Origin of the sequence: Nocardia sp. NPDC088792, from assembly GCF_044750615.1 — a bacterium.
GTDB lineage: Bacteria > Actinomycetota > Actinomycetes > Mycobacteriales > Mycobacteriaceae > Nocardia.
In genome coordinates this window covers 398,197-628,273 of record NZ_JBIVKC010000006.1, presented here as the reverse complement: position 1 = coordinate 628,273, position 230,077 = coordinate 398,197, and the positions used below count along the sequence as shown (strand labels likewise).

General features: G+C 67.4%; 208 protein-coding genes and 2 pseudogenes (2 of these 210 running past the window's edge). 99 read left to right on the top strand and 111 right to left on the bottom strand.

The genetic code is table 11. The features are described from left to right. The 3 genes in view from ACIP5Y_RS39150 to ACIP5Y_RS39140 are tightly spaced (at most 51 nt apart) and all read right to left on the bottom strand, a layout consistent with a single transcriptional unit that may run on beyond the window. Positions 1-650: the 5' portion of an SDR family NAD(P)-dependent oxidoreductase gene (locus ACIP5Y_RS39150; RefSeq protein WP_400357806.1), read on the bottom strand. 115 nt of this gene lie to the left of the window's left edge; 650 of the gene's 765 nt are visible here — the first part of the coding sequence; its start codon is at positions 648-650; its stop codon lies beyond the left edge, outside the window. Positions 651-701: 51 nt separating this feature from the next. Then, positions 702-1,490: a helix-turn-helix domain-containing protein gene (locus ACIP5Y_RS39145; RefSeq protein WP_400357804.1), complete on the bottom strand. Its 789-nt coding sequence runs from the start codon at positions 1,488-1,490 to the stop codon at positions 702-704. 50 nt (positions 1,491-1,540) lie between these two features. Further along, positions 1,541-2,197 carry a TetR/AcrR family transcriptional regulator gene (locus tag ACIP5Y_RS39140; protein WP_400357802.1) on the bottom strand — a complete coding sequence of 219 codons (657 nt, stop codon included), beginning with the start codon at positions 2,195-2,197 and terminating at the stop codon, positions 1,541-1,543. 90 nt (positions 2,198-2,287) lie between these two features. On the opposite strand from ACIP5Y_RS39140, the gene ACIP5Y_RS39135 reads away from it, so the two are divergent. From ACIP5Y_RS39135 to ACIP5Y_RS39120, 4 genes are all read left to right on the top strand, one after another. Then, complete coding sequence (locus ACIP5Y_RS39135; protein ID WP_400357801.1) at positions 2,288-3,790, top strand: MFS transporter; 1,503 nt, start codon at positions 2,288-2,290, stop codon at positions 3,788-3,790. Between the two features lie 203 nt (positions 3,791-3,993). Further along, positions 3,994-4,347 carry a hypothetical protein gene (locus tag ACIP5Y_RS39130; RefSeq protein WP_400357799.1) on the top strand — a complete coding sequence of 118 codons (354 nt, stop codon included), beginning with the start codon at positions 3,994-3,996 and terminating at the stop codon, positions 4,345-4,347. 41 nt (positions 4,348-4,388) lie between these two features. Next, positions 4,389-4,532 carry a hypothetical protein gene (locus tag ACIP5Y_RS39125; protein ID WP_400357797.1) on the top strand — a complete coding sequence of 48 codons (144 nt, stop codon included), beginning with the start codon at positions 4,389-4,391 and terminating at the stop codon, positions 4,530-4,532. 84 nt (positions 4,533-4,616) lie between these two features. Further along, positions 4,617-5,033 (top strand): diadenosine tetraphosphate hydrolase, encoded by a 417-nt coding sequence (locus ACIP5Y_RS39120; RefSeq protein WP_400357795.1) that lies wholly within the window; start codon positions 4,617-4,619, stop codon positions 5,031-5,033. A gap of 44 nt (positions 5,034-5,077) precedes the next feature. Here ACIP5Y_RS39120 and ACIP5Y_RS39115 read toward each other — a convergent pair whose 3' ends face one another. From ACIP5Y_RS39115 to ACIP5Y_RS39095, 5 genes are all read right to left on the bottom strand, one after another. Continuing rightward, the gene (locus ACIP5Y_RS39115; RefSeq protein ID WP_400357793.1) at positions 5,078-6,040 is read right to left on the bottom strand and encodes an alpha/beta fold hydrolase; all 963 of its coding nucleotides are present in this window, start codon (positions 6,038-6,040) and stop codon (positions 5,078-5,080) included. A gap of 87 nt (positions 6,041-6,127) precedes the next feature. Beyond that, positions 6,128-6,682: a GNAT family N-acetyltransferase gene (locus tag ACIP5Y_RS39110; protein WP_400357792.1), complete on the bottom strand. Its 555-nt coding sequence runs from the start codon at positions 6,680-6,682 to the stop codon at positions 6,128-6,130. 92 nt (positions 6,683-6,774) lie between these two features. Then, complete coding sequence (locus tag ACIP5Y_RS39105) at positions 6,775-7,422, bottom strand: NUDIX hydrolase (protein ID WP_400357790.1); 648 nt, start codon at positions 7,420-7,422, stop codon at positions 6,775-6,777. 59 nt (positions 7,423-7,481) lie between these two features. Further along, on the bottom strand, positions 7,482-8,237 hold the full coding sequence (locus ACIP5Y_RS39100) for a class I SAM-dependent methyltransferase (protein WP_400357788.1): 756 nt from the start codon (positions 8,235-8,237) through the stop codon (positions 7,482-7,484). Between the two features lie 283 nt (positions 8,238-8,520). After that, on the bottom strand, positions 8,521-9,081 hold the full coding sequence (locus tag ACIP5Y_RS39095; protein ID WP_400357786.1) for a TetR family transcriptional regulator: 561 nt from the start codon (positions 9,079-9,081) through the stop codon (positions 8,521-8,523). A gap of 37 nt (positions 9,082-9,118) precedes the next feature. Here ACIP5Y_RS39095 and ACIP5Y_RS39090 point away from each other — a divergent pair, with 37 nt between their 5' ends. Further along, positions 9,119-10,177, top strand: coding sequence for an alpha/beta fold hydrolase (locus tag ACIP5Y_RS39090; RefSeq protein ID WP_400357785.1), 1,059 nt, complete (start codon positions 9,119-9,121; stop codon positions 10,175-10,177). Here ACIP5Y_RS39090 and ACIP5Y_RS39085 read toward each other — a convergent pair. Then, the gene (locus ACIP5Y_RS39085) at positions 10,167-10,568 is read right to left on the bottom strand and encodes a nuclear transport factor 2 family protein (RefSeq protein ID WP_400357784.1); all 402 of its coding nucleotides are present in this window, start codon (positions 10,566-10,568) and stop codon (positions 10,167-10,169) included. The two genes, ACIP5Y_RS39090 and ACIP5Y_RS39085, sit on opposite strands and share 11 nt — an antisense overlap. A 202-nt stretch (positions 10,569-10,770) precedes the next feature. On the opposite strand from ACIP5Y_RS39085, the gene kdpB reads away from it, so the two are divergent. The 4 genes from kdpB to ACIP5Y_RS39065 all read left to right on the top strand — a co-directional run bounded on the left by kdpB (position 10,771) and on the right by ACIP5Y_RS39065 (position 18,113). Beyond that, entirely contained in the window at positions 10,771-12,927 is a 2,157-nt protein-coding gene (gene kdpB, locus ACIP5Y_RS39080) for a potassium-transporting ATPase subunit KdpB (protein WP_400357783.1), read from the top strand. Between the two features lies 1 nt (position 12,928). Further along, entirely contained in the window at positions 12,929-13,798 is an 870-nt protein-coding gene (locus ACIP5Y_RS39075) for a potassium-transporting ATPase subunit C (protein ID WP_400357781.1), read from the top strand. Positions 13,799-13,801: 3 nt separating this feature from the next. Continuing rightward, the gene (kdpA, locus tag ACIP5Y_RS39070) at positions 13,802-15,454 is read left to right on the top strand and encodes a potassium-transporting ATPase subunit KdpA (RefSeq protein ID WP_400357779.1); all 1,653 of its coding nucleotides are present in this window, start codon (positions 13,802-13,804) and stop codon (positions 15,452-15,454) included. 103 nt (positions 15,455-15,557) lie between these two features. Beyond that, positions 15,558-18,113, top strand: a complete 2,556-nt coding sequence (locus ACIP5Y_RS39065; RefSeq protein ID WP_400357777.1) for an ATP-binding protein — start codon at positions 15,558-15,560, stop codon at positions 18,111-18,113. Here the strand turns inward: ACIP5Y_RS39065 and ACIP5Y_RS39060 are convergent. The 7 genes from ACIP5Y_RS39060 to ACIP5Y_RS39030 form a co-directional block, all read right to left on the bottom strand. Further along, complete coding sequence (locus tag ACIP5Y_RS39060) at positions 18,103-19,236, bottom strand: mandelate racemase/muconate lactonizing enzyme family protein (protein ID WP_400357775.1); 1,134 nt, start codon at positions 19,234-19,236, stop codon at positions 18,103-18,105. The genes ACIP5Y_RS39065 and ACIP5Y_RS39060 overlap by 11 nt on opposite strands. Further along, positions 19,233-20,612 (bottom strand): aldehyde dehydrogenase family protein, encoded by a 1,380-nt coding sequence (locus ACIP5Y_RS39055; protein ID WP_400357774.1) that lies wholly within the window; start codon positions 20,610-20,612, stop codon positions 19,233-19,235. The genes ACIP5Y_RS39060 and ACIP5Y_RS39055 overlap by 4 nt, the downstream gene beginning before the upstream one ends. Continuing rightward, complete coding sequence (locus ACIP5Y_RS39050; RefSeq protein WP_400357772.1) at positions 20,609-21,289, bottom strand: thiamine pyrophosphate-dependent enzyme; 681 nt, start codon at positions 21,287-21,289, stop codon at positions 20,609-20,611. The genes ACIP5Y_RS39055 and ACIP5Y_RS39050 overlap by 4 nt, the downstream gene beginning before the upstream one ends. A gap of 2 nt (positions 21,290-21,291) precedes the next feature. Continuing rightward, positions 21,292-21,834: a thiamine pyrophosphate-binding protein gene (locus tag ACIP5Y_RS39045; protein ID WP_400357771.1), complete on the bottom strand. Its 543-nt coding sequence runs from the start codon at positions 21,832-21,834 to the stop codon at positions 21,292-21,294. Positions 21,835-21,993: 159 nt separating this feature from the next. Further along, complete coding sequence (locus ACIP5Y_RS39040; RefSeq protein WP_400357769.1) at positions 21,994-22,716, bottom strand: GntR family transcriptional regulator; 723 nt, start codon at positions 22,714-22,716, stop codon at positions 21,994-21,996. A gap of 90 nt (positions 22,717-22,806) precedes the next feature. Next, complete coding sequence (locus ACIP5Y_RS39035; protein WP_400357767.1) at positions 22,807-24,159, bottom strand: MFS transporter; 1,353 nt, start codon at positions 24,157-24,159, stop codon at positions 22,807-22,809. Positions 24,160-24,268: 109 nt separating this feature from the next. Next, positions 24,269-25,648: an ABC1 kinase family protein gene (locus ACIP5Y_RS39030; protein WP_400357765.1), complete on the bottom strand. Its 1,380-nt coding sequence runs from the start codon at positions 25,646-25,648 to the stop codon at positions 24,269-24,271. Positions 25,649-25,817: 169 nt separating this feature from the next. On the opposite strand from ACIP5Y_RS39030, the gene ACIP5Y_RS39025 reads away from it, so the two are divergent. Then, entirely contained in the window at positions 25,818-27,368 is a 1,551-nt protein-coding gene (locus ACIP5Y_RS39025) for an acyl-CoA carboxylase subunit beta (protein WP_400357763.1), read from the top strand. A 117-nt stretch (positions 27,369-27,485) separates the two neighbouring features. Here ACIP5Y_RS39025 and ACIP5Y_RS39020 read toward each other — a convergent pair whose 3' ends face one another. The 3 genes from ACIP5Y_RS39020 to ACIP5Y_RS39010 form a co-directional block, all read right to left on the bottom strand. Further along, entirely contained in the window at positions 27,486-28,877 is a 1,392-nt protein-coding gene (locus ACIP5Y_RS39020) for a lipase family protein (RefSeq protein ID WP_400357761.1), read from the bottom strand. Positions 28,878-29,112: 235 nt separating this feature from the next. After that, positions 29,113-29,526 (bottom strand): STAS domain-containing protein, encoded by a 414-nt coding sequence (locus ACIP5Y_RS39015; protein WP_400357759.1) that lies wholly within the window; start codon positions 29,524-29,526, stop codon positions 29,113-29,115. Positions 29,527-29,810: 284 nt separating this feature from the next. Then, positions 29,811-30,641: an acyl-CoA thioesterase domain-containing protein gene (locus tag ACIP5Y_RS39010; RefSeq protein ID WP_400358071.1), complete on the bottom strand. Its 831-nt coding sequence runs from the start codon at positions 30,639-30,641 to the stop codon at positions 29,811-29,813. Positions 30,642-30,853: 212 nt separating this feature from the next. On the opposite strand from ACIP5Y_RS39010, the gene ACIP5Y_RS39005 reads away from it, so the two are divergent. The 3 genes from ACIP5Y_RS39005 to ACIP5Y_RS38995 all read left to right on the top strand — a co-directional run bounded on the left by ACIP5Y_RS39005 (position 30,854) and on the right by ACIP5Y_RS38995 (position 32,292). Continuing rightward, positions 30,854-31,420 carry a hypothetical protein gene (locus tag ACIP5Y_RS39005; protein ID WP_400357757.1) on the top strand — a complete coding sequence of 189 codons (567 nt, stop codon included), beginning with the start codon at positions 30,854-30,856 and terminating at the stop codon, positions 31,418-31,420. A gap of 70 nt (positions 31,421-31,490) precedes the next feature. Then, the gene (locus ACIP5Y_RS39000) at positions 31,491-31,733 is read left to right on the top strand and encodes a hypothetical protein (RefSeq protein ID WP_400357756.1); all 243 of its coding nucleotides are present in this window, start codon (positions 31,491-31,493) and stop codon (positions 31,731-31,733) included. 310 nt (positions 31,734-32,043) lie between these two features. Then, the gene (locus tag ACIP5Y_RS38995; RefSeq protein WP_397004656.1) at positions 32,044-32,292 is read left to right on the top strand and encodes a hypothetical protein; all 249 of its coding nucleotides are present in this window, start codon (positions 32,044-32,046) and stop codon (positions 32,290-32,292) included. A gap of 189 nt (positions 32,293-32,481) precedes the next feature. On the opposite strand, the gene ACIP5Y_RS38990 is transcribed toward ACIP5Y_RS38995, so the two are convergent. Both ACIP5Y_RS38990 and ACIP5Y_RS38985 read right to left on the bottom strand, forming a co-directional pair. Then, positions 32,482-33,366, bottom strand: coding sequence for a helix-turn-helix domain-containing protein (locus ACIP5Y_RS38990; protein WP_400357754.1), 885 nt, complete (start codon positions 33,364-33,366; stop codon positions 32,482-32,484). A gap of 87 nt (positions 33,367-33,453) precedes the next feature. After that, positions 33,454-33,684 (bottom strand): DUF397 domain-containing protein, encoded by a 231-nt coding sequence (locus ACIP5Y_RS38985; protein WP_400357752.1) that lies wholly within the window; start codon positions 33,682-33,684, stop codon positions 33,454-33,456. A 689-nt stretch (positions 33,685-34,373) separates the two neighbouring features. Here ACIP5Y_RS38985 and ACIP5Y_RS38980 point away from each other — a divergent pair. Beyond that, positions 34,374-34,685 carry a hypothetical protein gene (locus tag ACIP5Y_RS38980; protein ID WP_400357750.1) on the top strand — a complete coding sequence of 104 codons (312 nt, stop codon included), beginning with the start codon at positions 34,374-34,376 and terminating at the stop codon, positions 34,683-34,685. 55 nt (positions 34,686-34,740) lie between these two features. Here ACIP5Y_RS38980 and ACIP5Y_RS38975 read toward each other — a convergent pair whose 3' ends face one another. Then, positions 34,741-35,517: a winged helix-turn-helix domain-containing protein gene (locus ACIP5Y_RS38975; RefSeq protein WP_400357748.1), complete on the bottom strand. Its 777-nt coding sequence runs from the start codon at positions 35,515-35,517 to the stop codon at positions 34,741-34,743. Between the two features lie 173 nt (positions 35,518-35,690). Here ACIP5Y_RS38975 and ACIP5Y_RS38970 point away from each other — a divergent pair, with 173 nt between their 5' ends. Beyond that, positions 35,691-37,712, top strand: coding sequence for an APC family permease (locus tag ACIP5Y_RS38970; RefSeq protein WP_400357746.1), 2,022 nt, complete (start codon positions 35,691-35,693; stop codon positions 37,710-37,712). An 18-nt stretch (positions 37,713-37,730) separates the two neighbouring features. Here ACIP5Y_RS38970 and ACIP5Y_RS38965 read toward each other — a convergent pair whose 3' ends face one another. Next, complete coding sequence (locus ACIP5Y_RS38965; protein ID WP_400357744.1) at positions 37,731-38,087, bottom strand: winged helix-turn-helix transcriptional regulator; 357 nt, start codon at positions 38,085-38,087, stop codon at positions 37,731-37,733. 59 nt (positions 38,088-38,146) lie between these two features. Here ACIP5Y_RS38965 and ACIP5Y_RS38960 point away from each other — a divergent pair, with 59 nt between their 5' ends. The 3 genes from ACIP5Y_RS38960 (at position 38,147) to ACIP5Y_RS38950 (ending at position 40,041) form a co-directional block, all read left to right on the top strand. Next, positions 38,147-38,881, top strand: a complete 735-nt coding sequence (locus ACIP5Y_RS38960) for an SDR family oxidoreductase (protein WP_400357742.1) — start codon at positions 38,147-38,149, stop codon at positions 38,879-38,881. A 43-nt stretch (positions 38,882-38,924) separates the two neighbouring features. Further along, positions 38,925-39,587: a LysE family translocator gene (locus tag ACIP5Y_RS38955; protein ID WP_400357740.1), complete on the top strand. Its 663-nt coding sequence runs from the start codon at positions 38,925-38,927 to the stop codon at positions 39,585-39,587. Positions 39,588-39,690: 103 nt separating this feature from the next. Next, on the top strand, positions 39,691-40,041 hold the full coding sequence (locus ACIP5Y_RS38950; protein WP_400357738.1) for a hypothetical protein: 351 nt from the start codon (positions 39,691-39,693) through the stop codon (positions 40,039-40,041). A gap of 27 nt (positions 40,042-40,068) precedes the next feature. Here the strand turns inward: ACIP5Y_RS38950 and ACIP5Y_RS38945 are convergent, their stop codons facing one another. Continuing rightward, on the bottom strand, positions 40,069-41,406 hold the full coding sequence (locus tag ACIP5Y_RS38945) for an oxygenase MpaB family protein (RefSeq protein ID WP_400357736.1): 1,338 nt from the start codon (positions 41,404-41,406) through the stop codon (positions 40,069-40,071). Between the two features lie 13 nt (positions 41,407-41,419). Further along, entirely contained in the window at positions 41,420-42,439 is a 1,020-nt protein-coding gene (locus ACIP5Y_RS38940) for an oxygenase MpaB family protein (RefSeq protein WP_400357735.1), read from the bottom strand. 65 nt (positions 42,440-42,504) lie between these two features. On the opposite strand from ACIP5Y_RS38940, the gene ACIP5Y_RS38935 reads away from it, so the two are divergent. Next, positions 42,505-43,170, top strand: a complete 666-nt coding sequence (locus ACIP5Y_RS38935) for a TetR/AcrR family transcriptional regulator (protein ID WP_400357733.1) — start codon at positions 42,505-42,507, stop codon at positions 43,168-43,170. Positions 43,171-43,174: 4 nt separating this feature from the next. Here the strand turns inward: ACIP5Y_RS38935 and hpnE are convergent, their stop codons facing one another. The 5 genes from hpnE to ligD all read right to left on the bottom strand — a co-directional run bounded on the left by hpnE (position 43,175) and on the right by ligD (position 49,539). Beyond that, complete coding sequence (gene hpnE / locus ACIP5Y_RS38930; protein WP_400357732.1) at positions 43,175-44,548, bottom strand: hydroxysqualene dehydroxylase HpnE; 1,374 nt, start codon at positions 44,546-44,548, stop codon at positions 43,175-43,177. A 116-nt stretch (positions 44,549-44,664) separates the two neighbouring features. Further along, positions 44,665-46,353, bottom strand: coding sequence for an LCP family protein (locus tag ACIP5Y_RS38925; RefSeq protein ID WP_400357730.1), 1,689 nt, complete (start codon positions 46,351-46,353; stop codon positions 44,665-44,667). A 108-nt stretch (positions 46,354-46,461) separates the two neighbouring features. After that, positions 46,462-47,862: an amino acid permease gene (locus tag ACIP5Y_RS38920; RefSeq protein ID WP_400357729.1), complete on the bottom strand. Its 1,401-nt coding sequence runs from the start codon at positions 47,860-47,862 to the stop codon at positions 46,462-46,464. Between the two features lie 145 nt (positions 47,863-48,007). After that, on the bottom strand, positions 48,008-48,484 hold the full coding sequence (locus ACIP5Y_RS38915) for a pyridoxamine 5'-phosphate oxidase family protein (RefSeq protein WP_400357728.1): 477 nt from the start codon (positions 48,482-48,484) through the stop codon (positions 48,008-48,010). A gap of 83 nt (positions 48,485-48,567) precedes the next feature. Next, positions 48,568-49,539: a non-homologous end-joining DNA ligase gene (gene ligD / locus ACIP5Y_RS38910; RefSeq protein WP_400357727.1), complete on the bottom strand. Its 972-nt coding sequence runs from the start codon at positions 49,537-49,539 to the stop codon at positions 48,568-48,570. 148 nt (positions 49,540-49,687) lie between these two features. On the opposite strand from ligD, the gene ACIP5Y_RS38905 reads away from it, so the two are divergent. Beyond that, positions 49,688-50,281: a TMEM175 family protein gene (locus ACIP5Y_RS38905; RefSeq protein WP_400357725.1), complete on the top strand. Its 594-nt coding sequence runs from the start codon at positions 49,688-49,690 to the stop codon at positions 50,279-50,281. On the opposite strand, the gene ACIP5Y_RS38900 is transcribed toward ACIP5Y_RS38905, so the two are convergent. Then, positions 50,234-51,013 (bottom strand): ATP-grasp domain-containing protein, encoded by a 780-nt coding sequence (locus ACIP5Y_RS38900; protein WP_400357723.1) that lies wholly within the window; start codon positions 51,011-51,013, stop codon positions 50,234-50,236. The genes ACIP5Y_RS38905 and ACIP5Y_RS38900 overlap by 48 nt on opposite strands. Here ACIP5Y_RS38900 and ACIP5Y_RS38895 point away from each other — a divergent pair. The 3 genes from ACIP5Y_RS38895 (at position 51,012) to ACIP5Y_RS38885 (ending at position 52,966) form a co-directional block, all read left to right on the top strand. Next, the gene (locus ACIP5Y_RS38895) at positions 51,012-51,356 is read left to right on the top strand and encodes a hypothetical protein (protein WP_400357722.1); all 345 of its coding nucleotides are present in this window, start codon (positions 51,012-51,014) and stop codon (positions 51,354-51,356) included. The two genes, ACIP5Y_RS38900 and ACIP5Y_RS38895, sit on opposite strands and share 2 nt — an antisense overlap. 158 nt (positions 51,357-51,514) lie before the next feature. Beyond that, complete coding sequence (locus ACIP5Y_RS38890) at positions 51,515-51,976, top strand: hypothetical protein (RefSeq protein WP_400357721.1); 462 nt, start codon at positions 51,515-51,517, stop codon at positions 51,974-51,976. A gap of 72 nt (positions 51,977-52,048) precedes the next feature. Then, positions 52,049-52,966: a 2-hydroxyacid dehydrogenase gene (locus ACIP5Y_RS38885; RefSeq protein WP_400357720.1), complete on the top strand. Its 918-nt coding sequence runs from the start codon at positions 52,049-52,051 to the stop codon at positions 52,964-52,966. A 95-nt stretch (positions 52,967-53,061) separates the two neighbouring features. Here ACIP5Y_RS38885 and ACIP5Y_RS38880 read toward each other — a convergent pair whose 3' ends face one another. Beyond that, a complete protein-coding gene (locus ACIP5Y_RS38880) occupies positions 53,062-53,664 on the bottom strand; it encodes a hypothetical protein (RefSeq protein ID WP_400357719.1) in 603 nt (200 codons plus the stop codon). A 179-nt stretch (positions 53,665-53,843) separates the two neighbouring features. After that, complete coding sequence (locus ACIP5Y_RS38875) at positions 53,844-54,635, bottom strand: helix-turn-helix transcriptional regulator (protein ID WP_400357717.1); 792 nt, start codon at positions 54,633-54,635, stop codon at positions 53,844-53,846. Positions 54,636-54,776: 141 nt separating this feature from the next. On the opposite strand from ACIP5Y_RS38875, the gene ACIP5Y_RS38870 reads away from it, so the two are divergent. The 4 genes from ACIP5Y_RS38870 (at position 54,777) to ACIP5Y_RS38855 (ending at position 60,956) form a co-directional block, all read left to right on the top strand. After that, entirely contained in the window at positions 54,777-55,940 is a 1,164-nt protein-coding gene (locus ACIP5Y_RS38870; protein WP_400357715.1) for an FAD-dependent monooxygenase, read from the top strand. A 131-nt stretch (positions 55,941-56,071) separates the two neighbouring features. Continuing rightward, positions 56,072-57,754: a CDGSH iron-sulfur domain-containing protein gene (locus ACIP5Y_RS38865; protein WP_400357713.1), complete on the top strand. Its 1,683-nt coding sequence runs from the start codon at positions 56,072-56,074 to the stop codon at positions 57,752-57,754. Between the two features lie 61 nt (positions 57,755-57,815). Then, positions 57,816-58,706 carry a hypothetical protein gene (locus tag ACIP5Y_RS38860; RefSeq protein WP_400357711.1) on the top strand — a complete coding sequence of 297 codons (891 nt, stop codon included), beginning with the start codon at positions 57,816-57,818 and terminating at the stop codon, positions 58,704-58,706. A 432-nt stretch (positions 58,707-59,138) separates the two neighbouring features. After that, positions 59,139-60,956 carry an acyl-CoA dehydrogenase family protein gene (locus ACIP5Y_RS38855; RefSeq protein WP_400357709.1) on the top strand — a complete coding sequence of 606 codons (1,818 nt, stop codon included), beginning with the start codon at positions 59,139-59,141 and terminating at the stop codon, positions 60,954-60,956. A gap of 92 nt (positions 60,957-61,048) precedes the next feature. On the opposite strand, the gene ACIP5Y_RS38850 is transcribed toward ACIP5Y_RS38855, so the two are convergent. Continuing rightward, positions 61,049-62,284: a cytochrome P450 gene (locus tag ACIP5Y_RS38850; protein WP_400357707.1), complete on the bottom strand. Its 1,236-nt coding sequence runs from the start codon at positions 62,282-62,284 to the stop codon at positions 61,049-61,051. A gap of 502 nt (positions 62,285-62,786) precedes the next feature. On the opposite strand from ACIP5Y_RS38850, the gene ACIP5Y_RS38845 reads away from it, so the two are divergent. Further along, positions 62,787-62,975, top strand: a complete 189-nt coding sequence (locus ACIP5Y_RS38845) for a hypothetical protein (RefSeq protein WP_400357706.1) — start codon at positions 62,787-62,789, stop codon at positions 62,973-62,975. A gap of 86 nt (positions 62,976-63,061) precedes the next feature. On the opposite strand, the gene ACIP5Y_RS38840 is transcribed toward ACIP5Y_RS38845, so the two are convergent. Further along, complete coding sequence (locus ACIP5Y_RS38840; protein WP_400357704.1) at positions 63,062-64,957, bottom strand: hypothetical protein; 1,896 nt, start codon at positions 64,955-64,957, stop codon at positions 63,062-63,064. A 254-nt stretch (positions 64,958-65,211) separates the two neighbouring features. On the opposite strand from ACIP5Y_RS38840, the gene ACIP5Y_RS38835 reads away from it, so the two are divergent. The 3 genes from ACIP5Y_RS38835 (at position 65,212) to ACIP5Y_RS38825 (ending at position 68,278) form a co-directional block, all read left to right on the top strand. Beyond that, the gene (locus tag ACIP5Y_RS38835; protein ID WP_400357702.1) at positions 65,212-65,982 is read left to right on the top strand and encodes a M50 family metallopeptidase; all 771 of its coding nucleotides are present in this window, start codon (positions 65,212-65,214) and stop codon (positions 65,980-65,982) included. A gap of 168 nt (positions 65,983-66,150) precedes the next feature. Continuing rightward, positions 66,151-66,960: an SAM-dependent methyltransferase gene (locus tag ACIP5Y_RS38830; RefSeq protein ID WP_400357700.1), complete on the top strand. Its 810-nt coding sequence runs from the start codon at positions 66,151-66,153 to the stop codon at positions 66,958-66,960. A 25-nt stretch (positions 66,961-66,985) separates the two neighbouring features. Continuing rightward, positions 66,986-68,278 (top strand): diguanylate cyclase domain-containing protein, encoded by a 1,293-nt coding sequence (locus ACIP5Y_RS38825; RefSeq protein WP_400357698.1) that lies wholly within the window; start codon positions 66,986-66,988, stop codon positions 68,276-68,278. Here ACIP5Y_RS38825 and ACIP5Y_RS38820 read toward each other — a convergent pair. Next, positions 68,275-69,066, bottom strand: a complete 792-nt coding sequence (locus ACIP5Y_RS38820; RefSeq protein ID WP_400357696.1) for a 3-oxo-5-alpha-steroid 4-dehydrogenase — start codon at positions 69,064-69,066, stop codon at positions 68,275-68,277. The two genes, ACIP5Y_RS38825 and ACIP5Y_RS38820, sit on opposite strands and share 4 nt — an antisense overlap. 125 nt (positions 69,067-69,191) lie before the next feature. Here ACIP5Y_RS38820 and ACIP5Y_RS38815 point away from each other — a divergent pair, with 125 nt between their 5' ends. Further along, complete coding sequence (locus tag ACIP5Y_RS38815; RefSeq protein ID WP_400357694.1) at positions 69,192-70,208, top strand: TY-Chap domain-containing protein; 1,017 nt, start codon at positions 69,192-69,194, stop codon at positions 70,206-70,208. Position 70,209: 1 nt separating this feature from the next. Here the strand turns inward: ACIP5Y_RS38815 and ACIP5Y_RS38810 are convergent, their stop codons facing one another. After that, entirely contained in the window at positions 70,210-71,673 is a 1,464-nt protein-coding gene (locus ACIP5Y_RS38810) for a cytochrome P450 (RefSeq protein ID WP_400357692.1), read from the bottom strand. Between the two features lie 91 nt (positions 71,674-71,764). Here ACIP5Y_RS38810 and ACIP5Y_RS38805 point away from each other — a divergent pair, with 91 nt between their 5' ends. Further along, complete coding sequence (locus tag ACIP5Y_RS38805; RefSeq protein ID WP_400357690.1) at positions 71,765-72,415, top strand: TetR/AcrR family transcriptional regulator; 651 nt, start codon at positions 71,765-71,767, stop codon at positions 72,413-72,415. Positions 72,416-72,418: 3 nt separating this feature from the next. On the opposite strand, the gene ACIP5Y_RS38800 is transcribed toward ACIP5Y_RS38805, so the two are convergent. Continuing rightward, positions 72,419-73,720 carry a phytoene desaturase family protein gene (locus ACIP5Y_RS38800; protein WP_400357688.1) on the bottom strand — a complete coding sequence of 434 codons (1,302 nt, stop codon included), beginning with the start codon at positions 73,718-73,720 and terminating at the stop codon, positions 72,419-72,421. A gap of 24 nt (positions 73,721-73,744) precedes the next feature. After that, positions 73,745-74,608 (bottom strand): SDR family oxidoreductase, encoded by an 864-nt coding sequence (locus ACIP5Y_RS38795; protein WP_400357686.1) that lies wholly within the window; start codon positions 74,606-74,608, stop codon positions 73,745-73,747. A gap of 140 nt (positions 74,609-74,748) precedes the next feature. Here ACIP5Y_RS38795 and ACIP5Y_RS38790 point away from each other — a divergent pair, with 140 nt between their 5' ends. The 3 genes from ACIP5Y_RS38790 to ACIP5Y_RS38780 all read left to right on the top strand — a co-directional run bounded on the left by ACIP5Y_RS38790 (position 74,749) and on the right by ACIP5Y_RS38780 (position 77,539). Further along, on the top strand, positions 74,749-75,753 hold the full coding sequence (locus tag ACIP5Y_RS38790) for a 1-aminocyclopropane-1-carboxylate deaminase/D-cysteine desulfhydrase (RefSeq protein WP_400357684.1): 1,005 nt from the start codon (positions 74,749-74,751) through the stop codon (positions 75,751-75,753). A 155-nt stretch (positions 75,754-75,908) separates the two neighbouring features. Further along, positions 75,909-76,763: an NAD-dependent protein deacetylase gene (locus tag ACIP5Y_RS38785; protein WP_400357683.1), complete on the top strand. Its 855-nt coding sequence runs from the start codon at positions 75,909-75,911 to the stop codon at positions 76,761-76,763. A gap of 41 nt (positions 76,764-76,804) precedes the next feature. Next, a complete protein-coding gene (locus tag ACIP5Y_RS38780) occupies positions 76,805-77,539 on the top strand; it encodes an alpha/beta fold hydrolase (RefSeq protein WP_400357681.1) in 735 nt (244 codons plus the stop codon). Here the strand turns inward: ACIP5Y_RS38780 and ACIP5Y_RS38775 are convergent. Beyond that, positions 77,532-78,515: a cyclase family protein gene (locus ACIP5Y_RS38775; protein WP_400357679.1), complete on the bottom strand. Its 984-nt coding sequence runs from the start codon at positions 78,513-78,515 to the stop codon at positions 77,532-77,534. The two genes, ACIP5Y_RS38780 and ACIP5Y_RS38775, sit on opposite strands and share 8 nt — an antisense overlap. 96 nt (positions 78,516-78,611) lie before the next feature. Then, positions 78,612-80,192 (bottom strand): MFS transporter, encoded by a 1,581-nt coding sequence (locus ACIP5Y_RS38770; protein ID WP_400357678.1) that lies wholly within the window; start codon positions 80,190-80,192, stop codon positions 78,612-78,614. A gap of 86 nt (positions 80,193-80,278) precedes the next feature. On the opposite strand from ACIP5Y_RS38770, the gene ACIP5Y_RS38765 reads away from it, so the two are divergent. The 3 genes from ACIP5Y_RS38765 (at position 80,279) to kstD (ending at position 83,135) form a co-directional block, all read left to right on the top strand. Beyond that, on the top strand, positions 80,279-80,710 hold the full coding sequence (locus ACIP5Y_RS38765; protein WP_400357676.1) for a MarR family winged helix-turn-helix transcriptional regulator: 432 nt from the start codon (positions 80,279-80,281) through the stop codon (positions 80,708-80,710). A gap of 79 nt (positions 80,711-80,789) precedes the next feature. Continuing rightward, positions 80,790-81,377, top strand: a complete 588-nt coding sequence (locus ACIP5Y_RS38760; protein ID WP_400357674.1) for a TetR/AcrR family transcriptional regulator — start codon at positions 80,790-80,792, stop codon at positions 81,375-81,377. Positions 81,378-81,434: 57 nt separating this feature from the next. After that, on the top strand, positions 81,435-83,135 hold the full coding sequence (gene kstD, locus ACIP5Y_RS38755; protein ID WP_400357672.1) for a 3-oxosteroid 1-dehydrogenase: 1,701 nt from the start codon (positions 81,435-81,437) through the stop codon (positions 83,133-83,135). A gap of 4 nt (positions 83,136-83,139) precedes the next feature. Here kstD and ACIP5Y_RS38750 read toward each other — a convergent pair whose 3' ends face one another. After that, a complete protein-coding gene (locus ACIP5Y_RS38750) occupies positions 83,140-83,634 on the bottom strand; it encodes a DUF1992 domain-containing protein (RefSeq protein WP_400357670.1) in 495 nt (164 codons plus the stop codon). A 149-nt stretch (positions 83,635-83,783) separates the two neighbouring features. On the opposite strand from ACIP5Y_RS38750, the gene ACIP5Y_RS38745 reads away from it, so the two are divergent. The 3 genes from ACIP5Y_RS38745 to bioB all read left to right on the top strand — a co-directional run bounded on the left by ACIP5Y_RS38745 (position 83,784) and on the right by bioB (position 86,633). Beyond that, positions 83,784-84,719, top strand: a complete 936-nt coding sequence (locus ACIP5Y_RS38745) for a serine hydrolase (protein ID WP_400357668.1) — start codon at positions 83,784-83,786, stop codon at positions 84,717-84,719. 12 nt (positions 84,720-84,731) lie between these two features. After that, the gene (locus ACIP5Y_RS38740) at positions 84,732-85,505 is read left to right on the top strand and encodes an SDR family NAD(P)-dependent oxidoreductase (protein ID WP_400357666.1); all 774 of its coding nucleotides are present in this window, start codon (positions 84,732-84,734) and stop codon (positions 85,503-85,505) included. Between the two features lie 63 nt (positions 85,506-85,568). After that, positions 85,569-86,633 carry a biotin synthase BioB gene (bioB, locus tag ACIP5Y_RS38735; RefSeq protein WP_400357664.1) on the top strand — a complete coding sequence of 355 codons (1,065 nt, stop codon included), beginning with the start codon at positions 85,569-85,571 and terminating at the stop codon, positions 86,631-86,633. Here bioB and ACIP5Y_RS38730 read toward each other — a convergent pair. After that, entirely contained in the window at positions 86,630-90,040 is a 3,411-nt protein-coding gene (locus ACIP5Y_RS38730) for a BTAD domain-containing putative transcriptional regulator (RefSeq protein WP_400357662.1), read from the bottom strand. The two genes, bioB and ACIP5Y_RS38730, sit on opposite strands and share 4 nt — an antisense overlap. Positions 90,041-90,160: 120 nt before the next feature. Here ACIP5Y_RS38730 and ACIP5Y_RS38725 point away from each other — a divergent pair, with 120 nt between their 5' ends. Then, a complete protein-coding gene (locus ACIP5Y_RS38725; RefSeq protein ID WP_400357660.1) occupies positions 90,161-91,078 on the top strand; it encodes an alpha/beta fold hydrolase in 918 nt (305 codons plus the stop codon). Here the strand turns inward: ACIP5Y_RS38725 and ACIP5Y_RS38720 are convergent. Continuing rightward, complete coding sequence (locus tag ACIP5Y_RS38720; protein ID WP_400357658.1) at positions 91,044-91,631, bottom strand: TetR family transcriptional regulator; 588 nt, start codon at positions 91,629-91,631, stop codon at positions 91,044-91,046. The two genes, ACIP5Y_RS38725 and ACIP5Y_RS38720, sit on opposite strands and share 35 nt — an antisense overlap. A gap of 108 nt (positions 91,632-91,739) precedes the next feature. On the opposite strand from ACIP5Y_RS38720, the gene ilvD reads away from it, so the two are divergent. Next, a complete protein-coding gene (ilvD, locus tag ACIP5Y_RS38715) occupies positions 91,740-93,593 on the top strand; it encodes a dihydroxy-acid dehydratase (protein ID WP_400357656.1) in 1,854 nt (617 codons plus the stop codon). A 55-nt stretch (positions 93,594-93,648) separates the two neighbouring features. Here ilvD and ACIP5Y_RS38710 read toward each other — a convergent pair. The 18 genes and pseudogenes from ACIP5Y_RS38710 to ACIP5Y_RS38625 all read right to left on the bottom strand — a co-directional run bounded on the left by ACIP5Y_RS38710 (position 93,649) and on the right by ACIP5Y_RS38625 (position 114,967). Then, a pseudogene (locus ACIP5Y_RS38710) lies at positions 93,649-94,424 on the bottom strand (SDR family NAD(P)-dependent oxidoreductase). A 116-nt stretch (positions 94,425-94,540) separates the two neighbouring features. Continuing rightward, entirely contained in the window at positions 94,541-95,764 is a 1,224-nt protein-coding gene (locus tag ACIP5Y_RS38705; RefSeq protein WP_400357654.1) for an acetyl-CoA acetyltransferase, read from the bottom strand. 28 nt (positions 95,765-95,792) lie between these two features. Further along, on the bottom strand, positions 95,793-97,520 hold the full coding sequence (locus tag ACIP5Y_RS38700) for a class I adenylate-forming enzyme family protein (protein WP_400357652.1): 1,728 nt from the start codon (positions 97,518-97,520) through the stop codon (positions 95,793-95,795). A gap of 31 nt (positions 97,521-97,551) precedes the next feature. Beyond that, positions 97,552-98,577, bottom strand: a complete 1,026-nt coding sequence (locus ACIP5Y_RS38695; RefSeq protein WP_400357650.1) for an LLM class F420-dependent oxidoreductase — start codon at positions 98,575-98,577, stop codon at positions 97,552-97,554. Between the two features lie 12 nt (positions 98,578-98,589). Next, complete coding sequence (locus ACIP5Y_RS38690; protein ID WP_400357648.1) at positions 98,590-100,050, bottom strand: carotenoid oxygenase family protein; 1,461 nt, start codon at positions 100,048-100,050, stop codon at positions 98,590-98,592. Between the two features lie 79 nt (positions 100,051-100,129). Next, complete coding sequence (locus ACIP5Y_RS38685) at positions 100,130-101,020, bottom strand: winged helix-turn-helix transcriptional regulator (protein WP_400357646.1); 891 nt, start codon at positions 101,018-101,020, stop codon at positions 100,130-100,132. Positions 101,021-101,056: 36 nt separating this feature from the next. Next, positions 101,057-103,012 (bottom strand): MFS transporter, encoded by a 1,956-nt coding sequence (locus tag ACIP5Y_RS38680; RefSeq protein ID WP_400357644.1) that lies wholly within the window; start codon positions 103,010-103,012, stop codon positions 101,057-101,059. A gap of 131 nt (positions 103,013-103,143) precedes the next feature. Beyond that, entirely contained in the window at positions 103,144-104,646 is a 1,503-nt protein-coding gene (locus ACIP5Y_RS38675) for a hypothetical protein (RefSeq protein ID WP_400357642.1), read from the bottom strand. A gap of 294 nt (positions 104,647-104,940) precedes the next feature. Next, a complete protein-coding gene (locus ACIP5Y_RS38670; RefSeq protein ID WP_400357640.1) occupies positions 104,941-105,540 on the bottom strand; it encodes a TetR/AcrR family transcriptional regulator in 600 nt (199 codons plus the stop codon). Then, positions 105,537-106,415: a class I SAM-dependent methyltransferase gene (locus ACIP5Y_RS38665; RefSeq protein ID WP_400357638.1), complete on the bottom strand. Its 879-nt coding sequence runs from the start codon at positions 106,413-106,415 to the stop codon at positions 105,537-105,539. Before ACIP5Y_RS38665 ends, ACIP5Y_RS38670 begins: the two co-directional genes overlap by 4 nt. A 42-nt stretch (positions 106,416-106,457) precedes the next feature. Then, positions 106,458-108,302: a 3D-(3,5/4)-trihydroxycyclohexane-1,2-dione acylhydrolase (decyclizing) gene (gene iolD / locus ACIP5Y_RS38660; RefSeq protein WP_400357636.1), complete on the bottom strand. Its 1,845-nt coding sequence runs from the start codon at positions 108,300-108,302 to the stop codon at positions 106,458-106,460. After that, on the bottom strand, positions 108,299-109,189 hold the full coding sequence (iolB, locus tag ACIP5Y_RS38655) for a 5-deoxy-glucuronate isomerase (protein WP_400357634.1): 891 nt from the start codon (positions 109,187-109,189) through the stop codon (positions 108,299-108,301). Before iolB ends, iolD begins: the two co-directional genes overlap by 4 nt. Positions 109,190-109,298: 109 nt before the next feature. After that, positions 109,299-110,192 (bottom strand): aldolase, encoded by an 894-nt coding sequence (locus ACIP5Y_RS38650; protein ID WP_400357632.1) that lies wholly within the window; start codon positions 110,190-110,192, stop codon positions 109,299-109,301. Continuing rightward, a complete protein-coding gene (gene iolC / locus ACIP5Y_RS38645; protein ID WP_400357630.1) occupies positions 110,183-111,121 on the bottom strand; it encodes a 5-dehydro-2-deoxygluconokinase in 939 nt (312 codons plus the stop codon). Before iolC ends, ACIP5Y_RS38650 begins: the two co-directional genes overlap by 10 nt. Next, on the bottom strand, positions 111,118-111,936 hold the full coding sequence (locus ACIP5Y_RS38640) for an ATP-binding cassette domain-containing protein (RefSeq protein WP_400357628.1): 819 nt from the start codon (positions 111,934-111,936) through the stop codon (positions 111,118-111,120). The genes iolC and ACIP5Y_RS38640 overlap by 4 nt, the downstream gene beginning before the upstream one ends. Then, positions 111,933-113,009, bottom strand: a complete 1,077-nt coding sequence (locus ACIP5Y_RS38635) for an ABC transporter permease (protein ID WP_400357626.1) — start codon at positions 113,007-113,009, stop codon at positions 111,933-111,935. Before ACIP5Y_RS38635 ends, ACIP5Y_RS38640 begins: the two co-directional genes overlap by 4 nt. A gap of 22 nt (positions 113,010-113,031) precedes the next feature. After that, positions 113,032-114,024, bottom strand: a complete 993-nt coding sequence (locus ACIP5Y_RS38630) for a sugar ABC transporter substrate-binding protein (RefSeq protein WP_400357624.1) — start codon at positions 114,022-114,024, stop codon at positions 113,032-113,034. Between the two features lie 40 nt (positions 114,025-114,064). Further along, entirely contained in the window at positions 114,065-114,967 is a 903-nt protein-coding gene (locus ACIP5Y_RS38625) for a TIM barrel protein (RefSeq protein WP_400357622.1), read from the bottom strand. Positions 114,968-115,227: 260 nt separating this feature from the next. Between ACIP5Y_RS38625 and ACIP5Y_RS38620 the strand changes: the two genes are divergently transcribed. Both ACIP5Y_RS38620 and ACIP5Y_RS38615 read left to right on the top strand, forming a co-directional pair. Continuing rightward, positions 115,228-116,232 (top strand): LacI family DNA-binding transcriptional regulator, encoded by a 1,005-nt coding sequence (locus ACIP5Y_RS38620; RefSeq protein ID WP_400357620.1) that lies wholly within the window; start codon positions 115,228-115,230, stop codon positions 116,230-116,232. Between the two features lie 37 nt (positions 116,233-116,269). After that, a complete protein-coding gene (locus tag ACIP5Y_RS38615) occupies positions 116,270-117,280 on the top strand; it encodes a Gfo/Idh/MocA family oxidoreductase (protein WP_400357619.1) in 1,011 nt (336 codons plus the stop codon). Positions 117,281-117,726: 446 nt separating this feature from the next. On the opposite strand, the gene ACIP5Y_RS38610 is transcribed toward ACIP5Y_RS38615, so the two are convergent. Both ACIP5Y_RS38610 and ACIP5Y_RS38605 read right to left on the bottom strand, forming a co-directional pair. After that, on the bottom strand, positions 117,727-118,767 hold the full coding sequence (locus tag ACIP5Y_RS38610; RefSeq protein ID WP_400358069.1) for a glycosyltransferase: 1,041 nt from the start codon (positions 118,765-118,767) through the stop codon (positions 117,727-117,729). Continuing rightward, positions 118,689-118,883, bottom strand: a complete 195-nt coding sequence (locus tag ACIP5Y_RS38605; protein WP_400357618.1) for a hypothetical protein — start codon at positions 118,881-118,883, stop codon at positions 118,689-118,691. Before ACIP5Y_RS38605 ends, ACIP5Y_RS38610 begins: the two co-directional genes overlap by 79 nt. Before the next feature lie 61 nt (positions 118,884-118,944). Between ACIP5Y_RS38605 and ACIP5Y_RS38600 the strand changes: the two genes are divergently transcribed. Further along, on the top strand, positions 118,945-119,631 hold the full coding sequence (locus tag ACIP5Y_RS38600) for a TetR/AcrR family transcriptional regulator (protein WP_400357616.1): 687 nt from the start codon (positions 118,945-118,947) through the stop codon (positions 119,629-119,631). A gap of 23 nt (positions 119,632-119,654) precedes the next feature. Here ACIP5Y_RS38600 and ACIP5Y_RS38595 read toward each other — a convergent pair whose 3' ends face one another. Together ACIP5Y_RS38595 and ACIP5Y_RS38590 are read right to left on the bottom strand one after the other, a co-directional pair. Further along, positions 119,655-119,987 carry an antibiotic biosynthesis monooxygenase family protein gene (locus ACIP5Y_RS38595; RefSeq protein WP_400357614.1) on the bottom strand — a complete coding sequence of 111 codons (333 nt, stop codon included), beginning with the start codon at positions 119,985-119,987 and terminating at the stop codon, positions 119,655-119,657. Between the two features lie 145 nt (positions 119,988-120,132). Next, positions 120,133-120,750: a LysE/ArgO family amino acid transporter gene (locus ACIP5Y_RS38590; protein WP_400357612.1), complete on the bottom strand. Its 618-nt coding sequence runs from the start codon at positions 120,748-120,750 to the stop codon at positions 120,133-120,135. Positions 120,751-120,822: 72 nt separating this feature from the next. On the opposite strand from ACIP5Y_RS38590, the gene ACIP5Y_RS38585 reads away from it, so the two are divergent. From ACIP5Y_RS38585 to ACIP5Y_RS38570, 4 genes are all read left to right on the top strand, one after another. Next, a complete protein-coding gene (locus ACIP5Y_RS38585; RefSeq protein WP_400357611.1) occupies positions 120,823-121,704 on the top strand; it encodes a LysR family transcriptional regulator ArgP in 882 nt (293 codons plus the stop codon). A 142-nt stretch (positions 121,705-121,846) separates the two neighbouring features. Then, positions 121,847-122,932 carry an S-(hydroxymethyl)mycothiol dehydrogenase gene (locus tag ACIP5Y_RS38580; RefSeq protein ID WP_400357610.1) on the top strand — a complete coding sequence of 362 codons (1,086 nt, stop codon included), beginning with the start codon at positions 121,847-121,849 and terminating at the stop codon, positions 122,930-122,932. Further along, positions 122,929-123,558 carry an MBL fold metallo-hydrolase gene (locus ACIP5Y_RS38575; RefSeq protein ID WP_400358068.1) on the top strand — a complete coding sequence of 210 codons (630 nt, stop codon included), beginning with the start codon at positions 122,929-122,931 and terminating at the stop codon, positions 123,556-123,558. The genes ACIP5Y_RS38580 and ACIP5Y_RS38575 overlap by 4 nt, the downstream gene beginning before the upstream one ends. Positions 123,559-123,681: 123 nt before the next feature. Next, positions 123,682-124,569, top strand: coding sequence for a hypothetical protein (locus ACIP5Y_RS38570; RefSeq protein WP_400357608.1), 888 nt, complete (start codon positions 123,682-123,684; stop codon positions 124,567-124,569). 6 nt (positions 124,570-124,575) lie between these two features. On the opposite strand, the gene ACIP5Y_RS38565 is transcribed toward ACIP5Y_RS38570, so the two are convergent. Continuing rightward, positions 124,576-125,661, bottom strand: coding sequence for a glutamate--cysteine ligase (locus ACIP5Y_RS38565; RefSeq protein WP_400357607.1), 1,086 nt, complete (start codon positions 125,659-125,661; stop codon positions 124,576-124,578). A gap of 52 nt (positions 125,662-125,713) precedes the next feature. Continuing rightward, entirely contained in the window at positions 125,714-126,193 is a 480-nt protein-coding gene (locus ACIP5Y_RS38560) for a MarR family winged helix-turn-helix transcriptional regulator (protein ID WP_400357606.1), read from the bottom strand. 120 nt (positions 126,194-126,313) lie between these two features. Here ACIP5Y_RS38560 and ACIP5Y_RS38555 point away from each other — a divergent pair, with 120 nt between their 5' ends. The 10 genes from ACIP5Y_RS38555 (at position 126,314) to ACIP5Y_RS38510 (ending at position 139,371) form a co-directional block, all read left to right on the top strand. Further along, positions 126,314-126,961: a nitroreductase family protein gene (locus tag ACIP5Y_RS38555; RefSeq protein ID WP_400357604.1), complete on the top strand. Its 648-nt coding sequence runs from the start codon at positions 126,314-126,316 to the stop codon at positions 126,959-126,961. Positions 126,962-127,120: 159 nt separating this feature from the next. Continuing rightward, complete coding sequence (locus tag ACIP5Y_RS38550) at positions 127,121-127,855, top strand: MBL fold metallo-hydrolase (RefSeq protein ID WP_400357603.1); 735 nt, start codon at positions 127,121-127,123, stop codon at positions 127,853-127,855. 10 nt (positions 127,856-127,865) lie between these two features. Continuing rightward, positions 127,866-128,642, top strand: a complete 777-nt coding sequence (locus ACIP5Y_RS38545; protein ID WP_400357601.1) for an SDR family NAD(P)-dependent oxidoreductase — start codon at positions 127,866-127,868, stop codon at positions 128,640-128,642. Between the two features lie 73 nt (positions 128,643-128,715). Further along, positions 128,716-130,368 (top strand): DUF222 domain-containing protein, encoded by a 1,653-nt coding sequence (locus ACIP5Y_RS38540; protein WP_400357599.1) that lies wholly within the window; start codon positions 128,716-128,718, stop codon positions 130,366-130,368. Between the two features lie 319 nt (positions 130,369-130,687). Further along, positions 130,688-131,023: a TfoX/Sxy family protein gene (locus ACIP5Y_RS38535; RefSeq protein WP_400357597.1), complete on the top strand. Its 336-nt coding sequence runs from the start codon at positions 130,688-130,690 to the stop codon at positions 131,021-131,023. 152 nt (positions 131,024-131,175) lie between these two features. Continuing rightward, entirely contained in the window at positions 131,176-131,982 is an 807-nt protein-coding gene (locus tag ACIP5Y_RS38530) for an amino acid-binding protein (RefSeq protein ID WP_400357595.1), read from the top strand. A 122-nt stretch (positions 131,983-132,104) separates the two neighbouring features. Then, complete coding sequence (locus ACIP5Y_RS38525; RefSeq protein ID WP_400357594.1) at positions 132,105-133,565, top strand: ABC1 kinase family protein; 1,461 nt, start codon at positions 132,105-132,107, stop codon at positions 133,563-133,565. Between the two features lie 83 nt (positions 133,566-133,648). After that, the gene (locus ACIP5Y_RS38520; RefSeq protein ID WP_400357593.1) at positions 133,649-135,214 is read left to right on the top strand and encodes a flavin-containing monooxygenase; all 1,566 of its coding nucleotides are present in this window, start codon (positions 133,649-133,651) and stop codon (positions 135,212-135,214) included. A 6-nt stretch (positions 135,215-135,220) separates the two neighbouring features. Next, on the top strand, positions 135,221-137,797 hold the full coding sequence (locus ACIP5Y_RS38515) for an SDR family NAD(P)-dependent oxidoreductase (protein ID WP_400357591.1): 2,577 nt from the start codon (positions 135,221-135,223) through the stop codon (positions 137,795-137,797). Next, positions 137,794-139,371 (top strand): flavin-containing monooxygenase, encoded by a 1,578-nt coding sequence (locus tag ACIP5Y_RS38510; protein ID WP_400357590.1) that lies wholly within the window; start codon positions 137,794-137,796, stop codon positions 139,369-139,371. The genes ACIP5Y_RS38515 and ACIP5Y_RS38510 overlap by 4 nt, the downstream gene beginning before the upstream one ends. Here the strand turns inward: ACIP5Y_RS38510 and infA are convergent. The 5 genes from infA to ACIP5Y_RS38485 form a co-directional block, all read right to left on the bottom strand. Next, complete coding sequence (gene infA, locus ACIP5Y_RS38505; protein ID WP_400357588.1) at positions 139,355-139,573, bottom strand: translation initiation factor IF-1; 219 nt, start codon at positions 139,571-139,573, stop codon at positions 139,355-139,357. The genes ACIP5Y_RS38510 and infA overlap by 17 nt on opposite strands. Beyond that, entirely contained in the window at positions 139,570-140,328 is a 759-nt protein-coding gene (locus ACIP5Y_RS38500) for a GNAT family N-acetyltransferase (RefSeq protein ID WP_400357586.1), read from the bottom strand. Before ACIP5Y_RS38500 ends, infA begins: the two co-directional genes overlap by 4 nt. Before the next feature lie 182 nt (positions 140,329-140,510). Beyond that, the gene (locus tag ACIP5Y_RS38495; RefSeq protein WP_400357584.1) at positions 140,511-141,854 is read right to left on the bottom strand and encodes an ABC1 kinase family protein; all 1,344 of its coding nucleotides are present in this window, start codon (positions 141,852-141,854) and stop codon (positions 140,511-140,513) included. Between the two features lie 114 nt (positions 141,855-141,968). Beyond that, positions 141,969-142,883: an endonuclease/exonuclease/phosphatase family protein gene (locus ACIP5Y_RS38490; protein ID WP_400357582.1), complete on the bottom strand. Its 915-nt coding sequence runs from the start codon at positions 142,881-142,883 to the stop codon at positions 141,969-141,971. Further along, complete coding sequence (locus ACIP5Y_RS38485) at positions 142,880-144,832, bottom strand: glycoside hydrolase (protein WP_400357580.1); 1,953 nt, start codon at positions 144,830-144,832, stop codon at positions 142,880-142,882. Before ACIP5Y_RS38485 ends, ACIP5Y_RS38490 begins: the two co-directional genes overlap by 4 nt. A gap of 74 nt (positions 144,833-144,906) precedes the next feature. Between ACIP5Y_RS38485 and ACIP5Y_RS38480 the strand changes: the two genes are divergently transcribed. Both ACIP5Y_RS38480 and ACIP5Y_RS38475 read left to right on the top strand, forming a co-directional pair. After that, positions 144,907-145,569: a response regulator transcription factor gene (locus tag ACIP5Y_RS38480; RefSeq protein ID WP_400357578.1), complete on the top strand. Its 663-nt coding sequence runs from the start codon at positions 144,907-144,909 to the stop codon at positions 145,567-145,569. Continuing rightward, the gene (locus tag ACIP5Y_RS38475) at positions 145,566-146,966 is read left to right on the top strand and encodes a sensor histidine kinase (RefSeq protein WP_400357576.1); all 1,401 of its coding nucleotides are present in this window, start codon (positions 145,566-145,568) and stop codon (positions 146,964-146,966) included. The genes ACIP5Y_RS38480 and ACIP5Y_RS38475 overlap by 4 nt, the downstream gene beginning before the upstream one ends. On the opposite strand, the gene ACIP5Y_RS38470 is transcribed toward ACIP5Y_RS38475, so the two are convergent. Continuing rightward, positions 146,932-147,903: an AraC family transcriptional regulator gene (locus ACIP5Y_RS38470; RefSeq protein ID WP_400357574.1), complete on the bottom strand. Its 972-nt coding sequence runs from the start codon at positions 147,901-147,903 to the stop codon at positions 146,932-146,934. The genes ACIP5Y_RS38475 and ACIP5Y_RS38470 overlap by 35 nt on opposite strands. 642 nt (positions 147,904-148,545) lie before the next feature. Here ACIP5Y_RS38470 and ACIP5Y_RS38465 point away from each other — a divergent pair. After that, positions 148,546-149,361: an SDR family oxidoreductase gene (locus ACIP5Y_RS38465; protein ID WP_400357573.1), complete on the top strand. Its 816-nt coding sequence runs from the start codon at positions 148,546-148,548 to the stop codon at positions 149,359-149,361. 24 nt (positions 149,362-149,385) lie between these two features. Here the strand turns inward: ACIP5Y_RS38465 and ACIP5Y_RS38460 are convergent, their stop codons facing one another. From ACIP5Y_RS38460 to ACIP5Y_RS38445, 4 genes are all read right to left on the bottom strand, one after another. Beyond that, positions 149,386-150,537, bottom strand: a complete 1,152-nt coding sequence (locus ACIP5Y_RS38460) for an acyl-CoA dehydrogenase family protein (RefSeq protein WP_400357571.1) — start codon at positions 150,535-150,537, stop codon at positions 149,386-149,388. A 54-nt stretch (positions 150,538-150,591) separates the two neighbouring features. Continuing rightward, positions 150,592-151,551, bottom strand: a complete 960-nt coding sequence (locus tag ACIP5Y_RS38455) for a purine-nucleoside phosphorylase (protein ID WP_400357569.1) — start codon at positions 151,549-151,551, stop codon at positions 150,592-150,594. A gap of 109 nt (positions 151,552-151,660) precedes the next feature. Beyond that, positions 151,661-152,842: an elongation factor Tu gene (tuf, locus tag ACIP5Y_RS38450; protein ID WP_400357567.1), complete on the bottom strand. Its 1,182-nt coding sequence runs from the start codon at positions 152,840-152,842 to the stop codon at positions 151,661-151,663. A gap of 335 nt (positions 152,843-153,177) precedes the next feature. Then, complete coding sequence (locus ACIP5Y_RS38445; protein ID WP_400358066.1) at positions 153,178-155,661, bottom strand: MFS transporter; 2,484 nt, start codon at positions 155,659-155,661, stop codon at positions 153,178-153,180. Positions 155,662-155,832: 171 nt separating this feature from the next. Here ACIP5Y_RS38445 and ACIP5Y_RS38440 point away from each other — a divergent pair, with 171 nt between their 5' ends. After that, positions 155,833-158,703: a BTAD domain-containing putative transcriptional regulator gene (locus ACIP5Y_RS38440; protein WP_400357565.1), complete on the top strand. Its 2,871-nt coding sequence runs from the start codon at positions 155,833-155,835 to the stop codon at positions 158,701-158,703. A gap of 52 nt (positions 158,704-158,755) precedes the next feature. On the opposite strand, the gene ACIP5Y_RS38435 is transcribed toward ACIP5Y_RS38440, so the two are convergent. The 3 genes from ACIP5Y_RS38435 to ACIP5Y_RS38425 form a co-directional block, all read right to left on the bottom strand. Continuing rightward, positions 158,756-159,901: an acyl-CoA dehydrogenase family protein gene (locus ACIP5Y_RS38435; protein WP_400357564.1), complete on the bottom strand. Its 1,146-nt coding sequence runs from the start codon at positions 159,899-159,901 to the stop codon at positions 158,756-158,758. 17 nt (positions 159,902-159,918) lie between these two features. Beyond that, the gene (locus ACIP5Y_RS38430; protein WP_400357562.1) at positions 159,919-161,103 is read right to left on the bottom strand and encodes an acyl-CoA dehydrogenase family protein; all 1,185 of its coding nucleotides are present in this window, start codon (positions 161,101-161,103) and stop codon (positions 159,919-159,921) included. 133 nt (positions 161,104-161,236) lie between these two features. Next, positions 161,237-164,680, bottom strand: a complete 3,444-nt coding sequence (locus ACIP5Y_RS38425; RefSeq protein ID WP_400357560.1) for a DNA-directed RNA polymerase subunit beta — start codon at positions 164,678-164,680, stop codon at positions 161,237-161,239. A 364-nt stretch (positions 164,681-165,044) separates the two neighbouring features. Here ACIP5Y_RS38425 and ACIP5Y_RS38420 point away from each other — a divergent pair, with 364 nt between their 5' ends. Beyond that, positions 165,045-167,174 (top strand): prolyl oligopeptidase family serine peptidase, encoded by a 2,130-nt coding sequence (locus tag ACIP5Y_RS38420; protein WP_400357559.1) that lies wholly within the window; start codon positions 165,045-165,047, stop codon positions 167,172-167,174. Here the strand turns inward: ACIP5Y_RS38420 and ACIP5Y_RS38415 are convergent. Continuing rightward, positions 167,119-168,123, bottom strand: a complete 1,005-nt coding sequence (locus tag ACIP5Y_RS38415) for a methyltransferase (protein ID WP_400357558.1) — start codon at positions 168,121-168,123, stop codon at positions 167,119-167,121. The genes ACIP5Y_RS38420 and ACIP5Y_RS38415 overlap by 56 nt on opposite strands. Positions 168,124-168,162: 39 nt before the next feature. Continuing rightward, positions 168,163-168,522: a hypothetical protein gene (locus ACIP5Y_RS38410; RefSeq protein WP_400357557.1), complete on the bottom strand. Its 360-nt coding sequence runs from the start codon at positions 168,520-168,522 to the stop codon at positions 168,163-168,165. A gap of 95 nt (positions 168,523-168,617) precedes the next feature. Here ACIP5Y_RS38410 and ACIP5Y_RS38405 point away from each other — a divergent pair, with 95 nt between their 5' ends. Both ACIP5Y_RS38405 and ACIP5Y_RS38400 read left to right on the top strand, forming a co-directional pair. Then, positions 168,618-169,025, top strand: coding sequence for a hypothetical protein (locus tag ACIP5Y_RS38405; protein WP_400357555.1), 408 nt, complete (start codon positions 168,618-168,620; stop codon positions 169,023-169,025). A gap of 151 nt (positions 169,026-169,176) precedes the next feature. Next, positions 169,177-169,386 carry a hypothetical protein gene (locus tag ACIP5Y_RS38400; protein ID WP_400357554.1) on the top strand — a complete coding sequence of 70 codons (210 nt, stop codon included), beginning with the start codon at positions 169,177-169,179 and terminating at the stop codon, positions 169,384-169,386. A gap of 105 nt (positions 169,387-169,491) precedes the next feature. On the opposite strand, the gene ACIP5Y_RS38395 is transcribed toward ACIP5Y_RS38400, so the two are convergent. After that, on the bottom strand, positions 169,492-169,980 hold the full coding sequence (locus ACIP5Y_RS38395) for a winged helix-turn-helix transcriptional regulator (RefSeq protein WP_400357553.1): 489 nt from the start codon (positions 169,978-169,980) through the stop codon (positions 169,492-169,494). Positions 169,981-170,072: 92 nt separating this feature from the next. Between ACIP5Y_RS38395 and ACIP5Y_RS38390 the strand changes: the two genes are divergently transcribed. The 5 genes from ACIP5Y_RS38390 (at position 170,073) to ACIP5Y_RS38370 (ending at position 173,966) form a co-directional block, all read left to right on the top strand. After that, positions 170,073-170,438 carry a PPOX class F420-dependent oxidoreductase gene (locus tag ACIP5Y_RS38390; RefSeq protein WP_400357551.1) on the top strand — a complete coding sequence of 122 codons (366 nt, stop codon included), beginning with the start codon at positions 170,073-170,075 and terminating at the stop codon, positions 170,436-170,438. A gap of 60 nt (positions 170,439-170,498) precedes the next feature. Next, positions 170,499-171,278, top strand: a complete 780-nt coding sequence (locus ACIP5Y_RS38385; RefSeq protein WP_400357549.1) for a lysophospholipid acyltransferase family protein — start codon at positions 170,499-170,501, stop codon at positions 171,276-171,278. 31 nt (positions 171,279-171,309) lie between these two features. After that, the gene (locus tag ACIP5Y_RS38380) at positions 171,310-171,981 is read left to right on the top strand and encodes a hypothetical protein (protein WP_400357547.1); all 672 of its coding nucleotides are present in this window, start codon (positions 171,310-171,312) and stop codon (positions 171,979-171,981) included. A 102-nt stretch (positions 171,982-172,083) separates the two neighbouring features. Next, the gene (locus ACIP5Y_RS38375) at positions 172,084-173,253 is read left to right on the top strand and encodes an MlaD family protein (protein ID WP_400357546.1); all 1,170 of its coding nucleotides are present in this window, start codon (positions 172,084-172,086) and stop codon (positions 173,251-173,253) included. A gap of 212 nt (positions 173,254-173,465) precedes the next feature. Next, entirely contained in the window at positions 173,466-173,966 is a 501-nt protein-coding gene (locus ACIP5Y_RS38370) for a L,D-transpeptidase (protein WP_397012184.1), read from the top strand. A 133-nt stretch (positions 173,967-174,099) separates the two neighbouring features. Here ACIP5Y_RS38370 and ACIP5Y_RS38365 read toward each other — a convergent pair whose 3' ends face one another. After that, on the bottom strand, positions 174,100-174,501 hold the full coding sequence (locus ACIP5Y_RS38365; RefSeq protein ID WP_400357544.1) for an SgcJ/EcaC family oxidoreductase: 402 nt from the start codon (positions 174,499-174,501) through the stop codon (positions 174,100-174,102). 11 nt (positions 174,502-174,512) lie between these two features. Here ACIP5Y_RS38365 and ACIP5Y_RS38360 point away from each other — a divergent pair, with 11 nt between their 5' ends. Continuing rightward, a complete protein-coding gene (locus ACIP5Y_RS38360; RefSeq protein ID WP_400357542.1) occupies positions 174,513-175,580 on the top strand; it encodes a sigma-70 family RNA polymerase sigma factor in 1,068 nt (355 codons plus the stop codon). Positions 175,581-175,589: 9 nt separating this feature from the next. Here ACIP5Y_RS38360 and ACIP5Y_RS38355 read toward each other — a convergent pair whose 3' ends face one another. Then, complete coding sequence (locus tag ACIP5Y_RS38355) at positions 175,590-178,439, bottom strand: helix-turn-helix transcriptional regulator (RefSeq protein ID WP_400357541.1); 2,850 nt, start codon at positions 178,437-178,439, stop codon at positions 175,590-175,592. 101 nt (positions 178,440-178,540) lie between these two features. On the opposite strand from ACIP5Y_RS38355, the gene ACIP5Y_RS38350 reads away from it, so the two are divergent. Beyond that, positions 178,541-179,692 (top strand): epoxide hydrolase family protein, encoded by a 1,152-nt coding sequence (locus ACIP5Y_RS38350; protein ID WP_400357540.1) that lies wholly within the window; start codon positions 178,541-178,543, stop codon positions 179,690-179,692. Here the strand turns inward: ACIP5Y_RS38350 and ACIP5Y_RS38345 are convergent. Further along, a complete protein-coding gene (locus tag ACIP5Y_RS38345) occupies positions 179,686-180,309 on the bottom strand; it encodes a TetR/AcrR family transcriptional regulator (RefSeq protein ID WP_400357538.1) in 624 nt (207 codons plus the stop codon). The genes ACIP5Y_RS38350 and ACIP5Y_RS38345 overlap by 7 nt on opposite strands. Before the next feature lie 17 nt (positions 180,310-180,326). Then, positions 180,327-181,001 carry an SGNH/GDSL hydrolase family protein gene (locus ACIP5Y_RS38340; RefSeq protein ID WP_400357537.1) on the bottom strand — a complete coding sequence of 225 codons (675 nt, stop codon included), beginning with the start codon at positions 180,999-181,001 and terminating at the stop codon, positions 180,327-180,329. Positions 181,002-181,130: 129 nt separating this feature from the next. Here ACIP5Y_RS38340 and ACIP5Y_RS38335 point away from each other — a divergent pair, with 129 nt between their 5' ends. Beyond that, positions 181,131-182,534 (top strand): PucR family transcriptional regulator, encoded by a 1,404-nt coding sequence (locus tag ACIP5Y_RS38335; protein ID WP_400357536.1) that lies wholly within the window; start codon positions 181,131-181,133, stop codon positions 182,532-182,534. Here ACIP5Y_RS38335 and ACIP5Y_RS38330 read toward each other — a convergent pair. The 4 genes and pseudogenes from ACIP5Y_RS38330 to ACIP5Y_RS38315 form a co-directional block, all read right to left on the bottom strand. Then, positions 182,522-183,649: pseudogene (locus tag ACIP5Y_RS38330) on the bottom strand (lipase family protein); the annotation flags it as partial. The gene ACIP5Y_RS38335 and the pseudogene ACIP5Y_RS38330 overlap by 13 nt on opposite strands. Positions 183,650-183,701: 52 nt before the next feature. Further along, on the bottom strand, positions 183,702-184,754 hold the full coding sequence (locus ACIP5Y_RS38325) for an esterase/lipase family protein (protein WP_400357534.1): 1,053 nt from the start codon (positions 184,752-184,754) through the stop codon (positions 183,702-183,704). Between the two features lie 151 nt (positions 184,755-184,905). Beyond that, the gene (locus tag ACIP5Y_RS38320; RefSeq protein ID WP_400357533.1) at positions 184,906-185,562 is read right to left on the bottom strand and encodes a TetR/AcrR family transcriptional regulator; all 657 of its coding nucleotides are present in this window, start codon (positions 185,560-185,562) and stop codon (positions 184,906-184,908) included. A gap of 33 nt (positions 185,563-185,595) precedes the next feature. Continuing rightward, on the bottom strand, positions 185,596-186,726 hold the full coding sequence (locus tag ACIP5Y_RS38315; RefSeq protein WP_400357532.1) for an AAA family ATPase: 1,131 nt from the start codon (positions 186,724-186,726) through the stop codon (positions 185,596-185,598). 71 nt (positions 186,727-186,797) lie between these two features. On the opposite strand from ACIP5Y_RS38315, the gene ACIP5Y_RS38310 reads away from it, so the two are divergent. Both ACIP5Y_RS38310 and ACIP5Y_RS38305 read left to right on the top strand, forming a co-directional pair. After that, on the top strand, positions 186,798-187,250 hold the full coding sequence (locus tag ACIP5Y_RS38310; protein WP_400357530.1) for a MarR family winged helix-turn-helix transcriptional regulator: 453 nt from the start codon (positions 186,798-186,800) through the stop codon (positions 187,248-187,250). A gap of 46 nt (positions 187,251-187,296) precedes the next feature. Beyond that, positions 187,297-187,875, top strand: a complete 579-nt coding sequence (locus ACIP5Y_RS38305) for a hydrolase (protein ID WP_400357528.1) — start codon at positions 187,297-187,299, stop codon at positions 187,873-187,875. A gap of 217 nt (positions 187,876-188,092) precedes the next feature. Here the strand turns inward: ACIP5Y_RS38305 and ACIP5Y_RS38300 are convergent, their stop codons facing one another. Further along, complete coding sequence (locus ACIP5Y_RS38300; RefSeq protein ID WP_400357527.1) at positions 188,093-188,461, bottom strand: P-II family nitrogen regulator; 369 nt, start codon at positions 188,459-188,461, stop codon at positions 188,093-188,095. Then, on the bottom strand, positions 188,461-189,882 hold the full coding sequence (locus ACIP5Y_RS38295) for an ammonium transporter (RefSeq protein WP_400357525.1): 1,422 nt from the start codon (positions 189,880-189,882) through the stop codon (positions 188,461-188,463). The genes ACIP5Y_RS38300 and ACIP5Y_RS38295 overlap by 1 nt, the downstream gene beginning before the upstream one ends. Positions 189,883-190,181: 299 nt before the next feature. Here ACIP5Y_RS38295 and ACIP5Y_RS38290 point away from each other — a divergent pair, with 299 nt between their 5' ends. The 7 genes from ACIP5Y_RS38290 to ACIP5Y_RS38260 are packed head-to-tail and all read left to right on the top strand — an operon-like array spanning position 190,182 to position 199,149. Next, entirely contained in the window at positions 190,182-191,453 is a 1,272-nt protein-coding gene (locus tag ACIP5Y_RS38290) for a hypothetical protein (protein WP_400357523.1), read from the top strand. Beyond that, positions 191,450-192,421, top strand: coding sequence for a glutamate ABC transporter substrate-binding protein (locus ACIP5Y_RS38285; RefSeq protein WP_400357521.1), 972 nt, complete (start codon positions 191,450-191,452; stop codon positions 192,419-192,421). The genes ACIP5Y_RS38290 and ACIP5Y_RS38285 overlap by 4 nt, the downstream gene beginning before the upstream one ends. Positions 192,422-192,427: 6 nt before the next feature. Further along, positions 192,428-193,609: a hypothetical protein gene (locus ACIP5Y_RS38280; RefSeq protein ID WP_400357519.1), complete on the top strand. Its 1,182-nt coding sequence runs from the start codon at positions 192,428-192,430 to the stop codon at positions 193,607-193,609. Further along, positions 193,606-196,053: a tetratricopeptide repeat protein gene (locus tag ACIP5Y_RS38275; protein WP_400357517.1), complete on the top strand. Its 2,448-nt coding sequence runs from the start codon at positions 193,606-193,608 to the stop codon at positions 196,051-196,053. Before ACIP5Y_RS38280 ends, ACIP5Y_RS38275 begins: the two co-directional genes overlap by 4 nt. Then, positions 196,050-197,141, top strand: a complete 1,092-nt coding sequence (locus ACIP5Y_RS38270; RefSeq protein WP_400357515.1) for a zinc ribbon domain-containing protein — start codon at positions 196,050-196,052, stop codon at positions 197,139-197,141. The genes ACIP5Y_RS38275 and ACIP5Y_RS38270 overlap by 4 nt, the downstream gene beginning before the upstream one ends. Next, the gene (locus tag ACIP5Y_RS38265; RefSeq protein WP_400357513.1) at positions 197,138-198,439 is read left to right on the top strand and encodes a VWA domain-containing protein; all 1,302 of its coding nucleotides are present in this window, start codon (positions 197,138-197,140) and stop codon (positions 198,437-198,439) included. Before ACIP5Y_RS38270 ends, ACIP5Y_RS38265 begins: the two co-directional genes overlap by 4 nt. After that, positions 198,439-199,149, top strand: a complete 711-nt coding sequence (locus tag ACIP5Y_RS38260; protein ID WP_400357511.1) for an FHA domain-containing protein — start codon at positions 198,439-198,441, stop codon at positions 199,147-199,149. The genes ACIP5Y_RS38265 and ACIP5Y_RS38260 overlap by 1 nt, the downstream gene beginning before the upstream one ends. Here ACIP5Y_RS38260 and ACIP5Y_RS38255 read toward each other — a convergent pair. Continuing rightward, on the bottom strand, positions 199,127-200,284 hold the full coding sequence (locus ACIP5Y_RS38255) for a lipase family protein (RefSeq protein ID WP_400357509.1): 1,158 nt from the start codon (positions 200,282-200,284) through the stop codon (positions 199,127-199,129). The genes ACIP5Y_RS38260 and ACIP5Y_RS38255 overlap by 23 nt on opposite strands. 137 nt (positions 200,285-200,421) lie before the next feature. On the opposite strand from ACIP5Y_RS38255, the gene ACIP5Y_RS38250 reads away from it, so the two are divergent. Further along, complete coding sequence (locus tag ACIP5Y_RS38250; protein ID WP_400357508.1) at positions 200,422-201,066, top strand: DUF4097 family beta strand repeat-containing protein; 645 nt, start codon at positions 200,422-200,424, stop codon at positions 201,064-201,066. Positions 201,067-201,078: 12 nt separating this feature from the next. Here ACIP5Y_RS38250 and ACIP5Y_RS38245 read toward each other — a convergent pair whose 3' ends face one another. From ACIP5Y_RS38245 to ACIP5Y_RS38225, 5 genes are all read right to left on the bottom strand, one after another. Continuing rightward, positions 201,079-202,317 carry an MFS transporter gene (locus ACIP5Y_RS38245; protein WP_400357506.1) on the bottom strand — a complete coding sequence of 413 codons (1,239 nt, stop codon included), beginning with the start codon at positions 202,315-202,317 and terminating at the stop codon, positions 201,079-201,081. 135 nt (positions 202,318-202,452) lie between these two features. Next, positions 202,453-204,828 carry a beta-glucosidase gene (locus ACIP5Y_RS38240; RefSeq protein WP_400357504.1) on the bottom strand — a complete coding sequence of 792 codons (2,376 nt, stop codon included), beginning with the start codon at positions 204,826-204,828 and terminating at the stop codon, positions 202,453-202,455. Beyond that, the gene (locus tag ACIP5Y_RS38235; protein WP_400357502.1) at positions 204,825-205,661 is read right to left on the bottom strand and encodes an alpha/beta fold hydrolase; all 837 of its coding nucleotides are present in this window, start codon (positions 205,659-205,661) and stop codon (positions 204,825-204,827) included. The genes ACIP5Y_RS38240 and ACIP5Y_RS38235 overlap by 4 nt, the downstream gene beginning before the upstream one ends. Before the next feature lie 130 nt (positions 205,662-205,791). After that, positions 205,792-206,559, bottom strand: a complete 768-nt coding sequence (locus ACIP5Y_RS38230; protein WP_400357500.1) for a 3-hydroxybutyrate dehydrogenase — start codon at positions 206,557-206,559, stop codon at positions 205,792-205,794. Further along, complete coding sequence (locus ACIP5Y_RS38225) at positions 206,556-207,971, bottom strand: MFS transporter (RefSeq protein WP_400357498.1); 1,416 nt, start codon at positions 207,969-207,971, stop codon at positions 206,556-206,558. Before ACIP5Y_RS38225 ends, ACIP5Y_RS38230 begins: the two co-directional genes overlap by 4 nt. A gap of 135 nt (positions 207,972-208,106) precedes the next feature. Between ACIP5Y_RS38225 and ACIP5Y_RS38220 the strand changes: the two genes are divergently transcribed. Next, positions 208,107-209,033, top strand: a complete 927-nt coding sequence (locus ACIP5Y_RS38220) for a LysR family transcriptional regulator (RefSeq protein WP_400357496.1) — start codon at positions 208,107-208,109, stop codon at positions 209,031-209,033. A gap of 9 nt (positions 209,034-209,042) precedes the next feature. On the opposite strand, the gene ACIP5Y_RS38215 is transcribed toward ACIP5Y_RS38220, so the two are convergent. From ACIP5Y_RS38215 to ACIP5Y_RS38195, 5 genes are read right to left on the bottom strand one after another with little or no spacing between them, the layout of a single operon-like run. Then, a complete protein-coding gene (locus tag ACIP5Y_RS38215; RefSeq protein ID WP_400357494.1) occupies positions 209,043-209,669 on the bottom strand; it encodes a TetR/AcrR family transcriptional regulator in 627 nt (208 codons plus the stop codon). Then, a complete protein-coding gene (locus ACIP5Y_RS38210) occupies positions 209,666-211,159 on the bottom strand; it encodes a flavin-containing monooxygenase (protein WP_400357492.1) in 1,494 nt (497 codons plus the stop codon). The genes ACIP5Y_RS38215 and ACIP5Y_RS38210 overlap by 4 nt, the downstream gene beginning before the upstream one ends. Further along, complete coding sequence (locus ACIP5Y_RS38205) at positions 211,156-212,013, bottom strand: SDR family NAD(P)-dependent oxidoreductase (RefSeq protein WP_400357490.1); 858 nt, start codon at positions 212,011-212,013, stop codon at positions 211,156-211,158. The genes ACIP5Y_RS38210 and ACIP5Y_RS38205 overlap by 4 nt, the downstream gene beginning before the upstream one ends. Beyond that, a complete protein-coding gene (locus ACIP5Y_RS38200) occupies positions 211,997-212,962 on the bottom strand; it encodes an alpha/beta fold hydrolase (RefSeq protein ID WP_400357488.1) in 966 nt (321 codons plus the stop codon). The genes ACIP5Y_RS38205 and ACIP5Y_RS38200 overlap by 17 nt, the downstream gene beginning before the upstream one ends. Beyond that, positions 212,959-214,320, bottom strand: a complete 1,362-nt coding sequence (locus ACIP5Y_RS38195) for a cytochrome P450 (RefSeq protein ID WP_400357486.1) — start codon at positions 214,318-214,320, stop codon at positions 212,959-212,961. Before ACIP5Y_RS38195 ends, ACIP5Y_RS38200 begins: the two co-directional genes overlap by 4 nt. Before the next feature lie 162 nt (positions 214,321-214,482). Here ACIP5Y_RS38195 and ACIP5Y_RS38190 point away from each other — a divergent pair, with 162 nt between their 5' ends. From ACIP5Y_RS38190 to ACIP5Y_RS38175, 4 genes are all read left to right on the top strand, one after another. After that, positions 214,483-215,184, top strand: coding sequence for an SDR family oxidoreductase (locus ACIP5Y_RS38190; protein ID WP_400357484.1), 702 nt, complete (start codon positions 214,483-214,485; stop codon positions 215,182-215,184). A 38-nt stretch (positions 215,185-215,222) separates the two neighbouring features. Further along, complete coding sequence (locus ACIP5Y_RS38185) at positions 215,223-215,645, top strand: tautomerase family protein (RefSeq protein WP_400357482.1); 423 nt, start codon at positions 215,223-215,225, stop codon at positions 215,643-215,645. A 243-nt stretch (positions 215,646-215,888) separates the two neighbouring features. Continuing rightward, complete coding sequence (locus ACIP5Y_RS38180; protein ID WP_400357480.1) at positions 215,889-218,141, top strand: sensor histidine kinase; 2,253 nt, start codon at positions 215,889-215,891, stop codon at positions 218,139-218,141. Beyond that, entirely contained in the window at positions 218,138-218,791 is a 654-nt protein-coding gene (locus tag ACIP5Y_RS38175) for a response regulator (protein WP_400357478.1), read from the top strand. Before ACIP5Y_RS38180 ends, ACIP5Y_RS38175 begins: the two co-directional genes overlap by 4 nt. Positions 218,792-218,799: 8 nt before the next feature. On the opposite strand, the gene ACIP5Y_RS38170 is transcribed toward ACIP5Y_RS38175, so the two are convergent. Both ACIP5Y_RS38170 and ACIP5Y_RS38165 read right to left on the bottom strand, forming a co-directional pair. Further along, positions 218,800-219,216 carry a hypothetical protein gene (locus tag ACIP5Y_RS38170; RefSeq protein ID WP_400357476.1) on the bottom strand — a complete coding sequence of 139 codons (417 nt, stop codon included), beginning with the start codon at positions 219,214-219,216 and terminating at the stop codon, positions 218,800-218,802. 90 nt (positions 219,217-219,306) lie between these two features. Next, entirely contained in the window at positions 219,307-219,546 is a 240-nt protein-coding gene (locus tag ACIP5Y_RS38165; protein ID WP_400357474.1) for a zinc-binding dehydrogenase, read from the bottom strand. Between the two features lie 2 nt (positions 219,547-219,548). On the opposite strand from ACIP5Y_RS38165, the gene ACIP5Y_RS38160 reads away from it, so the two are divergent. Next, on the top strand, positions 219,549-219,782 hold the full coding sequence (locus ACIP5Y_RS38160) for a hypothetical protein (RefSeq protein WP_400357472.1): 234 nt from the start codon (positions 219,549-219,551) through the stop codon (positions 219,780-219,782). On the opposite strand, the gene ACIP5Y_RS38155 is transcribed toward ACIP5Y_RS38160, so the two are convergent. After that, a complete protein-coding gene (locus tag ACIP5Y_RS38155; protein WP_400357470.1) occupies positions 219,773-220,444 on the bottom strand; it encodes an epimerase in 672 nt (223 codons plus the stop codon). The genes ACIP5Y_RS38160 and ACIP5Y_RS38155 overlap by 10 nt on opposite strands. A 203-nt stretch (positions 220,445-220,647) precedes the next feature. Between ACIP5Y_RS38155 and ACIP5Y_RS38150 the strand changes: the two genes are divergently transcribed. After that, positions 220,648-221,139, top strand: a complete 492-nt coding sequence (locus tag ACIP5Y_RS38150) for a cadmium resistance transporter (protein ID WP_400357468.1) — start codon at positions 220,648-220,650, stop codon at positions 221,137-221,139. Between the two features lie 9 nt (positions 221,140-221,148). On the opposite strand, the gene ACIP5Y_RS38145 is transcribed toward ACIP5Y_RS38150, so the two are convergent. Then, a complete protein-coding gene (locus tag ACIP5Y_RS38145; protein ID WP_400357466.1) occupies positions 221,149-221,535 on the bottom strand; it encodes a winged helix-turn-helix transcriptional regulator in 387 nt (128 codons plus the stop codon). Positions 221,536-221,612: 77 nt separating this feature from the next. On the opposite strand from ACIP5Y_RS38145, the gene ACIP5Y_RS38140 reads away from it, so the two are divergent. After that, positions 221,613-222,050, top strand: coding sequence for a RidA family protein (locus ACIP5Y_RS38140; protein ID WP_400357464.1), 438 nt, complete (start codon positions 221,613-221,615; stop codon positions 222,048-222,050). Between the two features lie 55 nt (positions 222,051-222,105). After that, complete coding sequence (locus ACIP5Y_RS38135) at positions 222,106-223,137, top strand: phosphatidylserine/phosphatidylglycerophosphate/cardiolipin synthase family protein (protein ID WP_400357462.1); 1,032 nt, start codon at positions 222,106-222,108, stop codon at positions 223,135-223,137. 25 nt (positions 223,138-223,162) lie between these two features. On the opposite strand, the gene ACIP5Y_RS38130 is transcribed toward ACIP5Y_RS38135, so the two are convergent. Further along, complete coding sequence (locus tag ACIP5Y_RS38130; protein WP_400358064.1) at positions 223,163-224,065, bottom strand: LLM class flavin-dependent oxidoreductase; 903 nt, start codon at positions 224,063-224,065, stop codon at positions 223,163-223,165. A 72-nt stretch (positions 224,066-224,137) separates the two neighbouring features. Further along, positions 224,138-225,499 (bottom strand): putative glycoside hydrolase, encoded by a 1,362-nt coding sequence (locus tag ACIP5Y_RS38125; protein ID WP_400357460.1) that lies wholly within the window; start codon positions 225,497-225,499, stop codon positions 224,138-224,140. 184 nt (positions 225,500-225,683) lie between these two features. Here ACIP5Y_RS38125 and ACIP5Y_RS38120 point away from each other — a divergent pair, with 184 nt between their 5' ends. The 4 genes from ACIP5Y_RS38120 to ACIP5Y_RS38105 all read left to right on the top strand — a co-directional run. Continuing rightward, a complete protein-coding gene (locus ACIP5Y_RS38120; protein WP_400357458.1) occupies positions 225,684-227,333 on the top strand; it encodes a sulfatase-like hydrolase/transferase in 1,650 nt (549 codons plus the stop codon). 94 nt (positions 227,334-227,427) lie between these two features. Continuing rightward, complete coding sequence (locus tag ACIP5Y_RS38115; RefSeq protein WP_400357456.1) at positions 227,428-228,873, top strand: hypothetical protein; 1,446 nt, start codon at positions 227,428-227,430, stop codon at positions 228,871-228,873. Continuing rightward, positions 228,870-229,277: a FixH family protein gene (locus tag ACIP5Y_RS38110; RefSeq protein ID WP_400357454.1), complete on the top strand. Its 408-nt coding sequence runs from the start codon at positions 228,870-228,872 to the stop codon at positions 229,275-229,277. The genes ACIP5Y_RS38115 and ACIP5Y_RS38110 overlap by 4 nt, the downstream gene beginning before the upstream one ends. A gap of 50 nt (positions 229,278-229,327) precedes the next feature. After that, a protein-coding gene (locus ACIP5Y_RS38105) for a hypothetical protein (RefSeq protein WP_400357453.1) crosses the window boundary here: on the top strand, positions 229,328-230,077 show its 5' portion. It continues 393 nt past the right edge of the window; the window shows 750 of its 1,143 coding nt (coding positions 1-750); its start codon is at positions 229,328-229,330; the stop codon falls past the right edge of the window.

Below are 230,077 nucleotides of genomic sequence, written 5' to 3'. Positions count from 1 at the left end.
CGCAGGCCGAGTGGGGCGACGTCGACCTCGGCGAGGTTGTTTTCGATGGCTCGTATGGTTGCGCGGGCGACGTCTTGCGGGGAGCGGGTGCCGACGCCTCGGGGCAGTGTTGCGCCGGAGTCTGCGAACATCCCTGAGTCGCTGATGTAGCCGGGGAATACGGTCGAGACGCCGACGTTGTGTGGGCGCATGTCCTCGCGCAGTGCGAGAGCGAAACCGCGGAGCCCGAACTTGGTGGCGTTGTAGAGCGATGCCTGCGCGGAAGCGGCTTTGCCGGACAGCGAGGAAATGAAGACCAAGTGACCTCGGCGCCGGGTGGCCATCCGTTGCGCGGTGAGCTTCGCCATGATGATCGGCGCGCGGAGATTGACGTCGAGGGCGCGGTCGATCTCGTCGATGGAGTAGTCGGTCAGTAGACCCGTGGCCGGCAGCGCGGCGTTGGCCACGAGCACGTCGATCTCACCTGCCGCATCCAAGAGTTTCTCGATCGCGTCCGGGTCGGTCAGGTCGGCGGGAATGGCTCGGCCGCCCACCTTTTCGGCCAGCGGCTCGAGCAAGTCGATCCGGCGACCGGTGAGGGTCATCCGGCCGCCGCGGGCGGCGAGTTCGACTGCGAGCACTTGCCCGATTCCGCCGGTTGCCCCCGTCACCAACACCTTCGCACCAGACATGTAAGAGCGCATACCCCACTCTGACCGCCGCTATGGTTCCGGATCTTGTACGAATGTTCCCGCACAGGCAAACGCGGTATGGGTCGCCGCGAATCCCAGGCGACGGGTAAGCGTCACCGGAGTTGCGCCGCTGAACGCCAACACATCCCGGTGCAGATGGGATTGGTCGGCATAACCGCACTCCGCCGAGACGCCGGCCGGGCTCCGGCCCGCGGCCAAGCAGTGGGCGGCATGATCGAAGCGCACCAGTTTCATCGCACGCTTGGGTGCCAGGCCCACCTGTGACCGGAACCTGTCCCACAGCCGTTTGCGGCTCCATCCGATCTCGACCGCCAGATCCTCGACCCGGAGCCGACCACGGCTGAGCGTGATTCTTTGCCAGGCCCATGCCACTTCGGGATCCATCGAAGGTCTAACCGTGCGCCGACGAGCGAGGAACGCGTCCGTCAAGGCGAAGCGATCGCCCCATGAAGCGGCTGCGCCCAGTTGCTCTCGGAGCCGTTCCATGTCTCGGCCCCACAGATCATCAAGGGCGACCATAGGATTCAGCTCCGCCGGACGGACACCCAGCACGGCATATGCGATCACCGGAGACAACCGCACCTCCACGCACCCGATATTGTTCCCGCACATCCGAACTGCGCCCGCCCCGAGTCCGGCGGCGAGACTTCCCCGCGCCAGCCGCCCGGTCGCATCGTCGACCACGAGCGAACTATCGCCGAATTCGAAGATCACTGTGACTGCGGGATGCGGGACCACCCGCTCCTCGATCGGACCCGAATTCCGTTGGCGGAACCCAGCCATGCTCACACCCGCCATCCGACCGGCGCCTACCGGCTGCGCAACATCCCAGGGTGTAGCGGGCGGCATCAATCCAGGCGGCCGTAGATGAGGCGGAGGATGGCCTCGGCGAGGTCATTGATGCCTTGTGCCACATCGCCATTGGATGCCGCGGAAAGTTGGGAGAGGCGACCGTCGCGCATCAGGGTGATGAGGTCGGCGAGGGTGGCCGAGTCGATGCCTTCGGGGGCCAGCCCGGCGGCGCGGTCGCGGTCGATTTTGGCGGCGAGGGCGCTGGTGAAGCGGGTTTGGATGCTGGCGATGAATTCAGTGAGGGGTGGGTAGGTGCTGTCGTAGCCCTCCAGGGAGCAGGCCAGGATCGTGCTGTTGTAGTGCCAGATTTCGGCGGCGCCGGCGAGTTGAGCGTGCAGGAGTTCTCGTTGCTGGCCGGTGGAGGGGAGCCAGACGTGGGTTTGGGCGTAGCGGTCGCTCACGTCCTCCATCAGGCGGGCGAGGACCGCTTGTTTGGAGGGGAAATAGAAGTAGAAGCTCGTGCGTGAGATGCCGGTCGCGTTGGTGATGTCGTCGACGGTCAACGTGGCCATCGATTTCTCGGTCAGCAGGGTGCGGGTCGCGTCGAGGATCTGGGCCTCGCGCTGATCACCTTTGGACTTGGTGCCGCGGCGGCGGATTCCCTCGGTCGTGTCTCGGGTCTGGTTCACCTTGTGTCCGCCCTTCTGCGCCATGACCACACCATAGAGCGATTTCCATTCCCGTAGTGGACGTGGCGTCTATCATAATCGACACTGTGTCGATTCCAGCGTAGGGTCCTGCTAATGACCTCCTCGCTTGGGAGTCGGCGTACCTCCTCGCCGACCGCGATCGTGCTGACCATGGCCAGCACCGTGTTTCTGCTGGCAATGGCTCAGACGCTGCCCGTGCCCGCACTGCCGCAGATCGGTCTGCAGCTCGGGGTCTCGGCGACCACCGTCGGATGGGTGACCACCGCGACGATGCTCGCCGCCTCCGCGCTGACGCCGCTGCTCGGGCGACTGGGCGATGTCTACGGGCATAAGCCGGTCGTGCTGGCGACACTGGTGGTGACGCTGGTCGGCAGTGTGATCGCCGCGTCGGCGCACAGCATCGACCTGCTCATCGTCGGCCGGGCCTTGCAGGGAGCCAGCTTCGGCCTGTTCCCGCTGGCGATCAGCGTGCTGCGCCATGAACTTCCGGCCGAGCGCCTGACCGGGGCATTGGCCGTCACCGCCTCGACCCTGGGCGTGGGCAGCGGTGTCGCGCTGGTGGCAACCGGTCTGCTGACGCAGGGCGGGGCGGATTACCGTCGCATCTTCTGGCTGTGTGTCGTGCTGACCGCGGTGGTGCTGGTGCTGGCGTTCGTCACCCTGCCGCGGCGTGCGGGCCAGGGTGGGCGTGTCGATTACGTCGGCGCCGCGGTGCTCGGCCTCGGTCTCGTTTGCTTGCTGCTGCCGATCTCCCAAGGGCACGAATGGGGTTGGGGCAGCGCGAAGGTGATCGGCCTGTTCGTGGCCTCGGCTGTTGTGCTGGCCGGATTCCTGCTGCTGCAGTCCAAGCTGAAGGAGCCGCTGGTGGCGACCTCGCTGCTGGCGCATCGACCGGTCGCGGTGACCAACCTCGCCAGCTTCTGCGTCGGTTTCGCGATGTTCAGCGTGTTCCTGGGAGCGACCTACTTCGTGGCGACGCCGCGCGCACTCGCCGGATTCGGGTTCGACGCCTCGGTGCTCCGCACCAGCGTGGCCTTCATGCTGCCGGGCGCTGTGGCCTCGGTGCTGATGGGTCCGATCGCCGGTCGTCTGGTCGGGCGGATCGGCCCGCGCTTCGTGCTGCTGCTCGCCAGCGTCATCGGCCTGTGCGCCCTGACCGCCCTGGCGCTGCTGCACGCGAACAGCACGGAAGTTGTCATCGCACTGATCATCGGCAACGCCGCGATCGCAATCGCCTACGCGGCCATGCCCGCACTGCTCGTCGCCAATGTGGCGCCGCACGAGACCGGAATCGCCAACTCGATCAACTCGATCATGCGGACCGTGGGCGGCGCCATCGGCAGCGCGCTGGTGGTCACCATCCTCACCAGCGACACCCTGGCCCACGCCCTGCCCAACGGTGCGGTCGTGGCCCTGCCGGCCGAGGGCGCGTACCGGATCGCATTCCTGACGGGTGCGGCCTTCTTCGCGGTGGCAGCGCTGCTGGCCGGATTCGGCCTCGGCAAGACCGGGCGGCGCTTGACCCAGCACGAGGTCGAGGAAGACAGTGCCCTGGCGAGCGCCGGTGAATTCGCTACGGTGTCCACCAGCCTCTGACCCCTGCGGGTCGACTGCCCGAGATAACCTCGGCCCGTTGACCTTTCGACGACCCGCGCTGTCCTCACGGACAGCGCGGGTCGTGGCGTTTCAGGACCGGGTTCCCAGGTAGCGGGACGGCGACGATCGATAAACATCACTTACCGATGACCACAGGATTGGCCGTTGATAGGCCGGACCGGTGACAGCAGACTTGCTGGGCAGTGTTCATCCACGGAAGGATCACCATGACCGAGTCGTTGCCGGCAGGCGCAGTCGTCCGCGTCGGACGCGCCAGCTTCGACCCGAGCCTGTTCGCCGATTTCGAGGCCCTGATCACGAAGCAGGCCGACTACCTGATCCCGGCGATCAACGCGCTGCCGGGGCTGCTGCACTGGTACACCGGCGTTTCACCGGAAGGTACGACGGCGCAGATCAGCATCTGGGATACCGAAGAGCACGCGAAGCAGATGGACGATCTGAAGGAAATGGCCGTCATCGCCCGCGGCGAGATGGAGGCGATCGGCGGCAAGTTCGAACGCCCGATCATCAACTACCCACTGACCTGGACCATCTGAACCGGTTCAGGCCCGCTGGAATCTACGGGCAGGACTCAGCCGTGCAGGTGGACGCGGTCATCACCGCCGCGATCGACGCCGGCGGCGCGATCGTCAAACCCGCCGCCGCGGCCCAGTGGGGTGGATACTCCGGCTACATTGCCGACCCCGACGGCTACCTCTGGAAGATCGCTTCCAACGCCTGACCGATGTCCCTCTATGGTTCTGCGATGAGTGTCGACTTCCGAACAGACCGGATCGGTAGCGCCCTCCGTGGTGAGAATCCGACGGTGATTCGACGCCTGGAAGCCGGGTTCGCCGTGATCGGGGATGTTCAGTTCCTCCCCGGCTACTCGTTGCTTCTCGTGGACGATCCGGCAGTGCAACGGCTTTCCGATCTTCCCCGGGGGAAACGTCTCGCATTCTTGTCCGACATGGAGCGACTCGGCGAAGCGGTCGAGCGCGCCTGTGGGAGGGTCGATCCGGCCTTTCGGCGCGTCAATCTGGAGATCCTGGGAAACACGCACACTTTTCTGCACGCTCATGTGTGGCCCCGATTCAACTGGGAGCCAGATGATTTCGTGGGCATGCCGGTCTGGTTGTACCCACGGGGGAATTGGAGCGATCCTCGATACGCGCTCGGCTCCCGGCACGACGCGATTCGGCGGGCGATCGGTGAGGAATTGGATCGGCTCACCGCTGCCTGACCGGGGCGCCACCGGTGCGGTGGCGCCCCGGACGGGCCGCGGGGTTACCGGGTGAGCAGTTTTCGGAGGCTGGCCAGGACGTAGTCATGGTTTTCGTCCAGGAGCCAGTGGTCGGCGCCGGGGACGACGTCGGTGGTCACGTTGGTGGCCACGCGCGACATCATGGTGCCCACTGACGCGCCCATGCTGTAATCGCCGCCGAGGGCCAGGACCGGGACGGTGAGCTTGCCGTCCTTGGCGATCATGGCGTCGATGGCCTTGTCGCCGGTCGGCTTCTGGCGGTAGTACTCCAGGCCGGCGTGGGTGCGACCGGGCTTGCTGTAGGCGGCGATGTAGGCATCGCTTTCGGCCTTGTCGATCGCGCCGCCTTCGGCCTCCTTGTAGAACGAGCCGTAGAAGGCGGATTCCTTGCCTGCGATCAGCTGTTCGGCGAGCTGGTCCTTCGGTCCGAGGGCCATCCAATCGAACCACACGAATTCCGGATGCGCCGCGGCGAACTTGCCGTAATCGCTGCTCGGCGCAGCCTCCATGATCGCGAGATGCGACAGGTCCGAACGGTATTCGGCCGCGTACGCCAGGGCGATCTCACCGCCCCAGTCGTGGGCGAACAGGTCGAAGTGCCCCAGATTCAGATGCTGGGCGACCGCGTGCACGTCGGTGGCGACATTCAAGGCCTGATAGCCGTCATCGGACTTGGCGAAGCCGGAATCGCCCATGCCACGCAGATCGACCGCAACCACGGTGTGATCCGCGGCCAGATCCGGAGCCAGCTTCGACCACCCCCGCCAGGTCTCCGGCCAGCCGTGCAGCACCACGATCGCCGGACCGTGACCGCCGATCACGTAATGCACCGCAACACCGTCATTGTCGATCGTGCCGTCGTGGAAGCCGGGCAGCGGGTCCGCGGCGGCCGGATGCGAGGACGAACACGACGTGACGAATGCACCGGCCATGGCCAGCGCTGCGGCGAGTGTTACCAGTTTCCTGCGGAACGCATTGAAGCGCATAAGTTTTCGAGCCCTCTGTCTGCTGTCGGGAGCTAAATCGTTTCAGCGGGAGCAGCGGGTATCAATGACAGCTTTTCGGCTCGAGAATTACCGTCGCTTATCGATCGACGGAGTGAGTTCGCGCGTCATCCAGATCGAGTCGCCACGGTCAGGATCCGGGGTGACACGTCCGCTCTCATAGAAGCCGAGCTTCTCCAGCACGCGAAACGATGCAGTGTTCCACTCCCGCACTGTCGCCCACAACCGCCGCCGCCCCGTGCGTGCCGCCGCCTCGACGACCGCCCGTCCCGCCTCCGTGGCGTATCCATGCCCATGGGCTCGCCGAGCGAGCTCGTACGCGATCTCGGGTTCGTCGTAGGACCCCTCACCGACGATCAGCCCGCAATAGCCGATGAACTCGCCACTCTCCCGCAGCTCGATGGGAAGCAGCCCGAGCCCGGGTTCGGCACCGAGAGGTCTGGCCACCGCCCAGCCACGCAGGTCCTCGACCGTCGGGCGCCCGTCCGCGTCGATCCTGCGGCGGGCTCGCACATCCCGCTCGGCCCATAGCGCACGATGGTCCTCCGCGTCCGAGGGCAGCCAGGGCCGCAGCCGGAGTCGCTCGGTCAGAAGACTTGCGGGGAACCCCGTGTAAGTCGCCACCACCCCAACCTACGTGACGGACAGTCGGCATCAGGCTGCATTCGACCGACACCGGATGAACACGGGCACTTGGCCTTCCGAGCCCCCCGTACTCACTCCCACGCGAAACGGGGCTGGTCCCAATGATCGACGCGGGTGGATCGGTGACGTAGGGCCACTTCCCGGAATTGATAGAGAACCGCGGCGGTCGGAGCGTGCAGGTGCCCGCCCAGTAGCGGGAGCTGGATGGCAGGGCGGTCGGAACCCGGGACAGGCACGAAATGCGGATCGACGTCGAGGTCCGAGAGTGGAATCCAGTGCACCTCAGCCACTTCGGCAGGATTCGGAGCAGGGGTGGGTGACTGACCGAGCCAGGCCACGACCGGAGTCATCACATAACCGGAGCGGGTCGGATAGTCGTCGAGCAGCCCGAGCACGCTCGAGCGGGGCACAGCGATGCCCAGCTCCTCGTGCAGCTCGCGCAACGCCGCCGCTGCCGCGTCCTCCCCCGGGTCAAGCTTCCCTCCTGGCAAGGCCAGCTGCCCGGCGTGAGCGCGCAACCCCGAGGACCGCTCGGTCAGCCAAATACCCTGCTCCCCATCACGATCCACTATCGCGATCAGCACCGCGGCAGGCTTGCGCCCAGCAGGATCGACGATCCGGCGCGAGAAGGCCTCCAACGCCTCGGCCATCTCGCGCCGCAGCTGGTCAGCGGGCACGTCACTCCAGCGGTAACCGCTACTGTCCTCGTCGACCTGCATCAGCCGAACCTAATTCGCGACGCCGCCCACCGTCAACGCCGCTCGGCGGACGACGGCGGTCAGTCGGCTTGCAGGACGAAGAACAGGAAGGCCAGAAAGCTGGTGCCGGCTACTTCGCGGAATTCCTCGGGGAACAGATCGCGGGCGTCGGGGGCCGGCGGCGGTTCGCTTATCGTGTCGACGCGGAACCCGGCTGCGATGAAGGCGGCGGTCATCGCATGCAACGGGCGGTCCCAGACGGTCAACCGGGCGCACTGGCCACCCATGGTCCACTCTTCGGTTCGCTTGCGGGTCTGGAAGTAGTCGGTCTTCTCACCGGCCGACCGCTCGGACAGCCAGATGGCGAAGGGATGCTCGACCGAGACGATGAGACGGCCGCCAGGAACCAGCACGCGGCGCAACTCGGCGAGGGTCGGCCCCCAGTCCTCCAAGTAGTGCAGTACCAGGGAGGAGACGACATCGTCGAATGCGTTGTCGGGGAAGGGCAGTGGATCGGCCAGGTCGGCGACGCGCAGGTCCGCATCGGAGCCGATCCGCCGCCGGGCCAGCTCCAGCATCCCGGCACTCGCATCGATACCGGTCACGACGGCGCCTCGATCGCGCAGCGCGGCGCACAAGGGTCCCGCCCCGCACCCGGCGTCGAGGATGCGCCGACCGGCCACGTCCCCCGCAAGCTCCAGCATTGCGGGCCGTTCGTAATACGCGTTCAGGAGACTGGTCTCGTTCTCGGCCGTGTATCCCTCGGCGATGCTGTCATAGTCGTATGCGCGGGCCACATCAGCGGGAAGCGCCCGACCTTCTGGAACCGGAGTCATGCACCCCATCCTGACACGCCGAGCAAGCATGCACGAAAAGCGTAGAACCGACAACCATCCCCGGAATCGGCTACAGCAGAGCGCATCTCGTCATCGTGATGGCTGGTTTCCGCCGCCGAGTGGCACACCAGGACCGACCTCACTCGGCCGTTGCAACCCTCATGTGCCACTCGGCGATCATGGCTGGTGGATCGCGCGAGCCGATTCATCGGCGCGATTCCTCATCCCCGCCCAAGGCGTCGAGCGGCTTGGATCGGGACGGGCGGATTGGAGGCCGAACAGCCTAGCCGTCGGCGAGGCGCTGAATGGTGGTGCCGAGCCAGGATTGGAGGTCGGCGCGGGTGCCGAGTTCGGAGCGGAGGACTCGGCGGCGGGTGGAGACGCCGAGGACGAAGGCGTCGATGGCGGCGGCTCGGTCGCGGGCGTCCGTGTCGTCCAGGCCGCTGGCTCGTAGGTAGTGATGCAGGGGTTCCAGAGAGTTCGTGTCGAGGAATGCGGCCAGGGCCTCGGCTGCTTGGGGGCGTTCGCCGGAGGCGCGTAGCAGGACGAGGAGGGGGTCCTCGCCGGATGTATCGAACCAGCGGTGGACGATGCTTGCCGCCAGGCGGGAACCCAGTTCGGAGCGGTCGCCGTCGAAGGAGTTCGTGACCGGTATTTCCACCTGGGTTGCCGCCAGGAAGAGCCCGTCTTTGCCGCCGAAGTAGCGGGTTATGAGGTTCGGCGAGACGCCCGCGGCGTCGGCTACGCCTTTGACTGTGATTGCTGCGTAACCGTTTTGGGCGAACTGGCGTTGGGCATGCTCCAGAATTCGCATCTTGGTGGCGGCCGCGTCTCGCAACGTCATGTATACGAGCATACACATGATGTGTACGCTGATACACATGGATGACGCGATGCGGGAACGGCTGCGGCGGACACGGCGGGTCACGACGCCCTGGAGTGATGATGAGGCGCGCGGCATCACCGGGGCTCGCCTCGATGAGCTGCTCGACCGTTGGGTGGACGGGTACGACTGGAGCGTACATGAACGCCGAATCGAGGAATTCCCTTGGGAGACAGTGCAGGCGGGCGGCACGGAGCTGCGTGTCATTCACCAGCGATCGACGGACCCCGGCGCGCCGGTTGCCGTACTGCTGCACGGCTGGCCCGACTCGATACTGCGATTCGAACGCGTCCTGCCTTTGCTCACGGACCTGCATGTCGTGGTTCCCGCGCTGCCGGGATTTCCGTTCGCGACCCCGCTCACCGCATCCGGTATGTCAGCCAACAGGATTGCCGGAATCGTCGCGGACGCTCTGGAGGAGCTCGGCTACCCCCGATACACGGTGTCCGGGGGTGACGTGGGTGGCACCGTCGCGGAAATTCTTGCGGGACAGCACCCGGATCGGGTCGCCGCGCTGCATCTGACGAACGTCGCACCGCAACACGCGTTCTCGGTGGATCCGGCGAAGCTCGCGCCGGATGCCGCGGACTACCTCGGCCGGGCCGCGCAGTGGTTCCGGGCGCAGGGCGGGTATATCGCGGAGCAGTCGACGCGGCCGAACACGCTTGCCGTCGCGCTCGGTGACTCCCCCGCCGGGCTCGCGGCCTGGCTTGTCGAGAAACTCGAGTCCTGGTCCGACGGACCGGCTTTCACCACGGAGGAGCTACTCACCTGGGTCAGCGCCTACTGGGTCACCGGCACGATCGGGACGTCCTTCGCCACCTACACCGAGTCGGCCGTCCTTCCCGACCGGATCGATACGCCGACCGTGCTGTCGGTGTTCGCGCACGACACCAAACCGGAGCCGCGCAGCTACGCCGAGGCATTCCTGAATATCCGCGAGTATGTGGAACACCCCGCGGGCGGCCACTTCGCCGCCTGGGAACAACCCGAGGCCTACACCGGCGACCTGCGCCGCGCGGTCGGGTTGGGCGCCGCGCAGTCGGTTACGGGGTGAGGGGCTTGCGGCGGGGGATCACCTTGCGGTGGGTGATGCGCCAGCCTGCCGGGGTGCGGTGCAGGGTGTCGGCGTAGGTGACGCTGGCGATGGTGCCATCGAGGTTGACGGCCAAGCCCTTCGACACGGTGGTGACGGTATCGGCGTCGACGGGAGTGACGACGATGTTGGTGACGTGGTGGGCCAGGGGCTGGCGGTCGGCCATACCGAGGGCCATGTCGCGGAGGGCATCGCGGCCGTTGACGGTGCCTGCGCCGAATTCGGTGAGATCGTAGGCGATGTCGTCGAGGAAGATTTCGTCCATGCGGGCGAAGTCGCCGGCGTCACTGAGATGACCGTGCAGGGACAGGAGTTCGTGGATCGCCAGGCGATCGTCGGTCGTGATCGGCATGAGGTCCGATCCTCACACGAGCCCGCGCTCCGGGCCAGCGGATTTCGTTGGGCCCGAATACGCGCCGAGCCGTCTGGAAGCCGGAAGTATTGCGGGCCGGGGCGCAGGCAGACCGTCAACGCCGGTGCCGGGAGGTCATCACCGGGCGTTCAATTCGGGCCGTGTATCTGCTCATCGCCATCCGGTATTCGGAGAAGTTCTGATGGCCGTCCAGACGCTCCGCAGGCCGGAGCATGTGGAAATCGCCGATTCCCGCCCGCACCGGGTGTCCGCGGGGATTTTGCGGCCCCGGCAGTTGGTGACCGCGCTGCCGGAGGCCGTGCGCAAGCTGGATCCGCGCACGCTGTGGCGCAATCCGGTCATGTTCGTGACCGAGATCGGCGCGGTGCTGACCACGATCATGGCGATCCTGCATCCTTCGCTGTTCGCGTGGCTCATCACCGGATGGCTGTGGCTCACTGTGCTTTTCGGCAATCTGGCCGAGGCGGTGGCCGAGAGCCGCGGACGGGCCCAGGCCAATACGCTGCGCCGGACCCGGCAGCACACCCTCGCCCACCGCGTCACCGACTGGCAGGAAGGCCGGAGCCTCGACACACTCACTGTCGAGGAGGTGTCCGCCGCCGGCCTGCACCGCGGCGATCTCGTCAGAGTCGTTGCGGGTGAGCTGATTCCGGGCGACGGCGATGTGGTCGAGGGCGTGGCCAGCGTGGACGAATCCGCCATCACCGGCGAATCCGCGCCCGTCATCCGGGAATCCGGCGGCGACCGCTGCTCGGTGACCGGCGGCACCACGGTGCTCTCGGACCGCATTCTGGTGAAGATCACCCAGGAACCGGGTGAGAGCTTCCTCGACCGGATGATCCTGCTGGTCGAAGGCGCGAAGCGGCAGAAGACGCCGAACGAGCGGGCGCTCAACCTCTTACTGCTGGCACTGACCTTCATCTTCCTGGTCGCCACCATCACCCTGCAGCCGATGACGATCTTCTCCAAGACCGTCATGCCCGCCGCGCACGACACCCTGGCCGTCACCGGTCAGGGCGTGGCCGTCGTTGTCCTGGTGTCACTGCTGGTGTGCCTGATCCCCACCACCATCGGCGCGCTGCTGTCGGCCATCGGTATCGCGGGCATGGACCGCATGGTGCAGCGCAATGTGCTCGCCATGTCGGGCCGCGCCGTCGAGGCCGCCGGCGATGTGCATACCCTGCTGCTCGACAAGACCGGCACCATCACCTTCGGTAACCGGCAGGCGAGCGAATTCGTCCCGGTCGCAGGCGTTTCCGCCGCCGATCTGGCCGAGGCGGCGCAGCTCGCCAGCCTCGCCGACGAGACGCCCGAGGGCCGGTCCATCGTGGTGCACGCCAAGGTCGCCCACGCTCTGCGCGAACGCGAGCCCGGCGAGGTCGTCCGCGCCCACTGGGTGGATTTCAGTGCGCAGACCCGCATGTCGGGCGTCGATATCGACGACCGGCGGATTCGCAAGGGCGCGGCCGCGGCCGTCATGCGGTGGGTGCGCGAGCACGGCGGCAGCCCCAGCGAGGAGGTCGGCGATATCGTGGACGCCATCAGCGCCGCGGGCGGCACGCCGCTGGTCGTGGCCGAACACGTCGAGGGCGGCGAGGCGCGCGCGCTCGGCGTCGTGCACCTCAAGGACGTGGTGAAACCCGGTCTGCGCGAACGCTTCGACGAGATGCGCAGGATGGGCATCCGCACCGTCATGATCACCGGCGACAATCCCTTGACCGCCAAGGCAATTGCCGAGGAGGCCGGCGTCGACGACTTCCTCGCCGAGGCCACGCCCGAGGACAAGCTCGCCCTGATCAAGCAGGAGCAGCAAGGCGGCCGCCTGGTCGCCATGACCGGCGACGGCACCAATGACGCGCCCGCGCTCGCGCAGGCCGACGTCGGCGTGGCCATGAACACCGGCACCTCGGCCGCCAAGGAGGCCGGGAACATGGTCGACCTCGACTCGGACCCGACCAAGATCGTGGAGATCGTCGAGATCGGCAAGCAGTTGCTCATCACCCGCGGCGCGCTGACCACCTTCTCGATCGCCAATGACATCGCGAAGTACTTCGCGATCCTGCCCGCCATCTTCGCGGCGGTGTATCCGGGCCTCGGCGCGTTCAACATCATGTCGCTGCACAGCCCGACCTCGGCCATTCTGTCCGCGGTCATCTACAACGCCGTCGTCATCGTCGCGCTCATCCCGCTCGCCCTGCGGGGTGTGCGGTACCGGCCCGCCAGCGCCGATGCCCTGCTCGCCCGCAATATGTGGGTGTACGGCCTCGGCGGCGTGGCGGTGCCGTTCCTCGCGATCAAGCTCATCGACCTCGCGGTCGCACTCATTCCGGGAATCTGACATGTCACGCCTACCTCTCTGGCTCGCCCAGCATCTGGCCGCCGTGCGCGTCGTCGCGGTGCTCACGGTGATCGTCGGGCTGCTGTATCCGCTTGCCATGACCGGTGTTTCGCAGGTCCTGAGCAATCGTGCGGACGGGCAGCCGCTGTATCGGGACGGCAAGCTCGTCGGCAGTGCGCTGATCGGGCAGTCGTTCACCGACTCCAACGGCAACGCGCTACCGAAGTACTTCCAGAGCCGGCCATCCGCCGCGGGCAACGGCTATGACCCGACCGCCTCGGGCGCGAGCAACCTCGGCCCCGAGAACGACGTGGACACGCTGCCGGATCCCGCGGATCCCAAGTCCGGCAAGCAGAGTCTGCTCACCCAGATCTGTGCCCGCTCCAAGGCGGTCGGCGATCTGGAGGGTGTCGACGGCTCGCGGCCGTACTGCACCTCCGACGGTGTCGGCGCGGTGCTCGGCGTCTACCGTGCGGACGGCCTCACCGGCAATGTGACTCGCGTGGTCAGCCTCAACCAGGCCTGCCCCGCAATACCTTTCATGCAGTCCTATGACGGTGTGGCGGTGGAATGCGGCAAGCCCGGCGAGGATTACTCGGCGGCGCTGATCGTCCCGATCCGCGGCGATGCGCCGCGCAAACCGGTGGTGCCCGCCGACGCCGTAACGGCCAGCGGGAGTGGCTTGGATCCGCAGATCTCCCCCGCCTACGCCGATCTGCAGGCCCCCCGCATCGCCCGCGAGCGGCATCTGCCCCTCGACCGCGTGCACGCGCTGATCCAATCCCACACCACCGGGCGCACACTCGGGTTCCTCGGGCAACCCGGCGTGAACGTGCTGGAACTCAACCTCGCGCTCGATCGGGAGTCATAGACCGTGTTCAGTTGGCTGCAAGCACTTTTCATTCTCGGCGTGGTGGTGATCCTGCACGTCCCGCTCGGCGACTACATGGCGCGGGCGCTGGACGGCGGCCGGGATCTGCGTGCCGAGCGCGCGATCTACCGTATGTGCGGTATCGATCCCGACAGCGAACAGAACTGGCGCGGTTATCTGCTCGCGCTCGCCTCGTTCACGGTGATCAGCATTGCCGCCCTGTTCGGATTGTTCTGGCTGCAAGGGCATCTGCCGCTGTCGCTGGGCCATTCGGGCATGAAGTGGGATCTGTCGCTGCACACGGCGGTCAGCTTCGTGACCAATACCAGCTGGCAGAACTACGCCGGTGAGACGACCACCGGGCACCTGGCCGTCATGGCCGGACTGGGCGTGCAGGGCGTGGCCTCCGGCTCGGTCGGCATCTGTGTCGCGCTGGCTCTGGTGCGCGGCCTCACCCGGCGCGGTGGCGACGCACTCGGCAACTTCTGGGTCGACCTGCTGCGCAGCATCTTCCGCATCATGATGCCGCTGGCGATCATCTTCGGCCTGATCCTCATCCTGCTCGGCGTGGAACAGAACCTGATGGGCCCGCATGATGCGGGCACGCTGGCCGGTGGCTCGCAGACCCTCATCGGCGGACCGGTCGGTTCCTGGGAACCGATCAAAATCATGACCGGTGACGGCGGCGGTTTCTTCAACGCCAGCAGCGCGCACCCGTTCGAGAACCCGAACGCCATGAGCAATGCCGTGGAAACCATTCTCATGCTGCTCATTCCGACCGCATTCCTGCGCACCTTCGGCCGCATGGCCGGCAATCTGCGACTGAGCTGGACCCTGCTCATCGTGGTCGGCGTCCTGTTCGGCCTACTGCTCACCAGCGGCGTGCTGGCCCAGGAGATCCACGCCAACACCGTCTCCCAGGCGGTGGGCGGCCCGGTGGAAGGCACCGAACAGCGCATCGGCGTACCCGGTAGCACCCTGTTCGGCGTGAGCGCCACCGCCACCGCGGACGGCGCGGTCAACTCCTCCTACGACAGCTTCACCAGCCTCGGCGGCGGCGTACTCGTGGCGGCCATGATGCTCGGCGAGATCGCGCCCGGCGGCACCGGCAGCGGCCTCTACGGCTTGATCATGGTGTTGCTCATCGCCGTCTTCCTGGGTGGGCTCATGGTCGGGCGCACGCCCGAATTCCTCGGTAAGCGTCTCGGCTACGGCGAAATGCGACTGGTCGTGCTGTACGCGCTGGTCGCGCCGACCACCATCCTGACGCTGTCCGCCATCGCCATCGGCACCGACCCGGGCCGCACCGGCATGGGCAATCCGGGCGCACACGGGTTCACCGAGATCCTGTTCGCCTACACCAGCAATGTGATGGGCAATGGCGCATCCATGGGCGGCCTCAGCGGCAACACGCTGTTCTACAACCTGACCATGGTGGCGGGCATGGCCGTGGGCCGCTATCTGCCCATGGTGTTCGTGCTCGCGCTGGCGGGCAAACTCGTCGCACAGCATCCGGTCCCGGCCACGGCCGGGACGCTGCGGACGCAGGGCAGCACCTTCGTGGTGCTGGCCACGAGTGCCGCGATAATCCTGGCGTTGCTCAACTTCCTGCCCGCGCTCTCCCTCGCCCCGCTCGCCGACGGCATCCTGGGATGAACCTGAGAGACCGTATGGATTCCGGAAAGATTGCAGGCCGGGGCGCTAGCGGTGTGTCAATAGCATTACCACTGCGCCCGCATCGGCCGTTCAATTCGGGACGATGATGACGAAACCCCCGGGCCGGGGCCGACTTCGGATCTACCTCGGAGCCGCCCCCGGCGTCGGTAAAACATTCAAGGCGTTGGAAGAAGCGCAACGCAGGGCGAGCCGAGGCACCGATGTGGTGCTCGGCCTGGTGGAGACGCACGGGCGCAAACACACCGCCGCCCTGCTCGACGGCCTGGAGCTCATACCGCGCGTCAGTGTGCGATACAAGGACTCCGAGTTCACCGAGATGGATATCGACGCCATCCTGCAACGCCGCCCCGCCGTGGTCGTGGTCGACGAACTCGCCCACACCAACGTTCCCGGCTCGCGCAACCACAAGCGCTGGCAGGACATCGACGAACTGCTCGACGCCGGTATCACGGTGCTGTCGACGCTCAACATCCAGCATCTGGAATCGTTGAACGACGTCATCGCCGGGATCACCGGCACGGTGCAGCGCGAGACCGTGCCCGACGCCGTCGTACGCGCCGCCGAGCAGGTCGAACTCGTCGATATGACCGCCGAGGCGCTGCGGCGGCGGATGGAACACGGCAATGTGTACCCGCCCGAGAAGATCGACTCCTCGCTGCGCAACTACTTCCGCACCGGAAACCTCACCGCGCTAAGGGAACTCGCGCTGCTGTGGGTCGCGGACAAGGTGGACGACCAGCTCGACGACTACCGCGCCGAACACAACATCACCCGCACCTGGGAGACCCGCGAACGCATTGTGGTCGCACTCACCGGCGGCCCCGAGGGCGACACCATCCTGCGCCGCGCCGCGCGCATCGCCGAAAGAACCACGGGCGCAGACCTGCTCGCCGTGCACGTGACCCGCAGCGACGGGCTCATCGACGCCGGACCCGACCACCTGGCCCGCCAGCGGAAGCTGGTCGAGGACTTCGGCGGCAGCTACCACCAGGTCATCGGCAACGACATTCCCAGCGCCATCCTCGATTTCGCCCGCGGCGTGAACGCCACCCAGCTGGTGCTCGGCGCGAGCCGCCGCGGTGCGCTGGCCTCGCGGCTCTCGGCGGGAGTGGGCGCCACCATCAGCGTGCGATCCGATGCCATCGACGTGCACCTGGTGCCGCACGAGGCCACCCGCACCACCCGCCGCATCTGGCGTACGCCACCGGCACTCAGCATGCGACGCCGGCTGATGGGTCTCGCCGCGGCGCTCGTAGGCCTGCCCGCGGTACTCACCGTGGCACTGGTCATCGGATTACCCTTGGCCGCAACCATTGTGCTGCTGTTCGGCGCGGTGGTGGGTGTCGCCCTGCTCGGCGGACTGTACCCGGGCGCGCTCGCCGCACTCGGCGGCTTCGCCCTGCTCGACTACTTCCTGATCCCGCCCAAACACAGTCTCGCCGTGGGCGATCGCGGAAACCTGCTGGCCCTGGTCGTTTTCGTGGTGGTCGCCTTCGCGGTGAGCGCCACCGTGGAACTGGCCGCCCGCCGCACCTCCGAAGCGGCCCGCGCACACGCCGAATCCGACACCCTCTCCACCTTGGCGGGCAGCGTATTACGCGGCGACGCCGCCCTGCCCGCCTTACTGGAACGGGTACGCGAAACCTTCGGCATGCAAGCGGTAACCCTGCTCGAACGCCACGAAGACAGCATCGACGACCCCGACCTGCGCCGCGATCCGGACCAATGGCGCATAGTCGCGACCACCGGCGGCGAACCCTGCACCGCCCCCGCCTGCGGCGACGTCGAAGTCCCCGCCGACGACCGGCTGGCCCTGGTACTACGCGGCCGCCGCCTCGAAGCCGCCGACCAACGCGTAGCGGCGGCCTTCGCCGTCCAAGCAGCCGTGGCCCTCAAACAACAACGACTATCCGAACAAGCCGCGGCCGTAGCCCCACTGGCCGAAGCCGACCGCATGCGCACCGCCCTCCTCGCCGCCGTAGGCCACGACCTCCGCACCCCACTGGCCGGCGCCATGGCCGCGGTCACCAGCCTCCAGGACACCACCGTCACCTTCTCCCCCGAAGACCAGGCCCTCCTGCTCGAGGCCGCAGGCGAGTCCCTCACCCGCCTCGACCGCCTCGTCACCAACCTGCTCGACATGAGCCGCCTCCAAGCAGGCGTCCTCGGCGTCCACCTCGACGACCTGGGCATCGACGAGGTACTCCCCCGCGCCCTCGACGACCTGGATGCCACCGCCACCGTCCACACCCGGATAGCCCCGGCCCTGCCGCTGGTCCGCGCCGATTCGGTACTCCTGGAACGAGTCCTGGTCAACCTCATCGCAAACGCCCTGCGCTACAGCCCTGAAGAACGCCCACCCTCCATAGCCGCCGACATGATCGACGGCGACGCGGTCGAGATCCGCGTCATCGACCACGGCCCCGGCATCGAATCAGCGGACCGCGACCGCGTCTTCCTCCCCTTCCAACGCCTCGGCGACCGCCACAACGGCAATGGCGTAGGCCTGGGTCTGGCCCTGGCCCGCGGCCTGGCGGAAGCCATGGGCGCCACCATCACTCCCGACGACACCCCGGGCGGCGGCCTCACCATGGTCGTCACCCTGCCGCGGACCAGCTCGGTCGAGGTCAGCCCATGAGCTCGTACTTGGTGACCATCTCTTCGTCGAATTCGATGCCGAGGCCGGGGCGTTCGGGGATGAAGACCTGGTTGTCGGCGTAGCGGAGGCGGGAGGCGGGGGTGAGGAGGCGTTCGAAGTTGTAGATGCCCTTCTCCAGGGCGAAGTACTCCACTACCAGGGTGTTGGAGACCGCGCCGCAGAGGTGGACGTGGAGGTTGTGGTGCCAGTGGGGGGCCATCTGGAGGCCGAAGGTGGCGGCGGTGGCGGCGATGCGGAGCCATTCGGTGACGCCGCCGGCTACGCCTGCGTCGCATTGCAGGATCGGGATGCCGGCTTCGATGAGGGGACGGAATTCCCAGCGGGTTTGGTGGATTTCGCCGGTGGCGACGGGGGTGCGGATGGTGCGGGAGAGTTCGGCGTGGCCGGCATTCGCGTCCGGGGAGAGGGGTTCTTCGAACCACCAGAGGGGGTGGTCGCCGGCGGCGCGTTCGAAAGCCGTGATGGCGGTGCGGGCTTCGTGGACGGAGCGGTAGGCGTTGTTGGCGTCGAGGGAGAGGCGGCCGGTGTCGCCGATGGCCTCGATGGCGGCGGCTACGCGGGCGGCGTCTTCCGCTACGGAGAGGCCGCCGACCTTGATCTTGTGGTCGGTGAAGCCTTGGGAGGCATTGAATTCGATCTCACGGGCCACCGCATCCGTCCAGGCGCCCTCGTCGGGGCGGTAGTAGCCGCCGGAGGCGTAGGCGGGGAGCGGGGCGGTGGCGCCGCCGAGGAGGCTGACCAGCGGGAGGCCGGCCTGTTTGGCGCGGAGGTCCCACAGGGCGATGTCCAGGGCGGAGAGGGCGCGCAGGACGGTACCGCGGCGGCCTTCCAGCAGGGTTTCCTGGTAGGCGCGATCCCACAGGCCCACTACGTCATTGGGGTCACCGCCCAGGTAGACGGGGGCGAGCAGGTCGTCGGCGGCGCATTTGGCGAGGTGTCCCGAGCCGGTGCCGGCGTAGGTGTAGCCGACGCCGGTCGCGCCGTCGTCGGTGGTCACCTCGACCAGGAGGTAGTGGCGGGCGCCCAACTCGCGGTTGGACATTCGGGTCGGCTTGTCGACGGGAACGCCGATGGCGCGGGTGCGGATGGAGGCGATGGTCATCGGGTGCTCCTCGGGGTCGCGGCGCTGCGCACCGCTTGGATATTGGCGAATTCGGCCATGCCCCAGTGGCTCAGCTCGCGGCCGTAGCCGCTGGCCTTCACGCCGCCGACGGGTAGGCGGGGGTCGGATTCGGAGATGCGGTTGACGAAGACCGAACCGGCGTCGAGGCGATCGGCCAGGTAGTCGATGACGCTGCGGTCCCGACCCCAGATCGAGCAGCTCAGTCCGTAGATCGACTCGTTGGCGGCGGTCAGGGCGGCGGCCGGGGAGGCGATCGGTTTGATTACGCCCAGGGGGCCGAAGGTTTCCTCGCGGAAGGCCGGATTCGTGGTGTCGGGGACCTGGATCAGGGTGGGCGGGAACCAGGCGCCGGGGCGTTCGTCGGGCTTGCCGCCGTAGAGGACCCGGGCCCCGGCCGCCACGGCGGCGTCGAGCTGGCGGCGCAGTTCGTCGCGGAGATCGACGCGGGCCATCGGGCCCACATCGGTGGCCTCGGCGGTCGGGTCGCCGTAAACCAGGCCGTCCAGTTCGGACAGCATGGCCTCGACGAACTCACTGAAGACGCTGCGCTCCACCAGGATTCGCTTGGCGGCGATACAGCTCTGGCCGTTGTTCAGGAAGCGGCCGCGCACCGCGGCCGCTGCGGCGGCGGGCACATCGGCATCGCCGAGCACGATGAACGGGTCGGAACCACCGAGTTCCAGCACCGTCTTCTTGACCGAACGCCCGGCCCGCGCGCCGATCAGCGCGCCGACCCGATTGCTGCCTGTGAACGCCACGCCCGCGATCAGCGGATCGTCGATCAATGGGCCGATGCGATGCGCGGGCAGCATCAAGGTGGTCAGAATGCCCGCGCCGAACACCTCATCGAACAGCGACTGCAGCACGCGCGCACAGCCGGACACATTGTCGGCATGCTTGAGCACGATGGCATTGCCCACCGCGACGGCAGGCAACATTGCCCGGATCACCTGCCAGAAAGGGTAATTCCACGGCATCACCGAGAGGATCACGCCCAGCGGGCGCATCCGGATCTCCGCGGTTTCCGGGAACACGTCGACGGCCTGCGGCGCCAGCAGCTCCGGCATGCGCTCGGCATAGAACTCGCAGGTGGTCGCGCACTTGTCGAGCTCGGCGCGCGCCTGCGTGAGGGGCTTGCCCATCTCGACGGTGATGAGCAACGCCAAATCCTCACGCCGCGCCCGCAATACATCGGCCAGCATGCGGAAACACAAGGCGCGCTGCTGGATCGACTCGTCGGCGCGCTCCCGCACCGCAGCTTGCGCGCGCCGCAGCGCCACACCCACCTCGCGCTCGCCGGTGTAACGGTAGCTATCCAGAACGCGCCCGTTGGCCGGATCGATCGTGGTGATCACCGCGCCGCCTCCCGTCCCGCGGGCACGGCCTCCTGCGCGCCGGCGATATCCTGCTGCGCGGCAGAGCCGTCCCGCGGCCCGGCAGCGATTTCACCCGATCCCGCAGCCACCCGCGCGGCCACCCACTTCTGGAAACGGTGGCCCAGCACAACGGGATTCACGAGCAGCTTCGGAATGTCGGCCGCATTGCCTACCTCGAGATGGACGTGCACCAGGACCGGGCCGGTCTGCTCGAGCGCGGTGAGGATGGCCGCGCGCAGTTCGAGCTCGTCGCTCGCGGTGTGCACGGTCCAGCCCGAGGCCTCGGCCAGCACGCCCAGATCGACGGTGTCGGCGTAGGTCGGCAGATTGGCCGTGGCGCCGTAGACCGCATTGTCGAGGAGGACGGTCACCAGGTTGGGCGGGCGCAGAAACCCGCCCGTGGGCAGCACATTCGGGTTCATGAGCAGTGACCCGTCGCCCTCGATGGCCACCACTTTCGGCACCGCGGTGTCGGTCAGGCTCAGCGCGATACCGGTCGCGACCGAGACCGCCAGGCCCATGGAGTCCAGTAGGTACAGGTGGTTGGGCCGGTCGGCGACGGCGGCGAGTTCCCGGCTGGAGGCCGCGCAGGTCACCACGACCGGCAGCGCCTCGGTGAGGTCGGCGAGCACGCGGAGTGCGTCGATGCGATACACGATCAGGCTCCCTTGCCGTCGGTGTTCCAGAAGTGGGCGAGCACGACCACGGGCCGGAAGGTCATGCGCGCGTGCACGCCCGCCTCGGTGACGACCGCCTCCCAGTCCGAAGCCGAACTGCGCCGGTCGATCTGGAAGGCCGGGATGCCGACCCGATCCAGCAGCGCGGGCGCGTACTGGCTGAAGGTGTGGATCATCGAGTTGTATTCGCCCAGCCCGCCGCGCGTGTTCGCCACGATCAGCAGGGGCAGGTGATAGGCGATATTGAAGGTCGTCAGCGCGGTCAGCGCATTGCCGAAACCGTTGTCCTGCATGACGACCGCGCCGAACTTCCCGGCCAGGGGCAGCGCGCCGAGCACGCCGGCCGCCTCCTCCTCGCGGGAGAGCGGGAAGACCTGCTGCGAGCGGCCGTCGGCGCCGCCGCTGGTTTCGACCAGGGCCGAGATGACCGGTGCGACGCTGACCGAGGGCACGTAGCCGACCAGATCGGCCTCTGCCGCCCAGATCCCCCGCGCGACCGATGCCGCATATGAAGTGGGGTCCACAAGATGTCCTTTCGGGGACAGAACCGCCGAGTGGCGGTTCACTAACCACAAGCAACATACTAATTAGAGTGAGTAGCATGCAACTGATTCGTAAAAGAAAATCCGGGCAACGATGCGCTGCCCGGATACGCGCGAGACCGCGAGGTCGGTGGCCCCCCGTCAGTAGGTGATCTGTTCGCCTTCCGGCACGGAAACCGAGACCCAGCGCCGCCATTCGGCCACCAGGCCACGATCATCACCGGTGCCGTGCGCGACCAGCAGGTCCCCCGACCGGACCAGATGCTTGAGCATGGCCCGCTCGGCCGCTATCCCGTCGCGTTTACGCAGGGCATCGACGATCTCCTTGTGATCCCGCAGCGCGACCTCGACCGGCTGATAGCGCGGCACACTGTGCCGGCCGTCCAGCGCCAGCGTCTGACGCAGTTCGCGAACAGCCTTGGCCAGCCGCTGATTTCCGCTCGCCTGCAGGATGAGATCGTGCAGCCGCTCATCGGCCGCGAAGTACTCGGCGCCGCCGTCGGCGAGCCGCTCCATGATCCGATACTCGGTCATCATGGCCTCGTCGTCGCGGCTGGTCATCACCGCCGCCGCACTACGGCAGGCGGGCGGTTCCAGCAGGATCCGCATACTGCACAGATCCACGATGCCGCGCCCGTCCTGGCCCACCACCCGCGCCCCGCGATTGCGCTCGATGCGCACCAGCCCCAGATCGGCCAGCTTCAGCAGCGCCTCGCGCACGGGAGTCCGTGAGGCGCCGAACATTTCACCGAGTTCACGCGAGGAGTACAGCAGGCCGCGTTCCAGCCGCCCTTGCCGGATCGCGTCGCGAATATCCTCGGCGATCTGCTCGGACTTACTGTCGGCTGGCACATCCTGCGACACGAGACCTCTTCGGGGGAACAACAACGGCGACTCGCCCGCGACGGGATGCCACGGGCGATTGCTCAGCCTAATAGCTGCCGCACCGAACGCCTATGTGCCCACGCCGGGAGCGGGTTCCGGCTGCACCACGACCGCCGGTGACTGCCGTGACCGGACCGCCATCGCGCCCAGCACCAGGAACGCCGCCACATTCGTGAAGATCATGACGCCCATGGCCAGACTCGTGCTGCCGTGCGTGGCGTCCTGGATCCAGCCGAAGGCGTAGGGACTCACGAATCCCGCGGCATTGCCCAGCGAATTGATCAGCGCGATACCGCTGGCCGCTCCCACCCCCGCCAGATAGCCGGTCGGCACCGACCAGAACAGCGGCTTGGCCGTCTGCGCGGCCATGGTGGCCACCGTGATGGCCGCGAAAGCGATTGCGGGCACACCCAATTCGACGGCGGTCAGGATGAACGCCACCACCGAGATACCCAGCGCGATCAGCACCGGCCGCATCGAGCGCTGATCCCGCACCGCGCGACCACTGACATACATACAGATGGCCGCGGCCAGGAACGGCACCGCCGACAACCAGCCCACCTGGAAGCTGCTCATGCCGTGCCCGGCCTGCTTGATCACCGACGGCATCCAGTAGGTGAGCGGATACGCCCCGCACAGCAGCAGGAAATAGGCCAGGCACAGCGCGATCACCCGCTTGTCCTTCAGCGCGGCCCAGTGCCCGGTCGGCGCGGTCCGGGCGCGTTCGGCGTCCTCGGCCTCCAGAACCCTTATGAGCGCGCCCTTCTGGGCATCGGTGAGCCAGCGGGCCTTGGCCGGTGAGTCGGTGAGCAGCAGGAAGAACAGCACGCCCAGCACGATCGCGGGCACCCCGCCCACCACGAACACCCAGCGCCAGCCCTCCAGGCCCAGCGTGCCGTCGAAGGTGTCGAGAATCCAGCCGTTGAGCGGCCCGCCGATCACGCTGGCCACCGGGATCGCGACCATGACGGTCGAGATCACCTTGGTGCGTTCGGCGTTCGGATACCACTTGGTCAGATAGATGATGATGCCCGGAAAGAACCCCGCCTCGGCCACGCCCAGCGCGAACCGCAGCACGCACAGCGTGGTGAAGTTCGGCGCGAAGGCGGTGGCGGCGGCAATGATCCCCCAGGTCACCAGGATCCGGCTGAGCCACACCCGGGCGCCGACCTTGGTCATGACGATATTGCTGGGTACCTCGGCCATGATGTAGCCGACGAAGAAAATGCCTGCTACGAAGCCGTATTGGGTGGCGCTGAGCCCGAAGGCCTTGTCCATCCCGAACTTCGCGAAGCCGATATTGATCCGGTCGACATAGCTGACGATGTAGCCGATCACGAGTATCGGGATCAGGCGGAAGGTCACCTTGCGTAGTGCGTCCTCGCGCAGCATCAGCTCGGATCGGGGAACGGCACTGTCCATCTTTCCTCCAAAGCCGACATGCCACTCACACGGATGGCATGCCTTACAGAATGAGTAGCATGCTACTCATTCTGTGACGGGGCCCACAAGGGGTCACGCCCAGGAGAAATCAGTCCGCGGGGATCTCGGTACCGTCCTCGGCCAGCTTCGCCGCCACCTCGGCCGGGAACACATTGCGGAACAGGTACAGATCGCGGCCCAGCTTCCAGCCCGGCGCCAGCGCCACGGCGTAACGCTCGAAGTAGCCCAGCTGCTTACCCATCAACATCAGCTGCTGCGGCCCGGAAGCCCCACGGCGCTTACCGAATTCGAGCAGGCGCGCCGACACCACGCCGAGATCGAGCTTGTCCAGGCTGCCCGAGAGCACCGGCCCCAGCGCCACCGCCAGCTGCCGGCCGATGGTGGCATCGTCACCACTGTCATCGGACACCAGATCCAGCTTGCGCAATGCCCGCGCAACCGGACGGAAGTCGTTGTCGATGGAACTCGCATAGAACAGCGCCCGCACGAACTCGCGCCATTCGGTCTCCATGCGGCCGACGATGCCGAAGTCCAGCATGGCCACCCGGCCGTCGTCGAGCAGCCACAGATTGCCCGCGTGCACATCGCCGTGGAAGAGCCCGTGCACCGCAACCGATTCCATCCACGCCTTCACCAGGCGGCGGATCAGCAGCTCCGAATCCGGGTGCGCGGCACGGATATCGTCGAAACGATCCAGCGGCATACCGCGCATACGCTCCATGCACAGCACGCGCGGCGCGCAGTACTCCCAATACACCTCGGGCACCACGACATTGGTGTTGTCACCGAAGGCGGTGAGGTTCTCCCGGGCCCGGGACTGATTGTCGGCCTCGATGAGGAAGTTCAACTCCGCGACCGTGGCCTCGTACAGATCCCGCACCACCGCTTGGGCATTGGCCACCCGCGCGTTCTCCGAACGCTTCTCCAGCGTCCGGGCCAGCCGCATGGCCGCGCGCAGATCCACGATCATGCGCCGCGCGATCTCGGGCCGCTGCACCTTCACCACCGCCGGCCGGCCATCGGCCAGCACACACGCATGCACCTGCGCGATGGAAGCGGCCGACAACGGCTCGTCGTCGAATTCCCGGAATACCTCGTCGATCGGCTTGCCCAGCTCCGACTCCACGATCGAACGAGCGTCGGCGGACGGGAAGGGCGCCATATCGTCGAGGCAGCGCAGGCAGGCATCGGCGAGCTCGCGCGGGAACGCACCCGGCGAGGACGCGATCAATTGGCCCAGCTTCACGAACATCGGCCCCAGCGACTCGAAGCCGTTCACCACGCCCTCGGCGGCCGCCCGCTTGCGCTTGGACGGGCGCAGCCCGTGCCGCAGCACGCTACCCACAACCGAACCACCCAGCACCAGGCCGACGGTCGCCGTTCTCCGCCACTCGGAGAACCCGAACGTATCGAGGTCGGGCCGGATCACCTCGGGCGTACCCGCCCGCACAGTCAACGGTGAGCTCACGGGCTGCAGTGTATCCCCGCGCCTGCTAACGCGGCGGCACAGGTTACCGACACGTTCAGTAGTTCGTAATGCAGCGTGCACGGTACCGTGGGCGGTCGAGTCGCGATCCGGCTCGAGCGGGCCGTGATCAGGCCCGATCTGATGATGGCGGAAAGGCAAGACCGAGGTAATGACGGGTACAGCGGAAAAGCTGGCGGAACTGCGCAAGCTCCTGGAGGTCGCCGAAGAACCCACCGGTGAAAAAGGCATCCAGAAGCGAATCGCCAAAGGCATCCCCAGCGCCCGAGACCGGGCCAACATGCTGCTGGACCCGGGCAGTTTCCTAGAGATGGGTGCGCTCATGCGCACGCCCGGACAGCCCAATGCGTACTACGGCGACGGCGTCGTCACCGGCCGCGGCACCATCGACGGCCGCCCGGTCGTGGTCATCTCCCACGACCCGACCGTCTACGGTGGCTCGGTCGGCGAGAGCTTCGGCCGGCGCGTGGCCGCGGCCATGGACTTCGCCTACAAGAACGCCTGCCCGCTGGTGGTCATCAACGACTCCGGCGGCGCGCGCATTCAGGACGGCGTCACCTCGCTGGCCTGGTACGCCAATATGTGCCGGCTGCAGGAAGATCTGTCGGGCTTCGTGCCGATGGTCGCGGTCATGTTCGGCAAGTGCGCGGCCGGTTCGGTGTACGGCCCGGTCAATATGGATGTGCTTGTCGCGACCGACAAGTCGTACATGTTCGTCACCGGTCCCGAGGTCATCAAGGGCATCACCGGCGAGGAGATCAGCGCCGAGGAGCTCGGCGGCGCGGCCGTGCAGGCCCGCAACGGCCTGCTGCACCACGTGGCCGACTCCGAGGCCAATGCCCTGCAGTGGGTGCGCGAATACCTCAGCTACATGCCCACCAGCTGCCTGGAACAGCCGCCGGTCGTGAACCCCGGGCTCGAGCCCGAGATCACCGACTCCGATCGCGAACTGAACCGGATCATCCCGGACTCCGATCGCCAGGGCTACGACATGCACGAGGTGCTGCTGCGCCTCTTCGACGACGGCGCGTTCCTGGAGATGGGCGAGGGCGCGGCGCCCAACCTCATCACCGGATTCGCCCGCGTCGACGGCCGGCCGGTCGGTGTCATCGCCAATCAGCCGATGCAGCTCGGCGGTGCGCTGGACGCGGCCTGCTCGGACAAGGGCGCCTACTTCATCCGCCTGTGCGATGCCTTCAATGTGCCGCTCATCTATGTCGTGGACACCCCGGGCGTGTTGCCCGGCGTCGAAGAAGAGCGCAACGGGGTCATCAAGCGCGGCGGGCGCATGTTCCGCGCGCTCATCGAGGCCACCGTCCCGATCATCACCATCGTGACGCGCAAGGCGTACGGCGGCGGCTACGCGGTCATGGGCTGCAAGCAGCTCGGCGCGGATATCAACCTGGCGTGGCCGACGGCGCGCATCGCGGTCATCGGCGCGGACGGCATGGTGACGGTCACCGGAAAGAAGACCCTCGCCGCCACCCCGCCCGAGCAGCGCGCGGCCGTGCGGCAGCAGATGGTCGACTTCTACAACGCGCTCATCGACAACCCGTGGGTGGCGGCCGAACGCGGCTACATCGACGCGGTCATCGAGCCCGCGGCCACCCGCCTGGAGATCCGCAAGGCGCTGCGCCTGCTGCGCGACAAGGGCACGATCCGCAAGCACAACCCGCGCAAGCACAACCTGTTCCCGATGTGAGCCGGCTGCGCTGACAGCTGCCGAATCACTGCTGACAGATACCGAATCGCTGAGGGCTCCGAGAACTTCGGGGCCCTCGGTACGTTTCCCGGCAGGTTCGGAAAGCCGGTGGGGCGCTCAGGGATTCGGGTTGCTCCGGCATTCGTCGGGCGCGGGTATCCCCTGCAGCCGTTGGTCGAGCCAGCTGAGGGATCCGCTGAAGCCGGTGAACGCGGCGATGTAGTGCTCACCGAACACGCTGCGATAGACCGCCGGCACCCCGAGCGAGCATTGCTCGCGATAGAGCGCCTTCGCCCCAGCGGAGGGCACCCAGAACTCCTGCTCCCCATTGAAGATGTACAGCGGCACAGGCGATTTCTTGCCGTCCATGCGCGTGATGGCGTAGATGTGCTTGGCCAGATCGCTGTTCAGCGGGTCCGGGATATTCGCGAACACATCGATCGGCAGCTGCAGTACGCCCGGGACCGAGAAGGTCTCACTGCACAGGCTGTTGAGCAGCGGCGAGGTGGCCAGCCATTCCGCGAGGTTGTTCATGCGTGCCAGGATCTCGGGCCGCTCCCGGCCGATGCCGAAGACCGCGGCCAGGAAAACACCCGAGGCGAGGTTGGCGTTCATGCTGCGCGCCAGCAACGAGAAGTCCGCAGGCACACCGCCCATTGCGGCGCCGACCACCACATCGGCCAACTCGGGCGCGTATTCGGGCATGAGCTTGACCGCGCCGTTGGTGGCGATGGCCCCGCCCGAGTAGCCGATCAGGCCGTATCGGCTGTCGCGCAGCTCATCCGGGAACGCATTGCGCACCGCGCGAACGGCGTCCAGCACCAGGTGCCCGGCCACGATGGGCTCGGCATAGGCCATGCGCGGGCCCTCGTGATCGGTGAGCAGGACCGCGTACCCGCGCAGCAGGGCCAGCTGGGTGGTGGGCAGCAGGTAGCCGCTGAAGTTGGAGGCGCGCGTAAATCCGTGTGCCAGTGTGTAACTCGGGTTGCAGTCGCGGCCCAGGGCGTCGATGGGCAGATTGTTGACGACCACCGGCCGCTCCCCCGCCCCGGTCCACTGCCCGTTCGGCAGGATCAGGCTGGCGATGCCGTAGGAAGCCGCACCGTGCGAGTCGGTGGTCCGATATTTGAGCTGCACCACCTTCGAGACCGGGACGATCACCGTCGGCGCGGCGATGCCCGTGACATCACGCCAGGCGATGATCTGACCGTTGGCGTAGTCTTCCAATCCCGGCGGCCAGTCGTCGACGAATGAATCACCGATGACGACCGGCATGACCGCGGCCCGCAGGGCCGCCAATTGCGGTGAGAGACCGCCCGCGTCGACGATCGGAGCGTTCGGGGCGGGCGGCAGCGGCGGCGGGGGCACGAGACGGGCGATCCCCTGCTGGATCTCGGGCAGCCAGGAGCCGGGCGAAAGCGGTGGGTTCGCGGGGTTTTCGGTTATCGGGGCCTGGGCGAGCGCCGGCGCGGCACCGCACCCGATGATCACGCACAATCCGATCGTCATGGCACCAGCGATAATTCGCAGGCGTCGAAGCACAACACCCCCCACGGGCTCGGTGGTCCGGGCAGTCTCCTCATCACGCGCGAACGAGCCTATCCGGGCGGCGCAAGCCGACACTCCGATGTCGTCCGACCGAAGCCACATCGAGATCACTCTGTGCCAAACCGGATGCGAAGGCGCCGCGACATCGACTGCGTGCAGGCGCCGCGATATCGACTGCCGCAGACGAGCGCGATCGCTACGCCTGCAGGGCGGCCGTGATCGTCGGGTAGTAGTGGAACAGCGGGCGGATGCCGGTCACCTCGAGCACGCGCTCGACGGCGCGGCGGCCCGCCACCACGCGCAGATCGACATCGCAGGCGGCGGACGCCCGTTTGGCGGTGATCAGTCCGGCGGCGACCCGGATGCTCAGGAACCGGGCGCGGCGCAGATCGACGACGACCGCCTGCGCGCCGCCGGCCATGGCTTGGGCCAGCGTGGCGGTGAATTCGGCCTCGACGGCGGCATCCAATTCGCCTTCGGCACGCACGATCACACAGCGCCGCGTGCCGTCGGTCGAATGCGGGACGTATCTGCCGCGGTGGCGCGGATCGGATTCCACCGCGGTGGCGCCGTTTTCGGCGATACCGCCCAGTACGGCGATTGCGGACATGGCCAGACCTCCCGGTGGGATGTTCCGGTTCCGGGAGATCCACTACGACGTGTGGCACGTCCTCGAAAGCTGATTCGGGAGATCGCGCCTGCCGCGCCCGGTGGGCGCTCCCTGTGTGAACCGGGTGGGCTGTCGTCTCAACCTGGTCACATTGTGGCACGCGGCGCCGCGGCTTGTCGAAGCTCGTGGGGCGACGCACCGGAATCGCATCGCGAATTCCGCTGTGGCACAGGGCCGATACCGAATCGAACCGAACGGCCTCTTCCCTATCGGCCGGCCCGCTCCTACCTGCGCGAGCTCACCGCGATATCGAGCTGGGCATTGCTGATCTGACGACCCGCATTCGATACCGAGGTCACCATCGCGCTGCCGAAGGAGCCGCGCCGGTCGAACAGCGTCGCCACCCCGACCGCCATGCCCCGCTCACTGAGGTGACTGTCGCCCTCCACGCCGATCTCGTAGCCCTCCGGCATACGGGAAAGCGCGAGTGTCATATCGGTATTGATGAAGCCGATGCCCTTGTCGCCCCAGTTGGTCATCATGCTGGTGGCCTCGCCGACGACGGCCGCGCGCACGAACGGCGTCAGTTCCTCGCCGGTGATGACGCGAATCGGGTGCTGCCAGGTGCGTTTGCGGCCGGCGTTCTCGTGATCGGTGGGTTTGACCGACCAGGACTGCGTGTCCGTGCCGCTGCTGAACAACGGCACCAGGGGCAGCTCGGACGGCGGCGCGATATCCGGTGCGGGCGGCCGCGGTTCGTGTTCGCGGTGCCAGAGCTCGCCCGGCGGCTGTTCGGAGGGCTGCAGCAGCACCGCCGAGGCGCGGGCCGCCACCTTCCCGCCCTGCACCACCGAGACGTCGGCGACGCGGATCCGGCGGCCGTCACGCACCCGCACGGTCGGCGTGGTGGTGTGCTCGAAGCGGGCCGCGCTGAACAGGTCCACGGTCAGGCGCACCGGCACGAAACCGTCGGTGGCGTGCTCGCGTTCCAGTTCCCGGGCCAGCAGCCCGGTCAGCGCGGGCCCGACGACCTGCGCCGCGGACCACTGGCTGGCCGCGAACCGCGTCGGTACGAACCCGCCGTCCACCACATCGAAATACGCGGGTACGTCCATCACGGCCACGACTCCTGTCCCATTCGGTTGATCAATCCACTGTTTCCAGACCTAACACACCACTGAAACCGGTTACAACACAGGGTCCCGACGCCCGGCGGTGGGATTTCCCACAGCCCGGACCGTCCACGATCGTCCCGCACGAGCGGCCGATGCCGAATCTCGTTGCCGCTCTTCGATTCGAGTGCACCGCCGGGGGGTATCCCGGGATCATGGGGCTCGTCGATCCACTGCCGGGCGTTCTCGCGCGGGCGGTGGACGCGCTGCGGAGCGCCGGGGTTCCGTTCGCGGTGAGCGGGGCCTGCGGGGTCTATCTGCGAGGTGCCGGCGAGGCGGTGGAGACGATGGACATTCAGGTACCACCCGCCGACGCGACGCGTGCACGGGATGCGTTGGCAGCCGCCGGATTACACCCGGACCCGTCCGAAGACCGGCGCCCGGTGGTGCGCGACGACGAGGTGCGGATAGCACTGGTGTTCCGGACCGACTACCTGCCGGTGACCACCGAGCGGCTCGCCCGCAGCGATCACCTGCGGCTCGCGGGTGTCGAGGCGCCGGTACTGTGCGCCACGGACCTGCTCGTGGACGAGTTGCTGATCGCGGATCCACTTCAGCTGGACTTCACCCGGCTTTTGTATACGGCGCGCATACTGCGGGGGCAGGTGGACTGGGCCCGGCTGGACGCGGAGACGGCGGGTTCGCCTTACGCACGGGCGTTCTTGGGCCTGCTGGGTGATCTCGGGATCCGCAGCCGCCCGACCGCGGGGACGGGCTCATGACTTCTGTGTACGGCGCCGGGCACCCGGCGCGTGATCGGTTCCGCGCACCTCCCGAGAAAGGACAGCGGTGATGCCTGCCGCTCCGACCGTCGACGACATCCGTGTTTGGCCCGGGCTCATTCTCACGGCCATCGGAATCGTGTGCATCGCACTCACATTGAATGTCGCCGGATACGGGCACTGGGACTGGAGTGTCATGGGCGCTCTCACCAGTGTCCTGTGCCTGCGCTTCGGAATCGCGCTCTTGGTGGCCGAACACCGGCGCGCCAAAGCCGGATCCGGCGATCGACCGGCGGATCTGGACGACTACTGATCTTCCGCAAATTTCTGGATAAATGGCACAGAGCGCACCGCACCGGAATTTTCGTTCGGAAATAGGTTCAATAGCGCGATTCGATCTTAGTCGGGCACTCCCGAGGGCCGCTTTCGCTAACTCATAGCATCCCGAAAACCGCTCTGACGCTGGGAATTCGAGGTTGCAGATGTACTTGCATCTGCGCAGAGCACGGTCCTAGACTTGCTCGTGCAAGGCACAAACAGGGGACAACCAGAGAGCCGAGCGGTGAATCATCGGCGATTCTTCGCCAACGGTTAGCCGTCGGCCTGGCGTCAGGGGCGTTCGCATGAACCAGCCAATCAACCTCAGCCGGCTCGGGTTTGCAGACTTCAGTCGAGCTGAGCAAACCTATTCACGGGAGACGGCAACAGATTTCGTCATCCGACAGGTCGAATCCACCGGAGCGGCCACTCGGTATGATTTTGATATCGAACGAATCGTTACCACCGCTCACGCAATGGTCAACGATTGGGATCTGCATACGATGCAACCGGAAGCATTCTGGCGAATTGCTTCCAGCTTCATCAGGCAGTGAGTCGGAACCCATTACAAGGTTGATCGGGGTCCCTGCGGGGGCCCCGTAACCATTTCCGCACCGGGGCAATCGACGACGACCTCGTCCGCGCTCGTCCATGCGCCCCGGCCCGGCGGCGTTCCATCCGCCGCAACTTTCTCCGAGCACGCCGATAGCCGCCCGTTGACAACGGGCGGCTGCTATCGCCATTTACAGCTCGGCGGCGATCTCCGCGAGCCGTTTGCGGGAGCGCTCGGGCGGCTCCGCTTGCACGCTCAGCTGATCCATGACCTGCCGGTACAGTTCCAGATCCTGACGACGATCCAGATACAGGGCACTGGTCAGCTGCTCCAGATACACGATGTCCGGAAGTTCCGGCTCCGCGAACCGCAGCATGGTGAACGAACTACCCGCTGCCGCATGCCCGCCCGCCGCGTACGGCAGGACCTGGATGGTGACGTTGTGCAGTTCGGACATCTCGATGAGGTGATCGATCTGGGCACGCAGCACGCTGGTACCGCCGACCGGACGCCGGAGCACGGACTCGTCGAGGACCGCCCAGAAGCTCGGCGCACCGGGACGGGTCAGCAGCTCCTGCCGCCGGCGCCGCAGCGAAACGCGACGCTCGGAATTCTCGTCGTGCCCGAGCGCGACGACCGAGCGCGCGTAATCCGCAGTCTGCAGCAGACCCGGAACCAGTTGGCCCTCATAGGTCCTGATGGACTTGGCCGCGTGCTCCAGGCCTAGATAGGTCTCGAACCAGGGCGGCAGCAGGTCGCTGTAGCGGTGCCACCATCCAGGCTGGTTGGCCCTGACCACCAGTTCGAGGAATTGCTCGCGTTCCTCGGGATCGTCAACGCCGTACAGCGCCAGCAGGTCCCGGATATCGCGTTCCTTGAATCCGGTTCGCCCGAGTTCCAGGCGACTGATCTTGGCGTGAGAGCCGCGGATGTGTTCACCCGCGGCTTCCCGGGTAATGCCACTCTTCTCGCGCAACTTCCGTAGCTGACTGCCGACCGCGATACGCAGTGCAGTCGGGCCACGTTCGGCGACAGCGGAATCCGCCCGACCGTGGGCAACGGGTTCTGCGATCATGGGGTCCACTCCGATGCTCGGGTTTTGCCGGCAGTGGACTCACAACCGAGTGTCGCGAACCACCGCGCCGATTGCCAATGCTACCGCTCAGCGCGCGAGGTCGTCGAATTCTCCGGACTTGGCGCCCCGAAGAAACGCATCGATCTCGGGGCGGGTGTAGACGATGATCGACCCTTCCGGGTCCCGTGAGTTGCGAACCGCCACCTGACCGTCGGTCATGGGCGCCAGTTCGACGCAGTTTCCGCTGGGATTGCTGAATGTGCTCTTCCGCCAGGACAGTTCCGAGCGATCGAGCCGGGTTGCCGATGAAGCAGTCATTTCAGACTCCTTGCCAGTACCGCCCGCAGACGGTGGTATCAGTACTTGCAAATGTTCGATCAGATGTTCTTACAGTTGCAACCGCAACATGAACGATAGCACGCAGATTGCCCGGCATCGATCCCTCCGCAAACGCACATCGTTTGCAACACAACAGCATTGATCTTGTTTGGACATTTGCCCATGCGAAGTTGCGAACCGGAACGGACAAACAGTGCAGATACCCCCCGACAAATGAGACCACACGGTTTAATTCGGACGAAACGCCTGGACGCGCCGACTCGACCGTGCAGATGTGCTTGCATCTGCGCGATCGGCGCTCCTAAACTCGGTGCACCATCCCCCATTCGGCCAGAGGCATCACATGACCCAGATGCTCGCCCCTAGCACTGATATCTCCGGTGACTGCGATGTAGAACCTCGCGGGCTCACCTACCGCAAGGCTCGCGCAGTCTTGCGTGCGCACGATCAGCACTTCGCCTGCCGGCAGTACCTAGCGGCCGTAGCGTATCTGTCGGCGGACAACGACGTGGACTGATCCGCGTCCACTTCCCTTCTGCGCCAGCGTCGTTCCGCTTCCGCGCCGAAGTCTCCCAGCTTCCTGTGTGATGTCTTCTGCCCCTTGCATAACCACCGCGCACCGGGTACCCCGGAAGGGGGGAAGAAACGTCACGTGGAAGAGCGCCGAAATGATACTGCTAGCCGCCCACGAAGTGTTGACGACGCATACAGTGCTGGCGCAAATCTTCAATCCGACGCCCGAGACGCCGCCGGTGGCGGACAAGCTGCTCAAGCTGGTCCGCTACTTCACCTGGTTCGTCCTGCTCGCCGGCGTGCTCGCCATCATCTACGCGGGCGGTCGCTTCGCCTGGGAGAAGTGGAGCGGTGGCGCGCTCACCGCGCCCAAGCAAATCGCGGGCGCGCTGGTCGGGGGCGTGATCGCCACGAGCGCGGGGACCATCATGAGCGCCGTGATCGGCACGCAGTTCAATATGCCTTAGGTCGATATGCCTTAGGTGGTTGTTGTCCCAGACGAAACCAACTCGCTGGTCTGAATCAGGCTGTCACCGCATGCGGCGCGACGTCCGCCTCCTGCTGCAAACCGACCAGTTCCTCGAAGCGCGCCACCACCTTCTGGTGGTACATGCCGAACAGATCCTCGAACAATGCCAACTGGGCTTGACTCGGACCGCCCTCGGATTCCCAGACGGCGACCAGTGCCCGCCACACCAGCACATGCAGATCCGGCGACACCGCGAAATAGGCCTGCACGGCCTCCGGCACCTCGAGCACCATCTCGCCGATCGAGTTCAGCACCGCGCGCTGTACGGAATGTCCGAGATCGGTGAGCAGCCGGCGCAGCAGCCGCAGCTCGATGTCGAGCATCCGGTGCTGATCCGGATCCGCGCTCCGGGCAAGGGTTTCCAACTCGTCGATCTCGATCTTGAGCGCGCCCGGATCGATGCCACGTTCACTGCCGGTGTAGGCGAGCAGCGCCTCGAGCGCGATACCGCGCTCCTCGTCGACGATATTGCCGAACATCTCCGCGGCCACCTCCGGCGCCGGCATGGACAGCCGGAACAACCGCCGGTACACGTCCACACCGCCCTCGGCACGCACATCACGGATCACGAATCCCTTACCGCGATGCGCGTCCACGAAGCCGTAGGACTCCAGCCGGCCCAGAATCAGTTGCGCCGTGGCGCGATTCAGGTCGAACTCCTCGGCCACCTGACGAACGGACGGCATCAGCCCACCGGGCACGTACTGCCCGGATGCCACGCGCCGCGCCAGCTCATCGGCCACGTCGGCGACGACCGTCCGGTCACCCATCGTGTCACCTCTCCCAAAAACCTTGTTCACGTCCCAGACAGTGTATGTGGTTGTCCGATCAACTGCACAAGTCTCGAACATTGCAATCGGAAACACCCGGCCGTTACGTATCTATAAGAAATCGATTCGGTGTGTGTTCCGATTCCTACGCCCGCGCGCCCTAGGCTCCCCACGTGGTCTCCCTGATCGACGTCGCGAAACGACTAGTCCTCGGCCGCCCGTTTCGCAGTGATCGGCTGGGTGAGACGCTGCTGCCCAAACGCCTGGCCCTGCCCATTTTCGCCAGCGACGCATTGTCGTCGGTCGCCTACGCGACCCAGGAGATCCTGCTCATCCTGACCCTCGGCGGCCTCTCCTTCCTGCATCTGATGCCCATCCCCGCCGGCGGCGTGGTGGTACTGCTGGCGGTGGTGGTGCTGTCGTATCGGCAGGTGGTGCAGGCCTATCCGTCCGGCGGCGGGTCCTATCAGGTGGTGGCCGAGAACCTCGGGGACTTCCCCGGGCTGATCGTGGCGGCGGCGCTGCTCGTCGACTACGTCATGACCGTGGCGGTGTCGGTGGCCGCGGGCGTCGACAACATCATCTCGGCGCTGCCGGAGCTCAATCCCTACCGGGTCGCCATCAATCTGGGCTTCATCCTCTTCCTGACCGCAATGAACCTGCGCGGCGTGCGAGAGTCCGGGCGCGCCTTCGCGATTCCGACCTACGCGTTCATCGGCGCGGTGTTCGTCATGGTGGCGGTGGGACTGACGAAGACCCTGACCGGGCACACGCCGATGGCCGAGAGCGCGCACTACCAGATCCGGCCCGAACAGACCGGACTGTCCGCGGCGGCGCTCGCCTTCCTGTTGTTGCGCGCCTTCTCCTCCGGATGTACCGCGCTCACCGGTGCGGAGGCCGTCTCCAACGGCGTCCCGGCCTTCCGCAAACCCAAGGCGCTCAATGCGGCCCGCACCATGACCTGGATGGGCGTCATCGCCATCGCCATGTTCTCCGGCGTCACCGCGCTGGCGCTGATCACCAAGACCAAGGTCACCGAGAACGCCTGCGACATCATCGGATTCCCCGGCAACTGCAATACCGCCGCGCAGAAGACGGTCATCGCGCAGGTCTCGGCCGCGGTGTTCGGCGGCGACAGCTTCCCCTTCTACTTCGTGATGGTGACGACCGCGCTCATCCTCATCCTGGCCGCCAACACCGCCTACAACGGCTTCCCGCCGCTGAATTCGATTCTGGCGCAACGCCGCTACATGCCGCGGCAGCTGCACACCCGCGGTGACCGGCTGGCCTTCTCCAATGGGATCATCCTGCTGGCGGTGGTCGCGGCCGCGCTCATCTACGCCTTCGGCGGCTCCACCACCCGGCTCATCCAGCTCTACATTCTGGGCGTGTTCACCTCGTTCACACTGTGCCAGACGGGCATGGTGCGGCACTGGAACCGGGCGCTGCGCACCGCCGAGACCGCCAAGGAGCGGCTGCGCATCCACCGCGCGCGGGCCATCAATGCCTTCGGCGCCTGCTTCACCGGCGTGGTGCTGGTGGTCGTGCTGATCACCAAGTTCACCCACGGCGCGTATCTGGTGGTCATCGCGATGCCGATACTGGTGGCACTGATGTGGTCGATCCACCGGCACTACACGGCGGTGCGCGCCGAACTCGAGATCGACCCGGACGATCTGGAGACGCTGCCGGGGCGGATGCACGCCCTGGTGCTGGTGTCGGGCTGGCACAAGGCGACGCAGCGGGCCATCCAGTTCGCGCGCGCCACCCGGCCGGACACGCTCACCGCCGTCACGGTCAATGTGGACGACGCCGATACCCGGCACCTCGTGCAGGACTGGGAGCGCAATCATGTCGGGATTCCGCTGAAGGTCATCGAATCGCCGTATCGCGAGGTCACCCGTCCGGTCATCGAGGAGATCAAGCGGCAGCGCAAGTCCCGACCGCGGGATGTGGTCAGCGTGTTCATTCCCGAGTACGTGGTCGGGCACTGGTGGGAGAACCTGCTGCACAATCAGAGCTCACTGCGGCTGAAGGCGCGACTGCTGTTCGAACCGGGCGTGATGGTGACCAGCGTGCCCTGGCAGCTGCACTCCTCGCGGGCGCGCTACGCGTTGCCGGTGGAACACCGGCCGGGTGAGATCCGGCGCGGCATAACGGGTTCCGACAATCTTCCGGGCTCCGGCGCGGCGTGATCGGGGTGTCGTCCGGGCTCAGTCCTCGGGGGTAGCGGCGCGCTCGAGGCCGGTCGCCCAGCGTTCCGACCACTGCCACAACGGTTCCAGGGCCAGGCCCAATTCGGCTCCGGCAACGGTCAATTCGTAGGCCTTGTCGGGTTTCTTCTCCAGTACGCCCGCCTCGACGAGGCGTTGCAGGCGCACCGACAGCATGCTCGACGAGCAATTGCCCATGCGGCGGCGCAATTCCAGGAAGCCCAGCGGGCCGGGCTCGAGTTCCCAGATCACGCGCAGCATCCAACGCTGTCCGAGCAGATCCATGGCGGCGAGCAGCGGGGCGGCCGAGACGCCGGCGCGGCTGCTGGACGGGGGTGGCTGGCTTGCGCTTCTCATTTCGAACCACCATAGTGATTCTAAATCAGAAGCATGGGCCGGGGGCCGGAGGTTTGGGTATGGAACGACGAATCGTGTTGATCACCGGCGCGTCTCGCGGCATCGGCGCCGACACCGCACGCGAGCTGGCCGCCCGCGGGGACCACGTGATCGTGAACTATCGCGAGAAGCGCAAGCGCGCCGAAACCGTCGCCGAGGAGATCATCGCCGCGGGCGGCAGCGCCTCGGTCGCCGGCGCGGATATCGCCGACCCGGACAGCGCCCGCGCGCTGATCGACACCGTGGTCAGCGAATTCGGCAGGCTCGATGTGCTGGTGCTCAATGCCTCCGGTGGGCTGGAACGCGATGCGGCACCGGATTACGCCATGCGGCTCAACCGCGATGCCCAGGCCCGCCTGGTCACTCTCGCACTACCGCACCTGCCGGCCGGCGGCCGCATCGTGTTCGTCACCAGCCATCAGGCCCACTTCTCCCCCACCCGGCCGGTCCCCGCGGGATACGAGCCGATCGCCGCCAGCAAGCGCGCCGGCGAGGATGCGCTGCGGGATATGAGCGCCGAATTCGACCGCCGCGGAATCGGTTTCGTGGTGGTTTCCGGCGACATGATCGACGGCACCATCATCGTGCGCCTCCTCGAACGCCGTAATCCGGACGCCGTGACCACGCGCCGCGAACAGGGTGCGCTGCCGACCGTCGAAGAGTTCGCCGCCGCTGTCGCCGACGCCGCCACCATCGACGCCGACTGCGGGCACACCATCTATGTCGGCGGCGCGGACTTCCTCGTCGACCACTGAAAATCGGTGGCCCGGCGGCCTCCCACCGTGGCAGTCTCGAACGATGCCGCACTGGGTCCATGTGCTTCCCGCGTTCATGCTCGCCTGTCTGATCCTGGCGGCCATTCCCGGTCCTGCCACCGCGCTTTTCCTGCAGCGGTCGGTGCGGGATGGGCGGGCCGCCGGGCTGGCCGCGGTGGCGGGCAATGAGATCGGGGTGTTCGGCTGGACGCTGGCCGGTGGGGCCGGGCTGTCCGCGCTGCTGGTGGCGAATCGGGTGCTCGATCACGCGATACACCTCCTGGGCGCGATCGTGCTCGTCTATTTGGGAGTGCAGGCCTGGCGTGGGGCGCGTAAGAACACTGCCCCGGGTCCGGAGCATGATGCGTTCGGCGCGGCGCTGACCTCGGTGCTGCCCGGTGGGCATACTCCGGCCGCGGCGTTCCGGGCGGCGCTGGTTTCGATCGCCGCCAATCCCAAAGCGGCCGTGTTCGGGCTGACCATCCTGCCGCAATTCCTGCCGTCCACCGGTCCGGTACTGCCGACCGTGCTGATTCTGGTGGCGGTGCAGCTGGTCATCGACACCGCCTGGTGTGTCGGCATCGTGCTGGCGGCGGACAAGGCCGGGGTCTGGTTGCGGCGCGCCGGGATCCGGCAGCGGATCGAGCGGGCGCTGGCGGCGGTGCTGGTCGCGCTCGGGCTGGGGCTGGCCGCCGAGACCGTGTGAGGCGAAACCCGCGCGGCCCGCACCGGTGGCAACGGTTCACCATGGAAGTATCGGATCGGCCGGGTGTCCGGCGCGGTGCATCGGCGGCGAGGAGGTGGGTGCGGTGGTCGACGACGTCGAGAAGCGATGGAACGATCCGAAGACTTTCCGGCGGGCCGCCCGGTACGTGGTGGGCGTGCTCGTGCTGGCCGCCATCGCCGCGGTGGCGTCCATCGCCTGGGCGGCCTCGCGGCAGCAGTGCCTGAACTCCGGCATGTTGTGCGACGGCACCGCGCGGGCGGTGGTCGGGCTCGTCCCCGGGGTCACCCTGCTCCTCGGCGGGATCGGAGCCTTCGTCATGGCGTTCCGGGCCTGGCGCGTCCAGCAGAACTGGACCATCTGGCAGGGCGCGGGGTGGATCCTCTTCACGCTGATGGTGCTGTACCTGTCCATCGCCGGCAGCGCCGGGCAGTAGCAGTCACACCGGACAACCTGCGGACAGTCACACCGGACAGCCTGCGGCCGAGGCGTCGTGGTGGTCGAAGGGCGTGCCACGAATGCCGGCCCGCGCGGCCAGGTAGCGGGCCAGTCGGGTATTGCGGTCCCACATGGGGTCAATGTGCCGAGCCCGCCGGATCATGCGACCGCGCGCACCGGGGAGGTGATCGTCGATGGCGCGCAAGCGAACTTCGGTGGCAGCCACCGCGCCGACCAAGGACGACCACGGTTCGAGCGGTACCGCGCGCAAAGGCGTGTCGGCGAGTAGCGCACGCACCAGACGTGGACCGCTGTAGTACGACAAGGCGCCCAGAAGTGGTGCGGTGGCGGCGATCTGGAGTCTGCCCGTCGGTGTGGTGGTGCTGAACTTGCGGGTCGCCGCGCCGGCCATGGTCGCGGTCCACTGCGGTGCGATACCGGCCGTCGCCACCATGTAGTCGGCCATCTCCATACCCTCGGCGGCGGAGCGCGGGATCAGCTCCTCGGCGACACCGAAGACATAGGCGATGTACCCCCAGTAGTGCATGACGGCATCGAGTTGCGCTGTGCTGCAGCGGCGTCCGTGCACATGATCGAAACAGATGGGTGTCAGGCCGAAGGTCACGGCCGCACCCATGGTGGTGGCATTCGAGATCGGGTTGCCGTGCCGGGCGAAATGCTCGTCGCCCCAGGTGTTCCGGAGCATGGCCCGCACCTGCGCGTGCATGAACCGCACCCGCACGGTGTCGGCGAAGATGGGATTCCAGCGTTCCAGGGCCCGCGGTGCGGTGACACTCCGGAACCAGACCGAGGATTCGAGTCCGCGCCGGTAGGGATCATTGACGAAACGGCCGGTCTGGCCGACCGCGGAGGCGACCTCCGAACCGACGAAGGTGCCCATGAAATCCTGTACGCCCATGGCCATTTTCCCGGCCAGGGAGACATTGATCCACAGCCGGCGGCCGTACTCCCACAGGTCGGGGTCGTACCACGCGGGCGGATCGTCCAGGCACGCGAAGAGATTCACCAGTTCCGGCAGCGGTTCGTCCACGCTCTCGATGCCGTGCTCGAGCGCCTGGTTCAGCATGCGACGACCACCCGCCGAACCCATGCGACGGAAGGCCGCGACCAGTTCGTCCATCGGTTCGTCGCCTTGCCACAGGTGGTCGGCCATCAGGCGGGTGCGTGGTGTGTCGACGGGTTCGCGCCGCACGTCGATCCATGGGCCCAGCAGTGCTTTTCGCGGTTCGAACCACAGCTCGGACGGCACCGCCCGCGGTGGCGGCGGGCGCAGTGGCAGGCCCGGCCGGTAGTAATAGTCGTACGGATGCCTGCCGTCGGCGGCGGGCGGGAGCTCGGTCATCGGTTGCATTGCTCTAGAACCCTGTCAGCTGGCGGAATGTGGTGAGTGAGTCCGCGCGTGCGGTGGCGTGGACCGGGCAGTAGTGCTTGGGGTCGTCACGGAATTCCGGCGCCGGCCACAACATTCGGGGCGCCTCGGGTGGGGGTAGTGCGGCGGGGCGTTTGCCCGTGAGGCGGCGGCGGGCGGCGCGGATACGCGGGAACGTGTATTTGACCTCGTCCGGGGTGAGCCGGTGCAGCGCCGAGAGGGTCTCGCAGAGCCGGTCGAACAGCCATTGGTCGCGATCGGTCCAGGTGAAGCCCATGGTGCGGCGGATGGCCGGATCGCACAGGCCGACGGTGACGAACTGGAAGAATCGTGCGCCGACGGGGCGGATTCCGAACGCCCACAGGGGTTCCGGAATGTGCCGCAGTACCGGGAACGGTGGTACCGGTACGTGCTCGGCGAGCCGGTACACATCCCGGGCCGCCTTGGTCGGTTCGAGCGTATCGCGGCACATATCGCGCCAATAGCGCTGGAATTCGGGCCAGCTGGCGGGGACCACCCGCATGCTCATGCCGTACAGCTCGTACCACTGGTAGTGCTCGCGCCAGAGTTGTTCGCGCTGGGCCGCGGTGAGCCCGCCCATGAACAGGTCGGCCGCGCGCAGGGTCTGGACGAAGAACACGGCGTGCGCCCAGTAGAAGGTGCCGGGATCCAGCGCGTGGTAGCGGCGGCCCTGCGCGTCGACGCCCTTGATGGTGCGGTGGTAGCCGACGATTTCCCGGGCCGTGCGCTCGGCGTGCTCACCGTCGAAGACCACTCCGAAGATCGGGTACAGCGAGCGCAGGATGCGCTGGTAGAACTCGTCTTCGAGCCGCGAGTGGTATTCCACTCCGGCGCCGAGTCCGGGATGCATGTTCTGCACCATGCCGACGAACAGTCCGGTCGGCATGTAGTACAGCGATCCGAAGATCTTCCACGTCAACGAGTCCGGTCCGAGCGGGACCGGTTCATCACGGGGCTCGCGCGCCATTGCGCCTTGTGACACCATGACCCCACGCTGACACGAATAAATACTCGCATTCAATTCGCATTCGGAATCGCGGTCGAAACGCCATGACATCGAAACCCCGGCCGTCGAAAACGACTCCCGCACAGCGCCGCACGCCCCGGCAGGACCGGTCGCGCGCCATGGTGGCCCGCATTGTCGACGCCGGACAGGAGGTGCTGATCGCGCACGGCTACGACGGGGCGTCCACCAATCGCATCGCGCAGACGGCGGGTATCAGCCCGGGGTCGCTGTATCAGTACTTTCCCGACAAGGACGCGATCGTCGCGGCGGTGATCGAGCGCTATCTGACCGGGGTGACCGAGCGGGTACGCGCCCACGTGGTGGACAACCTGGCGGCGCCACCCGATACCGGTGTGCCGCAGGCCATCTCGGTGCTGCTGGACGCCCTCGGCGACCACCGCGAACTGCTGCGCGCCGTGGTGGAGCAGACGCCACGGCTGTCCGGCGGCAGCGCCACCATGCTGGCCTTCGAACAGCAGATCGGCGAATTGGCGCGGGTGGCATTGAGCATGCGCCGGCGCTCGGTGCCCGCGGATGTGGATTTCGACGCCACCGCCTGGCTGCTGGTGCGGACGGTCGAACATCTGACCATTCGCTATCTGCTGGATCGGCCGCCGATCTCCCGGGAACGGTTTCTGGCCGATATCACCCGGCTGGTGCTCAACTTCTTCCGCGAGCCGATGCGAGCGGAACGCGAGCGAACAGACTGAGCGGTCAGTTCGATATCGATTGTGGCGCCGGGAGTCCCAATAACAGCTCCACGGCTCGCGCAGCGGACTGGGCCGCACTCTCCATGGTGGCCGACCAGTCGGTACTGGTCCAGTCACCGGCCAGCACCAGCGTGGGCACCGAGGTCTGCTGCGGCGGCCGCAACCCCTCCGTGCCGACCACCTGCGAGAAGGTGGCGCGCGGCATCGGAACCACCTGCGCGTGCACCACTTCCGCATCCCTGGCCTGCGGATAGTAGCGCCGCAGCAGGGCCATCTGCTCGTCCACCACCTCGTGATGCGGCTTGTGGATCTGCTCGTACGCACCGCTGGTGGTCAGGCAGTAGAGCCAGTTGTCGAGAGGATTGCGGCCGTGCATGCGCTGCCGGTCGAAGACCTCGTCGATCACTCCCCCGCCGCCGATGAGCGCCTCCATCGCCGCCTTGGTGCCGATCGGGCGATCCAGGTACAGGTTGGTGCTGACGATCGGGGTGAATCCCAGTTTGTCCGCGGCGGCATAGATCTCGTCGTGCTCGGGCAGATCGTCGAGCAGACCGGCTATCGACGAGTTGGGTACCGCGCACACCACCGCATCGGCGGGCACCACTTCACCATCGACCAGCGTCACCCCGGTGACCACACCGTTCTCGATGTGAATGTGCCGCGCCACCGCGCGATGCCGCACCTGCACGCCGTGCCGTTCGAACACCCGCTCGGCGCCGGAGACGAACAGGGTATCCAGATCGGTGGTGGGATAACCGATGCTCACGGCCTCGCGATGCCTTATGCCCAAACGGATCCCGGTCGCCAGTACATCCGCGAAAGCCTTGGCCGAGCCCTGCGACACGGGTTCGGCCGCAATGCCCAGGGCCAGCCAATCCCACAGCGCCTCACGGGCCTTGGCCGGCATGCCCAGGCGGGTGAACCATTGATCGGTGGTGAGCTCGGCCAGATCCGCGGGCTGGTTCAGGCACTGCCAGCCCAAGCGCACGGTGGCCACCGCGGCCCGCGCGCGATCGACGGGACTCATATCGGGATGCGCGCCCAGCAGCGAGCGCAGCGCGGGCAGACCCTTCGTCCCCATGACGGCGGTGCGCCCGCCCGGCCAGCGCAGGATGCCCCGATCCGGGAACTGCACATGCTGACGGGTACCCACACTGGTGAGATAGCGGAACAGGTTGTCGTAGCCGGTAGCTATCACATGCTGACCGTTATCGGGCAGATCGTGCAGCGATGGGACCTCGACCGCGTGGGTGCGCCCGCCCAGCCGCCCCCGCCGCTCCAGCAGCGTGACCTGTTTACCGGCCTCGGCCAGCCACACCGCCGAGGCCAGGCCCGCCAGCCCGCCCCCGATGACTACATACCGTCGCGGATCGTTCATGAGCCCTCCCGGAGCCAGAACCGTCCCAAGCAACGTAGCCCGGCGCCTGCCCGCCCGTCACCTGATTCCGGCGAATCAGGCTGCCGGGCATCGGGTTCCGGGGGGGAGCTGCCGGGTCAGCGCACGCAGGGCACGCTGCTGGTACCCATCTGCGACAAATCGGTCGCCTCGGGCGCGTTATTGCCGGACGCGGTCGCGGAGACCGGAGGCGGCGGCGGAGTGGTCGAGGTCGACGGGGTGGTGGTCGTGCTGTCGGACTGGCCGGCGGTCAGCGTGCCGATCGCGCTGCTGCTGTCGGTCGCGTCCTTGCCCAGGGTCAGCTGCACGGTCGACGAGTCCAGATCCGCCGATTTCGTTGCGGTGACACCGAGTTGGCTCGCCAGCGCGGTCGCCGCCGACTCCGCGCCCGCACCGTAGGCGATGCTGCTGTCGCTGCGCACCGAACCCGTGGTGGCCGAACCGCGGGTGAATCCCCGGGCCGTCAAGGCGCTTTCGACATCGCCGGCCAGACCGTTGCTGCCCGAGCTGTTCACCACGTTCAGCACCACACCCGAAGCGCCCGGCACGGACGAATCGGTGGTGGTCGGTGCGGCGGTAGTGGTCGAGGAATCCGAGCCCGGCGGTGAAAGAATGTTCTTCACAATGGCCTTGATCTCGGCCGGGTCCACGATATTGATGGACTCACCGAGGTCGTCATTGCCGAAATCCTTGACCGGCAGCGTGTACAGCGAAATGCCCTTACCCAGCATGGACGAGGCGCGCTGTGCGAAGGACAGCGGATCGAGCGCGCTGTCGATGGCGGTGTTCGTCTTCGCGATATCCAGCAGGTCACGTAATTTGCTCGGGCTGGTGAGGGTTCCGCTGTCCTGCAGCTGATGCATGAGCGAGACGATGAACGCCTGCTGACGGCGGGTGCGGTCGAGATCGGTGAACAGCGGCTGATCCGGATCGCGGCGCTGCCGCACGAAGGCCATGGCCTGCGAGGCGTCGATCTGCTGCTCGCCCTTCTTGAAATTGGCGCCCGAATAGCTGTCCGAGGTGTCCTCATTGAGACATACGGTGATCGGCTGCACGGCCTGGGCGATCTGGAAGAACGCGGCGAGCGTCACCTCCACGAAGTGGTCGATGGGTACATCGCCGAGAAACTTGCCGACCGTATTCATCTCGGCCTTGCGCCCGGCGTCCCGCGACTTCTGATCCAGCTGCTGCGGATCCTTGACCCCGGAATTCTCCAGCTTGGTCTTGGCCTTGTCGTAGGCCAAACCGTAGGCCTGCTTGATCTTTCCCTTGCACGGCGACGAATCACAGGACGCCGAATCGAGCGGAACGTAGTCGTCGCGCGGGATGGAAATGGCGGAGGCGGGTGAACCGTCACCCGGAATATGCACCAGGATCAGCACATTCGCATTGAAACCGCCGACATCCTCGTCGCCGGCGTGAATGGCGTCGTACATGTCCTGCGGGAGCGGATTGCCCTTTTCGTCGAGCCGTGAGTCCAAGCCCATGACCAGGATGTTCTGCGTCGCACCACTGGATTTCGGGCCGTCACTGGTCACATCGGAAGTGATGATGCCGTTGATCGCATCATTGGTCTTCTTCCAGGCCACCCCGGTACCGATCAGGACCACGGCCGCGAATAGCGCAAAGGCGGACCGTCCCGCTATCAGCGCCCGAGCGGTCCGGCGGCGCGGCGGCGGCGCGGCGCGCGGGCGGCGGCGCGTGGGGCGACCGGCGGCCGGGCGCAGCGGGACCGTTTCCGGTTCATATGCCGAAGGTCTGCTCCGGCGGTCGCGCGCGTGGGTCATATGAACCGAATATAGGCCGATCGAGAACGAGGATGCCGCAATGCCATTCGCGCAATTGAGACATCGGCGGTCGCCGGTATCGGCGACCGCCGGCTGCCATGGCGGAAACTAGCTGGTCACGTGCCTACGTGACAGCAACGGATAACCCGCGCACACCAGCACACCCCATGCGACGCCGACCACAAGTGCGGTGCGGCCCCCATCGGTGAAGAACAACAACACCACGACCAGCACCAGGAAACCCAGCGCCAGCGCGGTCGTCACCGGCGCACCCGGCAGCCGGTAATCGCTGGCCGGGAGGATGCCCTGCCGCACCTTGGTGCGATAGATCAAGTGGCAGACCAGAATGACGCCCCACACGAAGATGATGCCCATGGTGGACACCGAGGTGACGTAGTTGAACGCCTTGTCCGGCGAGAAGTAGTTCACCGCCACACCGATCACCATGACCGCGGCCGAGACCGCGATACCCGGCGCGGGCACCGAGCGGCGGCTCAGCCCGCCCAGCGCGGCCGGGGCCTCCGCGCGCTGCGACAGACTGCGCAACATGCGACCGGTCGAATAGATACCGGAGTTGCAGGACGACAGCGCCGCGGTGAGCAGCACGAAATTGATGATGCCCGCCGCACCCGGAATACCGATCTGCTGGAACACCTCCACGAACGGGCTGCGCCCGGCGTGGAAGGTACGCCAGCTCGACACCGACATGATGACGATGAGCGCGCCGATATAGAACAGGCCGATGCGGAACGGCAGCGTATTGATCGCCTTGCGCAGCGTCTTCTTCGGATCGCGGGCCTCACCCGCGGTGACGCCGACCAGTTCCACGCCGACATAGGCGAACACCACGATCTGCAAGGCCAGCAGCGCCTGCCCGAAACCGTTCGGGAACACGCCGCCGTCGTTCCACAGATTCGCGGGAGTCGGGTTGGTGGCGTGGCCGAAGTGGAAGATCAGCACGCCGATACCGATCACGATCATGGCCACGATGGCGGTCACCTTGATGGCGGAGAACCAGAACTCGCCCTCGCCGAACAGGCGCACCGACACCAGGTTCATGACGAACATGACGCCCAGCACCACCAGCGCGGTCACCCACTGCGGGATATCGAACCAGTACTGCACGTACTTACCGGCCACGGTGATCTCGGCCATGCAGGTGGCCACCCACACCGCCCAATACGTCCAGCCCGTCGCGTAACCCGCGAAGCGGCCTAGGAATTCGTTCGCGTACTCGGCGAAACTGCCGGTGACCGGACGATAGGTGAGCAGTTCACCCAGCGCCCGCATGATCACGAAAATGGCCAGGCCCGCGGCCAAGTAGCAGAGGATGAGCGCCGGGCCCGCCTGCTCGATGGCGCCACCCGCGCCGTAGAACAGGCCGGTGCCGATGGCGCCGCCGATGGCGATCATCTGAATGGTGCGCGGCGACAGGCCGCGCGAGTACCCCTCGTCCGCATTCGCGGAATCCGGCGCGGTCGCCGATAGCTGCCCTTCGGAGGCTGTCATACAGTTCCCTTCACATGCCGTGCGGCTCACCGGGCCACGCCGTGAGGTGGCACGGGACGCGGGAGCCGCGCCGAGCTAGCGAGCCGATTGCCGCGTGCTCGGTCCAACGGCGTGAAAGGCTACCGGAGAGTAGTTGGCGTCACACTCACCGGCGGTCGTCGATGGGTCGTGGCGCCGGATCCTGGCGGGGTGCGGGCGGGATATCGGGGCCCGCGCCGTCCTCGACGAGCTCGAGTCCGGTGACGATCTCGGTCTCGATCCGGATGACGTGATCCATGGGCAGATTGATCCACGGGTCGAGCAGGGTCTCGTAGCGCTGCACCTGTTCCGGATCGACCACCACCCGCGCCACGCCGGTGACGATGACACTCCAGCCGCGCCGGGTGTGCTCGTCGAAGTCGTCCGCCTCGTAGGCGACCACTTGCCCGTCACCTCGCAGCAGACTTGCGCCCAAATGCGCACGCACTACGATGGCGTCCGCTTCGACGATGTGGTTCACCGGCCTGATGATCGGAAGTCCACGGCGCGAGTACACGATTCGGCCATATTGCGCGCCCGCCAGCCGTTTCAAGGAGTCGGCAGCCGAGAGCTCGCGCAGCTTTCGTGCCCCATTGCCGCCCATAACTCCGATTGTGGTCGATGGTTCCGAAATACGCCAATTGTGTTGCCGTAACACGCCGTTCATATTCGGCATACAGAGATCTCTCAGCGTATCGGCGGCACCTCGACCTGAGCCGGAACCTTGTCCGTGCGCAGGCCTTTCCAGGCCGGCATGCGCAGGCGTTCGCCTGCGAACTCGCGATACTCGACATCGCCGACCAGGATCGGTTCCACCCAGCGCCAACCCCCCGCAACAGATTCCGGCGGCGGCTGATCGAAAGGACTTGTGGTGATCTCTATTTCGCCGAGGGTCTGCCGAATCACGCGGCGGGCGGCATGAGTGAAGCCGGTGCCGACATTGCCGAGGAAAACGAAGCGGCCATCGGCGTCGTGCGCGCCGAGCACGAGCGAGCCGAAGGTGTGCTGAAAGCCCCCGGAGCCCGGAGTCCAGCCCGCCACCACCACTTCGGTATTCAGCCGCAGCGGGGTCTTCACCCAGGCGGGCGAGCGGCGGCCCGGCAGGTATACGGAATCGGTCCGCTTCGAGACGATGCCTTCGAGACGGTGTTCATCGGCCACTTGCAGCAACTGGGTAGCATCCATATCGAGCCAGTGCGGCGGCGCCGACAGTGGTGCCGCCCAAGCCAATTCGGCCAGCCGTGCGCGTCGCACCAGGTAGGTCTCGGCCAGGAGACTGCGCCCGCCGATGGACAGGATGTCGAAGGCGAACAACTGCACCGGCACCTCGCTCATCAGTTGCTCGCCCGGCCGGGCGACGTGCATGCGGCGCTGCAACAGCCCGAACGCGGGCGCACCGCCGGCATCCTGGGCAATCACTTCGCCGTCCAGGGTCAGGGCTCGCCCGTTGCTGAGCCGCGCCAACGCGGCCGTCAACTCCGGATACGATCCGCTCACATCGTTCGCATTGCGGCTGAACAGCTTGCACTCGCCAGCGGCGCAGTCCGCGATCACCCGGACGCCGTCCCATTTCATCTCCCGCGCCCAGCCCGGTCCTTCCGGCGGCGCTCCCCCGACCGCCAGCATGGGCGCCGGTTCACGGCGGATGGATTCGGCCACGGCGGGCCGCTACCCGAACCAGCAATCGGGCAATAGGGACATGATTGAAGTTTGCCGCCAGATTGCTCAGCCGGTCCTGCGGCACGCCGCCGACCACGGACTTGTTATCCGTCGGCATCGGCCGCGGTTGTACGCCAGACTCTGGGTCATGGATCGTGGCCGTACCGAGGCATTCAGCGACGGAGTTTTCGCCGTCGCCATCACCCTGCTCGTTCTCAATCTCCATGCCCCCGAGGGCGAACTGAAGCAAGGCCTGCTGCACATGTGGCCCGCCTACCTCGCGTACGTGGTCAGCTTCCTCACCGTCGGCATCATGTGGGTCAACCACCACGCCATGTTCCAGCACGTCACCAGAACCGACCGCACCCTGCAACTACTGAACCTGCTGCTCCTCATGTCGGTGGTCCTCGTCCCCTTCCCCACCGACCTGCTCGGCGAACAACTGGCCCACCACCTGAAGGCCGGCGACACCATCACCGTCGCCTTCGTCTACGGCCTGGTCATGGACTTCATGGCCCTGGGCTTCAGCCTGGTCTGGTTCTACGCCCTCCTCAAACCCGGCATCATGCAAACCCGCATCCCCCGCGGCCAACTCCGCATAGCCACCTTCCGCTTCTCCATCGGCGCCATCTTCTACGTAGTAGGCACCGTCGTAGCCCTCTTCCAACCCCTGGTAAGCCTCATAATCTTCGGCCTACTCTCCCTCTACTACGCCTTCGAACACCTCCCGCGCGCCGAGTAACTCCACCCACCGCCGCAACACCAATTCGGTGTAATGATCGGCGCCGATCTCGTAGGCGCCTAGCGCAAATCCGTCATTGGCCTCGACCAGCGCCGTCTCACCATCGGCCAGCACGCCGAAGTCGATGCCATACGCACTCGGCGCGGAACCGGAGGCCGAGTACGCCGCGACGGCCGCATCGACCACCTGCGAATCCAGCCGCACCGACTCGTCCCCGTCGTAATGATCGACCGCCACTACCCGGCGATCGATCACATAGACCCGGTATTCCGCACGCCAGGACACCACGTCCGAACACCAGACGCGCTGGCGGCGACTCACATTCCCCAAGGCGGCGAAGTCCCGCTCGGAGTAGCAGACGGTTCCGGTGAAACTCTTCCGGCGCTCGGCGGGCTTGACGAACGCCCGTGGGACAGCACCGATCTCCACCGCCTGCTCGATCTCGCCGAGCGTCGACGTCCACACGTCGCGCCGGAGAAACCCGTGCAGGCTCGACGGATAATCATCGGGCTCCGGGACCGGGATCCCCAACTGCCGCATGGCCCCGTGCATGGCATCCATATCGCCCGCGACGAACGTATCCGGGCCCAGCGGCAACTGGCGCCGGAGAATGCGTTTGATGGTGTAATACCGGACAGGAATCCCGCGCCGACGCAAACCCTCCTCCAGCAGGCCCTCTTCGTGCCGCAAGGGACCCTTTCCGGAATATTGCAGAAACGCGGTGGTGATCATGACTTCCTCGACGGGTCGTGTGGTGCGGGTTCGGCGGGCGCTGGTGGTCGCCCTTCCGGTGGCGGTGGTGGTGGCGGGGTGTGGTCCGAATACCGATGCCTATGTGGCATTGCAGAATGCGATGCAGAAACACATCACGCAGGACGACCATCGGCCGGTGCGGTCGGTGGCTTGCACGCCGCATATTCACGACACGATGCGGGAGGAGACCGCGCATCTGCGGTGTGTGGTGCAGTTCCAGGATGGGACCTCGTATACCGCCAATGCGGTTATCCAGAACGAGAATTCCGGTGGGGCACACAATCTGCCGGATACCTACAGCTGGGACAAGCCGCCGGCCTAGGGCCACAGGCGGTTGCGGGTCCACGTGTCATCGAACCACCCTAGCGTTCGAAACCGCTCGGTCGGGTAGGGGTTTCGGCGGGGATGGGGGCCGGCGATTCTGCGGACAACTCGCCGTGCGCGCGGTTTGAGGGATCATGGTGCGGGCATTGCCGAGGCATGTTCATCATCATCGGGCTCATCGTCCTCCTCGGCGCCGTGACCGTGGGGGTGGCCGGAGTGCAGGCAAACACCGGTAGCGACCATACGCTCGCACACGGATTCACGGTTTTCGACCACACCTATGGCGGGTCCACGGGCCTGCTGTTCGCCTACGGGATCCTGATCGGTGCGATCGGGACCTGCGGGCTGATCATCCTGCTCGCGGGCACCTGGACGATGTCTCGCCGCGGGGTGGTCGCGCGACGGGAACTGCGGCACTCGCGGCGCGAAATGGCTGCGGCGCGAAAGGAATTCGGTAAAGCGACGCCCGCGGCGAAGCAGCCGGCCGCCCAACCGCCGAGACAACCGGTCGTCCCCATGGCCGGGCAGGCCACCCCGAAACCCGCCTGGTCCTTCAACAAGTTCCTGAATCGTTCCGCCCCGGCACCGAAACCCGAAACCGCCGCCAAGGCCAAGTAGGACAGTCGGACAGCGGCCCGATCGCGAGGAGGCCCGTGACCGCCGCGAAGCACGTCCGCTAGCGTCGCATCCATGACGGTGACGGTGCTGGTTCCGGACGACTATGGCTTCGCGGCGGTCTCGCGGGTGGAAGGGGCGCGGCCGCTGCGCTACACGCTCGGCGAACCACTGCCCGCGGGTGCCGAGGCGGCCGAGGTATTGGTGCCCGGATTTCTCGTGCCCAAGACCGAGGCCGTGCGGCTCGCTTCGAAACTGCCGGAGTTGAAGCTCGTGCAGTTGCTGACCGCCGGGGCAGAGGCCTGGATCGGGAACACCCCGGACGGAGTTCTGCTGTCCACCGCGCGCGGGGCCCACGGCGCGAGCACCGCGGAGTGGGCGCTGACCGGATTGCTCGCGGTATACCGGGAATTCATCGAATTCTCGGTCGCGCAACGCGAGCATCGATGGACACAACATTCGACGGATACCTTGCACGGCAAGCGGATTCTGATCGTGGGCGCGGGCGACCTCGCGGTGGAACTGCGACGCATGCTCGCACCGTTCGAGACCGAGGTGACCGTGGTGGGCACGCACGCCCGTACCGGTGTGCACGGCGTGGACGAACTGCCCGACCTGCTCCCACACGCCGATGCGGTGGTGCTCGTGGTGCCGGTGACCTCCGCGACCATCGGCATGGTGGATGCCGCCTTCCTGGCCCGCATGGCCGACGGCGCGATCCTGGTGAATGCCGCACGCGGCCCGGTCGTCCGGACCGATGCCCTGCTGGCCGAACTCCAGAGTGGGCGATTGCGCGCCATTCTCGACGTCACCGATCCCGAACCGCTGCCCGCCGAACATCCACTGTGGGACGCGCCGGGACTGCTGCTGACACCGCACGTCGGCGGCAGCAGCCGCGGCAGCCAGCAACGTGCCTGGAAGGTCGCCGCCGCGGAGATCACCCGCTACGTGGCCGGCGAGCAGCCGCGCAATCTCGTCCGCGGCGAATACTGAAGGGCGGCACCGGGCGTGTACACGTCGACCGAATTCCGTTGCGAGCGTGCGCCACTGAACCGGTCACCGATCGCGCGGTAGCCGCGCCGAAACGCCTAGAGCGTGTCCTTGCCGATCGGGCGGTTGATCGAGCGCCACTCCCGCTCCCAGCGAGCATGCCGCCGGGAGTCCAGCACGGTGCCGGTGAACCAGACCGTTGCGGCTGTCGCACACCAGGTTTCCACCAGTACCGCCAATCCCGCGCCGACGCCCTCGGCAGCCGCGGCGCCCGGCCGGGCCGGCGGTGTGGTCGGCACGTTGGTCGCGCTGAGCCATAACGAGACCGTGCTCCCCGTGGCCTCGGGCCCGGGCACCTGCACGGTCGCGGTCCCGACGTGCCCATTGCCGTTCCACTGCACCGGAGCCTGATATTGATCCTGGTGCACCGCATAGTTGGTGTCGTCCAGCACCCGCTTGGCATCCGCGGTAGTGGTAGCGGTGACCTGCACCTTCCCCGCATCCTCCGATGCGATGCGCACCTGCGCGCCCGTATAACTCACCGTCCCGACCGCCCCCGCAATGGGCACCACGGCCGCGGCCACCACGACGGCGAACACCCGCAACACCACCTCGGCCCGATCCGAGACGCGCATCAGCGGATTCGGGTTCCACGGCCGCCCTCGCCACATCCGTACCGGCCACGCTGTTCGCATCGACACCTGGACCGCCTCTCTCCCGGCGCCGTCCACCGATTACATCGGTATCAGTACCCATTGCTGTACGCCTCGAACCAGTGAAAAGTCAAGGTCAGCGGGCTATATAGCGTCCGAACCGGGCCCGAACACCGCCTCTTGCCCAGTTTCGGCGACTTCGGCGAGTCTGTCACCTCGGAGTCACCTCAGAGTTGTCCGGTGTGATCCGCAGGTAATGCGCCACCGGGTGCGCGATGCAGGACCAGGTACTGGTTGGGGCTGTCGATGGTGGCCAGGAGTTCGAAGTCGAGCTTGATCTCACCGAGGTCTTCGTGGTGGAACTTCTTCTCCTTGTGCTCGTAGACGCCCATTTCGTGGCTGTTCCACAGTGCTGCGAACTCCGGGCTCTTACGGGATACGTCCGCGATCAGAGTGGTGGTGGCCGGGTCGATGTCGGTGGCTGGGCCGATCATTCTGCGGATGCCGCTGACGAGATGCCTTGTGAGGTCGTCCCAGTCCGCCCAGAGGCGCTGGGCGGCCGGGTCCAGGAACAGCATTCGCAGGATGTTGTCCGAGATCTCGAAGTGTTCGAAGAGCTGCCGGGCCGCCTGGTTTGCGGCGAGGACGTCGCTGCGGTGGTTCACGATGTATGCCGGGCCCAGGGCCCAGGACTGCATGACCAGCAGGAGGAACTCGTTGGGCACGTCATCGGCTGTGGGACGGGTGGCGGGTAGTGGGGTGACGAGGCCGTGCAGGTAACCGGTTTCGGCCGTGGACAGTTCGAGGGCGGTGGCGAGGGCGTCGAGTACGCGGGCGGATGGATGTCGTTCTCGCCCTTGTTCGAGGCGGGTGTAGTAGTCGGCGCTGATGGCGGCACGGGCGGCCACTTCCTCGCGGCGCAGACCGGGAGTGCGGCGTCGCTGTCGGGGCGGGTCGGGCGAAGGCTTCGCGGCTACTCGGCGTGCGCGGAGGAACTCTCCCAACCTGTTCGCTGACACCTCGTCATGCTAGGGGGTGTGCGGGATTCCTAGGAAAGATGCGACCTGGCGAGGGCCCTTCGAGCGAGGCGACGCTGGAGAGGACAGCGGAGAGCGGCACGCGCTGTGGCGAAGGCGTGCGAACGGGAAGGCCGAAAAGCCATGGGCGGATTGAAGATCGCGATCGTAGGGGCCGGCATCGGCGGATTGACGGCGGCGATCGCATTGCACCAGCGCGGGGCCGACGTGACGGTTTACGAGAAAGCTCAGGAACTGCGCGAACTGGGCGCCGGCGTCGGGATCGGGGCGAACGGCGCCCGGATCTACGAAAGCCTGGGCCTGGCAGACTCTCTCGCGGCCATCGCGGGCAAGGTCTCGACCATCACCGCGAAGACCTGGCGGGGCGAGCCGCTCCCCGGGTATCGGCCGCCGTTCCCGGTGGATCGAACGTATCCGGTGCACCGGGCGGAGTTTCAGAACCTGCTGGTGGCCGCGCTGCCGACGGGCACGGTCCGGCTCGGGCGCGAATGCGTGACCGCCGTCGAGGACGACGAAGGTGTCCGGATCGAGTTCGCCGACGGTTCGCAGACCCGGGCGGACGTCCTGATCGGCGCCGACGGTATCCACTCGGTGCTCCAGACCGTGGTGGGTGCCGAGACCGCGCCCGTCAGCGAAGGGATCATGGCCTATCGCGCCCTCATTCCCGCCGCCCGCCTGGACGGGATCTACGACCTGAGTTCCTGGTCGATGTGGATGGGTCCGGGGCAGAGTTTTCTGACCTATTCGGTCTCCTCCGGCACGCTGCTGAACGTCGTCGCGTTCGTCCCCACCGATCTCGAAGTCGAGGAATCCTGGAGTGCCCCGGGCGATGTCGCCGCACTGGCCGCGGCCTACGACCGCTGGGACGATCAGATAGGCGCGATCATCGAGACCATGGACGACACCTTCCGCTGGGGCATCTACGACCGCGCACCGCGGCAGACCTGGTCCACCGACCGCGTCACCCTGCTGGGCGATTCGGCCCACGCCGTCACACCGCACCTGGGCCAGGGCGCGAACCAGGCGATCGAGGATGCCATCACTCTTGCCGTGCTCCTCGAACACGCCCGGCCGGCCGACGTCCCGGAGCGCCTGCGCCGCTACGAGGATCTCCGCATGGACCGCAACCGCCAGGTACGCGAGGGCGCCCGCGAGGCCGGAGCCCTCTACCGCACCACAGAATTCACACCGCCCCGCCAAGCCGAACGGATCGTCGCCGTCTACGACCGCTTGGAACTCGACACCTACGACGCGGAGAAGGTCGCCGAGAACGCCCTCGTGAGTTAGCTGCCATGGCCGGCGGTCTCGGTCCCGATTGATAAGCAGGGCTTATCAATCGGGACCTAATGGGTGTTGTTCCGGGCCGATTCGTAGGCAATTCTTCTGGATGGAGATTCATTGCACCGGAGGGGCCTTCATTGGAAACCGCAGTACACCACGCGATCGCCGCCTTATCGGCGCGGGCACAGTTGCTGGATGCGGAGCTGGCCCCTGGGGCGAACCCGTTGGCCGACACTGTGATCCGGCCACTGACCCGCGCCCTGATCGGTGTCGGCGATACCGCACCCGCGGCACCGCCGGAGTCCGGAGAGCCTGCGGACCGGTTGTGGGAGCTGACCAAGGATGCCACTCGCCTGCTCGCGAACAATGATCTCCCGGAGTTGCGGGAAGCCGTTGCCGGGCTGCAGCATCTCTCCTGCGTATTCGCGGCCGATGAGCGGATCCTGAACAATCGGATCGCGGAACTGGCCGAGCTCCAAGGGAATTCACCGACCCGGATCGACGTCGCCCTCGACGGCCCGTACCTGGTGTCCAACTCCGAGAGCATCACCAATTGGCTCGGCGAGCCCATCCGCACTTTCCCGCAGATGGCGCTGTGCCGTTGCGGCGCTTCGGAAACGAAGCCGCTGTGCGATGGCAGCCACACCCGGGTGGGGTTCACCGGCGCGAAGGATCCCACGCGAGTGCCCGATCGGCTCGACACCTATCCGGGAATGACGGTGACGGTCACCGACAATCGCGGGTTGTGCGCGCACTCGGGATTCTGCACCGACCGGGCGCCGACGGCATTCCGGTCCGCCGCGGAGCCCTTCGTGGCGCCCACTGGCGCGCGCGCCGACGAGTTGCTGGCGGCGGTGCGGGCCTGCCCATCCGGTGCACTGGGCAGCCCGCAGGTCACTTTTCCCGAACGGCCCGCGGCCATCGAGGTTTCCAAGGACGGCCCCTATCGGGTCACCGGCAATGTGCCGCTGGACGGCGATGTGCCGCGCGAGCATTACAGCCTCTGCCGCTGCGGCCATTCCCGCAACAAGCCGTTCTGCAGCGGTATGCACTATTACGTCGGCTTCCAGGACCCGCCGATATCGGAGAATCCGAGCCTGTACGAGTGGGCCGGCGGCCTGCCCGCACTCACCCGGATGACCGAGATCTTCTACGGCAAATACGTTCCCCAGGACGAACTCCTGGCGCCGCTGTTCGCGCGCATGTCGCCCGACCATCCCGAGCGCGTGGCCGCCTGGCTCACCGAAACCTTCGGCGGGCCCACGCTTTACACCCAACAGTACGGCGGCTACGACCACATGGTCGCCGAGCACGCCGGAAAGGCGCTCACCGAGCAGTGGCGGGCCCGCTGGGCCCAGCTCATCTCCCGGGCCGCCGACGATGCGGGCCTGCCCACCGATCCCGAGTTCCGGGCCGCCTTCGCCGCGTATGTCGAATGGGGCTCGCGCATTGCCGTGGAGAATTCCCAGCCCGGCGCGAATCCGCCGCCGCACATGCCGGTGCCGCGCTGGTGGTGGGTCTGCAACGCCACCCCTGGTGCCCGGATATCCGCACTGGCCCCGAAGTCCGAGGTCGTGGTCGAAACCCCCGCCGCCGACCAACCTGTCGGTTTCACCGACCACATCAAGCCCCTCTTCCGCGAAATGGACCGCAAATCCATGAGTTTCGCCTTCGACCTGTGGTCACACGACGACGTCACCCAGCACGCCGAAGCCATCCTCGCCCGCCTGCGCCAGGGCAGCATGCCCTGCGACGGCGCTTGGCCCGCCGAACACATCGACACGTTCGCCCGCTGGATCGCCGAGGGCACCCGCGCCTGAAGGTCCGCCGGACCGCATCCTCCGCGCTGAGTCGCATCCTGCCTGCTTATAGGCTGCCGGTATGACCCTCGAAGAGGTTGCGACCGAGCTTTACGGGGTGCTGCCCGCGCAGTTCGTCGCCGCGCGGAGTGAGCGGGTGCGGGAGGCCCGAGAGAGTGGGGACAAGACGCTGGCGGCTGCTATCGGCGGGTTGCGGCGGCCGACGGTGGCGGCCTGGGCGGTAAATGTGCTGGCTCGGGAGGCCGCCGAGGATGTGGAGGGGTTGCTCGGGCTCGGGGAGGCGTTGCGGGAGGCGCAACGGCGGCTGTCGGCCGAGGAACTGCGGGCGCTCAGCATCCGGCGGCAGCAGGTGATCAATGCGCTCACCCGCAAAGTCGGTGAGTTGGCCGCCGCTCATGGGCAGAGCCTCACCGAAGCGACGCGACGGGAGATCGGCAGCACCTTGCAGGCCGCCTTGGCCGAGCCGGTGGTAGCCGATCAGGTCCGGACCGGAACACTCAGCACCGCAGCCAGTTACGAGGGTTTCGGGCCTGCGGCACTGACCGCGGTTCCGGCCGCGCGGCGCACCGATTCCAGCGAAACCGACTCCGAGACTGCCGAATCGACGGCGGACTCGCGTCCGGACGGCGACATACCCGACACCGAGGCACCTGCTCCCGACCCGCAGCAGGAGGCGCGCCGGGAACTCGAAGACATTCTGTCCAGTATCGAATTCGCGCGCACCGCAACGACTTCCGCGAAATCAGAGCACGACAGCGCCGCCACGGCCTTGGCGGCAGCCGAATCCCGAATCGACGCCCTCCGTGCCGAGCTGGCCCACGCCCAGGATCAACGCCGCTTCGCGGTCGCCGCCGAACGCTCGACCCGGGACGCACTACGCCGCACTCGCCGGCACTTGGACGATCTCGAACGCCGCGCCGAGCGCATACGGAACGGTCTCTCCCCCAGTTGATACCGCGGCCCGGCGAGCAAACCGGCACGGTTCGATCGGCGGGTATCGGCCATGATCCGTGGACCAGTGCTAACACAACTCAAGCACTATCTGTCACAATACGTTTCGTGTCTCCTTCGGTTCGCGGCAACGATCCGGCTCCGGCCGGACCGCGGGCGGAAGTGAACTCGGGGGCTATGCGAGTCGCCTCGATTGTGCCGTGCTCGCCGACCACTGACATCACCCGAAGGTGGGTGATGGGTTGAACTTTCGACATGTCGACCATCCGATATCTGCATTCCCGCTTGACCGGCAGCCTCGGCACGCCGTGAAAGCGCGGTTGGTTTCGCTGGTCCTCGCGCGCCGATGCGACGGCGTCGGGGTCCGCGTTATGCCAAGCGGCGCCTGACAAGCCGCTTGGAGTCGGTAGTTAGTGGGAAAGAAGGCGAAGTCATGGTCTCGCACGGGAATATCGACAGTTTCGCGAATATGTTGTTCGGCGATCGGCGCCTCGCGGCTCAGCGGTACCACAGGGTGTTCAGCGAGGACATATACGACCAGGACTGGTGGACCGCCACCCAGGATCCCGGCAAGCGAGCCTACGAGCGGTACCTGCGACTGCTGCCTCGCCTGTCGGCCGTGGAGACCGCCTCGAACCTGCGTGAGCTGGTCACACTGCACGAGCAGGCCACCGTTGTCGACCCGCATCTCGGTGCGCTGCTCACGGTGCAGGTGAACCTGGTGCTCGGCACCTTGCTCGAGCAGAAGTCACCCGCCGGTGAGGTGGCCGCGCTACTGACCGAGCTACTCGAGGGTCGCGCCGTCGGCGCCTACGTGCTCACCGAAGTCGGCCACGGCAGCGATCTGAACAATCTCGAAACCACCGCGGAGTTCGACCCGGCCGACGGCGGCGGATTCATCCTGCACACGCCGACCGATACCGCGATCAAGTTCATGCCGACCACCGCGCCGCCGCCCGTACCGGGTGTCTCACGGTTCGGCATAGTCTTCGCCCGGCTCGTCGTGGCAGGCGTGAGCCGCGGCGTTTATCCGTTCCTGGTACGGCTCGTGGATGCCGACGGGCAGGTTCGGCCCGGTATCACCATCCGGCGCCTGCCCGAAAAGCCCGGCCTGGGTATGGACAACGCGTTGACCCGCTTCGATCATGTGCGCTTGACCCGCGAATGCCTGTTGTCGCACACCGGAACCCGAATCGACGAGGACGGCACAGTGTCCTCGCCGATCCCGCGGGACAATCAGGTGTGGCGCGCGATCAGCCGGGTGCGGGTCGGACGGCTGTGTATTTCCGCCATGGCCGCAGCCGTTTCCCGGGCCGCCTTGTCCATTGCGGTGCGGCACTCCGCGCAGCGAGATATCGCCAGCATGGCCGGTGGTCGCGTCAAGTTGCTGGATGTCCCGGCGCATCACGCGCGGCTGCTGGACGCGGTGGCGGATACCTATATCGTCAGCGCGGCAGTGGAAACCGCCATCGATGCCTTCACCGACGGTATCGGCGAGCACATCGACGAGCAGGGGCCCGAACTCACCGACCTGGTGGCGCTGACGAAGTACTTCGCCACCTCCACGGCGCTGCAGGTTTCCAATGAGGTGCGCGATCGGCTGGGTGCGCAAGGCACGTTCGCGCACAACAAGATCGTGGAGTACCGCGCCCTGCGGGATGCCGCGGCCACCGCCGAGGGTGACAGCTACGTCATCGGCCTATTGGCCGCCTACCGCCGGCTGTCCGCACCGGACGAGTGGACAGCGAGTGCTCGGGACGACCTCGGCCCCTGCGATATCGACACGCCCGCCGACTGGCTGGTCTGGCTCGGCGCCCGCGCGGATTACCTGCAGCACACCACGCTCGAGATCTACGCCAAGAGCACCGGTGACCGCCAGACACGCTGGGACAGCGTCTACGACGTCGCCCTGGCCGCGGCCGATGCGCAACTCGCCTACCGCGCCGCGCGAACCATGGCCGACCGCGCGAGCCGGCTACCCAGCGGGCCCCGCGAGGTGGCGGAGCAGGTGCTCACGCTCTTCGCCGTCAATCAGTGCCACACGCACGGTGCGGATCTGCTGCCGGATGGACCGTTCCCCAAGACATCTCGATCATTGCGAGACATGCGTAGCCGGCTGCACGAACTGCTGGCTCCGCATCTGACCGAACTCGTCGAAGCGTTCGAGCTCGGATCCGGATCCCTGCACACGGTGTACGACTCGGACACCTACGTGGCGCAATGCGCGAACGCTCTCCGGCTCAGCGCCTGAAACCGACACTGGGCCATACCGATTCACGCCGGAGTCGACTGCCGGCGTGAATCGGCCTCGGGATGCCGGAGCGGCACCCCGAGGCGCCCCCGTCAGAACAGGAACCGCGAGGGCCGGAAGATCACCGGGAGCATTGCCAGGGATCGATGGAAGGGTCCTGGCCGCCAGGTCAATTGGTCGACGGGGCAAGCCACCCGAATCTCGGGCAACGCGTCGAAGAGCTGGTCGATGGCGTAATGCGCGACCGAGTACGCGACATCCTGCGCGGGGCAGGCGTGCGGTCCGGTCCCCCATGCCAGGTGCGAATTGTTGCCGTTGTACTGCCCGGCGATCGAGGGGTCGTTGTTGCAGGCGGCCATGCTGGTGACCACCGGCTGATTGGCGGGCAGCCACACCCCGTCGACCCGGCTCGGCTGCGCCGGGTAGGTGATGCCGAAGTTCGCCAGCGGCGGATCCTTGAACAGCAACTCGTTCAACGCATCTCGCGTCGTCAAGGCCACTGCCCCGGAGAACCGATCGTCGGTGAGCATCAGTAGCAGCGTATTGGCGATGAGGTTCGTCAGCGGCTCGATCCCGGCGCCGTAGATCGTCACGAGTTGGTGGATGAGCTCCTCATCGGTCAGTGTCTCGGCGTGGTTCAGCAGCCGGGTGGTCACATCGTCGCCGGGATCGAGGCGCTTGAGCTTCACCAGTTCGGCGAGTGCGCCGACGAACAGCCGGTTGCCTTCGCCGGGGTCGTTGCCCTCGAACATCATCGCCATGCCCTGGGCCACCTGCTGCCCGATATCGGCGGGGCAACCGACCATGACGTTCAGATAGGCGAAGGTGACCGGGAGGGCGTACTGGCTGATCAGATCGGCCTCCCCGTCCTGGCAGAAGGTGTTGATCTGCGGGATCGCCATCTGCTCGATCTCGAGGTGAATGTCGTACAGATTGATGCCGTCGATGCTGTCCACACTGGCCTTGCGGTAACGCGTATGAGCCAGACCCGCACTGCGCAGCGCGTTCGGGCGGTACTGCAGCATCGGCAGCACCGGACAGTCCGCGGGTATGTCCTTCTCCCAGATACGCGGATCGGCTCGGAACCGCTCGGGATCATTGTTGATCTGTACCGCGGTGCGATAGCCGATCACCAATGTGGCCGGAATACCGGGCGATAGTTCCACCGGGACAAGCGAACCGAACCTCCGCCGCATGGCGGCGTAGAAGCCGTGCGGGTCGGCGGCGAATTCGGGTGCGTACAGTGGGACCGGGGCGGGCTGGGGGGCAGCGGGCGGCGGCGCAGCATTCCAGCCCACGAACGACGAGGGATTATCGGGTGTTGTCAACGGTGCGACTCCAGGTATGAGTTCACGGAAAACGTTCCTGCCGACGAACGATGTGGATCCGCCCGCGTGCCACGAGGACAGCGCAATCGTCGGCCCCGACCGACACTGACGCCGAGAGGTTCGCACCCAGCAGGCTCCACGCTGCCAAATCATACGCACGGAACTCACCCGCCGAAGGAGAGCTCAAGCGCCCGAATGCAATTCACAGGGCACTTGGTAGTGGGCCTGCTTGTTCGACAGAATCTCCGCAGGGCGGAGCACGTAAGGGCCGGAGTTTTCCCACTTGGATCGCCCCGGATCAGGATATGGATCTGTTCGTGCCACCACACCTTCCACAAGCTCAGCGAAAGCGCCACACTATGAGTGGCAGCACAGCGCTCCACGCCCCTCACATTGATCGTATTACGTTGGGGTGCACTATCTTTCACATTCCTCACCGATGCCTGCAATCCCGCCCCCGGCATTGCTCGCGACTGGTCGACAGTCCAGAAAAGAGAAGGCCATGACCACCGATGTCTCCGCACTGATCGCGTTGACCGAAACCCGGCACACTCATTGTGATGACCCCGCCCCGATGTTCGACTCGGCAGCCGAGGCCGAACTCGTGCGTCGCGTTCATGCCGGGCACGGCCCGGGCTGTGTGCAGAGCGCGGCAGCGAAAGCATTCTGCGACGCTTTTCGAACGGCTTGATCGGCGTCGGTTACATAGTGGAATTCCGCAATCCCGACAAATATCGCCCTGGAGTCGGTTGCGCCCGAATAGCGTCCGGGAATGGGTTATCCGTGGTTCTGGGAGATGGCCAGGTAGGCGGTGCTCCAGAGTTGGGCTGCGTCGGATTCGGTGACGTCGGCGCCGGTGGCGCCGAAGGGGTCGGGGTGGTAGCCGGTGGGGTCGTGGTGCCAGCTCCAGAGTTCGGAGTTTTCCATGGATGCGGTCGCGTTGATGGCCTGCCACAGGGTTTTCTGGGCGGTTTGGAGGTGGGTGCGCACCGAGGTGGGGAGGTCGGTGCGGGCGAGTTGGCGTTGGAGGCCGCGGGCCAGGGCTGCTTGGACCCAGGACCAGATGACGGTGCCGTGGTAGTCGTGGGTGGTGAATTCCGGTTGCAGGGCAGGGGCGAAGGCCGGGTTGGCTACTACCGGGCCTACCGGGGTCATCAGGCCCAGGGGGAAGGGGCGCGTCATGGTGGTGACTGCGCGGTCGAGGGCCTCGGGGGTGGGGAGGTCGAGTAGGAGGGCGTAGGTGTCGTCGGAGTGCATGATGGGGATCGGGGCGCCGATGGCGTCCAGGGCGATCCCGGGGAAGGAAACCGGGGTAGAACCCAGGGCCGTTGATGCGTCTTGCGGTGGGACACCGGCCTTTTCGGCGTAACTCGTGATGGCCTCGCCGGCGCGGGCGTTGTCGACCGTAACCGTGAACAGTGGAGGCGCCTCCGCCCGCCAGACTTTGGCCGAGGTGGCGCATTCGGACAGGCCCTGGCGGTCCTCCGGGGTCAGGAAGGGATCGAGGACCTTGCTGTCGAGGAGTCGCTGGGCCGCGGTCAAGGCCGCGGGCACCAGGATTGCGTTGACGTCGTAGGGATAGTGGCCGCCGCCCAGGCCGTTGTTGCTGTCTCGCCATTCGCCTGCGGGGTGGCCCGGTTGGAGGCCGATCAGGTTGGGGTAGCGGGGATCGTGGGTGAAGGCGGCGGCGCTCGAGACGACCAGGCGCAGGTTCCGGACCAGCGCGGCGCCGTTCGAGCCGGAGCGCAGGAACTCCCCGGCGCGCGACTTGCCGTTGGGATCGTCGAGCAGATAGGCGGCGATGACCGGGGCGAGAAGGTAGCTCTCGTCGATCATGCCGTAGTCGAAAACCGGTGCGTCGCCGAGTGTTCCGTTCTGCTTCAGGTGGGTGAGGATCGCGTATTCGGAGATCGCCTCCTCGTGGGCCACTTCGCCGCCGGGGCCGAGCCTGGACAGCACCGAGCGCAGCCCGGCCGCGGTGGCCTCCGGTGCGAGCACCGGCATCAGCAGCATCAGCGAGATGAGGGTGTCGCGGCCGAAATAGGTGTCGAAATGCCAGGATCCGGCGAGGAACTTCTCGCGATAGCTGAGGAAGGTGAGAGTGTCTCGGGCGCTGGGGATATCGCGCTCGGCCCCATTGAGCAGGGCGGCGCCGGTGAGAGGCGTCAGTTCGGCGTCACCGGTCAAGGCGGTCGCGTGCACTCGGATTCGGCCGTCCTGCCCGGCGGTGATCGTGCCCGGCGCGGCCACCGTGCCGTCGACGACCTGCAGGTTGAGCCGATATCCGGGCGCCCCGTCGAGGCGGTCCCGCGCCCAGGTGACGGTCCCGTCCGCGACCGTGGGCCCGACCGCCACCTGTGCCGGCACGGTCCCGTCCTGGTCGTAATCACGCAACACCCGCACATTGGAGAGGACCGCCTGCCGCACGGTCAGCGCGGGGGCGGCCAGCGACGCCGTGAATTCGATGCCGTGCAACGCCCGCCCGCGCTCATCCGCGGCAGTGACCTTCCGAGGCGGTGTATCGACCATCCATTGCGCCTGCCCGGCAGTGGGCTGGAACCACAGCCCGGTCCCGCTGTTCCCCGCCGGAAACACGACCAGCAGTCGCGGGTTCGGCCCGGCCCGCAGCACCAGGTGCGCGGCGGTGCTCCCGTCGCGCAGGAAGTAGTTCACGTTCGTTCCTTCTTGGACCTCGAAGTGAAACGACGTGTCCGGGTGCGGTGCCGTGCATCCCGCCGTGAACACCAGCGCCACCGCCGACGCCAGTGCAACCGTTGCCGCAAGAGATCTACCGAGCCAGTGCATCCCACGCCCTCCGTCGGTCACCCCCGGATCGATGATCCCTCGCCGCCGCCGGGAATCGGCCCGGTATGGGTGCACGTCGCGCCCGCCTGGTCGCTCACAGCTCGACTCGCTATGGTGCGGCGGTGAACACCGCAGAATTCGTCGATCGGGGCAGCACGATCATGGATCGGCTGTCGTCCACCCAGTCCGCGCCGCCGTGGCAGTTGGTGATCGGGACGGGTGTCGCCGCGCTGTTGCTGGTCGTTTTCCATCCGACGTGGCGGGTGCTGCGCAATGGGGTGACCATCGCGCACGAGGGCGGGCATGCCTTCACCGCCTTGCTGACCGGGCGGCGGCTGAACAGCATCCGATTGCATTCGGACACTTCCGGGGTCACCGTGTCGAGCGGAAAACCGTACGGCCTGGGCATGATTCTGACGACCGCGGCGGGCTATCCCGCGCCGGCGCTGCTGGGCCTGGCGTATGCGGCGCTGCTGGGCGCGCATCGCATCACCCTCATGTTGTGGCTGACCATCGTGCTGCTGGCGGTGCTGCTGCTGAAGGTCCGCAACTGGTACGGCCTGCTGTCGATCCTGGTGACCGGCGGCGTGGTGTTCGCGGTGTCCTGGCTCGGCTCGGATACCGTGCAAGCGGTGCTGGCCTATCTGGCAGCCTGGTTCCTGCTGCTGGCGGCGGTGCGCCCGGTCATCGAACTGCAGCGCAATCGACGATACGAACCGAACTCCGATGCCGATCAACTGGCGTATCTGACCCGGATCCCGGGACTGGTGTGGGTGCTGGCGTTCGGTGCGATTGCGCTGTGCTCGCTGGTCTTCGGCGCACGGCTGCTGCTGACCGACGTGTCCGGATTGTGTGTGCCGGCGTTCACGCACAGCACCTGCGCGGCGCCGTGAAGCTTCACGCACCTCAGGCCGAGATTGGCATCGCTGCAAGGGTTCTGGTGAACGGGGGTTACCATTCGCACTGCACCGTCCGGGTGATCGGGGACACCGGATTGCTCGGCTCGTGCCCACCGCAGGGCACCCCGGCGGGGGTTGATCGTTGTCGCAGGAGGGTTTCGGATGGATAGACCGGCGTGGGCTCCGGAGGGCGTGGATATGAGCCGGCCGAGCCCTGCTCGCATGTACGACGCCCTACTGGGCGGTTCGCACAACTTCGAGGTCGACCGGCAGGCCGCGGAGGCAGGTAAGGCGCTGGTGCCGGATCTGCCGCGACTGGCCCTGAGCAATCGCGCGTTCCTGCGGCGGGCCGTGCGTTTCCTGGTGGATTCGGGTGTCCGCCAGTTCCTCGACATCGGCTCGGGCATCCCGACCGCGGGCAATGTGCACGAGGTCGCGCAGGCGATCGATCCGGAGTGCCGGGTCCTCTACGCCGATATCGATCCGGTGGCGGTGGCGCACGCGCGCGCGATCCTGCGCGGCAACGACCGCGCCGCGGCCATCGAGGCCGACCTACGCGAGCCCGCGAACCTACTCGAGCAGGCCCGCGAGACCGGGATCATCGACTTCGAACAGCCGGTCGGTGTCCTGCTCATCGCGGTCCTGCACCTCATGGCCGATGAATTCGACCCGGTCGGCAAGGTCGACGCGCTCTACGACGCCGTACCCGTCGGCAGCCATGTCGCCATCTCCCACCTGACATCGGCCACCCGCCCGGATGATGCCGCGAAGCTGGTCGAGAATTCGGCGAATGTCAGCCGGATCGGTCTGCAGTTCCGGTCCCGACCGGCGATCACCGCCTTGTTCGGCAAGTGGGAGCTGATCGAGCCGGGGGTGGTGGAGTTACCGCTGTGGCACCCGGAATCCGATCGCGATCAGCACGAGGCGCCGGGCCGTTCGCTCGGGCTGGCCGGCATGGGCCGCAAGGTCTGACGGGCGCAGGGGTCAGGGGGTTCCGGTGGGTGCACACGAGCTGGCGGTCCGGTGGGCCGCCATGCTGGACGGCGCGGTAGCGCCGACGCTCACCAGGGACCAGGTGGAGGAGTTGCTGGACGGTTACGGGGAGCGTTTGATCGCGGCGGTGCGCGGCGCCGAGGACATGTCGGTGGCGCGCGAGGCCGCCGCGGCCCTGGTCGCCGCCAACTACCGGGATCCGCTCGCCGTGCACCGTTCGGTGCTGGTGCTGTGCAAGGACCTGGTCGAGAACGTCTGCCCGAATCCCTCGTGCGCGGAGTACGGACCGGTCCGCGAACGTGCCATCGAGCTGGCGGCCGAGTTCGCCGCCGAGTTCACCGCGGGATTGCGCAATGCCTCACTCGCAGAACAGGAGACGACGCTGGTCGCCGCGCTCACCGCGGCGCGCGAGGCCGAGGCCCGCAGGCAGTTGTCCGAGGCCCGGTTCCAGGCCATCTTCGAGGGCGCGTCGGTGGGCATCGGCACCGTCGACATCACCACCGGTCAGGTGGTCGATGTGAATCATGCGATGGCCGAAACCCTGGGCGTCCCAGCCGAACTCATGCCGGGACAGTCGGTGGCCGCGATTCTGGGCCCGGACAATATCGGCGAGGCGTTCGCGCTGATGCAGCGACTGCGCTCCGGCGAGATCGACCGCTTCCGGTTCGAGAGCGATCACGCCAAGCCGGACGGCACCCGCACCATCATCGACCTGTCCATGACGGTGGTCCGCGACAGTGAGGGCAACCCGCGCTTCCTGGTCGGCGTCACCGTGGATGTCACCGAACGCAAGCAGCTGGCCGATCAGCTCTGGTACGACGCGCACCACGATTCGCTCACCGGGCTGCCGAATCGTCTGCTGTTCTTCGACCGGCTGGCGGCGGCGAGCGGTCAGGTGGGCGTCTGCTATCTGGATCTGGACGGGTTCAAGGAGATCAACGACCGGCGCGGCCACACCGCCGGAGACCGGGTGCTCTGCGATGTCGCGCATCGGCTGCGCGCCGCACTGCCGCCCGACGAGACGGTGGCCCGGCTCGGCGGTGACGAGTTCATCGTGCTGGTCGAAAACTGTTCGGGCCAGGCGCAATTGGACTCGGTGGCGGATGCCCTGCTGGCCGCGTTGCGGCAGCCGTTCGATGTGGCGGGGTTGTCGGTGCATGTCGGCGCGAGCATCGGCACCGCACTGGTGGACACCCATTCCATCGCCATCGATGAACTCATGCACGCCGTGGACACCGCCATGTACCGGGACAAGGCGACCCGGCACGGCCGCTACACCATCCGGGACGGCAGCTAGATCACGAAGGGCACCAGCGCTTTCCGCTCCGCCGGGTAGTCGGTGAACTTCTCCCGGTACCACTTGTGGGTGGCGAAGGCGCGCGGCACCAGATTGCCGAAGGTGATGAGGAAGATGATCACGCCCGGCAACGCCCAGGTGAGGATGGCGAAACCGGCCCAGGCAATGAGTTCGCCCAGATAGGTGGGGCTGGTGACGAAGGTGAACCCGAGGCCGTACGGGATCTTGTATTCCGTTGCGCCCGGGTTGTTCCTGTCCCGTAGATTGCGCACGATCCGTTCCGAGCTGACCAGGAGCGCGTATCCGCTGAGATAGACGATCAGTCCGATGATGAACCGCGGATCGGTGAGCCAGCCGGTGCCGTAGTGCCCGAAGTAGTCGTGGCTGAACAGCGCGCCGTTGAGGTAACCGTGCATAGCGGTCACGAACATGCCCATGCCGAGGACGGAAACATTGAAACTGCTTCGTTTCCCAGGGACTTGGCGAATGGCGAGCGGGAAGAACCAGCCGCGATTGGCGTAGTGCAGGATCCAGATGGCCGCCAGCACCAGGGAAGTCGGCTCGAACCGGTCCGGGCCGGTCAGGTACGCGACCGCGAAGACCACGGTGGCCGGGATCTCCATCAGCCACCAGCCGAGTTTCGGGTTCAGGTTGAAGCCGAGCTTCGCGGTGGCGAAACGCCCGTACGGGCTCTGTCCGAAGAGCCCGCCGATCAGAACGAACGCGGCGAACGCGAACGCGATCGTCAGCACGGTGTCGTAGACGGTATTGCCGGTATACCAGTTCATTCACGGTCCTTCACAGCTAACAACTAGAACAGGTTCTACCATGGCGACCATGCCGACCGGTACCCTCTGCCGGGCGCGGCCGATAACCGACGGGGTAGTTTGACAGCACCCGGAGGGAGGCATAGGTGGGTGTGCAGGGCTGGGATGTGCTGGCGAAGTGGATGCCGTTCTTTCTCGAGGAGGACGAGGAGGCGTGGGATGCGGAGGGCGAATCCGGGCTCGGCTGGAATCCGCGCTTCATCCAGGTGCGGGACGAAGCCACCGGCCGCCATGTGCATTTCGCGCAGCAGGGCACCGAGATCGAGGTGCTCATCGCGGTTCCCGACGATGCCGCCGACGCCGACGAGTTGCTGATGGCCCTGCGCGCGCAGCCCGACGGCTGCTGGGATCCGGTGCCGCTGCCGCTGGAATCCGATGAGACAGCGCCGGATCCGCAGTGGCGGGCCATGCAGCGGGTGCATCAGCAGCCACAGATCGCCCGCGAGTGGAGCACGGGCTGGCGGCGCGGGGAATCCATCGATGTGCGGCGGGAGATCGCCGATTCGGTGGTGGCGGTGCTGCGCGACGGACTGGACATGGATTCCGACCGGTTGCGTTTCACTACTTGGAGCATGGACTCCCCCGGCACCGGCACCTTCGGCCTGCCCGCCGACCGGCCCAGCGAACGCCAGGCGCCCGTATGCTGCACGGACTGGGAGGATTTCGAGACGCGCCTGGCCTGGGCGCTCACCACCCTGCCCTGGGACGGCGTCATCAACCTCAGCACCCCGCACCCCGGACCCGATCCGTGCTTCGTCCAATTCCTGCACGGCAGACAGCTTTTCAACGAAGCCAGCGGCTGGGACGTCGCCGGGCTCGGCACCGGCGAATTCGACCGCCGCATGCGCGATCTGGGCTGGAGCTTCGCCCCGCACAGCGTGCCCGGCGGCGCGGCCCTCATCTGGGAGGGACCGATCGCCAAGGCGGGCTTCAATCCATCACTGCACGGCGCACCCCGCCGCACGGTATCGACCTTCACCGAGGTCTTCGCGGTGCGGCATCCCCAGGATCTGGTCTTCCGCGCCTTCCGCAACGGCCGTCGCCGCGATCCCGAACTCCGTTATCTGGATGTGGAACTCGGCGTGCCGCGCGATGTGCGCTGACTCAGAGTCGTTGTAGCCGGATGGGCAGGCCGTCCACCGGGTACGGGCCGGTGCCCGCGCCCAGCGGCGCCTCGTAGCCGTCCGGCACGCTCCAGCGATAGTTGAGCAGCATGCGGTGCAGGACCGATTTCACCGTCATGCCACCGAAATACATGCCGATGCACTTGTGCGCGCCGCCGCCGAACGGGGCCCACGCGTAGCGGTGCGCCTTGTCCTCCTGCCGGTCCGGCGAGAAGCGCTCCGGGTCGAAGACGTCCGGGTCCTTCCAGTTCCGCGGATTGCGCATCATGCTGTACGCGCCGAGCATGACGAGGGTGCCCTGCGGCACGTAGTAGCCGAGAATGTCGGTGTCGGCGATGGTTTCGCGGACCTGCTGAGCGACCGGCGCGTACAGCCGCAGCGTCTCCCGGAACGCCAGATCCAGCCCGGGCAGGCGATCCAGATCGTCGTAATCCAGCGATTCCCTACCCAGCGCAAGCGATTCCGCGCGCAGCCGCTCCTGCCATTCCGGATGCCGGGCGAGCTCGTAGACCAGCATGGAGATGCCGATGGTGCTGGTGTCGTGCGCGGCCATCATCACGAAGATCATGTGCGCGACGATGTCCTCGTCGGTGAAGTCCTCCTCGTTCGCACCGGCCCGGCACAGCACGCTGAACAGGTCCTTGCCGTCGCCCTCGCGCTTGTGCGGCAGTTCGCGGCGGAAGTACTCCTCCAGCAGACGCCGCCCGCGCAGCCCGCGCGCCCACACTCCGCCGGGCACGTTCGCCCGGACCAGCGCGGACCCGCCGTGTACCGCGTCCTCGAAGGCGTGCGAGAGCCGGGTGCCCTCGGGACCCAGTTCCGCGCCCGCGAACACCACGGTGGCCTGTTCCAGCAGTAGCTGTTTCACCCGGTCGTAGAGGCGGAATCCGGCGCCCGGCTGCCATTCCGCGATGCCGCGCGCCAGTTGCGGGGTGGTGAGGTCGAGGTATCCGACCAGGCTGGGCCGCCCGAAGACCTGCTGCAGGATGCGGCGGTGATGCATGTGATCGTCGAAGTCGCGCAGCAGGACTCCGCCGTGGAAGAACGGGCCGATGAGGAATTCCCAGCCGCGTTGCGCGGAGAACACCCGCTGCCGGTCCAGCAGGATGACCTCGGCGGCTTCGGGACTGCCGATGGCGACGATGCGCCGGCCGAACACGCCCATCCAGTTGATCGGCCCGTACCGCGCGTCGCGGACCCGGGAGAAGGCCAGTCCGTCACCGAGAGTGCTGAGCAGGTGGCCGATACCGGGCGGGCCGAAATCGCCCATGATCGGGCGTAATCCGCTGCCCGCGGGCGGCAGGGCCAGCGGCTCGCTGTGGACCGGATAGCGGCGGGCCACTCGCGCGGCGGCCTTTTGTGCGCGCAGGGTGGTCAGCGTGCGCAGGTGGCGGATGCGCTGCGAGCCGGATGCCCGAAGATCGCCGGGCGCAAGGAGATTCATCGTCGGTCTCCCTTCGAGATTCCTTCAACCGTATCGGAAACAAACGTTTCCGTAAATGGTCGTTTCCGGAGTTCTGTGCCAAGCTGGCTGAGTGACGCGAGCTTTCAGCGGTACCTATCGCGGAACCACCACCGACGAACGGCGCGAACAGCGACGACAGCGACTGCTGGACGCCGCCCTCGATATCGTCGGCACCCAAGGGCTGGCAGCACTCACCGTGCGCGGGGTCTGCGAGCAGGCGAAGGTGGGCCCCCGATTCTTCTACGAATCCTTCCCCGATCTGGACGCTTTGGCGACCACACTGCTCGACGAAGTACAGCGCGCGGCCCTCGACGCCGCCGATCGCGCCATGACCGAGACGCCCGGCGAACCCGAAGACCGGATCCGGGCGGGGGTGGCGGCGCTCATCATCGCCGTCACCGACGATCCGCGACGCGCCAATATCGCCTTCGCGCAGGCCTACGGCAGCGCCGAACTCATGCGCCGGCGCTTCGAGGGCATGCGGCAGGTGGCCGGCATGATCATCCGGCAGACCCGGCTGCTGCTCGCGGTGCCCGAGGAGCAGGACACCGCGCTGACCGCGCTCGCACAGCTCATTACCGGCGGCGCCGCCGAACTGGTCCTGGTATGGCTCGACGGCGGACTGAAAGTGGAGCGACCGGTGCTGATCGAGATCGTCGCGGATTATGTGGTGGCCCTGGTGGATCGGCTGCCCGGCATGGCCGAGAAGCTCTCGGACTGAGCGTCAGTCGCCCGCGTGTACCGCCAGTATCTCGTCCACCACGATCTTGGCCGTCTCCGCGCATGCGGTGATCCCGGCATTGGCATAGGTTTTCACCGCGTCGCCGACATTCCACAGATTCGGGATCGGCGTCCGATACGGCAGGTCGTAGCCCGCCACCGCGCGTTGCGGCGGCCAGCCGTCGCGGGTCACCGCGATCGACAGGATATGGGCCGCATCGAAACCCGCGATCTCCTCGCGCAGATCCTGCAGGACCAGCGCCGCCTCGGCATCGGAATCGAAGTCTCCGACAGCGGGTTTGGGCACCCCCGTACCCACGTAGAGCTGCCAGCCCTCCGGCGCCATCTCCGGGCAGGTGGCGGTGAAATTGGCGACGTAGCAGAGCCGCCGGGTGCGCGCGAAGCTGAGCAGGCCGGGCGCGGCGATCAACGGCTCGCGGCTGGCGAAGTTCACCGAGATCATGGCGCACGGCAGATCACCCTGCAGCACGGTGCCGACATAATCGGATGAGAAGTATTGCGGCCCGACCATGTCGAGAGTGGCCGACGGCCCGATATCGCTGATGGCGAAACCGCATGTCACATCGACGGTTTCACCATCGCGCCGGATCCGCGCACCGGTGACGCGGCCGTCCGCCACGACGAGCCGCTCCACCTCGCTGTCCAGCCAGACTTCTCCCCCACCGTGTTCCACCACCTCGGCGAGGGACCGCCAGATACCGACCGTGCCCTCCGGGCAGAACCCGAACCGCTTGAACGCCGACTTGCGCGTGAAGTAGGTCAGGAAGACCCGGGCGGGCAGTTCCTCGGAGCCGACGGCGAAGATCGAACCGCACATATTCCGGAAGATCCCCTGCACCGCATCATTTTTGGTGTAGCGGCGCACCCAGTCCGCGGTGGAGAGTTCCCGCTCGGGCAGGCCGCTGTCCGAGCGCGCGTCGCCGATGCCCTGCACCAGTTTGGCGCCCTGCCTGGTCAACTGGGAGATGAGCAGGCCCCAGCCGCCGGTGGTGACGTCCACGTCGCGACCGCCGATGCGGTAGAGGATCGGCGGGTTGGCCGGGCGCACTTCGAACTTCGCACCCACCTCGCCGAAGGTCTCCTCGGCGATACCGCCCAGTTCCACGACGATGGCCCCGGTATTCACCTTGAAGCCGTCGATCTCCTCGGTGGAGGCGCGGCCCCCGATCCGATCCAGGCGTTCGACGACCAGAGTGCGCAAACCGTGGTGCGCCAGCCGGGCGGCCGTGAACAAGCCCCCCGCACCGGCGCCGACAACCACTGCGTCCCAATTGTTCTCGCTCATGGCGAGGCTCCTCCGCAGAGTGCGTCAGCCCGCGGGGTTCACCCCGGGCTGAGCGTCGGACATATCGGTGATACGACTCCAATTCTCCCGCACCTCGTCGATACTCGGGACCTGCGAGAACAACACCGGCTTACCCGCGAACAACTGCACCCGCTGCACCGAGCCGCCGCCGACGACGAGAATCAGACCGGTGTCCTCGCACTCCTCGCTCACCAGGTGACCGATCACCGGGGCGACCTGCTCGGGCGGCAGCTTCTCCAGCATCTCGGCGGGCGCGATATCGGCGGTCATGCGGGTGGCGGCCATGGGGGCCACCGAGTTCACCTTGATGTCGTACTTGCGGCCCTCGAGGGCGAGGGTGTTCATGAGCCCGACCAGGCCGAGTTTGGCGGCGCCGTAGTTGGCCTGGCCGAAGTTGCCGTACAGCCCGGAGGTGGAGGTGGCCATGACGACGCGGCCGTAACCCTGCTCGCGGAAGTGTCCCCAGGCGGCGTGCGTGACATTGAAGGCGCCGAACAGGTGCACGCGCTGCACGGCTTCGAAGGCCTCGGGGGTCATCTTGGGGAAGCTCATATCGCGCAGGATGCCCGCGTTGTTGACCACGCCGTGTATCGCGCCGAAGGCGTCGAGCGCGGTCTTGACCAGGCTCTGCGCGCCCTCGGTGGTGGCGACGCTGTCGTAGTTGGCGACGGCGGTGCCGCCGGCCGCGCGGATCTCGGCGACCACGGTGTCGGCCATATTGTGGCCTTCGCCGGTGCCGTCGCGGGCGCCGCCGAGGTCGTTCACCACGACCAATGCGCCCTCCGAGGCCAGCAGGCGGGCGTATTCCCGGCCCAGGCCGCCGCCGGCTCCGGTGACGATGACGACGCGATCGGCTACTCCGGGCATGGAAACTCCTTGTGGTGATATAGGTTTCATACGACTGTGGCAGCACCGGGCCGGGCCGGCCCGGGAATTCGCGAGGAATTCCGCCCGATCGACCGCCGACTTCCTCGCCAGGAAACTGGACAGTCGATACGTTGGATGGTGTGACGCCGTACCTCCACAAGCTATACCCCGCCCTCGAAGCATCCCTGCCGCACCTGGCGCTGGGGCCCCGGCCCACACCGGTCCGGCGACTCGACGCGCTCGACTCCGCCGGCGCCGAGATCTGGCTCAAGGACGACGGCGCGTTCGGTGACGGCGGCTGGGGCGGCAACAAGGTCCGCAAACTCGAATGGTTGCTCCCCGACGCACTGCGACTACACCGCACCACCATCGTGACCGTCGGCGGACTGGGCACCAACTGGGGCCTCGCGACCGCACTCTACGGCCGCGAACACGGGGTGAAAACCGTTCTCGCCCTGGTGGATCAACCCGAGGACGAGCATGTGCGCAAACAGCTGGAACGCCTGCGCGCCTCGGGCGCGGAACTGCACTTCACCCACACCCCACTGCGCACCCGACTGGCCGCCCCCTGGCTGATCGCCCGCCACTTCTCCGGGCGACGGCCCCCGTACCTGCTCCCCGCCGGCGGCTCCTCACCGATCGGCGCGCTCGGATACGTCGAAGCCGCACTCGAATTGGCCGCCCAGATCCGGGCAGGCGAACTCCCGGAACCGTCCCACATCGTGACCCCGCTCGGCTCCGGCGGCACCGTAGTCGGCCTCGCCCTCGGCCTGCGCCTGGCCGAACTCCCCACCCGAGTGGTCGGCGTGGTCGTCAACGACACACTGAGCCTGACCCACTCGACCCTCACCCGCCTCGCCCGCCGCACCACCCGCCTCCTCCGCGACCGCGGCGCACCCCTCCCCTCCGACGACGTCCTCGCCCCCACCGCCGATCTCGACATAGTCACCGAATGGCTCGGCCCCGGCTACGGCCGCCCCACCCCCGAAGCCGACACCGCCCAAACCCTCACCGCCGACCGCGAACACCTCACCCTCGAACCCGTCTACACCGCCAAAGCCATGGCCGCCCTCCTCGACATGAACGCCCGCGGCCACTTCACCCCCGGCCCGGTCCTCTACCTCAACACCAACGGCCCCCGCTGACACCACAATTCAGCGAGCGGGAACTCATGGTGGAACCTACTCGGCCGATGCCGCAACCGGTTCCCGCTCGTGGGATGCCACACTGCGGCGTGTGTGGTCCGCTGCGGCACCCACGCCCTTCAGTCGGATCAGCGCCTGGCTCGTACCCTGATTTCATGCCCGGAACATCGGCTGCCGCCGTTCCCGACCGCGAGCTGCATCGCCTGCACGCGCTGCTCTCGGGTCGGCGGGTGGCGGTGCTGACCGGTGCGGGGATCTCCACCGACAGCGGGATTCCGGATTACCGCAGTCCGGATGCGCCACCGCGGAATCCGATGACGTTTCAGCAGTTCGTCGGGGATCCGGTGTTCCGGCAACGGTATTGGGCCCGCAATCACATCGGGTGGCGGCGGATGGATGCCGCGCAGCCGAATCGGGGGCATCGGGCACTGGCCCGGCTGGAACGCGCCGGGTTGGTGAGCGGGCTGATCACGCAGAATGTCGATCTGCTGCATACGAAAGCCGGGCATCGGGCGGTGATCGACCTGCACGGCGTGTACGCGCGGGTGCGCTGCCTGGATTGCGATGCGCTCATCTCACGCATGGCGTTGGCCGATCGGCTCGAAGCGGAGAATCCGGGATTTGCCGAGGCCGCGGTCGCGGACGGGCTGGAGGTGGCGCCCGATGCGGATGCGGTGGTGGCCGATACCGCGGCGTTCCGGATGGTGCCGTGCGCGCGGTGCGGCGGCATTCTCAAACCCGATATCGTCTACTTCGGCGAATCGGTGCCGAAACCGCGGGTGGCCGCGGCATTCGAGCTGGTCGAGCGGTCCGATGCGCTGCTCGTCGCAGGCTCCTCGCTGACGGTGATGTCCGGTCTCCGCTTCGCACGCCGGGCCGCGAAATCGGGTATCCCCGTGGTGATCATCAACCGTGGCCCGAACCGCGCCGACGAACTCGCCGCCCTCACCCTGTCCACCGGCTGCTCGCCCACCCTCGATGCCCTGGCCGACGCCCTCGGCGCGTCGTAGCCTGAGAAGCCGAGCTTGTTCCAGCCGAGGGAGATACCGCCATGACCAACTGGCTGCTGCTGCGCGGACTCACCCGGGACCAGCGCCATTGGGAGGGATTCCCCGACGAATTCCACACCCGCCTCGGCGCCACCGTCCGCACCATCGACCCGCCCGGCTTCGGCACTCAGAATGCCCGCACCTCACCACATTCCATCCCCGCCATTACCGACGACATCCGCACGCGGTTCCGGCCGGAGCAGTCGGAGTGGTCGCTGCTGGGTATTTCGCTGGGCGGCATGGTGGCCATGGATTGGTGCGCTCGCTACCCGGATGATTTCCGGCGCTGCGTGGTCGTGAACACCAGCGCGCGTGAGACTCTCGATCCGCGCCGGCTCAATCCGCGGGTGCTGCCGGTGCTGGCGGGCCGCTCGTTCCGATCGGATCACGCCCACGAGTCCGCGGTGCTCGGACTGACCAGCAATAGTCCGCGGGTGGATCGAGAGGCTCTGGCGCACAGTTGGGCCCGGTATCAGCAGGATGCGCGGCCCTCGACCGCCAGCATTCTCGGACAGCTGGTCGCGGCCGCGACTTTCCGCCTCCCGCAGAGCATTCCGGTGCCTCTGCTGGTGCTCGCCGCCGAGGGTGACCGCCTCGCCCCGCACCACATGTCCGAGGCGATCGCGGCCCGCTACGACGCACCGCTGTACCTGCATCCCGATGCGGGCCACGATCTTCCGCTCGACGATGCGGCCTGGGTGCTGGACCGCATCGCGGACTGGCTGCCGGCTACTTGATCGCCACCGGGCTGATCGGGGTGCCGACGCCGCCGGGGATGCGGAGGGCGGGGGCGCAGAGCAAGAATTCGTAGATGCCGTCGTCGGCGCAATCCCGGCCGAGGGCTTCCAGGTCCCAGATCTCGCCGAGGGGCATGCCCATATCGCGGAGGGCGAGCATGTGCAGGGGCATCAGGACGCCGTCTTCAGGCGGCATCACCTCGACGGTCGGGTTGTCGACGGCGACGGCCGCGATGTCGTGTTCGTGCAGCCATTGGGCGCAGCGCCAGCTCAGGCCGGGGGTGGCGCCGAACCATTCGCCGGCCTTGCGGGTTTCGAGGAACCTGGTCCACCAGCCGGTGCGGACTATCAGGACATCGCCCGGTTCGATCGACACGTCCTGGCTCGCGGCGACCGCATCGAGGTCCTGCGGGGTGATGACCGTGCTCGGCGCCAGGCGCGGCACATTCCGGTGTCGGGCCACATCCAGGAGGACGCCGCGGCCGACTACGCCGCCACGTTCGGCTACCTGCTCGATCCCCAATTTCGTTGCGCCGAAACTGGTTACCGCGGCGGCGGGGTAGCCGTTGTACATTTCGCCGTCGTAGTAGACGTGCGACAGTGCATCCCACTGGGTGGCGGCTTGGAGCGGCATCATGATGTAGTCGTCGTTGAACCGCATCGGGCTGTGCGCGTACATGCCGGCGATCTGCGCCTCGGTGCGCCCGCCCCAGTCGCCGAGGTTGGCGGCGAATTCCGCGTCACCACCGTCGACCGACATGAGGTGGACGGGGTTGCGGCGGAATCCGCTCGCGCCCTGCGGACCGTAGGCGTCGAATGGGACGCCCAGTTGGATCGTGCGCCCCTGCCGCGCCAGTTGCGCCGCGCGGGCGATCCTGGCGGGAGTGATGAAATTCAGGGTTCCGAGCTGGTCATCGGTTCCCCATCTACCCCAGTTCCGGACCTGCTCTGCCACTTTGCGCCATTCATCCGCCACGAATCGCAGCCTAGCCAGCGACGAAAGCGGCCGTGTGGCAATGGTTCACCGTTCGGGACGGGCGCATCCGCCCCGAACGGCAGACCGAGCCGACCGCTAGTTCTTCGTGGACGCCAATCCGCTCGAGATCGCAGCCGGTTCCGCGTCGCCCGCGACCGGCCCGGCCGGTGCCCGGGTGGGGCGCAGTGCGAAGGCGAGCACCAGCGCCCCGGTCAGTGCGATCAGCATGGTCCACACCACGCCGACGTGCATGGCGTGGATGAAGGCGCTGTCCGCGGCATGGATCAGGTCGGGCCGGTGTACCGCGGCCGCGAGGTGCCGGGTCTGCTCGGCGGAGACCCGCGCCCGGTCCTGCACATCCGCGGGCAGATCCGCCAGGGCACCGGCGATGGCATGTCGATAGACGATGGCCATGATGGTGCCGCCCAGCGCGATCCCGAGCACGCTGCCGGTCTGCCGCACGGTATTGGTCACCGCGGAGCCCGCGCCGGCGCGTTCCAGCGGCAGGGTGTTCATGAGCCCGGCGGTCACGGGCCCGAGCACCAGGCCGATCGAAAGGCCCTGTGCGAAGGCGAGGATCACGATCCAGATGATCGGGGTATCGACGTCGAAGAACACGCCCGAACCCATGCTCAGCCCCGCGATGAGCAGCGCCGGCACGGTGACCGCCCGCAGTGACCACCGCCGGACCAGCCGCGGTCCCAGCGGCCCGCCGATGATCACGCCCAGCGCCGCCGGTGAGCCGATCAACCCGGCCGCGAGCGCCGAGAAACCGCGTGCTCCTTGCAGATAGAAGGCGTTGTAGAAGCCGGCTGCGGTCATGGCGAACAGCAGCAGCCCCAGCGCCGCATTGCCGCCGCCGAACATGCGCGTTGCGAGCAGCCGCGGGTCGAAACTCGGATGCGCGATGCGAAGTTCGACGAGCACGAAGGCCGTCAGCAGGACCGCACCCACCACACTGGGCAGCCAGACGTCGATACGCGCCCAATCGGCCACCTGACCCGCGCGAATCAGACCGTACGCCAGCGCCGCCAGTCCGGTGATCGACAGCAACAGCCCCGCCGGATCCAGGCGCCGCCGTATCGGACTGCGGAAGTCGGGTACCAGTACGAGGATTCCGGCCAGCGCCACCACCACGACCGGAACATTCACGAGAAATACCGAGCCCCACCAGAAGTGGCCGAGCAGTACTCCGGCCAGCAATGGCCCGGCCGCCAATCCGACACCGGCGGAGGCGGAGGACACACCGATCGCCATGGCCCGCGCCGGTCCGGTGAAGGTCCAGGTGAGGATGGCCATGGTGGCGGGCATGATGAGCGCGCTGCCCGCGCCCATGACGGCGCGCGCGGCGATCAATTGGCTTGCGTCACCGGCATATGCGCCCCATACCGCGGCGGCGCCGAAGATCACCATGCCGGTGGCGAGGACGGTGCGGTGACCGAACCGGTCGCCCAGCGCACCGGCCGTGAACATGAGGGTGGCGAACACCAGCGTGTAGGACCCGGTGGCCCATTGCAGCTGGGCCGGGTCGGCGCCGAGTCCGCGGATGGGATCGGCGAGGGTTTCGAAGGCGGTGCTGAGGATGGTGTTGTCCATCCAGATGAGCAGTGAGGAAAGTACGAGAACGGCCAGTATGAGCCGCTGCCGCGTCTTCGGCAGCGTCGCAGGCGTGGTCATGGAAACCTTCGCTAAGATTGGTAGGAACCTGACGATTAAAGAGTGCACAATCGTCAGGAACCTGTCAATCCAGCGAAAGGTGAACCGTGAGCTCCGAGGCCCCGGACTGTGGCGCGCTGACATTCATGGTCCGCAAGGTCTGGCTGGCCATGCGCGCCGCGATCGGCGAGGAGCTCAAGGCCTTCGGACTCACCACCTCGCAATACGCGACGCTCATGATGACCGCCGGCAATCCCGGCATGTCGGTCGCGGATATCGCCCGCGAGGTGGGCAGCACCCGCCAGGCCGCCAATGAAATGCTCGGCGGCCTCGAGAAGGAGGGCCTGATCGAACGCCACCCGCACCCGACCGACCGCCGCACCCACCGGATCCAGCTCACCGCGACCGGCATCGAACGACTCGACCAGGCCCGCATCGCCGTCGACCGCCGCGAGACCGAACTCGAGGCGAACTTCCCGGACGACCAGCGCGCGGCGATCCGCGGCTGGCTCGTCAGCATGGTGCAGGCCTGCCGGTAAAGCCAAGAGCGACTTGCTTATTGACAGTAACTCTCATATATGGAGATACTCTCTCTGCTAGGGGCGTAGAGGAGTATCGATGTCATTGCGTGAGCGGCAGCGGAATCAGATCCGCGCCGACATCCAGCGAGCGGCCTTCACACTGTTCGCCGACAAGGGATTCGACCAGGTGACGACGGAACAGATCGCCGCCACCGCCGGAATCTCACCCAGCACCTACTTCCGGCACGTACGCAGCAAGGAAGACCTGCTGCTGGATCCGGTCCGCGAGGGCGGCGCCGGCATCACCGGCCTGCTGGAGGCGCGACCGGACACCGAACCGGCCGATATCGCTCTCGCACAGGCGATTCTGGAGCGTTCCACCGGACTGGCGGCCGCGGAGGTCGAACAGTGGCGCGACGCCTTCCGCACGGCGCCACAGCTACTGGACCGGGTAGCGCTGATCACCCCCGATCACCGGGAGCGGTTGATCGAGCTGGTGGCACAACGCATGTCGTGCGATGCGGAGACCGACAGCCGGCCCGGCCTGCTCGTGCATCTCATGCTCGCCGCCGCCGAATTCGGCTACCTCCAGTGGTTAGGCAATACCCGCAATCGGGGCGCCTCGCTGCCGGTCTGCGTCGAGGGCGCACTCACCGCCGTGCACGGCGAGCGCTGGCGCGGCTGACCGGAAAACACCGGCGCACAGACTGATTCACAACTTCACAAACCCCAAGGGTCAGATATGCAGACACATGCGGACACCTTCGATCTGGTCGTCATAGGCTCCGGCGCCGCCGGCATGACGGCCGCCCTCGCGGCCGCACACCACGGACTCACCGCGGTCGTCATCGAGAAGGCCGCGCACTACGGCGGATCCACCGCGCGCTCCGGCGGCGGGGTGTGGATTCCGGGCAATTCCGTGCTGCGGCGCGAGGCGCCGGCCGATGACATCGAATCCGCGCGCACCTACCTGAAATCCATTACCGGTGAATACGCCGACCCCGAACGCATCGACACCTACATCGATCGCGGGCCGGAGGTGCTCGAGTTCCTGTTCGCGCACACGGCGCTCCGGATGCAATGGGTGCCCGGCTACTCCGACTACTACCCGGAGGCGCCCGGCGGCCGCGCACACGGACGTTCGATCGAACCGAAGCCCTACAACGCCAAGGGACTCGGCGCGGAGCTGGCGAACCTGGAACCGGATTACTCCAAGGCGCCCAAGAACTTCGTGCTCACGCAGGCCGATTTCCGCCAGTTGCATCTGGGCCTGCGCAATCCGCGCGCGCCGTTCCGCGCGCTGCGCATCGCGGCGCGCTTGGTGAAGGGGCAGGTGCTGCGCCAGCATCTGCTGGCGCGCGGGCAGGCGCTCGCGGCCATGCTGCGCGCCGGGCTGCTGGCGGCGAATGTGCCGGTGTGGCTGAACACTCCCATGATCGAGCTGGTGTCGGCTGACGGCCGGGTGACCGGCGTGGTGGTGCAGCGCGAGGGTGTCGAGCGGGTGATCCATGCGCGACGCGGTGTGGTCGTGGCCGCGGGCGGGTTCGAGCACGACGAAGCCATGCGCAAGCAATACCAGCGCGAGCCGATCGGCACCGACTGGACCGTCGGCGCGAAGGCCAATACCGGTGACGGTATTCGCGCCGGTCGATCCCTCGGCGCGGCAGTGGATTTCATGTCCGACGCCTGGTGGGGCCCGTCCATCCCGCTGCCCCGCACCCCGTGGTTCTGCCTGGCCGAGCGCAATCTGCCCGGCAGCCTCATCGTCAACGACCGCGGCGAGCGCTTCATGAACGAGTCGCTGCCGTATGTCGAAGCGACACATCGGATGTACGGCGGCGAGAACGGCCAGGGCGAAGGCCCGGGCGAGAACCTCCCCGCCTGGCTGGTATTCGATCAGCGCTACCGCAATCGGTATCTGTTCGCCGGACTGGCGCCGCGGCAGCCGTTGCCGGGCCGCTGGTTCAAGTCGGGTGCGCTCACCCGCGCGGATTCCCTTGCCGAACTGGCGGAGAAGCTCGGTGTGCCCGCAGACGAGCTCACCGCGACGGTCACGCGCTTCAACACCTTCGCGCGGGACGGCAAGGACGCGGACTTCGGCCGCGGCGACAGCGCCTACGACCGCTACTACGGCGATCCGCGCAATCACCCGAACCCGAATCTCGGTGCGCTGGAAGTAGGCCCGTTCTACGCCGCCAAGATGGTTCCCGGCGATCTGGGCACCAAGGGCGGGCTGGTGACCGATACCGCCGGTCGCGTACTGCGCGAGGACGGTTCGGTCATCGACGGCCTCTACGCGGCAGGCAATGCGAGCTCACCGGTCATGGCGCACACCTACGCCGGACCCGGCGCAACCATCGGCCCCGCCATGGTGTTCGGCTACCTCGCCGCATTGGATGCGGCAGCGCGGGTGCCGAAAGCGCCCGCGCAGGCGGAGAACTAGCAGTTCACCCGCCGAAAAGCCGTCGCCACCAGGGACGTCCGGGGCGCGCCTCCGTAGTGAGGGTGTGCTCCGGCGTCACCGGTGTTCGGGCGGCGCGGGCCGCGTCGCGTTCGGCTCGCCAGGTGGCGACCACCTCATCGGTCTGTAGTGGTCCGATGGGGACGAACGGCCCGTGTGGCATGCGGAGCCAGCGCACGATGCGGTCGTTGAGGTCGGTGACGGTGTCGCGGACTTCGCGTTCGAACCACATATCGCGCACCGTGTCCTGGATGCGTTCGCGTTCGCGGCGCAGCACGATGGATTCCGGTAGTAGTGCGTCGCCGCGCACGCCCTCGCGTTGGAGATAGTTCCGCAGCCACCAGTCGTCGTCCGCCGCACCCGGCGGTATCGGCTGGCCCGCACCCGGCAGATTGTCGAATTCGCCCCGCTCGGTTGATTCGCGGACCTGTTTGTCGATCCACGATTCAAAAGTGAGATCGGGCGGTTTGCGCTCGGTCACAGTACCCAGCGTACCGAAACGTTGCGCCGGATGCGCCGGCGTTTCCCACCCGAATCGGCCGTCACCTGCGGTCTCTCGCACTGAGTTGGCGAATGGGATTCGGCACGACTAGTTTTCGCCGGATGGGTAGGTTCGGAAGGCGAACGTTGTTGACGGCCAGTATATTTGCCGGAGGGTTGCTGCAATTGCCGCTCGGCAGGGCGGACGCACCACTGGCCGGGAGCGCCTTCGATGTGCAGTTCCACACCGTGTCGCAGCTGGCCGGCGGCCGATGGCATTGCCTGGTCAGCGATCTCAGCAGCGGACAGCGCATCACCGTGGTCGAGCAGGATGCCGATTTCGTCATCGAGGGCGCGAGCGTACAGAAGCTGGCCGTCATGACCGGACTCATGACCGAGGTCGACGCGGGCCGGGTGAAGCTCACCGACACCACCACCCTGGACAAGGACATCATCGCCGACGGCAGCGGCCTCTACCTGAACCAGGCGGCCTTCGGCGACCAGCTCACCGTCGCCAATCTGCTGACCACCATGCTGCAGGTTTCCGACAACACCGCGGTCCGGCTGCTGTCCCGCTTCGTATCCGGCGACAAGATCAACGAGAATCTCGACCGGCTCGGCTTCACACAGACCCGCGTCGAACCCATTCCGGGCGAAGATCGCTTCTACCTCGGCCACACCACGCCACGCGAGAACAATGACCTGCTCTACCGGCTGGCCACCGGGACCCTGCTGTCCAAGGAGTCGACGCAGGCGGTGCTGCGCATCATGGGCTGGTCGTCGGTCGGCTACACCGACGGCATCCGGCAGCAGATGTCCTCCGACGAACGCGCCCGCTTCGCCGGCAAGCACGGCGCCGACGAGGACAAGCGGCACGAGACCGGCATCATGTTCGACCAGCAGGGCAGTCCGCTGGTCATCTTCTCGTTCTTCGCCGATCAAGCGCCGGATCCGGACAACTACGGTTCGACCAATCCCGTCGTGCGGGCGCATGCCACGCTCGGCCGCTTCATGATCGACACCTACACGGGACTGTCGCCGCTGCAATCGTTCGTCGATCCCAAGGTCATCAGCCAAGGACACTGACACAATGCGGCCATGAGTCTATCGGGACGAGTTGCGCTGGTAACCGGGGGAAGTCGCGGCATCGGGCGGGCCACCGCCCTCGCATTGGCCGAGGACGGCGCGGATATAGCCGTCAACTATCGGCGCGATGCCGAGGCCGCGGCCGAGGTGGTGGCCGAGATCGAAAAGCTCGGGCGGCGCGCGCTCGCGGTGCAGGCGAGCGTGGATTCCGCCGAGGACGACGAGCGCATGGTGGCGCAGGTGCTGGATGCCTTCGGATTCGTCGACATCCTGGTGAACAATGCCGGGATCGCCAGCCGGGGGCGCTTCGTCGCCGAGACCGATCCGGCGGAACTGCACCGGGTGATCGCCACCCACGCCCTCGGCTCGCATCATGTGAGCCGGCTCGTGCTGCCGTCCATGCGAACCCGTGAACGCGGCGATATCGTCATGATCTCCAGCGTCGCCACCCTGGGCATGGCCGCGGGCGGGGCGCCGTACAACATGGCCAAGGCGGCCGTCGAGGCGCTCGCGCTGACTCTCTCGCATGAGGAGCAGCCCAATGGGATCCGGGTCAATATCGTCGCGCCCGGACTGGTGGAGACCGAGATGGGGCGCCGGCTCGTCAAGGGCGTCACCGGACTCGACGACATCGGCCGGCTCGCCGCGGCCTCGCCGTTCGGCCGGGTGTGCCAGCCGGAGGATGTCGCGAATACGGTGCGGTTCCTCGTCTCCGATCAGGCGGGCTATATCAGCGGGCAGAAGATCAATGTGCACGGAGGTGGCTCCGCCGCTAGCGGTTTCTAGCATAAAAGCCCAGGTAACTGCCCAGCTTGAACAGCGTTCAAGCTCGAGGTAGTTTACCGAGGCATGACCAGCGAACTTTTGAACACATTGGTGGCCAAGGCATTCCGCGGCGAGGCTCCGAGCCGCGCGGAATCTCTTGCGCTGCTTGCGGGCTCGGATCCGCTCATCGAGGTGGTCGCCGCGGGATCACGGGTGCGGCGCGAATTCTTCGGCATGCGCGTCAAGCTCAACACCATCGTGAATATGAAGAGCGGCCTGTGCCCGGAGGATTGCGGGTACTGCTCGCAGCGGCTGGGCTCGGCCTCCGAGGTGCTGAAGTATTCGTGGATCCCGCCCGAGCAGGCGGCGCAGGTCGCGGGGGACGCGGTGCGGGCCGGCGCCAAGCGGGTCTGCCTGGTGGCCAGCGGGCGCGGGCCCGGCGACCGGGACATCACCCGCATCGAGCACACCATCGCCGCCATCAAATCCGATCATCCCCAGGTGGAGGTGTGCGTCTGTCTCGGACTGCTCGGCGACGGGCAAGCCGAACGGCTTGCGGCCGCGGGCGCACACGCCTACAGCCACAACCTCAATACGGCCGAGGCCCGCTACGCCGATATCTGCACGACCCACACCTTCACCGACCGGGTCGACACGCTGCAGCGCGCCACCGCGGCCGGGCTCTCGCCGTGTTCCGGGGCGATCTTCGGCATGGGTGAGAGCGATGACGACATCGTGGATGTCGCGCTCGCCCTGCGTGAACTCGACCCGGATTCGGTGCCGATCAACTTCCTCATCCCGTTCGAGGGCACCCCGCTGGGCGGGCGCTGGGATCTCGACCCGGAACGCTGCCTGCGCATTCTCGCCCTGTTCCGCTTCCACTTTCCCGATGTGGAGGTCCGGCTCGCGGGCGGGCGCGAAATCCACCTGCGCACCCTGCAACCGCTGGCCCTGCACCTGGCCAATTCGATCTTCCTGGGCGACTATCTGACCAGCGAAGGCCAGCCGGGCGCCGACGACCGGCAGCTGATCACCGATGCCGGATTCACCATCGAGGGCGCCGACGAGCCGACCCTCCCCGCCGCCCGCCACGACCTGGTGGCCATCCGCCGCCGCGGGGCCGGAACGGGGCTGCCCGCCAACGCTTAACGCCCTGCGGCCAGCTTGGTGAGGTAGTCCGCAACCGGGTCCAGCGTGAACAGGCCGGTACCCGCACCGGCGAGTTCGCCTGCGGCCGGGAGCAATTCATCGTGCAGACGCGCAATGAGGTCGCGCTCACCGAGTTCGAGTGCGGCGCGGGACAGCAGGCAGAGCCGCAGCTCGAGCAGGAGGTCCGGCGGCGGATCGGGAAGTGCGAGCAGAGCTTTCCGCGCCTCCTGCCGCCGGTCTTCGGCCAGCAGGAGCAGTGGACGCACCCATGGCTCGTGCGGACCCCAATCGATGCCTGAATCGGGGGCGATCGGGAGATTGTGGCGCAGGCGCAGGCACAGCAGTGCGAGCGGCAACAGGCCGTGCCCGAGGCCGGGCATCGCTGCGATCGGGAAAGACGCGGCAGCCACTCGATAGGCGGCTTCCGACGCGGCATACGAGGCTGTAAGCGACTGCCGCAGTGCGCGATACCAGCGGGTGAAGACGCCGACCAACGGCAGTTCATAGCGATCGGCCAGTGCGTCGACTGCCACGGCATGCTTGTCGGCCTCGTCGAAATCAGCTGTGGCACTGAGTCCCTGAATACGGATGAGATGCCCGAGCACCTCGAAAGTCACCAGTCCGGCCTCGCGAGACAAGGCGATCAGCTCTGCTCCGATACGGTCCCGTTCACCGGCCAGACCCGCGCGGTAGAACGTCTGCATATAGCGAGCATTCAGCGCAAGCGCCAGCAACTCTGGCCGACCAGATTGCCGCGCAAGCGCTTCCGCCTCCGCCGCGGCCCCCGGGCCACGACCACCATCGTCACCCCGCAATTCCAGCGCGATAGTGGCGAGCAACCGGCACCGCAATTCCACCTCCCCGGGCGGCAACTCCCCCAGCACCCGATACGCCGCATCGACGATCTCCCCGGCCAGCACCGGCTCATCGTTCTCGGTCCACACCGCGGGCACATCGAACGCAACGATCACCCGCCCCGTCAACGCCGAATCCTCCAAACCCTCCGCAACCTGAATCGCTTCCCCTCGAAGCCTTCTGGCCCGCTCCAACTCCCCCGTCACAGCCAGCGTCCGCCCCAACCCCATACTCGCCTCGAGCCCCGCGCGTACATCGCCGATACGGGCAAACCCCGCCACAGCCTGTTCCCACCACCGAGCCGCCTCGTGCGGCGCGAACACCACCTCCGCCTGCAGAGCCGCGGCCCACGCATACCTCGCCGCCCGCTCGGCCGTAGCCGCCGTACCGGCCCGCCCGAAATGATGCGCCAGCACGGCCGCATCCCCACCCCTCTCCTCCATCAATTCCCCAACCCGCGCATGCCAAGCCACCCGCCGAACAGCCGAAACCTCCCCGTACACGACGTCCCGCACGACTCCGTGCGCAAACGCCGGCCCGGTCTGCTCGATGAGGAATCCGGCGTGCAGAGCGGCATCCAGAGCCGACAACACGAGTTCCTCATCCCCCGCCAGCAGCACCAGTAGGCACGGGTCGACCTCCGCGCCGATGACCGCTGCCTGCTGCAGCACCCTGCGATGCGGTTCCGCGAGCCGGGTCAGCCGATGCCGCACCACATCTCGCACCCCCGCCGGAATCGCGGCGAGTGCACCGTCCCCCTCATCGCGGAGCAGCCGCGCCAGCTCGCGCGTGAAGAACGGGTTTCCGCTGCCCCGCTCGTGAATTCGCCGCACCACCGCGGTATCGACGGTGGTCCCGACGACTTCGCCCACCAGCTCCCCGGTTTCGCCCGCACTCAGCCCGCCCAGCTGAATCCGCTCCGGTTCCGCTCTCGCCACCCGGCCCAGCGCGGTCGTCAGTTCCGGACTCACATCGGTGGTGCGATACGTGCCGATGGCCAGCACCCGGCCGATCTCTGCCGAAGTCGCCACGGCCACCAACAGTTCGAGCGTTTCCGCCTGCGCCCAGTGCAGGTCGTCGAACACCAGCAGCACCGGGCTGTCCGCCGCAGCCGCCGCGAGGTAGTCCATATTCCGCTGCCGGGCAATGAACCGCGCCGCCGCCGGATCACCTCTCTCGGCGGCCGGCACCTCGAGCTGCGGCCGACCGCCGGCGACCAGATCCGCCACAATCCGCTGCCACGGCCAATTCGCCGGCGTCCCCGCTTCCTCCGGACTCGCACCCCACGCACTCACCCACCCCTGCGCGACAGCCCGATCCGAAAACATTCGAGCCAGCGCACTCTTGCCCGCGCCCTCGACTCCGGACACCAGCACCACCCGCACCCGACCCGATTCCACGACCTCGGCAGCCGCCCGATCCAAACGAGAGATCGCCCCCGCACGGCCGACAAATATCTCCGCTCCGGTGCCGAATCCGCGCGCCGTCGCCTCCGATCGCGGCGGCATCTCCGGGAATCGACCATCGCGCAGCTCCGCAGCGTCCGGGCCGGCCGCGGGGGAATTCGGTTCAGTTTCACCGGCTTCCGTGGTCGACGCGTCCGTGGTCTGCCCGGAGACGTCGAGCCGCTTGCCGGGCGCCGAAGGGGCTGCCGCATCGGATGTGAGGGTTGCCGATCTCGCGGCGGCCGGGGTCAGGTGTGGTGCGTGGGTGAGGATCGCTGTTTCGAGGTCGCGGACTTCGACGCCGGGGTCGACGCCGAGTTCGTCACGCAGCGTGCGGCGCAGGGTGCGGAGGCCGGCGAGGGCGTCTGCTTGGCGGCCGGTGCGGTAGAGGGCGAGTGCGAGTGTGTGCCAGGCGGTCTCGCGGAGTGGGTGGTCTCGGACGAGTGCGTCCAGGGTGGTGATCGCCTCGGCATCGCGGCCCAGGTCGAGCAGGGCGTGGGAACGCTGTTCCATTGCGGTGAGCCGCAACTCGTCGAGGCGGGCGATCTCGGAGCGGGCCCAGGGACGGTCGGCGAATTCCGCGTAGGCGGGTCCTTGCCAGAGTTCCAGTGCGGTATCGAATTCATCGACCGCGGCCCGGAGCAGCTCCGGGGGCGTCGGTTGCGCTGATTTCGGTCGGCCTGCCTGTTCGGGTCCGGCGGTCCATGACACTGCATCGGCAGGCCGGGGCAGGCGGCTCGATATCGCCGCGGCCCGCAGTGAATCGGCGTGGCGCACCAGCGCTTCGAAGCGACCCGCGTCGACCTGCATGGGTTCGATGCGCAGGGCGTAGCCCGGGGCGGCGGTGATCAAGATTTGCGCGGGTTGGCGTGGGGCGCGGTCGGGCTCGAGGATTCGGCGGAGGGCGGAGACGAAGGTTTGCAGGGTGCCGGTCGGGTCTGCGGGTGGGCGCTCCCAGAGGTCGTCGATGAGCTGGGTGGTGGGGACCACGCGGCCGTGGGCGATCAGGACGCGGGCGAGTACGGCGCGGTGCCGCGGGCCCTTGAGGGCCAGCGGGCCGCGTTCGTCGTCGGCGCGCAGGGGGCCGAGGACTCCGAAGGTCACCACGTCGGTCGACTCTATCGGCTCGTCCGTTGCTGATCGGTTGCCGCTCAGTCGCTGCTGACCGGTTGCTCAGCAGCCGGGGACAGGATCGTCCGGTCAGAGCAGTCCCAGGAGAGGAACAGCATGTCCCCCCGTATCCCCGGCTTCGATTACCAGCGCGTCACCGTCGCCGATGGCGTCTCGCTCACCGCGGCCGTCGCCGGTTCCGGCAGTCCGATCGTGCTGCTGCACGGTTTCCCGCAGACCCATCTCATGTGGCGGCATGTGGCCGCGGATCTGGCCGCCGACCACACCGTCATCTGCCCGGACCTGCGCGGGTACGGTGCCAGCGACAAGCCCGTGGACACCGACGGCGAGACCTACTCGAAACGCACCATGGGCAACGATATCGTCGCTCTCGCACAGGCTTTCGGCCACGAACGGTTCGCGCTGGCCGGGCACGATCGCGGTGCGCTGGTCGCCTTCCGCGCCGCCCTCGACCATCCGGAGCACATCACCCACATGGCATCCCTGGACGGCATGTCGACCGCGGATACCTGGGAGGTCCTGCACGGCGTCCTGGGCGCGGTCGGCTTCCACCTGTATCTGATGGCGCAGCCGGTCGGACTGCCGGAACAGCTCATCGGCGCGAGTCCCGACGCCTTCTTCGGCCATTTCCTCGATATCTGGGCGAAGAATCCGGATTCCATCCCCGCCGATGTCCGGGCCGCCTATCTGGCCGCGTGCGGTGCCGCGGTGCCGTCCATCGTGGCCGACTTCCGCGCGAGCGCGACCATCGACATCGAGCACGACCTCGTCGATCGGGAGGCGGGGAACGCCCTCCGCATGCCGGTCGCTGTCGTGCAGCAGGACTGGGGTTCGGCTCTGGGCTTCGAGCCCGAAACCCTGTGGCGCGCATGGGCCCCCGATCTGCACCACGAGACGGTCACCTGCGGCCACTTCATGGCCGAGGAGGCTCCGGCGGATATCGTGCGAGCCCTTCGCGGATTGCTCACCCGCGAGGTTGCTACGCGCGGAGCTCGAGGCGGCGTACGAGGGTGATCAGCCCTTCCCGCAATGCCTCCGGATCGGCGGCGTCCCCGCCGATGACCATTCGCACCACCTGCGGCACCGAGAACCACCAGGCGGCGAGCGCCGCCACGGCGTACAGCAGGTATCCGGCGGCGACATCGTCGGGCAGGGTTCCGGCGCGCTGGGCCGCGGCGAGCGCGGCCACCTTGTCGGCGTAGTGCGAGGCGCGGGCGGATTCCGCGGGTAGTTCGCCGCCGGGCGGCTGCAGGCCCTCCCAGTGCAGCAGCCGCAGGAACTGCGGGTGGGTGCGGTGGTAGTCGTAGACGTGGCCGGCGTATTCGGCGAGGTCACCGGCCTTTTCCGCGCTGAGCGGGCTGGCGGCGGCCAGTTGTTCGAGCTGGTCGGTGAGGACGGCCTCGAACAGGCCGTTCTTATCGCCGAAGTACTGGTAGATGCGTTCCTTGTTGACGCCGGCGCGGGCCGCGATGGCCGCGACTCGCGCCCCGTCGGGTCCGCGTTCGGCGAACTCGTGGACGGCCGCCTCCAGCAGCTTGCTCTTGGTGCCCTCGGTATCCCACGCCATGGGTCCATCCAACCATCTCCAACCGTGCGGTTGCAGTCAGGGACCACACTGTGGCAAACTCCAACCGCACGGTTGCAACCGAAAGGTTGCAGTTATGGAGGAGGCAGCGTGCCGGAATTGCGTTCACGAACAGTCACCCACGGCCGGAACATGGCGGGCGCCCGCGCGCTCATGCGCGCCAGCGGCGTCCCGTCCGCCGATATCGGGCGCAAGCCGGTGATCGCCGTCGCCAACAGCTTCACCGAGTTCGTGCCGGGCCATACCCACCTGGCGCCGGTCGGGCGCATCGTCTCCGACGCCGTGCGGGCGGCGGGCGGGATTCCGCGCGAGTTCAATACGATCGCCGTGGATGACGGAATCGCCATGGGGCACAGCGGAATGCTGTACTCACTGCCCTCGCGCGACCTCATCGCGGACTCGATCGAGTACATGGTGAACGCGCACTGCGCCGACGCCCTGATCTGTATCTCCAACTGCGACAAGATCACTCCCGGCATGCTCATGGCCGCCATGCGCCTGAACATCCCCACCGTGTTCGTCTCCGGCGGCCCCATGGAGGGCGGCACCGCGGTGCTGGTCGACGGCACCGTCCGCAGCCGCCTGGATCTCATCGACACCATGTCCGCGGCCGTGTCCCCCGAGGTGTCCGACGAGGACATGCTTCGCATCGAGGAAAACGCCTGCCCCACCTGCGGTTCCTGCTCCGGCATGTTCACCGCCAACTCCATGAACTGCCTTACCGAAGCCTTGGGCCTGGCCCTCCCCGGCAATGGCACCACCCTCGCCACCCACACCGCCCGGAAGGCGCTCTACGAGGCCGCCGGCCACACGGTCATGGAGCTGACCCGCCGCTACTACGACGCCGACGACGCCTCCGTCCTCCCGCGAAACATCGCCTCCCGCAATGCCTTCGACAATGCCATGGCATTGGACCTGGCCATGGGCGGCTCCACCAATACCGTCCTGCACCTGCTGGCCGCCGCCCAGGAAGCCGGACTCGACTACGACCTGACCGACATCGAGAAGATGTCCCTGCGCGTCCCCTGCCTGTGCAAGGTCGCCCCGAACGGGCCCTACCTCATCGAGGACGTGCACCGCGCCGGCGGTATCCCCGCCATCCTCGGCGAACTGAACCGCGCCGGACTCCTGCACCGCGATGTCCATGCGGTGCACGCGGATTCCCTGGACGCCTGGCTGACCGAATGGGATGTCCGCGGCGGCAACCCCTCCGAAGAAACCCTCGAGCTCTTCCACGCCGCCCCCGGCGGAAAACGCTCCGCCACCGCCTTCTCCCAATCCGAACGCTGGCACGAACTGGACCTCGACGCCACCGCAGGCTGCATCCACGACGCGGCCCACGCCCACTCCCGAGACGGCGGCCTGGCCGTCCTCCGCGGCAACCTGTCCCCCGACGGCGCGGTGATCAAATCCGCCGGCGTCGCCGCCCACATGCACACCTTCACCGGCCCGGCCCTGGTCGTCGACTCCCAAGAGGACGCAGTCGAAGCCATCCTCACCGGCCGCATCCAGCCCGGCGACGTCCTCGTCATCCGCTACGAGGGCCCTCGAGGCGGCCCCGGCATGCAAGAAATGCTCTACCCCACTTCCTATCTGAAGGGCCGCGGCCTGGCCGACAAGTGCGCCCTCATCACCGACGGCCGCTTCTCCGGCGGCTCCTCAGGCTGCTCCATCGGCCACATCTCCCCCGAAGCCGCCGCCGGCGGCCCGCTGGCCCTGGTCCAGGACGGCGACCAAATCACCATCGACATCCCTTCGCGCACAATGACTCTGCACGTCGACGACGAAACCCTCACAGCCCGCCGCAAAGACCTGGAGGCGAACGGCGGCTACCGCCCCCGCAATCGCCACCGCGAAGTCTCCCTGGCCCTCCGCACCTACGCCTTCCTAGCCACCTCAGCCGACCGAGGCGCAGTCCGCGACCCCTCCAGACTCCCCGCCTGACCCCACAGGCCCGATGGTGGGCCGGTTGTTTTCAGTGCGTCGAGTGCCGGTCAGGTCAGAGCCAGCCGCCGGAGGCGTCGATGGTGGAGCCGGTCAGGTAGGAGGCGTCGGGGGAGACGAGAAATGCGGTGATGGCGGCAATTTCGGCGGGGTCGGCCAGGCGGCCGAGGGCGTTCATCGAGCGGATCGACTGGTCGGCGGAGATGGCCGTCTTCAGTACCGGATGGGTGTAGTGGACGGCGTTCTCGGCGGCCATATCGGTGGCGGTGCCGCCGGGGGCGATCGCATTGATGGTGATGCCGCGGCCGGCCAGTTCGGGAGCCAGGTTGCGGACCATGGCCGAGATCGCCGCCTTGCTCGCTGCGTAGAGGGCGTGGTGGTAGACGCCGATGCGGGCGCTGACGGAGGAGGTCAGCACGATTCGGCCGCCCTCGGGGAGGATCGGGGCGGCGGCCTGGGCGGTGAAGAGCTGGCCGGCGACGTTGGTGTGGAACACCCGGTCGAAATCGGCGAGGGTGATTTCGTCGAGGGGGGCGAAGTGTTCGACGCCGGCATTGCCGACGCGATGTCCAGGCCACCGAATTCGGCGACTACCCGATCAACCAGGCTTCTCGCCTGGGCCGGGTCGCTGATGTCGGCCTGGAATGCGGCTGCCCGGTAGTTGTTGTCGCGCAGCTCCTTCACCAGGCCCTCGGCGGAGGCCGCGTCGGAGACGTAGTTCACCGCGACCTCGGCGCCCTCTTCGGCGAGCCGCCGCGCGGTCGCCGCGCCGATGCCCCGGCTGCCGCCGGTCACCAGCGCCCGCTTCCCAGCCAACCTCGGTTCAGCCATGACAGCACCCCTTCCGATCGGTGGAATCCTTCGGATCAGGGTACGCCGCCACCGCGAATGACATCATGAAATGCCGTTCTGCAGAACAGCTTTCGATAGAAGGATCTGCTCGGCGGTTATGAGCCGACGGCCTCCACGACGAAGCTCGCGACGGTCGTCGTGCTGCCGCCGATATTGACCGTGGCGAAACGGTTCGCGCCGCCGACTTGGTAGTCGCCCGCCTGGTCGGTGACCTGTTTGTAGGCGTCGAGCAGCATGCGGACACCGGTGGCGCCGACGGGATGGCCGATGCCGATCAGGCCGCCGCCGGGGTTCACCGGGAGGGATCCGTCGCGGCCGATGTCGCCGGATTCCACGGCCTTCCAGCTTTCGCCGGGTGCGGTGAGACCGAGGTGATCTATGGCCATGTACTCGGACATGGAGAAGCAGTCGTGGACCTCGACGCCGTCGACCTCGTGAATGTCGGCCAGGCCCGCGCGGGAGAGCGCATCGAGGACCGCCTGCCTGACGTGCGGGAAGACGTAGGGCTCACCAACCGAGGCACGGAACTTCTGTTCCAGAGGAAGTCCGACGGTGCGGTGACCCCATCCGGTGATCACCGCGCGCCGCGACGAGGGAATATCGCTGCGCTGCGCCAGGAATCGATCCGACACCAGCACCACCGCCGCCGCCCCGTCCGTCATCTGACTGCAGTCCTGACGCCGCAGCACCCCCGCGACGGGTGGGTTGGCCGTGTCATCGGCGGTGAAACTCTCCGGGGTGAAAGCCCAATCCCTGGTCTGAGCAGCAGGATTCGAGCGCGCATTAGTGATGTTCAGTTCGCTGATCGCCCGTAGATGCGCGGGATTCAGTCCGTAGCGGCGGTCGTATTCCTCGGCGATCGCGGCGAACATGGTCGGCCACACGAAATCGGTGTCCTGCGCCTCGTGCCCCGCCCAGGCGGCCGCACCCATGTATCGGGCCGCTTCGCCGCCGGGGACCGTCTTCTCCAACTCGGCGCCCAGCACCAGAGCGCAGTCGTAACGCCCGGATTCGAGGTCCGCCATCGCAGCCAGCGCGGCCATACTGCCCGAAGCGCACGCGGCCTCGTGCCGGCTTGCCGGGACGCCCCAGAACTCGGGCAGCACGGTCGCGGGCATACCGCCGAGGTGCCCCTGCCCGGTGAACAACTGCCCGAAGGCATTGCCCACATGAATGACCTCGATATCGGCCCCGCCGATTCGTGCGGCAAGCAGCGCCTCCTCGACCACGCTCCGCACGAGCGCGTCGAAGCCGAGACCGGCGCGATGCCAGTTGACGGCGAAATCGGTTTGGCTGCCGCCGAGAATGTGCACGGACACGAGAACTCCCTGAGAATTGTCGAATGGTTCAGAGCCGGTCGCGCAGCTCGCGGCGCAGCAGTTTGCCGACCGGATTGCGCGGGAGGATGTCGATGACTTCCAGCCGTTCCGGGAGTTTGAACGAGGCGACCTCCCGCCCGCGCAGATGCGCGGTGAGATCGTCGAGCGTGATGGTCACATCGGGTGCGGGAACCACAAACGCGCAACACTTTTCACCGAGCATGGCATCGGGATAGCCGACAATCGCGACGTCCGCGATCGCCGGATGATCGGCCAGCAGTCCTTCGATCTCCGCCGGGGCGATATTCATGCCGCCGCGAATGATGATCTCCTTCACCCGGTCCACGAAACGCAGGTAACGACCACCATCGCCGCACAGCTCGAAAACATCGCCGCTGCACAAGTATCCGTCGTCATCGAAGGGCTCGGTAGTGGCAGTGCCCGGCAGATACCCGCCGAATACGGCCGGGCCGCGCAGTCGCAGTTCCCCGCGTCCGCCGAGCTCGGTGACCGTCTCCCCGGTGACGAGGTCCACCAGCTTCACGGAAGTCCGCGCCGCCAGCCGCGTCGACCAATGCACGCCCACCGCAGCGTAATTCGGCAGATGCTGGGCACGCAGGTCGGGATCCGGGATATCCGCGGGCGCGCCGAGCAGGCTCACACCCTCGTTGGACCCGAAGAAGTTGACCACCGCGATGCCGAGATCTTCTTGCCAGCGCCGCACCACCGGAGGCGGCAGCGGCGCACCACCCGAGCCGACGGTCCGCAATGAGGACAGATCCGCCCGCGAACGCAGTTCCTCGTTGTGCAGCAACATGGTCAGCAGTGCCGGCGGCATGGCGGTATGCGTCACCCGATGTTTCGCGATCTGCCCGAAGAACACCGGTAGATCCAGCGGTTGATGCTGGACCAGATGCCCGCCCTCCAGCAACCACGGCAGGAACGACCCCGCGAACCCCGCCATGTTCACCATGGGAAAGGGATTGAGTATCACCGAATCCGGCGTCACACCCAGCCCGTCCTGCACACCGCCCGCCACCGCGAGCCAGTCGCCATGACAGCGCGGGACACCCTTCGGCGCGGCCTCGGTGCCACTGGTCCAGCAGATGGTGACACGGTCGTTGACAGTTACAGCGAGGCCGGACTCGTAATCGCGCACCCGATTTCGCGCCGCCTCGTCGACGGTCTCGCCCAAGCCGATTGCCGCATCCGGGATTTCCGGCCCGAAAGCGAATACTCGGCACTCCCCCGCCGCCACCGACAATGCTTCCGCGGCGAGTTCCCGATCGCCGAACCGGCCCGCGGTAATGATGGCCGCGGCCGCGGTGGCCGCCACGATTCCGGACAGTTCGTACCGCCGGAAGGACACCGGCATCGGTGTCGCCACCGCGCCCAGCCGCCACAAGGCCAGATAGGTCGCAGTCAGCGCGATCGAATTCGGCAGCTGCACGGCCACCGTCGCGCCCTGCCGAATACCGTTGTCCAGCAGCACCGCCGCGAGATCCAGGACATGCTCGTCGAGCTCATGCCAGGTCAGCGTGCGGGGCAGGGCCCCGGTGAGATCGGTCAGATTGTCCGGATCCGTGAGTGCGAGCGCATCCGGAGCCGCGTCGACCCGGCGTCGGAACACGGCGGGAATCGTCTCGGACTCCCACCAGCCACGTTCCAGGTAGGTGCGTACCGTGTCGTCGGGGTGGCAAGTGCGCACCAGCGCCCGGGCGGCGGAAAGGCTTGCAGAGGCGGATGATTCGGCCATGTGGCCCCCTGGCGATGCGATGGTTCGGGATTCAGGACAGTGGGCTGTGACCGGCGAACCCGTTCGGCCGGGCACCGCGGACCGCGGCGATGTCGGCCAGAGTCTCGAGCGTACGGCGACCGGCCGGGTCTTCGATCGAGGTGACGGGGACGACGACGATCTCGTCCGCGCCCGCCGCGTAATAGGCGCCCAGGCGGGCGGCGAGGGCTTCGCTGGTGCCGAACATGCCCACTGCGGCAGGCAATTCGTCCGGTAGCGCGGCCAGTACTTCGCGCGGGTGCGCGCCGCCCCGGGCCAGGGCGACGGTCTCGCCGAAGCCGGCCTCGGTGAACATGGCGTCGTAACCCGGCGCTCGCAGGTAGCCGACCACACCTTGCCGCAGCGTGGCGAACATGTCGGCATCGGGCGATACGGCCGCGGTCACCCAGACCGAGGTCGGCGGGGCGGGGCGGTCGGCGGCCTTCGCGAATTCGGCTACGACTGCGACGCATCGGGCGACCTGGGCCGGTGTCACCAGATTCAGCACCACCCGATCCCCGGTCCGAGCCGCTACTTCGAGAGCCCGGTCGCCGAAAGCGGCGAGAGCCAGTTCAGGTGCGGGCGCGGGTAGCCGGAGCCGGAAGCCGTGGATGTGCTCGGCCGCGCCGTCGTACTCGGCTTTCTCACCGTTCAGCAGGGCCCGCACGATGCGGGCCGATTCTTCCAGATGCCTTGCCGTACGCTGCCTTTCGCGTCCGTGCCAGTTGCGTACCACCACCGTGCTCGAGGTGCCCAGCGCGATATCGACGGAGCGACCGGTGAGAGCCGCGACGCTGGCCACGCCCATGGCGATGGTCGCCGGGCTGCGTACCGGGACAGCTAGGGGTCCGAGGCACAGTGGGATGCCGGGAGTCCGGCCGATGGCGGTGGCCAGGGCGAAGGCATCGAAGGTGGCCATCTCGCCGATCCAGAGCCGGTCGTAGCCGAGTTCATCGGCGGCTTCGGCGACCCGGAGGGCGTCGAGCGGATCCCGGTTCTGCCAGTAGGGCAGGCTCACGCTCAATCGCGGAACGAGCACGGAGACAACCCTTCAGAACGCCGGCCGCGCGGCCGCGCGCATGCGGTCGCCGCTCACCCAGGTCGCATGGAAGCCGAGCGGCACGCGGGTGGGCAGGCCGAGCCGGCAGACCGGGCCGTCGGTGAGGTTGGCGGCATCGAAGATCCACACCTCGGACAGGCCGGTGTGGTTGTTGTGGGCGAACATGGTGAGCCAGGCCTCGTCCTCGGCTGTGCCGCCGGGGCGGGGCACCACGGTCAGCTCGCTGCCGTAGATGCCGTCCCCGAAGGGTGCGGTTTCCTTTGTGCCCGTGCGGATGTCGTATTTGATCACCGCGTCGAAGATCATGGTCCGGTCCACCGACAGCCGCATCTGATACGAGTAGCGGCCGCCGTGCCCGGTGAGTCCCTGGTCCACGGCCGGGAATTCGGTGTTCACGTCGTCCATGGGCTCTTCGGTGGTGACGCCGGTGCGCAGGTTGAAGCGATACCGATGCAGCTTGGCCTCCGGCCGCAGGTAGGCGAGCAGCTGTGCCAGCGGGTGCGCGCGATCGGAGACGGGGCTGGGTTCGGAGACCCGGCACACCACCATGACGATCTCCTCGCCCTCCTCCCACGAGTTGACGGTGTGGTAGATGTAGCCGGATTCGGCCTCGAACCACTTCGCTTGCGTCCCCTCGCCATAACGGGGCAGCACCGCGAACCGGCTGGGCAGCGTCCGGTCGAAGAAGATCTTGAACCGTCCGGCCGCCGCCGCACGCGGATCGTTGTAGAGCGGCAGATCCATGAGCACGGAGTAGTTCTCGGTGATCGCCATATCGTGCGGGAGTCGCGGACCGGGGAGTTCCAGGCCGGTGAAGTGGGTGACGGCGCCGCTCGGGTCGGCGACCCCGTACCGCAGATACGGCGCATTGATGCCGTAGTCGAAGAAGATCAGTTCCTCGGTGCGTTCGTCCACCTTGGCGTGCGCCGAAACCTCGCCGCGCAGTGTGCCTTTGAAGTTGTCGACGCCGCGGGTCTCGAGCGTGACGGGGTCGAGCGCATAAGGTTTTCCCGCCCGGTACCACAGGGCCAGCAGGTTCCCGTGGTGGTAGAGCACATCGGTATTGGCGGAGTTGCGCTCGCGGCGGTCGCCGGCCGGGTTCGCGTCCCAGGGCTCGATCACGCCGCGCCACAATGCGGTTCCGGCTGCCTGCTCGGCGTCGAACTCGGCGGTGCGGATGAAGCGATTGCGGTAGGTGGCCCGGCCGTCCTCGAAGTGCACCGCGTGCAGCATGCCGTCGCCGTCGAACCAGTGATAGCGGCCCAGCGGAGCGAACTGCGGGTTCGGGCCGTTGCGTACGTACACGCCGTCGAGGTCGACCGGCAGTTCTCCGTGCAGCACGGTCAGATCCGTGGCTGTCACCTCGTGCGCGGTGGGCGCGTAGGGACCTTCCAGATACGGATTGGTCAGCGCGGCCGCGGCCGGTGCGATGAGTTCTTCGTTGAGCGGCATGCGAAGCCTCCAGCGGGCGGATACCACCCGGCTCGTTCACTACAGTTAATGAAGTGATACGCGTCTCACGCCGACCTTGTCAAGGCTGTTCGAAGCGCACATCCCGCCGGCCCAGCACCGCTTCACAACCCCGGCATCGCAATCCCGGCAGCAACACCGCGCCACATTCCTTGTGCCGGATACGCAATCCGGGCGCGGGCGCCTCCGGATGCGCGTGCTCCGACCACGCGAGCAGAAAGGCGAAGACGCCGAACAGCGCCCGGCCGCGATGCGTCAATCGGTATTCCCGCCCACCCGATTCGGCCCGTTGCAGTATCCCGGCCTCGACCAGCCGCGTGAGCCGCTCGGTGAGCGTCGTGGGCGAGAGGTTCAGTGCCGCACGGAAATCCGAGAACCGCCGCACCCCGGCCAGTGCCAAACCGGTCACCACCGCACTCCAGCGATCCCCGATGGCCTCCATGATCTCGTCGAAGCGAGCATCTCCGCGCGCCGGATCCGCCGCCCGCACCGATCGCCGGCGTCCGGAGGTCAGGTGCCACAACGCATCCGGATCCAGTTCCACATCGGTGTCGTGGGTGGTGACCGTCCGCCCGCAACTCCGGCACAGCAGCACCGGCGGCCCACGATGCCCGCATCCGGTGTGCACGAGCTCCGGCAGCAATGTCCACTCCGGCGTCCATTCCCGCTGCCACGCCCACACGCAGACGAGGATCTCCCAGGTGCCCAGCCCCAGTTCGGTGAGCCGATACTCGTACCGATCGGCGCTGCCCGCCCGCGGCGTGCGCGCCAGCACCCCGGCATCGACGAGCGCCGCCAGCCGTGCGGTGAGCACGGCGGGCGGCGCTGCGGTGCGGTCGCTCCACTGACTGAAGCGGCGGGCCCGGTCGACGAACGCCTGCCGCAGGATGGTGAGCGTCAATCGATCGCCCAGCAGATCGAAGGTCGCGGCCACGGAGTTCGCCTGGGTCACTTCAGTAACTGTACTTCAATAGCGGTACTTCCACCGCTACCGCGACAGGGCTTCCAGCTCGCGCTGTACGGCGTCGTCGTGCTCGGCCGCTTCCTCGGCCGCCTTCTTCGGACTCCAATGCCCGGCCATGCCGAATACGAACGGAATGAAGCAGACCTGCGCGATCAAGCAGATCCACCACCAGCGCTTCCACTGCTTGGCCGAATCGGCCTGCGCCTGCTGCACCGCCGCGCCGTGCGCCGACAGATACGCCAGATCCGAAGGGGGCATGGCACTCACGGCCTTGAGCTGAGCACTCGCGGTGGTCAGCGCCGGACCCACCTGTGAGGCCACGGCCAGCTGATCGACCGGAACCTTCGACGCTGCCTGGATCCGGGCTGCGGCCTGGTCCGGTGGAATACCGAACTTCTGCGCGACCTGCCCGACCGCCGTGGCCGCCGACGCCTGATCATTCGGATTCGTCAGCAGCTTCACCAGCACCTGCGGGTCGATGGCCTGCAGGGTCGCCAGCTCGGTCGGGTACTTGGCGTTCAGCTCGACGGTGGTCTTCACATTGGCCGCCGAATCTCCGGTCAGCTTCACCAGCGCCGCGACCTGCGCGGCTTCATCATTCGGGTTCTTACCGAGCGCGGCCATGGTATCCGCGCCGACGGTCTGGATCGTGGTGATCTGATCGTGGTACTTGGTCTGGATGGTCTGCAGCCTGGGCCCGTAGTTGACCAGCGTGCCGGCCGCGGTGACCACGAACAGCAAACCCAGCAGCACGAAGGTCACGACGGTCCGCAGCACCCCACCCCAGACCGCGAGTCCGACCGCCGTGGCCGCCGGATTCCGCTTTTCGACTGTCTCGGTGAAACTGGCCATCCAGGTCGAGTAGGCAATGCCGCTGCCGACCGCGGTGAAGCTCATGACCACCGCGAAGGTGTAGTAATCGGTGCCGGGTTTATCGGTATAGCTGAGGAATACGTACCCGCCGATAATGCTGATGAGGGCGCCGAACACCATGAACGGCTTCCGCACCTTCAACGCATCGGACACGATGCCGGTCAGCACCAGCGATATCGCGCTCGCGATCCAATACCAGTTCCCCAGCGAATTGGCCTGTGCCGCAGTGAATCCGAAGTTCGTCGCCATATAGACCGGCAGGAACGACACGATGGTGTAGAAGAACGCCAGGAAGATCGAGATGGCCAGTGCCGACCCGACGATGTCCAGGTGCATCATCTGTTTCCACTGATTGCGTTCCAGCGCATCGACATCCAGCCCCCGCGCCCGCGCCTCGATGAGCGCCCGGTCCCGCAGCGACACCATGATCTGGTCACGCAATCGGGGACTCAGTTCCCGCAGCCCGATGAGTCCGATCAGCGAGATCACCGTGCAGATGATGCCGGCCAGCCGATAGTGGAACTGCCAGTCCGGATGCGCGTCCAGGGTGTGGGTGGAGATCTCGGTGGTCACCAGCGCGCCGAGTACCGGCCCGAGCGTCCAGAACCCCATGGCCGAGGCCCGGTCCAGCTGCGGCGAGAAGTCACGCACCAGCGCGGGCGTGGCCACCAGCACGGCGCCCTCGACGATGCTGATCGCGCAGTAGACGACCAGGAAGGCTTCCTTGCTGGTGCACTGCGGCTGCGCGAGCCAGGTCAGCAGCGAGGTGACCACCGTGCCGTAGGCGACGATATTGGCGCGCCCCCAGCGGTCCAGCAGTCCGGTGATCACCGAGGCCACGGCGCCGAACGCCGCGCCGATGATGAAGATGCCGACGAAGTATCGGAAGGACAGCTGGAAGTAGGCGATGATCTGGTTGCCCACCGCGCCCGAGACGAACAGCTGGTAGTACAGGCCCACCGAAACGGTCACGACCAGGAACAGGTACCAGGAGCGTGCCGGGGTCTCCGGATAGTGTGGGAGTTTCCGCTGCCATAACCCGGTGAGCAGGGTGGGTGGTGGAAAGTCCGGCGTGGCGGGCGGGATGGCGGTCGGGGTGGTACTCATGAGCGAGATGCCTTTCTGACACGGCATTTCGTGCGCCCGGATAACCCTTTGTGATGCGGCACGAGCAGCCGGGTGAGATCAGAGTAGCGGTCATGAGTGATACGGATCACTGTTACCGGCAATAGTGAAAACTATTTGCTTCCGTCCCGGAAGTACAGGATGTTCGAGCCGTGCTGGGTGAGCGGTCCCGCCTCGGCCGACTGACGGATGCCACTGCCGGGTAGCTCGGTGAGTTTGGTGAACATGGTGGTGTTGCCGAACGCGGACCGCACCTGCGTCTCGGAGGCGTAGTCGGCGCCGTAATCGGCGAGCGCCTTGAAGTCCAGGGGAGCCAGCGGCTTCTCCAGCGGAATCTGCCCCGCGGGTAGCCCGAGCGCCGCGTACTGGGTCGCGGATCCGCCCTCGTACCAACAGAGTTCGTAGGAGATCTGCTCGGTGGTGGTGACGCTCACCACCGGCCACTCCTGCGACAGTTTCAGCGCCAGCGGATGCTGCCCGACCGGCGCGACCTCCCAGTTCAGGCTCTTGACCGAGACCCAGTGCTCGGAGATCTTCTCGATCAGCACCACATCCTCACCCAGTCGCTCGGCCAGGTTCGCCTCGGGTTCGGGTGTGCTCCAATGCTTTTCATCCACCCCGAGGTAGGCGGTGGCGGGCACCGGCTGCGCATCGTCGGCGCCGTAGGCCGCGAGCACCGCGGCCCGCACCAGCGTGACGCCGTTGCGCGACGAGCAGCGCACGGCGAGCGCACCGAAGGACGTGCTGATCTCCATCGGCTTGGACGGCGGATCCGCCAGCGCCCCGGCCGCGAGGGGCTTCAGCCCGACCAGCGCCAGCTGCCAGTTGATCTCCTCGATGGTCGCCAGATCACCGCCCGACTGATAGAGGATCTGCTGCTGGGTCAGATATCCGGCGCGCTCCAGCGTGTGGCATTCCAGTTTGACCAGGGCCGCGACGGTCTTGCCGGTGAATCCGATCTCGTCGACCCGGAGCGCACGCAGTTGCTGCGTCATGGCCGGGGAAGTGACGGAAGCATACCGCTCCCGATACACCGACAACGCCTGTTTCCGCTGCTGGCCCACCATGAGGGTGCGCAGCAGCGTATTCAGGCTGGAGAGATACCGATTGGCCTGTTCCCGGTCGGCCGCAAACAGCGCGGCCCGGATGCGCACGGCATCCTCGCCCGCCGCCTGCGCGGCCTTCGGATCGAGCCGGCACAGCCACACCCCGCACTTGGACAGCGCATCCGCGCAGACGCCCGCCGCCTGCGGATATGCGCTCGCCACATGGCGATACGCATCGCAGGCATTGCGAATGGTGGCGGTCGCCAGCTCCCGATGTCCGATGGTGCGGGCGGCCTGCTCGAACAGCCGCAGCGCCTCCTGCACCTCCGCGGAGAACGCGGAGTTCACATGCCCGGCGGTGAGCCAGCGCAACCGGATGAGTACGGCCTCCTGCGCGGGCTCCAGCGCGGAAGCGGACAAGTCACGCTGCCCGCCATCGTTTTTGGTGGCGATGAGGCCACGGGCCAGTTCACACAGGGAGCTCGCCAGTCGCAGCTCGGCGCCGACCGAACGGTCTCGCGCGGCTCCGCGATCCGCAGCCACCTGGCGCTCGATGGCGCTGAGATCCATTGCGACCTTCAAACTCCCGCATCCCGGCGCGCGTTACCGATCACATCCATCAAAACCCAGATCCGATCAGAGCAGCCGACCGCCCATCGGACGGCTCGCGCGTTTGCGCCGAGTCTGCCACAAATTCGGCGTCCAGGTTACCCATCCGGCGCTATGCCCGGTTCGCCCACCAGCACACGAACAGCGATCGCGCCGGAGTACCGATCACGAGATCAACAGCCCGCCGATGATTTTCGATGCGGTACGCCGCCAGTCGGGGCGCAGGCGGTGACGCCGGCGCGTTTACCGCCAGAGTCAGGGCGCGGGCGGTGGCGTTAGAGCGTCTACCACCAGATCCGCGGCCCGGCGGTAACCCTCGATATCGAGATCGGGCTCCCAGGCCTGCTGCAGGATGAAGCCTTGCAGCACCGCGAGCACCAGGCGCGCGATGCCGTCGGCGTCGGCGGCGGTGGTGACCGCGCCGGCGGCCTGGCCCGCGCGGATCGCATCCCAGGCGAGGGCCCGCTGGCCGATGCCTTCCCGCACGCTGGGTTGCAGGCGCTCGTTCACCAGTGACTCGGCCCAGACCTGCACGCTCACTCGGCGTCTGAGTCGTTCGGCGGGATCGCTCAACCACTCGAAGTAGGCGTCCAGGAACGAGCACAGCGCGGTACGCGGGTCGGTGCCCGCCAATGCCGTTGCCAGCAGCTGTCTTTCATGCTCGTGACGTTCCGCGGCCACGGCGTCGACGATCGCTTCCTTGCTCGGGTACCAGGAGTAGACCGCTCCCGGGCTGGTCCCGGCCCGGCGGCAGATGTCCTGCATGGTGGTGGCGTGCAGCCCGCGTTCGGCGAAACAGTCCACCGCCGCATCGAGAATCCGGCGCCGTCGCTGTTCTGCCGTGGCCTCGGTCATGCGGGGCACGAGACCTCCGCCAGCGCGACCCGGTAGAGCTCCGAGGCGCGGTCGTTGCGTCCCATTGCTCCGAAATAGCGGCGACCGGCCGCAGCCGTCGACTCCTCCCACGCGAGTACATATCCACGCTCCACGAGATACCGGGGCAGCTGCGCGGGCACGAGCCCGAACGTCCACGGCTCCCCCACCCGCCGCACGCTACGCACCCAGCGCCGCGCCTCCGGAAAGTCGACCGAACCGTCCAGCGCGCCCGCGTGCACGTAGGTGAACAGCAACTGCCCGCCGGCACCCGCGAGCGTGCGAATCGCGGCCAGTGTCCGGTCCACCGCCTCCGCCGACAGGTAGTTGGTCACGCCCTCCCAGATGAACAGGGTCGGTTCGTTCGATTCGAAACCTGTTGCCCGCACGGCCTGTTCCAGATCGGCGGTTTCCAGATCGACGGGCAGGAAGCGCACGCGATCCGGATCGGCGCCGATCCGCGCGACCGCCGCACGCTTGGCCGCCTGCGTGCCCGGCAGGTCGATCTCGATGACCTCCGCGGCACGCAGTTCGTCCAATCGCCAGGCCCGGCTGTCGAATCCGGCGCCCAGCAGTACGACACGGGTCACGCCCGCGGCGACCAGGTCGGCCACGGTGTCGTCGATCAGGCGGGTGCGCGCGACCGCCGACGGCCGGGGCCCCGGCCACACGGAGTCGTAGGCGCGGGCGATCAGGCTGCCCGCCACCGGAATCCGTGCGGCGGCGGCCACCGCACGCAGTGGCCGGTCCAGCAGACCGACCGCGAGTGGGTCGGTGAACAGTCGCGATGCGGAGGGTCGCGCGGTCTCCAGCGCACGCTGGAGAGCCATCGTTTGCGCGGTGAAGCTGACACCCATAAACAGAATCTAGATTCTGTTTATAGATCTGTCCAGGGCTGCTCAGCCGCCACTGGTGTAGCGGAGCTGTTGCGGCTTCAGTCGGTCGTACTCCTCGCGGCCCGAAAGGTGTTCCGGTACAGCGACTTCCCACCAGGCTCCGGACTCGGTCCAGGACGACGGCTGGGTGCGGATCACGACCACGGCGGGACGCTGCTCGACCGTCGCGGCTGTGCGGGCCCGGGCGTAGGCGTCACGGAAGTCCGGGAGTTCGTTGGCGGTGAACACCAGGCAGCCGAGGGAGCGCGCGTGTGCGGCGAAGTCGACTCGCGGCGGTTTGGCGTGGTTGGTGCGGGAGCTGGAGTAGAAGTTGTTGAAGGGGGCGGCGCCCTGGCCTTCCTGCAGCCGGGCGATGACGGCGTAGCCGTCGTTGTCGCAGACGACGGCGACCAGTGGGTGGCCTGCGAAGGCGGCCGAGAACAGCTCGGAGTTGAGCATCAGGTAGGAACCGTCACCGAGCAGGGTGGTGACCAGGCCGCCACGATGCGCCATGGCCGCGCCCCACGCGCCCGCGAGTTCGTATCCCATGCAGGAGAAGCCGTATTCGACATCCATGGTCGGAGCGCCGCCCGCCGCGCGCCAGCCGCCGACGAGTTCGCCGGGCATTCCGCCCGAGGCGGTCATGACGTAGTCGGTCGGGCCGCTGAGATCATTGACGGCGCCCACGATCTGGGCGTAGGTCGGGATGCCCTCCCCGGGAGCGCGCAGTTTGTCGATGTGCGCGTCCCATTCGCCCCGGACCGCGGCGGCGCGTGCCGTCCAGTCCGGATCCACACGCCAGCCGTCCAATTCGGGCGCCAGGTCGTGCAGCGTCACGTCGGCATCCCCGGTCAGCGCCAGCGCGCCGTGCTTGACCGCGTCGAAGCGCGCGGCATTGATGTGCACCAGCCGCACGTCCGGGGCGAACACGGTCCACGAGGCGGTGGTGAAGTCCTGCAGCCGGGTACCGATCGCCAGGACCACATCCGCCTCCGCGGCAAGGGAATTGGCCGAGGCCGCGCCGGTAACGCCGAGCGGGCCCGCGTACAGGTCGTGATCGTGTGGGACCAGGGTGCGTCCGGCCGTCGTCTCGGTGACGGGAATGCCGTAGCGCTGCGCGAACTCCAGGGCGCGCGGACCGGCGCCCGAATACCGCACTCCCCCACCGAGGATCAGCAGCGGCCGCTGCGCGCGGCGCAATTCCTGGGCGGCCTCGACCAGACTGCGGTGATCGGGACGCGGGCGCGGAATGCGGTGCACGACGGGCGCGAACAGAGCGTCCGGGAAGTCATAGATCTCGGCCTGCACATCCTGCGGCAGGGCGAGGGTCACCGGTCCGGCGTCGGCGGCGTCGGTCAGCACGCGCGCGACCTGCGGCAGCGTGGCGATCAGCTGCTCGGGCCGGGTGATGCGGTCGAAATACCGGCTCACCGGCCGGAAGGCGTCGTTCACGGTGATGGTCGGATCACCGAAGTGCTCGACCTGTTGCAGCACCGGATCCGGCGCGCGGCTCACGAAGGTGTCGCCCGGGAGCAGCAGCAGCGGCAGCCGATTGGCATGTGCCACACCGGCGGCCGTCACCATATTGAGCGCGCCCGGCCCGATCGAGGAGGTCGCCACCCCGACCTGCCGGCGGTTGGCCGCCTTGGCCAGACCGACCGCCGCCAGCGCCATGCCCTCCTCGGTGTGTCCGCGCCACACTGGCAGCACATCCCGCCGCTCCTCCAGCGCCGTGCCCAGCCCCAGCACGTTCCCGTGTCCGAAGATGGCGAAAACCGCTGGGAACAAGGGCAGTTCGAGGCCGCCCGGGGCCTCGGAACGCTGGGCCACCAGCCAGGCCACCAGAGCTTGCGCGGTCGTGAGCTTCATAGCACTCGTCCTTCGTGAGAAGTGACCGGGCAGCGCGGATCCAGCGGTTGATCGGCCCAGCTGCCCCGCACCCACGCGTGGGCGGGATCGTCGCAGAAGGCCATCGAGCGCTCGGGCGCGGGCCCGGCCAGCACGTTCAGGTAGTACATGGGATAGCCGGGAGCCGCGATGCACGGCCCGTGATACCCGTGCGGAACGAGGAAGACATCGCCATCGCGCACAGCAACATTCTCGTCGAGCGCGCCGTCCGCGGTGTAGGTTCGGTGCATACCGAATCCTGTACGCCCGGGCGTGATTCCGTCCTGCTCCGCGATGCGGAAGTAGTAGATCTCCTCATTGACCACCTCGCACGCGCTCGCCTGATCATGCTTGTGCGGCGGATACGAGGACCAATTGCCGTCCGGTGTGATGAGCTCGCAGGCATTGAGTTTGTCCGCGTGATCCCACACTCCGGGCGCCCCGAAATTGGTCACCTGCCGCGTCGCATGCCCGCCGCCGCGCACTTCGACCGGAACCTCCTCGGCCGGGCCGTATTTCGGGTCCAGCCGCCGCCCGCACCGCGCCATGGGCAGCGCGACCTCCAGGCCGCCCACCGTGGACAGCTCCACCTCCGCATCCCGCGGCACGTAGGCGAAGTCGGTGACCCGGGTGAACACCGAGTCCCGACCGGTCAATTCGAATACGAGGCCGTCGACCCGAACCGTGCACGCACCGGCCAGCGGCAGCACGAACGCCTCGAAGTCACCCGTCCGCAGTATCCGCGACTCCCCCTCACGAAGCCTCAGCACCCGCAGCCCGGTATAGGTCCAGCCCGCATCCGCGGGCGCGAGCAGGATGGGATCGGCACCGCTGCACAGCGTCCCGTCCGGATAATGCAGCTTGCTCATGCCGCCGCCTCGCCGCCCGAAGTTGGATCGGCTGCCGCTGGAGCCGCAGTGCCGGTAGCGGGATCGACCACTGCCAGGACCGTACCGCCGATATTCGGTGTCGGCGGGTTCATTTCGCCGCCCCCAGCACCTTGGCGGCGGCGTCGACCGCGCCGGCGACATCGCCATCGGGCGGATAGAGCAGGCTGCGGCCGACCACGAGGCCGCGGGCAGCGTCATGACGCAGGGCCGCACCCCAGGACGCGAGATCGGCTTCGGGGTCGCCGGAGGGTGCGCCGCCGAGCACCACCACCGGCAACGTGGTCGCGTCGAGCACCGAGATATCGTCCGGCGCCGGGATTTTCAGCCAGGTGTAGGCCGAGGTCACGCCCAGACCGGAGGCCACCGTGACCGCGCGCTGCAGCGAGGCGGCGTCCTTGTGCATGACCAGGTCGCCCGAGGGCTCCCGGCCGTAGGGCAGCGGTTCGACCATCGCCATGAGGCCGTGCTCGGCCAGTTCGGAGACCGCGCGGGCGCAGGCTTCCAAGGTGGGGATCGTGCCGGGATCCGAATCCACCAGGCGCAGCAGCATTTTGCCGCCGTCGAGGCGGAACTTCACCAGGGCTTCGGCATCGTAGCCGGTGAACCGGTCGTCGATCTCCCAGTCGGCTCCGGCCAGACCGCCACGGTTCATGGAACCGATCACGATCTTCTCGTGCACGGCATCCAGCAGCAGCAGTTCCTCGACAATGTCCGGTGACCCGAGCACACCGTCCACGGCCGGATCGGCCAGCGCGATGAGCAGCCGTTCCAGCAGGGTGCGCCGGTCGGCCATGGCCGTGCGGTCCGCGCCCACGCCCAGCGCCCCGCGCGCCGGATGGTCGGCGGCGACCAGGAACAGGGTTCCCCGCTCCGACAGCAGGTTCGGGCGCCGGCGGCGGTCGGCGTAGGCGCGCCGGACGGCCTCCGGGTCCGTGGCGCGGGTACGCAGTAGGTCGTACCAGCGCTCGTCGGTCAGGTGCACAGCATCTCCTCGATCTCGGCATGAGTGGGCATGGCGTCGGCGCAGGCCAGGCGCGCGGCCACCAGCGCGCCGGCCGCATTGGCGTAACTGGCGATGCGGTGCGGGTCCCAGCCGGACAGCAGTCCGTGCGCGAGCGCGCCGCCGAAGCCGTCACCCGCGCCCAGGCCGCACACCACGTCGATCCGGCAGGGCGGCACGGTCCAGCGTTCGGATTCGGTGGCGATCAGCACGCCCTCGGCGCCACGTTTGATGACCGCCAGCCGCACGCCGCGCGCCAGCAGCCGGTCGGCGGCCGCGTCCGGGTCGGCGGTGCCGACCGCGACCTGCACCTCGGTGCGATTGCCCACCACCACATTCACGTGATCGACCATCCAGCCGATCTCGGTGCGGGCGGTCTCGATATCCGGCCAGAACATGGGCCGGTAGTCCAGGTCCAGCACGGTGTGGCCGTGTCGGGCGCGGCGCTCGAGGATCGCGCGCTGGGTGCTGCGGCCGGGTTCGGCGCTGACGCCGGTTCCGGTCACCCACAGCAGGGGCACGGAATCGATGACATCCCAGGGGATCTCGTCCTCGGTCAGGGTGAGATCCGGGGCGATCGGCGAGCGATAGAACAGCAGCGGCGGGTCGGCGGGCGGCCTCAGTTCGCAGAACACCACGGGCGTCTGCAGATCCGCGGAGGTCCCGACATAGCGGGACGCGACCCCGAAGTCCTCCAGGGCGTTTCGCACGTACTCCCCGAAGCCGTCCGCGCCGACCTTGGTGAGCACGGCGGTGCGCCTGTCCAGCCGGGCCGCCGCCACCGCCACATTGGTGGCCGTGCCGCCGAGGAATTTGGCGAAGGTCCGTACTTCGGCGAGGGATACTCCGGTCTGCTCCGGATACAGGTCGACGCCGACCCGTCCGATGGTGAGCACCTCGAGCTCGGTCACGACACCACCCGCTCCAATTCGTGTTGCAGCGCTTCGAGTTCCGCGCCGCCGGCCATCTGCCGGGTCAGCTCCGACAGGTCGATATCGGACTTCTCGTAGTTGCCGAGCATGGCGCCGCGCTTGAGCAGCAGAAACCGATCGCCGACCGGGTAGGCGTGATGCGGGTTGTGGGTGATGAGCACGACGCCCAGCCCGCGATCCCGCGCCTGCACCACATAGCGCAGCACCACACCGGCCTGCTTCACGCCCAGCGCGGCGGTCGGTTCGTCGAGAATCAGCACCTTGGCGCCGTAGTGCACGGCACGGGCGATGGCGACGCATTGGCGCTGCCCACCGGAGAGGGTGCCGACCGGCTGTTCCAGGTCGCGAATATCGATTCCCATGTCCACCAGGGCTTTCCTGGTGATCTTCTTGCTCTCGCCGCGGTCCAGGAATTCGAGTGGGCCGAACTTCTTGACCGGTTCGGAGCCGAGCACGAAGTTGCGCCACACGCTCATCAGCGGCACCACCGCGAGATCCTGGTACACGGTCGCGATGCCGCGGTCCAGAGCCTCACGGGGCGAGGACAATTTGATCGCCTCGCCTTCGATCTTCAGCTCGCCGGTGTCGTGCTGATGGACTCCGGCGAGAATCTTGATGAGCGTCGATTTGCCGGCGCCGTTGTCGCCCAGCACGCAGGTGACCTCACCGGCATTGACTACGGTCGAAACATCCTGCAGGGCAACGACTCCGCCGTACTTCTTGCCGATGCCGATCGTCTCGATCAATGGCACGGCCGTCTTCTCGGATGACTCGGTCTCGGATGGCTCGGTCATCGGCGTACCCTTTCCGCCCGCTTCTTGAATGCATTGTTGACCAGCACGGCCGCCAGCAGCAGCACGCCCAGGAACAACATGAACCAGTCACTGTCCCAGCGCGCGAACACGATGCCCTGCCGCGCCATACCGAAGATGAGCGCACCGATCGCCGCACCCACCACCGAGCCGAAACCGCCCGTGAGCAGGCAGCCGCCGACCACCGCCGCGATGATGTACTGGAATTCCAGCCCCACGCCCTGATTGGCCTGCACGCTGGCGAACCGCATGAGATTGCAGGCGCCGACGATCCAGGCCGCGAAGGCCGTGGTCATGAACAGCACGATCTTGGTGCGCACCGCCGGCACACCGACCGCGCGGGCGCTGGGCAGCGAGCCGCCGACGGCGAAGACCCAGTTGCCGAACCTGGTGCGTACCAGCACGAGTGCGGCAATCGCGGTCACCACGATGAACCACACCACCGAGGCCTGCAGCCGGGCGCCACCGATATTGGTGGTGGAGGCGAAAACCCAGCCGGCCGACTGATAGCCGCCCGCGCCCCGGATGCCCGAGACCTGCACGGTGCCGGTAACCCAGCGCGTCACACCGAGATTCACACCCTGCAGGGCGAGGAAGGTGCCCAGCGTGACAATGAAGCTCGGCAGCCCGGTGCGCATCACCAGCCAGCCGTTCAATGCGCCGACGGCCAGCGCGAAGGCCAGCGAAACCACCAGTGCCAGCCAGATGTTCCAGCCCGCGTGCACCGCCAGCAGCCCGGTGAGGAGCGCCGTGGAGGCCGTCATGACACCGGCGGACAGATCGAACTCTCCGCCGATCATGAGCATGGCCACGGCCACCGCGGTGATGCCGAGGGTGGAGGCATCGTCGAGCCAGGTCGAAACACCCAGTGGGCTCAGGAACTTGTCGGTGATGATCGAGAAGAACAGGAACACCACCAACGCACCGAGTAGGGCGCCGATCTCCGGCCGGACGATCATGCGATTGAGCAGGCCGGCCCGCTCCTCCGGCGCGATAGTGGTCGCCTCCGTAGAGTTACCGCCCGACCCGCCCGACGACTTTGTCGTAGTAGTCATGTCATTCACTCCCGACCCGCGCTCACCGTGTGCCCTGGCCGACGAGCGCGGCGATGGCATCGACGTTCTTCTTGTCCACGAAGGCCGGACCCGTCTGCACCGGCAGTCCACCGCCGACGGTGTTGAGGTTCGACTTGTACATCTTCAGCATGACTACCGGCAGGTAGCCTTGCTCGTATTGCTGCTGGTCCACGGCAAACAGCAGGGTGCCCGCGCGGATCGCGTTCACCACATCGCTGTTCAGATCGAAGGTGGCCACCACCGCCTTCGAGTGCGATTCCTTGACCGAACTCACCGCGAGCGCCGCGACCTGCGAATTCAGTGTCAGCACCGCATCGAGGGAGGGATCCGATTCCAGCGCGCCCTTGATGCGGGACTGCGCGTCGGTCGGATTGTTGATGTCGACCTGCAGGTTGACGGTGGCGCCGAAGCCCTGGGTGGCGCCGGCGCAGCGTTCGTTGGCGCCCACATTGCCGGCCTCGTGAATCACGCACAGCATCTTGTGTTTCCCGGCGTCCGCCAGGCGCTTACCGGCGGACGCGCCGGCCTGCCGCTCGCTCTGGCCGACGTGGCCGATGGCGCCGAAGGCGGCGCTCTGTTCCTCGCCGGAGTTGATGGTCACCACGGGAATGCCCGCGGCGACGGCCTTTTCGATGGAAGGCTTCAGGGCGTCGGGATTGGCCATGGAGACCACCAGTCCGTCCACGCCCTGCGCCACCGCATTGTCGATGAGGGTGGCCTGCTGGCCGGGATCGCCCGAGGAGTTGTACTCGACCCGGACCCCGAGATCCTTGCCCGCCGCCTCGGCGCCGTTCTTGACCACATTCCAGAAGGCATCGCCCGCGCTGCCGTGGGTGACCACGGCGACGGAACGGAGTTGCCCGACGCTGGCGGGCGCTTGCGGCGCGCTGGTGACGTCCGCGCCGGGGCCGCTGCACGCCGCGAGTACTGCCGCGGCGGCCAGCCAGGGCGATAGTCGGCGTACGCCGCGCCAGAAGGTTCTGGACGGCCGCATTGTTCGAGAGGGTTGGGACATCGTCGTCTGCACCCCTCTACTAAATCCGCGCCGAGGCGGCGGACGAGGCGATTTCGGCCAGGTGTCGCAGACTTTGTTCCGCATCCCGGCTCGGGCCCTCGGCTGTATCGCCGGGACGTAAGGCGGTGTCCTGTTCCATGACGTACCAGCCGCGGTATCCGGCGTCCCGCACGCTGCGCACCAGCGCCGCGATATCGACATCGCCCGCGCCCAGCGGCGCATAGAGGCCCTGCCGCACGGCCTCGCTGTATTCCATTCGGCCGCTGCGGACTTCGTCGGCGACCGCGAGGCGCACATCCTTGAGGTGGATGTGCCCGATGCGATGCGCGTACCGGCGGGCGAGCGCGACCGGATCGGTGCCGCCGATCAGCAGATGGCCGGTGTCGATACAGATATCGAGATCGGAGCCGGCGAGGAAGCGTTCCACCTCGGCCTCGGTCTCGACGTGCGTGCCGACATGCGGGTGCAGGGCCACGCGCAAGCCATGTTCGACGGCGATATCCGCAATGGTGGCGGCGGTGTCGAGCAGCGTCTGCCACTCGTAGTCGGTGAGTGGTTCGCGAGTGTCGTAGCCGTCGGATCCGGTGGCGGCGGCGAGCACCAGCACCTCGGCACCGGCGGCGGCGAACAACGCGGCCGTTGTCCGGGCCTCGGCCAGCGCCTTCCCCGGCTCGTGATGCAGTGCGAGAGCGAGGAATCCGCCGACCGGCACCATGCCGTGGCCCGCGAGCACGCGGCGTAGTTCGTGTGGATCCGAGGGTAGATAGCCGGGCGGACCGAATTCTGTTGCGGTGATGCCCAGGGTCGCCATTTCGGCCAGGACGATCCCCGGTTCGAGGACATGCCCCCAGCCGGGCACTTCGCAGACTCCCCAGGAGATCGGCGCGGCGGCTATGCGCAGTGGATGGAGCGTTTCGGTCATCGGCACTTCCCAGACCTGTCGGTTGCCATCGAATGAGGCGCTCACTATTGGAGCGCTCCAACAATGTAACGTGGCTCACTCCAGTGTCAAGACCTCGTCGTGAACCGAAAAGTGGTCAATATCCTTGGAAAACACCGCCTTACAGGGCAAACGAGCATCCGAATCGGTGTCTCGAAAATCCGATTAGAGCGCTCTATTGCCCGACCGCACCCGACGCTGTAGCTTCGGACACACCAACCCGGAACCGACGCGGAGGCACCATGACCCGACCGACCATGGAAGACGTCGCCGCCCGCGCCGGCGTCTCCCGGGCCCTGGTCTCGCTGGTGATGCGCAACTCCCCCAAGGTCAGTGAGCACCGCCGCCGCGCGGTGCTCGAGGCCGCCGCGGACCTCGGCTACCAGCCGCACGCCCTGGCGCGCTCGCTGGCCAGCCGGACCTCCAATCTCGTCGGCGTCATGGTTTCCGATCTCCGCAATGCCTTCTTCGCGGATGTGGTGGAAGGCATGGACGAGGCGGCACAGGCGGCCGGGCTGGAGCTCATCCTCAATACCGGGCGGCGCAGTGCGGCCCGGGAACGCACGGCCCTGGAGAGCCTGCTGTCCTTCCGTCCGGGCGGCATCATCCTGCTCTCCCCGGTGCTGCCCGCGGCGGCCATCCGGGAAGCCGCACAGCGGTGCCCGATCGTGCTGGTCTCCCGCAGTTCCAGCATCGCGGGCGTGGACACCGTCAATGACGATGGCGAATCGGGTGCCGCACTGGCCGTGGATCACCTGGTGGCCCTGGGTCATCGGCGCATCGTGCACCTCGACGGCGGGGCCGCCTTCGCCGCCGGGCCACGGCGGCGGGGCTACACCGCCGCCATGGAACGGCACGGGCTCGAGCCCATGGCGATCGCCAGCGAGCACACCGACGAGGCGGGCGCGGCGGCCGTGCGCAAACTGCTGAACATCTTCTCCCCCAACAACTTTCCCACCGCTCTGGTCTGCGGCAACGACTTCAATGCCGTGGGCGCCATGGCCGCGCTGGAGGAGGCCGGACTGCGCGTCCCCGAGGACGTGTCGGTCGTCGGCTACGACAACTCCTCCCTCGCGGCCCTGCGCCACGTGTCGCTGACCACCATCGACCAGCCCCGCACCCGTATCGGGGAGCTGGCGGTGACGGCGCTCGAACAGCGTCTGCGCGAGGGCCGCACCGAGCCGCTGCGCCAGCGGCTGGAACCCTCGCTGGTCGTCCGCTCGACGACGGCCACACCCCGCGATTGACCAGAGCCACAAGCGACTTCAGAAAGGCAGGGCAACCATGTCCACGATTCGAATCGGCCTGGCCGGAACCGGCCGCATCGGCGTCTCGCACGCCGAAACCCTCGCCGGCCTGCCCGGCGTGGAGGCGGTCGTGGTGGCCGACGCCGACGCCGACCGCGCCCGCACCACCGCCGACAAACTCGACCTGGAATTCGCGCCCGATATCGATACGCTGCTGGCGGCCGATCTCGGCGGCCTGGTGATCACCACCGCCACCGACTCCCATCCGGAACTCATTCTGGCAGCGGTGGAACGCGGCATCCCGGTGTTCTGCGAGAAGCCGGTCGCGGCCGATATCGCCGGGACCCTCGCCGTGGTCGAACGCGTCGCCACCACACCGGTGCCGGTGCAGATCGGCTTCCAGCGCCGCTTCGACGCAGGCTATCGCGCCGCCCGCGCGGCGGTCGCCTCCGGCGATCTCGGCTGGGTGCACACGCTGCGCGCCACCACCCTCGACCCGGCCCCGCCGCCCGCCGAATACATTCCCCGCTCCGGCGGCATCTTCCGCGACTGCGGCGTCCACGATTTCGACATCATCCGCTGGGTCACCGGCCGCGAGATCACCGAGGTCTACGCCACCGGAGCCAACCGCGGCGAGCAATTCTTCGCCGCCGCAAACGATGTCGACACCGCCGCGGTCATCCTCCGCCTCGACGACGGCGCGCTCGCGACGGTATCCCTCGGCCGCTACAACGGCGCCGGCTACGACGTCCGCCTCGAGGTCCTCGGCGCCCAGGGCAATGCCGTTGTGGGCCTGGACGATCGAGCCCCCCTGCATTCCGTCGAGCCCGGCTACCCGCAGTCGGCACTGTCCGCCTGGCCCGGCTTCATGGACCGCTTCCGCGCCGCCTACACCGAGGAACTGACCACCTTCGTCGCCGTCGCCGCCACCGGCGCCCCCAACCCCTGCCCGCCCGGCGAGGCCCTCGAAGCCTTCTACGTCGCGGAAGCCTGCGAACTCTCCCGCCGCGAGGGCCGCCCGGTCCCCCTGACCGAGGTCCGCCACTGACGGCGGCCAGCCCCGCCTAAGCCGAAATCGACTCCACAGCAACAGATTCGGCGCAACAACTACAACCTCCCCCGTCGTGAACAGTACGGCCGCGATCGGGTCCAGGATACAGCCGCGAAGGGTCCGGGCTGTGACCGCGACCCGCTCCGGGCTGTGACCGCAACCGGATCGGCCTATGACCGCAACCCGATCCGGACTATGGGCGCGAACAGGTCCGGGCTCTGGCCACGACCCGATCCGGACTATGGCCGCAACCGGATCAGCCTATGACCGCAACCCGATCCGGGCTACGGCCGCGAACAGGTCCGGGCTCTGGCCACGACCCGATCCGGCCTGTGGCCGCGACCGGGCCCAGGCTGGGTCCACGAACATCGAACGGGCAGGGCCACAAACGTAGAACAGACTGCGCCGCGAACATCGGACAGGCTTCGCGGATGGGCCGGCGATCAGGCTTCGAGCACGAATCTGTGCAGCATGGTTTCGGCGGCGGCCGCGGCCGATGGCCGGGCGGTGATCTCGGCCTGTAGCCGGATCGCTGCGGCGCGGTAGGAGGTGTCGTTCGATATGGCTTCCACTGCGGCCCTGACGTTGTCGGGCGTCACCTCGTCCGGCATCAGTACCCGGGCGGCGCCGGCCCTGCGACATGCGGCAGCGGTCGGGAACTGGTCGGCGCCACGTGGGGTGAGGACCAGGGGCAGGCCGTGCGAGAGCGCGGCCAGGCTGGTGCCCGCTCCGGCATGGCAGAGCACCACATCGCAGCGCGGCAACAGTGCCGACAGCGAGAGCCATTGCTCGACATGGATATTGGGCGGCACGCTGCCGAGTGCCCTCGGGTCGGTGTCGGCGCCGACGGTCACCACGACGTCGGCGTCCATGCCGTCGACTCCGGCGAGCAGTGGTTCGAAAGCGCTGGGCTGATTGAAGATCGGAACAGTGCCCAGGGACACGTAGATCACCGGTCGATCGCCCAGGCGGCGGATCCGTTCCGGCAGTACATCGTCGATTCGCCCGGAGACCGCGGGCCGGATCGGCTGTGCGATATCGGCTGCCGGGCCGAGGTCGGGTTGCAGACTGGCCGGCACCGGATCGAGGTAGCCGTATCGGTACAACCCCGCGTGTTCGTCGGCTGCCAATCCGGAGGAATGCCACAGCGGGGCAACCCATTCCGCCATTGCCGCGATCAGTTCGGGTTCGAGGAGCAGGCCCGTGCCGTAGGTGATAGACGGGACTCCGCGTTCGGCCGCCAGTATCGGCGCCGCGAGGTCGACCGGTGCGTGCAGCACCAGATCCGGGCGGAACCCTTCGGCGATCGACCGGAGTTCGGGCAGTTTGCGCGGCGCCATGACGCGGCTGAACATGACCGCGCCGATCCGCCAGGGCTGGTTGCCCGCCGCGAATTCCGGCAACGTCACCGCTTCGGCGGCTGCCACGGGCGCGTCCGGTCCGGCCGCGACGCCCGGTAGGCCGCTCTCGCGTACCCGCCCCAGCAGTTGCGGCGCGGTCGCGACCAGTACTTCGTTCCCCTGGGCGGCAGCGCCGCGGCCACCGGGGCCACGGGCGCGAACACGCCCTCCATCGGTGTGGTCGAAATCAGGATGCGCATATCGCAGACTCTCCTGTCGCTATAGCGAACTATATAGTGAACTATAGATACGATGGCGAGCATGTCAACCGGAGCCCATCGAGCCGGTCGCCGCCAGGCGACCCGGCGCCGCGTCGCCGAGGCGGCCGCCACCCTGTTCACGGAACGGGGCTATGCCGGCACCACGCTGCAGGCGATCGCGGATACCGCGGGCGTGCATGTGCAGACCATCTACCAAGCCTTCGGCACGAAGGTGGGTGTGCTCGCCGAGACCGCCGCGGTCCTGGTCGCCGGACCCGAGGAGGATTCCGCGACGCCGCCGCCCGAACGGGCCTGGGTCCGTGAGCTGTTCGCCGAACCCGATCCGGTGCGGCAGCTCGCGATGTACGCCGCGCACATGCGCACCGTGTCCGAGCGCTATATGGGATTGCTGGACATCATGCGCGTCACCGCCGCGGTCGATCCCGAGGTCGGCGCATTCCTGACCGCGGCGGAACAGGGCCGCTACGACGGCCCGCGCCACATCACCCCCGAACTCGCGGCGAAGGGCGCGCTCAAACCGGGTTTGACGGCCGAGCGCGCCGCCGACATCATGTACGCGCTCACCACCTATGACGTCTACCGTTCGCTGATGATCGACCGCGGCTGGCCCGGCTCAGAAACCGAGCAATTCATCGCCGAAAGCCTTGCCGCGGCCCTACTTTCGAAGCCTTCGCAGCCTTCAGAACCTTCGCAGCCTGCAGAACCTTCGCAGTCTTCGAACTCTTAGAATCAGTGACGCCGTACGGCGAACTACCGCGCCGGGCGTGAATCCCGATCCAGGGTGAACGTGACCTCGTACAGGCCGGGACTCGCCTGCCCGAAGGCCTTGTTGCCCTGGATCATTCCCTCGGCCATGAGCCGTTCGATGACCCTTCGCGAAGCATCCAGGTCCTCACTCTGGGCATAGTTCACGACCTTGGTGCCGTCCAGGCTGCGATGCAGACTGGCCGACATCCAGCCCGGCACATCGGCCGCCACCCGGGCGGCCTCGGCCAGGTAGTCCAGCAGCGCTTGCTGCTGTCCGGGATTCACGGTGAAAACGTTGATCTGCGTGACGGTTCCGTCGACACGGATGATGGGCATGGCTGCTCCTCGCACTCGAAATGAGTGTCGAGGGTTCGCCTTGCGGCGATACGGAGCCTCCCGAGGAGGTGGCCGGGCTTACCCATGCCGGCCGGGGTCCTTTTCGACCACCACAGCTTAGCGCCGAAACCGCTTGCCGGTGAAGTCAGTTCAGCAGCAGGCCCACGCCGAGCGCCGTCATGACGAGCGCGATGATGGAGTCGAGCACGCGCCAGGCGACGGGTTTCGCGAACAGAGGGGCGAGCAGTCGCGCCCCGAAACCGAGCGATACGAACCACAGGATGCTGCCGATCGCCGCGCCGGCCGCCAGGAACCAGCGGTCGGGTGTGGCGTAGGTGCTGGCGAACGAGCCGAGCAGGACCATGGTGTCGAGGTAGGCGTGCGGGTTCAGCCAGGTGACCGCCAGGCAGGTGGCCACTGCCGCACCCAGGGCGATCGGCGTGCCGCCACCGGCGTTCAGGGCCGAGGCGGAGAGAGCGCGTTTGGCGGCGAAGCAGGCGTATCCGAGGAGGAAGGCCGCGCCGGCGTACTTGGCGATGGTCGTCACCAGTGGCGCATTGTGCGCGACCGCGCCGAATCCGGCCACGCCGATGGTGATCAGCAACACATCGGATATCGCGCACACCGCAACGACCGGCAGGACGTGTTCGCGGCGTATCCCTTGACGCAAAACGAACGCGTTCTGCGCGCCGATCGCGACGATGAGGGAGAGTCCGAAACCGAGTCCTGAGATGGCCGCCAGGGCCGCCGACGTTGCATTCACCCCTCAAAAGTAGGGCGACCGTCCAGGACCAGTCCAGCTAATCATTCTGATGCACCATTACGCTCTCTTAACATGGACCTACAGCTCGACCAGCTGCGCGCACTGGACGCCGTAATCAGCGAGGGCACCTTCGAAGCGGCCGCCCGCCGGCTCAATGTGACACCCTCGGCAATCTCTCAGCGCATCAAGGCCCTCGAAGACGCGGCCGGCCGGATCCTGGTACAGCGCACCAAACCGGTGCAGCCCACCGACTCCGGGCTCACCGTGCTGCGATTGGCGCGGCAGATCCAATTGCTCAGCGGCGATACCGCACGGGAACTCGGTGATGCGCATCAGCCGACCGACCGCCCGGTGAGCATCCCCATTGCGGTCAATGCCGATTCGCTGCAGACCTGGGTCATGCCCGCGCTCGGCCGGGCCGCAACGCACGGCGTGTGCTTCGAAATCCACCGCGAGGACGAGGAACACACCACCCGGCTGTTGCGCGACGGCACCGTGATGGCGGCCATCACCTCCACCGCCACCGCCGTCCAGGGCTGCTCGGTGCGGCGGCTGGGCGCAATGCGCTACCGCCCCACCGCGAATCCGGAATTCATGCGCACCTGGTTCGCGCTCGGCGCTTCGGCCAAGAGCTTCGCGGTCGCGCCGGTGATCCTGTTCGACCGCAAGGACGATATGCAGTTCCGCCTCATTCGCCAGTACACCCGCAAACCTCTGAACCCGCCGCGGCACTACATTCCGTCCTCGGCGGGATTCGCGGACGCCATCCGCCTGGGCCTCGGCTGGGGCATGATGCCGGATCTGCAGCTGCGCCCGGACGATGCGCTGATTCCCTTGGATGACAAGGCCTTCTTCGATATCCCGCTGTACTGGCAACAGTGGAAACTCGACTCGCCCGCGCTGACCATGGTGGCCGAGACCATTGCCGCGGCCGCGACCGCCGCACTGCGATGATCGCCGCCGCACTGCGATGATCGCCGCCGGGCGGCAATGATCACCGCCGCGCGCCGCAATGATCACCGAATCCCGCACTGACGATTCTCGTATGCGCATGTCATAGTCGAAGTGATTGTGGTCATCTCCAGGAAGGACTTACGTGTCTCAGATTGTGCGTGGCGTGATCGCCCGGTCCAAGAACGCTCCAGTGGAAGTGACCGAGATCGTCATTCCGGATCCCGGACCGGGTGAGGCCGTGGTCACCGTGCAGGCGTGCGGCGTGTGCCACACCGATCTGCACTACCGGGAGGGCGGCATCAATGACGAATTCCCGTTCCTGCTCGGGCATGAGGCCGCGGGCATCGTGGAATCGGTGGGCGAGGGCGTCACCGATGTCGAGCCCGGTGATTTCGTCATCCTCAACTGGCGTGCGGTGTGCGGTTCCTGTCGTGCGTGTCGCAAGGGCAAGCCGTGGTACTGCTTCTCGACATTCAATGCGTCGCAGCCCATGACACTCACCGATGGCACGCCGCTCACTCCGGCGCTGGGTATCGGCGCGTTCGCGGAGAAGACACTGGTGCATGCGGGCCAGTGCACAAAGGTGGATCCGAGCGTCTCCCCCGCGGCGGCGGGCCTGCTCGGCTGCGGTGTGATGGCGGGCCTGGGCGCGGCCATCAATACCGGTCGCGTGAGCCGCGGTGACAGCGTCGCCGTCATCGGCTGCGGCGGCGTCGGCAATGCCGCGATCGCGGGCGCGCGGCTGGCGGGCGCGACCACCATCATCGCGATCGACCTCGATGAGCGGAAGCTGGAGTGGGCCAAGGGTTTCGGCGCCACCCACACCGTGAACGCGGGCAAAGAGGATGCGGTGGAGCAGGTTCAGGAGCTCACCGGCGGCTTCGGCGCGGACGTGGTGATCGACGCGGTGGGGCGCCCCGAGACCTGGAAGCAGGCGTTCTACGCACGCGACCTGGCCGGCACCGTGGTGCTGGTCGGCGTGCCGACCCCCGACATGAAACTCGATATGCCGCTCATCGACTTCTTCTCGCGCGGCGGCTCGTTGAAGTCCTCGTGGTACGGCGACTGCCTGCCCTCCCGCGACTTCCCGTACCTCATCGAGCTCTACAAGCAGGGCCGGCTGGACCTGGATGCCTTTGTCTCCGAGACGATTTCACTGAACGACGTGGAGGCCGCATTCACCAAGATGCACCACGGTGATGTGCTGCGCTCGGTGGTGATGCTCTGATGGCGCACATCGACCACGCCGTCACCACGGGCACTTTCAGCCTCGACGGCGAAACCTTCGACGTGGACAACAATGTCTGGGTAGTGGGCGACGATCTGGAATGCGTCGTCATCGACGCGCCGCACAATGTCGAGACCATCCTGGACCTGGTCGGCGCCCGCAAGGTGACGGCCATTCTCGCGACCCACGCGCACGACGATCACATTCGCGTGGCTCCCGAATTGTCCAAGGCCACGGGCGCTCCCGTGTTCCTGCACCCCGCCGATCTGGTGGTGTGGCGGCTGACCCATCCGGATGTCGAGCCGGACGGTGAGCTCCAGGACAAGCAGATCATCGAGGTGGGCGGTACCGCGCTGGAGGTGCTGCACACGCCCGGTCACGCGCCCGGCGCGGTGTGCTTCTATTCCTCCGATCTGGGTGTCGTCTTCAGCGGCGACACGCTCTTCCACGGTGGACCCGGGGCGACCGGGCGCTCCTACTCGGACTTCCCGACGATCCTCTCCTCGATCGCCGCTCGCCTGCTGTCCCTGCCGCCGGAGACGCTGGTCCACACCGGCCACGGTGAATCCACGACCATCGGCGCGGAGTCCCCGCAGCTGGACGAATGGCGTAGCCGAGGGCACTGAGCCGGCTACCACCCCAACGACCCGGCGCGGGAACCATATTCGGCGCCGGGTTGTCTGGGCAGTTGTCGCCCCCGTGTGCTTGAATACGGCGGTTCACAGCTCCGCCAGGGGGGATCGTTCAGCTTGTCCATGCCCGAATCGCCGTTCCGTGATGCGGTTTTCACCCAGCCCGCCGGCTTCAGTCAGCCCAATGGCGTCTACTGCCGCTACTGCGGCGCCACCCCCGCGGTGGATGTCGACTTCCGCGCGCATCGCGGCCTGATCTTCATGATGCAGTTCCGCAAGCTCCCCGGGCCGTTCTGCCGGGAGTGCGGATTGGCCGTGTTCCGGAAGATGACCGGGGACAGCCTGGTGCAGGGCTGGTGGGGTCTGATGTCGATGGTCATCAACCCGTTCACGATTCTGCTGAATGTCGGTGCTCGATACCAGGTCGCGAAGCTGCCGCCGCCGATGCCGGGGGCGCCCAGGCAGCCCATGTCACCGGGCAGGCCGCTGACGCAGCGGTGGCAGCTGGCGGGTGTACTGGTGCCATTGACCGTCGCGGGGTTGATCATCGCGGCGGCGACGTCGGGGAATTCGTCGAGCAGCAGTAACAGCGGCTACAAGCCGTATGTGCCGCCGAACATTCCGTCGATTCCCACCTTTCCGCGTACACCGACGATGCCTTCGTTCCCGTCGGCCCCGGCGGCGCCGGTCGTGCCCGGCAACCCGACGACCTCGGCCACGCCGACCACTCCGGTGAACTTCCCCGACAGCGACAAGGTCAAGCCCGGCGACTGCGTGTGGGACACCAAGGGCGACGTCAAGACCGACACCCATCCCAAGATGGAGATCGTCTCCTGCGGCGACGACCGGTCGCAGGCAACGGTACTGGGCAAGACGTCGGGCCCGACGGCCGAATCCCAATGCGACTCCAGCTTTCCGGATTCCGATCTCGTCTACACCCACAGCTATTCGTACGGCGGCGGGCCGGAGATCGTGGATTACGCGCTCTGCATGCAGACCAAGTAGTCCCGCTCAGCGGCAGCTGAAGAGCGTGGCCTCGGCGATCTGGTCCACCACATCGCCGAGTTCCCCGCGGACCCGGAATGCGTTGAGCTGACGCCGCGCACCGTTTCCGCGCGCCAGCAGTTTGGTCACGCCGTCGCCGACGAAGCCCAGCTCCCCCAGCTCCTCGAGGGCCGGCCGGATCCGGGCGACGAACCGCATGAGCAGATCCTCGACCGGGATGGTGCGCCCGTCGAACGGGTCGATCGCCGCGCCGTCGATACCCTCGTGGGCCGCCTTCCAATAGGCCGCGCGCAGTACATCTTCCGCGACGACCGGCACCGACTCGACTGTCCCGGCGGTCATTACGGCCGCCCGCACCAGGGTGGCCAGCAGCGCGGTCTCCTCGACCGTGGCGGGTACATCACTGACCCGCACCTCCACGGTCGGGAAGGTCATCGAGGGCCGCACATCCCAATAGATCATCTTCCGATCGAGGATGACGCCCAGCGACAGCATGGATTCCACCGCGGTATCGAATTCCTGCAGCGAATCGAAGTGCGGCGGCGGCCCTGCGCTGGGCCAGCGGCGCCACAGGATGTTCCGCCAACTCGCATAGCCGGTTTCGTCGCCCCGATAGATGGCCGAATTGGCGGTGAGCGCCAACAGCGAAGGCAGCCAAGGCCGCAGGAAGTTGCTCACCCGCACCGCCACGGCCCGATCGTCGACCGCGACATGCACATGGCACCCGCACAACCCCTGCTCATTGGCCAGCCGCCCGAAGTTCTCGGCAATCCGGTCATACCGCGGCGTACCGGTGATGGTCAGCTCATCGGGCCCCGCCGGCGGCACCGCCGCGGCCAGCAACAGCGCATCGTTCTTCTCGGCACTGACCGCGGCCCCACGCCGCAACTCCCGCAACTCCTGGAGCAACTCGGCGGTAGAGGTATGAATATGCGTGCTGGTCTCGACCTGGCAGCGCACGATCTCCAATTGCATGTCGATGCCGAGGTCCGCGGCAGTGCGTACCACGTCGACATTTCTGCCGACCGGCGCACCGCTGCGCGGATCCACGAGGAGAAACTCCTCTTCGACGCCCATGGTCGGGGCTTCCACTGTTCATGTGTACCTCATCCCCACCCGGCACACACCTGCCGGAACGGTCTGTTCAGTCGTTCATTTGCTTCCCGGCCGGCGGGGTGAGGAGTTTGACCAGCAATGTGGTGAGTTGAGTGCGTTCGGAGGGGGTCAGCGCGGCGAAGGTTGCGGTGAGGAAGCCGGGGATGGTTTTCTCGGCCCTGGCGAGGGCTCGACGGCCGGAGGTCGTGATGGTGACGGCATAGGCGCGGCGGTCTTCGGGGAGGCGTTCGCGGCGGATGTAGCCCTCGCGTTCGAGGTCGTCGGCTACGCCGACCATGACGCTGCGGTCTATGCGCAGTTCTTCGCTCAGCGCTCGCTGCGAGTGCGGACCTACTTCGGACAGCATTTTCAAGACGAGATGGTGACCGACTCCCAGTCCTTGGTCGCGGGCGTGAGCATCCGCGGCGCGGGCCACCAGCGAGGAAGCGCGGCACAGAGCAATGTCCGGGCGTTCGGTGCCGAGGCGCGAAAGATACGGCGGCGGAGCAGGATCGGGGCGGGACGGCATGCAGTGAGCGTAGCAAATCGTCTGTGCACAGATCATTTGACGGCTGACGGATGACGGCTTAGTCTCACGAAATCATCTGTGCACAAACTATCTTTCAGCAGATCGATGGAGGATGTTGCCATGTCACTGGACCTTTCCGCGGACGAGGTTTTGTCGACCACTCGTGCCGTGCGAAAACGACTCGACTTCGGCCGGCCGGTGCCGCGCCGGCTGATCGAGGAGTGCGTCGATTTCGCGACCCAGGCGCCGACCGGGCGCAATCGGCAGCGCTGGCACTTTCTGGTCGTCACCGACAAGCAGCGGCGGGCGACCGTCGCCGATATCTACCGGCGAGCCGTCCACGTCAACACACCGCAACCACTGACGTCGGATGACAGGAGACGGATGGCGGCCCATCCAGGTTCGATGCAGCGGATCGGGGAAGGCGCGCAATATCTCTACGACAACATCCATCGCGTCCCGGCCTTCGTCATCCCCGCGATCGAAGGGCGCACCGACCATGCGGACGTCCTGCAGCAGTCCGCGACGTGGGGCTCGATCCTGCCCGCCGTGTGGAGTTTCATGCTCGCTGCCCGTTCACGCGGCCTCGGTACCGTCTGGACCACCGCGCACGCACCGCTGGAACGAGAACTGGCCCGCACACTACGTGTCCCGTACGAGAAGGTCATGCTCGCGGCCTTCCTGCCGCTCGCGTTCACCATCGGGACCGACTTCCGGCCCGCCGAACGCGTCGGACGAGACGAAGTCCTGCACTGGGACGGCTGGTGACGCTGGTAAATTCGCGGCGTGAATGCGGGTTTGTCGATCGATTTCAGTGCGGCGAGGCCCCGGACCGGCGCGTTGGGGGTGCGGTGGATTCATGGGTCGCCGTCAGCGAAGCACAATGTCGATGAAGACATTCAGGTGCACTGGTACGACGAGCACACGGTGATCTTGCGCCAGAATATGGCGATCAATTACGAAGGGCCGTTTCTGTTCTTGTTGTTCGGGAACGAGCGGGTGGTGTTGATCGATACCGGAGCCACCGCGGATGCGGAGTACTTTCCGTTGCGGCGGGAGGTCGACGAGTTGATCGAGGGATGGCTGGGGCGGTATCCACGCGATGGGTACGAGTTGCTGGTGCTGCACAGCCACGCACATGGTGACCACATCGCAGGAGACGGGCAGTTCAGCGATCGGGCGGACACCACGGTGGTCGGGGCCGATCTGAACACTGCTTGGAAATACTTCGGATTCGACGGGGACGCCGACGCCATCGCCCGAGTCGACCTCGGGGGCCGGGTGCTGGAATGCCTGGCCACACCGGGACATCACGGCGCGGCAGTCACGTTCTACGACCCCTGGACCGGGTTTCTGCTCACCGGGGACACGGTCTACCCGGGGCGGCTCTACATCCAAGACTGGGCGGCCTTCACCCGCAGCATCGATCGACTGATCGAGTTCACCGACGACCGCGCGGTCAGCCATGTCCTCGGCTGCCACATCGAGATGACGAACGAACCAGGTGTGGACTATCCGGTGCGCACAACCTACCAACCCGATGAGCCGCCACTCGAGATGACCACCGGGCACCTGCGCGAGATCCAGGCGGCGATCGAGGAAGTCGGCCTCCCGCCCACTCGACGCGCTTTCGGCCGATTCATCCTGTGCCCCAACGTATAAGTTGTAGCCGATGAACCCTCACTACCTCACCGAGATGTTCGGGCTGCGCGGGCGGGTGGCGGTTGTCACCGGCGGGAGTTCGGGGATCGGGCGGGAGATCGCTGCGGCGCTGGGTTTTGCGGGCGCCCGCGTGGTGTTGATTGCCCAGGACACGGATCGGTTGCGCGCGACGGCCGCCGATCTGAACGCGAGCGAGTGCGAGACATCTTGGGTGGCAGCCGATCTCGGCGACCGCTCCGAGGTTCGGCGAGCCTCCGACGAAGCGGCCGCAATATTCGGGGAACCCGATATCTTGGTCAACTCCGCCGGGATCAACCTGCGCCCACCGCTGGATGAGCTCACCGAAGAGGTGTGGGACGCCACCCTCGCCGTCAATCTCACCGCTCCGTTCTTGCTCGGGCAGCGTTTCGGCCCGTCGATGGCACGGCGAGGCTGGGGACGAATCCTCAATCTCGCTTCCCAGCAATCGATCCGAGCATTCGGACACAGCGGCGCATACGGCGCATCCAAGGCCGGAATCACCGGCCTGACGCGATCCCAGGCCGAGGCATGGTCGCCACACGGCGTCTGCGTGAACGCAATCGCCCCCGGTTTCGTGCAAACACCTCTGACCTCAGCAGTTTTCGCCGACCCCGACCGCGCTCGGCAGATGGCCGCGCGAACGATGATCGGACGCAACGGCATCACCCCCGACTACGCCGGAATCGCTCTCTTCCTCGCCGGCCCATCGGCTGCTTACATCACCGGCCAGACGGTATTTGTCGACGGCGGTTTCTCATCCACCTAGCGATTTCTGAAAAGCTTTGTATCACACCGGAATTCGACTAGCTCGAACGGGTGTTCGATAGTAGAATTGTGGTATGGGCATCGGGGGGAACCACTACAGCAGCGACGCCACCGCGGCGTTCGGTGCCGGTGTCGACGCCATGCTCGACACGAACTTCACCCGCTTGACCGATGAGCAGGTCGTTGCGATGTTGCGTGAGGTCGAGGCCGATAAGAGGCGTTTCGTGGCTGTCGAGCATCGGTTGCTGGTCGAGATCGAGCAGCGTCGTATCCCGGAGAAGGCCGAAGCCCGCAGCACCACCCAATACCTGGCCACGATCCTGCGCCTCTCGCATGCCGAGGCTGCCGCGCGCGTGAATGCCGCGAAGCTGTTGGGTCCGCGGCTGATCGGTGGGGAAGAACTCGAACCGTTGCTGGCCCATACCGCTGCCGCGCAAGCCGCCGGGGAGATCTCGGTCGATCATGCGTGGCGGATCGCGAAGATCCTCAAGCGGCTGCCGATGCATGTGGATGCGATACAAGCCGAAGCCGTCGAACAACAACTCGCCGACTACGCGCGCACCGGCTGGCCCGATGACCTGCCCAAGATCGGTGACCGCATCCTGGCGTTCCTCGACCCCGACGGGATCCTGGTGCAGGACAAGGACCGCCAACGCATGCGCGAACTGATCATCGGCAAACAACGTGTCGACGGCATGTCGGCGATCCGCGGGGAGATCACCCCCGAACTGCGGGCCCTGCTCGATCCGGTGCTGGCGAAACTGGCGCGCCCAGGCATGTGTAACCCCGAGGACGCGCAAAGCCCCTGGACTACCGGTGATTCCATCGGTGACGGGATCGACCCGGAAGTGTTGCAGGGGTGCGTGAAACGTGACCTGCGTAGTGCCGGGCAGCGTAATCATGATGCGGTGTTGGCGTTGCTGCGCCCGGAGATGGGTCCGGCCCACCTCGGCCAGCATCGGGGGATGCCGGTCAGCACCGTGGTCACCATGACCGTCGCCGAACTCGAAACCGCGGCCGGGGTCGCCGTGACCGCCTCGGGTGGGCGAGTGTCGATCGAGGAGGCATTGAAGCTGGCACAGAAGTCGATTCCGTGGCTGGCGGTACTCAACCACACAGGTATACCCCTGTATCTGGGTAGGGGCAAACGAATGACGGGCACGGGCACGGCGGTGACGGGCACGGTGCCTCGGATGGCGAACCCGGCGCAGCGGATAGCGCTCATCGCCGCCGAACGTGGCTGCACTCGTCCCGGTTGTGATGCCCCTGCCACCATGTGCCAGGTCCATCACGTCACCGAATGGGCCAAGGGCGGCCCGACCGATATCGACAACCTCACCCTGGCCTGCGACGCCTGCCACGCCCGCGTGCACGACGGGCCCGGTGGCTGGAAAACAGTGAAACTGGACCAAGATTCGAAGTATGCGGGTCGTACCGGCTGGATCGCACCCGCCCACATCGATCCGAGTGGTGTCGCGCAGGTCAACCACCGCCACCACGAGAAGGAAGCGTTGGCGGAGTCCGCGGCGAAGATCCGGGCGAGGACCGAGCGGGAGTCTCGCCGTCATCGTGAATGGCTGGCTCGGCGCGCCTGTTCGGGTGGGGCGCAAAGCGATGGGCCGGACGCCGGGGGATCGGCTGGATCGCAAACCGTGCCAGCAGCCGGACCGAAAGCTGGACCGCAAGCCGGGCCCGACGGTGGGCTAGGGGCCGGGCTAGAGGTCTAGAGAGTGTGAAAAGGGCGCGACCAGTACACCGGTGCGGGGGAATGGGACATATCCCCGCACTGGTGTACTGGTCGTGCCTGTTGCGGTTTCCTTCGGGTTCCGGGGTTTTCGTGCTTTCGGTTTTCTGGTTTTCGGTTTTTCGGGTTTGTGTCTCGAGAAGGTGATGCGTGCAGTCCGTGGGCTGGAACCGAGGGTGACGGCTCCCAACCGGGCGTCAGCCCCGGTCCGGCAGGGCAGGCGACGCAACCACACCTCCGGCTCTTAGATCTTTTATCTTTTCCACTCGCCTACCTCGAGCATGTCGAGTCAGAATGCCCCTATGGCATACGACGAGGAGCTGGCCGAACGCATACGAGACGTTCTAGGACCGCGCCTAGGCGACGTGACCGAGAAGAAGATGTTCGGCGGACTGTCGTTCATGGTGGGCGGGAATCTGGCGGTGGCGGTGCGGGGAAAGGCCGGTTTGCTCGCACGGGTCGGGGTGGAGCAGATGGGGAAGTGGCAACAGGCGGGCTCGGTCGAACCGGCGGTGATGGGCGGGCGGGAGATGCATGGCTGGTTGAGCGTCTCGCCCGAGGCGGTTGCGGATGACAAGAGCCTCGGTCAGTGGGTGGATCGGTGTCTCGCCTACGCCGGGACACTGCCGAGAAAGTAGGCGGCGAATCGTGTGCTTTACGGCACATCCTTCGACGGCGTGTGGCTCGGTTCACTGAAATCGGTGCTGCTGCAACCGTTTTGTCAGGATGCTTCACGGTGTCTTTACACCACGGCACCGTGGTGAAACGTCGGTCGCGCACCCTGGTGAATATGAGGCAACCCCAGGTACATGCGCTGGCCTGCGAAGTGTGCGGTCGTCTGCCCCATCCGCGGCGTACTCGGCTGGCCTTGGCCAAGCTCGGGGCGGTGCTGCCGGTCGAGCTGGCGCTGCACGCATTGGTCATCCGGCTCGAACTGCCTTTTCTCGCAACGGTGTCCGTGCTCGCCATTGTTGCCACGATTCTGGTGATCTGGGTGGTGGAGCCCGGCGCCATGCGGTATCTCGCAAGGTGGCTGCACGCGCCGGAGTTACGGCATCGGCGGCGGCTCGACAGTGCCGAGCGACTGTGGCGGATTCGGGTGCGGCTGGACAACAAGCCGGGGCGGTTGGAGCTGTTGGCCAAGCAGCTCGGGGATCGCCGGGCGAATATCCTTACCGTCCACGTGCATCACCTGGAGAACGGTGTGCTGGACGAGCTGGTGGTTTCCACGCCTGCCGAGCTGGCACCGCAGCGCCTCGTTCATGCCATCACCCGGGCGGGCGGGGCGGTCATCGGGATCTGGCCCGCGTCGGCGCTCACGCTGGTCGATGGGCAGACCAGAGCCCTGGGGCTCGCGGCCCGGGTCGCGAGCGATCCCGCCGAGCTTCCGCTCGCCATCGCGGAACTGCTCGGCGCGCAATACATTCCGCATGCCGATCCGGATCGCACGCCCGGCGGCACGGTGCTGGAGATAACCCCGCACAACGACTCGGCCGGTATGACCTTCATTCGTTCGGGTGAGCCGTTCACGCCCGCCGAGGTCGCCCGCGCGCATCGCCTCGCCGATCTTGCTCTACTCGCCACACATCGCGGCTGACCGTGTGCGCGGTCGGCTCCCCCGCCGCTATATTCCCTATCCGGGACGTGCTGGTTTCGGTTTCGTGGCAGACTGCGAAACGCGGGGCACGCAATGATCGGAAGTGTGGAGGGGGTTGTTCCATGCCTTTGCGACGCGCCGGAGGGCAGCGCAATAACAAGGGGCAGCGCAACGATGACGGGAATCCGCCCAGCCGCCGCGTGATCCGCAATGCCAAGATCGCGGCGCTGCCGCTGGGGTTCGCCGGGCGCCGGATGGCCGGGGTGGGTCGTCGCGCACTGGGCACGCCGGCCGATGTCGTCGACCGCGATATCCAACGTCGCACCGCGCAGCATATTTTCGAGGTGCTGGGCGAGCTGAAGGGCTGCGCCGCCAAACTGGGGCAGATCCTGTCCGTCTACGAGCTGGCCCTGCCACCCGAACTCGCCGAACCGTATCGCGAGGCCCTCACCCGGCTACAGGACTCTGCACCACCCATGCTGCCCGCGACGGTGCATCAGGCCATGGCCGCCTCGCTGGGCCCGGAGTGGCGCAGCAACTTCCGCGAGTTCGAGGACCGCCGCGCCGCCTCGGCCACCATCGGACAGGTGCATCGCGCGGTGTGGCGCGACGGCCGTGCGGTGGCGGTGAAGGTCATGTATCCCGGGGCTCGTGCGGCGGTGCTCAGTGATCTGGAGCAGTTGCGCCGAATGTGCTCGCTGGTCTCGGTTTTCGTGCCCGGCGCGGATGTGCGGGCGGTGACCGAGGAGTTGTCCGCCTGCATCCGAGCCGAACTCGATTATGCGGCCGAAGCGGATCATCAGCGCGTGTTCGCCGCTGCCTTCGCCGGCGACCCCGATTTCCGGGTACCGGAGGTGGTGGCCCAGCGCGGCGATGTGATCGTGAGCGAATGGCTGGAGGGTATCCCGCTGCATCGCGTGATCAGCGGTGGCGCGCAAGCCGAGCGGGATCGGGTGGGCCTGCTGGCGCTGCGATTCGTGGTCTCCGCGCCGGAGCGCTGCGGGCTGCTCTACGCCGACCCGCATCCCGGCAATTTCCGGATCCTGCCCGACGGCCGCCTCGGCGTGGTCGATTTCGGCGCGTGCGAACCGTGGCCGGTGCCGCAGTTCCACCCGTTGGTGCGCGAGGTTGCCGACGCCATGCTGAATGGCGGCCCCGGGGAGCTGGAGGCGGCGGCACGGCGGCACGGATTCGCCACCGCGCAGCACAGTTTCGATGAGCAGGCGCTGGCCGCGGAAGTGCGGCCGTTCACCGACATCCTGTTGCACGACAACTATCAGATGGACAAGGAGTGGCTGCGTCGTCAGGTGATGCGGTTTCTCAATCCGCGCCTGAACAATGTCAATCGGCATCTCGATCTGCCCGCCTATTGTGCTCCGTTCGCCCGCGGGGTGGTCACCATGCTCGGGTTGCTCTGCCAGCTCGGCACCACCGGCCCGGTGCGCGATGAAATGCTGCGCTGGTCACCGGAATTGGCGGAGGTGGTGGAACGCTACCGCGAGCGGGCCGGGCAGCCTGCCGATCTCACGGTGGTGCGTTTGCGGCGGGCGGCGGCGCAGGAGCGCACTACCGCGGCCGGCTGAGGGTTGATCACTGTCCCAGACAGATCTACTCTGGTGTGACACCGGCACAGCGCGCGCCGAGTTTGTCGAAAGGTCTCAATGCCGTGGCCACTGCATCGAACGGCTATGCCGTGACGAGGAATTCAGCACCGGACCATGAGGTAGTGGTCATCGGCGCCGGCCCGGGCGGGATTGCCGCGGGGGTGAAGCTGAAGCGGGCCGGCGTCACCGATTTCGTGATCCTCGAACGCTCCGGCGAGGTCGGTGGCAGCTGGCACGAAAACCACTATCCGGGACTGGAAGTCGACATCCCGTCCATCGCCTACCAGTACTCCTTTGCCCGCAATGCCGGTTGGAGCCGGCTCTTCGCACCCGGTGCGGAGGTGAAGCGCTATCACGTCGAGGTGGCACAGCGCTTCGGGCTGTACCCACATCTGCGGTTCCACACGTCCGTGGTCAGTGAGGAATGGGACGAGGCCGATCACCACTGGAATCTGCACCTCGCCGGCGGCGGGGTCGTGACCGCGCGCTTCGTGATCAGCGCGGTCGGCGCCTTCATCAGCCCCAAACAGGATCCCGGCATACCGGGACTCGACGATTACCAGGGCAAGATCCAGCGCCCCTCGGACTGGGACGAGGACTACGACCTCACCGGTAAGCGGGTCGCGATCATCGGGACCGGTGCGAGTTCGGTGCAGATCACGCCCTCCATCGCGGATGAAGTCGGGAGCCTCACGGTCTTCCAGCGCACCCCGGTCTGGTGTGTGCCGAAACCCAATCCGCGCATTCCGCGTGCGGTCCGCCTCGCGCTCCGCACACCCGGCCTGCAAGCGGGCGTGCACGGCGCAGCCCTGGTGGTCGTCGACGGCCTCTTACGGGTGATGTCGAATGCGCCGATGTCCGTGGTGCGGCCGGCCATGCGGGCCGTGGACTCGACCGCGATCCGCGGCTACCGCGGACTGCTGCGGCTCATGGTCCGCGATCCGGCCACCCGGGCCGCGCTGACCCCGGACTACGGTCCGATCGCCAAGCGCCCCACCGCAAACACCGGCTATCTGCTCGCGTTCAATCGCGACAATGTCGAGTTGGTGACCGCGCCCATCGAGCGTTTCACCGACAACGGCATCCGAACCACGGATCACGTGCACCGTGAATTCGACATGGTGGTCCTGGCGACCGGTTACCACGTGTTCTCCGACCCCGAGACCTACACACCGGGAATGGTGGTGGGCCGCAACGGCATCGATCTCGGCAAGTTCTACACCGAGCACGGCCTGCAGGCCTACCAGAGTGTCTCGCTGCCCAGCCTGCCCAATCGGTGGACCCTGGTCGGCCCGTACTCGTGGTCGGGCAGCGGCTGGCACGCCTTCGTGGAAATGACCGCCGACCATGCGGTGCGGGCGATTTCGGAGGCGCGCAGGCGCGGCGCCACCTTCGTCGCCATTCGCCAGGAGATCCACGACGCCTACCATGAGCGCATCTACCGGCACGGCGAAGCAATGCGCTACTACCTGGCCGAATTGAACGCCCACGTGCCCACCTATTATCGCAATTCGCAGGGCGACAGCACCTATATCCGGCCTACCGGATTCTTCGCGGCCCGGCACGCACACCGGCGATTCCCGTTCTCGGACTACGAGTTCGACGCACTACGCCCGGTCGGGAGATAACTCGTCATGGTCGAACTACCCAGGTCCGTGCGCATCGCGCTCGGTGCGGCGAGCTACGGCATCAGCGACCGGCGGCTCGCGCCCGCGGTGACCGGCAAGATCATCCTGGTAACGGGCGCCTCCTCGGGCGTCGGCCGGGCCACGGCCCGCCGGCTGGCCGCGAACGGGGCGACGGTCATCGCGGTCGCCCGGCGCGCGTCATTGCTGGAGGAGCTGCGCGATGAGGCCGCAGGCGATCCGGGCGCCATCCATCCCTATCCGGCCGACCTTTCCGATACCGACGCGTGTGCCGAGGTGGTCCAGCGGATACTCGCCGACCACGGCCGGGTGGATGTCTTCGTCAATAACGCAGGCAAATCGATTCGGCGCTGGCTCTCCGATTCCCTGGACCGCTGGGACAATTTCGACGATACGGCCCGGATCAACTATCTGGGACCGGTGCGCTTGGTCCTCGCGCTGCTGCCGTCCATGCGGGCCAGGCGGCAGGGTCATATCGTCAATATCGGCACGGCGGGAGTACACGGTCCGGCGGTCGGCTGGACCGCCTATATTGCCACCAAATCCGCCTTCAATTCCTGGATGCGCGGCGCCGCACCGGAATTGCGTGCCGACGGCATCACCTCGACGGCTGTCCACCTGCAATTGGTGCGGTCGGACATGCTGGGCCCGTATCGCATCTACCGCTATACGCCGAGCATGTCTCCGGAAGAGGCGGCGAGCATGGTGTGCCGGGCCGTCGTGGATCGGCCGCTGGCCATCCGGCCCTGGTGGGAGCGGGCGAGCGCACCACTGTCGTACGCGCTGGACAGTTCCCGCCCGGCGCAACGCCTGCTGACGCGCTATGCCAAGGCCGGGAACTGGAACAACCGTCCCGTCGATTGGGCGGGTCCGATCGGCCGCGTCGAACGCACCGTCAATCTTCTCGACGACACCGTCACCCTGGCGGGCAAGATTCCGGCCGGCGGTGCGCTGAACCTGGTGCCGCCCAGCCGGATTCCGTGGCTGGCGCTCGCCCTGCGCGATGGTCTGGGCCTGGCGACCGTGCTGTCGGCCTTCGCGGCCCGGTTCCCCGATCGACCCGCGATCATCGATGACGAGGGCCAGATCTCGGCGGCCGAACTGCACTATCAGGTGCGCAGGCTGGCCGCGGCACTGCGAGCGCGCTGGAATATCCGGCGCGGCAGCCGAGTCGCCGTCCTGTGCCGCAATCATCGCGGGTTCGCGGTGGCCCTGTATGCCGCCGCACGCCTGTCGGCGGACCTGGTGCCGCTCAATTACGGCTTCGCCGGGCCGCAACTGGGCGAGGTGCTGCGGCGTGAGGGCGTGGATCTGCTGCTCTACGATGCCGAATTCGATGCCGAGATCGAGAAGTCCGGCTACGCAGGCACTCGCGTCGTGGTACGCGGTGTGGTGGGCCGCCTGCCGACCGTGCGCGGACTGGTGGCGGCGGGCGGGCCGCCGGTGCGCGAACCCGCGCACGGTGGCGCGCTGGTGCTGCTGACCGGCGGCACCACCGGTGTCCCCAAGGGTGCGCCTCGGCAGCTCGGCGCGCGGTCCTTGCTGCCGCTGCTGGCGGGCCTGCATCCGCGCATGTTGCTCTCGGTGACGGATCTGGCCGCGTTCGAGCCGGTTCCGCGGCTCGGCAGCCCCATGGTCATCGCGCCGCCGCTGCATCACACCTTCGGGTTCCTGGCGTTGCAGGCGGCCTTCCTCATGGGCTCCCCCGCCATCGTGCACGAAAGATTCGATGCCGAAACGGTGCTCGCGGATATCGAACGCCACAGCGTGCACATCGCGTGCCTGGTGCCGACCATGCTCAAGCGCATCATGGACCTGTCGCCGGAGGATCGGCACGGCTATCACGTCGAGAGTCTGCAAGCCGTGATCTGCGGCGCCGCTCCCCTGCCCCCGTGGCTCGCAACGGCCTTCATGGACGATTTCGGTGATGTGCTGTTCAACGGCTACGCCTCCACCGAGACCGGCGCGGGCACCTTCGCCACACCCGCCGACCTGCGCGCCGCACCCGGGACGGTCGGCAGACCGCCCACCGGACTCGTGGACATCCGCATTGTCGACGAGCTCGGGCGTGATGTCCCCACCGGAGTGACGGGCCGGATCCTCAACAAGAACCCCACCCAGTTCCAGGGTTACAGCGACGGCCGCACCAAGACCATGATCGGAAAGCATATGGACTCCGGCGATCTCGGTCATTTCGATGCCGCGGGCCGGTTGTTCATCGACGGCCGTTCCGACGACATGATCGTCTCGGGCGGCGAGAACGTCTTCCCCCAGGAGGTCGAGGAGGCACTGCTCGCGCATCCGGCCGTCGCGGATGCGGGCGCGGTGGGCGTACCGGACACCGAGTTCGGGCAGCGCCTGGCCGCGGTCGTGGCCCTCAAGGACGGCGTCCCCGCCACCCGCGACGAGCTGCGCTCACACATCAGATCCACTCTCGCCAATTACAAGGTGCCGCGCGACATCGTGTTCGTCCCCGAACTACCGCGCACCACCGCGGGCAAGCTGCGCCGGCAGCAACTGCCCGACATCATCGCCACCACAGCGGACAGTGAGGTTCAATCATGAGCTCTGCCAATGGCCATCCGGTCTCCCCGGCCTATGAGGTCGCGATCATCGGCGCCGGATTGGGCGGTATCGGCGCGGGCGTCGCATTGCGCCGGGCCGGTATCGAGGATTTCGTCATCATCGACAAATGGCCGAAGGTGGGCGGCACCTGGCTGGCCAATACCTATCCCGGTGTGGCCGTGGACATCCCGTCGCCGGTGTACAACTTCTCCTTCCAACCGCGCTCGCACTGGTCCCGGTTCTTCGCACCGGGCGAGGAAATTCAGCGTTACGCCGAGGAAGTCGTGGACAAGCAGGGGCTGCGCGCCAAGCTGCGGCTCGGATCCGGCGCGGTCCAAGGGGTTTTCGACGAGGGCAATGATCTGTGGCGCATCACCCTGGAGAACAGCGATATCGTCACCGCGCGCCATGTGATCGGTGCGGTGGGCGGGCTGGAACACCCGAATACGCCGGAGATCCCGGGCATCGAGGAATACACCGGCAAGATCATGCACAGTTCGCGCTGGGATCATGATTACGACTATCGCGGCAAGCGGGTCGCGGTCATCGGCACCGGCGCCACCGCATTACAGGCCATTCCACAACTGGCCGAGGAGGTTTCGCAGCTGAGCGTGTATCAGCGCCGAGCCATCTGGATCGCGCCCAAACCGGACTTCCCCATGGGTCCGGTGCTCAATGGCGTGCTGAATTTCCCGCCACTGCAATACACCGTGCGCCTGGTCGGCAATATCGGCGTGAATGTCGGTCTCGGCGCGGGCCTGGCGGCATCCGGTTCCCCGCGTCTGACTTCGGCGGGCATGAGTATTGCCGAGGCGGGACTCAAGGCATATCTGTTCACCCAGGTCCGCGACCGCACGCTGCGCCGCAAGCTCACGCCGGACTATCGCTTCGGCTGTAAGCGACCCTCCATCTCCAACAACTACTTCCGCACCTTCACCCGCCCGAATGTCGACCTGATCACCGACAGCATCGAGCGTTTCACACCCACCGGCATCGTGAGCGCCGACGGCCGGGAACGCGAATTCGACATGGTGGTGTGCGCCACCGGTTTCAAGGTGATGGAGAAGGGCTACACCCCGCCCTACCCCATCTATGGCATCGGCGGCCTGGAGCTCGGGGAATTCTGGGATGCCAATAGATTCCAGGCGTACCAAGGCGTTTCGGTGCCCAGGTTCCCCAATGCCTTTCTGATCGTCGGCCCCTACGCCTACGCGCCGGGCTCCTATATCCCGCTGATCGAGTCCACCTCGGCGCACGCCGCCCGGGTGATCAAGGAGGCGCGGCGCCGCGGTGCGAGCAGGGTCGAGGTGAAGCAGGAACCGCACGATCGCTACTTCGCGCGCATGGACGAGCGGGCCAAACGGACCCACCTGTTCACGCAGGGCTGCGTCACCTCGAACACCTACTACATCAACTACCAGGGCGACGGGGCCGCGTTCCGGCCGTCGACCCAGCTCGAAATGTACTGGGAGAACCGGCATTTCCCGCTGGACGACTACCGGTACTCGCATTCGAACTCGGTGCGGGTCGCGGAGCTCCTGGCAGCTTCAGCGCCCGCTACGTCCGGTATCTGAAGAGGATCCGGCCGCGGGTGAGGTCGTACGGACTGAGTTCCACCAGGACCCGATCCTCCAGCGTGATCTTGATGTAGTTCTTCCGTACCTTGCCGCTGATGTGCGCGAGCACTTGGTGCCCGTTCGGTAGTCCGACCTTGAACGTGGCATTGCGCAGGCATTCGATCACATTGCCTTCGACTTCGATTGCTCCCTTTTTCATCGGCACACCAGCTCGAGGTTGCTGCTCACACGCCGGGCGCCGAGGCCGTCGAAGAGCGCCAGCGCGGCCGTGTTCGATGCATCGACCTCGGCCGATGCCTGCTGGATACCGGCGCTGTGCAGGCCGCCCAATACCTGGGCGAGCAAGGCGCGGGCCAGGCCGCGCCGATGCCGATCGGATCGGACCGCGAGCAGTCCGATCCGGGGCAGCCGGTGCACCTGCACCACGCGCACCAGCGCCACATACTCGCCGGATTCGGCTGCCACCGCGTATTTCGACGGGTCCGCCGGGGCGGTGAACATTTCGGCGGGCATCGACTGCCATCCGATGGTCGCGTCGATCTCGGCACGGATGGTGCGGTCCAGTGCCTGCAATGGACCCAGCTGTGCCGCACCGAGATTCACTATCGTGACGTCCGCCGGCGGAGATACCGCCCCGAGTCCCGTGACCCCGGGATCGGTGGGCACCAGGTACTCCCACTCGCGGCGGCGGACCAGAAGTCCGGCCCGCTCCCAGCTCGCCAGCAATTCGCGGTCGACCTCGTCGACCACCGTGTACAACGGCCTGGGCAGGTCCGGCAGCATGGCGGCGGCGATGCGGTCGAAGACCGCGTCGTGCCACGCGTCGATACTGAGGAAGAGTCGGCCGTCGGGCCTGCGCGAGGCTTCACCCCGGCCGATGACGCGGTCGTCTTCCAGAGCGTGCCATTGCAGCTCGGCGACCCGCGTGATGATTACTGCGGAAGAAGGTTTCATGACGTTGCCCCTTCGAGAGCGCTGCTGCGCTCCCGATGACAACCTGTGTCAATCGCCCGATCGTGCGAGGGGGGAGCGCCCAATGAATGTCGTGGTAATGGGACTCACCTCCTCAGGTCGTCGAACGGACTTGCCGAGGCTAGCAGCCCGAAGACATTGCGCCAACCCCTTTTTTCGCGCCGTCAGCACACCTGCCGATCCTGCGGGCCCGCGAACCCGGGGACCCACTTCGACACCAGATCCAGGAAGGGCCCCTCGGCGTCCAGCTGGGCGCATATGCCGATGATGCCGCCGAAGACCCGGGTGAACATGGCGTACTCGGGTTGATCCGCCGGCGCCTTCATGGCGCGGGCATTGGTGAGCGAGATGTTCTCCGGATCCAGCGAGCGGGCCACCGCTTCCTGCAGAAAAGCCCGGGTGAAATGGAAGTTCGCGCCGTCTATCCGCGCCACCACCGGTTCGATGCGCCGCTGGATGGGGGCCATATCGATCGCAGCGCCGGGCTTGACGAAACCCTCCTCGCGCAGAACCGCCTCCATGCCCGGGTAATCCACGGCCATGGCACAGCGCGCCAATCTCCCTACGGCACGCGGGATTCCGTGCGGCGTCTCGGTGCAGGCGCCGAAATCGATGACGCCGAGCCGATTGTCGGGCCGGAGCTGGAAGTTACCGGGATGCGGGTCGCTGTGCAGGCAGCCGACGCGCGCGGGTGAGCAGAGCGCGAACTCGGCCAGCAGCAGCGCGGCCCGATTACGTTCGGCGCGAGACCCATCGGCGATGATGCGGGACAGCGGCGTGCCGTCCATCCATTCGGTGACCATCACCTTGGGCGCGGCCGCGACCACGCGCGGGACGAAGAACTGCGCGTCCCCGGCGAAGACCTTGGCGAAGCGCCGCTGATACGCCGCCTCGATGCGATAGTCGAGCTCGTCCTCGGTGCGCGCCAGGAATTCCTCGATGAGCTGGCGGGCATTGGTACCGGCCAGGAGCGTGTTGAACGCACCCGAAACCATTTGCAGCATCTCGAGATCCGCGCGCAGCGATTCCTCGGCCTCCGGATACTGCACCTTGACCGCCACCTCGCGGCCGTCGTGCCAGACCGCGCGGTGCACCTGGCCGATACTGGCCGCGGCCACGGGGCGATCGTCGAAGCGGGTGAAGCGTTTACGCCAGCCGGTGCCCAGTTGCAGGTCCAGCATGCGGTGGGTGTCGGCCACCGGCATGGGCGGGGCTTCCTGCTGCAAACGGGTCAGCGCATCGCGGAAGTGGTCCGCGAAGCGCGGTGGCACCCCGGCCTCGGCGACGCTGAGCGCCTGGCCGAGTTTCATGGCGCCGCCCTTGAGTTCACCCAGGACCGCGAAGACCTGTTCGGCGGCATTGTCGAGCATCTCGTCGGTGACGGTGCCGCGTTCGGCGCCTGCCAAGAGGATCTTTCCGGTGGCGGCCACGCGCTGGGCCATGAGGGTGGCGGGGATCCTCGCCACCTTCGCCATGCGGGTGATGCCTTTTCTCCTGAGTCCGGCCACGTTGCCGTTCCTTCCGCCGCGCGAGACGCTGTGATCTGCAGCACTCCCGTCCCAGACAGTTTACGAGAGATTTCCGGGCAGGTCGATCACATGCAGGTCACCACGGTCGTAGCGTCATTGGCGCGGTAGCGCGATCGTGGCCGCTACGGCCCGGTGGTCGGGGCCCGGAAAGCGATGGACGGACGCGCCGACCGGGTTCAGGCCACGGGTCAGAATGTGGTCCAGGCGAGCCAGCGGGAACGCTGCCGGCCAAGTGAAGCCCGGCCCGGCGGGCTGGACTTCCGTGTAGCCCGGGGCGAAGCCCGGCCAGTGCCGGTCCGTCGCGGGCGTGTTGAAATCGCCCGCCACCATCACGCGCTCGGCGCGCTCGGCCGCCAGGGCACGGGACAGCACTTCGAGGCCGTGATCGCGAGTAGCGGTGTCGCCCGGCCGGATCGACGGCAGGTGGACGACATACATCACGACATCGCCCTGCGGCGTGGCGATATGGGTGCGCAGCCCGCGGTGCCACTCGAGCCCGACATCGGCGGCCGTGGTGCCGGAGGTCGGGTATCGACTCCACAGGGCCACGGTGCCGATCTCCTCGCGGTACGGATAGGCCGCGTCCAGAACCTCTTGCACCGGTACACGGTCCCCCGCGGCGAGCTCCTGCACCGCGACCAGATCGGCGTCGGTGGCCACCAGGGCGCGTGCCGTGGCGGTGGGAGAACTGTTCTGTGCGAACAGATTCTGCGTAACCACCCGCAGCTCGGCGCCCGGCGGGCTCGCGATGGCACGCGCCTCCGGGGCCCACCAGGATCCGAACATGTAGGCCCACACCAGAACCGGCGCGAGAGTGACCGCCGCACCGGCCGGGCAGCGGCACAGCAGTGCTGTCAATGCGAGCGCCGGAGCCGCTAGGACCAGCCAAGGGGCTGCGGTATCGACGGCAACGCCGAGGCCGTAAACATCGGGCACCCACTCGTGCCCGATCAGCAGCACCGTGAGCAGTACCGACCCGAGCCCGAACATGACCGTGCGCGTCCTCATTGCGCGGGGCACAATCGCCGCGGGGCCGCATCGCCCTTCAGCTGGGCATCGACACAACCGCCGGGCAGACCGTTGTATTCGCGGGTGCCGAAGTTGGCCGTCACTGTCAGGTCGCCATCACCGAAGACGGTGCGTTGCACGAGATGATCTCCGGTCAGCCAGCGAAAGTCGGTCATGGGCAGCGTGCCCGTCCGCTCGTGCAGCGGTGCGAAGAACTGTTGCAGACGGGCGATCTCAGCTCCGTGTGCGTCGATGGTGGCGCGATCCAGCGCGAAATTCAGTGGCGTCTGATTGAGGATCGCGGTGAGCGCGCGCATCGTCTGCTGTTGCGGCAGTTTGTAATACGACAGTTCCCAGCGATCGGCATTGACCAGTGAATCGTGCAGCACCGTCTCGTACAAGGGCACCCGATACGCCGGATCGAACATGGCCTCGGCCAGGTCCGGGGGCAGATCCACGGGCTGGAAGAAGGCGCGCGGCGCGCCGGCCGGGTAGTACGCACCCCACACCTGCTTGTCCCGCTCGAACTTCCACAGCCGATCCGAAATCGGGTTCTGGGCACCGTGATCGAAGGCGAGCACGGGTGCGGCCCAGCTGCCCGCCGCCTCCGAACCCAGCACCGTCTTGCGATCGTCGGCCAGCCAGCGCATCCGGGTCAGCCGGTTGTCGCGGTCCTGCTGCTCGGTCATCGGATGGCCGGGGCTGTGGTCGGTGTAGAACTCACCCGCGGCATCGACATCCAGGAAGTAGCTGTCCGCGCCATTGGCGGTCACCTGGGCGTAGCGGTCATGGTAGAGCTGCGGATCCTGCTGCAGGACCTGGGAACTCAGATAGCAACCGCGACCACCGAAACCGGTCTCGGGGGTGCCGTCGGCGTGGTGGACGCAGCCGTCCGGCCACAGCGTGCCGGGCCAGCGCGAGCCGGGATTGTCGGCCGTGGCCGGGTCCTGGGCGTTGTCGTACGAATCGTAGGGGCCCGCAAGGTATCCCGCGTCTTGGGCAGCCTTGACGGCTGCGGCGGACATGGGCCGGTCGTCGGAGTCGTAGCCCAGCCACATGCGGCTCACGCCGAGATCGTGCAGTTTGCGCACCGTGTCGGGGTCGCGGCCGTCGCCCCACAGGTAGGCGTGGAACGCCCCGAGCAGGCGGCCGATCCGCGGGTTCGCGGCGATCTTGTCACGCAGCGAACGGAATTGGCCCTCCTCGATGAGCTGGGCGCGGTAGTCGCGAGCCGCGGCGACCGGTGAATCGTCGGTCAGCGCGAAGCTCACCGTGTAGTTGCCGGTCCCGTCCTGCGGCGCGAAATCGTGTGCGCCACTGGCCAGCAGGCGGCCGCCGGCCGAGTTCACGGTGAGGCTGCTGCCGATATCGGTGGGGACCGCATAGGCCACCCCGCGCCCGCCCAGCGTGTAACCCCAGAACGGCATGGTCAATCCCGAAGTGAGCGAGAGCGGCTCACCGACCAGACCGGTGTCCGGGCCGTTCCAGAACGCGTCGCGCACCGGCATCGAGAGTCCCTCGCCCCGCGGGATCTGCAGTGCCGCGGCCGCGGGGTCGCCACCGGTGACCGGCCACACCAGCTTTCCGTCGCGATCGCTCTGCACGGTGACCCGTAGCCGCCCCTCCGCGGTGGTCGCGGTGACGGTCAGCCCGTGCGCGGGATAGGACCAGCGGGCCCGGCCGCCGTCGATCTGCACCGGCCCGGCGGCACCGAGGGCATCCACCGCGGCCGCCGACAACTCGTACCGCTGCCCGGCCGCGTCCGCGGTGACCGCGAGCGAGGTGGTGTCGATCTGCGCCGTCCCGCTCCCGATGGGGATAACCACACGATCGCCGGCAATCCGGACCGCGGTCGTTCCGGTGTCGTGTCCGCAGGCCGCGAGGCCCGCCGTCGTCACCGAGAGAACGGCCAGCACGGCGGCGGCCCGGTGTTGTCTGCGCTGTCTCATGGCTGCCACCGTGACGGCCCGACATGAAAGCTCGATGAGAAATCCCAGGTGCCGTCGTCCGTATCATCCGTGTGGTGCGTGTATTGGTGGTCGAGGACGAAGCCGCGGTCCGGGATGCCCTGGTCCGGGCCCTGACGGCAGAGGGCTACGAAACCCGGGGCGTCGGCGACGGTGCGACCGCACTCATCGAGGTTGCCAAATGGCAGCCGGAGGCACTGGTGCTGGATGTGGCCATGCCGTTCATGGACGGTCTCACCGCCTGCCGCACGCTGCGCGGCCGCGGGGACCGCACGCCGATTCTCATGCTCACCGCCCGCGATGCGGTGGCCGATCGCATCGAGGGCCTGGACGCGGGCGCAGACGATTATCTGGTGAAGCCGTTCGATCTGGACGAGTTGCTGGCACGGGTGCGGGCACTGCTGCGGCGCACCTACCCGGAGGACGGCGCGGTGCTGTCCGCCGCGGATCTGGTGATGGACACCGCCGCGCACACCGTGCGGCGCGGGTATCGCGATATCGACCTCAGCCGAACCGAATTCGCGCTGCTGGAAGTGCTGCTGCGCAATACCGGACAGGCCTTGCCGCGTGAGACGCTCATCGATCGGGTGTGGGGACACCAGTCCTCCAATTCGCTGGAGGTCTACATCCGCTATCTGCGACGCAAGGTCGAAGCAGACGACGAGCCCGCACTCATTCACACCGTGCGAGGGGTCGGCTACCGGTTGGGGCCCGCGTGAAACGGCTCGGGCTGCGGGGGCGGATCGCCGTATTCTTCGTGCTCGCAATGGCATTGGCGCTGGCGGGGATGGGGACCGCGGCCTATATCGTGGTCGGGCACGAGCTGAACAGCGCCCTGGATCTGGGGCTGCGCCGCCAGGCGACGCGCATCGTCCGGCAGTTCCCCGTCGAACCGTCCGTCGCGACGCTCTCCGGATCCTGCCGATACCTGGCCGCGCCGAGCTGTGTACAGGTCGTGAACGCCGGCGGTGCCATCGAATCCGAGGATCAGCCGGACGCCACCCTGCCGGTGAGTGCCGAAACACGCGCTGTCGCAGCCGGTTCCGCGCCCCCGTTCCTCAGTGATGTCACCGTCGACGGCTTCCGCCTGCGCATGTACACCGAGCAGCTGCAGCCGGGACGGGCGGTCCAGGTCGCGCAGCGCTCGGACACGGTGGATACCGGTCTGCGGCGGATGGGCCTGGCCCTGCTGACGGCCGCGCTCGCGGGGACCGCGCTCGCCACCGTGGTGGGCGTCGTACTCGCCCGCCGCGCACTGGCTCCCGTGGCCGCGCTGACCGAGGCCGCCGAAAGGGTGGCGCGCACCAGGGATCCCGATCAGCAGATCACGGTGACGGGTTCGGATGAGCTGGCCCGGCTGGCCGTCAGCATCAACACCATGCTCAGCGAGCTGGACTCGGCCCTGACCGGTGAACGCGAAGCCCGTGCCGCCCAGCAGCGGCTGATCGCCGATGCCTCACACGAGTTGCGCACGCCACTCACCGTGCTGCGCACCGAAATCGACCTGTTGTGCCGGGCGGACCGGATAGCGCCGGAGCAGCTCGCCGAGACCGCGGCCGCGCTGCGGGTGCAGTCGGAGGAATTGTCCGGCCTGGTCGGCGATCTCATCGACCTGGCGCGGGCCGACGATCCCGGCGCGATCCGGGAGCCGCTCGAGGATCTGCGCCTCGACAGCCTGGTGGCGTCCTGCGTGGAGACGGCCCGAAGGCATTGGCCCGCAATCGATTTCGAGACGGATTTGGAGCCGGCGACGGTCCAGGGCGTGCATCGCGCATTGTCCCGGGCCGTCACCAACCTGCTCGATAATGCCGCCAAGTTCAGTCCGGCCGGTGCCACGGTCACGGTGACCGTGGGCGATGACCGGTTGACCGTGCGCGACAACGGGCCGGGCATCGCATCCGAGGATCTCCCGCACGTGTTCGACCGCTTCTACCGCTCGGCATCCGCCCGGGCCACCGCCGGTCACGGGCTCGGTCTGGCGATCGTCGCGCATGTCGCCGAGTCGCACGGCGCGCAGGTCACCGTGGACTCCGCGCCCGGCCGGGGTACCGAATTCCGGCTCGGCTTCCCGGCCGCAACCGCTACACCAGCTGCGGCAGCCGAGCCCCGGCCCTGATCCCGCGCAGGCGGTATTCCTGCGGCGGGCAGTCGTTCCAGCGCCGGAACGCCCGGATGAAGGAGGCGGCCTCCGCATAGCCGAGTCGCGCCGCCACCTGTTCGGTGGTCATATCGGTGTGGTCGAGCAGTTCCTCGGCCAGCATCTGCCGGACCTCGTCGAGCAGTGCGCGGAAGGAGGTCCCCTCTTCGTTGAGCCGTCGCGACAGGGTGCGTGAGCTCATGAAGAGATCCGCCGCGACCGCCGTCTGATCCGGGATCTCACCGGGATTGCGTACCAGCAGGTTCCGTACCGTGCCCGCGACGCCGTCGAGCACGCGGCGGCGGGACAGCAGATCGCGGCAGAGCTGTTCGCATGTTTTGCGGGCCCATTCGCTGGCCTGGGGTAGCGGAATATCGAGGCATTCGCGATCGAAGACCACTTCGTTGGCGGGTCCGCCGAAGTCGGGCTCCATCGCGAAGACATTCACGAATCGCGTCGTATCCACCGGCGCGGAATGCTGGAATACTATGCGGCGCACCGGGATCACCGAATGGAAGAGCTCGCGGGAGAGCACCCGCATGCCACTCATGACGCGTTCGGTGACGAACGGGCGTACGTCTTCGGGCACCTCGCGGTCGTCGAACACCACGCGCGCGTCCCGGCCCGATTCCGCCAGGCTCAGCCGCCCGAAGACGAATTCCAGATCGACGTAGCGCAGCGCCACTTCGAAGGCGTCGCGCGGGGTGCGGCTGCTCAGCAGGGCGAGTCCCCAGGGGCCGTAGAGCGAGAGGTGGTGACGCCGGCCCGCCTCGACGCCGAGGCCGGGTTCGGCGCCGAATCGGGTGAGCAGGGCGCGGATCACCATGAGTTCCTGCCGCGCGGTGACGGCGGCGTCGGGATCGGCGATGACCTCGGGCAGCAGGCCGGTACCGGCCAGGCAGTCCGCGGTCGGCATGCCTCGTTCCTCCGCGAGCCGCGTCAGAATGTGCACGCTGGAGGTATTTCTCAATCGGTCCCAGTCGAACATGTGCCTACTGCCTGCTGTCCTCATCGACATCCCACCGATCACCCCCGACCGGTCGGTGTGTCCCACCCTACACAAATGGGTGTTTCGGATCGTAACGGATACCGGGGCGAATCCACCTGCGAATCCTCCGCAGACCCAGGCCACTCGAGGGCCCGCTGGCTATCTGCGAGTTTCCTGGGTGCAGGTCTGTTGCTCCGCAGCAGATCACCGTGGCGGCGCGGCGGCGGGAAAGGTTCTCCACCGCCGCCGGCAGCAAATCAGAAACGAGAATGCCGTTGTCAGCATCGATTTCGCTTGCGAACTTGCGAGGGGCCACGCGACGGCGCGCCGTGATTCGTCACGTAACGCGGGTCCCACCAGGACGATGGAACGGCATCGGGGACAGCCGACTTTCAGCTATCGAGGAATTCCCACTATGAGCGCACCTGCCATTTTGATCGTTGTTGTGCTGGCAGCGGCCGCATTCGGTATCGGCGTCTGGCTGGGGGTGCGCTCGGCCGTCGGCGAGAAACCCCCCACGCGCAAGGGAGTGCGCTGCATTCCCACCCGAACGCACTAACGTCGTGCTGCATGAGCAGCAATACGACTCGCACCGTAGTGGTGACCGGCGCCTCGTCGGGGATCGGGAAGGCTACCGCCGCCGCCTTCGCGGCGCAGGGCCACAAGGTCATCGGGACCAGCCGCAACCCGGACTCCATCGTGCCGGCGGATCGGGTGAACGGCGTCGAATACCGGGCGCTGGATCTTACCGACGGTGATTCGATCGCGCGGTTCGCGGCCGAACTCGGCGCCGTCGACGTGCTCGTCAACAATGCGGGCGAAAGTCAGGCGGGGCCGCTGGCCGAGCTGCCGACCGCGGCCATCGAAAGGCTGTTCCAGCTCAATGTGTTCGGCGCGGTGACCCTCACCCAGGCCGTGCTGCCCGGTATGCGGGAGCGCGGGTACGGGCGGATCGTCATGGTCGGGTCCATGCTGGGCAGCTTTCCTATGCCGTACCGGTCGTCGTATGTGGCCACCAAGGCCGCCGTGCGCGGCTTCGCGACCGCGGCCCGGTTCGAGGAATCCCCGTTCGGGGTGTGGATCACGACCGTGGAACCGGGGCAGATCGATACCGGGCTCGCCGAGCGGCGCACCAAGTATCTGAACGAAGGTTCGCCGCACACCGCGGAATTCACGAAGTTCATGGCGACGCTCGATGCGAAGATGTCGAAAGGCATCACCCCGCAACGGGTTGCGCGCATCATCGTGGCCGCCGCCGAGGCGGAGCGGCCGAAACCGCTGTATGCCGTGGGCAGCAACGCACCGGCCCTGTTCGCGGTGCGGCGCATCCTGCCGCGCACCGTCATGGAACGGCTCATCGCCGCGGCCCACGGCTTGAAGCGCTGATACGCCTCTTCCGGCACCGAGAACTCAGTCCGCCAATTTCAGGTCGCGGCCGATGATTTCGCGCATGATCTCGGAGGTGCCGCCGTACACGCGGGTGATGCGCGCATCGGCGGCGGCCCGCGCGATGGGGTATTCGCGCATATACCCGTAACCGCCGAACAGCTGCTGGCACTTATCGATACAGCGGAACTCCATTTCGGAGGCCCACAGTTTGGCCTTGGCCGCATCCGCCGGCGTGAGCCGCCCGGCATTGAGTTCGAGCACGCACTTGTCGACGAACGCCTCGGCCACCGAGATCTCGGTCGCGACATCGGCGAGCGCGAACTTGGTGTGCTGGAAGCCACCGATGGCCTGCCCGAACGCCTTTCGCTCCCGCACGTAGTCGATGGTGGTGTGCAGCGCGACACGAGCCCGCGCCAGGCAAGCCACCGAGATCTGCATCCGCTCCTGGGGCAGGTTGCCCATCAGGTATTCGAAGCCGCGACCGACCTCGCCCAGGACGTTCTCCTTGGGGACGCGCACATCGGTGAAACTCAGTTCGGCTGTGTCCTGCGAGTGCAGGCCGAGCTTGTCGAGATTGCGACCGCGTTCGAAGCCTGCCATGCCGCGTTCCAGTACCAGCAGCGTCACGCCCCGATGCCGCTCCGCGGAAGTGCGTACCGCGGTGATGACCAGATCGGCATTGATGCCATTGGTGATGAAGGTCTTGGCCCCGTTCACCAGGAAGTGGTCACCCATATCGATTGCGGCCGTGCGGATTCCGGCCACATCCGAACCGGCGCCCGGCTCGGTCATGCCGATCGCGCCGATCAGCGTGCCGGCGACGAAGCCGGGCAGCCAGCGCGCCCGCTGCTCCTCGGTCGTCAGGTTCACCAGGTACGGCGTGCAGATGTCATTGTGCAGCGCGAAGTTCAGGCCCACCCCGGCGCAGTCGCCGGCCATGAACTCCTCGATGAGGATCTGATTGAACCGGAAATCGCGCACCCCGAGCCCGCCGTACGCCGGCGGCACCGCGAACCCGATCAGCCCCAGCTCCCCCGCCCGCGCGAACACCGAGCGCGGCACGATTCCGGCCTCCTCGAACTCGAGGTAGTGCGGCGCCACCTCTTTGCGCACGAATCCTCGTGCCAGCTCCGCGAATGCCAGGTGATCGTCGCCGTAATGCCCACGTTCCATGGACCCCATGGTCCGGGACCGACCGCATCCCGGACCAGAGAATCCCGGCCACACTCAGTTCGTCGCGGGCGGATTCTTCAGCAGCTGCTGAGCCAGCGCCTTGCCCAGGGTGTACTGATTGTCGAGCGCCACCTGGAAACCACCGCTCGTCTTGTCGAGGTGATCGACCACCGATTGGCCCGGGTACGGCTGGTCGAAATTGCTCATGGTGCGCAGCGACAGGTACCGGTTCAGGTAGCCGTGGGCCTGCAGTGCTGTCGCGGTGGCATTGTCTTCCATCTGCGTCGTGCAGTAGGTGCCCGCGCCCTTGGTGCGCAGATTCATGATGTACCCGGCGGTGTCGGAGAGCGGCTTGCCGGAGTAGAAGTCGTCACCGGTCATGGTGTCGCACTTCATGACCTGGGGCGTGCGGCCCGCCTGGCCGGGGTAGAGCGCACGTTCGGCGGCAGCCTCGGGACTGTCGGCCAGCTTCACGTCCTGCGCCCAGCCGAATGCCTTGTCCACCAACGCCGTATCGAGCTGGTAGGCATCGGTGTTGTAGTCCTCGACCGGCCGATAACCGAAGGGCACGCCCGGCGCCTCGGCGGGTTCGAGATGGTTCCCGAGGTCGAAGTCCACCACCCAGCGGGCCAGCGCGGCGCCGCCGAGGGTGCCCTGTTCCGGCGGGGTGCCCGCAATGCCGGCGGTCAGGAAGTAGGCATGCGAGAAGTCGAACTTGTCGCTGTTGAGAACGGCCATCATGGTGGTGGCGGCGTTGGCCTTGCCCTGGCCGGTTTCGGCCACGCACAGCTTGTCCGCATTGCAGCGCACGGGCTTGAACGCGCCGGGCACGTCGACGGTGGTGGGCAGCTGCTCGTTCTTCAGCCACACCTGGTTCTCCGGATCGAACATGGTGATGACCAGGACGCCGACATCGATCTTGCCGGAATCGCTCTTGGATCCGGAGGAGCAGCCGGCGAGGGCCAGCGCGGCCACTCCCAGCGCAATCGCTACTTTCTGGCAACGGTTGGTCATCCGATGAGGATAGGCGACACTTCGGATGGCACAAAGGTTCCCCGGTCCCGAGCGATCCACCCGGGGCCGGGGAACCCTGTGCGCGCACCATCGGACATGCGGTGGCGAACTACTGCCGTACCTCGAGCACGGTGCCCGCGGCCACGGTCAGCCCGCCCTCACGGACGGCGAAGCCGAGGCCCGGCTCCAGCGGCACCGGACGGCTGAGCGTGACCGCCATCTCGACGGTCTCACCCGGCAGCGCCCGGCCCTCGGGCAGCACCACATCGCCGACCACGTCACCCGTACGCAGGTAGAACTGCGGCCGGTAACCGGTCGTGATGGGCGTGCGCCGCCCGCCCTGCGCCGCCGACAGCAGGTGCACGCGCGCGGTGAACTCCGCGTGCACGGCCATGCTGCCGAGCGCCACCACCACCTGCCCGCGCTGCACCTGACCGCGCTGCACCCCGCGCAGCAGCATGGCGATATTGTCACCGGCCTGCGCGGATTCCATGGTGCGGCCGAAGGTTTCGATGCTGGTCACCACCGACTCCAGCTCACCGCCGTAGCCGAGCACCGAGATCCGGTCGCCCACCCGGACGAGGCCGCGCTCCACCGCACCGGTCACGACGGTGCCGCGACCGGTAATGGTGAGCACGTTCTCCACCGGCATGAGGAACGGCGCGTCGGTGTAGCGCACGGGCATCGGGATGTACTCGTCGATCGCGTCGAGCAGCCGCAGCAACTGCCCCGACCAGTACTCGTCGCCCTCGAGCGCGCGCAGCCCGGAGACCGGCACCACCGGCAGGTTGTCGCCGTCGTATCCGTTGGCGGACAACAGCTCCCGCACCTCCAGCTCGACCAGCTCCAGCAGTTCGCCGTCGCCGTCTCGGATATCAGCCTTGTTGAGCGCGACCACGATGTGCTCGACGCCGACCTGCCGGGCCAGCAGCACGTGCTCGGCGGTCTGCGGCATGATGCCGTCGTGCGCCGAGACCACCAGGATGGCGCCGTCCAGCTGCGCCGCACCCGTGATCATGTTCTTCACGAAGTCGGCGTGGCCGGGCATGTCGACGTGCGCGTAATGCCGTGTGGCCGTTTCGTATTCGACGTGCGAGATATTGATGGTGATGCCGCGCTCGATCTCCTCCGGCGTCCGGTCGATGCGGTCGAACGGGACGAAGGCGCTGCCGCCCCGCTCGGCCAGCACCTTGGTGATGGCGGCGGTCAGGGTGGTCTTGCCGTGGTCGACGTGACCCATGGTGCCTATGTTGAGGTGCGGCTTGGTGCGGACGTAGGCCTGCTTGGCCATGATGAGTTCTCCATCCGGAGCAATGATTCGCGCTGCACGAATGCGTGCATGAGCGCCAGGACCTCAGCGACTTGCCACCTTCCCCGACCGAGGTCCCGGGGACGTCCCGGAGAAGGTCAGCTTCGTGCGCCGTCGAATGCGGATGCAGATGCAGCTGCGGATGCCACCAGGGCAAGCGCAGGGAGGTGGAGCGCAGCCATCGCGCCCGCGACTGCGGGGAATGCGGCGATGGACTGCGAGAACATGCGGGACATACTGCCGCGTGGGAGCCGTGCTGCGCCAGTTATTTTCGCGAGGGCTCAGCGCCAGTTATTTTCGCGAAGGCTCGGCGCCAGCTATATTCGCGAAGGCTCAGCGGCGGCACTCGACGCAGTGAGGCGGCCGGCCACGAACTCGGCGAAGATCAGCACCCAGACCGCCACGGCCACCGCCAGCAGCACCTTCCCGAGCGTCTGCGCCCAGTGCAGGTGCAGGGCCGCACCGGTCGACAGTGCCGCGGCGGCCGTCATGCCGAGCGGGAACACGGTGGCCCAGCGACGCACGTTGTAGCCCGGCCGGAACCGGATCACCTCGGCCACAACCAGTATCACGTACAGCACGAGATTCGCCGCGAACAGCGCCAGCGTCACCGCCCGCAGAATCGTGTGCGGCGTTCCCGTCCAGTGTTGCCAGGCAACGAGTTTCGCCCCCGCCAGCGCCGAGATGGCGAGCGCGCCGGTCATGACCCACTGGTCCCCCGCGTCGCGCCAGATCTGCGTGACGTCGAAATGGGTGAAGGCCAGCGGGTACAGCACCAGTCCGAGCACGAAGCACACCAGCGCCGCCACGATCAGCCAGTCGCCGACACCGGCCGCCGCGAGAGTGGCCGCCAATACCGCCAGACCTTGGGTCGAGACGCAGACCAGGAACGCCGCACCCGGCATTCGCCGCTGCCAATGCCGGATCACCAGGACCAGCAGCACCGGCCACAGCACCGCCGCCACGACGAGCAGCGCGGTGGCCACGAAATGCCAGCCCAGCAGGGAGATCCGGGTGCCGAGCACGGTGGTCGCGGCCACGGCGGTCAGTGCCGGCGGAGTGTCCGCCTCCGTCTCCCACCGATCGTGGCTCCATAAGAGTCGATAGGCGAAATCGCCTGCCAGTACCACCCATACGAGCGCCGCGAGCACCAGCGCGACCAATGAGGCCGTGTCGTATCCGGTGAGATGCAGCCCGACGGACAGGATTCCGGTGGCCATGACGAACGCACCGGCGGCCGGCGGTAACTCCCGCCACCACTGGGCCGAGTCGCCCGCACCGCTGAGAGTGAGCACGGTGTACGCGGCCGCGGCCAGGATGATGAGCGCCGAAACCAGCAGTGCCACATCGAGTCCGTGGTGGAAGGCGGCGGTGGCGGTCCGCAGCACCTCGCTCACCTTCGAGGCGTATTTCAGTTCGGTGGCCAGGTCGATCCCGGAGGGTATGCGTCCGCGCTCGACGGCATCGATGGCAATGGGCTGCAGGCTGTCCGGCAGCCCGAGCTGAGTCAGCCGCGTCTTCAGGTCGGCGGTCAGGAACGCATTCACCAGTGACCCGAGCACGGCGACGCCGACGGCCGCACCGACCTGGCGCATGGTGTTGGTGGCGGCGGCCGCCATGCCCGAATGCTCGGCGGGTACCCCGGTCAGCACCGCGGAGGTCAGCGGTACGACGGCGATGCCGAAGCCGAGCCCGGCGACCGCGAGCGTGGCCGCCAATGGCCCGAATTGCACTGTGCCGTCGAGCGAATGGCGGGTCAGCAGGATGCCCGCCGCGCCCACCACGCAGCCGGTGACCATCGGTGCGCGGGCATCGGTGCGCGCCACCCAGAATCCCGCGCCCAGCGCACCCACCATGATGGCCACGGCCATGGGCGCGAACACCGCCGCCGTGCGCCCGGCCGAATAGTGGATCATCACCTGCAGATACAGCGCGGTGAAGAAGAAGATCGAGAAGACTCCGAAGTACACGGCGAAGGCGACCACCAGCGCGCTGCGCACCGGCGGCAGCCGCAGGTAGCGAAAGTCGAACACCGGGTTGCGGACTCGCGTCTCGACCGCGACGAAGGCGAGGAAGGCCAGTCCGCCGAGTACGAACAGCCCGATCACCGCGGGCGAGCCGTAGCCGCGGTCCTCCCCCGAGATGGCGGCGTAGATCAGGCAACCCAGGAACACCGGCCCGAGCAGGAACCCGCCCCAATCGATGGATCCGGGTCGCGGATCGGCGCTTTCCGGTACGTACCGCAGTGCGGCGGCGAGCACCACCACCCCGATCACCAGGTTGAACCAGAACACCGAGCGCCATCCGTAGGCGCCGACCAGCACACCGCCGAGCACGGGACCGGCCGCGAGCGCGAGGCCGGATACCGCCGCCCAGACGCCCAGCGCCTTGGCGCGTGTCCGGGCCTCGGGAAAGATCTGCCGCAGCACCGACAGCGTGCCGGGTTCGGAGGCCGCCGCCCCGACACCCATGACCGCGCGGCCGGCGATGAGCATGGGCACGCTGGTCGCCAGGGCCGAGAGCACCGATCCCGCGCAGAAGATGGCCAGTCCGGCGATCATCACCCGTTTGCGCCCCCACCGGTCGCCCAGTGATCCGGCGGCCAGCATGAGGCTCGCGAACACCAGTGTGTAGGCATTGACGACCCATTGCAGCAGCATGACGTCGGTGCTGAGTTCGGAGCGGATATCGGCGAGCGCGACGCTCACCACGGTGGTGTCGAGGAAGGTGACGAACAGGACCGCGGTGACCGTGGCCAAGGCGATGCCCGGCCGTCTCGTCCTGGCCGGCGCGTCGTTCATGGTCGCCACCGGCTCAGGCTACTTCCCGGCCCCGACCCGCCTCGGAACTTTCGGTGTCGGCGCGTCGCGGCGGATATGAACAGCAGGCGGCTCGGCGGTTTTGCCGATGCGGCCCCCGCTGAAATGTGACGGTGATGGTGTCCCTCTAAACTCCCGGACGGGGAGGTCGGTTTGTTGAGGTTTGCCGTACTGGGCGAGGTCCGCGCATGGCGCGGGGACCGGCCCTTGGATCTGGGTCCGCCGCAGCGGCGCGCGGTGCTCGCGGCCCTTTTGCTGCGCGGGGGCAAGGCGGTCACCGCAGCCGAATTGGTCGAGGGCATCTGGGGTGAGGACCCGGTATTGCGCGCGGTGCCCGCGCTGCGCACCCACGTGGCCAAGCTGCGGCGCGAACTGGAACCCGACCGCGTGAATCGCGGGCCGTCCACCCTGCTGGTCTCCATCGGCGACGGCTATGCCCTGCGGCTGCCGCCGGGCGGCACCGATATCGACCGGGTCGAGACGCAGGTGCAGACCGCCGAACGACTGCGCGACGACGATCCGGCCGCCGCCCGCGCGACCCTCATCGCGGCCCTGTCCACCTTCGAAGGCGCGGCACTGGGCGGGCTGCCCGGCCCGTTCGCGGAACGGCAGCGGGCGCGGCTGGAACAGTGGCGGCTCGCCATTCTCGAAGACCGCCTCGCCCTGGACATCCAAATCGGCCGCGGCGCCGAGGCGGTGGCCGAACTCGGGCCGCTCATTCAGGAACATCCACTGCGCGAGCGCTTCCGCGTGCTGCTCATGACGGCCCTCTATCACGGCGGGCGGCAGGCCGAGGCGCTCGAGGAGTACGCCCGCGCGCGCCGCGCACTGGTCGACGGCGTCGGCGTAGAACCAGGCCCGGAACTCACCGAGGTGCACGCGCGCATCCTGCGCGCGGAACTGCCGCCCGTCCTGCGGCCCGCGCGCGCCGTGCACACCCCGGCCCAATTGCCGCCCGACATAGCCGATTTCACCGGCCGCTCGCGGGCCGCCGCGGAGATCGCCGCCGAGCTGACCGGCGCCGGCGGCACGGTCGCCATCTCCGCGCTCGCCGGGATGGGCGGCGTGGGCAAGACCACCCTCGCACTGCATGTCGCGCATCGGGTGCGCGACCGGTTCCCGGACGGCCAGCTGTATGTGAACCTGCGCGGGGCCGATGCCGCACCCGTATCCCCCGGCGATGCCCTCGGCGGCTTCCTGCGCGCGCTCGGTGTGGCCGAGGGCGATATCCCCCAGGCCGTCGACGAACGCGCCGCACAATTGCGAACCCTGGTGTCCGACAAGCGGATTCTGGTGGTCCTGGACAATGCCCGCGACAGCGCCCAGGTGCGTCAGCTGTTGCCGGGCACCCCGGGCACCGCGGTCCTCATCACCAGCCGCTCGGCGCTCACCGAACTGCCCGCGGTGCGGCGCACCCGCCTCGATGTGCTCGAGCGCGAGGAGGCCATGACTCTGCTGACCCGCATTGTCGGCGTGGAAAGGGTTGCGGCCGAACGCATTGCGGCCTACGCCATTGTGGACCTGTGCGCGTTCCTGCCGCTGGCGGTGCGCATTGTCGGGGCGCGGCTGGCGGTGCGACCGCAATGGTCCATCGCCTCGCTGGCCGATCGGCTGGCCGACGAGGGTCAGCGCCTGGAGGTCCTGCAAACGGGCGATCTCACGCTCGCCGCGGCCTTCCACATCGGCTACGCCCAGCTGCGCTCCGAACAGGCCAGGGCCCTGCGCACCTTGGCGCGCGCCGAGGTGCCGGATTTTCCGCTGGACGGCGCGGCCGCGGTGCTGGGCGTGCCGGTGGCGCAGGCCGAATACCTGTGTGAGTCACTGGTGGATCTGAGTCTGCTGGAGACCACCGCGCCCGGCCGCTACCGCTTCCATGATCTGCTGCGGCTGTTCGCGCGCGGGCTGCCCGGCGAAGAGGAGAGCGCCGTGCTGGCCCGGCTGCTCGACTACTACCTGGCGAGCGCCAAAAACCTTTTCAGCACACTGGAATACAGCAATACCTCGCTGCACCTGGTGCCGACCACCGTGCCGGGGCACGTCTTCGCCACCGGCGCCGACGGTCAGCTCTGGAACGATCTCGAGCGCCCGGCGGTCATCGCCCTGCACCGGCAGGCCGCGCGGGTCGGTGGCCGATCCGTCGCCGTGGCCGCCGATCTCGCCTGGGTGATGGCCGAATTCATGGATGCCGGCACCTGGGCCCGCGAGCTCGGCGACAGTCTGAAGGCGCTGCTGCACACCGCGATCGCGGCGCACGACACCGGCAGCGTGCGCCGCCTGCGGGTGGCGATCGGGGCCATGCTGCTGGTGGGACTCGGCGAGGTGGCGGCGAGTCTCGAGTTCCTGCAGCCCCTTTCCCAGCCCGCCGACTACATCGATCGGCGGCTGCAGCTGCTGGCCGAGATCCTGCTCGGGGTCGCGGACCGGCGGCTGGGCAATACCAAGGACTCGCACCGGCACTACGCCAACGCGGTGGCGCTGACCCGGTCGCTGGGCGATCTCTCACTGGAGGCGTGGATTCTCGCGCTGGCCACCCGGACGCTGTGTGAGTCCGGCCAGTACGAGGAGGCGCTCGCGGTGGCGGCCCGAGCCATCGAACTGGCCGACAAATCCAGCAATCCGGTCGCCCGCGGCTGGGCCACGCACGAGCTGGCGGCCACCCGGTCCATGCTCGGCGAGCACGCGGCGGCGCTGGAATTGGCCGCCGCGGCCGTGGAACTGGCCCGGCACAATGGCATCCGGCTCTGGGAGGGCTGGGCCCGCACCCGGCTGGCCCAGATCAATCTGCGCGCGGGTGATCTCGCCACCGCCGAACAGGAGGCCGCGCAGGCCACGGACCTGCTGCGCAAGGCCGCGGACCCGCTGGACCGCGCCCGCGCCATGGTGGTGCACGCGGCCGTGCTCGCGGCGCGGGGCGAGCAGCGGGACGCCGAGCGCGAGCAGGCCGGGGCCGCGGCGATATTCCGCCGCGCCGGTCTGCCCGCGCCGACGCTGGACAGCCTCTACGTACCGGGCCCGATCTCCTGACAGCGAACGTTTATTCGCTGTTTATTCACGCCTGGCAGGGTAGGCGGCAACGTCACGATCGGCGAGACATGCCGGTGGCGTCGGGTGCGGTCATGCCGCGTGCGTACGAGGGGTCCGCACGCGCCGCATGGTCGGCCAGCAGGTCACCGATCCGGCGCAGTTGCGCGGTGCCCGAACCGCCCTCGAACTCCGCGCGTTTGGCCGCGGTGAAGTAGCGCTGCATCGGATAGTCCAGGTAGATGCCGGTACTTGCATGGACGTGCACGGCGGTGTGCGCCACCCGGTGCCCGGCCTGCGCCGCCCAGAATTTGGCCACCGCGATCTCCATCTCCGCGGGCAGGCCCTGCTGTTCTCGCCAGGCCGCCTGCCACAGCGTCAGTCGCACGGCCTCCACGTCGATATAGGCGTCGGCGAGCCGCTGCCGCACGGCCTGGAACGAGCCGATGGGCTTGTCGAACTGTTTTCTGGCGCGGGCGTATTCGCAGGTCAATTCGAGAGCGCGGGCCAGTATGCCCAGTTGCAGGGCGCACGTGGCGAGTGTGGCGCGGCGGCGGGCCCATTCGGCGGCGCCGGGGACACGGATCAAACCGGCCTCGGTGACCGGCGCATCGCGCAGTTCGAGGACGGCGGCGTCGGTGCCGTTCACGACGTGTTGTCCGGTGACGGTCAGCCCCTCGGTGTCGCGGTCGACCAGAGCGAGCACCGACCGGGCGCCCGCACGGACTTCGACCAGGAAGGTCTCCGCGAAGGCGCCCGCGGCGACCACCGGTTGGATGCCATTGAGCAGCAAGCCGTTCGGCTGTGCGGATCCTTCGAAGGCCACCGCGCTCCCCGCCAGCGCCGGAGCGATGGTCGCCTCTCCTCGCAGTACCGGCCGCACCCAGCGCGTGACCTGCTCGTCGTCGCCGAACTCCCCGATCGTGGCGGCCGCCACCGCGATACCGGTGGCGTAGGGCGCGGGTGCGACGCTCCAGCCGATCTCGGTCAGGATGCTGCACTGTTCCAGCAGCCCGAATCCATTGCCGCCCACCCGTTCCGGGAGGGCGGCTTCGAGCAGCCCGGCGGCCGCCATGGCGCGCCACAGCGCCCGGTCGAATCCGGTGGTATCGGGTCGCGGGTTGTACCCGGTCCAGTCCGCGAACAGCGCGCGGGCCAGTCCCGAAAGATCCTGCTGCGCTTCGGTGTAGTCGAAATCCATCTCGGTCTCCTGGGAAATCAGCGGCTGACGGGCAGGCCGAGGGCGGATTTGGCAATGATGTCGCGCTGTACCTCGTTCACGCCGCCGCCGAAGGTCAGGATCAGCGAGGAGCGGTGGAAGCGTTCGATGCGGCCGCGCAGCAGTGCGCCCGGGGAGTCGGCGCGCACAATGGCCTCCGCGCCCAGCACCTCCATCAGCAAACGGTAGGCCTCGGTGGCGAATTCGGTGCCGAACACCTTGGTGGCCGAGGCCTCGGCCGGACCGAGTTCACCGGCGTCGGCCGCCCAGGCGGTGCGCCAGTTGCGCAGCTTCAGGTATTCGGCGTGCGCGTGCACCCGCGCCAGATGCAGCCGCACCCATTCGGCGTCCAGTACGCGCGACCCGTCCGGCAGCGCGGTGCGCTGCGCCCACTCACGCACCTGCCGCAGCGACTCCTGTAGCGGTGCGGCGGAACTCAGCGCCACGCGTTCGTGATTGAGCTGATTGGTGATCAAGCGCCAGCCCTGGTTCTCCCCGCTCACCAGGTTCTCGGCGGGCACCCGGACATCCTCGTAGTGGGTGGCGCTGGTGCCGACCGCGGCCATGGTGTGCACCTTGGTCCACGAAAATCCCTGTGTCGCAGTCGGAACGATGAAGATGGACAGTCCGCCGTGTTTGCCCGCGGCCGGATCGGTGCGGGCGGCGAGCCATACGTAATCGGCGTATTCGATGAGGCTGGTCCACATCTTCTCGCCATTGATGACGTACTCGCCGCCGTCGCGAACCGCGCGGGTGCGCAGCGAGGCCAGATCGGTGCCGGCTTCCGGCTCGGAATAGCCGATGGAGAAATGCAATTCGCCCCGCGCGATCCTGGGCAGAAAAGAAGCCTTCTGGGCGGCGGTCCCGTAGCGCATGATGGTCGGGCCCACCGTGTTCACCGTCAGATACGGTAGCGGCACTCCGGCCGCGGCGGCCTCGTCGGTGAAGATCAGCTGGTCCACCATGGACCGGCCCTGTCCCCCGAATTCCTCCGGCCAGCCGAGTGTCAGCCACCCGTCGTGCCCCAGCCGGCGCACGATTTCCTTGTACGCCGTGCCGTCCCCGTGCTCCCCTCCCGGTCCGGACCGTATCCGGTCACGTACCTCCGCAGTCATGAGGTCGGCGAAGTACTCCCGCAGTTGCTTACGCAACCGCTCCTGCTCGTCGGTGAAACTGATGTGCATGCACCGAAACTAGGAACCGTTTCGCCGCAAACCCGCCGACTGGCAGGAAGCTGCCACACCTCTTGCCATCGAACGGCACCGCTGTTGCCGCGCGGCCCCGCACAAGTAGTGCGGGGCCGCGCGCCGAGCATACTCAGCCCGACAGATCCGAGATCGACGCCGATTCGTTGCGGGACAGCGTGATTCCGAGATTCGACGCCGTGCGGTCGAAGTCGTCATCGTCAGCGCGCTGGAGCTGGGTCACCGCGCCCGCCGACAGCACCTCCACGTTGAGGCACAGCGACTGGAGTTCCTTCAAGAGCACCTTGAACGACTCCGGAATACCGGGCTCCGGAATGTTCTCGCCCTTGACGATCGCCTCGTACACCTTCACACGACCCACCACGTCATCGGACTTGATGGTGAGCAACTCCTGCAGCGTGTACGCGGCGCCGTAGGCCTGCATGGCCCAGCACTCCATCTCACCGAAACGCTGACCACCGAACTGCGCCTTACCACCCAGCGGCTGCTGCGTGATCATCGAGTACGGACCGGTCGAACGCGCGTGAATCTTGTCATCCACCAGGTGGTGCAACTTCAGGATGTACATGTAGCCGACCGCGACCGGATACGGGAACGGCTCACCGGTGCGACCGTCGAACAGGGTCGCCTTGCCGTCCGCACCTACGACGACCTCGCCGTCCCGGTTGGGCAGGGTCGAGGCGAGCAGTCCGGACAGTTCCTCCTCGCGGGCGCCGTCGAAGACGGGCGTCGCGAGATTCGTGTCCGGCGCCGCGGACAGCAGCTCCTCGGGCAGGCGCCGCGCCCAGTCCGGGCGGGCGCCGTCGGTGAGCCGAATGTTCCAGCCGGTCTTGCCGATCCAGCCGAGATGGGTCTCGAGGATCTGGCCGATGTTCATACGACGCGGCACACCGTGGGTGTTCAGGATGATGTCGACCGGCGTGCCATCCGGCAGGAACGGCATGTCCTCGACGGGCAGGATCTTGCCGATGACACCCTTGTTACCGTGGCGGCCGGCCAGCTTGTCGCCGTCCTGGATCTTGCGCTTCTGCGCAACATAAACGCGCACAAGCTCATTCACACCCGGGGGCAGATCATCATCATCGTCACGCGAGAACACGCGCACACCGATGACCTTGCCCGACTCACCGTGGGGCACCTTCAGCGAGGTGTCGCGGACCTCGCGGGCCTTCTCACCGAAGATCGCGCGCAGCAGGCGCTCCTCGGGGGTCAGCTCGGTCTCACCCTTCGGGGTGACCTTACCGACCAGGATGTCACCGTCACGGACCTCCGCGCCGATACGCACGATGCCACGCTCGTCGAGGTCCGCGAGGACCTCATCGGAGACATTCGGGATATCACGGGTGATCTCCTCGGCACCGAGCTTGGTGTCACGAGCATCGATCTCGTGCTCCTCGATGTGAATCGAGGTCAGCACATCCTCTTCCACGAGACGCTGCGACAAGATGATCGCGTCCTCGTAGTTGTGGCCCTCCCACGGCATGATCGCCACCAGCAGGTTCTTGCCCAGCGCCATCTCACCGTTCTCGGTGCACGGACCATCGGCCAGCACGTGACCGGCCTCCACCCGCATGCCCTCGTCCACGATCGGACGCTGGTTGGCACACGTGCCCTGATTCGAACGCTCGAACTTGCGGAGCCGGTATGACTTCCGGGTGCCGTCGTCTGCCATCACGGTGATGAAATCGGCCGAAACCTCCTCCACCACACCGGCTTTCTCGTTCACCACGACATCGCCGGAATCGACCGCGGCGCGCAGTTCCATACCGGTGCCCACCAGCGGGGACTCCGAGCGGATGAGCGGCACGGCCTGCTTCTGCATGTTCGCGCCCATGAGGGCACGGTTGGCGTCGTCGTGCTCGAGGAACGGGATCATGGCGGTGGCCACCGACACCATCTGGCGCGGTGACACGTCCATATAGTCGATATCGGCGGCGTCGACGATCTCGAGCTCGGAGTTCTTGCGCCGCACCGTGATTCGATCGGCGACGAAGCGGCCCGCGGCCGTCAGCGGCTCATTGGCCTGCGCCACGACGTGCAGGTCCTCCTCGTCCGCGGAGAGGTAGTCGACCTCGTCGGTGACAATGCCGTCGACCACGCGGCGGTACGGCGTCTCCAGGAAGCCGAACGGGTTGACCCGCGCGTACACCGATAGATAGCCCATGAGGCCGATGGTCGGGCCCTCGGGCGTTTCGATCGGGCACATCCGGCCGTAATGGCTGTAGTGCACATCGCGGACCTCGAGGCTGGCGCGTTCCCGGTTCAAACCACCCGGGCCCAGCGCCGAGAGCCGGCGCTTATGGGTCAGACCCGAGAGCGGATTGCGATGATCCATGAACTGCGACAGCTGCGAGGTGCCGAAGAACTCCTTCATGGCCGCCACCACCGGGCGGATGTTCATCAGTGTCTGCGGGGTGATGGCCTCGATATCCTGGGTCGTCATGCGCTCGCGCACAACGCGTTCCATGCGGGACAGGCCCAGTCGCAGCTGATTCTGGATCAGCTCGCCGACGGTGCGCACCCGGCGATTGCCGAAGTGGTCGATATCGTCGGCCTCGACCGGGACCTCGATGCCGCCGGGCGCGGTCATCATCCGCTCCCCCAGGTGCAGGCGCAGCAGGTATTCGACGATGGTGGCGAGGTCCTCTTCGGTGAGGACCGGGGAGCCGACGGCTTCGCCGGTGTGGATGCCCAGCTTCTTGTCGACCTTGTACCGGCCGACGCGGGCCAGATCGTAGCGCTTCTCCTTGAAGAACAGGTTCTCCAGCAGATGCTGCGCGGATTCCTTGGTCGGCGGTTCGCCAGGGCGCAGTTTGCGGTGGATGTCGAGCAGCGCCTCGTCGGTGCCGGGGGTGTTGTCCTTCGCCAGCGAGGTCATCATGACCTCGGAGAAACCGAAACGCTCGGTGATCTGCTCGGCGGTCCAGCCGAGCGCCTTGAGCAGCACGGTGACCGGTTGCCGGCGCTTGCGGTCGATGCGCACGCCGACGGTGTCGCGCTTATCGATATCGAACTCCAGCCACGCGCCCCGCGAGGGGATGACGCGCGCGGAGTAGAGGGTCTTCTCGGTGGTCTTGTCGATGCTCTCGTCGAAGTAGACGCCGGGCGAGCGGATCAGCTGCGAAATGACCACGCGCTCGGTGCCATTGATGATGAAGGTGCCCATATCGGTCATCATCGGGAAATCACCCATGAAGACGGTCTGGGACTTGATCTCCCCCGTGGTGTTGTTGATGAACTCCGCGGTGACGAACAACGGCGCCGCGTAGGTCATGTCCTTGTCCTTGCACTCCTCGATCGAGGACTTGTGCTCCTCGAATCGAGGTTCGGACAACGTCAGCGACATGGTGCCGGCGTAGTCCTCGATCGGGCTGAGCTCCGCGAGTGCTTCCGCCAGCCCACTCATGCGCGTATCCCCGCGTGCGGCCGCCCGTTCCGCCCAGCCCGGGGCCCCGATCAGCCAGTCGAACGAGTCGGTCTGAACCTGCAACAGTCCCGGAACCTCCAGGGGCTCACGGAGTTTGGCGAACGAGACCCGCCTAGTCGAGAAAGCCAAGATGCGTCCTGTCCTGTGGCCGTAATTTCCTACGCCGCGCCCACCGACCACCGCCCGGAACATGACTCGACAACAACGAGTGAAAACCGCATGCAGACAATGCGACCTTCCACGGTCATTCGCATTTCGAGAGTCGGACAGCACCCGGTTCAGGCGCGAAGTCTCAAATTACACCCATAGTCAACAGAAGTCGAGAGGCGCAAGAAAATAGACACTCGAATTCCGTGTCTTCCCACATCAATAATGCCATCCCCCGCGACGATTCGTCAAGCCGATTAGCGCGTACCCCAGATGCCCTGAGCCACAGGCAGATCCGAGAGGTAAATGAGTCGACGAACCCACGCCCGAGGACAAGGCTCGGCGTATGACCGACTCACCTCTCATGCTGTCCTATCGCACAGCGGAGCAGTTGTTGCGGCACAACCGCTCCCAGCTCGTATCCGGTGACACCGTACGCCCCGCATGGCTCACCGGCGACCATCGCTTCCGGTATTCGAAACAGGACCGGGACGGTGTCCAGCACTTCCTGGTGGACCCCCGCGCGGGCACGCGCGAACCGGCCGACGAGGCTCCGGCCGCGACGGACGGGCGGCCGCCGACACCACTGGAAGTGCCTTCCCCGGACGGGAAATGGCTGGTCTTCCGGCGCGGAGACGACCTGTGGTTACGTTCCGCGGCCGGCACCGAGGAATTCGCCCTGACCACCGATGGCACACCGGATCACGGCTACGCCGCCCCGCCGAGTGCGTTCACCCCGTTCGTCATGCTGCGCGCCGCCGGTCTCCCCGAACTGCCGCCCGCGGTGGTGTGGTCGCCGGACTCGACCAAGCTGCTCACCCATCGCACCGACGAACGGGATGTGGCCGCGGTGCATCTGGTGGAATCGGCGCCACCGGGCGGCGGGCGGCCCACCTTGATCACCATGCGCGACTCCGTGCCCGGCGATACGGCGACGCCGCAGGGCGAGCTGACGATCATCGATATCGGTACCCGCACGGTGACCCGGGTGCAGGCCGAACCGCTGCGCATGTCCTATGTTTCGCCGATTCTCACCGGGCGGGTGTGGTGGGAGCGTGATGGTTCGGCCGTCTACTACCTCGAGTCCGCGCCCGATCTCCGCACCCTGCGGCTGAACCGGATCGATCCAGGCACCGGCGAGGTCCGCACCCTGATCGAAGAACACGGTGACACCCGGGTCGAGCCCACGCAGTGGATGATGCGTACACCGACGGTCCGGGTGTTCGACAACGGGCAGTCCACGCTCTGGTTCTCACAGCGCGACGGCTGGGGCCACCTCTACCACTACCGCACCGGCACCGGCGCGGCACCGGTGCAGGTCACCGCCGGCGGGTACGTCGTCGAGCAGATTCTCCGGGTCGACGAGGACGAGCGGGTGGTCCACTTCCTGGCGGCGGGCCTGATCGCCGCTGACCCGTACCGCCGCCAGGTGTGCCGAATCGCGCTGGACGGCACCGGATTCACCCGCATCGGTGATGACGACCTCGATCACGAGGTGACCGTGCCCGCGCACGAGGAGTACTTCGTGGACTCCGCCTCGGCCACCGATACGCCGCCGGTGATCAGCGTGCGCGACTGGGACGGCAAGCTGCTCGTCGAATTGGAGCGGGCCGACCTCTCCCGGCTGCGTGAGCTCGGCTGGCGGCCACCGGAGCGCTTCCGCGCCACCGCCGCCGACGGCAGCACCGACATCTACGGCCTGCTCTATCTGCCACACGATTTCGATCCGCGGCGCCGCTACCCGATCATCGATCACCTCTACCCGGGTCCGCACACCACCCGCGTCTCACCGGGTTTCGCGCAGGGCATGTCTGGCCCGGAGGCCGAGGCGCTCGCGGCGCTCGGGTTCGCGGTCGTCGCCATCGACGGACGCGGAACTCCCGGGCGGGACAAAGCCTTTCACGACGCTTCTTATGGACGCCTCGGCGACGCAGGCGGTCTCGACGATCACATCGCCGCCATCCGGGAACTGGCGCGGACCAGACCCTGGCTGGACCTGGACCGCGTCGGCGCGACCGGCCACTCGGGCGGCGGCTACGCCACCGTGCGCGCCCTCTGCGCCCATCCCGGCTTCTACACCGTCGGCGTCGCCGAATCCGGCGACCACGATCCGCGCATCTACCACCAGTTCTTCGGCGAAAGCTACGACGGCCCGTACGACGACGAGACCTACCGGCAGAGCGCGAATCTCGATATCGCGGACCGGCTGAGCGGCAAACTGCTGCTGATGCACGGCGAACTCGACCAGAATGTCACCCTGCAACACACACTGCGCCTGGTGGACCGGCTCATCGCCGCCGACAAGGACTTCGATCTGATCATCGTCCCCGGGGCGGATCACTTCATCAATGCCCACCCCTACGTGATCCGCCGCCGCTGGGATTTCCTGATCCGCCATCTGCACGGCGTCGAACCGCCGATCAGCCTGCCGCAAGCCGGAATTCGAGCAGGCAACGTTGATCGGTCAGCTCGGTAACGGTCTCGAGGACCAATCCATGCGGCGCGGTGAGTGTGCGGAACTCGTCGAGCCGCCGCTCCCGCCCACCGAAGATCACGAGCATCTGCAGGTCACTCTCACTCCCGGCCCGCACCCCGCCGATTCCTTCGATGACGAGCACGCGCCCCTCCGGCCGCACCGCCTCCGCACAGCGGCTCAGGATGCGGTGCGCGTGCTCGTCATCCCAGTTGTGCAGGATGTCGAACAGCAGATAGGCATCCGCGCCCGCCGGGAGCGGATCGAAGAAGCTCCCCGCCGTTACCTGTGCCCGCTCGCCGAGATCCCGCGCATCGAAGGTGTCCCGGGCATCGGCGGCGGTGGCTTCGAGATCGACCAAATGCCCGTGCATTCGCGGATGAGCAGCCAGGATCGCGGCGAGCAAACCACCTTGGCCGCCACCGACATCGACGATGGTGGCAAACCTCGACCAGTCGAAACCGGCGACGATCCGCGGAATCTGCGCATGGAACCGATTCGTCATCTGCCGGTCGAACGCCACCCGAAGGCCAGGATTCGCCGCCAGATCCGCCCAGAAGTCCTGCCCGTACCGATATGGATAGGCAGCCGCACCGGTCCGGATGCTGTGCGCGAGTTCGACGAACGCGAGCTCCCCACGACCGCCCGCGGTGTCCGAATGCAGCAGATCGTTCAACCCATTGCCCGCCCCGACGCGAAGGTTGGCCCCGAACGCAGTCGTCTCGAACCCGGTGACGGTGCGTTCGACAACTCCGAACGTTTCGAGGTGCTCGAGCAACGTCTCCAACGCGCCGGGAGCGACATCGAGCTCGACCGCGAGCTCCTCGACGAAAGCCCCACGCCCGAGCAGCCGATCCGGCAGCCCCAATGTCACCGCGACCCGCAACACCATCGGCGTCGCCAGCCCCGCCATCCGCCGCAGCGCATCCACGTCATTGTCGTTCCACCCCATGACAATCCACTCTGCCATGCCTCGCGTGGCACGCCGCCGTCAGGCGAAGATCGCGAGGACCAGGGCGCTGAGGAGGGACAGGACGGCGGAGGCGAGGATGGCGAGGATCAGGGGGCGCAGGAGGTAGGGGGTGAGGGCTCGGGCTATGAAGTAACCGGCGGTGGCGCCCAGCGCTGCGAGGAGGAAGCCCTCGCCCATGACCAGGTAGTAGATGGAGGCCAGCCCGGCATTGCCGGCTTCGGCCAGGCCGCCGGCGGTGCCGTCGAAGGGGATCGGGAAGCGCCAGATGAGACCCATCAGGGCCGCGGTGAGCGGAGTGGAGAGGATTGCGGCGATGGCGCCCCAGGCGGCTACCGCCCACAGCACGAGGCGGCTCGTGCCTTCTTCCTCGATCCTCATGCGCGTCCGGCCTCCTTGCTGTTTGTAGGTGAATCGTAGAGTTGGCGCGATTCTCGGTGGACCTCGGACGGGAGGCCGGGCAGGATCCTGTTCTCATGGGGGTTCGAGAGACTCTGGACGGGGCGGTGGCCGACACCGTCGGTGGCGGGTTGCGGCCGCCGCCGTTGCGGATGGAGGTCGCCGACGGTCGGCGAATGATGGTGCGGCAGTGCGGGAAGCCGGTGCTGCTGGCGCGCGTCGATGCGGACTGGGGCGGGGTGCGGGTACGGCGCCGGCCCGGGTATCGGTCGCCGGTGGCTCCGCTGCGGGCGGACGAGTCCCGGCGAAACACCGACTGGCCGCGGCTGTTCGCCGATCGGCTGGGTGATTCGGATTGTGGCCCACTGCATGCCGGGCGCTGGCTGTTCAGCGTGCGGACCACATTGCCGCCCTACAGGAGGAGATCCTCGCCGGCACACATCACCGGGAGGACAGAGTTCGAGAAGCCCTCGCGCAGCAATTGACCCAGCTGGCGGCGAGCGTGCCGCACGACATCGAACGCACCCTCGCCTGGCCCGGTGCTATAGAGTCGGACTGCGGCGCAATGAAACCGACCGGTTCGTGTCGCTCGCCAGGTCCAGACCTCGAACACCAATCGGTTATCGGAGGCCAGAATTGACCAAGTTCCGCGTCCTTCCCATCCTCGTAGCTGCCGCATTGATCACCGTGATCCCCGCACTCGCCGCACCCGCCGGCGCCCGGCCGTCGACCGTCACCGCCCAGGACTGCAACGCCTCTCGCGGCGGCAAGGTCAAATACGAAGACAGCCGCCGGATCTGCCGAAGCAACGACCCCCGCCTCGACGGACTCCCCATCCGAGGCTGACCGCGGCGATTCGGTTGGTGTGCCCCACAACTAAAGCTGGACCGTTGATCACTGGGAGGTTATGAAAGTGCCTACTCGACGAACGCCGCAATAGATTCCCGGTGATCACGCGTCCAACTGGGCCTTGGGCGGATTGACGGGTGGGGTGGGGGCGCCGGGGCCGGGGAGGTGGTCGATGTTGGTGGCGTGCATAGGTTGGCTGCAGTGGGTGCAGTGGAGGGTGGGGGTGGAGATTTGACCGCAGGTGTGGTGGCGGAACAGGACTGGGGGGCCTGTGTTGGTGGATTGCCATTTGTCGCCCCAGGTGGCCATGACCATCAGGAGGTCTATTAGTTCTGTGCCTTTTTCGGTCAGGGTGTATTCGTGGCGGGGGCGGGGGTCGTAGGGGCGGCGCTCGAGGACGCCGGAGTCGACCAGGTGGTTCAGGCGTTCTGTCAGGACTTTTCGGGAGATGCCGAGGTCGGACTGGATTTGGTCGAAGCGGGTGATGCCTACCCAGATGTCTCGGAGGATCAGGGGGGACCAGGGTTCGCCGATTACGTCGAGGGTGCGGGCGATCGAGCAGGCCATGTCGCCGAAGTTCGTGCGCTGCATGGATTCAGTCTAGTCAGTTGGGTTCCTTTAGGGAACTCTGGCTGTTATGGTCGGTGAGTCTCAAACACTGTCCGAGCACGTGAGGTTCAGCGATGACCATCGATCCCGAAGTACGCCGCGTTCTCGACGGCCCGACCATTGCCCATCTCGCCACCGTGCTGCCCGACGGCGCACCGCATGCCGTTCCGATCTGGATCGGGACGCAGGGCGAGCAGATCGTGATCCTGACCGGACCGCAGTCCCGCAAGGCGCGGAACCTGCGGCGTGATCCACGGGTCGCGCTGTCAATGGTCGCACCGGACAACCCGTTCCAGCCGATCATGATCCGCGGCAAGGTCGTCGAATGGATCGACGGCGATGCGGGCTGGGCGATCGTCGACCGGATCGCGGAGAAATACATCGGCGGCCCGTATTCGCGCGAGGCGGACCGTGTCGCGATCCTCATCGACCCCGAATAGCGGCCAATCGGTGCGATAGGCTCCGGCTGCGGCAGGCGGATCTACAGGAGTGTTGTGAGCATGGTGCGCGAACCCGTATTCGATGTGCTGACCGGACTGGTCCACGGCGTCTTCAAGGCGCAAGGACTGCGGGTCGATATCGCCGGGCAGGAGCATATTCCACGCACCGGCGGCGCCGTGCTGGCCGTGAACCACACCGCATACCTGGACTTCATGGAGGTCGGCCTGGTGGGCCGCCGCTCCGGCCGCAATGTGCGCTACATGATGAAGGCCGAGCTCGAGCACGGCATCGTCGGCTGGCTGATGAAGCACTGCAAGGCGATCGGCGTGGACCGCCGGCACGGCGCGGAATCCTATGAGCGCGCGGTGACGGCGCTCCGCGACGGCGAGATCGTGGTGGTCTACCCGGAGGCGACCATCAGCCGCAGCTTCGAACTCAAGGAATTCAAATTCGGCGCGGCCCGCATGGCCATCGAATCGGGAGCCCCGATCGTCCCCATGACAATCTGGGGCGCCCAGCGCATCTGGACCAAGGACATCCCGAAACAGCTCGGCCGCAATCACTTCCCGATCCATATTCGGATCGGCGAGCCCATTGCCGTCACCGCCGCCGAGGTCACCACCCCCGCAGCCGACGCCCTGACCGCCGAACTGCATTCGCGCATGGCGGATCTGCTGACCCGCGCCCAGCAGGGCTACGAACTACCACCGGGCGCCCCCTGGGTGCCCGTCCGCCTCGGCGGCAGCGCACCCACCCCGGAACGGGCCACGGTGCTGGACCGCGAAGAACTGGCCCGCCGCCGCGCCGCCGCCGAACGCAAAGCGCGCAGGACCGCCTGACACTCCGGCGCGGCGTCACGATCAGGGGAACATGATGAGGCAAGACGGCATCGTACGGTTCAGCCAGGACGGCCACTGGGACCGAGACGTGCAGGTACTGCTGCAACATGTGAGAAGCGAAGCGGTCGTGGCCGTTTCGAATCCCACCCGATCGGATGATCACCTGCGGCTCGGCCAGCTGGTGGTCGGCGATCTGCTGGCGCACGGCAAACAGGTGCGGCTGTTGTATTCGCCCGGATACCTGGAGACGCGGGATCGCCAACCGTTGCTGCGGCATTCATCGCTCGGCGCTCAGATCCGGATCACCGACAATGACTTCCACAATGCGCTGATCCTGGATCGCCGAGTGGCGGTGTTGTGGAGCGGAGCCGGCGCCGAACAGCCGTACGCCTATCTGATTCGCGACCCCGCGCTGTTGCGGGCGCTGCATCAATTCGCGGTGCTCGCCTGGCAGTCCGCCGGCGGACTCACCGATCACCTGAATCCGCTACGAGCCGAGCTCGGGGAGGCCGGGCGGAAAGTGCTCCGCACGCTCGAACTCGGCCTCATCGATGAGGCCGCCGCCCGCCGCCTCGGCATGTCGCTGCGCACCTACCGCCGGCATGTCGCCGATCTCATGGATCGCCTCGGCGTGCAGACCCGATTCCAAATCGGGATGCGCGCAGCCGAACTCGGTCTGCTGGGACGCGCCCGCGAGCTCTGACGGCCGTCCCGATCACCGCTGTGGTTAGATAGCCCGCAGTTTCGCCAAGAGTTTGCTATGCCTCGAACATATTGTCCGTGATCGGCGGTGAAGGCGGGCCTTTTGAGCATTTTGCGGGAGCACAAGACGCTGTTCGCGAATCTCACCCTGATTGTTCTGCTATTGATCGGCGCGACCTATCTGCTCGTGGATGTGGCACGCGTGAAACCGTTCTCGGGCACCTACACGGTGACCGTACAACTGGACCAATCCGGCGGGTTGCAGGCGGGCAATGACGTGACCTGGCGCGGTTTCCGGGTCGGTTCGATCAAATCCATCGAGATCACCGGCGACGGATCGGCGGTGCAGGCGGTCACCCAGATCGAGGACCAGTACCGGATTCCCGCCGATACGCTGGTGCACGTCGGTAACCTGTCGGCGGCCGGTGAGCAGTACATCGACTTCCGGCCCAATACCGATCGGCCGCCATATCTGCGCAATGGCCAGGTGATCCCCTTCAATCCGGACAAAATCACCACGCCCACCCAGATCTGGGACACGCTGGCCAATTCGAACGACCTCATCGCGCAGATCGATCCCAACAAGTTCCAGTCCATCCTCAGCAATCTGGACACCGCGCTGAGCGGCGGACCCGATCAGCTGCGCGGTCTCATCAACGGGCTCAGCATTGCCGCCGCGGGCCTGGATCATCTGCTGCCGCAGACCGTGAACCTCATCCACAGCCTGGAGTCCATCGCGAGCACCACGTCCATGGCCCAGCCCGATCTCGGCACGCTGACCCGCAGTTCACAAACCCTCATCGTGCAGGCCGACGCCGCCAATTCCGAGCTCCGGCAGCTGCTCGACCGCACGCCCGGCCAACTCGCACTGTTCGACCGGATTCTCGATCGGAATATGGATCCGATCCAGCAGCTGATCACCACCATGGACGCGATCGTCAAGGCCGCACTGGTCCGGCTGCCCGCGATCAGCGCGCTGTTCCCGGCGCTGGTGGTCGGCACCTCCGCCATGGGAGTTCCGGCGCACGACAACGAGTTCTACACCATCGTGGACATCTGGCCGCGGCCGTTCTGCCAGTACGACACCAAACCCACCGCCCAATACGTGGTCCAGGACGGCACCTTCGGCCGCTGGCACTACTGCGAGAATCCGCCGCCCGGACAGCAGATCCGCGGTTCGGCGAACGCGCCGCGCCCGGACGTGCCGAACAATGGCGCGCAGATGTCCACCGGGGCCGACCCGAATGCGCGCACGCCCTTGCCCATCCGGTGATTTCCGGAAGTTAGCCAGCCCATCCGACACGCCCGGCCGCACGGTCGGCGCGCCCGTCGCGAGCCGATCCCGCGAATCCGCGAGCACACCCGCCAGAATGATCTTCGGTACCTCCATAGTGGTCCCGATGCTTGTGCCAACGAGATGTCCCTTCGCCCTGACAGGCGGTATTACCAGGGTGGCGGGCCAAGGCTAGGAGAGGTCAGAACTCGATGATGAGCAAGCGTTCCCTCGGGTGGGCGGCGCTGGCCGGCGTCGCCACCGCCGGACTCGCGACGGCGCCCGCGCAAGCAGAACCGTTGTGGCCGGGCGGGCCCGATATCGGCACGCCCGCGATCGTGCAGACCGTCACGCCGGACGCCGTCAGCGCACCGTGCTCGAACCAGGCACGCGCCTGCCTGAAGCTGGGCACCAACGAGGCCTGGCTGATGGACAACGGCAAGGTGATCTTCGGCGCGACGCCGATCTCGCACGGCATGCCCGGCTTCGAGACGCCGCCGGGCGTGTTCCATGTGGCGTTCAAGGAGCCGTTCCACTGGAGCACCATGCACAACGCTCCGATGGAGTACGCGGTGTTCTTCAACGGGGACATCGCCTTCCACATCGGACCGGTGGACAAGAAGTCGCACGGCTGCATCCGGATGACCCCGGACGGCGCGCGCGAGTTCTTCAACTACCTCAACCCCGGCGACGTGGTCGAGGTCGTGCCGTAAACAGCAGGACTTCTGCTGCCAGCGAGAACGGGCCCGCCCAGCAAAAGCTGGGCGGGCCCGGCCTTTTCGAAGCGGCCGCCCGGGCCCGTTCACCTGGAACCGAACGGGCCCTGCTCGTTCCCGGCGCCGTGACTCAGGCCGGGCTGTTCTGGTGCGAGGTGAGCAGCCAGCGGCCGTCCCGGCGGACCATCACCCAGGTGGCGAGGACCCAGCGGTCGGCGGGTGGCTCGGACTCGCCCGCCATGACAACGGCGCTGCGGCTCACCACGATTGCGGTGTCCGGATGCGGGAAACGGATCTGCTGCACCTCGTCCAGCACGCGCGAATCGCGCAGTGGGCCTTCGAAGGCCCCGGCCATCCGCAGCCGGGCCGCCTCGCGGCCCACGCTGAAGGTGCCCGGCCCGACGATGGTGGCGTCCGGGTCGTAATCGGCGACGAAGGTGTCCGGGTCATTGGCCACCCAGGAGCGGTATATGCCGTCGATGATGTGCAGCACGGCGGTCTCCTCGGGGGTGCGCACGATGGTGTCGCTCATGGTGTACTCCTGTGTCCGATCCGCCGGTTGTCGGCGGGCTCACGAGTACCTACCGGCGGGGGCTGCCGGATTCATCGCGGGAGCGTACAAAAGTTCCCAGGACCCGAACGAGGAGCACTGCCATGGTGGTGAGCGACGATTTCGCGGTACGCACCGCGCCGTATCGGCGGGAGTTGCTGGCGCACTGCTATCGCATGCTGGGCTCGGTCCACGACGCCGAGGACCTGGTGCAGGAAACCCTGCTGCGCGCCTGGCGGGCCCGCGACGGCTACGACGAACAGCGCGCATCGATGCGCACCTGGCTGTACCGCATCGCCACCAATGCCTGCCTGAACGCGCTCGAACAACGCAACCGGCGGCCGCTGCCCGCAGGCCTCGGCGGGGAACCCTACGACGACCCACGCGAGGCACTGGTCCACGGCGGCGAAGCGACATGGCTGCAACCGATTCCGGATGCGCTGATCGGCGATCCGGCCGAGGTGATCGCGACCCGGGGTCGGCTACGGCTGGCCTTGGTCGCCGCCCTGCAACAGCTTTCGGCGCGAGAGCGGGCGGCACTGGTGCTACGGGAGGCGCTCGACTGGCCCGCCGCGCAGATCGCCGAGGCATTGGACCTGACACCGGCGGCGGTCAACAGCGCCTTACAACGAGCACGGAAAACATTGAGCCAGAGCGGAATCCGCGAGGACGATGTCACCGAAGGCCCGGACCAGCGCAGCGTCGTCGATCGCTATATGACGGCCTTCCGTGCCGCCGATCTCAACGCCCTGGAGAAGCTCCTCGCCGACGACGTCGTGATGGAGATGCCGCCCTACCTCAATTGGTACCTGGGCCGGCCCGATTACCTCGGCTTCATGGCCCGCGTCTTCGAAACCAGCGGCGCGGATTGGCGAGTCGTGCCCGTGGGTGCGAACGGCCAGCCCGCTTTCGCCGCCTACGTCGCCGATCCGGCGGGCGGCTATGCCCTGCACACGCTGCAGATCTTCACCGTCACCGGCGACCGGATCAGCCGCAACACCGTCTACCGCGACGACGAGATCTTCACCCTCTTCGAACTGGAACCTCGTCTGCCACAGTGATATTCACGCCTATGCGAGGCCGTGGTCGCGGGCGAAGGCCGCTGCCTCGGTGCGGCTGGTGACACCGAGTTTGGTGAGGATGCGTGAGACGTGCACACCGGCGGTGTTCACACTGATGTACAACTCGGACGCGAGAGCCCGATTGCTCAGGCCCTTGGCGACCAGGCCCAGGACCTCACGTTCCCGCGTGGTGAGGCCGTAGGTGCGTAATTCACTGTTCCCCTGCGGTTTCGGGTCGTCACGTGCCGGATCCTCCTTCAGGATCCCGGCGCGGGTCCCGAACTGCGCGGCAGCCGCGGCGAGCGGCTCGGCCCCCAGGCGGACGGCGAGTTCCACGGCCGCTCGAAGGTCGATAGCGGCGGTGCTCCGATCCCGTACCGCCACCGCCGATTCGGCCGCGGCGAGCAGGCATCGGGCCTCGTCGTACGGCTGTTCCAGCTCCCGCCACGCCGCCGCGGCGGTCTCCCAGTGCGCCACGGAGTCTTCCCGGTAGGCGGCGAACACGGCATGCTGCGCGACATCCACCGGCGAAGTCTGCGTCAGCGATTCGGCCAATGCCAGGAGTCCGTCCGGCGCGCCGGGCACCTGCGCCGCGAACACCATCAGCGGCCAGGCTTCGTGCGGATGCGCGAGAAGCGTTGCGGCCATGCCGTCGAGAGCGTCGACCTCATCCAGCACGGCAGCCGCACCGCGCGCATCCCCCTTGTCGAGGGCGAGCAGTGAGCGCAGCGCATACAGCTGCAACCGGTACTGCTGTGCCCATCGACTGTCCCCCAGCAGTTGTTCGGCCACCGTCGCATTCTGCTCGGCTGCCCCCGGATTCCCCTGCGCCACCGAGATATTCGCGTAGGACAGCAGCAGCGCGGCCCGGCTGAGTGGTGGCAGTTGGTCGAACTGCGTCTCGTCCACGACCGCCCGCGCCTCGCTCCAACGGCCCAGCGCGGCAAGCGACTGCGTCCACTTCACCAGCAGAATCGGCGCTGCCTCGGTGAATCGGAAACTCTCGTGCGCCGCCCGCAACCCCTGCTGGATCACCGCGATAGCCTCACGATAACGCCCCGCTCCATGCAGCACGGCCGACTCCCAGGTGACCACATCCAGCAGCACCCGTGCATCACCGGTCGTCGCGGCGGCCTCGTGCGCACGCGCGAAATGCGCACGCGCCGTATCGATCCGATCAGCCGCAACCAACCCCAGCACCGCACTGGCCCGAGCGGCAACGGCGCCGGCGCCCAGCCGCTCTCCCACTTCGAGCGCAGCACTCGCCAACTTCGCGGTCTCGGCACTGTCCCCGCTGAATATCCGCACCTGCGCCGCCTGCACCAGCGCCTCTCCTCGTTCGAGGCTCACCTCCCCCTCGGGCAGCAACTGCAATGCGCGAGTCAGATCTTCCCCCGGCCCGGCCCCGGTGCTGCTCCGCAGAAATCCCCGTTGCCGATACAGCCGCGCCACCCGTTCGGCCTCGACCGCGCCGTTTGCCGGATCCGCGCGCTCGACCAGAGCGAGGGCCTCCGTGGCGGCGGTGATTCCGCGTTCCACCGCACCGCTCGCCATGGCGGCTTCGACAATCCGTTCCAACACTGCGAGTTTCGTGGTGGCGATGCCGGCGGCCGGATCGGGGACACGATCCCAGAGATCGAGGACATTGTCGAGAAGACGGAGGTGTTCGGGATGAGCGGTGGGGATCGCCTGCGCTGCTTGCCAGTAGGACCGCAATGCCAATGAGAAGTCGCCCGCTGCCGCGGCGTGGTGGGCCAGTTCGGCCGGGACCGAATCGGACTGTGCTGCCAGGACTTCCACCAGGTGGGCGTGGAGGCGGGTGCGTTCCGCCGGTAGCAGGTCGTCGTGGATGGCCTGTCGGATGAGCACGTGGCGGAATTCGTAGCCGGTTTCGGTGGTGAGCAGCAGTCGGCGGTCGACCAGCTCACGGAGGGCCGGGTGCAGAGCATCGGGCGGAAGGTCCACTGCCTGAGCAAGGAGATCGTGGCGAATCGGGGCGCCGATCACCGAGCCGACGCGCAATACCGTGCGGGCATCGGCGGACAGGCCGGTCTGGAAGCCCAGCAGCAGATCGGTCAGATCCACCGGCGCGGCCTCCGGCGCTTGACCGAGGGCCTCCACGAACAGCGGGTTCCCGCCGCTGCGCTCATGCACTTTGGTGATGAGCGTCGATTCCGGCTCGCGGCCCAGGATCGCGGCGAGCTGCCGGCCGACTTCGTGGCGAGTGAGCGGTTGCAGTTCCAGCACCTGTACACCGGGGTCGCGGCGCAGTTCGGCGACCAGGGCGCGTAGCGGCCCGGCATCCCCCGGACGGTAGGTGCCGACCAGCAGCACATCGCTCGCGGTCAGGTTGGCGACGAGGAAGGTGAGCAGTTCACGGCTGGCCTCGTCGGCCCAGTGCAGATCCTCCAGGATCAGCACCACCGGTCCGGCCGCGGCGAGTTGTTCCAGTACCGTGAGGATCTCGCCGAACAGGCGGAGCCGGTCGGCGTCGGCCGCCGCGCCGCCGGTGTGCACCGCCAGCTGCGGCAACCAGTTCGACAGTGCGGGCCGCGGCGGTAGCAGCGCGGCCACCCCTTCGACGCCGAGCTGCCGGACCAGTCCCCGCAGCACGGCGAGAAACGGCGCGAAAGCCACACCGCCGGTACCGAATTCGGGGCATCGCCCGATCAGTACCGGCGTCTTCGGATCCAGTCGCCCGGTGAACTCCCCCACCAGCCGCGACTTCCCGATCCCCGCTTCCCCTGCCACCAGCACGGTATGGATCTGCCGAGCATCGACCGCATCCACCGCATCCACCAGTACGGCCAGGTCGGCGGCCCGCCCGACCAGGGCGCTGCTCCCGGGAAAACTCACCACCCGCAAATCATGCCGCGCGGCACGTAAAGAGCGCACCTCGGCGTCTGAATAACGAATTCTCGTGATGTGGTGACCGGGTCTTCAGCGGAAGTATCGAAGTCATGAGCGAAACAGCCATCCACCCCTTCCGCATCGACATTCCGCAGGCCGGCCTGGATGATCTCCGCGACCGCCTGACCCGCGCCCGCTGGGTCGACGAGGTCCCCGGCGCCGGATGGGAGCGCGGCGTACCGACCTCGTACCTGCGCGAGCTGGCCGCGTACTGGGCCGAGAAGTTCGATTGGCGCGCAATCGAAGCGGGCCTCAACGAGTACCCTCAGTTCACCACCGAGATCGACGGGCAGAATATCCACTTCCTGCACATCCGTTCCGAGCGCGCCGATGCCACGCCGCTGCTGCTGATCCACGGCTGGCCCGGCACCCCGGCCGACTTCCTCGACCTGATCGCCCCGCTCACCGCCCCGGAGGACGCGCAGACTCCGGCCTTCCACCTGGTCATCCCGACCCTGCCGGGCCACGGCTTCTCCGGCCGGTTGACCGAAACCGGCTGGCACGACGGCAAGGTCGCGGGCGCGCTGGCCGCGCTCATGGCCCGCCTCGGCTACGACCGCTACGGCGTGCAGGGCGGCGACCACGGGGCATTCATCGGCCCGCGCCTGGCGCGTGAGCACGCCGAGCATGTCATCGGCGTACACGCCAACGCCCTGGTCACCTTCCCGACCGGCGATCCGGCCGATATGGCCGCGCTCACCGAGTCCGAGCACCGCCGGCTGGCGGCCATGAAGGAGTTCCAGGACAGCGGGTCGGCCTATATGCAGCTGGCCGGTTCCCGCCCGGATACCCTCGCGCAGTTGCTCGCGGATTCGCCGGTGGGACAGCTCGGCTGGATCGTGGAGAAGTACAAGGAGTGGACCGACGCCGCGCACGAGCTGCCGGAGCAGGCTATCGACCGGGACCGGATCCTGACCACGGTCACCATCTACTGGCTCACCGATACCGCCCGCAGCGTCGCCCATTACTACTACGAGCGATTCCACGATGCGAGCATGTTCGCGCCCAAGCCCAAGGGCACGGTCCCGACGGGTGTCGCGGTGTTCCCCACGGCCGATTTCGCCATCCGGCGTTTCGCCGAGCGGGCGCACAACATCGTGCACTGGTCGGAGTTCTACTCCGGCGGCCACTTCCCCGCGCTCGAGGTGCCCGACCTACTGGCCGGTGATATTCGCGAGTTCTTCGGTGCGCTGACTCACTGAGCGCGCGGCGGGGCCAGCAGGCCGTCCACCACCCTGCGGATCTTGTGCACCACTTCGGTGTCCCCGAGCCGCAGGGCGGTATTGCCCGAGCGCAGGACCGCGTCGATCTGGAAGGCCACGAGATCGGCGTCCAGCTCGGCGATTTCGCCGTATTCGATGGCGCGGCGCAGTTCCCGGGCCAGCAGGTCCACCCATTCCTGCTGATTGCGGAACAACGCGTCGCGTACCGGTCCGGGGCGGCTGTCGAATTCGGCGAGGTTCGCCACCTGGAAGCAACCGCCCGTGAAGACCGGCTGCTCGACATAGTCGATCCAGCGGTCGATGAAGGCCCGCAAGCGTTGCACGCCACGGGGTTCCGCGCGGGCGGGCCCGGTCACCGAGTCGATGAAGACGGTGCGCGCGTGGTCGATGGTGGCCAGTTGCAGGGTTTCCTTGGTGCGGAACAGGGTCTGGATGCCGGCCTTGCTGAGTCCGGTCTCGGTGGCGAGGCGGCCGAAGCTCAAGCCTTCCAGGCTGTCCAAGGAGGCGATGTCGACGGCCTTGGTGAGCACCGCCTGCCGGGTCCGCGAGCCGCGTAGCAGGCGCTTGTCGGTGATCTCGACCGCGGCACTGTCCATACGGCCGATCGTACTCTCTACGCCGAGCCCAGCCGATACGCCAATTGCTTGACGATCTCGGCGGCCAGTACCGCTTGACCCGAGGTGGAGAAGTGAATTCCGTCCGCGCTCAACAGGTTCTCGCGATCATTGAGCGGATGGTCCCAGACGTCCGCGAGCACGGCGCCGTACTTCGCGGCCAGGGTCCGGGTGATGTCATTGACGCGGCGGACGCGGTCACGCCAATCCGGGAAGACGGGCACCACGTACGCCCGGCCCAGGGTGAAGGCCAGCGGCTGCGCGCCGACCCGCACCGCGAGCTCGTACATGCGGGTCAGGTCGTGTTCGATCACTTCGAAATCCGGCTCGCGCCGCACGAGATCGTTTGCCCCGCTGGGCACATAGAGCAGATCGGGTCCGAAGTCGAGCATCGCGCGCGACTGCTCGGTCAGCGCCTGCGCGGTGGTCGCGCCCACCCGGCCGGTGTTCAAGTAGGCCAGATCCGGGTGCACCAGCCGCAGGATGCGTGAAACCCGGTCGGCCCAGCCGAGGTTCGCGTACCCGGGGCTGGGATCGCTCACGCCCAGGGACAGGCTGTCGCCGATCGCGGCGAAGCGCCGCCAGGGCGCGTCGTACAGCAGGGCCGCGGCGGCGGGCTCACGCAGGCAGTACGGGTCGGAGTACTCGGTCAGGGGTTGCGCTATGGCGGTCACAAACAAAGCATACGGCCGTATGCATTCATGGACAAGGCATCGGAGCTCGTTGCAGCGCAACGTGACCGGCACTACAGTTACAGGCCAGTAGGAACTACGGCGTTCCTAGAGAGCTGTAGTGGAGTCGCAATGATCAGAGCAACGTCATCCGGGCCGTCCGCGGCCCCGATTTCCCTTCCGCTGCACGATGTCCGGACCCTGTCCCGCGCCCTCGTCGCACACTTCGCCGAGCATGTGGCGCGCTGCGGGACACTGCCCGGCGACGCGCTGCGCGGGGAGGTCACCGCGGTCACCCGCACCTGCCTCGAACTCGCGCACGGCGTCCTGGAAGGCCGGGATGTGACCGCGAAAATCGAACGGCTGCAGCGCGCGGGCGCGGATTGGGCGCGCGAGGGCATTCCCATCGGCACCATTCACCGCGCCGTGCACGATGGCTTCGCCCTCGGTTTCGATCTCATCGTGGACGCGACCGGTCCGGAGGACTACGCCCGGCTGGCCGTGACCGCGCGCCGCCTGTTCGAAGTGCTGTCCATGGTGGACTCGGCCTTCGCGGTCGCCTACGTGCACGAGCACCGGGCCGTGGTGGCCGAACACCACACGGCGGTGCACACGGTGACTTCCGCTCTGCTGTCCGGACATTCGGCCACCACCATGGCCCGCGCCAGCGGGGTTTCCATCGACGAGTCGTATTACATTCTGGCGCTGAGCATTCCGCCGCATCCGGGCGAAGCCGATCCGAGCGTTGACGGTGAGGTGGTCGCCCGGCGCAAGCTGCGGCGCATTCAATCCGAGCTGGCCGCACGCTGCGGTGGCGCGGCGCTGTCGCTGCTCGGCGCGGACGGCGGCACGGTGCTGCTACCCGCGAGCGCGCCCGTGGTGGCCGACTTCGACGACCTGATCGACGGCTTGTCCACGGCCGCACAGGTATTCATCACCGCCACCTACATCCACGCCGAGACCCCGCGGATTCCCGAGGCCGCCGAGCAGGCGCACGAACTGCTGGACATGGTGCAGCGCCTGCGGTGCGAGCCCGGCCTCTACCGATTCGACGATCTGGCCATGGAGTACCAGCTCACCCGGCCGGGACCGGGCCGCGAATACCTCGGAACACTGCTCGATCCACTGGAGGAGCATCCGGAACTGCTGGAAACGCTGCGCCGCCATATCGGCAACGACCTGAGCAGGCGGCACACGGCACGGCTGCTGGGAGTGCACACCAATACCGTGGACAACCGGCTCAAGCGGATCGGACAGCTCACCGGATTCGATCCGGCGCAGCCGTCCGGACTGTGGTATCTGCGTTCGGCGCTGGTGGCCCGCAGCTACCGCCGCGCGGAACGGACCCGGATCGGGCGGCCGGACAGCATGGATCCCAGCAGTGCGGTGAAGGACGCGTGCTCGGCCAGCGCCCTGCGCGACCATCCCACCGACCACACCGTTTCGACGCCGGCCGCCGGAAGCGGGCGGTCGGCGAATCTGTCGGCGAGCCAGCCGACCATGGCGGGGATGCCGATGAACTGCAGCGGAAGATGAGTGCTGAGCCGGTCCCGGACATAGCGCACATGCGTGCCCCGCGCGAGGTAGCGCTCGACGTGCGCATCCACATCGGCCACCGCGATCACCTCATCGTGCACGCCCTGCAGGATGAACAGCGGCATGGCGGGCGTATGCGCCCCGGGCTCGATATCGGCGAGCACCGTCCGCATTTCCGGGCGCGTGAGCATGGCGCCGACGCCGCCCTTGATGTGGCGGTTGGCATTCCGGCCGGCGAAGCGAGCCAGCAGCGGCAGGGTCGCGGTGGTCTCGGCGCGCAGCAGTAGCGCCATGTATTCGGCGGACAACTGGGTCCGCAACTGCTGGTCCAGGCGCGGGTACGCACGGCGCAGCCCAGCCGTGAAGACCATGGCGAACCCCGCGTACGGAGAACCGTTGAGCCGCACGAACGCCGCCGCCGGATCACCCACCGGTGAACCCGCCACCGCGCCGACGATATCGAGTTCCGGCGCATAGCTCGCGGCGAGTTCGGCGGCCCAGGCGGTGGCCAGCCCGCCGCCGGAGTAACCCCACAATCCGATCCGCGTGTGCGGGTGCAGGCCCAGCGGTTCGAAGCGCAAGGCGGCGCGGAGACCGTCGAGGGCGCGATAGCCGGGTTCGCGGGCCGCGCCGAAATGGCCGTGCAGCCCTTCGTGATCGGGCACCGAGACCGCCCAGCCCTGTCGCAGCGCGGCGGCGATGAGCGGGAATTCGAGCTGCGGAATGGCGCCCAGCGCCCGGGCGCGGTGCCGTAATGCGTAGGAGGGGAAGCACTTCGGGGCCACGGCGTCGATGGCGCACTGGAACGACACCAGCGGGCGCGGTTCGGCGGGGTCGGCGTCCCAGGGCAGCAGGACGGTGGTCACCGCGGCTTCCGGCAGGCCGTTCAGATCGGTCGAGCGATACAGCAGCTGCCAGGCGCGGACCTGCTGCGGGATCACGCCGAACAGGCCCAGCCGCACGCTGCGGGCACGCAGGACGGCGCCCGGCTCCACGTCTTCGAGTGCGATCGGCGAGTGATAGAACGAGTCGTCGTGCGGCAGCAGCGGCCTCCTGCTCGGTGACTCGGAATCCACTGGTAGACCGAGGGTTTCGACGCAGTCGCCGATCGTCATCGTGATCCTTTCCGGGCAGTGCTCAACGGTTCGAACAGGGGAGGCGCGGCGATCACAGGTGACCGCTGCCGCCGATGACCCAGGGATTGAAGCCGCATTGCAGATCCGGATGCGCGGCCGGATCCAGGGCGTGCAGGGCGATGGAGGCCGCCCGCGGCGAGTACATGATGGTCAGGTGGTCGGAAAGGTCCTGGTCGCAATCCTGTTGGAGGGTGATGTTGTCGACCGTGGCGCCGGGACCGGGGGTCAGGAAGGTCCAGTCGTAGGGGTTGGAGATCTCGTCGTGCACGGTGCCGACCGCGGTGTAGTCGACGCCGGGCACGGTGTCGCCGCCGGCGTTCAGCTTGGCGTAGAACGGCGATCCGACGGCCTGCTCCACATTGGCCTGCCCGATGAACGGTTCGTTCAGGCCCATGATGTCGAGGCCCAGGTTCTCGATGAGCCGGCCCAGCGACGCGATGCCGAGCAGGGTGGTGCCGTGGTTGGTCGCGCCGAAGGTGATGACCTTGGTGACCTTCCCCTGACCGCCCTCGAATTTCAGGTACTGGTTCGTGACCGGCCCGCCCTGGGAATGGCCGACGATATCCACCGACCGCGCGCCCGTGGCCGCCAATACGCGGTCGACGAATTGCGCGAGCTGCTTCGCGGAATCCTCCATCGGGCCGACGCCGTAGCGGCCCGGCAGGATGCTGCCCAGTCCCCCGCCGCCGAGCATGTTCTCGCGGCCGAAATTGAAGGCGAAGACACAGAATCCGGCGCGGGCGATCCGCGGGGACAGGTAGGCGAAACTGTCGTAGGTATTGAGCCAGGTGCCGTGCACGAGGACGACGGGCCGCGGATGCTCCGGGCCGGGCGTGCAATTCCAGTCATTGGCGCCGGGCGGCGCCGCATCGGGATGCGCGAGGCCGTAGGCGAATGCGCCCAGGAACGAGGTCATCTCGGGGCCCGCGCCGACGGTGTCGCTGGCGAAGCTCGCGGCGCCCGAGCCCGAGCTGCTGCCGGTGCCGGCCGGATCCGCGTTCGCCACACCACTCGAGAATGCCACCGCCGCCGCTGTCGCACTCGCGAAGACGGCACTGCCCAGCGCCCGGATGGTCGGCCTCATGGAACTCTCCTACTGCATCGCGTGAATCGACAGTCGTCGTCGAATTCGATTGCGACCGTAAGGCGATAGTGTGGCCCGTGTCACCGGAGGTGTGTCAGGTGACAGTGGTTACCGACGCACCGGTGCGGCGTGTTGTGCTTTGGGACAGCCGTCAGGCGGCGGGGATCTGTGTCATGGCGATGGCGGTGCGGGTGAACAGCGGGACCAGTTGCGGCAGGGCCGCCGCGCCCCGCTGATGCAGGCAGTTGCGGACGCGATCGTCGATGCCGCCGAGCAGCATATCGATCAGCTCCCGGTCGGGTTCGCCGGGCAGTTCACCGTCCCGGACACCGACGCGGGCGACGGCCATGATGTAGTCGGCGAAGCGTTCGTGCACGCGGGCGCGGTGGGCCACCAATCCAGGCCCCGCCGCGAGGGTTTCGACATAGAGGGCGCGCGCCGCTCCGGGCTGGGTGGAGAGCACGCCCAAATATATTTCGAAGGAAATGCGCACGCGCTCGGCGAAACTCACCCCCTGCAGCCCGGTGACGGTCTCCTTCAGCTGATCCAGCGCCGCGCCGACGGCGAGATCATAGGCGGCGGCGAAACATTCGTCCTTGGTGCCGAAGACGGCATAAAACGTGCGCCGCGCCACTTGCGCGCGCGTCACGATATCGGACACCGTGGTGGCCGCATACCCCTGTTCCCCTACCGCTTCCAGCACGGCGGTGCACAGGCGTCGATACTGCGATGTCACCACCTGTTCACGAGTCAGTCCGTGCCGCCCACGGGGCAGCGGGCCGGACTCGTCGACAGATTCCACACTCACGATTCACACAATATGTTTTTCCGGCGCACCGCACTAACGGTCGGGCCAATGCCAGGCGGGTTCCTCGAGCGAGCGCAGCCCCGCGACCCCGGTCGCGCCCAGCTCCTTGACCAGCTCGATCAGGTAGGGATCGGTGGCGTACTCCTCCATCACACCGACCAGTTCCTCGGCGTGGGTGACCACCACAACCTGTGTCCGTTCCGAAACCGCGGCGATGAGCCGGCCCAGCGGACTGAGCAATTCCGGGTGCAGGCTGGTCTCGGGTTCGTTGAGGACCAGCAGTTCCGGCGGGCGGGGCGACAGCAGCGCGGCGGTCAGCAGCAGATACCGCAGGGTGCCGTCGGATAATTCCGCGGTACCCAGCGGGCGCAGCAATCCCGGCTGGTGCAGTAACAACTCGAATCGGCCCTCGTGATTGACGATTTCGATATGACTGCCCGGAAAAGCTTGGTCTACCGCCTCGTTCAAGGCTTCGGTATCGCCGATTTCCAGAATGGTCTGCAGGGCCGCCGCGACATCCGCGCCGTCATGGGCCAGCGCCATTGTCCGGGTACCGATCCGGGGCGCACGGGCAGGGGCGTCGGAATCGGTGCGCAGGTGGTCGTAGAAACGCCAGCCGCGAATACGGTCACGCAAAACCAGGAGATCGGGCGCGCGCTGCGGATCCGAAATCTCCGAAAGCATGCTGTCGAAGGGTTTCATCGGATGCGGGACCATTCCCCAGCCATTGCTCTCCCCGCGTAACCGGACGACGGCCCCGCGCCGGTCCGCCAGGGCCGTGGAGGCCCGCAGCACCGGTCCGGCCCAGACGGCTTCGGCCTTGATCTCCGGATCCCGGCCGAACAGCGAATTGGGACCGGCCGGCGGTGGAATGCCCAGGTCGGCCGCGTACCCGAAGTCGTCGCCCGCGAATCCCACGCGCAGCGCGAGGCGCTCACCCTTGGGGGTCCGGCCCGCACCCGCCCAGAGCGTCGAATCCAGACCACCCTCCTTCGCCAGCGCCGCCACGGCACCGTTGCGCGAGAAGTCCCGCAGCAGCCGCAGGACCCGGTACAGGCTCGACTTGCCGCTGCCATTCGCCCCGGTCACGATGGTGAGACGGCCCAGCGGCAGCACCACACGCTGCAGCGATCGATAGTTCTGTACCGCCAGCACCCGCAACATTCCCCCACCCTAGCCAATCGAGATTGACAGGCTAACTTGCAAGTTTTGCTGACTTAACGCAGGATGGGGTAGTGAGCGGACAAGGCGAAGAACGGTCCGCGGCGGAACTGGCCGACGTGGCCGGTGAGCTGCGGGTGGTAGTCAGCAGGCTGCTGCGGCAACTGCGAGCGGCGCGTGGCGAGATGGATGTCACGCCCTCGCAGGCCGTCGTCATGAGCCGGCTGGCCACCGACGGCGCATTGTCGGTGGCCGACCTCGCCCGCGCCGAGAAGGTGCGGCCGCAATCCATGCGGGTCACGCTCGCGGCCCTCGAAGAACGCGGGCTGGTGGTACGGGCGCCGCATCCGACCGATCACCGCCAGGTGCTGATGTCGCTCAGTCCCGAGGCGGAACGGATGCTCGAGGTCGCACGGGGCGCCAAGGAGAGCTGGCTCGCCACCGCCATCGCCACGAAACTCTCTCCCGCCGAACAGGATTCGCTGTTTGCCGCGATTCCACTACTCAACCGGCTGGTCGAACCCTGACCTCGGGTCATTTCGACCTCCCACTCGCAGAAAAGGATTCACCCTCGTGACTTCGAATCTCCTCGATCCCCGCACCGCCCTGGTGGTCATCGACCTGCAGCGCGGCGTGGCCGCCATGCCCGTCGCCCCGCACAGCACCGAGGACGTGGTGGCGCGCAATGTCGAGCTGGCCCGCGCCTTCCGCGCCCAGGACCTGCCCGTCGTGCTGGTGCGCGTCTCCTTCGCCGCGGACGGCTCCGATGTCCCGCCCGGCCGCACCGAGCAGCCGATGCGCGGCACCCCGCCGCAGGGCTGGGACGAGCTCATCGACGAGCTCGAGGTGCAGCCCTCCGACATCGTGGTCACCAAGCGTCAGTGGGGCGCCTTCCACGGCACCGACCTGGATCTGCAGCTGCGCCGCCGCGGCGTGACCGGCATCGTCCTCACCGGCATCGCCACCAGCATCGGCGTGGAGTCCACCGCCCGCGCCGCGCACGAGCACGGCTACCACGTGGTGCTGGCGACCGACGCCATGGCCGATCGCGACGCCGACGCCCACGACCACTCGGTCGGCAAGATCTTCCCCCGCCTGGGCCTCACCGCCACCACCAAGCAGGTTCTGGACGAACTGAGCACCCGCGCCTGAGCCGTCAGCTCTGCTACACGTGAGCGGCGGCCTTCGACCACAGGCTCTGCCGGCCGCCGCCCGCCGGCCAGGTGGCCGGCTCGGACTCCCCGATGGTCTGCACAGAGTTCCGCCGCGTGGAACCCCCTCCGGTCCAAGACCATACGAAGGGTTCCACGCGGCGGCGATCGAGTTTCCGAGGATGCGCCGGGAGTGGCTGAGGATGCGCCGGGAGTGGCTACAGCCTCCTGGCGTCGATCATCCAGATCTGGATATTGGGTGCGCGATGGTTCGCGCCGATGCGTTCGATCAGGCGGACCAGATCGTCGACATCCTCGGTGCGGGCGAGTAATTCGATTCGCAGGCCGGTCGATACGTCACTCTCGTAGCGCCGCCCGCGGTAGCTCTCGACGCGATTGTCACGGTCGTCCACGCGGTAGACCTGTGAAACCACCATGCGCCGTACCCCGAAGGTGCCGAGCGCTCGCTTGATCTCGTCGAACAGACCGGGCGGCACCACGAGAGTGATGAGTTTCGCGTCCGCGCCGCCGCCCGGGTCCATGCTGTAGTAGCCGATCGTGCCGCCCAATTGCAGCGGCGCCGACATCAGGATTCCTTGACCGGCATCTCCGGTTGCAATGTCTCCGGCTCCAGGTGCCGTGCCGGTGATGTCACGAGCGACCGTGGTGAGCTCACCAGCGCGTCGTCCGGGTACGCCTCCTCCTCGTGGACGGCGATATCGCCGACCTCGAGCGCCTCGTCCGGTATCCGCAGCTTCATGAACAGGCTCAGAACCTTCAGGATCACGAAGGTTACGAGAGCGTCCCACACGATGACGGTAGCCGCTGCACCGAGTTGCCACAGCAAAAGCTTCGGATTGTGTCCGTAGAGCCAACCTCCGTAGGTGGCGTCCGGAGCGCCTCCTGTTCCCAAGTAGACCTTGACATTCGGATCCGCGAACACACCGACCAGCAGACCGCCGAGCAGACCCGCGACGCCGTGGGTGTGCACCACGCCGAGGGTGTCGTCCACCTTCTTGAACAGCCGGGTCCGTCCCAGCTTGTTCCACGACAGCCACACCAGGCTGGAGGCGATCGCGCCGATCACCAAGGCGCCGAAGCTGTTCACGAAACCCGCCGCCGGCGTGATGGCGACCAGGCCGACGATCATGCCGTTGATCGCGCCCAGGAAGTTGGGCCGTTTCGCGGGGCCGGCCAGCATGTCCCAGATGACCCAGGTCAGCAGGGCGACCGCCGTGCACAGGTTGGTATTGATGACGGCCAGCGAGGCGTCCGAACCGGAGAAGTAGGGGTCGCCGCCGTTGAAACCGTTCCAGCCCAGCCACAGAATGCCCGCGCCGACCGCCGCCATGGGCAGGTTGTTCGGGACCGCGCGTTCCCGGTCCCGGGCCAGCCGTGGACCGATGATGGCCGCCGCCACGAATCCGGTAGTGCCCGCCGCCAAGTGGATGACGTAACCGCCGGAGTAGTCCAGTGCGCCCATTTGCGACCACCAGCCGCCACCCCACAGCAAAAATGCGTTCACGGAATATGCCAGCAGGGACCACAGCGGAACGAAGATCAACCACACCTTGAAACTGATGCGGCCGATCACGCTGCCCAGGAACAGCAATGGCGTGATGGCGGCGAAGACGAACTGGAAGTAAGCCAGTGTCGTCTCCGAGAATCGGAATTTCGGCATGGCTCCGTCGAGCAACGGAATCAACGCCTGCTCTTGATTATTGGAGCCCAGGATGGTGTGCGGTTTGCCGATTGCGGCCCGCAGGATTCCTGGTCCCAGATGGATGGGTTCGCCGAACCCCATCTTGAATCCACAGAGCACCCACACCACCAGGACCAGCGAAAATCCGGTGAATGCCATGAGCATGGTGTTGACGGCCCATTTCCGTTGCACGATACCGCCGTACAGTACGGCGATACCCGGAATGCTCATGAGACCGACAAGTGTTGCGGCTACCAACTGCCAGGCATTATCGCCAGGGTTCAGCCAATCGGGATACGGTGACATGTTTCAGCGCTACCTCACCGTGGAAGCCGGCAGGCACCAGACCCGCTTCCAGCACTTAATTTGTTGTGACATATGGTGTCTAGCGTCACATACGGTGAACCAAGTGTTGAGCCAGTAGGTTTCCCGGTGATTACCTGTGGTTAAATCTGGATTTCACGGTCCGGTCACAGGTGTGTGAACATTCGAAATGTCAGATTCGCCAGACAATTCCGACCGGTTGGAAACACGATCGACACATCGGGCCGCGCTCCCGTACGATCTTCGTACGGGGAGCTACACGGTTCGATCGGGGGAACGGAGTGACGAGTCGTCTACCGGCGACCATCCGCAACGCTGCGGTATGGACGAGGCGTTTCGCGCGCACCGCGCCGGGCGTCATCACCGCGGTGGGGGCCGTATTGGTGATCCTGGCGCTCGTCTCCGGGCTGCTGTGCGTGAACCAGTTGGGTACCAAGATCTCTCGCCGCGACACCGTCCTGGCACACACCGAACCGCTCGCCGACGCGGCCCAACGCCTCTATGTCGCGCTGTCCTCCGCCGACGCGGCCGCGTCCACCGCCTTCCTGTCCGGCGGCGTCGAATCCCCTGTGGTGCACGGGCGTTACGAGCAGGCGCTCGCCGACGCCGCGGGCGCCCTCGCGGAGGCGACCGCGGGCGCCACCGACAGCGGCACCCGACTGGTGCTCGCCCAGATCTCCGAGGAACTACCCACCTACACCGGACTGGTCGAGGCCGCCCGCGCCGACAACCGGCAGAACCTGCCGGTGGGTTCCGCCTATCTGCGCCAGGCGTCGACCCTCATGCAGGGGTCGCTGCTGAAAAATGCAGAGGCACTGGAGAACACGCGCTTCGGGCAACTGCACGACGATCAGGAGACCATCTCCGCACTGCCGCTGTGGAGCGTAGTGGCGCTCCTGCTCCTGCTGGCTGCCTGCGGGTACGGATCCTGGCTGCTGCTGCGGCGCACCAATCGGTGGCTCAATCCCGGCGTGCTGGCCGCCGCCGGCGCGGCGGTGCTGGCGCTGCTCTGGATCGGTGCGACCACCGTCGCGGCCACCGCCGCCGTCGACGACGGCTCGGGCGGCGCGACGGCGCGCTTCGAAACCCTCTCGCGGGTACGGATTCTCGCGCAGCAGGCGCGTACCGAGGAGACCCTGCAGCTCATCACCCGCGGTGACATCAACGCCAGCGAGGACCGGTTCAACGCGACCAGCGGTCAGTTACGGGCGCAGCTGCAGTCCGTCACCGGCACGGATTCCGATGCGGCGAAGGCATTCTCGAAATGGCAGGACGGACACCACATCGAAGTCGCCGCCTATCTGAGCAATGACTACCGAGGTGCGGTGACACAGGCCATCGGCGGTGATCCCGCTTCCTCGGCGACGCTCTTCACCGCTCTGGACACCGCACTCCAGCAAGACCTGCAACACACCCGGCAGCAGGTGCGCGACGGCGTGAACGATGCGGGCAATGCCCTGCTGCTCAGTCCCTGGGGCACGCTCGTGCTGCTGTTCGCGGCGGGCGGCGCGGTCGGCGCGGGCCTCTGGCCGCGGTTGAAGGAGTTCCTGTGAGAGCGCGGTTCCGCATGCTGCTGGTGGCCATGGCGGCCGTGCTGGCGGCCTCGTGCTCGGCCCACGCGCCGGATACGGCCTCACTGCAACTGCCGCCGGAGACCGCGCTGCCGCCGGGCGCGCAGACTCTCGCCTCGGTGGCACCGCAGCGCGCCGACACCTCCTGTGACCCCACCGCCAGCATCCGGCCCGGCGCGCAACCACAGCCGGGCAACATGCCGACCGGTTCGACCATGGCCGCCATCGTTGCGCGCGGGAACTTACGCGTGGGCGTCGACCAGAACGAATTCCTCTTCGCCTACCGCGACCCGGCGACCGGACAGATCGAGGGCTTCGACATCGACATCGCGCGGGAGATCGCGCGCGACCTCTTCGGTAGCCCGGACAAGATCGAACTGCATCCCATCCAGTCCGCGCACCGCATCGACGCGTTGAAGAACAACGAGGTCGACATCGTGGTGGACGCGTTCACCCCCACCTGCACCCGGCGGCAGGACATCGAATTCTCCACCGTCTACTTCACCACCGATCAGCGCATCCTCGCGACCAAGGGCTCCGGCATAAACTCCGCGGCCGACCTGGCCGGAAAAACGGTTTGCGGGCTCCTCGGATCGACCACACTGGATGCGGTGTTCGCACTCCCCCAGCGACCCAAGGTGATCGGCATGGCGAACTGGCTCGACTGTCTGTCGGCAATGCAACAGGGGCAGATCGACGCGGTCAGCACCGATCTGCCGACCCTCTACGGGCTCGCGGCGCAGGATCCGAATCTTCAGGTGGTCGGCGGTCCGATGGCGCCCGACTATTACGGCGTCGGCGTGCAGAAGCAGGCGACCGACATGGTGCAATTCGTGAACGGGGTACTCGATCGGATCCGCACGGACGGCACCTGGCAGCGGATCTACAACTCCCGGCTCGGCGTGCTCGGACCGGCGCCCGCGCCCCCCGCTCCGCGTTATCGCGAGTGAGCGACCATGAGCGAGCACACCGGGCACATTCTCAGCATTGCCGAAATCGATCGCGAGCTCGCCGAGCGGGAACGTGAAACCGCCACCGCCGGAGCCACATTGGTCGAACTGGACAAGCATCCCGGGCTCGTGATGCTGCGGCGCTTCCCGCCGATCGGGGTCACCGCGGAGCGGTGGACGGTGGCGGAGGCCGGGCTGCACGGGATGTGGGAGGACTACGGGCGGCTGGGCACGATTCTCGAGCAGGTGCAGACGGCACGGGCCCGGCGGCGGCACGACGCGCTGGATCGGGAGGAGTTGACGAGGCTGCTGCGGGGGAATCCACTCGAAGTGTCGCGCAATACGATTCCCATGGCGCAGCGGTCGCTGCTCGGCCCGCGCGAGGAGGTGAGCCGGATCGGCATCGCCGAACTGCTGGATCGCATGCGGGTGACCTTCCCCCTCGTGGTGGCGGTGCTCGATGCGGTGGACGCGGTGAACTCCCGGGTCATGTCCGATCTCGGGCCGCTGCAGACCGAACTCGACCGGGTCGGTACGGGCGTGCCCGAACTGCACGCTCTGTCAAGCGATATTGCCGACCTGTCCCGGCTGGCCGTCACCGATCCGCTCTCGCTCACGCCCGCGCAACTCGACAACCGCATCGGCGACCTGTCCGCGCGCATGCGGGACGCCGCCGCTGTCCGCGCCGAACTCACCGCCATGGCGAGCGATTGGCCGGGCGCCATCGCGCGCATGCGCACCCTCGTCGAGGCGCTGCGCAAAACCCGCGACCGCGCCGAGCATGCGCGCGCCGAGGTGGAGCGCACCATCCTCGCCGCGCCCCTGCCCCGCCACGCCGACGACAGCACCGTCTTCAGCGCCGAATTGACCGCGCTGGAAGCCAATCCGCCCACTCCCGACGCCCTGTGGGAACTGCGCCGCCGCCTCACCGAGGCCCTCGACGCCGCCACCCGCAGCGAACGCCTCGCCCAGGGCCTGCTCGACCGCCGCGCCGAACTGGGCGGCCGCCTCACCGGCTACCGCGCCAAGGCCGCCCGCCTCGGCCTCGGCGAAGACCGCGATATCCAGGCCTCCGGCCGCATAGCCGCCGGCCTCCTCACCCGCCGCCCGTGCGACCTCGCCGCCGTCACCCGTGCCATTACCGACTACCGCCAGCTCATCGCGCAGAAAACGGGGAGGCGAACATGACCTGCACCGAACCCGGCTGCACCGGAACCATCGAAGACGGCTACTGCACCGTCTGCGGCACCGCGCCCGCCCCGGCCGGTGCCGCGCCCACCCCACCCGGCAGTGCGGCCACCCCGGCCCCCGGCACGCCGCTGACAGCCGGCGGCGTGGCGGCTGCTGGTGCGGGGCCGGGCAATACGCCGTCGGCCTGTGCGGAGCCCGGCTGCGGCGGGACCATCGAGGACGGGTATTGCGCGGTGTGCGGTACCGCGCCCGCGACCGCCTCCGCCCGGGCGACGACCGAAATCAGTGGCGGCGCAACGAGCCGGCCTTCGTCGGGGTCCGGAGCCGTGTCCGGGCGATCGGTGCGCTCTGTACGGACCGGTCGGTCCAGCTCCGGGGCGACGCGGGGACGGCTCGGCGCCGGCATGGTGAACGTGCCGCGGGTGACGCCCATCGATCCGTCCGCGGCGGTCATGGCCAATCCGGAAGTGCCGGAGCAGCAGCGGTATTGCGGAAAGTGTGAGCGGCCGGTCGGGCGCAGCCGGGCCGGGCAGGCGGGGCGAGCGGACGGGTTCTGCGCACACTGCGGGACGCGGTACTCGTTCACGCCCAAGCTGGCTCGCGGGGATCTGGTCGGCGGGCAGTACGAGGTGCTCGGGCCGGTGGCGCACGGCGGGCTCGGCTGGATCTATCTGGCGCTGGATCATCGCGTCAACGATCGGCCGGTGGTACTCAAGGGCCTGCTCAATACCGGTGATGCGGATGCCATGCGGGCCGCGGTGGCCGAGAAGCGATTCCTGGCGCAGGTCGACCATCCAAATATCGTGCAGATCTTCAACTTCGTCGAGGATGTGGGCCCGGACGGAGCGCCGGTCGGCTACATCGTCATGGCCTACGTCGGCGGCACCTCGCTGAAACAGCTGCTGCGGCAGCACCGTGATGTCGAGGGGCAGTATCTGCCGCCCGCGCAGGCCATCGCCTACATCCTGGAGATGCTGCCCGCACTGCAGTATCTGCACGATCGCAATCTGGCCTACTGCGATTTCAAGCCCGACAACGTGATGCAGATCGAGGAGCAGGTCAAGCTCATCGACCTGGGAGCGGTCATCAGCCTGGAGGATCGGGACAGCGCGCTCTACGGGACGCCCGGATATCAGGCCCCCGAGGTCGGCGCGACCGGGCCCACCATCGCCTCCGAGGTGTACACGGTGGGCCGCACGCTGGCCGTGCTGATCATGAAAATACCCAGTGTGAACGGGCATTTCGGGCCGCTGCCCGAACCCGCCACCGAACCGCTGCTGCAACGCCACGATTCGCTCTACCGATTCCTGCTGCGCGCCACCGACACCGATCCCGACCAGCGCTTCGGCTCCGTGGCCGAAATGATCGACCAGCTCACCGGCGTCCTGCGCGAGGTGCTCTCGACCGAGGACGGTCGCCCCCGGCCGGGCCTGTCCACCCGATTCGGCCCGCCGCGCGCGGTCTTCGGCATCGGCGAAACCCTGCCCGATCCCCTGGAAATCGTTGCGGCGCTGCCGTTCCCGCTGGTGGACCCGACCGATACCGGCGCCGCGCTGCTGGCCTCCACCAGCGCGGTGACCCCGGAGGACCTCGAACGTGAGCTCGCGGCCGGCCAGCGGTCGGTGGTCACCGGCGAGGCCGAATCGGCCGAGATCCCACTGCGCCTGATTCGCGCCGCCCTCGAATTCGGCCGGGCAGCCGACGCGCTCACCCGCCTGCGCGAGGCGGAACAGACCCGGCTCGCCGACGACTGGCGGCTCGCCTGGTACCGCGGCCAGGCCGCCTTGCTGCAACAAGACTGGGCGGCCGCACAATCCGAGTTCGATGCCCTCTACACCGCTCTCCCCGGCGAACCCGCCCCGAAGCTGGCCCTCGCCGTCACCGCGGACTACACGGCCGCCACCGCAGAGGCGGAGGCGCCGAATGGCGCCGCCCAGGATGCGGCGCGCTATTACGACATGGTGTGGCGTACCGATCGTTCGTTCACCAGTGCCGCTTTCGGGCTGGCCCGCCTGCGCCGCCAGGAAGACCGGCGCGCCGAGGCGATCACCGTGCTGGATCAGGTGGATCCGGCCTCCGTCGTCCACACCGCGGCGGGCATCGCCGCCATCGATACGCTGCTGTCCGTGCCGGACCCGGGCAATCTCACCGAAACGCTGCTGCGCGAGGCCGGAACGCGGGTGGAACGCCTGCGCCTGGACTCCAGACGCCGTGCCGCGCAAGCCCGGATGCGGGTCCTCGAAGCGGCGCTGGTGTGGCTGCGCCTCGGCCGCATACCCACCGACCAGGCCCCGCTACTGGGCGTCACACTCGACCGGCGAGGGATCAGAACCGGTTTGGAACGCTGCTATCGCGACCTCGCGCACGAGACCGACGACTTCTGGGAGCGGATCGCGCTCGTGGAGCAGGCGAACGACGTCCGCCCCAGGACCACGCTGTGATCCCCCGCTGCCCGGCCTGCGGCGCGCCGGCCGCGCAGAGCGACCGCTTCTGTGAGGCGTGCGGGCACAAGCTCTGGCGCATGACGGTCGCCCTGCCGCCCAGCGAATTCCATCCGTCCACACCCGAGGCGACCACGGTGCCGGTCGCCGACGTCTCCGGCGCGCTCTCGGTCTCGGCCTCGGCCGACGCGAAGACCGTCTGCTCGGGCTGCGGCGAAAGCGAATTCGACACCGACGGCTACTGCGCGTCCTGCGGGCAGCAGCCGCCGGAGCTGGACCGCTTCGAAGCCGGGCTGGGCCCGATCTTCGTGATCACCGATCGCGGAGTAGCGCACGCCCGCAACGAGGACGCGGTCGCCGCCGCCGTAGTGCCCTGTGACGCACCGGATGCCACGGCGACGGTGGTCATCGCGGTCTGCGACGGCGTCTCCACCTCCGAGGACCCGCAGGCCGCCTCCGGCGCGGCGGTGCGCGCGGGCATCGACGCCTGCCTGGATGCGCTGGCCGAGCAGCGTTCCGCCGAGGACTCGGTCATGGCCGGTCTGAACGCGGCGGCGGACGCGGTGATCGCGGTCGGCTCCCCCGACGGCCGCGCGCCCTCGTGCACCTATGTGTCGGCCATCGTGCAACCGGGCCCGGACGGCACCCGCATCACCATCGCGAATGTCGGTGACAGCCGGGCGTATTGGCTGCGGGCCGACTCGGGCTCCTCGCTCCGGCTCACCGTCGACGACTCCCTCGCACAGGACATGGTCGACAATGGCGTCCTGGACCCGGAGACCGCCATGGACGGCCCGCACGCCCATGTGCTGACCCGCTGGCTGGGCGCGGACAGCGAACACAAATGGTCCCGGAACTGCCTGCGCACCTTGGCGACCCGGGAACCGGGCGTCCTGCTGCTGTGCACCGACGGCCTGTGGAACTACCTGCCGGAGGCGGCCGCCCTGGCCCGCATCGCCACCGCCCTGCCGGTGCAGCCCGCCGGGCGGGCGCTGGTCGAGCACGCGCTGCAGGCCGGCGGGCGGGACAACATCACCGCCGCCCTCGTACCCGTACTCAGCTCCGAACACACAGGAGACGAACCGTGAATTCCCCTGCAGAGAACGGCGTTTCGGTCGATGTCGACCAGAACGAGTTTCTGGCCGAGGGCACCCGCACCATGGACGCGGTCGTGACCGTGCAGACCTCCGACGAGCTCGCGGTGGCGGCGCCGCCGCAGCAGCGGGTGGAGATCCTCATCATCGACTGCTCCGGATCCATGGGCGGCCGGGAGAAGTTCCCCAATGCCCGGACCGCCACCCTGGCCGCCCTCGACGTGATGCCCGACGGCACCCATTTCGCCATTGTGAAGGGCACCGACACCGCGACCGTGGTGTACCCGACGCAGGGCGCGTCGGCGGTGGCGAACCGGGAGTCGCGGGCGGCGGCGCGGCGGGCCCTGGACAAGCTGAAGCCCGACGGCGGCACCGCCATCGGCACCTGGCTGGGTGTGTCACGGATGATCGCGCAGAAGCATCCCGGCGCCATGGTGCACGCCATCCTGCTCACCGACGGCAAGAACGAGCACGAGACCGCCGAGCGGCTGGCCGAGGAGATCCGCGCCTCCGAGGGCCTGTTCACCTGCGACTGCCGCGGCGTCGGAAGCGACTGGGAGCCCGAGGAATTGCGCGCCATCGCCTCGGCGCTGCACGGCACCGTGGACATCGTGAAGACGGCCGATCTGCTGGCCAAGGATTTCGCGGCCATGATGGAATCCTCGATGGAGAAGACGATTCCGGAGCTCAAGCTGCGGGTGTGGACGCCCGTCGGGGCCCGGATCGTGTTCCTCAAGCAGGTCGCGCCGGCCATCGAGAATCTGACCGCCCGGCGGGTGGAGACCGCGCCGCAGATCGGCGAATATCCGCTCGGCGCTTGGGGTGCCGACGAACGCGACTACCACATCAAGATCGATATCGATCCGCTGGCGCCCGGCGGCAAGAAACTCGCCGCCCGCATCAGCGTGTTCACCGACGCCGATCCGCTGGCGCAGGGCCTGGTGAAGGCGGAGTGGACCACCGATACCGACCTGTCCGCGCCGATCAGCCGCGGCGTCGCGCACTACACCGGGCAGGCCGAGCTGGCCCAGGTCGTGCAGGAGGGGCTCGCCGCCCGCAAGGCCGGCGACAATGCCACTGCCACCCAGAAGCTGCAGCGCGCAATGCATCTCGCGCATGAATCCGGTAACGACAACACCGCCAAACTATTGCGCGGCGTCGTCGATGTCGACGACGCCGGCACCGTCCGACTGCGCGCGCACGTCGATCCCTCCGACGAGATCGCCCTCAATGTGCGCTCCAGCAAGACGGCGCGCGTGCGCCCCGAAGACCGAGGGAAAGGCGACGCGTAATGCCGACCTGCCCTGAAGGCCACCTGTCCCGCGCCGCGGACTACTGCGATACGTGCGGGGAGCCCATTGCCGACGGAAACGGCTCCGCTGCACCGGAACTCATCGTCTGCCCGGTGTGCGGCGCCCCGGTCGAGGACCGCTTCTGTGAGGGCTGCGGCCACGACTCGGCGCTGCCCCCGCCGCCGCGCTGGGCCACCGCAGCGACCGCGGCCATGCCGGAGACCCAGGCGGATCGGCCCGCGCCGCCCCTCGGCACGGCGTCCCAGCCCGCCACGATCTGGGTTGCCACCATCCGCGCCGACCGCTCCCAGTACGGCCGGATGCTGGCCCAGCAGGGCCCCGATATCGGTCGCGTCGAATTCCCGGCCTTCTACCCCGAACGCCGAATACCCTTGCGCGCCCCCAATATCCTCATCGGCAAACGCAGTCTCTCCCAAGGCGTCGACCCCGAGATCGACCTCTCCATCGCCCCCGCCGACCTGGCCGTCTCCCGCTCCCATGCCATCCTGCACCTGGACGGCGCCAAGGCCACCATCACCGACCTCGGCTCCACCAATGGCACCTGCATCAATGACAGCCCCACTCCCATTCCCGCCAAAATGCCTGTCCCCCTGCAAGACGGCGACCGCATCCACGTGGGCGGCTGGACCACCATCACGCTCAGCACCGAACCGGGCGCTCCCGACATCACTTCGGGCACGTCGATGTGAAAGGGGCCCCGGCGAACAGGTTGTCGATCCAGGTCATCCACTGCTGAGCCACGTTGCCCGGGGCCTCGTGCCCGCCGGGGACCACCAGATCGTGGACCTGCGTGCCGAGGGCACACATCTCGGCCACCGCCGCGTCGGACCACGCGGTGCTCACCAGCAGGTCGGCATCCCCACGGACGATGTAGGTCGGCAGCGTGGTCGCCACCTTCGGCAGGTTGGTGCGGGATTGGAAGTCGGCGAACGGCTTCGCGGCCGCGTCATCGACGAAACGCACCTCGTCCGGGGTGGCGGCCTTGCCGAGCTCGAGATCGGCCGGCGTCATCTCCCCGGTGCACTGCGACTCCAGACGCGGTGCGGCGGCGAGCAGATCACCGTGCAGTACCTGGTCGTAGCGGTAGCCGGGATCGCCGTAGCGCACCGCCTCGACGAGATACGGCAGGACCAGGTACTGATCCGGCGCGTTGAGCGTGCCGGCCCGGACAGGTTCGACGAACTGGAGCTCCAGCGCCGGGGACAGCAGTAGCACGCCACGGATATTCAGCTCCGGCGCATACGCTTTCGCGGTCTCCACGGCCGATTCCGCAGCCCGGCCGCCCTGCGAGACACCGACGAGTACCGTATCCGCGCCCAACGGCATCCCACTCGCCCGCGCGGCCCGCACCGAGTTCAGCACGTCGTACCCCGATGACGGCGAATCCAGATAGGGCGCATCTCCCGGCCCGTCGAGCCCTTGATAATTGGTCATCACCACGGCCCGATGTCCCGCCAGCAACTGTTCCACCGTGGGAGCGGACCCGAACAGCGTGGGTGAATTCGTAGGCGCACAAGCACTCACGACACCCGCGGTGCCGTGCGCCAAGGCGATCACCGGCCAGCCCCCGCCAGGCGCATCACCCTTCGGCAGGAACACCGCTCCCGACACCTCGATCGGCTTCCCGGCCGGTGAGGTCGATTCGTACCGAATGTAGGTGGCCGACGCAGCAGCCGCCGTCAGGCCGGGATCGAGATTCGCCAAGGATCGCTGCGAGATCAACGCCCCGGGCGTCTCCCCCTTCGACGACGACGTATCACCGGAGCTGCCACAGGCCGCCACCACCAATGCGGTCAAGATCGGCAGCACAATCCGTACGCGCATGTCACTCTCCGATTCGTCAGCGGGCGTGTCAGGACGGCGTCAGGTCCATATCAGCGTGGTTGGCGACAGTAATCACGTGAACAAGCACAAGAGGTTCACACACAGAATCCGTTTCACACACTAAAGGACTGACCGTCATGCCTGCATTCGCTACCCCGAACCCGATCGCCCTGACCGTCGACGTGCTGTCGGCCAATGTCACCGTCATCGCCTCCGACCGCACCGACACCATCGTGCAGATCCGGCCGACCGACGCGGCCAAGCCCGCCGACATCCGCACCGCCGAGCACACCCAGGTCGACTTCACCGACGGCGCCCTGACCGTGAAGACCCCGAAGTCCTGGCGCACCCACACCCCCTTCGGCGGCAACCCCTCGATCGAGGTGACCATCGAGGTCCCCACCGGCTCCCAGCTGCACGCCACCGCGGGAATGGGCCGCGTCCTGGGCGCCGGTCCCCTGGGCGAATGCGAACTGAAGGTCTCCGCGGGCGACATCATCGTCGAGCAACCGCTCGGTTCGGTGACCGCCAAGACCGCCAAGGGCAATATCCGCATCGGCGAGGCGACCCGCGGCGTCCTGCAGCTGCAAACCTCCGTCGGCGAACTGGAGGTCGGCATCCACCCCGGCAGCACCGCACGACTGGAGAGCAACACCCCCAACGGCGCGGTCTACAACCAGCTGGCAGCCGCCGACTCGCGGAGCGACGAGAACATCGTGCACGTCTACGCCCGCAACTCATTCGGCAACGTCATCATCGGCCACGCTACCGCCACCCGATAGCCGGCACCGAGATCAGCGGACGGTGCGGATGGGGAGAACCGCCAGGGCGCCGAGGACGGCCAGCAGGCCGCCGAAGAGGAAGAGCGGAGGGTAACCGCCGAGGGTTACCACCGCCGAGGCCACGAAGGGGCCCACGATTTGGGGCGCCGCGTTGGCGATATTGAGGATGCCGAGGTCTCGGGCCGCGTCTTCGGCTTTGGGGAGAACGAGGGTTACCAGGGCGGTGTCCACGGCCATGAAACAGCCGAAGGCCAGGCCGTTCACCGCGGCGAAGACGATCATGCCGGGCCAGGTGGGGGTCAGGACCGGGATCAGCAGGGCCCCCGCCGAGAGGGCTGCCGAGCAGGCCACGAAGATCTTGCGGCGGTTCAGGCGGTCGGAGAGGACGCCACCCAGCACTGTCGAAATGGCCATGGCCACACCGGCTATGGGGGTCAGGACGGCCACGGCGTGGGAGGGGGAAAGGCCGCCGGGCAGGGTTATGTGGTCTTGGAGGATATAGAGCTGATAGCCGGTGACCGCGAAGTAGCCGAGGACGAGGAGGGCTCGGCCCGTGAAGGCCCAGCGGAAGTCGTGCTCGCGCAGGACGCTCAGGAAGGCAGCGGCCTGATCACGCAGGGAGGCCGAGCGTTTCGGGGGTTGGGGCTGTTCCCGGGCACAGGAGGTGAACAGGACCGCCGCGGCGGCTACCAGGACCCCCAGGGCCAGGTAGCCGATGCTGTAATGGTCGGAGAAGGCGGAGGCGAGCACCACGCCGATGGTGGAGCCGACGGGCAGGCCCAGGCCGACGGCGGCGGAGGCCGTGCCGCGGCGCGTCAGCGGAATGCGGTCGGGGACAACGGAAGTCAGGGCCGCCTGGTAGATGTTCATGACCGCCTGGCCGAGGCACCAGCCGATCGCCACCAAGGCCACGGTCCGCACGCCGCCGAGCAGGCCCATGGCGGCCACCGCGGCCAGCCCGCCGCCCAGGATCCACGGGTTGCGTCGGCCGGATCGATCGGACAGCGCGCCCGCGACCGGGTTGAAGACCGTGGCGAAGACGGCGGCGATGCCCCCGACCAGACCCAGGTTCGCGACCTTGTGCGCCGCGTCGATGTGCTCGATCTGCAAGGGCAGCAACACACTTCCGACGCCGACGTACAGCGCGTACATGGCCATATTGCCGGTGAAGAGCAGCGGCAGCAGGCCGCGCGAGGGAGGGCCGCCGGGGTGCGTCTCGTCGACGGAGGCGCCGGCTTCGGGATGAGCCACAGAGAGTCCAAAGTGTGCGAAGTAGAGATGCGCAGGGCCGCGAGCCGGGAGGGGTGTGGCTCGCGGCCCTGCTCAGCAATGGATTCCGCCCGGCGGGTAGGTGTTGCCGGGCGGAATCCGTTGCTGAAGAACCGATCAGCCGATGTCGGCGGTCAGCGGCAGGTCGGTGACCGAGGTACCGAGGTGCAGGGTGAAGGCGCCGGGTTCGACGGCCCAGCCCTGGTCGGTCCAGTGTTCGAACGAGCGCGGCGGGAGTTCGATGGTGGCGGTGACGGTTTCACCGGGGCCGGCCTCGACCGCGGCGAACCCGGAGAGCCAGCGCACCGGCCGGTCGACCGCGCTGGCGGACCGGGACAGGTACGCCTGCACGACCTGACGGCCGGGCCGGGCGCCGGTATTGCGGACGGTCACCGTGGCGGTGCGACCCGATACCTGCAGGTCGGCGAGCTCCCAGCTGGTGTAGCCGAGGCCGTGCCCGAACGGATAGGCCGGAGCCACACCGGATTTCAGCCAGGCGCGGTAGCCGATGTGGATGCCCTCGTCATAGGGCAGCGCATTGTCGGCCGCGGGTTTGGTGTTCAGTACCGGCACGTCGTCGATGGTCTTGGGCCAGGTGGTGGGCAGCCGGCCGCCGGGTTCGGCGGCGCCGGTGAGCACATCGGCCAGCGCCGCACCGAATTCCTGTCCGGGGAACCAGGTGAGCAGTACCGCCGCGACGTCGTCGCGCCACGGCATCTCCACCGGCGAACCGGAATTCACGACCACGACGGTGCGCGGATTCACCGCGGCCACGGCGGCGACCAGCTCGTCCTGCCGGCCGGGCAGTCGTAGCGTGGTGCGGTCGAAGCCCTCGGATTCGATCTGCTCGGTGGTGCCGACCACGACCACCGCCACCTCGGAGGTACGCGCCAATTCCACCGCGGCGGCGAACTCTTCGTCCGCGGAACGCCGGGGGCGGCCGACCGCGCAGGTGATGCCCATGGCGGGGAATCCACCACCGGGCACCATGCGCACGAGCACATCCACTTCCTGGCCCGCGGTCAGGGTGCGGGTGACGAAGCGCTGCGGCGGATTCAGCAGCATCTCCACCGGATCGGCGCCGACGGGCGTCACGTTCTCCTCGAGCACCTGCTCGCCGTCGAGTGTCAGGCTCAGCGTGCCCACACCGGCGAAACCGATGCGCCACTCCCCCGCGACGTCGGCGCGCAGCCGGCCCCGCAGTTCGATGGTCTTGGCCTGCATGGCATTCGCATTGCCGAACAGCATGAGCGCGCCCGCGGTGCGATGCTCCTGATCGAGCAGGGTATCGCCGTCGAGGTAGCGCAGGTCCAGGCCGGGGGCGCCGGTCTCGGGATCGGTGACCAGGTCCAGCGGGATCGGCAGCATGTTCTCGCTCAGGTGCACACCGGGCGTGTAGACCACCGGCAGCGCCTGTGACAGCCCCTCCAGCGGCGAGGTGGTGTGCGACGGGATCACGGTGGCACTGCCGCCGCCCATGAAACGCGGTTCGGCAGCGGCGGATCCGAGCAGGGCCACGCCGGCCGGCTGTCGCAGCGGCAAGGTGCCGTCATTGGACACCAGCACCATCGCCTTGGCGGCCGCCTCGCGTACCAGTCGCTGCGCGGCCTCGTCGGTGAAAGCCGTTGCCGGCTGCGGACTTCCGTTCAAGGCGCCGACGCGCTCGGCGAAGCGCAGGATGCGCCGGACCTTCTCGTCGATGGCGGATTCGGGCACCCGGCCCGCGCGCACGGCCTCCTCGAGCGGCGCGCCCCACGCCTCCCACGGGCCGGGCATGGCCAGGTCGTTGCCCTTGGCGGCGCCGAGCGTGGAACGCACCGCGGTCCAGTCGGAGACGACGACACCGTCGAAACCCCATTCGCCCTTGAGTGGTTCGTCGAGCAGGTCGTTCTCGGTCATGGTGACGCCGTTGACCGAGTTGTAGGCGGACATGATCATCCAGGCCCCCGCCTGCACCGACCGCTCGAACGGGTACAGGTACAGCTCGCGCAGGGTGCGCTCGGCGGCGATGACATCGGCGGTGAAGCGCTCGGTCTCGGAGTCGTTGGCCACGTAGTGCTTCGGGCACGCGCTGACCCCGTGCGCCTGCACCGACCGCACGTAGGCGGCCGCGATCTCGGCGGTGAGCATGGGATCCTCGGAGAAGCATTCGAAATGCCGTCCGCCGAGCGGGGATCGGTGCAGGTTGATGGTGGGCCCGAGCACCGCGTACACGTCCTTGCGCCGCGCTTCGGCGGCAATGAGCGCGCCGATCTCGGTGAGCAGCTCACGATCCCAGGTGGCGGCCAGGGCCGTACCGGAGGGCAGGCTCACCGACGGATCGCGTTCGTCCCATTGTTCGCCGCGCACACCGGACGGCCCGTCCGAGACCGGCATCTCGGCCAGCCCGATGCCCGGGTCACCGGCGAAGCGGAAGAAGTTCGCGCCGGAAATGAGTTTGATCTTGGCCGGCAGGTCCAGCTTGCCGAGCAGTTCGTCGATGGTATTGCTCATGCCTGTTCCTTCCAGAAGTCGACCAGATCGGCGGAAACCTGTTCGGGCACTTCCTCGTTCGGCAGATGCCCGACGCCGTGGAAGACCACGGTGCGGGCATTCAACTGTGCGGCGAAGGCCTCGTGCACCGACGGCGGCCACAGGTCGCCGGTATCGCCGTAGGCGACGAGAATCGGCACTCCGGCATCGCGCAGTTCGGCGAGATCCTTGACCGGGGGTTCTTCCATCGTCTTCAGAATGCCGAGGATATTGGCCTTCTTGGTCTGCACGATCCGGTTGTGCAGGAACTCCAGCTTGGCCGCCGGCAGTCCGGCGCCGGCCAGTGCGGTGGCCATCTGCTGCCAGATCGCTTCCTGCCCACCGGCTTCCACCACCTGCGCGACCATGGCCGGCGGCGGGAAGTTGATGTCCTCGACCGACGACGGCCCGGAGGCCAGCAGGGTGAAGCTGCGGAAGCGCGCGGGCCGCTCGATCACCGCGACACGGGCGACATACCCGCCGAAGGAATGCCCGATCAGATGAATCGGCGCATCCGACGACACCTGATCCACGACCGAGTGCAGGTCACCCACGAAGTCCGGCATGGTGTACCCGGAAATATCCTCGGGCCCCTCGGACTGCCACTGCCCGCGCTGGTCATAGGCGACGGCCCGATACCCCGCCGCGGCCAGCAACGGCAGCAGCGCCTCGAAGTCTTCCTTGGAACCGGTGAACCCCGGCACCAGGACGACGGTACCCAGGGTCGCCACGCCCGCGGGCGGCAGGACCTCCCAGCCAGCGAGTTCTCCCGCGCCACCGTGCAGCGTAATGGGCGTGATCGGGGCCTGACTCATCGACGATCCCTTCTTCGTACGGCCTTGTACGGCTGGCTCGAGTCTGCCACCACCCCACCCAGTTTACCGAGTGACCACTCGGCACTGTTACCGTTTCGTTACTCGAGTCGGATCGGGACCGCATGCACCGTTATCTGGCCGTCCAGCCACCGTCCATCGTGTAGGAGGCGCCGGTGACCATGCCCGCCGCGTCGGAGGCCAGCCAACCCACGAGGGAGGCCACCTCTTCCGGTTCGACCAGGCGTTTGATGGCGCTCTCGGTGAGCATGATCCGTTCCACTACCTCGGCTTCCGGAATGCCGTGGGTGCGAGCCTGATCGGCGATCTGCTTGTCCACCAGCGGTGTTCGCACGTAGGCGGGGTTGACACAGTTGCTCGTCACGCCGTGCGGGCCGCCTTCCAGAGCGGTCACCTTGGACAGCCCCTCGAGGGCGTGTTTGGCGGTGACGTACGCGGATTTGAAGGCGGAGGCGCGGAGGCCGTGAACGGAGGAGATATTGATGATCCGGCCGTGGCCCTGTTCGTACATGTGCGGCAGGGCGGCGCGGATCAACAGGAACGGCGCTTCCACCATGAGGGCCAGGAGTTTCCGGAACTGTGCGGGCGGGAAATCCACGATGGGACTGACATTCTGCACACCGGCGTTGTTGATCAGAATGTCGGTCTCCAGGCGCAGTTCCTCCAGTTCACCCACGGCGAGTAGATCGACTTCCCAGGCGCGGCCGTCGATTTCCGTGGCCACCTGCTTCGCGGCGGCGCCGTCGATATCGGCCACCGTCACCCGGGCGCCGCGGGCGGCCAGTTCGCGCGCGCAGGCCGCGCCGATACCGCTCGCCCCGCCGGTCACCAGGGCGGTGCGCCCGGCCAGATCGCCGGACGCGCTCGCTGGAAAGGTCACGCTGTCACCGCCTTCGGATCGATATCGGGATGCGCGCCCGAGCTCTTCGCGCCCGCGGCGCTCTCCCTGGCCAGGGTACTTTCCGCATCGGCCCGATCGACGGCCGCCAGATCGGTGCCCTTGGTCTCACGGGCCAGCAGTACCGAGATCGCGGTGATCACGGCCGCGATCGCCAGGTACCAGGCGATGGGCACCGAGGACTTGTAGGTCTCCAGCAGTCGCACCGCGATGATGGGTGCCAGCGAACCGGCCACCAGTGACGTCACCTGATAGCCCAGGGACACACCGGAATACCGCATGCGGGTCGGGAACATCTCGGCCATGAGGGCCGGCTGCGCGGCATACATGAACGCATGGAACACCAGCCCGATGATGATGGCGGCCAGAATGATCCCGTAGTGCCCGGAATCCATCATGGGGAAGGCGAAGAAGCCCCAGGTGGCCGTGGCGATCGCGCCGATCAGATAGATGGGCCGTCGCCCGAAGCGGTCGCTGAGCCGTCCCACCTGCGGGATCACCAGGAAATGCACCGCGTGCGCCGCCAGCAGCCACCACAGGATCTCGGTGGTGTTCGCTCCCACATGCACTTTCAGGTAGGTGATGCTGAAGGTGACCACCAGGTAGTACATGATGTTCTCGCCGAAGCGCAGGCCCATGGCGGTGAAAACGCCACGCGGATAACGCTTCAGCACCTCCAGCGCGCTGAAGGACGCGGCCTGCTCCCGCTCGGCCTGCCGTTGCGCGGCCAGGAAGATCGGCGCATCGGTGATCTTGGTGCGTACGTAGTAGCCGATCAGCACCACCACCGCCGACAACCAGAACGACACCCGCCAGCCCCAGGACAGGAAGGCCGCATCCGGCAGCGTCGAGGTCAGCACCAGCAGCACGACGGTGGCGAGCATATTGCCCACCGGCACCGCGGCCTGCGGCCAGGACGACCAGAACGCGCGGCTGCGGATCGGACTGTGTTCCGCCACCAGCAGCACCGCGCCACCCCACTCACCGCCGACGGCGAAGCCCTGGATGAAGCGCATCACGACGAGCAACACTGGAGCCCAGTAACCGACCTGCCCGAAGGTGGGCAGGCAGCCCATCAGGAAGGTCGATATGCCGACCAGGATCAGGCTCAGCTGCAGCAGCTGCTTGCGACCGTAGCGATCTCCGAAGTGCCCGAACACGATTCCGCCGAGCGGCCGCGCGGCGAAGCCGACCGCATAGGTGATGAACGCGGCCAGGATGGCGTCCAGATCGCTGGTGCCCTTGGCGAAGAACACCTTGCTGAACACCAGCGTGGCCGCGGTGCCGTAGAGGAAGAATTCGTACCACTCGACCACGGTGCCGGCCATCGAGGCGGCCACCACCCGCCGCAGTCCGGCCAGCGGCGGGGCCGGTTCAGGATCGCGAACGCTCATCGCGCACTCCTCACGACTCGGGCCACCTCCCTCATTTGTGATGTGGCCCATATAAATGAATGGTCATGAGTATTCGTGCACGAAAGATTGTCCGCAATGCCCAGATTCGCAGCAGGTATCTGCAAATATGCAGAAATGAGCGTGACCTCCGCCACTCCCCGGCCCAACCCCGACGACCTGCTCGTACTGCTCGCGGTGGGCCGGACCGGCCGCTACACCGCCGCCGCCGACGAGCTCGGCATCAACCACACCACCATCTCCCGGCGCATCGCCACCCTTGAACAGGCACTCGGCGGGCGGGTCCTCACTCGCGGCGCGGGCGGCTGGGAACTCACCGACCTCGGCCGCGAAGCGTTCACCGCCGCCGAAGCCGTCGAAAACGCGGTCCGCACCATCACTTCCGAAGCCGACGGCTCACGCCTGCTGGAGGGCGTGGTGCGCATGTCCGCCACCGACGGCTTCAGCGCCTACCTGGCCTCACCGGCCATCGCCCGCGTACAGCGCGACCATCCCAAGGTCACCGTCGAGATCATCACCGCCACCCGGCGCGCCTCGATCCAGCGCTCCAGCCTGGATATCGAAGTGGTGGTGGGCAAACCGCAGGTGCGGCGCGCGGAGGCGATAGCGCTGGGCGATTACACCCTCGGGCTGTACGCGGCACGGGAGTACCTGGCCCGCAACGGGAACCCCGCCACCATCGCGGATCTGGCCGCACATCCGCTGGTCTACTTCATCGATTCCATGTTGCAGGTGGACGATCTCGACCTGGCCTCCAGTTTCGCGGTGGCCATGCGTGAATCCATCACCTCCACCAATGTTTTCGTACACGTGGAGGCCACGCGCGCGGCCGCCGGAATCGGGCTGCTGCCGTGCTTCATGGCGGATCTGCACCCGGATCTGGTGCGTGTACTCCCCGAGCGGATCGCGGTACGGCTGACCTACTGGCTCGTCACCCGCCCGGAGACCCGCCGCCGCGCCGAGGTGGCCGCCGTCGTGAACGCCATCCGCGAGTACGTCGCTGCCCAGCAGCCGAAATTGATCGGCGCACAGCACTATTCGTGACTTGGCGACCTACGACGGCAATCTCGGCCCGATGACCGCGATCGCGGTATCGACCGCCACATCGATGATGCCCTTGACGTCCCGGCCCGCCTCGATGGTCGAGGCGATCAGTTCCCGGAACCCGCCGTAGAGAATGGTGGCCACCTGCCGGGTCGGCGGATGCAGTTCGGCGGCCTGGAATTCCGGTGCGGCGGTGAGGTTCTGGATGAGTTCGATGAAGGCGCCGGCCTCCTCCGCATGCAACCGGCGCGCGCTCTCCCCCATGGCCGGCGAATCCCGGATCCAGGCCAGGCTCACCGCCAGATCACAGTCCGCGGCCCCCACCCACGCCTCGACGGCCTGCCGAATCTGGCTGCGCCACGGCGCGTTCCGGTCGACGGCCGCGTAGATCTCCTGAATGGTCCGGGTATTGCGTTCGGTCAGCACGGCGATGAAACAGTCCTGCTTGCTGGTGAAATGCTCGTAGAAGGTGCGGCGGGAGGTGCGGGCGTACCGCACCACATCCGCTACCGTCGTGTCCTGGTAGCCGTGCTCGCGCACGGCCTCGGCCATGCCGTCGAGCAGGCGACGGCGGAAACCGGATTCCGGCGGCGTCTCCGCCGCCGGAAGCGGTGTGGCTGGCTCGGCACGTGTCACGGCGTCAAGGTTAGTTGCCTGGCCGGTTTCCCGAACCGCATGGTGCCGTCCTCGATCCGGCCGAATCGCAGGGTGAGCACGTCCTGGGCGTAATTCATGCCCAACCGCCACGGCGCCCGCGACCCGGCCTTGGGGAAGCGGTCCAGGGCGCGCAGTACATATCCGGCCTGGAAGTCCAGCAGCGGCTGATCCGCGACCGACGGGTCGGGCCACGGCGTGAACCGGTCGTAGCCGTGATCGTCCAGGTGCCGCAGCAACCGGCACACGAATTCGCTGACCAGATCGGCCTTCAGCGTCCAGGACGCATTCGTGTAGCCGATGGTGAAGGCCAGATTCGGGATGCCGCCGAGCATCATGCCCTTGTACGCCATGGTTTCCGGCAGCGAGACCGCACGACCGTCCACCGACAGCTCGAGGCCGCCCAGCGCCAGCAACTGCAGACCGGTCGCCGTCACCACGATGTCGGCCGGCAGCTCGGTCCCGGACTCCAGCCGGATGCCGTCGGCGGTGAAACGCTCGATGCGATCGGTCACCACTGTCGCGCTGCCATCGCTGATGGCCCGGAACAGATCCGCGTCCGGCACCAGGCACAGGCGCTGATCCCACGGACCGTAGGCGGGCTTGAAGTGGACATCCACGTCATAGCCGTCGGGCAGCTGCTTCATGGTCTGCTTGCGAATGAACTCCCGCATCATCTGCGGCCGCCGCCGGCTCAGCTGATAGATGAGCGTGCTGATGGCCACGTTCTTCCAGCGCGTGATGGCGTACGCGCGGCGCGGGCCCAGCCGCGTCCGCAGCCAGTTCGCGATCGGATCCTCCATCGGCGCGGTGAGCACGTAGGTCGGCGACCGCTGCAGCATGGTCACCGCCGCCGCACCCGATCCCGCCAGCGCGGGCACCAGCGTGACCGCGGTCGCGCCGCTGCCGATCACCACCACCCGTTTACCGGTGTAGTCGAGATCCTCCGGCCAGAACTGCGGGTGCACGATCTGCCCGCCGAAATCCTCGATCCCGGCGAAGTCCGGGGTGTAGCCCTGGTCGTAGCGGTAGTAGCCGCTGCACAGGTAGAGGAACTGGCAGGTCAGCGTCGAGGTCGCGCCCTCGTGCTCGACCTGTACGGTCCAGCGGCCCGCGTCGCTCGACCAGGACGCGCCGATGACCTTGTGCCCGAACCTGATTCGCTCCTGAATACCTGTCTCGGCCGCGGTATCGCGGACATATTGCAGGATCGACGGGCCGTCGGCGATCGACTTGGCATCGGTCCACGGCCGGAATCGATATCCGAGGGTGTGCATATCGGAGTCCGACCGCACGCCCGGATACCGGAACAGATCCCAGGTCCCGCCGATATCGTTGCGCGCCTCCAGAATCGCGAAGGTGCGATGCGGGAAGGCCCGCTGCAAGGTCCGGGCCGCGCCGATACCGGACAAGCCGGCACCCACGATGAGCACATCGAAATGCGCTGCGCTGCCGCTGAGATCCGTCGTCATGACTTCGCCCCCGACCGGGCGCGGGCGCGCGCCGTGCGCTCCACCAGCGACAGCACGTCGAAGTAATGCGTCGGCGCGATCCGGGCGAGGGCATCGAACACATATGCGTCCGGGCCCACCAGAATGCGCGCCTTACCGGTTTCCACACCGCGGCAGATGATTTCGGCCGCCTTCTCCGGCGAGGTCATGGTGATGGCCTCGAACTCGGCGGCCATCTGCTCCCGAGTGCGGCCGCGGCCCTCCGGATCCTTCCGCACGCGGGCATTGCGCGCGATATTGGTGGTGATGCCGCCGGGATGCACGTTCACCGCCGACACCCCGGTGCCCCGCAACTCCTGCCGCAGCGCATCGGTGAACCCGCGCACCGCGAATTTGGCGGCACAGTAGGCACTCTGGTTCGGCATGCCGACCAGACCGAACACGCTGGAGGTGTTCACGATGACGCCCTGATCCTGTTCGACCAGCAGGGGCAGGAATGCGCGAGTCCCATTGATCACGCCGTGGAAATTGATCTGCCACAGCCATTCATCGTCTTCGGGCACCGCATCGAGCACAGACGAAGATACGGCGACACCGGCATTGTTGAACACCGCCGCCAGCGGCGCGGTCAGCCAGTCCTTGACCTCACCGGCGAAGGCGAGCTGATCGGCCGCATCGCGCACATCGAGCACCCGGGTGAGCACCGGACCGCTCAGTGAGTCCGCGGTCTGCTTCAGCCCCACCTCGTCGATATCGGCGATGGCCACCGGCGACCCGCGCCGGGACAGCAGTTGCGCGAGGCCGCGGCCGATTCCGGAGGCGGCCCCCGTGATCATGACGGGCCGGCCGGACAGGGGCCTAGAGGTTCGGGGCATCTGCGCTCCTCGGTGCTGCGCTGGAATTCGGTGTTGCGGTGGAACTCTGGGTTGCGGTGGAACTCTGGGTTGCGGTCGCGCGAATGTGGCCGTCGATGAGGTTCACCAGAGCCGGCCACGCGCCGGTCGGCAGATCGTGACCCATCCCCGGCACGGTGTGCAGGCGCGCACCGGCGATGGCGCGGGCGGTGGCCGCACCTCCGGTCGGGTGCACCATCATGTCCCGATCGCCGTGCACGACCAGGGTGGGCGCGGTGACGGCGGCCAATTCCCTCGTCCGGTCACCGGATTTCAGGATCCCGGCCAGCTGCCGGCCGACGCCGGGGGCCGGGCGCGGATCGCGATCCCAGGACAATCCGGCAATGGCGCGCACCGCGCCTTCATCGAAAGGGTAACCGGCAGAGGAGATGTGGCGGTACATGCGCACGGAGGCCTCGACATGCTCCGCGCGGGTGCGGGCCGGACGACCGAACATGCGCCGCCACGTCGACAGGGCGGGCCGGCCCAGTCGCGCCGCACCGGTAGTCGACATGATCGAGGTGAGCGAGGCGACCCGCCGCGGGTAGCGGGCCGCGACCGTCTGGGCGATCATCCCGCCCATGGACATGCCCACGAGATGCACCGACTCCAGGCCGAGCGCATCGAGCAATCCGACGGTGTCGGCGGCCATATCGTGCAGGTCGTACTGCGCCGGATCCCAGCGCTTGAACAGCATCTGCTGCGGGGCGGGTGGCCGGAAGCCCGCATGGGTCGAGCCGCCGACATCCCGATTGTCCAGCCGGATCACCTGGTACCCACGCTCGACGAACAACTCGCACAAGCCATCCGGCCACGCCACCAGCTGCTGCCCGAGCCCGGGGACCAATACCAGTGGGGTGCCGCCGTTTGCGCCCAGCCGTTCATAGGTCAGCGAAACCCCGCGGCCCACATCGGCGATCTGCTCGCTCATGCGGTGACCTCCGCCGCGCGGGCCGGGGTCTCCGGGAGCTGTGCCTCCGGAATGGGCGGCGCGATCCGCCGGTACACCGTGGCGCGGCCCTTCTTCGCGGGAACCAGTGCGACACCGCGGAAGTGGGCGCGTTCATCGGGTGCGTCGGTGGGCGTGAGCGTGAATTCCCGCAGCAGCGTGCGCAGGACGATATTCATCTCCATGGTCGCGAACGAGGCGCCGATGCAGCGACGGGCGCCGCCGCCGAACGGAATCCAGGTCCAGGTGCCCGGCCGCGTCCCGAGGAAGCGCTCCGGATCGAAGGCCCGCGGGTTCGGGAAGAGCTCCGCGTTGTCGTGCATGAGCCGGATGCTGACCAGGACGTGCTGGCCCTTCGGCAGCGTCCACCGGCCGAGCTGGAACGAGTCCGCCCGCACCTTACGGGCCGTCGCGTCGATGACCGGGCGTACCCGCTGCACCTCGACCAGGGTCGCCTCGCGCAGTTCGGAACCGCCCGCGTCGGCCTCGGCGACCAAGCGCCGCAGCAGTTCCGGATGCCGGCGCAGCCGCTCGACGGTCCAGGCCAGGGTGGTGGCGGTGGTCTCGTGCCCGGCGGTGAGCAGGGTGAGCAGTTCGTCGGCGATCTCGCCGCGGGTCATGGCGGTGCCGTCGTCGTAGCGGGCCTGCAGCAGCATGGCGAGCACGTCATCGCGTTCGGACAGTCCCGGATCGGTGGCGGCGCGCTCGATCAGCGTGCCCACGATCTCGTCGTACTGCTGCCGATAGTCGGCGAATCTGGCCCACGGCCCGTACTTCCCGAGGAATCCGGGCGGTATCGGCAGGGCCGCGAGCGCGGACCCGACCAGCACCAGTTTCGGTAGCAGCGTGCGCAATCGGTCGAATTCCGCGCCCTCGGCCCCGAAGACCGCGCGCAGGATGACGTTCAGCGTGATGCGCATCATCGAATCCATGGTTGCGAACTCGCGGCCGAGCGGCCAGGAAGCCATGTCACGCAGGGCTTCTTCCTCGATGAGCTGTTCGTAGACCGCCAGCCGCCGGCCGTGGAAGGGCGGGGTGAGCAGTTTGCGCTGCTTGCGGTGCTCTTCGCCGCGCAGCGAGAACAGTGAGCCCGGACCGAGGAATTGGCCCAGGTTGGCGTCGATATTGTCGACCAGGTCGGCGGGCGCGGTGAGCAGCGCCTTCACCTCCGCCGGATCCGACAGCACGACCGTCGGCCCGAAGCGCGGCATCCGCACGGTGTAGGCCGACCCGTAGCGGTCGTGCCAGCGCCGCCACGCGCGAGTCCGTCCGGTCAGGATCTGTATTCCGTGCAGGAAGCCCGGCGACGCCGGGCCCGCAGGCAGTTTCGCAGTGGTCATGCGCCACCTCTCAGCGTGGTACCCCCGTGTACCAGGACGACGGTACGCCGACGTACCAGCGTGTGGCAAGGGTCACTTTTTCCGCCACGCGCGAGGCGGGTGACACCGGACCCGCCATGTGGCTATAGTTCTATATAGTCAGCATCGAACAGAGAGGTAGCCATGACCAGAATCGAAGGCTCGATCGCATTGGTGACCGGTGGGCAGCGCGGCCTCGGGCAGGCATTCGCCGAGGAACTCCTCGCGCGCGGCGCGGCCAAGGTCTACGTGACCGCACGCAAGCCCGAGCCCAGCGCCGACACCCGCATCGTGCCACTGGAACTCGAGGTCACCGATCCGGAATCCATTGCCGCGCTGGTGAATCGAACCCGGGATGTGAACATCGTCATCAACAATGCGGGCGTGCTGAAGTCCGCGCCGCTGCTGACGGCCGATATGGCCGAGGTGATCGAGACATTCGAGACCAATGTCTTCGGCCCGCTGCGCATCGCACAGGCGTACGCGCCGATCCTCGCCGCCAATGGCGGTGGCGCACTGGTGGATATCCACTCGGTGCTGTCGTGGCTGAGCGGGGCCGCCGCCTATGGCGCGTCCAAGGCCGCGTTGTGGTCGCTGACCAACTCGCTGCGCATCGAACTGGCCGCGCAGGGCACCCAGGTACTCGGCGTGCATCTCGGCTTCGCCGACACCGAGATGATCAAGACCATGAGCGTGCCGAAGATCAGCCCGGCGCAGGTCGCCGTGGCGGTGGCCGACGGCTTGGAGAAGAGCGAGAACGAAGTCCTCGTCGACGATCTCACCCGGCAGGTGAAGTCCGCCCTGTCCGGCCCGGTCGAGCAGCTCGCCATGACCGCCCGGCGCTGACCCGTCCCGGATCGCCCACTCCCCAGAAGGATTCAGCCATGCCGCTCTGGCACATCTACCACCCCGCCGACACCTACACCGCACAGGACAAGCAGGACCTCGCCGGCGCCATCACCGCCTACTACGCCCGCGTGGGCCTGCCGGAGTTCTATGCCGTGGTGCTCTTCCACGAACTCCCCGGCGACTCGTTCTATGTCGGCGGCAAGCCCGTCACCGACGCGGTGCGCATCACCGTCGACCACCTCGCTCGCACGCTCGAGGATCCCGTCATGCGCAAGAAGATGACCGAGCAACTGGACGCGCTCGTGAAGCCCTACACCCACGACCGCGGACTGCACCTGGAATTCAATGTCACCGAGGTACCGCGCGACACCTGGATGATCGCCGGATTGTTCCCGCCACCCATCGGCGGCGAGGTCGAGAAGGCCTGGGCCGTGGCAAACCAGCCGCTGCCCTACTGACCGGGCGGTGCCCGCGGGCAGATAGGAACGACCCGGCGGCAGCGAGGAAACCGGACGAGAAATCGTGGCGGCCGTTGGCTCCCCGCCTGCCAACGGCCGCGGTCGCAGCTCGGGCGGTCCCCTCCCAGTACGCCCTACCTGCATGAACCACGATTCCTCACTACGCGCGCGATGTCTGTCCGATGTTCGACGGACATCGGTACCCGGCTCGCCGTGCCATGGTGGTTCGGATACCGTGGCGGCGTGTTGCGCGTCGCCGATCCCACCCGCGCTGCGGTCGCGCAGGAGGCGATGTGGCTCGCCATCAGATTCCGGCATGCCGGATGGCTATTGCTCGCGGCAGTGCATCTGGCGAGCCGTCCCGACGATCCGCGGCCCGAGGCCGCGGCCACCGTGCTGCTCGCCGTCTGGTCGGCGGGACGGCTGCAACGCGCGCAGGCCGGACGCTGGTGGACCGTCGCCGATCTCGTGGTGGTGTCCGGTTATCTGCTGTGCACGCTGAGCGTGGTGCCGTCCGCGGCCGCTGCGAAGGACCTCGTTGAGGTGAAAATCGTGGCGGCGACGGTGATTTCCTTCGGAATCGCGCAGCGGGTGCGGGTATCGGCGGCGGTGGTCGCGCTGATGCTGGGCCTGCTGTACTTCGTGGACCGGCAGACGCCCGCGCTGACGCCGGTCATGTTCCTCGGCGATCTCTCCGTCGCCTATCTGCTCGTCGAATGGTTATTGGCGGTCGGTGTCCGCCGGGCGGTGCTGCGGGCGGCCGCCGTGCACGACACCACCGTCACCGCGGCCGCGGATTCACGGATCGCGGCCGAGGTGACCGCGGCACGGCGGCGCTATGAGCACGAGCAGTGGGCGGTCATGCACGACACCGCCGCGGCAACACTGCTCATGGTCGGGCAGGGTGCGGCCGTGGATCCCGCGCGCATCGCGCGACAGGCGGCACGAGATCTGACGGTGCTGGAAGCCGGGATACCCATGCCCGGCGACGGCACCAGCGTGGACCTGCCGGAGTTATTGCGGCGCTTGGCCGGAGAATGTGCCACGCCCATCACCTTCCAGGGTGTGGTCTCGCTGCCCACGCCGCGCGGGCTGGCCTGGACGATCACGGCGGCGGCACGCGAGGCGCTCACCAATATCGACCGGCATGCGCACGCGCGGGCCGTGGTCATCACGGCCGCGCCGGGAGAGCTCGTGATCGCCGATGACGGTGTCGGATTCGAGGGCGCTCCCGGTGAAGAGCGGTATGGCATCCGCAATTCCATCGTGGCGCGTATGCGGGCGGCGGGCGGGGACGCCGAAGTGGTGAGCTCACCCGGTGCCGGCACCGACGTGCGGCTGAGCTGGCCCGCCGACGTGGCGGCAGTACCGGCCGCCGAGCTCGAACCGGAGGATGAGCGGGACGCTACCGCCGGAGTGGAACGGCTGGGCAACAGCTTCGGATACGGCATGGTCGGTGTCGCCGTCGCCGATACGCTGTTGCAGTCCACGCTGACCGAGTCGGCGGCAACACCCTCGGCCGTGGTGGACGCGCTGCTGGTCGCGGTGAATGTCGGATGCGCACTGGCCGCGCTGATTCCGCGGCGGCGCGAAGGCACCACCCTCGCGCTCATGGCGGCGGCGATCCTGGGCTCGCTGGCGCTGACCGCGCTGCTGCCGGCCGATGCGGTGGTGGGTGGCGCGAACTGGTCCATCGGCGCGGCCGGTTGGACCGTGGTCGCGCTCGGATTCCGCTGGCGGCCCTTGCTTTCCCTGTCGGCGCTGACCACCTGGTGGGTGCTGGTGTGCGCGATCGTGCTGGTACGCAGTCCCTCCGGGGATTCGCTCGTGGTGCTCGGTTATCTCACGGCCGCCATCTTCTTCCTGCAAGTGTTCACCGCGCTGTTCGCGGCCACCCTGGATCGGGTCGCGCGCGATGCCGCGGCCCATCACCGGGAACGATTGCGCCATCGCACCGCCGACGCGGTCGAGCGGACCATCGAACTCGAATGCCGCCTACGCTACGAGCAACTGCTGACCGAGCTCACGCCGCTGCTGCGCGGGCTCGCCGACCGCACCCTTTCGCCGGAGGATCCGGCCGTGCGCACCGCCGCCCGCACCGAATACGCGCGGCTGCGCCGCCTGCTCACCCAGGCCGACGGCGTGGGTCACCCGCTGCTCGCGGATCTGCGCGCCGGCATCGACGAGGCCGAGCGGCGCGGCGTCGCGGTCACCGTGGAGGCCGCGCCCACCGAACGCGAACTGCCCGACGAGGTGCGCGGCCACCTGGTCGCGGCGACACGGATGATGCTGGACGCCAGCCTGTCCCGCGCCCGGGTGGTGGTGACCGCCGACGCGGCCGGCTGCACGGTGAGCGCCCTCGGCGACTGCCCGCCCGAGACGCTGGACCGCCTCGCCCTGATCACCGGCGCCACCGTCGACACCGAGGTGCTGACCGCGGGCGAACTACTGTGGGCGCGCCTGCACCACCGCTTCGACACCATGGAAAGGGCATGATGATCCGGATCGCCATTGTCGACGACCATCCCCTCATCCGGGACGGGGTGCGTGGCTGGTGCGCCGCCGCCGAACCCGAGATCCGGGTCAGCGCGGACCATCCCGATCCGGCCGCCTTCCTCGCCGCCACCGATCCCGACCGCGGCGAACTCGACGCGGTCGTCCTGGACCTCCAATTCGACCAGCGCGCACCGGATCTCACCGCCCTCGGCGCCATCTGCGAACGCGGCCACCGCGTCGTGGTCTACTCCCAGCACACCGAACCCCGCCTGGTGCGCGACTGCCTCGACCTCGGCGCCGTCACCTACCTGTCGAAAACCGAAGGCCGCGAACACTTGATCGCCGCTCTGCACGCGGCCGCCGAGGTACGGCCCTACCTCAGCCCCACCATGGCCCGCGCCATGAGCGATGACGCCGACGACGACCGGCCCAAACTCTCACAGCGGGAGCGCGAGGTATTGCTGGCCTGGTTCCAGACCGAGTCCAAAGCCCTTGTCGCCCAGCAGCTCTACATCACGGCGGGCACGGTGAACACGTACCTCGAACGCATCCGAGCCAAGTACGCGGCGGTCGGTCGCCCGGCCCCGACCAAGGCCGCCCTGGTAGCCCGCGCCATCCGCGACGGCTTGATCGGCACGGACGAACTGTAGCGACCACGCTAGGGCAGATCCTCGGCGAGCAGCCGCGCATGCACGCGTTCCAGACTCTGCCGCCGGCGCAACACCAGCCCGGGCGGTGGCGGATACCGCAACGGCGACACCGACGCCTGCCCGGCGCACCACTCCGACAGCAGGGACAACGACCGCGCATCCCCTTCTTCCAAGGCGAGCAGCAGAGTCGCGGACTGCCCCGGATGCGCGGACCAGTCCACACTGACCAGGACGAGCCGGTCATCCGGCTGCGCCACAACGGCTTTCAGACGCATGTCCGGCCAGTCGAGCGCCGATACCGGCGTCGGTACCCCCATCTTCACCGCAAGCTCGTGCGCGTCGAGGTTCCCCATATGGATCAGCCGCACGACCCACACCACCTCGAACACAACGAACGCCACGGCCCCCGCTAGGGCGACAATCACCCCTCGACCATAACGCCGTACGCGACCCGCGGCGGAAAAACTTTCTCGAACGAACGCCGAACCGGCCGCCCGCGAGGGATCACCGGTTGATCAGTCGGACCGGCCGATCCGCAGTATCGGCTTGCCACCGGCTTTCCCCGACCGGCTCAATTCGAGTGCGGCCCGCCAGTCCGCCAACGGGAATGTGCGGGCCACCGGAACCGAGAAGCGGCCCTCGGATGCCAGCTGCGCGAATTCGCCGAGCACGTCGTAACGCGGCCCGGCGCCCGCGCCGAAGACGGTGCGCACGCCCAGTTCCGCGGCCGTCTCGAAGTCGTTGAACGTCAGCACATTTGCCGGTTCCTCGACCGTGCGGACGAGCCCTGCTGAACCGCGGCTTCGACGCCGAAACCGCACGCCTCGCCACCGACATCGGTTTGGCGGTCCTGCGATTGACCACCGAACGCTGGATGGCAGCGGAGCACACCGACTTCGACGGTTTCGCCGAGGCACTCTCGGCCGGCGCAGCAGACCTTCTCGCGGTCGCCGCCGACACCACCCCGCCCCAGGGCGAGTCTCAGAGTTGAGTCCTGGCTCGCGCGTTGATCTCCCGAGGCGTGAGCACCCGAGTGTCCGACCCCGAGGCCGCGACGGCGATCATCGCGCGCCCGATCTCCCGATTGTCATTGACCGCATTCGGCGCCAGCCGCTTCAACAGCGGAATCAACGGCCCCGTCACCGCATACGCGGCGCGATACAACGGAGTCTTGGAGACCACGCCGTCCATCGGCTGCACGAACCCGGGCCGGAACATGTACGCCCGGAACGGAAGCGCCAGCAGATCGTTCTCCGTCTTCCCCTTGACCCGCGCCCACATCGAGCGCCCCTTCTCACTACTGTCGGTCCCCTGCCCCGACACATAGATGAACGTCATCTCCGGATTCGCAGCCGCCAGCACCCGCCCGACCTTCAAAGTCAGGTCATAGGTGATCCGCCGGTAGTCCGCTTCCTTCATGCCGACCGAGGAGACCCCGAGGCAGAAGAAACAGGCATCGAATTCGGCGAGTTCACCCGCAATCCCGGAAAGATCGCTCGGATCAGGCTGGACGAGCTCACGCAGCCCGGGATTCTCGATCCCCAGCGAGCTACGCCCGACCGCAAGAACCTCCTCGACCCGCTCGTCCCGCAGACACTCATTGAGTACGCCCTGCCCGATCATGCCGGTCGCTCCGAAGAGGATCACCTTCATGCCGAGCTATCTTGCCTCACTCGAGTGCTGCGTCGACCACCCGATAGTCTTCTCGACCGGTATTGCACGCGGCGAGGAGAGGTGACGGGGCTGAGCACGATCTGGCAGGCGATCGGTGCTTTCGCCGTGACCAATATCGACGATCTTCTGGTGCTGGCCGTGTTCTTCGGGCAGGCGCCGGGTGATCGGGTGCGGCGTGGCGGGTGGTCGCCGGTCAATACCTGGGCTTCCTCGCGATTCTTGGCGTGTCGTTCGCCGGCGCAGTGGTGGGTTCGACCTTGCTACCCGAATCCGCCCTCCCCTACTTCGGCTTGATACCCATCGCCTTGGGTGTGCGAGCAGGATGGAAGGTCTGGCGCGACCGCCACAGCCGATCCGACGACGATCACGACCCGCCACCGACGCGCCAGGGACCGGGAATCTGGCGCGTCGCCGTTGTCACCTTCGCCAATGGCAGCGACAATATCGGCGTCTATGCCCCACTCCTGGCAGTCGCCTCAGTAGGCGCAATGTTCGTCTACACAACAGTTTTCCTCATCGGCGTAGCCGTCTGGTGCGCGGCCGGAAAATACTTCGCCTCCCACCGACTCGTCGCGAAGGCGCTCGCACGCTGGGGCCACATCGTATTGCCGGTAGCACTCATCACAATCGGCCTGGCCATCCTCATCGGCGGCGGCGTATTCGGAGCGGCCTGACCCCTTAGGTCATGCATCCGCTCGGAGCTGGTCGTCGAAGTGAGCGCGGGCGCGTGCGACGGCGGGGAGGGTGGTGGTGGACCAATGCAGGAGCGCGTCGATGAGGGATTGGAGGGACTTGCCGAGGGGCGAGATCCGGTATTCGACGGATACGGGGCGGGTTCCGGTTATCACGCGGTCGACCATTCCGTTGCGTTCCAGACGGCGGAGGGCTGTGGTGAGAGATTTCTGGGTTACGACAGGAATCGTTCGGCGAAGTTCATTGAAGCGCAAAGGGCTTTCACAGAGGGCTTCGAGGATTTGGAGTGACCATTTGTCGAGGACTTGATCCAGTAGTTCTCGGTGTTCGTCGGCGAGTTGAGGGGTGCCCGTAGTCGGCGGGGCGGTTTCCGGCATGACACCTAGTCTCGTTGAAGTTCCCTTGGGGCACCAGGTAGACATCGGATACCTAGTCCGAGAGCGAGAGGAAAGCCGTGACAGTGCAGTTGCTGACGCCTGAGGGAATGTTCGGTCCTGTTCCGTACCATCACGTTTCGATCAGTGCGGGTGCTCGTCAGGTGCATGTGGCGGGGCAGATCGCGCGGGATGCCGAGGGCAATCCCGTTGCGACGGGTGATCTTGCCGGGCAGATCGCGCACGCGCTGCGGAGTACGGCGCGCGGATTGGCCGGGGCCGGGGCAACTTTCGCGGATGTCGTACGGCTCCGGTTCTTCCTCACCCGGTGGAGCCCGGACAAGTACCCGGAGTTCATCGCGGGAATCGAGCGTGTCGCGGACGAACTGGGGATACCGCAGCCGCTGCCGCCACTGTCGGCGATCGGCGTCGATTGCCTGTTCGAGCCCGATGTACTCGTCGAGATCGAGGCGGATGCCGTAATCGACTGGGGATCCGGCGGGTCGACGGAAGGGTGACGGGCTGAGATCCTTCCGGCGGGTTGACTGTTCGGTTACTCAGGGAGGTAATGGCATGTGGGCGAATGGGATTCGGGTGGCGGCTACCGTCGTGTGCTGTGCGGCGATGACGGTAGGGGGTGGGGGGTTGACTCGGGCGGCTTCGGATGCCGGACAGGCCACGAGTGTGACGGATGGGGCTTATCAGCTGGTTCAGGAGCCTGAAGACGGGTATCAGGCCATCGATGATCTGATCAGTTCGGCGCATACATCACTGGATATGACGATGTATGAGTTCGCCGACGCTACGGCGTTGAACGCTGTGATCGCCGACCAGCAGCGGGGAGTGCAGGTTCGGGTCTTGCTGGATCAGGACTTCGCGGGGCGCAAGACGAATCTGGACACGATGAATCAGCTGACGGCGGCGGGGATTGCCGCGAAATGGGCTCCGACCAACGTGATCGTGCATCAGAAGACCATCGTGGTCGACGGCGCCTTGGCTGCGATCGGGACGGGCAATCTAACCAGTCGCTACTATTCGACCAGCCGGGATGCCTGGATCTTCGACTCCTCGGCGCCTCAGGTGGCCGCTGTCGAGAGCACCTTCGATGCGGATTTCAGTGCCGCCGACAACAATGAACTCGGCTCGGCCACCCAGGCCGAGGGCCTCGTCTGGTCGCCGGGAGCCCAGCAACCCATGGTCACGGCGATCGAATCCGCCCGCACGAGTGTGGACTTCAGTTCCGAGGAACTGGCCGATCCGGCGATCATCGACGCACTCGCGGCCGATGCGCGCCGGGGCGTGAACTGCCGCATCGTCATGACCGACAGCGCCTCGTGGAAGACCGGATTCGGCAAGGTCAGTGCGGCAGGCTGCCAGGTTCACGTGTATGCCGCCGATGCCTCGCTCTACATCCACGAGAAGCAGATCCTCACCGACGGCACCGATTTGACCATCGGATCCCAGAACGCCTCGGCCGGCAGCCTGAATCGCAATCGCGAACTGTCCGTACAACTGACAACCGCCACCACCCCGACCATCGTCTCGAACATATCGACAACCTTCGATCAGGACTTCGCCGGCGCCCCGGCCTGGACCGGGAAGTGATGCGAATTCCGAAGGTGACGTTATGTCAGGGCTCGGCGATTGCTTCGCGGACGGCCGGGACGATTTCCCGGGTCCAGAGATTCACGGTCGTTTCGCTGACGATGATGCCGGGACGGTCCAGATAGATGAGAGCGGAAGCGCCGTATTCGAGTACGGCGGTGGTCAACTCGTCCACCCACTGCGCCACTCCGCCACCGATCCAACGGCCGTCGTCGTCGCGGGTCCGCGGCTGCGGGTCGCGGGTGATGGGCCCGGCCACGTTGTAGATCGTCACGATATCGGCAGGGTTGCGTCCCGCCGCGGCGGCCGCTTCGTCGACCCTCGGCCGTGATTCGGCAACCAGCTTGCTGCGCCAGTCGGCGAGATGCCCCGGCACCCAGCCGTCGGCCTGCCGGCCGGTGACGGCCAGCGTCTTCGGGCCCAGCGCGCCGACCCAGATCGGCGGTGTCGGCGCGGCCGCGGGTATCAAGTCTGTGACCTGCCAGAACTCGCCGTCGAGCGTGACCGGATCGCCACCGCCGGAGAGGGCCCGCACGATCGTGATCGACTCTTCCAGCGCTCGCACCTGCGCCGCGGGCGACAGCGGAGGGCCGCCGAGGAAGACCATGTCCTCCCGCAGTCCGCCCGCACCCAGTCCGAGCACGAACCGGCCGCCCGAGACGGTGGACAGTCCCGTGACGGCCCGCGCGAGAATGGGCGCCGGACGACTCAGCAGATTCGTCATGATCGTCGCCGCGGTGATATTGCGGGTCGCGCCCAGCACGAATCCCAGTGCGGCATAGGCGTCGATGCGGTCGGCCAGAGCCGGATGATCGGACAGGGTAACGAGGTCCAGACCTGCCTCGTCCGCCGCGCGAGCGTGGCGGACGATCTCGCTCACCTGGTCGACACCGGTCTCCAGCCCGAGGCCGAAGAGAACTGGTCCCATCACGAACCAGTCTTACCACGGCCGCACTCCACCGACTCGGAGCTCGGATGTGGCCGCCGCGTGTTCCCGTCGTCAGTGCGGATCCAGCGCGCCCTCGTGGTAGCTGACCGCCGGATTCCACAGGAAGAAACTGTCGATGTGCTGAGCGGCGGCAGCCTGGATCTGCGCGCGGACTTCGGCGTCGCCGTACGGGAATCCGAGGGTGAAGTCCTGCAGCCAGGGCATGATGGCCGCGCCGGAGGGGTCGACCTGGGTATGGAAGTCCGCCAGCGCGCGGAAGATGATGTCGTACGGCTGCGCGTTCGGGTCGGCGACATCGTATTCACCGGCGTTCCAGTGCGACGGATAGAGCATCGGGGCGACATAGTCGAGTTCGCCTGCCATGCGCGGGATGTCCTGGGCGATCTCGTCCGGGCGGGTCGCGGCGATACCGAAGACCGCCGCACCCTGGAACGCGCCCGCCGCCCGCACCGGACCGCGGCTGTCGTGCAGGAAGCCGACCACCGCGTCGGCCGGGGCTTGCGTCAGACCGGGAAAGACCATGCCGGCCGATGGTCCGTCGGGACGGCGGATGTAGTCGTACATGATGTCGTCGAAGCCCAGCTGGGCGGCCTCGGTGGCGAGATCGATGTTGTAGCGGCGAATATCGGGGCTGGCGAAATTCGTGAAGGCGATCGCGCCGTAACCACTGGAATAGGGTGCGCCGGCGGGGTTCTGGACCACCCAGTCGGGATGACCGTTGTGCCAGGCCCATTCGGCCAGCGTGCGGTCCCGGAAGGCGACGATCCTGCCGACCACTCGAATGCCCATGTCGTGCAGGGTCTTCAGGGCCTCCGGCGCGGAGTAGATGGCGGCGGAGGCGCCGGATTGCCGGGCCAGCGGCACCTGCGAGTCGTAACCGACCACGCCGTCCTCGTCCTTGATATCGAGCTGGACGGTATTGATCCGGCCTGCCCGCGCCATGGCCAGCACATCGTCGCGCATCGGCTGATAGGCCCACGCGTCCGCGGTGACGTGCACGGCCCGAGTGGTCGGCGGGTGCACCGCGATCGCGATGGGCGTGGTCGTCTCACCGACGCGGTTGGTCGCGACCACTGCCGCGCCCGAAGGCACTCGGGGCAAGGTGATCTCGAATTGCCCATCGGCTCCCGGTTTCACGGGCGTGCCCGCGACGGTGACGCTCGTGGCTCCGGTCGCCTTGCCGCGCAAGGTGATCTGCGCGCGATAGGAGTTCACCGCCGGCACCGGCGCCAGCTCCACGGTAGGCAGGGCCGCCGCCGAGGCGGGCGCGGTCCGCCCCGACCCGAGAAATCCGAACGGACCGGTGGACGACACCGCCCCCACCACCACTCCGGCCAGCACCACGATCACCACGGCGACGACCAGCAACACCCGCGGGCGCGACCGGCCGACGCGCGAATACCGTTTCAGCAACGCGCACTCCACTTCTCGGCTCGAACGTCACCACTATCCACTGCGCCGGCGGGCGGCACGCCGAGTTCGCGACTTTCGCGCAACTCCCCCACACGAGGGACCTCGATCCCACAGCGGGGTGATGTCCGGGCAGGTCTTCCTCACCTACGCTGCCCGTGATCATCATTCGGCAGTAGGAGGCAGGGTGTTCGGCAGACGAGGATTTCTCACCGGCGCGGCGGCGTCGGTGGGCGCGGCCGCCGCCGCGACCGCGGTCGGACCGGCCGCGCGGGCGCGCGCGGATGTGAACCCGGACCAGCCCAATATCCTCGTCGTCATCGTGGACGAGATGCGGGCGCCCATGTGGTTTCCGGACCAGCAGGTGCTGGATCAGGTGCTGCCGAACCTCGCGCGTATCCGGCACGGCAGCGTCTCCTTCGAACAGCACTACACCGCCGCCAACGACTGCACGGCCTCCCGCGGCGCCCTGGTGACCGGCCTCTACACCCACCAGACCGGGTGCATGGTGGTGTCGGAATCGACTCTGTCCCCGAAGTTTCCGACCTGGGGCTCCATGCTGCGCGAGCACGGGTACGAAACCACCTGGTGGGGCAAGTGGCATCTCGGCCACTACCCCGACCGCACCCCGGGCGCGCTGGACGCGTACGGATTCGGCGGCGGCACCTACCCGTCGCCGAACGGCGCACCCGGTCAGGGCCTGCAGGCCGACCCGCGCATCGTCGACGATTTCGTCGACTGGTTCGAGCACGATGCCGGTACCGCGCCCTGGTGCACCACCGTCTCGCTGGTGAACCCGCACGATATTCAGTACTGGCCGCGCTGGACCCGCCGCGATCAGGACAACTCCGGCATTCAGCGCTGGGTGGATCAGCTGCCGCCGAACTTCGAGACGCCCGAACAGCTCGCGGCCAAACCGCGACTACAGACGGCACTGGTCCAGGTGTCCACGGCCGCTTTCGGTGTCGCGCCCTACGGCACCGCCGAAGCGCAGGCCGCCTGGATCGATATGCGCAATATGTATCTGTGGCTGCAGCAGCAGGTCGACATCCAGATCGGCCGGGTGCTCGACACCTTGAACCAGCGCCCGGATGTCGCCGCGAACACGGTCATCGTCTTCACCTCGGACCACGGCGATTACGCGGGCTCGCACGGCCTGCACGGCAAGGGCGGCGGCGCCTACGACGAGGCGATCCGGGTGCCGTTCTATGTGCACGACCCGCGCGGGCGGCTCAGCCCCACCGATTCCACCAGTGTGCGAAACCAACTCACCTCCAGCGTCGACCTGACTCCGCTGCTGCTCACCATCGGCACCGGCGGCAATGACTGGCGTTCGGTCGACCGGTATCAGCATCTGCGGGGCCGCCTCGATATGGCCGCCCTGTGCCGCAATGCTTCCGAGCCCGGCCGCCCGTTCATCGCGCACTCCACCGATGAGGCGACCATCGAGGAAGCCGCGATCCTCTTCGACCACAATGCCCCCGGCCATGTCGCCATGGTGCGCACCGCGGACGCCAAGTTCGCCTCGTACTCCACCTGGGTGGACGGGCAGATCCGCATCGACGGCGGCGCCGAGCAGGAGTTCGAGCTCTACGACTACTCGACCGACAAAGGCCGCCTGGAACTGGACAATCAGGCCGCGACCGGAAACCCGTTGCGCGGCAGCATGGAAGGACTGCTGAACCAGGCCATCCAGACCGAGCTGCAGCAGCCGCTGCCCGGCTACCTGAAGGACGCGCAGGACCAGGGCTACGACGACTACTTCCAGTCCCAGCGCAGCCTCGCCTCCAAGGCCGAACGGCTCGGCGACTTCCTGAGCGACTTCGTGCCCAAGTGAGGCGGGCAATCCACCCGTACCCTGACCCGACCCTGATTGCGCATCCCCCGCAGGTGGGATCCCTTCCCGCCGCGCATTCGGTAGCTTCGGAAAGGTGCAGCTGCCGTTGACCGTTCGCGTACGAGGCTTATGCCTGGTGGTGGGCGTCATCGGCCTCCTGCTGTCGGGCCTGGCGCTGGTGAACCCGCCCCGGGCCCGCGCCGACGGCATGGCGACCGGAGGCGATCTCATGGTCGCGCAGTCCCTGGGCGAACGGGAGCTGACGGTCATCGTACGCCGCGCACAACCGGTACCCGGCCCGCTGCGGGTCGATATCGTCACCCACACCGGCTCGCCGGCAGGCACACTCACGCTCACGGCCACCCCGGCCGATCAGAGCGGGGCGACCTCCACGACCACGGTCCAGCTCGGTGCGAGAGCCGGGCCGTACACCGGCACCCTGCAGGTCGATCATGCCGGGCCGTGGGAGCTCGCGGTAGCGGACGGGCAGCGCACCGCCCGTATTCCCTTCCTGGTGGCGGCACAGGTCGTGACGCCCTGGGAGCGTGCGGCGTACGGCGGGTTCTTCGCCTCCGGCGCACTACTGCTGGTGGCGGTGGGGACCGCGCTGATCTCCAAACGCGGCTGGGCGACGCTGATTCCGGTCGGGGCGCTCATCGCGGCACTGACCGTCGGGGTGACCGGTGCGGTGCTGTCCTCGCGGGCGCCGCAGCCGCGGCCCGCGGGCAGTCTGCTCGATCCCACCTCGGGCAATATCGGCAATCCGTTCCCGGAACGCGATCTGCCGCTGACCACGAATTACTCACGCCCACCGGTGAATCTGACGGTTCGCGCCGACGGGCCGGCCGTGACCGGGCACGCGCTCGGTGTGCTGCTGTCACTGACCGATTCGGCGACCGGGCGCCCGGTCGACGATCTGCTGGTCACCGATGATGCGCTGGTGCATCTGATGATCGTCGGACCGTCGGGGCAGTTCTGGCATCGGCATCCGGTGCGCACCGCGCCCGGCGCGTATCAGGTGCAGCTCGATGTCACCGAGCCCGGTGATTACGCGGTCGCCGCCGAGCTCGCGCGGCGCGGCGGCGGCGTACAGCTGGTGCGATCGGTGCTGCACGTGACCGGGCCGGCGCTCCCCGCCGAAACGGGTTCCGGCGCAACCACACCCGAGGTCGACACCACCGAGATGATCGCCGGGCAACCGGGCACGCTCACGGTGAAGTTCGGTGGACCGGCCGATCTGCAACCGTGGCTGGGCATGCTCGGTCACCTCATCACCGTCGGCCCGCTGCCCGACAATATGCCCGCGGGGACGGCGGCCGCGGTGGCGCCGGTGTGGGCGCATGCGCACGCCATGACACCGATGCCCGCCGTCGGGGCGCAGATTCCGGACGAGACGGTCGCCGCCTACGGCCCGGATGTCCCGTTCACCTTCACATTTCCGCTGCCCGGCCGATATCTGGTGTGGGCGCAGGCGGAACGCGGCTATACCGTCCTGACCGTGCCGCACACGGTCCAGGTGACAGGGGAGGATCCGAAATGACCATGCGCCGGGGACTTCTCGCGGTCGCCGCCCTGATCGTCGTCGCCTTGGTGGCGTGGTGGCTGTGGCCGAGCGGCAGCGGAAAATCGGTGCAGCGCATGGCGGCCGGGCCGTACCTGGTCCATCTCACCGTGGGTGATGGCGCACCGAAGACCGGCGACAACAAGGTCGAGCTCGAAATCACCGACCAGCAGGGCGATCCCGCGACGCCCGGCAAGGTGTCGGTGGAACCGGCCATGCCTCAGATGGGTCATGCGGTCCCACCGGCTACCGCCGCGGTCGTGACGCCCGGGCACTACCGCGCCACCGTGAACCTTCCCATGCCGGGACAGTGGGAGATCGCCGTGCAGCTGTCGGGACCGGCAGGTTCCGGCACGGCCACTTTCTCCACGCAAGCGAACTGAATCATCAAGCAAGCCAACGGAAACGAAGCACCGTTCCTCAGGAGCAGCTCATGGACCTCACCGCCAACGGCGGCCATCGCACGGCGAGCGCCGGCGAGCGTACCGCCACCGCGGCCACCCCGCTCACCATCCGGCCCTGGCTACCCGCGTCGATCCTCCTGATCGCCAGCCTGACCTGGGCCGTCGGCGCCACCTGGGATATCCAGTGGCACTCCGACGTCGGCCCGGACACCTTCTTCACCCTGCCGCACCTGTTCATCTACGCCAGTGCCGCGATCTCCGGATTCACCAGTCTCGCGGTCATTCTGGCCACCACCGCCGCCGGGCGCGCGGGCCGGCCGGTGGACGGTGAGCTCGGCGGACCGGGTATCGGCGTATTCCGCCGGACCTTCACCGCGCCACTGGGCTACATGGTCGCGTCCCTGGGTGCGGCCTCGTTCCTGCTGTACGGACTGTGGGATCTGTGGTGGCACAGCCTGTACGGCTTCGACGCGATCATCGATTCACCGCCGCACATCGGATTGTTCCTGTCCAGCACGGTGACCGCGGTGGGCACGATCATCGTGTTCGCCTCGGCGCGCGGACAGCGCTGGGGGCAGATCGGTGCGCTGGTGTCCCTCGGCCTGCTGCTGACCTCGAGCACCATCACCGCGCTGGCCGTGCAGCGGCTCGGCGCCGGTGGCGTGCGCTGGACCGTCGCGGTCACCGCGTTCATGGTGGTGTTGCTGATGGTCGTGGGCGCCGCGCAGCGCCGGGGCGGGGCGACCGCCGTGGCGATCACGGCTTCGGCCGTGCAGGGC

What these genes read in the sequence shown, in the direction of transcription:
- ACIP5Y_RS38420 (WP_400357559.1), top strand. Translation starts at nt 165,045, where the DNA reads ATGACCGACTCACCTCTCATGCTGTCCTATCGCACAGCGGAGCAGTTG.
- ACIP5Y_RS38680 (WP_400357644.1), bottom strand. Translation starts at nt 103,012, where the DNA reads ATGAGTACCACCCCGACCGCCATCCCGCCCGCCACGCCGGACTTTCCA.
- ACIP5Y_RS38945 (WP_400357736.1), bottom strand. Translation starts at nt 41,406, where the DNA reads ATGACCGAGCTCCCGCCCGCCGCCGACGGCAGGCATCCGTACGACTAT.
- ACIP5Y_RS38625 (WP_400357622.1), bottom strand. Translation starts at nt 114,967, where the DNA reads ATGACCGAAACGCTCCATCCACTGCGCATAGCCGCCGCGCCGATCTCC.
- ACIP5Y_RS38405 (WP_400357555.1), top strand. Translation starts at nt 168,618, where the DNA reads ATGGGGGTTCGAGAGACTCTGGACGGGGCGGTGGCCGACACCGTCGGT.
- ACIP5Y_RS38955 (WP_400357740.1), top strand. Translation starts at nt 38,925, where the DNA reads ATGCCGCACTGGGTCCATGTGCTTCCCGCGTTCATGCTCGCCTGTCTG.
- ACIP5Y_RS38430 (WP_400357562.1), bottom strand. Translation starts at nt 161,103, where the DNA reads ATGCACATCAGTTTCACCGACGAGCAGGAGCGGTTGCGTAAGCAACTG.
- ACIP5Y_RS38110 (WP_400357454.1), top strand. Translation starts at nt 228,870, where the DNA reads ATGACCATGCGCCGGGGACTTCTCGCGGTCGCCGCCCTGATCGTCGTC.
- ACIP5Y_RS39065 (WP_400357777.1), top strand. Translation starts at nt 15,558, where the DNA reads ATGATGACGAAACCCCCGGGCCGGGGCCGACTTCGGATCTACCTCGGA.
- ACIP5Y_RS39060 (WP_400357775.1), bottom strand. Translation starts at nt 19,236, where the DNA reads ATGACCATCGCCTCCATCCGCACCCGCGCCATCGGCGTTCCCGTCGAC.
- ACIP5Y_RS39025 (WP_400357763.1), top strand. Translation starts at nt 25,818, where the DNA reads ATGACGGGTACAGCGGAAAAGCTGGCGGAACTGCGCAAGCTCCTGGAG.
- ACIP5Y_RS38185 (WP_400357482.1), top strand. Translation starts at nt 215,223, where the DNA reads ATGCCGCTCTGGCACATCTACCACCCCGCCGACACCTACACCGCACAG.
- ACIP5Y_RS38275 (WP_400357517.1), top strand. Translation starts at nt 193,606, where the DNA reads ATGACCTGCACCGAACCCGGCTGCACCGGAACCATCGAAGACGGCTAC.
- ACIP5Y_RS38370 (WP_397012184.1), top strand. Translation starts at nt 173,466, where the DNA reads ATGATGAGCAAGCGTTCCCTCGGGTGGGCGGCGCTGGCCGGCGTCGCC.
- ACIP5Y_RS38190 (WP_400357484.1), top strand. Translation starts at nt 214,483, where the DNA reads ATGACCAGAATCGAAGGCTCGATCGCATTGGTGACCGGTGGGCAGCGC.
- ACIP5Y_RS38415 (WP_400357558.1), bottom strand. Translation starts at nt 168,123, where the DNA reads ATGGGGTGGAACGACAATGACGTGGATGCGCTGCGGCGGATGGCGGGG.
- ACIP5Y_RS38350 (WP_400357540.1), top strand. Translation starts at nt 178,541, where the DNA reads ATGAGCGAAACAGCCATCCACCCCTTCCGCATCGACATTCCGCAGGCC.
- iolB (WP_400357634.1), bottom strand. Translation starts at nt 109,189, where the DNA reads ATGAGCAAGCTGCATTATCCGGACGGGACGCTGTGCAGCGGTGCCGAT.
- ACIP5Y_RS39135 (WP_400357801.1), top strand. Translation starts at nt 2,288, where the DNA reads ATGACCTCCTCGCTTGGGAGTCGGCGTACCTCCTCGCCGACCGCGATC.
- ACIP5Y_RS38155 (WP_400357470.1), bottom strand. Translation starts at nt 220,444, where the DNA reads ATGAAGGTGATCCTCTTCGGAGCGACCGGCATGATCGGGCAGGGCGTA.
- ACIP5Y_RS38500 (WP_400357586.1), bottom strand. Translation starts at nt 140,328, where the DNA reads ATGAAACCTTCTTCCGCAGTAATCATCACGCGGGTCGCCGAGCTGCAA.
- ACIP5Y_RS38630 (WP_400357624.1), bottom strand. Translation starts at nt 114,024, where the DNA reads ATGCGGCCGTCCAGAACCTTCTGGCGCGGCGTACGCCGACTATCGCCC.
- ACIP5Y_RS39140 (WP_400357802.1), bottom strand. Translation starts at nt 2,197, where the DNA reads ATGGCGCAGAAGGGCGGACACAAGGTGAACCAGACCCGAGACACGACC.
- ACIP5Y_RS38435 (WP_400357564.1), bottom strand. Translation starts at nt 159,901, where the DNA reads ATGGATTTCGACTACACCGAAGCGCAGCAGGATCTTTCGGGACTGGCC.
- ACIP5Y_RS38870 (WP_400357715.1), top strand. Translation starts at nt 54,777, where the DNA reads ATGGGCGGATTGAAGATCGCGATCGTAGGGGCCGGCATCGGCGGATTG.
- ACIP5Y_RS38595 (WP_400357614.1), bottom strand. Translation starts at nt 119,987, where the DNA reads ATGCCCATCATCCGTGTCGACGGAACCGTCACGCAGATCAACGTTTTC.
- ACIP5Y_RS38895 (WP_400357722.1), top strand. Translation starts at nt 51,012, where the DNA reads ATGACTTCCTCGACGGGTCGTGTGGTGCGGGTTCGGCGGGCGCTGGTG.
- ACIP5Y_RS38175 (WP_400357478.1), top strand. Translation starts at nt 218,138, where the DNA reads ATGATGATCCGGATCGCCATTGTCGACGACCATCCCCTCATCCGGGAC.
- ACIP5Y_RS38820 (WP_400357696.1), bottom strand. Translation starts at nt 69,066, where the DNA reads ATGAACTGGTATACCGGCAATACCGTCTACGACACCGTGCTGACGATC.
- ACIP5Y_RS39105 (WP_400357790.1), bottom strand. Translation starts at nt 7,422, where the DNA reads ATGCAGGTCGACGAGGACAGTAGCGGTTACCGCTGGAGTGACGTGCCC.
- ACIP5Y_RS38280 (WP_400357519.1), top strand. Translation starts at nt 192,428, where the DNA reads ATGAGCGAGCACACCGGGCACATTCTCAGCATTGCCGAAATCGATCGC.
- ACIP5Y_RS38540 (WP_400357599.1), top strand. Translation starts at nt 128,716, where the DNA reads ATGGGCATCGGGGGGAACCACTACAGCAGCGACGCCACCGCGGCGTTC.
- ACIP5Y_RS38380 (WP_400357547.1), top strand. Translation starts at nt 171,310, where the DNA reads ATGATGAGGCAAGACGGCATCGTACGGTTCAGCCAGGACGGCCACTGG.
- ACIP5Y_RS38700 (WP_400357652.1), bottom strand. Translation starts at nt 97,520, where the DNA reads ATGGCCGAATCATCCGCCTCTGCAAGCCTTTCCGCCGCCCGGGCGCTG.
- ACIP5Y_RS38485 (WP_400357580.1), bottom strand. Translation starts at nt 144,832, where the DNA reads ATGAGACAGCGCAGACAACACCGGGCCGCCGCCGTGCTGGCCGTTCTC.
- ACIP5Y_RS39100 (WP_400357788.1), bottom strand. Translation starts at nt 8,237, where the DNA reads ATGACTCCGGTTCCAGAAGGTCGGGCGCTTCCCGCTGATGTGGCCCGC.
- ACIP5Y_RS39085 (WP_400357784.1), bottom strand. Translation starts at nt 10,568, where the DNA reads ATGCCGATCACGACCGACGATCGCCTGGCGATCCACGAACTCCTGTCC.
- ACIP5Y_RS38585 (WP_400357611.1), top strand. Translation starts at nt 120,823, where the DNA reads ATGGACCTACAGCTCGACCAGCTGCGCGCACTGGACGCCGTAATCAGC.
- ACIP5Y_RS38990 (WP_400357754.1), bottom strand. Translation starts at nt 33,366, where the DNA reads ATGATCGCAGAACCCGTTGCCCACGGTCGGGCGGATTCCGCTGTCGCC.
- ACIP5Y_RS38515 (WP_400357591.1), top strand. Translation starts at nt 135,221, where the DNA reads ATGGTCGAACTACCCAGGTCCGTGCGCATCGCGCTCGGTGCGGCGAGC.
- ACIP5Y_RS38235 (WP_400357502.1), bottom strand. Translation starts at nt 205,661, where the DNA reads ATGAGTCAGGCCCCGATCACGCCCATTACGCTGCACGGTGGCGCGGGA.
- ACIP5Y_RS39010 (WP_400358071.1), bottom strand. Translation starts at nt 30,641, where the DNA reads ATGGACGTACCCGCGTATTTCGATGTGGTGGACGGCGGGTTCGTACCG.
- kstD (WP_400357672.1), top strand. Translation starts at nt 81,435, where the DNA reads ATGCAGACACATGCGGACACCTTCGATCTGGTCGTCATAGGCTCCGGC.
- ACIP5Y_RS38365 (WP_400357544.1), bottom strand. Translation starts at nt 174,501, where the DNA reads ATGAGCGACACCATCGTGCGCACCCCCGAGGAGACCGCCGTGCTGCAC.
- ACIP5Y_RS39015 (WP_400357759.1), bottom strand. Translation starts at nt 29,526, where the DNA reads ATGTCCGCAATCGCCGTACTGGGCGGTATCGCCGAAAACGGCGCCACC.
- ACIP5Y_RS38530 (WP_400357595.1), top strand. Translation starts at nt 131,176, where the DNA reads ATGAGGCAACCCCAGGTACATGCGCTGGCCTGCGAAGTGTGCGGTCGT.
- ACIP5Y_RS38255 (WP_400357509.1), bottom strand. Translation starts at nt 200,284, where the DNA reads ATGCGCGTACGGATTGTGCTGCCGATCTTGACCGCATTGGTGGTGGCG.
- ACIP5Y_RS39115 (WP_400357793.1), bottom strand. Translation starts at nt 6,040, where the DNA reads ATGCGCTTCAATGCGTTCCGCAGGAAACTGGTAACACTCGCCGCAGCG.
- kdpB (WP_400357783.1), top strand. Translation starts at nt 10,771, where the DNA reads ATGGCCGTCCAGACGCTCCGCAGGCCGGAGCATGTGGAAATCGCCGAT.
- ACIP5Y_RS38315 (WP_400357532.1), bottom strand. Translation starts at nt 186,726, where the DNA reads ATGTTGCGGGTGCTGGCGGTACAGAACTATCGATCGCTGCAGCGTGTG.
- ACIP5Y_RS38795 (WP_400357686.1), bottom strand. Translation starts at nt 74,608, where the DNA reads ATGCCCGGAGTAGCCGATCGCGTCGTCATCGTCACCGGAGCCGGCGGC.
- ACIP5Y_RS38640 (WP_400357628.1), bottom strand. Translation starts at nt 111,936, where the DNA reads ATGACCGAGCCATCCGAGACCGAGTCATCCGAGAAGACGGCCGTGCCA.
- ACIP5Y_RS39035 (WP_400357767.1), bottom strand. Translation starts at nt 24,159, where the DNA reads ATGGACAGTGCCGTTCCCCGATCCGAGCTGATGCTGCGCGAGGACGCA.
- ACIP5Y_RS38300 (WP_400357527.1), bottom strand. Translation starts at nt 188,461, where the DNA reads ATGTCGGCGCCGCTGCAATTGGGCGGCACGATCGGCTACTACAGCATG.
- iolD (WP_400357636.1), bottom strand. Translation starts at nt 108,302, where the DNA reads ATGAAGCTCACGACCGCGCAAGCTCTGGTGGCCTGGCTGGTGGCCCAG.
- ACIP5Y_RS38770 (WP_400357678.1), bottom strand. Translation starts at nt 80,192, where the DNA reads ATGACCACGCCTGCGACGCTGCCGAAGACGCGGCAGCGGCTCATACTG.
- ACIP5Y_RS38690 (WP_400357648.1), bottom strand. Translation starts at nt 100,050, where the DNA reads ATGCCGCTCAACGAAGAACTCATCGCACCGGCCGCGGCCGCGCTGACC.
- ACIP5Y_RS38915 (WP_400357728.1), bottom strand. Translation starts at nt 48,484, where the DNA reads ATGGGCGGCAATGGGGCACGAAAGCTGCGCGAGCTCTCGGCTGCCGAC.
- ACIP5Y_RS38855 (WP_400357709.1), top strand. Translation starts at nt 59,139, where the DNA reads ATGGTCTCGCACGGGAATATCGACAGTTTCGCGAATATGTTGTTCGGC.
- ACIP5Y_RS38470 (WP_400357574.1), bottom strand. Translation starts at nt 147,903, where the DNA reads ATGCCGACCGCGGACTGCCTGGCCGGTACCGGCCTGCTGCCCGAGGTC.
- ACIP5Y_RS38785 (WP_400357683.1), top strand. Translation starts at nt 75,909, where the DNA reads ATGCCCGGAACATCGGCTGCCGCCGTTCCCGACCGCGAGCTGCATCGC.
- ACIP5Y_RS38905 (WP_400357725.1), top strand. Translation starts at nt 49,688, where the DNA reads ATGGATCGTGGCCGTACCGAGGCATTCAGCGACGGAGTTTTCGCCGTC.
- ACIP5Y_RS38830 (WP_400357700.1), top strand. Translation starts at nt 66,151, where the DNA reads ATGGATAGACCGGCGTGGGCTCCGGAGGGCGTGGATATGAGCCGGCCG.
- ACIP5Y_RS38860 (WP_400357711.1), top strand. Translation starts at nt 57,816, where the DNA reads ATGACCCTCGAAGAGGTTGCGACCGAGCTTTACGGGGTGCTGCCCGCG.
- ACIP5Y_RS38445 (WP_400358066.1), bottom strand. Translation starts at nt 155,661, where the DNA reads ATGAACGACGCGCCGGCCAGGACGAGACGGCCGGGCATCGCCTTGGCC.
- ACIP5Y_RS38890 (WP_400357721.1), top strand. Translation starts at nt 51,515, where the DNA reads ATGTTCATCATCATCGGGCTCATCGTCCTCCTCGGCGCCGTGACCGTG.
- ACIP5Y_RS38960 (WP_400357742.1), top strand. Translation starts at nt 38,147, where the DNA reads ATGGAACGACGAATCGTGTTGATCACCGGCGCGTCTCGCGGCATCGGC.
- ACIP5Y_RS39095 (WP_400357786.1), bottom strand. Translation starts at nt 9,081, where the DNA reads ATGACGTTGCGAGACGCGGCCGCCACCAAGATGCGAATTCTGGAGCAT.
- ACIP5Y_RS38345 (WP_400357538.1), bottom strand. Translation starts at nt 180,309, where the DNA reads ATGGACAGTGCCGCGGTCGAGATCACCGACAAGCGCCTGCTACGCGGC.
- ACIP5Y_RS38465 (WP_400357573.1), top strand. Translation starts at nt 148,546, where the DNA reads ATGAGCAGCAATACGACTCGCACCGTAGTGGTGACCGGCGCCTCGTCG.
- ACIP5Y_RS38220 (WP_400357496.1), top strand. Translation starts at nt 208,107, where the DNA reads ATGAGCGTGACCTCCGCCACTCCCCGGCCCAACCCCGACGACCTGCTC.
- ACIP5Y_RS38130 (WP_400358064.1), bottom strand. Translation starts at nt 224,065, where the DNA reads ATGGGACCAGTTCTCTTCGGCCTCGGGCTGGAGACCGGTGTCGACCAG.
- ACIP5Y_RS38800 (WP_400357688.1), bottom strand. Translation starts at nt 73,720, where the DNA reads ATGAGCGAGAACAATTGGGACGCAGTGGTTGTCGGCGCCGGTGCGGGG.
- tuf (WP_400357567.1), bottom strand. Translation starts at nt 152,842, where the DNA reads ATGGCCAAGCAGGCCTACGTCCGCACCAAGCCGCACCTCAACATAGGC.
- ACIP5Y_RS38980 (WP_400357750.1), top strand. Translation starts at nt 34,374, where the DNA reads ATGATACTGCTAGCCGCCCACGAAGTGTTGACGACGCATACAGTGCTG.
- ACIP5Y_RS38145 (WP_400357466.1), bottom strand. Translation starts at nt 221,535, where the DNA reads ATGCCGGAAACCGCCCCGCCGACTACGGGCACCCCTCAACTCGCCGAC.
- ACIP5Y_RS38205 (WP_400357490.1), bottom strand. Translation starts at nt 212,013, where the DNA reads ATGCCCCGAACCTCTAGGCCCCTGTCCGGCCGGCCCGTCATGATCACG.
- ACIP5Y_RS38460 (WP_400357571.1), bottom strand. Translation starts at nt 150,537, where the DNA reads ATGGAACGTGGGCATTACGGCGACGATCACCTGGCATTCGCGGAGCTG.
- ACIP5Y_RS38920 (WP_400357729.1), bottom strand. Translation starts at nt 47,862, where the DNA reads ATGACAGCCTCCGAAGGGCAGCTATCGGCGACCGCGCCGGATTCCGCG.
- ACIP5Y_RS38965 (WP_400357744.1), bottom strand. Translation starts at nt 38,087, where the DNA reads ATGAGAAGCGCAAGCCAGCCACCCCCGTCCAGCAGCCGCGCCGGCGTC.
- ACIP5Y_RS38325 (WP_400357534.1), bottom strand. Translation starts at nt 184,754, where the DNA reads ATGAGGCCGACCATCCGGGCGCTGGGCAGTGCCGTCTTCGCGAGTGCG.
- ACIP5Y_RS38335 (WP_400357536.1), top strand. Translation starts at nt 181,131, where the DNA reads ATGATCAGAGCAACGTCATCCGGGCCGTCCGCGGCCCCGATTTCCCTT.
- ACIP5Y_RS38665 (WP_400357638.1), bottom strand. Translation starts at nt 106,415, where the DNA reads ATGGGTGTCAGCTTCACCGCGCAAACGATGGCTCTCCAGCGTGCGCTG.
- ACIP5Y_RS38385 (WP_400357549.1), top strand. Translation starts at nt 170,499, where the DNA reads ATGGTGCGCGAACCCGTATTCGATGTGCTGACCGGACTGGTCCACGGC.
- ACIP5Y_RS38600 (WP_400357616.1), top strand. Translation starts at nt 118,945, where the DNA reads ATGTCAACCGGAGCCCATCGAGCCGGTCGCCGCCAGGCGACCCGGCGC.
- ACIP5Y_RS38845 (WP_400357706.1), top strand. Translation starts at nt 62,787, where the DNA reads ATGACCACCGATGTCTCCGCACTGATCGCGTTGACCGAAACCCGGCAC.
- ACIP5Y_RS38395 (WP_400357553.1), bottom strand. Translation starts at nt 169,980, where the DNA reads ATGCAGCGCACGAACTTCGGCGACATGGCCTGCTCGATCGCCCGCACC.
- ACIP5Y_RS38545 (WP_400357601.1), top strand. Translation starts at nt 127,866, where the DNA reads ATGAACCCTCACTACCTCACCGAGATGTTCGGGCTGCGCGGGCGGGTG.
- ACIP5Y_RS38720 (WP_400357658.1), bottom strand. Translation starts at nt 91,631, where the DNA reads ATGGCGTGGGATACCGAGGGCACCAAGAGCAAGCTGCTGGAGGCGGCC.
- ACIP5Y_RS38555 (WP_400357604.1), top strand. Translation starts at nt 126,314, where the DNA reads ATGTCACTGGACCTTTCCGCGGACGAGGTTTTGTCGACCACTCGTGCC.
- ACIP5Y_RS39005 (WP_400357757.1), top strand. Translation starts at nt 30,854, where the DNA reads ATGGGGCTCGTCGATCCACTGCCGGGCGTTCTCGCGCGGGCGGTGGAC.
- ACIP5Y_RS38225 (WP_400357498.1), bottom strand. Translation starts at nt 207,971, where the DNA reads ATGAGCGTTCGCGATCCTGAACCGGCCCCGCCGCTGGCCGGACTGCGG.
- infA (WP_400357588.1), bottom strand. Translation starts at nt 139,573, where the DNA reads ATGAAAAAGGGAGCAATCGAAGTCGAAGGCAATGTGATCGAATGCCTG.
- ACIP5Y_RS38760 (WP_400357674.1), top strand. Translation starts at nt 80,790, where the DNA reads ATGTCATTGCGTGAGCGGCAGCGGAATCAGATCCGCGCCGACATCCAG.
- ACIP5Y_RS38295 (WP_400357525.1), bottom strand. Translation starts at nt 189,882, where the DNA reads ATGTCACCGTATCCCGATTGGCTGAACCCTGGCGATAATGCCTGGCAG.
- hpnE (WP_400357732.1), bottom strand. Translation starts at nt 44,548, where the DNA reads ATGAACGATCCGCGACGGTATGTAGTCATCGGGGGCGGGCTGGCGGGC.
- ACIP5Y_RS38740 (WP_400357666.1), top strand. Translation starts at nt 84,732, where the DNA reads ATGAGTCTATCGGGACGAGTTGCGCTGGTAACCGGGGGAAGTCGCGGC.
- ACIP5Y_RS38975 (WP_400357748.1), bottom strand. Translation starts at nt 35,517, where the DNA reads ATGGGTGACCGGACGGTCGTCGCCGACGTGGCCGATGAGCTGGCGCGG.
- ACIP5Y_RS38135 (WP_400357462.1), top strand. Translation starts at nt 222,106, where the DNA reads ATGTGGGCGAATGGGATTCGGGTGGCGGCTACCGTCGTGTGCTGTGCG.
- ACIP5Y_RS38605 (WP_400357618.1), bottom strand. Translation starts at nt 118,883, where the DNA reads ATGCGCATCCTGATTTCGACCACACCGATGGAGGGCGTGTTCGCGCCC.
- ACIP5Y_RS38410 (WP_400357557.1), bottom strand. Translation starts at nt 168,522, where the DNA reads ATGAGGATCGAGGAAGAAGGCACGAGCCGCCTCGTGCTGTGGGCGGTA.
- ACIP5Y_RS39145 (WP_400357804.1), bottom strand. Translation starts at nt 1,490, where the DNA reads ATGGCGGGTGTGAGCATGGCTGGGTTCCGCCAACGGAATTCGGGTCCG.
- ACIP5Y_RS38490 (WP_400357582.1), bottom strand. Translation starts at nt 142,883, where the DNA reads ATGAGGACGCGCACGGTCATGTTCGGGCTCGGGTCGGTACTGCTCACG.
- ACIP5Y_RS38260 (WP_400357511.1), top strand. Translation starts at nt 198,439, where the DNA reads ATGCCGACCTGCCCTGAAGGCCACCTGTCCCGCGCCGCGGACTACTGC.
- ACIP5Y_RS38900 (WP_400357723.1), bottom strand. Translation starts at nt 51,013, where the DNA reads ATGATCACCACCGCGTTTCTGCAATATTCCGGAAAGGGTCCCTTGCGG.
- ACIP5Y_RS39090 (WP_400357785.1), top strand. Translation starts at nt 9,119, where the DNA reads ATGGATGACGCGATGCGGGAACGGCTGCGGCGGACACGGCGGGTCACG.
- ACIP5Y_RS38525 (WP_400357594.1), top strand. Translation starts at nt 132,105, where the DNA reads ATGCCTTTGCGACGCGCCGGAGGGCAGCGCAATAACAAGGGGCAGCGC.
- ACIP5Y_RS38780 (WP_400357681.1), top strand. Translation starts at nt 76,805, where the DNA reads ATGACCAACTGGCTGCTGCTGCGCGGACTCACCCGGGACCAGCGCCAT.
- ACIP5Y_RS38615 (WP_400357619.1), top strand. Translation starts at nt 116,270, where the DNA reads ATGTCCACGATTCGAATCGGCCTGGCCGGAACCGGCCGCATCGGCGTC.
- ACIP5Y_RS38560 (WP_400357606.1), bottom strand. Translation starts at nt 126,193, where the DNA reads ATGCCGTCCCGCCCCGATCCTGCTCCGCCGCCGTATCTTTCGCGCCTC.
- ACIP5Y_RS38250 (WP_400357508.1), top strand. Translation starts at nt 200,422, where the DNA reads ATGCCTGCATTCGCTACCCCGAACCCGATCGCCCTGACCGTCGACGTG.
- ACIP5Y_RS38935 (WP_400357733.1), top strand. Translation starts at nt 42,505, where the DNA reads ATGACATCGAAACCCCGGCCGTCGAAAACGACTCCCGCACAGCGCCGC.
- ACIP5Y_RS38240 (WP_400357504.1), bottom strand. Translation starts at nt 204,828, where the DNA reads ATGAGCAATACCATCGACGAACTGCTCGGCAAGCTGGACCTGCCGGCC.
- ACIP5Y_RS38535 (WP_400357597.1), top strand. Translation starts at nt 130,688, where the DNA reads ATGGCATACGACGAGGAGCTGGCCGAACGCATACGAGACGTTCTAGGA.
- ACIP5Y_RS39000 (WP_400357756.1), top strand. Translation starts at nt 31,491, where the DNA reads ATGCCTGCCGCTCCGACCGTCGACGACATCCGTGTTTGGCCCGGGCTC.
- ACIP5Y_RS38940 (WP_400357735.1), bottom strand. Translation starts at nt 42,439, where the DNA reads ATGGTGTCACAAGGCGCAATGGCGCGCGAGCCCCGTGATGAACCGGTC.
- ACIP5Y_RS38635 (WP_400357626.1), bottom strand. Translation starts at nt 113,009, where the DNA reads ATGACTACTACGACAAAGTCGTCGGGCGGGTCGGGCGGTAACTCTACG.
- ACIP5Y_RS38995 (WP_397004656.1), top strand. Translation starts at nt 32,044, where the DNA reads ATGAACCAGCCAATCAACCTCAGCCGGCTCGGGTTTGCAGACTTCAGT.
- ACIP5Y_RS38725 (WP_400357660.1), top strand. Translation starts at nt 90,161, where the DNA reads ATGTCCCCCCGTATCCCCGGCTTCGATTACCAGCGCGTCACCGTCGCC.
- ACIP5Y_RS38885 (WP_400357720.1), top strand. Translation starts at nt 52,049, where the DNA reads ATGACGGTGACGGTGCTGGTTCCGGACGACTATGGCTTCGCGGCGGTC.
- ACIP5Y_RS38675 (WP_400357642.1), bottom strand. Translation starts at nt 104,646, where the DNA reads ATGGATCTCAGCGCCATCGAGCGCCAGGTGGCTGCGGATCGCGGAGCC.
- ACIP5Y_RS38925 (WP_400357730.1), bottom strand. Translation starts at nt 46,353, where the DNA reads ATGACCCACGCGCGCGACCGCCGGAGCAGACCTTCGGCATATGAACCG.
- ACIP5Y_RS38510 (WP_400357590.1), top strand. Translation starts at nt 137,794, where the DNA reads ATGAGCTCTGCCAATGGCCATCCGGTCTCCCCGGCCTATGAGGTCGCG.
- ACIP5Y_RS38195 (WP_400357486.1), bottom strand. Translation starts at nt 214,320, where the DNA reads ATGACCACTGCGAAACTGCCTGCGGGCCCGGCGTCGCCGGGCTTCCTG.
- ACIP5Y_RS38455 (WP_400357569.1), bottom strand. Translation starts at nt 151,551, where the DNA reads ATGACCAACCGTTGCCAGAAAGTAGCGATTGCGCTGGGAGTGGCCGCG.
- bioB (WP_400357664.1), top strand. Translation starts at nt 85,569, where the DNA reads ATGACCAGCGAACTTTTGAACACATTGGTGGCCAAGGCATTCCGCGGC.
- ACIP5Y_RS38390 (WP_400357551.1), top strand. Translation starts at nt 170,073, where the DNA reads ATGACCATCGATCCCGAAGTACGCCGCGTTCTCGACGGCCCGACCATT.
- ACIP5Y_RS38200 (WP_400357488.1), bottom strand. Translation starts at nt 212,962, where the DNA reads ATGAGCGAGCAGATCGCCGATGTGGGCCGCGGGGTTTCGCTGACCTAT.
- ACIP5Y_RS38620 (WP_400357620.1), top strand. Translation starts at nt 115,228, where the DNA reads ATGACCCGACCGACCATGGAAGACGTCGCCGCCCGCGCCGGCGTCTCC.
- ACIP5Y_RS38670 (WP_400357640.1), bottom strand. Translation starts at nt 105,540, where the DNA reads ATGACCGAGGCCACGGCAGAACAGCGACGGCGCCGGATTCTCGATGCG.
- ACIP5Y_RS38210 (WP_400357492.1), bottom strand. Translation starts at nt 211,159, where the DNA reads ATGACGACGGATCTCAGCGGCAGCGCAGCGCATTTCGATGTGCTCATC.
- ACIP5Y_RS39075 (WP_400357781.1), top strand. Translation starts at nt 12,929, where the DNA reads ATGTCACGCCTACCTCTCTGGCTCGCCCAGCATCTGGCCGCCGTGCGC.
- ACIP5Y_RS38985 (WP_400357752.1), bottom strand. Translation starts at nt 33,684, where the DNA reads ATGACTGCTTCATCGGCAACCCGGCTCGATCGCTCGGAACTGTCCTGG.
- ACIP5Y_RS39020 (WP_400357761.1), bottom strand. Translation starts at nt 28,877, where the DNA reads ATGACGATCGGATTGTGCGTGATCATCGGGTGCGGTGCCGCGCCGGCG.
- ACIP5Y_RS38810 (WP_400357692.1), bottom strand. Translation starts at nt 71,673, where the DNA reads ATGAATCTCCTTGCGCCCGGCGATCTTCGGGCATCCGGCTCGCAGCGC.